The sequence below is a fragment of the Acidovorax sp. 107 genome (assembly GCF_003058055.1).
Lineage (GTDB): Bacteria > Pseudomonadota > Gammaproteobacteria > Burkholderiales > Burkholderiaceae_C > Acidovorax.
Map to the genome: position 1 here is coordinate 1,914,387 of NZ_QBTZ01000001.1, position 228,335 is coordinate 2,142,721.

Below are 228,335 nucleotides of genomic sequence, written 5' to 3' on the forward strand. Positions count from 1 at the left end.
GGTACACCGCATTGGGTAGAAAGTTGATGCTCAGCCGGCAGTCCGGCAAGTTGGCAAGCCCCAGGCGCGACGCCAATTCAATCGCCTTGACGCGGCACGCCTGGTCAAACCGATAACGGTTGGTGTCATCCACCCACGACAGCACTGTGCCAGCCGACTCACCACCCACACCACGCACCAGCGCCTCGTAGGCAAACGGACGATTCAACTCCAGATTCATGATGGGCTGAAAGGCCATTGTGAAGTCGAACGGAAGCTGCGTCTTGTCACGACAGGATTGACAGCCCACGGGTTCGAAGGGTTGGGCAAAAATGGTCGCGGTCATGGGAAAACATGGTACCGCACCATGGCAAACTTGCGGCCCTTCAGCGCCCGTGCAGAGCCTTCTGGAGGCTGCACACATCCCTGGGCTGAGGGGCTGCTATCCGGTGATGGAACTCCCAGACGATCTGCTGAAGACCTTGGGGCAGCTTTCTTCACCCAACAGGCCAACACACCCATAAAAAAGGCCGCATATCCATGCGGCCTTTTTGCTGTCACTGCCAGCGTCTTTAGTCAGCACGGCAAGGGCGCCGCCTCCAACGGGGCCCTGGGGCTCAACGCTCCACAGCCAGAGACACCCCCATGCCGCCACCGATGCACAGCGCGGCCAAGCCCTTCTTGGCGTCACGGCGCTGCATTTCGTGCAGCAGCGTGACCAGAATCCGGCAACCGGACGCTCCAATGGGGTGACCGATGGCAATGGCGCCACCGTTCACATTCACCTTGGCGGGGTCAATTGCCAGCTCCTTGTTCACGGCGCAGGCCTGGGCGGCGAAGGCTTCGTTCAGCTCGAACAGGTCCACATCGGCCGCGTTCCAGCCTGCACGCTGCAGGGCCTTGCGCGAAGCCGGCACGGGGCCCATGCCCATGGTGGCCGGGTCCAGGCCGCTCGTGCCAAAGGCGGCAATGCGGGCCAAGGGCTTGAGGCCGAGGGCAGCGGCCTTCTTGGCGCTCATCACCACCACGGCGGCGGCGCCGTCGTTCAGACCCGATGCGTTGCCCGCGGTCACGCTGCCCGCCTTGTCAAACGCAGGGCGCAGGCCTGCCAGTGCTTCTGCGTTGGTCTTGCGGTTGAGGTATTCGTCAGTGTTGAAGAGGATGGGGTCGCCCTTCTTCTGCGCCAGGCTCACACCCACGATTTCATCGGCGAACTTGCCTGCGTCTTGCGCAGCGGCTGCCTTTTGCTGGCTGGCCAGGGCCAGCGCATCCTGCATGTCGCGGGTGATGCCGTACTGCTTGGCCACGTTTTCCGCCGTGATGCCCATGTGGTACTGGTTGTACACGTCCCACAGGCCGTCCACGATCATGGTGTCCACCAGCTTCCAGTCGCCCATGCGCTGGCCGTCGCGCGAGTTGGGCAGCACGTGCGGTGCCAGGCTCATGCTCTCCTGGCCACCGGCCACGACGATCTCGCTGTCACCCCAGGCCACGGCCTGGGCGGCGAGCATCACGGCCTTGAGGCCGGAGCCGCATACCGCATTGATGGTGAGCGCGGGGGTTTCCTTGGCCACGCCTGCTTTCATGGAGGCCTGGCGCGCGGGGTTCTGGCCCACGCCAGCCGCCAGCACCTGGCCCATGATGACTTCACCGATCTGGTCAGACGACAGACCCGCGCGTGCGATGGCTTCACGAATCACGATGGCGCCGAGTTCGGTCGCGGGCGTCTTGGCCAGCGAGCCACCAAACTTGCCCACAGCGGTGCGAGCGGCCGAAACGATGACGATGTCTTCCATGGAATGTCCTTGTGGTTGGAGGTTGTTCGGTACGGTAGGTAATTCTCGCAGTGCTGAAAGTCAGGACTTTTGCGTATCAGGCTTTCTGCTTGACGTAGCGACCGGGCGCGGGCTCGATGGCCTTGAATTTGGTGCCTTTGCCATAGGCCTTGGGCGCCGCAATTTGCTTGCCCGCGTGGCCCTTGAGCCAGCCCGACCAGTCGGTCCACCAGCTGCCTGGGTGCTCGGTGGCGCCCGCCAGCCATTGGTCCAGCGTGGCGGGGAACTTGCCATCGGCGCGAACCCAGTGGCTGCGCTTGCCCTTGGCGGGCGGGTTGATCACCCCGGCGATATGGCCCGAGGCACCCATCACAAACCGCTTCTTGCCGGGCAGCGCCTGGGTGGACGCATAGGCAGCCGTGGCCGGCACGATGTGGTCCTCGCGCGAGCCGTAGATATACACAGGCAGATCGAGATTGCCCAGATCCAGCTTTTCGCCGCACACGGTGAGCTTGCCCGGCTTGACCAGGTTGTTCTCCAGATAGAAATTGCGCAGGTACCAGGCATAGAACGGCCCCGGCAGATTGGTGCTGTCGCTGTTCCAGTACAGCAGGTCGAACGGCGGTGGCGTTTCGCCCTTGAGGTAGTTGCCCACCACGTAGTTCCAGACCAGATCGTTGGGGCGCAGGAAGCTGAAGGTGGACGCCAGGTCGTGCCCCTTCATCAGCCCGCCATTGCCCATCTGCATCTCACGGAACTTGACGAACGCCTCATCAATGAACACGTCGAGGATGCCGGTGTCGGTGAAGTCGATCAGCGTGGTGAGGAAGGTCGCGCTGGCCACGGGCTCGTCACCGCGCGCGGCCAGTACGGCCAGTGCGTTGGAGAGGATGGTGCCGCCCACACAAAACCCCAGCGCATTGATCTGCTCGGCGCCGGTGATGTTCTGCACCACGTCGATGGCGGCCATGGCGCCATCTTCCACGTAGTCGTCCCACGTTTTGTGGGCCAGGCTGTCATCCGGATTGCGCCAGCTCACCACAAAGGTGCGATGGCCTTGTTCGACGGCGTAACGGATCAGCGAGTTCTCTGGCTGCAGGTCGAGGATGTAGAACTTGTTGATGCAGGGCGGCACCAGCAGGAACGGGCGCTCGTACACCTTGGCCGTGAGGGGCTTGTATTCGAGCAACTGGAACAGCTCGTTCTCGTACACCACCGCGCCTTCGGTGGTGGCCACGTTGCGGCCCACTTCGAACAGGCTTTCGTCGGTCATCGACACATGGCCCTGCGTGATGTCATGCAGCAGGTTCTGCATGCCTTTGGCGATGCTCTCGCCCTTGGTCTCGATGGCCTTCTTTTGCGCCTCGGCGTTGAAGGCGAGAAAGTTGCTGGGCGCCATGGCGGCCATCCACTGCTCCACACCAAAGCGAATGCGGGCCTTGGTTTTTTCATCGGCCTCCACCGCCTCGGCCAAGCCCATCAGCGTGCGGGCGTTGAGCAGGTAGGCTGCGGCAGAAAACGCCGCCACCGGATTGCTGGCCCAGCCTTCACCCGCAAAACGCTTGTCCTTGACCTCTGGGGTGCCTTGCAGGCCTTTGGCCCACAGCTCCTGGGCTTCTTTGATGTACTGCTGCTGCAAGGACTGCAGCTTGTCTTGCGACAGCTTGAGCGGAGTCGCCGTGGGTATCTGCGCACCCAGGTCCAGTTTCTGAAACGATTGCAGTGCCTGAGACCAGCTTTGCCCGAAAATCTGCTGGAACTGCTGGGCGCTCTCGGCCCAGGGTGATTCAGAAGTCATGCTCATTCCTCAATGGTTGGTCGCTCGCAGCGGCTGGGGCCTGATTTTTGTTTCGCAGCTTCATTGTTGCCCACCCCATGGTGCATGGCAACGAATTCAACGCTTTCAGTACACACAAATCAATGTACCTCATCGTCATCGCCTGGACCTACGTCACGCTCATGATGGCGGTGGCCGAAGCCACCAGCCCACAGGGCACCGTGCTGGGCGCCCTCATCACCTTCGCGTTGTACGGCCTGCTGCCCATGGGCATTCTGGTCTACATCCTGGGCACGCCTTCGCGCAAGCGCAAGATCAAGGCGCGAGAGGCGGAGGAACAGGCCGCGTACGACGCGGAGCAGGCCGCAGCCCGCATGGCCGATGCGGGCGCCGAACCCGCTGCGTCAGCCGCGCCAGATGCAGGCGGCAAAACGCCCGCTGCCGCCGAGGGCAGCGCTGTCGCGGCGGTGCGAAAAGAACCGTGAGGCCTGCGTGACGGTGCACCAGGGTGCGGTGCCGTCATTGCCGTAGATGTGGGTGATGCCCATGGCTTGCAAACGCAGCCGGGCCAGCCCTGCCAGATCGCACAGGTACTTGCCCGGTGCATCGGGCCGCGCCACAAAGCACTGAGCGGTCGCAGCGCCCTGGGCACCCGGGACGTCGCAGAACGCTGCACGCACCTCCGCCCCTACCTCGAAAGCCGTGGGGCCGATGCAGGGGCCCAACCACGCTAGCGTGTGGGCCGCAACCTCTGAAGCGTACTGATAGTCAGGCGCCAATGCTGCATTTTTGATAGTTGCACCGGCAGAATGCACTAGCGCTTCATGGCAAAAATGCTTGAAAACCGATTCCAGCACGCCCAGCCCTGCGCTCCCGGCCAGTCCGCGCCAGCCGGCGTGGGCTGCAGCCACCACCTGGCCTGAGCGGTGAGCCAGCAACACGGGCAAACAGTCGGCCACCATGATGGTGCAGACGGCGCCGGGCGCACGGGTCACGCAGGCGTCGGCTTCTGCCCCGTCGGGGGTGCTCGCATCCAGCTGCAGCACGCCATCGCCATGCACCTGGTTCAAGAACACCGCGCGGGCGCCCGGGGCTGTGGAATGCAATGCGGACTGCACGATCTGCCGGTTGGCGGCCACCGCCACCGGATCGTCGCCCACATGGGTGCCCAGGTTCAACTGCTCGAACGGTGGGCGGCTCATGCCACCCGTGCGCGTGGTGCACAGCGCATGCACACCCGGCGGCGCGGGCCAGTCGGGCACCAGCCAGTCTGCGTGCTGGTTTGGTACCGACGATGACACAGGCGTCACGCTTCGTTGTCCGGGCAGGCCGATGGCTGCGCCTGCTGGAACGCAGGCAGCGTCATGCAGGCGTCAAACGCTCCCATGGTGCGCGGCAGGCCGTCCAGGCTGACCTTGAAACGCTGGGCATTGAAGATCTGCGGCACCAGGCAGCAGTCAGCCAGCGTGGGCGTGTCGCCCCAGCACAGCACCGAGGGCGCCATGCCCTGCGCAGCGCGCTCTTGCGCCAGCAGGTCGAGTTGCCGCTCGAACGCCTCCAGCCCACTGCGCACCCAGTGGTGGTACCAGGCGTTCTTGGCATCCTCGTCCACCTTCAGTTCATGCACCAGGTACTTGAGCACGCGCAGATTGTTGATGGGGTGGATTTCGCACGCCACCATCTGGGCCAGTGCGCGCACCCGGGCTCGCGCCAACGGGGTGGCGGGCAGCAAGGCGGGCGTGGGGTGGGTTTCGTCCAGGTATTCGATGATGGCCATGGACTGCGACAGCGCCGTGCCGCCATCGGTCACCAGGGTGGGCACCAGCGCGTCCCCGATGCGGCCCGCGTAATCGGGGGCCTTGTGCTCGCCCTTGACCAGATGCACAGGCATGTAGTCGTAGGGCAGGCCCTTGAGCTGCAGCGCAATGCGCACGCGGAACGAGGCGGAGGAGCGGAAGTAGTTGTAGAGCTGCATGGCGGAGCGGTGCCTGGGGTCGGTCAAAGGAGGAATGAAGCTTGTGCGGCACGATGCCGACAGGCCAGAAAAAGAGTGCGCCCGGCGACCAAGGGCATCCCCGTCAGGCGCCCGAGGTGCCCGCCGGGTCCTGGTGGTTGTAGACGACTTTGGAGAGCAGCACCATCAGATCGGCGCTTTCCTGGGCGGTGAGCGGTGCCGTGAGGCGCTCCTGCACGCGCTGGGCGGCATCGCGCATCTGCAGGGCGGCCACTTCGCCTTCGGGCGTGATCCACAGCAGCTTGCGGCGGCGGTCGCGGGTGTCGGGCTCGCGGCGTATCCATCCGCGCTTTTCCAAGCGCCCGATGACTGACCCCGAGGTGGCCGCATCAAACGCCACGCGGGCGGCCAAGGTGACCTGATCTTCGCCCGGCTGGGCCAGCAGTTCGTGCAGGATGGCGAACTGCACCGGTGTCACATCAAATCCGGCCGTCTCTTCCATGAAAAGTGCCACGGTCCGCTGGTGGGCGCGGCGTACCAGGTGGCCCGGCGTGTTGTGGAAATCGAAGCTCTTTGCCATGGCCGCCAGTGTAGCGCCCCACAGCAGAAGACCCGCGCCCATGGCACACTGCCACACCGAGGCGTGCACGGCGTGGCGCCCGCGCTTTTGACGGCATCCCCAGAACCCCAGAACAATTGAAAGGCAGACATGAGCTACGTGTTTTCTCCCGCCCCCGTGGTCAGCGTGCCCGTGGTGGGCAGCGGCGAGCGCTTTCCGGTGCACCGCATCTACTGCGTGGGCCGCAACTACGAAGAACACGCCAAGGAGATGGGCTTCACCGGCCGCGAACCGCCGTTCTTCTTCATGAAGCCCGCTGACGCCATCGTGGTGGTCAACGGGGGCGAAACGGGCCAGCTGCCCTACCCCAGCCTGACGGCCAACCTGCACCACGAGATCGAGCTGGTGGTGGCCATTGGCAAGGGCGGCAAGAACATCCAGGCCGCCGACGCGCTCAGCCACATTTACGGCTACGCCGTGGGCCTGGACATGACGCGCCGCGACCTGCAGAACGACATGAAGAAGCAGGGCCGTCCCTGGTGCATCGGCAAAGGCTTTGACGCCAGCGCTCCCATCGGCCCCATCACCCCGGTAGCGCAGGCAGGTGACGTGGCCAACGCGCCCATCTGGCTGCAGGTCAACGGCGCAGACCGCCAGCGCAGCACCGTGACCCAGCTCATCTGGAACATTGCCGAGACCATCGAGCACCTGTCGGCCGCGTGGGAGCTGCAGCCCGGCGACCTGATCTACACCGGTACCCCCGAAGGCGTGGGCGCCGTGGTGCGTGGCGATACGCTCGAAGGCGGCGTGGGCGGCCTCACGCCTTTGCGCCTGACCGTGGTCTGAAGACCACCGGGCGGCCCCGCCGCCCGGCCAGGCGAATGCAACGCTACGATTTTAATAGCCGGTAGCGCATATTGCACTAGCGCTACCGGCTCATTTGACCCTCAAACCCCTGCATGACTTACCGCAGCCCCATCAAACATTGCCGCGCCTGTGGCACCGCCGTGGTGTACCGCCTGCCGGACGACGGCGACACCAAGCAGCGCGCAGTGTGCCCCGCCTGCAACACGGTGCACTACGAGAACCCACTCAACGTGGTGGGCACGGTGCCCGCGTTGCCCGATGGCCGCATCCTGCTGTGCAAGCGCAACATCGAGCCGCGCTGGGGCAAGTGGACGCTGCCCGCAGGCTTCATGGAACTGGACGAAACCACGGCCCAAGGGGCGGCGCGTGAGACCGATGAAGAGGCTGGCGCGCAGATCGAGATCGGCCCCCTGTTCAGCCTGCTGAACGTGCGCCGCGTGGGCCAAGTGCACCTGTTCTACCGCGCCACACTGCTCAGCGACCAGTTCAACCCAGGCTACGAAACCATCGAGGCGCGGCTGTTTACCGAAGACGAGGTGCCCTGGGACGAGCTGGCCTTCCGCACCGTCAAGGAAACGCTGGAGTGCTACTTTGCCGACCGCAAGGCGGGCACCATGGGCATGCACTTCATCGACATCGAATAGGCTCGGCCATGACGGTTGCCACCTCGATAGCATCACCCGCCTCCACCACGCAGGCCAGCGTGCCGCCGGATGGCCTGCCCGCCTACCGCCTGCTCACCGGTCCCGATGACGCCAGCTTCTGCCGCCGCGTGAGCGATGCGCTGGCGCTGGGCTATCGGCTGTACGGATCTCCCGCAGCCACCTTCAATGGGCAAAACGTGATCGTGGCGCAGGCCATCGTGTGGCCTGGCGCGGCAGGCTGACTGCCTAGCCAGCCCCTTAGCAGCAGGCCGCGTGCTGAACGCGCGCCTCGGTCGTTCATTCGCCCCCTACCCGCTCTTCTGGAGGCACCGGTGGAGAGACAGAACCCGGTGGGTCGATAGTGACCGGCGGCAGCCCCCCCGCGCCCGCAGGCCGGGGCGGCATGCCGGGCACCGGAGCCTGCTGAGGGTCGGAGCGGAACAGGCCACGAATCCAGTCGCGCATGGTGCCCAGTGAGCTGTCGGGCGGTGGTGGCGGGCTGGTGTCGAACTCGTCCACAAACCGGTCGTTACCGTCGATCACCTTGTTGCGGATGGCCTGCTGCATGAACTCGCCCACCATGGGCAACGCACTGCGCGCGCCCTGCCCCCAGTAGTCGCTGCGCAGCGTGATGCGCCCGTCGTTGAAGCCTGCCCAGGCGCCCGCCACCACGCGGGTGTGCATCAGGATGAACCAGCCATCGGTGTTGTCTTGCGTGGTGCCGGTCTTGCCCGCCACGTCGGCCTGGATGCCATAGCGCGTGCGGATGGCCGTGGCCGTGCCCCGATCCACGGCGCCGCGCATGGTGTTGCGCAGGGTCTGCGCTGCCCGGGGCTGGAAGACCTCTTCGGGCACGGGCTTGGCAAAGGTCTCCAGCACCTTGCCATTGCGGTCTTCGATGCTGGTGATGAGCACGGGCTCCACATAGCGGCCCAGGTTCACGATGCTGCTGTAGGCCGAGATCATTTCCTTGAGCGTGACCGGGCTCGTGCCCAGCGCCAGGGACGGTACCTCTTCCAGCTTGGACTGCCGCACGCCCAGGGCGCGCGCCGCCTCGGCCACGCGGGCCGGGCCCACCTGCTGCATCACCTGCGCGGTGATGGTGTTCTTGGACAGCGCCAGGCCATCGGCCAGCGTCATGGGCTGCTCGCTGGGTAGGCCACCATCGGTGGGGCGCCAGACGCGGCCACCGCCCAACGGGATTTCGACCGCGGTGTCCATCAGGGTGTCTTCGGGCGTGGCGCCGTTGGCAAACGCAGCGCCATACACAAACGGCTTGAAGGTAGAGCCTGGCTGGCGGCGCGCTGCCTGCACGTGGTCAAAAGGGTCTTGTGCAAAGTCGCGGCTGCCCACCCAGGCCAGCACATGGCCGGTGACCGGGTCTTGCGCCAGAAAGCCCGCCTGCACACGCGTCTTTTCGGCGCGCAGCTTGGCCATGAAGGCGGCGTCGTCCAGCAGCGCCTTCAGCGCGTCGTCGGGCGTGTCGCCCTTGTCCACGGCCGCACGGTACTCGGCGCTCTCACGCACCAGGGTCTGCACCAGCTCGTTCTTGGGGCCCCAGCCGTTGCGCTGCGACCAGGCCGTGTCGGCCACACCTTGCAACTGCCGGCCCTGCCGCGCCACCGCCTGGTTGGCATAGGCCTGCAGGCGCGAGTCGATGGTGGTGCGGATCACCAGTCCGTCCGAATACAGGCTGTAGCCCTTGCTGTCGGCCCAGTCGATGAGCTGCTTGCGCAGCTGGATCGCAAAGTGCGGCGCCGGGCCCATGACCTCGGTCTGGCGTTCAAAGTTGATACGCAGCGGGCGTTTTTGCAGGGTCTCGAACTGCTTGGCATCGAGCTTGCCGCGCTTGAGCATCTGCGACAGCACCGTGTTGCGGCGGGCCTGTGCGCGCTCAGGGTTGAGCACCGGGTTGTAGTAAGCCGTGCCCTTGAGCATGCCGATCAGCGTGGCGCTTTCCAGCACGTTGAGCTTGTCGGCCGACTTGTCAAAGTAGGTGCGCGCGGCCATCTCGATGCCGTAGGCGTTGTAGAGAAACGGCACGGTGTTGAGGTAGGTCTCCAGGATTTCGTCCTTGGAATACGACGCCTCGATCTTGAGCGCAGTGATCGCCTCCTTGAGCTTGCGCGTGAGGGTGCGCGAGCGGCCGATTTCCTCCGGGAACAGGTTGCGCGCCAGCTGCTGGGTGATGGTGGAGCCGCCCTGCGGGTCCCCGCGCAGCGTCAGCACCACCGACGACGCCGTGCGCCGCCAGTCCAGCCCGAAGTGCTTGTAAAAGCGGTGGTCCTCGGTCGCTATCAGCGCATCAATCACGTTGGGCGAGATCTGGTTCAGCTCCACCCACTCGCGGTTGGCCCAGCGGTATTCGGCCAGCAGCTTGCCATCGGCCGACATGAGCTGCGCCGGCAGCTCGCTCTTGGCCTTGCGGATGTCGCTGATGCCGGGGGTGAAAGGCACCAGCGCCAGCGTGAACACCAGCAGCGCAGCGGGCACGGCCACCACCGTCCACAGCAGCAGGCGCCGCACGGGCTGGGGAACCCAGGCCAACAGGCCCGCCATGCGGGCCCGGAAAGAAAGCAGCCACTTGTGCATCAATGAATCGCCGGGAAATAAAGGGTCGCTTCAGGACCGCCCCACCAGGGGCCGGCCAGGAAGGAGAAAGGGAATGGAGAACGCAAAAACAGAGTCGGGCATGGTGCACCGTGCTCCGTCAGACACCTTGGCCTGACAACAGTTCCAGCATGCCGGCTTCGTCCAGCACGGGTACGCCCAGTTCCTGGGCCTTGGTCAGCTTGCTGCCAGCTTCTTCGCCCGCCACCACGTAGCTGGTCTTTTTGCTGACGGAGCCGGCCACCTTGGCGCCCGCGGCTTCGAGCATGTCCTTGGCTGCGTCGCGGCTGAGCGTCGGCAAAGTACCGGTCAGCACCACCGTCTTGCCCGCCAGGATCTGCGGGGCACGCTCGGCCACCGGGCCTTCGGGCCAGGTCACGCCGCAGGCACGCAGCTGCTCGACCACTTCGCGGTTGTGCGGCTGTTCAAAGAAGGTGCGGATGGCCTTGGCCACAATGGGGCCCACGTCGTTGACGGCCAGCAGCTGCTCTTCCGTCGCATCCATGATGGCGTCGAGCACTCCAAAATGCCGCGCCAGGTCCTTGGCTGTGGCCTCGCCCACGTGGCGGATGCCCAGGGCAAACAAGAAGCGCGGCAGCGTGGTCTGCTTGGATTTTTCGAGCGCCGCCAGCACGTTCTGGGCGGATTTCTCGGCCATGCGCTCCAGCGCGATGAGGGACGTGAGACCCAGCCGATACAGGTCGGGCAGTGTGCGGATCACGTTGGCGTCCACCAGCTGGTCCACCAGCTTGTCGCCCAGGCCCTCAATGTCCATGGCACGGCGCGCGGCAAAGTGCAGGATGGCTTCCTTGCGCTGCGCGGCGCAGAACAGGCCGCCGGTGCAGCGGTGGTTGGCCTCGCCTTTTTCGCGCACCACGGCGCTGCCGCACACGGGGCAGGCTGCGGGCATGCGGAAGTTGGGAACATAGCCCGTGCGGTTGCCGGGCATCACGCCCACTACCTCGGGAATCACATCGCCCGCACGGCGCACGATGACGGTGTCGCCCACGCGCACGCCCTTCTTGCGGATCTCGAACAGGTTGTGCAGTGTGGCGTTGGTGACCGTGACGCCACCCACGAAAACGGGCGCCAGGCGCGCCACGGGTGTGATCTTGCCGGTGCGGCCCACCTGCACATCGATGCCTTCGATCTTGGTGGCCATCTCCTGCGCGGGGTACTTGTGCGCCACGGCCCAGCGCGGTTCGCGGGTCTTGAAACCCAGGTCGCGCTGCAACTGCAGAGAGTTGACCTTGTAAACCACCCCGTCGATGTCGTACGGCAGCGCATCGCGGCTGGCACCCACCTGCTGGTGAAATGCTACCAATTCAGTAGCACCTACCGCAACCTGCACCTGCGCTGCCACTGGGAAACCCCATGATTTCAGCGTCTGCAGCATCTCGTAGTGCGTGCGGAACACCGGCCCGCCTTCGGCCGGCGGAGTGATCGCTCCCAGGCCGTAGGCAAAAAAGCTCAGGGGCCTCTGGGCGGTGATGTTGGAGTCCAGCTGGCGCACCGCACCCGCTGCCGCGTTGCGCGGGTTCACAAAGGTCTTGCCGCCCTGCTCCCGCTGGCGCTCGTTGAGTGCGTCGAAGTCGGCACGGCGCATGTAGACCTCACCACGCACTTCAAGCAATGGCGGCACGCCCTCAGGCAAGGTCAGCGGAATCTGGCGAATCGTGCGGATGTTGTGCGTCACGTCCTCGCCCACCTCACCGTCACCGCGTGTGGCTGCCTGCACCAGCCGGCCATTTTCGTAGCGCAGGCTCATGGCGAGGCCGTCAAACTTGGGCTCGGCCACGTATTCGATGGCGGGGTCGGCGTCGGTCAGGCCCAGCTCGCGCCGCACGCGCGCATCGAAAGCCTGCGCGCCCGTGGCCTCGGTATCGGTTTCGGTGTGGATGCTGAGCATGGGCACCGTGTGGCGCACGGGGGCCAGGCCGTCCATCACTGCACCAATCACACGCTGCGTGGGCGAATTGGGGGTGACCAGATCGGGGTGCGCGGCTTCGAGCGCCTGCAGCTCGCGGAACACGCGGTCGTATTCGGCATCGGGCACCGTGGGCTCGTCCAGCACGTAGTACTGGTGGGCCCATTGGTTGAGCTGGTCGCGCAGTGCTTTGATTTTGATAGCTGGTTGCGCTTTATCCACGGACGCTGGGGCCGAAAAAAGGTCAGATTGTTCAGTCATGGCGGGGACTGCGCTCGAAATGCCTCTGATAGAAGCCGATGTATCGTGTGCCCACTTGGAGGCAGGTGAGTTGCGCGTACTTCAATCGAACGGTTTTTTCAGCCCATTTTCCGATTCCATTGAACGAGCGAAACTCCACTTGTGCATCTGTCGCCCGCAACGAGCGACCCAGCGCAAACTCAGGCGACGGCCCCAGCTCACGCTCCAGAATCATCAGAGGGTAATGCTGCGACAGTTGCTCGATGATGGTTTGCCATGAGTTCAATTCAAAGGAGGCCGAGAACTGGTGTCCTGGACGTATTCCCTCACGCTTTAACAGCCTCTCTTGAAACTCATCGGTAGCAGTCCGCCGTACGTCCGTGATGTCCGAGCGACGCAAGACCATCAGGCCATCTATCTGGAAGTCATAGACATACTCCAGCACCAACAAACTGTCTGAAGCTCCGACGAGAAAACCTTGGATTCCGTGATCGTCAACATCGTGCCGATGAACGGAAATGAGGCTTTTCGCCCTAAGGCAGCTTGTCAGCGACTGCATTTTGGATTCAGCTCAGCTGAACAGCCGCCGCGCCAGCACGGAGCCCGCCGACAAGTCGCGTCCATCCAGCTGGTCATACAGCAGCTCCAGGTCGGCAGCAATCGGGTCCATGGCCATCGCGGGCAGCGGGGTGCCGTTCTGGTCGCAGAGCACGCCGTCCATGGCCTGGCACAGGGCGGCGGCCACGTCGCGCAGGCGCGCAAAAGGCTGCTCGGTGCGGTGGACCTGGGCGACATCCAGGCTCAGCGTGATGTCGCGGATGGCGGACTGGTCCGGGTCGTCGGCCAAGGCGGCCTGGGTGTCGTAGCCCAGCGTGAGCAAGGGCGGCAGGCCTTGCGTGCTGGCGGGCAGCACCAGGCGGCCGGGCATGGCGCCGGGCACAAAGCCCAGGCGGGCAGCGTTCTGCTGTACGTAGCCAGGGCTCCACGCGGCCTGGCGGGCGCGCAGCATGAACATGAGCTGGGCATCGTGGTCGCTGGCGAACTGGTCCAGTTCGCGGGCGCGGGCCACTTCCTGCAGCATGTCGGGAAAGTCGGGGGCGGCGTTGATGGTGTCGGCAAAGGCCTGGGCCTTGACCACGAACTCGGAGAACTCGATTTCGTTGAGCGCGCCCATGCGGTTGGCCAGTTGCACGCCCGCCTGGAAGGACTGGTAGCGCTGACCGGGGGCCGGGGTTTCCCACTGCTGGGTGGCTTCGTTCAGGCCTTCAATGGCAAAGGGCTTGCTGCCTGCGCGGCGGGTGGGTGGCAGTGCGGCCAGGGCGGCGTCGCCGGACACCACATGCTCGGGCTGCAGCGCGGCGATCACGTCGATCAGCGGGTCCAGCCCCGGGCGGCGTTCGGGCGAGTACGGTGGCACGGGCAGTTGCAGGGCGTCGCCCGCGTCCACGGTGTGTTCCGACGGCTCCGGCCCCCGGTCCAGACCGTGGAACTCGCTGGGTGGCATGGCACCGGCCGCGCCCGCATCGAAGCCGGGTTCCAGGCGCTGCGCGGGCTCTGCCGCCGGGTCATGCTCTGTGGGCAGGGCGCGCTTGGGCGCGTTGCGGCGCGAGGTCCAGGTGTTGTAGGCCACGATCAGGGCCAGCACCAGGCCACCGATGATGGCCAGACTCAGTTGCAATGTGCTCATGTTTGAATGAATGGGTTCAAGCGTCCACCATCGAGAGGGCCGACTCCATGTCCACCGCCACGATGCGCGACACGCCCTGCTCCTGCATGGTCACGCCGATCAGTTGCTCGGCCATTTCCATCGCGATCTTGTTGTGGCTGATGAACAAAAACTGCGTGCCCTTGCTCATGCTGGACACCAGCTTGGCATAACGTTCGGTGTTGGCGTCGTCCAGCGGCGCGTCCACCTCGTCCAGCAGGCAGAACGGCGCGGGGTTGAGCTGGAAGATCGCAAACACCAGCGCGATGGCCGTGAGCGCCTTTTCGCCGCCCGACAGCAGGTGGATGGTCTGGTTCTTCTTGCCGGGCGGCTGCGCCATCACCTGCACGCCCGAATCCAGAATTTCGTCGCCGGTGATGATGAGCTTGGCCTGGCCGCCGCCAAACAGCTCGGGGAACATGCGGCCAAAGTGCGCGTTCACGGTGTCGAAGGTGCCCGACAGCAGCTGGCGCGTCTCACCATCGATCTTGCGGATCGCGTCTTCCAACGTGTTCATGGCCTCGGTGAGGTCGGCGGTCTGCGCATCGAGGAACACCTTGCGCTCGCTGGCCAGCTTGAGTTCATCCAGCGCGGCCAGGTTGACGGCGCCCAGCGCCGTGATCTCGCGGTGCAGGCGATCAATTTCGCTCTGCAGGCCACCAATGCGCACGTTGCCCTCCTCGATGGAGCGGGCCACGGCTTCGAGATCGGCCTGGGCATCTTGCAGCAAGGTGGTGTACTGCTCCAAGCCCAGGCGCGCGGCCTGTTCCTTGAGCTGGAATTCGGTGATGCGCTGGCGCAGCGGGTCGAGCGCGCGCTCCAGCTGCATGCGGCGTTCATCACTGGCGCGCAGCTTGGTGGTCAGGTCGTCGTATTCGCTGCGCTGGGCACCCAGGGCCTTCTCGCGCTCCATCTTCACTTCTAGCGCGGCCTGCAGACCACCCTGCGCGGCGGCATCGGACAGGCGGGCGAGTTCGTCGCGCGCACGCTGCTCCTCGTCGGCCAGTGCCTTAGCCTGCTGGGTGGCGGTTTCGATGGAGCGGTTCAACTCGGCGCGGCGCGCCTCCATGCTGCGCTGTGAGAACGTGGCTTCTTGCGCCTGGCGCTCCAGCGTGCGCTGCTGTTCGCGGCACGCGGTGAGCTTGCGTTCGGCCTCGATCACCTTGTCGCCCAGTTGGGCCTCGCGCTCCTGGCTGTCGGCCAGTTGCATGTCCAGCTCTTCAAAGCGCGCCTCGGCCGCCACACGGCGCTCCTGCAGGTCGGCCAGCTGGGCCTCGACCTCAGCCAGGTCGCCGTCGATCTGTGCGCTGCGGGCGCGGGTCTGCTCGGCCAGTTGCGTCAGGCGCAGGGTTTCGACCTGCAATTCGTGCGCGCGGCTCTGGGTTTCGGTGGCTTCGCGGCGGGCCGCCACCAAGCGCTGCGAGGCGTCGGCATAGGCGGCCTCGGCGCGGACCAGGGCAGTGCGCGACTCTTCAGCAATCAGGGCCTGGGCGCGCAGTTCTTTTTCGAGGTGTTCGATTTCCTGCGCGCGGGCCAGCATGCCGGACTGTTCGGAGTCCTGCGCATAGAAGCTCACGCTGTGGGCGCTGACCGCATGGCCTGTGGGCACAAACACCACTTCGCCGGGCTGTAGCGTGCTGCGGCGGGCCAGGGCTTCGTCCAGCGTGGGCGCGGTGTAGCAACCCTGTAACCAGTCCACCAACACGGCACGCAGGCCCGCATCGTTCAGGCGCAGCAAGTCGGACAGGCGGGCGTGGGGCGACGATGTTTCGGGGTGACCCGCAGCGGGGGCGCTGTAGAAGGCCAGCCGCGCGGGCGGTGCGTCATTGCCGCCCGAGCCCAGGAAGCCACGCACCATGTCCAGGCGCCCGACTTCCAGCGCCGCCAGGCGCTCGCGCAACGCAGCTTCGAGTGCGTTTTCCCAGCCGGGTTCGATGTGGATGCGGCTCCACAGGCCTTGCAGGCCATCGAGGCCGTGCTTGGCGAGCCACGGGCGCAGTTTGCCGTCGGTCTTGACCTTTTCCTGCAGGGCCTTCAGGGCCTCCATGCGGGCCGACAGCTCGGCCTGGCGCGCGCTTTCGGTATTCACGGCCTGCTGGCAGGCGCGGCGGTCTTCGTCGAGCTGGGGCACGGATTCCTGCAGCTCGTGCAGGCGGGCCTCGGTGGTTTCAGCGATCTCCTGCGCTTCTTCGAGCTGCTCGCGCAGGTTGGTCAAGCGGGCTTCGTCGGGCGCGGCCAGCGCATTGCGGTCGGTGCGCAGGCGCTCAAAGCGGGCGTCGAGCTGGCGGCTTTGTTCGTCAAAGCTGCGCTGCTCGGCGGCCAGCACGCCAATCTGCTGCTGCACCTGCACCACGCTGCTGCGCTGCTCGGCCGTGCGGCTTTGCGCCTGGCGCAGGGCGTCTTCCAGGTCGGGCAGCTGCATGGCCTGCTCTTCCACCTGGGCGGCCAGCAGTTCGGCACGCTCCTCGGCATCCACGCCCGCACCGGCCAGGTTTTCCAGCTCCACGTCGGCGTCTTCCTTGCGGGCCTGCCACTGGGCGATCTGCTCGGCCAGTTGCACCAGGCGTTGCTCCACGCGCTGGCGGCCCTCGACCACGTAGCGGATCTCTGCTTCGAGCTTGCCGACCTCGGCCGTGGCTTCATACAGCCGGCCCTGGGCCTGGTTGACCTGGTCGCCCGCAGCGTAGTGGGCCTGGCGGATGGTTTCAAGGTCGGACTCGACGGCGCGCAGGTCGGCCATGCGCGATTCGAGGTCGTTCACGGCCTGCAGACCATCGAGGCGCACCTTGTTCTGCTGCTCTTCGGCCTCGGCCCGCTTCAAGAACCATTGCTGGTGCTGCTTGAGCGTCGCGTCTGCGTGCAGCGTGTTGTATTTGGCAGCCACCTCGGCCTGCTTTTCGAGCTTTTCGAGGTTGGCGTTCAGCTCGCGCAGGATGTCCTCGACCCGCGTGAGGTTCTCGCGCGTGTCCGAGAGACGGTTTTCGGTCTCGCGGCGGCGCTCCTTGTACTTGGAGACCCCGGCGGCCTCTTCGAGGAACAGGCGCAGTTCCTCGGGGCGGCTTTCGATGATGCGGCTGATGGTGCCCTGGCCGATGATGGCGTAGGCGCGGGGCCCCAGGCCCGTGCCCAGGAACACGTCCTGCACGTCGCGGCGGCGCACGGGCTGGTTGTTCAGGTAGTAGCTGCTGGTGCCGTCGCGCGTGAGCACGCGGCGCACGGCCACCTCACCGTATTGGCCCCACTGGCCACCCGCACGGTGATCGGAGTTGTCGAAGACCAGCTCCACACTCGCGCGGCTGGCCTGCTTGCGCGTGGTCGTGCCGCTGAAGATCACGTCCTGCATGCTCTCGCCGCGCAGCTCGCTGGCCTTGCTCTCGCCCAGCACCCAGCGCACCGCATCCATGATGTTGGACTTGCCGCAGCCGTTGGGGCCCACCACGCCGACCAGTTGCCCGGGCAGCATGAAGTTGGTGGGTTCAGCGAACGACTTGAAACCGGAGAGCTTGATCGAGGTAAGACGCACGGATCAGATGGCGGATAAAGGCAGGAGGGACGCGGGGGTCAACCAGGGCGCCGGTGCGCAGTCCCGGCGTAAAACACACCGGCAGGGCCGGGTGTGGGCAAGGCCGGAATGATACCGCGCCGCCTGCCCGGCTCCGTGGCCCTGCGGTCGCCAGGGGAGCCTGGGGATGCTCTCTACCAAAAAATCGAGCAAAAACCGCCTGATGCGGTAGTGCAACATGGTTTGTTTGCTATCAAAATTGATAACCCAAAACCACCCGCCTTATGGCAGCACACACACCTGGTTACGCCCGCCCGACTTGGCCTGGAACAGGGCCTCGTCAGCGCGGGCCACGGCCTGGGGCAGATGCTGGAGCGCAGCGATCTCACAGGCGCCGATCGACACGGTGAGCTGCTCGGGCTCGGTGATGCCCTCCACCGCGCGGCGCAGTTTCTCGGCCACCTTCAGCGCGTCGGGCAGCGCGGTCTGCGGCAGGCAGACCAGAAACTCCTCGCCGCCCCAGCGGATGATCTCGTCGCCGCGCCGCAGCGCATCGGTCAGCACCCGGGCCACGGCCTGCAGCGCCTGGTCGCCTGCGTCGTGGCCAAAACGGTCATTGATGCTCTTGAAACGGTCCAGGTCCAGCAGCAGGATGGTCGAGGCAGGCTCGAACAGCGAGGCGCGGTACACGCGCCGGTCGATCAGGTCCACCGCATGGCGGTTGAGCAGCCCGGTGAGCGCATCGTGGTAAGCGGCGCGCTGCAGCTCCTGGCGCTCGGCGGCCACGGTCATGAGCGAGCCGAACAGCTCGGCCAGCCCGGCAAACAGGCTCACGCCGACCTCGTCAAAGTAGCCATCACGGTCGGCATACAACACAAAGATGCCGCTGTAGCCATTGAAGGTGGAGGCAATGGGCAAGGCCAGCACATGGTGAATGCCGTGGTGGCGCGCCGCCTCGCGCCAGGGGCCAAACGGTGAGAACTGCGACACCGTGAAGGGGCCTGCAGCCTTACCGTCCAGCGTGGTGAATGCTGGGCCGATGCGGGTGAGCAGGTTGCGCTCGATGTTCAGCGACTCGGCATAGGCGGCCGCCGGGCCTGCGTACACCTGGGGGCGTATGGTGTGCGTGTCGGTCGGGCCAAACCAGGTCCAGGCCAGGCGGACATGAGACGTGACATCCACGATGGCTTGGCACACCCCGCGAATGATCTCCAGCTCGCTGCGCCCCAGGATCAGCTTGGCCGAGCGTTTGAGCAGCATCTCGGCAATCACCGAGCGTTCGCGCTGCGCGTCAAAGTCCTGCGTCGATGGCGCCAGGGGCATGGGTGCGGGCGGCGAGTGCTTCTTGAAAAACATGGAGGTGGCGGCGAACAGGCGCCTGCATCATAGGTGGCTCAGCCAGCCTGCGAGCACAAAGGGTTTCCAAAAGGATCTCCGTTCCCGCATTGCCTCCCAGACACCGTCCGCAGCCACCTGCACCCGGCGCGGGCCTGGCGTCATCAAACGCTCCCGTCCAGTGCGCCATTGGTGCGGCGTACCAGCGCCTCGAACTCGTCCACCGCCACGGCGGGACTGAGCAGGTAGCCCTGCCAGGCGTGGCAGTGGTGACGCTCCAGAAACTCGCGCTGCGCCTCGGTTTCCACGCCCTCGGCAATCACGCGCAGGCCCAGGCTGGTGCCCAGCGCCACCACGGTGCGCGCAATCGCTGCGTCGTTGGGGTCGGTGAGTACGTCGCGCACAAAGCTCTGGTCGATCTTGAGCTGGTCCAGCGGCAGCCGCTTGAGATAGCTCAGCGATGAATAGCCGGTGCCGAAGTCGTCGAGCGAGAAGCCCACGCCGTACCCCTTGAGCTGGCCCATCTTGTCGATGGTGTCCTCCACGTCCTGCAGCAGCAGGCCTTCGGTCATCTCCAGCTTGAGCTGGTGGCCGTCGGCCCCCGCGCCCGCCAGCGCCGCCAACACCTGGGCGACAAAACCGGTCTGGTGGAACTGCCGTGGGCTCACGTTGACCGCCAGGCTCAGCAAGGCCAGCTCGGGCTGCTGGGCCCAGGCCGCCAAGCGGCGGCAGGCCGCCTGCAGCACCCATTCCCCCAGCGGCAGGATCAGGCCGGTTTCTTCGGCCAGCGGGATGAAATGTGCGGGCGATATGAAACCATCGCGCGGATGCCGCCAGCGCAGCAACGCCTCGGCCCCGGTGATGCGGCCATGGTCGATCTGGGGCTGGTAGTACAGCTCGAACTGGCCCTGCGCCAGGCCCACCCGCATGTCCAGCTCCAGCGTGGCGCGGGCGCTGACCACGGCCTGCATCTGGGGGTCATAAAAGCGCAAGGTGTCGCGCCCCGCATTCTTGGCCTGGTACAGCGCCAGGTCGGCGCGCTTGAGCAGTTCGTCCACCGTCTCGCGGGTGCCGCTGTAGAGGGTGACACCCATGCTCAGCGAGCTGTGGTGTGCGTCGCCATCGATCTGGTAGGGCTGGCGCAGCACCCCCAGAATGCGCTGGCCCACGTCTTCGGCGCGCGCGGCGGCTTCCTCGGGGCTGTCGCCCAGGTCTTCCAGCACCACGACGAATTCATCGCCGCCCTGGCGGGCCACGGTGTCGTCCTCATGCACGCAGCTGCGCAGGCGGTGTGCCACCTGCAGCAGCAAGGCATCGCCCCGGTCGTGGCCGCGGGTCTCGTTGACGGTCTTGAAGTTGTCCAGATCCAGCATCAGCAACGCGCCACTGCGGTGGTGGCGCGCGCTGGTGGCCAGCGCTTGCTGTAGCCGATCCATGAGCAGGCGGCGGTTGGGTAACCGGGTAAGGGGGTCGTAGTACGCCAGCTGGTTGATCTCTTCCTCGGCGGCCTTGCGCTGGCTCAGGTCCTCCATCGTGATCAGGCGACCCCCGTCGACAAAGATGCCCGATATCTCGACCGGCTTGTACTTGCCATCCGCGCAACAGATCGTGTACTCGGCCAACGGGATCACACCCAGGTGCTTGGCGTCCAGCAGCCTTTGGCGAATCGCATCGCGCTCCGCAGCATCAGGGTAGGCGCGCTGCCACCAGGTGTCGGTGTCGGGCACCTCCTCCTGGGTGTAGCCGCAGATCTGGACATAGCGCTTGTTGCGGAAACTGATGAGCCCATCGTCCTGCACCAGGCACAGGCCCATGGGCAGGCGCTCCAGGATGCTGCGCAGACGCTGTTCATTGGCGCGCAGGTTTTCTTCCATGCGCTTGCGCCCGGTGATGTCCTGCACCACGGCAATGTGGTAGCCGGGCGCGGAGCCCGACGTCCACATCGACGACACCGTCAAGTCGCCCCAGACCTCGTGTCCGTCCTTGTGGATATAGCGTTTTTCCAGCCGGTATTCGGGCACATCGCCGCTCTGCAGCCGTCGGGCATGGGCCAGGTCCGCCGCCAGGTCGTCCGGGTGGGTGAGGCTCTGAAAGGTCATGCCCACCAGCTCCTGCGGGGTGTAGCCCAGGATGTCAGCGTAGCGCTGGTTGACGCGCACGAACTGGCCGGTGGATGAATCCACCTGGGCGACGCCCACGGTGGCCTGGTTGAAGAGCGCGCGAAACCGTTCTTCGCTCTCGCGCCGCGCCTCGTCGGACAGCTGGGCACGCACCAGTGCCAGGGTGCGCTGGCGCACCAGCAGGGCCACGGTGGAAGCCAGCAGCAACGACACCAGCGCAGCAGCCAGCCCCGCCAGCCAGGGCAAGCGCGTTTCGGACGCGGTCAGGAACGACCGGGTCGGGTAGAAGGTGAGCTGCCAGCGCCGGTCATGCACCGCCAGCTCGCGCACCAGGGGCTGTGCGCCGGGCAGGCCCTGGGCCGTCGGCTCCAGCAGGGTGCGCACGGCGGTGTCATTCGAGTCGGTGCGTATGGGCCCCAGGTCCACCATGGAGACGGCGATCCCATTCAGGAACCCCTGGCTGCCAAGCCCCTGTACCAGGTCATAGACCCGCAGCGTGGAGGCCACCGCCCCCACAAAACGCTGCTCTGCCGTGCCCGCCGTGGGGTCGAACACCGGCACACGGATGACGATACCCGCGCGGTGCGCGCTTTCCTGCAGCAGGTCAAACGGGGCGGACACCACGGTCTGCCCGCTATCACGGCTGTAGCGCATGGCCGCGAGGTTCGTGGGCTGGGCGCTGATGTCCAGCCCCAGCACGCTCTCGTTGCCAAACAGAGGCCAGAGGTACTCGGCCACGAAATACTCGGCACGCTCGCCAGGCGGGTGAATCTTGAACTGGGGGAAGCCTTCGGGTGACATCGAGGTGTCGGCCCGCACGCGGGCCTCGTAGGCCTCCCTGTCGCGCCCCGGCACCCAGCGCGTGAAAGACAGATTGCGCACGCCGGGGTAGCGCTGGCCTACCTCCATCTCGCTGGCGGCACGTTCAAAGTCCAGGCGCGACAAGCGGGGGTTGGCGGTGAACAGGCCACGCAGGCCATTGACGACCTCGGTGTGCCCGGCGATGCGCTGGCTCAGCGCCTCGGAGAACGCGCGCGTTTCCTGGGTAAAGCGGGCTTCCTCGATCTGCGCCATCGACGCGGCCTGGTGCTGCGCGAGCCAAAGACTCATCAGCAGCCCCAGGACGGCCACGCCCACGCCTGCCACCCAATGCCGATAGCGGCTTGGGAGTGCCTGGGCAACCTGCGGGGACGGGGTGAAAGAAGTCAGAGACGCACCTTTGCGCTACCCGCCAGACATCCGGCCGGACAGCATGGGAATTGCGCAGGATAGCGGCAATCCTGCCCCTGTGGGGCCAACATCTGGTTACAGCGAAAAATTTAAGAAGAAAGTGCCTCCAGCGCCACAGCGACATGCCTTGCAAGCTATGAAATGATGAGCATATTTCATGACCGGCCAGTCACGCCCCGGACCGAGCGGCGGGTGGCGGCGCCACCGGGTACGGCGCGAACCGGCTGCGGTTTTCGTTCACGTCCAGCGCGCGGCCGATGGGCGGAAACGCGCGCTGCGGGCAGGCGTCACGCTCGCACACCTTGCAGCCCATGCCAATGGGCACGGCGGCTTCGGGGTTGGCCAGGTCCAGCCCCCGTGAATACACCAGTTGCGGCGCGTGGCGGATGTCGCAGCCCAGCGCCACCGAGAACTCCTTGCCTGGCGCCCCCCACCCGCCCCCGCTGCGCGACACCGTGCGCGCCACCCACAAGTAGACACGCCCGTCGGGCATGCGCGCCACCTGCGGTACGGTGCGGCCCGGCTGGGCAAAGGCCTCGTACACGTTCCACAGCGGGCAGGTGCCGCCGATCTTGCTGAAGTGAAAGTGGGTGGCCGACTGCCGCTTGCTGATGTTGCCCGCGCGGTCCACCCGGATGAAGAAGAACGGCACACCCCGCGCACTGGGCCGTTGCAGGGTGGACAGGCGGTGGCACACGGTCTCGAACCCCACGCCAAACTGCTGGCCCAGCCGGTCGATGTCGTAACGTGCAGCCTCCGCGGCCCGCAAAAAGGCCGCGTAAGGCAGCACCAGCGCCCCCGCAAAGTAGTTGGCCAGGCCAATGCGTGCCAGCGAACGGGCCTGGTCGCTGGACAGGCCCGCTGCATCGGCCAACCGCTGCAGTTCGGCGCCTTGTTCCAGAAACGCCAGCTGCGTCGCCATCTGAAAAGCGCGCTGTCCGCGCTCCAGCCCCACGGCCAGTTGCAGCACGCCGGTGTCGGCCTGGAACACACGCTGCGCCTGCCCCGGCAGGTCGGCCACGTCCACCACCCGCACGCCATGGGCGGCCAGCAGGCGCTGGGCCAGCGCCTCGTCCGCCCGGCCGGGCAGAAGGCCCCAGTCGGCAGCGCACTGCTCGGCAGCGTCGTCCAGCTCGGCGATGTGGTTCTGGCGCGCAAAGAAGAAGTCGCGCACTTCTTCATAGGCCATGGGCGGGTGGTGGGCCATGGCGCCCTCGCCGCCCCGGTCGTTGCCCAGGGCGGCCAGGCGTTCGAGCGCTTGGCGGTGCCGCTGGTGCAGCGCGAGCAGCGTGCGCGCCACGGCGGGCATGCCAGCGGCCAGCTCGCGGATCTCGGCGAGCGACACGGCATCGCCTGCGCCCTCTCCGCCCACACCCGCAGGCAGGTCGGCCAGCACCTCGCGCAGGCCGGTGATGAGGCGCGCCTCGTCGTCGTCGGAGAACCGCTGCACATCCACGCCAAACACGGCGTTGATCTTGAGCAGCACCGGCACGGTGAGCGGGCGCTGGTTCTGCTCCAGCTGGTTCAGGTAGCTGGCCGACAGGTCCAGCGCACGCGCCAGCGCCACCTGGGTCATGCCGCGTTCTTCGCGCAGGCGGCGCAGGCGCACGCCCATAAAGGTTTTTTTCATCGTTTCTTTCGCTGTGGGGTCGTGCCATTCGTTCGCAAAACCAATCTGCAAATAATTCGCAAACTTTGCAAATCACAGATGCCACCTTCGCAATCATTCGCCAATTCAGCCCTTACCGAGGGGTGACATTGTGCGTAAATTGCGAAGCATGACAACCCCTCAAGGCACCGTCGAGCTGACGGAAATCGTCTTCCCCGCCGAAGCCAACCACTACGGCACGCTGTTTGGTGGCAACGCCCTGCAGCTCATGGCCAAGGCGGCGTTTCTGGCGGCACGCGGCGCCGCAGCGCGCGACGTGGTGATGGCGGGCGTGACCGATGTGCGTTTTCTGGCCCCCGTGCCCGTGGGCCATGTGCTCACGCTGCGCGCCTGGGTCACCCGCATCGGGCGCAGCTCGCTCACCGTATGCGTGACTGGCCTGGCCGCCACGCTGGGCTCGCCACCCGATGAGGTGCTGAAGGGAATTTTTGAAATGGTGGCGGTGGATGGCAAAGGCCGCCCCGCTGCCATCACCAGCGCATATGCAAACCAGGAGACCCCATGACCACCACCGTTGAAACCCCGGGCTTCAAGCCCAAGAAATCCGTGGCCCTGTCGGGCGTGACGGCGGGTAACACCGCCCTGTGCACGGTGGGCCGCACGGGCAATGATTTGCACTACCGGGGCTACGACATCCTGGACATTGCCGAGGTCTGCGAGTTTGAAGAAATCGCCCACCTGCTGGTGCACGGCAAGCTGCCCACGCGCGCCGAACTGCGTGCCTACAAGGCCAAGCTCAAGGCCCTGCGTGGCCTGCCACTGTCGGTCAAGCAGGCGCTGGAGCAACTGCCCGCCGCCAGCCACCCCATGGACGTGATGCGCACGGGGGTCTCGGCCCTGGGCTGCGCGCTGCCCGAGAAGGACGACCACAACCTGCCCGGCGCACGTGACATTGCCGACCGGTTGATGGCATCACTGGGCTCCATGCTGCTCTACTGGTACCACTGGGCAAGCTCGGGCCGCCGCATCGAGGTGGAGACGGACGACGACTCCATCGGCGCGCACTTTTTGCACCTGCTGCACGGCACCCCACCCAGCGCGGCCTGGGAGCGCGCCATGCACACCTCGCTCAACCTGTATGCAGAGCATGAGTTCAATGCCTCCACCTTCACCGCCCGCGTGGTGGCGGGCACGGGCAGCGACATGTATTCGGCGATCACCGGCGCCATCGGCGCGCTGCGCGGCCCCAAGCATGGCGGCGCGAACGAGGTGGCCTTCGAGATCCAGAAGCGCTACGACAGCCCCGACGAGGCCGAGGCCGACATCCGCCGCCGCGTGGAGGCCAAGGAGGTCGTGATCGGCTTCGGCCACCCGGTCTACACGGTGAGCGACCCGCGCAACGTCGTCATCAAGGGCGTGGCTCGCAGCCTGTCGCACGAGGCGGGCAGCACCAAGATGTTCGACATTGCCGAGCGGCTGGAATCGGTGATGTGGGAGGTGAAAAAGATGTTCCCCAACCTCGACTGGTTCAGCGCCGTGAGCTACCACATGATGGGCGTGCCCACCGCCATGTTCACGCCGCTTTTCGTCATTGCACGCACCAGCGGCTGGGCAGCGCACATCATCGAGCAGCGCATCGACAACAAGATCATCCGGCCGAGCGCGAACTACACCGGGCCCGAAGACCTGGCGTTTGTGCCCATTCAAGACCGCAAGTAAAACAACGCCCCAGCCCCACGCCCATGAACACCCTGTATCGCAAGCCGCTGCCCGGCACGCAGCTGGACTACTTCGACGCCCGCGCCGCTGTCGAAGCCCTGCAGCCCGGCGCCTGGGCCACCCTGCCCTACACCGCCCGGGTCCACGCCGAGAACATCGTGCGCCGCGCCGACCCGGCCACCGTCAATGACTGCCTGCGCCAGCTCATCGACCGCAAGCGCGACCGCGACTTCCCTTGGTACCCCGCACGCGTGGTGTGTCACGACATCCTGGGCCAGACGGCGCTGGTGGACCTAGCGGGCCTGCGCGATGCGATTGCCAAGGAGGGCGGCGACCCGGCCCAGGTGAACCCCGTGGTGCCGGTGCAGCTCATCGTGGACCATTCGCTGGCCGTGGAATGTGGCGGGTTCGACCTCGATGCATTGGCCAAGAACCGCGCCATCGAAGACCGCCGCAACGAAGACCGCTTTCACTTCATCGAGTGGACGAAAAAAGCCTTTACCAACGTGGATGTGATCCCCGCGGGGAACGGGATCATGCACCAGATCAATCTGGAAAAGATGTCGCCCGTGGTCCATGCCGACCAGGGTGTGGCCTACCCAGACACCTGCGTGGGCACCGACAGCCACACCCCGCATGTGGATGCGCTGGGCGTGATCGCCATCGGCGTGGGCGGCCTGGAGGCCGAGAACGTAATGCTGGGCCGCGCATCGATGATGCGGCTGCCCGAGATGGTGGGCGTGGAGCTGACAGGCCACCGCCAGGACGGCATCACCGCCACCGACGTGGTGCTGGCGCTCACCGAGTTTTTGCGCAAGGCCAGGGTGGTGGGCGCGTACCTGGAGTTCTTTGGTGAGGGCGCCGCCAGGCTCACCATTGGCGACCGCGCCACCATCTCCAACATGGCACCGGAATATGGCGCGACGGCGGCGCTGTTCAGCATCGATGAGCAGACGCTGGACTACCTGAGGCTGACCGGCCGCGAGGCCAGCCAGTTGAAGCTGGTCGAGACCTATGCCAAAACCACTGGCCTATGGGCCGACGCGCTCTCGGGCGCCGTGTACGACCGCACCCTGCGTTTTGACCTGTCTACCGTGGTGCGCAACCTGGCTGGCCCCTCCAACCCACATGCGCGCGTAGCCACGTCCGACCTGGCCGCCCGGGGCATTGCGGGCCCCTGGGCTATGCCCTCGCCGGGCGAAGGCACGATGCCCGATGGCGCCGTGGTCATCGCCGCCATCACCAGCTGCACCAACACCAGCAACCCGCGCAACGTGATCGCCGCCGCGCTGCTGGCACGCAACGCCCACCGGCTGGGCCTCACGCGCAAACCCTGGGTCAAGACCTCGCTCGCACCCGGCTCCAAGGCGGTGGAGCTGTATTTGAAAGAAGCCGGTCTGCTGACCGACCTGGAGGCGCTGGGCTTTGGCATCGTCGCCTTTGCCTGCACCACCTGCAACGGCATGAGCGGTGCGCTGGACCCTGCGACTCAGCAGGAGATCACCGACCGCGACCTGTATGCCACTGCCGTGCTCTCGGGCAACCGCAATTTTGACGGGCGCATTCACCCGTACGCCAAACAGGCGTTTCTGGCCTCGCCGCCCCTGGTGGTGGCCTATGCGATTGCGGGCACGGTGCGGTTTGACATCGAAAAGGATGTGCTGGCGGTGGTGGATGGCAACCCCATCCGGCTCAAGGACCTGTGGCCCAGCGATGCTGAAATCGACGCCGTGGTGCAAGCGGCCGTGAAACCCGCACACTACCGCGCCGTGTACGAGCCCATGTTTGCCCTGCGGCAGGACGAAGGCCCGCGCGTGTCACCCCAGTACGACTGGCGCCCACAGTCCACCTACATCCGCCGCCCGCCCTACTGGGACATCGAGGGCATCGGCGCGCTGGCCGCCCACCCGCGCACCCTGCAGGGCATGCGCCCGCTGGCCATCCTGCCCGACAACATCACCACCGACCACCTCTCGCCGTCCAACGCCATCCTGCCTGGCAGCGCGGCGGGCGAATACCTGGCGCGCATGGGCGTGCCGGAGGAGGACTTCAACTCCTACGCCACCCACCGGGGCGACCACCTCACCGCCCTGCGCGCCACGTTTGCCAACCCGCAACTGGTCAATGAGATGGCCGTGGTCGATGGCAAGGTCCAAAAAGGATCGCTGGCCCGCGTGGAGCCCGAGGGCCAGGTGATGCGCATGTGGGAGGCCATCGAAACCTATCTGCACCGCCGCCAGCCCCTCATCATCATTGCGGGCGCCGACTACGGCCAGGGCTCCAGCCGCGACTGGGCCGCCAAGGGCGTGCGGCTGGCGGGGGTGGAGGTGGTGGTGGCCGAAGGCTTTGAACGTATCCACCGTACCAACCTGATTGGGATGGGGGTGCTGCCGCTGGAGTTTGGGGCGGGGGTCAACCGCAGCACGCTGGGGCTGAATGGGACGGAGGTGTATGGCGTGGAGGGCCACCGCGCGCCAGGCGCCCGCCTCACGCTGCTCATCCGACGTCAAAATGGTGCATGCGCCAAAGTACCCGTGACTTGCCGCCTGGATACGGCCGAGGAGGTTTCCATCTACGAAGCCGGGGGAGTCCTGCAGCGCTTCGCGCAGGACTTCCTGGCCGCCAGCAACGTGGAGCTGTGCACCGGCCATGAAAATCCCCCGGCTGATTTTCATGGCCAAGCCACCGCCTGAGGTGGCTGCAGCGATGTGGATCGCCATTGCACGCAATGGGCTTGAGCAAAGTACCTTGTCTCCCATGGACAACTGGCACCAGACCCTATCGGACCGCTATGGGGACACCCCGGAAATGCGCCAGAGAATGCTGCGCGCAGGCGCCGATGTGAAGGCGCGTGCATGCACGTTGGTGCTCAACCGCATTCGAGACGGGGTGCACAAAGAACAGGGCAAAACCACCATCCAATGGTCCTTCCGGGCCCGTGGAAGGCCGCAGTGCTTCGATGCCCTGCTAGCGGCAGTCCGGCACGCGCTGAGTACAGAAGGGCTGGCGACGAAAACAGGCCACACGCCACACACCACCATCAGCTACTGGGCGCCAACACGCCTGGGGCCCACACAGATGAACCCGATTGCCTGGACCATCGACGAAATCCTGCTGGTGGTAGGCCGCAACGACGAGAGCTACAGCAACCGCTACAGCTACGAAACCATCGGCCGTTGGCCCTTGCAACCCGCGCCGCCCGACCCGTCCAGCACACAACTGCCCCTCTTTTGAGCCAACCCCACCCACCACAGGGTTCACAACGGCCTGCTCACATTTTTCCAACCATGCTTACTGCCCCTCAAATCCGAATCCCGGCAACATACCTGCGCGGTGGCACCAGCAAGGGAGTGTTCTTCTGCCTTGACGACCTGCCCGCACCGGCCCAGCAACCTGGCCCCGCGCGCGACACTCTGCTGCTGCGCGTGCTGGGCAGCCCCGATCCGTACGGCAAGCAGATCGACGGCATGGGCAATGCGTCGTCGAGCACCAGCAAGGCGGTGATCTTGTCGCGCAGTACGCGGCCGGGGCATAACGTGGATTACCTGTTTGGCCAGGTGTCCATCGACCAGCCCTTCGTGGACTGGAGCGGCAACTGCGGCAACCTCTCGGCGGCGGTGGGGCCCTGTGCCATCCACATGGGGCTGATCGATGCGGCGCACCTTCCGCAGGACGGCACCTTTCCGGTTCGCATCTGGCAGGCCAACATCGGCAAGACCATCGTGGCGCATGTGCCCATGGCCCACGGGCAGGTGCAGGAGACGGGCGACTTCGAGCTGGACGGCGTGACTTTTGCCGCCGCCGAGGTGGCGCTGGAGTTCATGGACCCGGCGGACGACGGGGAAGAAGGCGGCGCCATGTTCCCCTCGGGCAATGTGGTGGACACCTTGGAGGTCCCCGGCGTCGGCAGCTTTGCCGCCACGCTGATCAACGCGGGCATCCCCACCATCTTTCTCAACGCCCAAGAGCTGGGCTACGCCGGTACCGAGCTGCAAGGCGCGATCAATGGCGATGCGGCCGCACTCGCGCGCTTCGAGGCCATCCGCGCCCACGGCGCCTTGCGCATGGGGCTGATCCACGCACTGGGCGAGGCCGCCACCCGCCAGCACACGCCCAAGATCGCGTTCGTGGCCCCACCTGCGAGCTACACCGCCTCCAGCGGCAAGGCCATTGACGCCAAAGACATCGACCTGCTGGTGCGCGCACTCTCCATGGGCCAGTTGCACCACGCCATGATGGGCACGGCGGCGGTGGCCATTGGCACGGCTGCGGCCATACCGGGCACGCTGGTCAACCTGGCGGCAGGCGGCGGCGTGCGCAGCAGTGTGCGGTTTGGCCATCCCTCGGGCACCCTGCGTGTGGGGGCCGAGGCAGCGCAGATCAATGGCCAGTGGAAGGTGACCAAGGCCCTCATGAGCCGCAGCGCCCGCATCCTGATGGAAGGCTGGGTGCGGGTGCCGGGCGACAGTTTTCAAGCAAAAACGGCTTGATGCGCCGGTGAATCATGCGCCACTAGCTATCAAAAATATAGCAACTTTATCCATTCCCCATTCCATGAATACCAGACAGCAACTCAAAGCCCTGGCCCAGGCCCGCCGGGGCGTCATCGTGCCCGGCGCGTTCAACGCCCTCTCTGCCCGCGTGGTGGCCGACCTGGGCTTTGAGGCCATTTATGTGACCGGCGCAGGCGTCACCAACATGTGGTTCGGCCTGCCCGACCAGGCTTTCATGGGCCTCACCGACATTGCCGACCACACGGCGCGCATCCGCGACGCGGTGGATCTGCCGCTCATCGTCGATGCCGACACAGGCTTTGGCAACGCGCTCAACACCTACCACGCAGTGCGTGTGCTGGAGCGCGCGGGGGCCGACTGCATCCAGCTCGAAGACCAGGTCAGCCCCAAGCGCTGCGGGCACTTCAACGGCAAGGAGGTGATCAGCACCGAGGAGATGCTGGGCAAGATCAAGGCTGCCGTGGACGCGCGCCGCGACCCGGACACCCTCATCCTGGCACGCACCGACGCCTGCGCTACCCAAGGCTTCGAGGCCGCCGTGGAGCGCGCCCAGCGGTTTGAGGAGGCTGGCGCCGACATCCTGTTTGTCGAAGCTGTCACCACCCTCGACGAGATCCGCGCCCTGCCCCAGCGGCTGGCCGCGCCGCAGCTGATGAACATGGTGATTGGCGGCAAAACCCCCATCACCAGTGCCGATGAACTGGCCTCGCTGGGCTATGGGCTGGTGCTGTACGCCAACGCGGCGCTGCAAGGCGCGGTGGCAGGCATGCAGAAGGCCCTCACCGTGCTGCGCGACCACCAGCGCATCGACGAAGACCCGGCGCTGGTGGCGCCGTTTGCCGAGCGCCAGCGGCTGGTGCGCAAGGCCGACTGGGACGCTTTGGAGGCCAAGTACACCCGACCGTAAGCCCGCTCACGGGGCCCGCACCCGTCGCGTTTTTGCCTTCAGGGCCGCACAAGCCAACGGGGCCGTGCACAATGGGTCTTTCCAGCACACCGTGCACCCAGCCTGATGCAAAGCATTTCTTCGTTGAACCTGGTGGACCTGTTGCTCGATGCCGTATGCATCGTCCGAGCGGACAGCACCATTGTGTTTGTCAGTCCGGCGTTTGAGCGCATTTTTGGCTACGCACCCAATGAAGTCGTGGGCAAGCGCATGCTGGACATGGTGCACCCCGACGACCTGCCCGCCACGCAACGCCAGGCCCAGAGCGTGACGCAGGGCGAACTCCAGCTGCAGTTTGAAAACCGCTATGTGCGCAAGGATGGCTCCATCGCCCACATCCGCTGGACGGCCCGCTGGCTGCCCGACAAGCAGGTGCGGCTGGCCGTGGCGCATGACATCACCGTGCGCAAGGCCACCGAATCGATGCAGGCGGTGATCTACGCCATCTCCGAAGCCGCGCACACCACGCACAACCTGCAGGCGCTGTTCCAGCACATCCACCAGATCGTGGGCGGCCTGTTGCCCGCCACCAATTTTGCGGTGGCCCTGTACGACCCGCATGACGACCGGCTGAGCTTTCCGTACCACGTCAACGAGCATCTGCCTGCGCCCGAGCCCATGGCACTCGCCGAGGATCCGCGCTATGCCGAGGTGATTCGCGGCGGAGTCACCTTGCTGCTCACGCCAGAGACATCCGTGGCAAAAGCCGCGCACTGGCACCTTGCCTCGCAAGCACCCCGGCCCGCCGCTGCCGCCCCGCATTCGGCGCAGGGGCCGCTGTACTGGCTGGGCGTGCCCTTGCAGACGCAGCGGGGCCCGCTGGGGGCATTGGTGCTGCAAAGCTATACCGAGCAAGGCCGCTACACCGACAAAGACAAGGAGCTGCTGCAGTTCGTCTCCACCCAGGTCGCTGCCGCGATTGAGCGCAAGCAGATGTACGAGCGCCTGGAGCACATGGCGCAGTACGACCAGCTCACGCACCTGCCCAACCGCCAGCTGTTTCTGGACCGGCTCAAGACCGCCCTGGCCCGCGCGCGGCGCGAGCAGACGCTGCTGTCCCTGCTGTTCATTGACCTGGACCGGTTCAAGGATGTCAACGACACCCTCGGCCACGCCATGGGCGACCTGCTGCTGCAACGGGTGGCCCAGCGGCTGCTCGAATGCGTGCGCGCATCCGACACGGTGGCGCGGCTGGGCGGCGATGAATTTGTGGTGCTGCTGGAGGGCGGCCAGGCCCGCGAGCACGCCAGCGCAGCAGCCGACAAGATCCTGGCCGCGTTTGGCCAGGACTTTGACCTGGAAGGCCAACGCCTGTACATCCAGCCCAGCATTGGCGTGGCCATCTACCCCGAGCATGGCGGCGAAGAGCACCGCCTGCTCGGCCACGCCGACGAGGCGATGTACCTGTCCAAGCGCAACGGGGGCAATCAGGTGCAGGTGGCGCTGGTGCCCCAGCATTCCTGATGCCCGTATCCCCGCCCGCGCCCCCCGTGTCGCACACGCCCGAGCCCGGGCCTGAGGCGGCCGCACCAGGTTCACGCAAGGGGACCAGGGCGCTCATGCTGCAACTGGCTGTGCGATGCGGCCTGGCTGTGGTGGCCGTGCCGGTAGCGCTTGCCGTTACCCTGGTTCTCTTTCCATTCTGGTCGTGGGTGGAACGCACCACGGGCATCGAGAGCGTGGGCCACAGCGGGCCAGCCAGTTGGTGTTACCTGGCCGTCTGGGTGCCGATGGCCATGGCCTTGGTCCTGCCCCCACTGTGGCGGCTGGCACAGGCACTCTCGCGCAGGCTACATGGCCACGCGGACTCATAGGGGTTCTCTAGCCAGGGCTGACCGCCGAAGGCGGATCACCGCACAATGTTGTCCTGCCGCCGTTGCCCAGCCCGGCACGTGCACGGGCGGCTTCCCCCGAGTCCTTTCATCACACTTGGTGCCTAGCGCCCCACACCGATGCTCTACAACGCCCTGAAGCTGGTCCATGTCCTGTCCGTCATCGTGTGGGTGGGGGGCATGGTGTTTGCCCATTTTTTCCTGCGGCCTGCCGCGCAGTCGCTGGAGCCGCCACAACGTGTGCGGCTGATGCATGACACGATGCAACGGTTCTTTGCGGCAGTGACCGTCGCTGTGGCGGTGGTGCTGGTCAGCGGGCTGTGGATGATCGGCCGCGCCGCCAAGCAGGCGGTACAGACGGGCGGTGTGTTCTCCATGCCGCTGGACTGGACCATCATGGCCACGCTGGGTCTGGTGATGATCGCCATCTTCGGCCACATCCGCTTTGCACTGTTCCGGCGCCTTCAACGTGCCGTGGCAGCCTCGGACTGGCCCGGCGGCGCCAAGGCCCTGGGCAGCATCCGCAGCTGGGTGGGCGTGAACCTGGCGCTCGGTGTGGTCATCGTGGTGATCACGCTGCTGGTCTAGCCCCCAGGCCCCGACGCGTTGGGGCTGCCCTGTGTTGTTGGGCCCCACGGGCTGCCGCAGTGCGCGGCATGACCTGCCGGGGCCCCAGGAGTTTTGACGTTGTTCCGTTTGTTTGAAAGCCGGCTTCCCCCCTACCCCGCCGCAGAGCCGCACCTGCCCCCCAAGGCCTTTGTGGCGTTCGTGTGGGACGGCACCCGCGGCCTGCGTGGCTACGTAGCCGCCATGGCGGGGTTATCCGCAGCCATTGCGATCTATGAAGCGCTGCTGTTTGCGGTGCTGGGCCATGTGGTGGACTGGATTGCCACCACCGCACCCGGCGCGCTGTGGGCCGAGCGCCAGGGCGCACTGATCGGCATCACCGTGCTGCTGCTGGCGTCGGTGGTGCTGGTGGCGCTGCAGACCAGCATCAAGCACCAGGTGCTGGCCATCAATTTTCCGCTGCGGCTGCGCTGGAACTTCCACCGCCTGATGCTGGGCCAAAGCATGGCGTTCTACGCCGACGAGTTTGCGGGCCGCATCACCACCAAGATCATGCAGACCGCGCTGGCCGTGCGCGACATGATCTTTACGACCACCGACGTGGTGATCGGTATGGGCATCTACCTGGTGACTATCCTTGTGCTGCTGGCCGGGTTTGACGCGCGGCTGCTGCTGCCCTTTGCCGCGTGGATGGTGGCCTATGGCCTGGCCTGCTGGTACTTTGTGCCGCGCCTGGGCCAGGTGGGCAAGCAGCAGGCCGATGCGCGCTCGGTGATGACCGGGCGCATCACCGATGCCTACACCAACATCGCCACCGTCAAGCTCTTCTCGCACACGCGGCGCGAGTCGGAATTTGCGCGCGCGGCGATGGATGCATTCAAGCTCACCGGCTACGCGCAGATGCGGCTGGTGAGCCTGTTCGAGATCGTCAACCAGCTGCTGGTGGTGGCCATGATTCTCGGCGCCTGCGGCACCGCGTTGTGGCTCTGGTCTGCGGGCGAGGTGGGTGCGGGCGCTGTGGCCGCCGTCACGGCCATGACACTGCGCGTGTCGGGCCACGCCCACTGGGTGATGTGGGAGATGACCACTCTGTTTGAAAGCGTGGGCACCATCCAGGACGGCATCAACACGCTGACCCGACCACGCGCCGTGGTCGATGCCCCCGATGCCAAGCCCCTGGTCGTGAAGCAAGGCGAGGTGCGCTTTGAGGACATGAGCTTTGCCTACGGCAGCGGCCCCGATGCGCGCCCGGTCATCGATCACCTCAACCTCACCATCCGCCCTGGCGAAAAAATCGGCCTGATTGGCCGCTCAGGCGCGGGCAAGTCCACGCTGGTCAACCTGCTGCTGCGCTTTCATGACGTGCAGTCCGGCCGCATCTTGATCGACGGGCAGGACATTGCCCATGTCACCCAGGACAGCCTGCGCCGCCACATCGGCATGGTCACGCAAGACACCTCGCTGCTGCACCGATCGATGCGCGACAACATCCTGTACGGCCGCCCCGATGCCAGCGAGGCCGACCTGCACCAGGCCGCCGAGCGTGCCGAAGCGGCTGACTTCATTGCTACGCTCACCGACCTGCAGGGCCGCACCGGCTACGACGCCCATGTGGGCGAGCGCGGCGTGAAGCTCTCGGGCGGCCAGCGCCAGCGCGTGGCCATTGCACGCGTGATGCTGAAAGACGCGCCCATCCTGCTGCTGGACGAAGCCACCAGCGCGCTCGACTCCGAGGTGGAAGCTGCCATCCAGCAAAGCCTGGACGGCCTGATGAAGGGCAAGACCGTGATTGCCATCGCCCACCGCCTGTCCACCATCGCCGCCATGGACCGCCTCATCGTGATGGACGCGGGCCGCATTGTGGAAGAAGGCACGCACGCCCAGCTGCTGGGCCAGGGCGGCGTGTATGCCCGCCTGTGGGGGCACCAGAGCGGCGGGTTCCTGGGCGAATCTGAAGAGGACTGAGCCCGCAGAGGCAGACAGGCCCCCAGCCGCATGGGCGACACGCTGTCGCGCACGCGGCTGTGCCGAGGGTGTGTTGTCCCTACGGTGGCGGGTTTCAACCACCGGATGGAATCGCACCGATGATCAAAGTCACCGCCGTTTACCGCTGGCGTGAAGGCGCCACCTTCAACCACGACTACTACCACTCCGAGCACATGCGCATCGCCCGCGCGGCACTGCAGCCGCTGGGCCTGGTGCGGCTGGAAAGCGACCGCGTTCTCTACCCCGGCGAGCCGCGCCCAGGCCAGATCGTGGCGCTGACCAACGCGTTCTTCAGCGACCTGAAACAGGCCCAGACGGCCGCCAAAGCGACAATGGCAGAGCTGTCGGCCGACATTCCCAACTACACCAACATCCAGCCCGATTCGTACTTTGCGCAGGTGCTGGAGCACCCTGTCACCGCCTGACGGCCTCGTGGGTTTGCGGTGGGCGACCCACCCCTACCCACGTTCACGCAAGGCCTTGAACAGCAGGCCCAGACACACGCCCATGCCCAGCAAGGGGATGGCCGCCAGCACCGCCACCACGGCACGCGCCAGGGGCGACCAGTCAAAGTCGCGCGCCGTGCGCCACGCGCCCAGCGCGGCGATCAGACCCAGCACCAGCATGCCCATGCGGAAGCTGGCTCCGGGTTTGAAGAAAGCCATCAGCAATGCCCCATTGGTCACACCAATGCCCAGCGCCGCATGGCCCAGGTGCCATGCAAACGTGGAGGTGGAGCGCCCATAGCGGGCATCTTCATGGGCATCGCCCTCGTCGTCCTCTTCGCTGCGATGCGTCGGGCCCGTGCGGCTGCGCGATGGGCTGGGCGCCTGCGAACGCGGAGTCTGTGGCTCTGGCGGCCTGGCTGTACCTGGCGACGGCGGGGCGCCATCGCCCCGCCCCCACTCGCCTGCGGACAGACCCGCCGCTGCCGCTGCGCCCACCACCCGCGCGGCGGCCCCACCAGGAGCCTGAAGACTCGGGGCGAGTCCACGCTCTTGCAGCACTGCGCGCAGCCGCCCCGGCTCGCGCAGCGCCATCACCAGCGCCCGCACGGGCCCTTGCTCCTGCGGTTGGATGCGCAGGTCGGCCACCTGCATGGTGGTGCCCCGTGTGTTGGCCAGCATGAACAACGCCTTGGCCACCAGCGCGTCCTTGGGGCCGCCCTTGCCACTTTCGACGAAGGTTCCCAGGTTGTAGGTGGCGTCGGCGTGGCCCGCCTCGGCCGCCTGGGCATACCAGGCGCGGGCCTGGGCCAGGTTCACAGGGCCGCCATAGCGGCCATGCTCGTCGCTGGTGCCCAGGTGAAAGGCTGCGTGCGGGTCCCCTTCGCAGGCATACCAAGTCGGCAGGTCGCGCAGGGGGTTGCCAGTCCACACCAGGGGTGCAGCGGCACGTGACGCGGACGCAGCCGCAGCGATGGGTGCCAGGCTGAGGCCGCCGGGCGATTCAGAGGCTTCCTGGGCCTGTTTCTTTTGCTGCGCCCGCTGCCGCTGTTCTTGCGCGGCCGCGTTCCACTTGGCGGCCTGCTGCGCATCCGCCGGTCCACCCCAGCCGCGCTCGAACATCACGGCCAAAAGGCGTTTGGCAGGTTCATGGTCCCAGTCCGCCGCGCGCTGGCACCAGGAGCGTGCGTTCTCAAAGTTCGGTTGCTCCCAGCCGATCACTGTCTCCAGCGCCTGCAAAAAGGCGGCCACCTCGTGGCCCTGGGCCGCTGCGGGCTCGAGTGCGTCTGCCGCTTCGATGCGCTTGCGCGAGTACAAGGCCAGTTGCTCGCTGCGGGCCACGGCGTCATCCACCGCCTTGCGCTCTTCGTCCACGATCTGCAGCAGTGGCTCGCCCCGCGCGGCCTTCAGCCTGGCCATCAGGGCCTGGATGCGGGCCTTGGCCTTGTCCGGAAAGCGCTCGTAGAAGGCTTGGGCGTCCTCGCGGGTCTCTGCATCGTGCGCGCCCATGAGCTGCAGGGCCGCCGCCAGATCGAAATGCCTGCGCTGGCCCATGGTGCCAAATCGCAGCGACCGACCCAGGGCATACAAGGCCAAGGGGTTGCCCCGCGCGGCCCAGCGCCGGTACTCGGCCCAGGCCCTGGCGTCATCGCCCGCCTGCCGCGTCCGTGCCGCGTGGCGCACCTGCAGGTCAGGCTCTTCAGGGGCATCGCCGTTGGCCAGATAGTGCACGCCACTTTGCGGGTCATACAGGTTCAAACCCAGGCGGGCCGCCTGCTCCCAGCCATCGTCAAACGGCGGCCCCCAGTCCGGAAAGCGGGTGTTGATGCCCACGCCAAAGGTCGGGTCGGTGATGTCAGGGCCGCCAAGGTAGATGTCCCAGAACCCGGGAAAGCGCGGCTCGACGGCCTGGGCCCACGCTGCGTACTTGGGGTTCATCGGCACCTGGGAGCCGGCCTCCACGCGCTCGTACTGCGCGTCCGCCTCGGCCTTGGTCGTGGGCCACGGCCAATCGGCGGGCTTTTCCCAGATCTGGATGGTGTAGCTCACAAATCCCTCCTCGGATGCCGCTCGGATGCGGCTTGTTGTGGGTGTTGACGTTCGTCAAGTGCGAGCGAATTCTAGAAGCGCACCCCGCTCGCCTGCATCCCCGGCACTTCTCTGTTTTGTCCAGTGATGTGCCAGCACCACACCCGGATAACGCTCCCGATTTTTGGGTAAAAATGGGCTGTAGCGCCGGTACTTCATGCCCAATTAGCTCTTCTTTTTATAGCAACCTATGTCCACACCACCCGTTTCTGCCATGGCCCTTGCCATGCCTGTGCCCAACGGCGAGCAGCTCAAGGCCGCGCGCGTTGCTGCCGGGCTCAGCCAAGCGCAAGCCGCCGAACTCATGGGCTACCCGCTGCAGACCGGCAGCCGGGGCGGCGTGCAGTCGCGGACCTGGCAGGCGCTGGAGAGCATGACCGACGAGCGCAACATGCAGGGGCCGGTGTTTGCGATGTTTCTGTTGCTCACGGGGCAGCATCCCGATCTCGTGCTCGCACCACGCTCCCCATCGGCGGACGCCCCCGCAAACGCGCAAGCGCCCAACCCGCAATAAAAAAGGCGGAACGGCCCGAAGGCTGTTCCGCCAAGTCTTTACAGGGAGAAAAAGGGGTCAGCGGGCGATCAGTCCACCTTGATGTTGGCCGCCTTGATGACCTGCGCCCACTTGTCCACTTCGGCCTTCTGGAACGTGGCGATCTGGGCCACGCTCATGTCGGCAGGCTCCATGCCAAATCCCTTGAGGCGGGTCTGCATGTCGGGCTGGGCGAGGATCTTGCGGATCTCGTCGTGCAGGCGGCTCACCACTGGGGTGGGCGTGCCAGCCGGCACAAAAATCGCCTGCCAGGACTGCACCTCGAAGTCCTTGAGCTCGGCCACACCCGACTCTGCCACCGTGGGCACGTCGGGCATGGAGGCCAGGCGCTTGGGCGACGTGACGGCGATGGCGCGCAGCTTGCCGCTCTGGATGTGGGGGGCAGCCACCACCGTGGTGTCAAACATCATGTCCACCTGGCCGCTGATCACGTCCTGGATCGCAGGGCCGCTGCCCTTGTAGGGGATGTGCGTGAACTTCACGCCCGACTTGTAGGCCAGCAGTTCCACCGCCAGATGCTGCGAGCTGCCCGTGCCGGCCGACGCAGACGACAGGCCGCCCTGCTTGCCCTTGGCGGCCGTCAGCACGTCCTTCAGGGTTTTATAGGGACTGGCGGCGGACACCACCAGCACCACCGGGTTGGTGCCGATCAACGTGACGGGGCTGAACGACTTGATGGGGTCGTAGCCCAGCTTGGGGTACAGGCTGATGTTGATGGCATGCGAGCTGACGGTGCCACCTAGCAGCGTGTAGCCATCCGGGGCCGAGCGCGCGGCGGCCTCCGAGCCGATGCTGCCTGCGGCGCCGCCCTTGTTCTCCACCACCACCGTGGTGCCCAGGGCCGTGCCCAGTTGCTGGCCGATCAGGCGGGCCAGGGTGTCGGTGGTGCCACCGGCGGCAAAGGGCACCACGTAGCTGATGGGTTTGCCGGTGGGCCAGGTGGTCTGGGCCATGGCGGGCAGCGCCATCAGCGCGCCTGCGGCTGCCAGGGCGGCGTATTGGACCAGGGTTCTGCGTTGCATGTGTTTGTCTCCTTGGGGTAATGAAAAAGAGGGGCGATCTCAGGGCATGTCGACGATCTCGATCCAGTTGGGGTTCTTGCCCACTGGAACGCGGGTGGGTGCGCCGGGCAGGCCCGTGGCTGGGTCAATCGGGTGCAGGGCGACGTGGTGCGACTCCTGTCCCGCGGCGATCAGGAAGCGGCCCGAAGCATCCACCGCAAAACCGCGCGGGGTCTTTTCGGTGGGCACCTGACCGAGCGGTTGCAGCTGCCCGGAGGCGGCATCGACGCGAAACGTGCTCAGCGTGCTGGAGGTGCGCTCCGACGCATACAGCGTGCGGCCGTCGGGCGACAGGTGAATGTCGGCGGCCCAGGGCTTGCCGGTAAAGCCTGCAGGCAATGTGGTGGTGCGCTGCAGCGGGCGCAGGGTGCCGCGCTCCTTGTCGTAGGCCATCACATGCAGGGCAGCATCCAGCTCGTCCAGCAGGTACAGGTGGCGCTGGTCGCGACTCCAGACAAAGTGGCGGGGGCCGGATTTTTCGGGAGCCACTGGGGTCAACGCGGGCTCGTGGGCGGTGAGCTTGCCCGTCTCGGCATCGAACTTCCAGGCCGACAGGTGGTCGCCACCCAGGCTGGTAGCCAAGACATAGCGGTTGGCGGCATCCGCATGGATGGCATGCGCGTTGGGCGCGGTGGGGATGAGTTGCTGCACCGCCCCCACCACGCCATTCTTGCCAATGCTGTTGACCGTGATCTTGTGGCCGGGGTAGGAGGCTGCAAACAGCCAGCGCCCGGTGGCGTCGGTGTCGATGTTGGCCATGCTGTCGGCCAGCGGCGCCTCGCCCAGCTTGCGTAGCTTGCCGCTGGCTGGGTCAATGGCCAGGCTGACCACCCGAAACGGCTGCGAGCGCAACGCCACATAGAGCACGCGCTTGTCCGGGCTGACAGCCATGGGCATGGCGGTGCCCCCCACTGCTGTGGTGTCAACGGGTTTGAGCATTCCGGCGGCGCGGTCCAACTCCAGCACCGAGACATCCTGGCTGTCTGCGTTGGCCACGTACACCCACGTGGCGGCCTGCGCCGCCGGGGCGCCCACCACGGCAGCGACGGCCAGCATCACGGGCGCTGCCCGGCGATGGATGCGGAATGGGAGGGTCATGCAATGTCCTTTGAGGGTGACTGCACGGTGGCTGCGAAGCGCGCCGGCCACCGTGGTTGCTGTGATTTCGCTGCCCACCTGGAAGCCACGTAAAGGGTGGCAGAGCAACTAGGCATTGTCTTTTTGTGATATGTCGTCATACAACAAGGCTTGCATTCTGACGCAGGTCCGGTGTGGACAGAGAAAGGGATTACCCGAGGTTGTGCAAGACCTTGCATCGCCCGCCAGCAGTCGGTTCCAAGCAAAAAAGCCTTCTCAATCTCAGTACAAACCCTGAAATTCCACGGAATATCCTTGGAACATCCGGCGAATGGATTGTGTTTTTTTCAACCTAGTTGTACGATGACTAACAACACCAACACACGGAGACATTCCATGAGCCTGCAACGTCGCGCAATTCTTCTGGCCTGCACCGCCGCTCTGGCTGCGGCATCCGCCACGGCCCAGACCGCCGACTGGCCCACCAAGACCCTGCGCATCGTGGTGCCCTACCCACCAGGCGGCAGCTCGGACATCATTGCGCGCTCGATCAGCCAGGTGCTGTCCGAGTCGCTCAAGCAAAGCGTGATCGTCGAGAACAAGCCGGGCGCGAATGGCAACCTGGGCGCCGACTTTGTGGCCAAGGCCGAGCCCGATGGCTACACCATGCTGCTGTGCGATGTGGGTGCACTGGCCATCAGCCCGTCGGTCTATACCAAGCTGTCATTCGACCCGTCCAAAGACCTGCGTGGCGTGACCATGCTGGCCTACTCGCCCCACCTGCTGGTGGTGCACCCCTCGGTGCCAGTCAACAACCTCAAGGAGCTGATCGCCTACTCCAAGAAGAACGACCTGAACTTTGCGGTGACGGCCACGGGTAGCGCCCCGCACCTGGCCGGCGTGGCGCTGGAGCGCGCCAGCGGCGCACGCTGGCAGTACATCCCCTACAAGGGCGGCGTTACCGCGATCCAGGACACCGTGGCGGGCCAGACCCAGGTGCTGATGAACGGCATGCTGGCCACCCTGCCCCAGGTACAAAACGGCAAGCTCAAGGTGCTGGGCGTGTCCAAGGCCACCCGCATGCCCCTGCTCGGTGATGTGCCCACCATCGCCGAGCAAGGCGTGGCGGGCTACGAGTCGGGCACCTGGCAAGGCGTACTGCTGCCTCGCGGCACGCCGGATGCCGTCGTGCAAAAGCTCAACAAGGCACTCATCACCGCCATCCGCGCGCCCGAGATCCGCTCGCGCCTGGCCGGCCAGGGCGCCGAAGTGGTGACCATGACCTCCACCGAGCAGGACCAGTTCTTCACCAAGGAACGCGCGCGCTGGGCCAGCGTGGTGAAGGCCGCCAACATCAAGCTCGACTGATATCCGGGCTTTCGACCCGCTTCATCCACTTTTCTCTTTGCAATGACCACCATGACCCCGCAAGAACTCAAAACCATCATGGGCTCCGGCCTGCTCTCGTTCCCCATCACCGACTTCGACGAGCAAGGCAACTTCCGCCCCAAGACCTACATCGAGCGCCTGGAGTGGCTCGCCCCCTATGGCGCCAGCGCCCTGTTTGCCGCCGGTGGCACGGGGGAGTACTTCTCGCTGTCGGGCCCCGAGTACAGCGAGGTCATCAAGACGGCGGTGGAGACCTGCCGGGGCAAGGTGCCCATCATTGCCGGCGCCGGTGGCCCCACCCGCACGGCCATTGCCCATGCGCAGGAGGCTGAGCGGCTGGGTGCCCACGGCATCCTGCTGCTGCCGCATTACCTGACCGAGGCAGGCCAGGAAGGCCTGATCGAGCATGTGGCCCAGGTTTGCAACAGCGTGAAGTTCGGTGTGATCGTCTACAACCGTGACCGCACCAAGCTCACGGCCGAGTCCCTGGCCATCCTGGCCGAGCGTTGTCCGAACCTGGTGGGGTTCAAGGATGGGGTGGGCAATATCGAGACCATGTCGTCCATCTACATGAAGATGGGGGACCGTTTCTCGTACCTGGGCGGTCTGCCCACGGCCGAGGTGTATGCAGCCGCCTACAAGGCGCTGGGCACCCCGGTGTATTCGTCGGCCGTCTTCAACTTCATTCCCAAGACGGCGATGGAGTTCTACCAGGCGGTGGCCAGTGATGACACGGCCACGCAGCACCGGCTGCTCAAGTCGTTCTTCATGCCGTATCTGGCCATCCGCAACCGGGTGGAGGGTTATGGGGTCTCCATCATCAAGGCGGGGGCACGCATCGTGGGCCATGACGGTGGGCCGGTGCGGGCACCGCTGGTGGACCTCAAGCCCAGCGAGATGGAAGAGCTCAAGGCGCTGATTGACAAGCTCGGGCCGCAGTAAGAACCGGCTGATTCAGGGCCTTTTCAGGGCCTGGTTTTCCAGGCCCTCGTTTTTTCCCCAGTGAAAACCACCACCCCAGGCCCGGCCGTGCACAGGTCCGGGGGCAGTCTTGGCACGCCCATTTCCAGACCCTCAACACAACAACGGAGACAGACAAGATGTTCAAGCAAATCGTTCTGGCCGCTGCCGCCGCCGTCACCCTTGCCGCACTCGCGGGTTGCGCCACCGGTGCGGCAGCCACCGGCTCCTCAGCGTCGGCCGAACAAGCCGTGGCAGCCGCCGCAGAAAAGCTGCGCGTGGCCATGATCGACCCCACGCCTGCGGCGCTGACGGCCTTGGTGGCCGACGACCTGAGCTACGGCCACTCCGGCGGCCGCGTGGACACCAAGGACAGCTTCATCGGCGACCTGATCGCCGGCAAGTCCGACTTTGTGACCATTGCCATCACCGACCAGACCATCAAGGTCGTGGGCAACACCGCCATCGTGCGCCACACCCTCACGGCTGACACCAACGACGCGGGCAAGCCCGGCAAGGTGCAGATCAAGATCCTGGGCGTGTGGCAACAGCAAAGCGGCCAGTGGAAACTGCTGGCCCGCCAGGCTGTGCGCGTCGCGGCTTGATGTAAACACATTGGGGCGGCCGTGTGCCGCCCTTCGTATTTTTGGCACTGTTGCCCCACGGAACCATGACCACAGCCACCCGCCACCGCATCCTGCAAATCGGCCGCCTGCCCCTCCCCGCACTGGAGGCCGAACTGGCAGCCCGGTACGACGTCGCCTGCCTGGCTGACCAGGCCGATCCAGCGGCCTTTCTGGCGGCGCGCGGTGCGGAGTTCACCGGGGTGGTGACCACCGCAGCCATTGGCCTGAAGGGTGAGGTCATCGCGGCCCTGCCACGCCTTCAGGTCATCAGCAGCTTTGGCGTGGGCTTCGACGCGCTGGACATCGATGCAGCCAAGGCACGCGGCGTGCAGGTGGGCTACACGCCTGGCGTGCTCAACGACTGTGTGGCCGACATGGCGTTTGCGCTGATGCTGGACGTGTCACGCCATGTGGCCGCCAGCGACCGTTTTGTGCGCCGTGGCGAATGGCCGAAAGCCCGGTATGCGCTGGGCACCCGCGTATCGGGCAAGCGCCTGGGCATTGTGGGCATGGGCCGCATCGGCCAGGCCGTGGCCGAGCGTGCGAGCGGGTTTCGCATGGAGGTGGGATACCACAACCGGCGCCCGGCGCAGGGTTGCGCACTGCCCTACTTCGAGTCGGTGACCGCATTGGCGCAGTGGGCCGACTACCTCGTGCTCACCGTGGCAGGCGGCGCTGCAACGCGCCATCTGGTCAACCGCGATGTGCTGGAGGCCTTGGGGCCCAATGGCTTTCTCATCAATGTGGCGCGGGGCAGCGTGGTGGACGAGGCGGCACTGATCGACGCGCTGGCCGAGCGCCGCATTGCCGGTGCTGGGCTGGACGTGTTTGAGAATGAACCCACCGTACCCGCCGCACTGATGGCGCTGGACAACGTGGTGCTGACACCGCACACCGCCAGCGCCACGCATGAAACCCGGCGCGCCATGGCCGACCTGGTGCTGGAGAATCTGGAATCCTTCTTTGCAACCGGCGCCGTGCGGACGCCGGTGCCGGGCACGCCGGGCGCCTGAGCCCGCCGCTGCGCCCTGTGTAACGCTGCTGCCCTCACAGGGAGGGCATGGGGCAGCTCAGCGTGTCACTTCACGCGGTCGCGCGAGATGTCCATGATCATGCGCGTGGCCAGGTACAGGCGCGGCACGATGGTGTTGATCTGCACGTACTCCGCATCGTTGGAGTGCGCGCCGTAGCCCGACAGGCCCATGCCCTCCACCACCGCGCCCTTGGTCTTGAGCGCCGCAAACGCTGCATCGGTGCCACCGCCCGTGGCTTTCTCCACCACGTTGATCGACATGCCCAGCTCCTGGTAGATGACCTTGCCGTAGCCCGCCACGCGGCGGGATGCGTCGCTGGCCTCCAGCGGCGGGCGGCGCACTTCAAACTTCACATCCACCTTGGAGGCAGGCAGCAGCTTGCTCTTGACCTTCTCTTGCAGGCTTTTTTCCAGCCCGTCAAAGTCCGCCACACGCAGCGCACGCGCATCGGCCTGGGCGGTGGCCTCGGCCGGGATCACGTTGCGGTTGGTGCCCGCCTTGGACACCGTCCAGTTCAGCTTGAGACCCTCGTCGGTCTTGGACAAATCCTTCATCTGCAGCAGCTGGTGCGACAACTCGTAGAGTGCATTCACGCCGTCTTCGGGCTTGGCCCCAGCGTGCGACGCCTTCCCCTGCACCGTGAGGTAGGCCGCCCCAATCCCGCTGGTGGCCAGGCGCAGCGTTCCGTCGGTGCCGCCACCTTCGAAGGAGAACACCACGTCTTGCTCAGCCGCCACGCGGGTGATGGTGCTGCGCCAGCCGGGCGAGCTGATTTCCTCGTCGCCGTTGATCAACACGGTGAGCGTGCCGTAGTCCTTGAAATTGAGCTTTTGCAGCAAGGCCACGGTGTGGATGATGAGCGCGATGCCCTGCTTGTCGTCCGAGATGCCCAGGCCATAGGCCTTGTCGCCATCGATGCGGAAAGGCTGGCCTTTGAGCATGCCCTTCAGGTACACGGTATCCATGTGCGCGATGAGCATGATCTTCTTGCTGCCCGTGCCTTTGAACACGGCTTGCACCGCGGGGCCCACCTTCTCCGGGGTGTCGTCCAGGCGGTAGATATCGCTGGTCTGCAGCACGTCCACCGTGCCGCCCAGTTGCTTGAGCTGGCTGGCAATGCGCTCGGCAATCTGGTTCAGACCCTCGATGTCCTTGCTGCCTGACTCGATGTGCACCAGGTCACGCAGGGTGTCGAGCAGGGGTTGCTGCTCCTTCTGGGCCAGCGCATGGACATCGGCCACGGGCGCAGCCTGGGCCACGGCGGCGGCAAATGCCAGCGCCAGCGAGGCCATCAGGGGGCGGACAAAAGAAGGGGCTGAATGCGGGCGGCGCAGCGAGTGGTGCATGGTGCAAAGGCTCGGTGAAGGGATGAGGAAAGCGATTATGGAGTCTTGCAACGTCGATTTCAAACAACAAGCCTTCTTGCAATTTTTCAGTCAGCACCTGCAGTGTCGGCCTCAGCCCGCAGGCGCAAACACCTCGGGCCCCAGCCGTGACTTGCGGCCCCTGGGTTCAAACAGCCACATGCCATACAGCGGCAGGGATTCCGCCAGCCGCAGGGGCGCCACCAGCGTGGACGTACCGCCCAACAACGCAGGGTGCGGCACAACAGCCAGCAGGTCGGACTGCGCCACCAGGTGCAGCAGGCTGGCAAAGTCGGGGCAGCGCACGGACATCTTGGGGGCGGGCATGCGGCGCACGCGGTGCGCTTCCGTCAACACATCCACCGGCCCGCTGACGCTGGGCCCCACACAGGCCCACGCAGCGCCCTGCAGTTGCACCAGCGACTGGGCCCGGGCCAATGGGTGGCCTTTGCGCGCATAGACCTGGGGGTGCAGCTCGTACAGGGGCCGCTCCACCACGTCGGGGTGCACAAACTTGCGCGGCTTGGGGGCGATGACCGCATCAAAGCGCCGCTGCAGCAGGCCTTCCAGCAGGCTACCCTCATCCGCCGTCGCCATCTCCAGGGAGCGCCGGGCGCTGGGCAAACACCAGCAGGCATACAGCAGCGGGCCGCAGACCAGCGCTGCTGAAGACGTGAGCCCCACCCGCAGCCGATGCCGGTCTGGCGCAGCCGCCGAAGCGCGGGGCAGTGCCTCCACCCCTTGTGCCAGCGGCAGCGCCTGCGCGGCCACGGCCCGGGCCAGGTCGGTGGGCACATGGCGGCGCCCTTCGCGCACCAGCAAGGGTTGCGCAAAGTGGGCTTGCAGTGCTTTCATGCCATGGCTGATCGCGGGCTGCGACACGCCGCAGGCTTTGGCCGCCATGGCGAACGAGCCATGATCGATGACCGCATGGAGGTATTGCAGATAGCGCAGATACATAAACACCTTTTATGTATAAGCCACCATTGTCTCTTGTCGCGCGGCGCGGACTTGGCGAAGCTACGCACTCCACTCCACGACCTTTGCAACGCCGCATATGAGCCCTACCCCCATCGACACCGTCCTCACCTACCTCGCCCACCTGCACGCCAGCCATACCGACGGGCTGATCGCCTGCTTTGAAGACGATGGCGTGGTGCACTCGCCCTTTCTGGGCACTATGCGTGCGAGCGACTTTTTCAAAAAGCTCGCCCAGGCCTCCAGCGGCAGCGTGATCACGGTGCTGGATCTGTTTGCCTCCGCGCAGCCCAGCCAGGATGGATCGGTGCGCGTGGCAGCCTACTTCCGCTACGACTGGACCTTGAACGACGGCCGCGAGGTGACGTTCACTTGCGTGGACGTGTTCACGTTCGACGCGGGCAGCACGCGCATCCGCGACATGAACATCGTCTACGACACCCACCCACTGCGCGAAGAGGTGGGCGACAAGTACGCGCCGGACTAGGCTACAAAAGTTCTACGCCCTTGAGCGTCACAAAGCTCGTCTCGCGCGTCACCTGAACAAAGTCCTGCAGGTACGGCTTGGCAGACAGGCTGGGCAGGCACGCGGCATGCAGCTCACCGCGCAAGCCCTTATCACCAATAGGCCGCGCCGTCACATACCCCCGGTCCAGGTAGCTCTGCACCGCCCACAGCGGCAGCGCCGCCACGCCGCGCCCGCTGGCCACCAGTTGCAGCATGGCCACTGTCAGCTCGGTGGTGCGGCGCGGGGGGCGTACCCCCGCGGGCTCCAGCACCTGGCGGATCAGGTCCAGCATTTCGTCGGGCACGGGGTAGGTGATGATGGTCTGGTCGGCAAAGTCCTGCGCCACCAGATGCGGCTTGGCCACCAGTGGGTGCGTGTTGGCCAGCAGCGCGCGGATTTCAAACCCAAACAGCGCGTGGCAGTCCACGCCCGCCTCGTCACCATCCACCTCCGACACGATGGCCACATCGGCCCGGCCTTGGTGCAGCAGGCCCACCGGGTCGGCATGGAAGCCGCTCACGATGTCCAGCTCCACCTCAGGCCAGCGGGTGCGAAACGCGTCCATGGCGGGCATCAGCCAGTCAAAGCAGGTGTGGCATTCCACCGCAATGCGCATCTGCCCGCCCTGCCCCAGCACCAGGCGCGCGATGTCGCGCTCGGTCCCTTCCACCTGCGGCAGCACGGCGTCGGCCAGCGCCAGCAGGCGTTCGCCCACAGCGGTGAACTGCGGCGGCACCGATTTGCGCTCAAACAGCGGCTGGCCGTAGCGGTCTTCCAGCAGCTTGATCTGGTGCGACAGCGCGGACTGGGTGAGGTTGAGCAAGTGCGCGGCCCGCACCAGACTGCCGCTGTCGCGCAGGGCGACCAGCGTGCGCAGGTGGCGCACTTCCAGGATCGACTGGTTCATTATTAATTTTCAAGTTGATCGACTAAAACTTTCGTTTGAATAATAAACGAGCCCGCGCGACCATTGGTGCCTTCATTGCATTGCTCTATTCAGAAGAAGGAAATCACCATGTCGCTCGCCGCAGTTGCCGTAACCGCCGCCACCCGCCGCCCCGTGCTCACGCACACCCTGGGCTTTCCGCGCATGGGGTCGCAACGCGCGCTGAAATTCGCGCTCGAATCCTTCTGGCGGGGCGACAGCACCGAGGCCGAGCTGCAGTCCACCGCCGCCCAGTTGCGCCAGCAACACTGGCAGGCGCAGGCCGATGCGGGCCTGGGCTATGCCACGGTGGGCGACTTTGCGCTGTACGACCATGTGGCCAACCACATCCAGCTGCTGGGCTGCGAACCTGCGCGTTTTGGCTTTGACGCCCAAGCGCCTGAGCTGGCCCGCTACTTTGCGATGGCGCGGGGCGTGTCGGCCCACGCCACCGACGACCACCAAGGCTGCAGCGCCGGTTGCCAAGCAAAGCACCCCACTGCAGGCCAGCCCGCACTGGAGATGACCAAGTGGTTTGACACCAACTACCACTACCTCGTGCCCGAGTTCAGCGCCCACACCCAGTTCCACCTGGCCAGCGAGCGCCTGTTTGCCGAAGTGGCCGAGGCCCAGGCGCTGGGCCACCGCGTCAAGGCCGTGCTACTGGGACCGCTGAGCTTCTTGTGGCTGGGCAAATCCAAAACGGCGGGCTTTGACCGCTTCAGCCAGCTGGAGTCACTGCTGCCGGTGTACGAAACCGTGCTGGCGCGCCTGAAGGCGCAGGGTGTGGAATGGGTGCAGATCGACGAGCCCATCCTGGGCCTGGACCTGCCCGATGCGTGGCGTCATGCCTTTGAGCCCAGCTACTGGCAACTGGCCCGCAGCGCGCCCAAGCTGCTGCTGGCCACCTACTTCTCGCCGCTGGCCGAAAACCTGCGCCTGGCCTGCCAGCTGCCTGTGGCGGGCCTGCATGTGGATGCCGTGCGTGCGCCCGACGAGCTGGTGGGCGTGGCCGACTGGCTGCCCTCGCACAAGCTGCTGTCGGTGGGCATCGTGGACGGCCGCAACATCTGGCGCACCGACCTGGATGCGGCGCTGCAAAAGCTGCGCCCCGTGGCCGACAAGCACCAGGGCGAGCTGTGGCTGGCGCCATCGTGCTCGCTACTGCATGTGCCGTTCAGTCTGCAGGCCGAGACGCAGCTGGACGCCGAGGTGAAGTCCTGGTTGGCGTTTGCGGTGGAAAAGCTGGATGAACTGCGGGTTCTATCCACCGCCTTGTCGCAAGGCGAAGCGGCCGTGGATGACGAACTGCACGCAGCCCGCACTGCCTTGGCAGCCCGCCGCGCCAGCCCGCGTGTGCATCGCGCCACCGTGGCCGCACGCATTGCCGCCGCCGCACCGGGCGCCGACCAGCGTGCCAGCGCCTTCCCCGCCCGGCAAAAGGCCCAGCGCACACGGCTCAAGCTGCCGCTGCTGCCCACCACCACCATCGGCTCGTTCCCGCAGACGGCAGAGATCCGCGCGGCCCGTGCCGCCTTCAAGCGCGGGGCACTGGATGCCGGCCACTACCAACAAAAGATGGAAGCGGAAATTGCCCTGGCCGTGCACAAGCAGGAAGCGCTGGGCATTGACGTGCTGGTGCATGGTGAGGCCGAGCGCAACGACATGGTCGAATACTTTGGCGAGCAGCTTGACGGCTTTGCCTTCACCGCCAACGGCTGGGTGCAAAGCTATGGCTCGCGCTGCGTGAAGCCGCCCATCATCTATGGCGACGTAGCCCGCCCCGCCCCCATGACGGTGGCCTGGACGCAATACGCCCAGAGCCTGACCGCCAAGCCCATGAAGGGCATGCTCACCGGCCCCATCACCATCCTGCAGTGGAGCTTTGTGCGTGACGACCAGCCCCGCGCCACCACAGCCGACCAGATCGCCTGGGCGATCCGCGACGAGGTGTGTGACTTGGAGGCAGCAGGCATCGCCATCATCCAGATCGACGAGCCCGCCATCCGCGAAGGCCTGCCGCTGCGCCGCGCGGGGTGGAAGAGCTATCTGGACCGCGCCACGCGCGCCTTCCGCATCAGTGCCAGCGGCGTGCGCAACGAGACGCAGATCCACACCCACATGTGCTACAGCGAGTTCAACGACATCCTGCCCGCCATCGCGGCCATGGACGCCGATGTGATCACGATTGAAACGAGCCGCTCGGACATGGAGCTATTGCAAGGCTTCGGTGATTTCCACTACCCCAACGAGATCGGCCCCGGCGTGTACGACATCCACTCACCCCGCGTGCCCGGCGTGCAGGAGATGGCCGCGCTGCTGGAGAAAGCCGCCGAGGTCGTGCCCGTGGAACACCTGTGGGTGAACCCCGACTGCGGCCTCAAAACCCGGGGCTGGCCCGAGACCGAGGCCGCGCTGCGCCACATGGTGCAGGCGGCGCAGGCCGTGCGTGAGCGGTTGCTGGAAGAAGCTGCGCTGGCCTGACCGCGTCCGAAACTCAGCCTGCAGCGCGCTTCATCTCGGCCAACTTGACCAGCACCTGCAGCGCGTGGTTCAGCGGCGTCGGCACCCCCAGTGCGGCGCCGCGCTTGACCACATAACCGTTCAGGTGGTCAATCTCGGTGGGTTTGCCCCGCGCCAGATCCTGCGCGGTGGACGAATACTGACTTGGCATGGTGCTGGCAATGCCGCGCACGGCGGCCTGCACATCGCCCGGAATCGTCACCCCATCGGCCGCTGCCACCGCCAGGCATTCGGCCACGATGTCGGCAATCACCTGCGTCACGCCCGGCACCTGCACCAGCGGCCCATAGGGCTGCTGCGACAGGGCCGACAGCGCGTTGTAGGCGCTGTTGAGCACCAGCTTGGCCCAGAGCGCGCCGCGTACGTTGTCTGACACTTGGGTGGGGATGCCCGCCGCCGTGAGCTGGCGGGCCACCTCGTCGCTGCGCGGCGACGGCGCAATCACCAGTTCGCCCCGGCCATGGTGCACCACATGCCCGGGGCCGCCCATGGCGGTGGCCACGTAAACCACAGCGGCGGCCACGGGGGTGCTGGCGTCCAGCACGGCGCGCACGCGCTCGTCGTTGTCCACGCCGTTCTGCAAGGTCAGCACCAGCGCGCCGGGCGCGAGGTGCGGGCGTATCTGCTGCGCAGCGTCTTCCGAGTCGGACGACTTCACGCAGAACAGCACCACGTCCGCACCGTGCACCGCGCTGGGCTCGGTGCTGGCCGCCAAGGGCACCTGCACGTCCATCGCCGCCGTCTGCAGCCGCAGGCCGTGGTCGCGCACGGCCAATACATGGGCGGGCCGCCCGATGAGCGTAACGGCATGGCCCGCGCGGGCAAGCAAGGCACCAAAGTAGCAGCCCACGGCGCCCGCGCCCATCACGGCGAAACGCAGGGGTGGGGAAACGTCCGAGGCGGTGGGCGGGGAGGCAGAGGAATCAGCGGCAGCGGTCATGGCGGTGTCCCGGTGGGCGAGGTACGGAAAGGTCGAACAGCGAGGCGCCCCACTATATCGGTGGCGGCCTGCGCTCCAAATATCAAGGTCTTTTGAGCAGATGCGCTAGTCGAACATTCCTCGACAGCTATCAAATACGTAGCAAATCGACTTTGAGTGAGCTTGATAGCAGAGGCGCGCATCGGTCGCGTGCGCCATTTCCGGCACCGCAAACCGCTATCCGTTGCGCCCCGACCGTGGGCCCTGTCCCAGCCCAAAGGCCCCTTTTCAGTGTCAGGAATTTAATCAATGCAAAGACAATAATTGTCTAGTCAATTAAATTTGCCACCCATGTCAGCTCCCCCCAAACCCAGCCAAGCCCCCGCGTTCTACAACGCCGAGCACTACGACCCCAGCAAGCTGGTGCCCGAAAACAGCGTCGGCTACCTGATGCGCAAGGTGATGTCGTCCATCCGCACGCAGGCCGATGCCCAGCTGTCGTTGCACGAGCTCACCTACGCCCAGTGGCTGCCGCTGTTCAAGTTGTCGCTGTGCGAGACCGCCACGGTGGCCACCCTGGCGCGGGACCTGGAGACCGACCCCGCCTCCATGACCCGGTCGCTCGACCGCATGGAAGCCAAGGGCCTGGTGGTGCGAGAGCGCTCCACCGTGGACCGCCGCGTCGTGCAGCTCAAGCTCACGGCCGAGGGCCAGCGCATTGCAGCGCTGGTGCCGCCCGTGCTGGCCGACGTGCTCAACGGCCACCTCAGCGACTTCAGCCACGACGAGTGGCAGCTGCTGCTGTCCATGCTGCGCCGCATGCTGGCCAACGGCGAAGCGCTGCGCCAGCAGACCCCCTCACCCACCGAACCCGCAGCCGGTTGATCCCGCCCTGTTGCCCTGCCCCCTGGAGATTTCCGTGACCGCCACTGCCCCCACCCCTCTGTCCACCCGCTCTGCCCTCGCCGCCCATCTGGCGGTGTCGGCCGTTGCCCTGGCCGCCGCGCTGCTGCTGGTGGGCTGTGCCAACCCAGGCCCCGCCCACACACCGCTGGCGCAAACCACCCCGGCCGCCGCTGGCCTGACCGCAGCCACCACCGACGTTGTGGCCACCAGCCAGTGGTGGAAAGCCCTGGGCGACGAGCAGCTCAACACCCTGATCGACACCGCCTTGCAGGGCAACCCCAGCCTGGCCGTGAGCCGCGCCCGCCTGGAGCAAGCCGTGGCCCTGAGCCTGGTGCGTGAGGCCGCCAACGGCCCGCAAGCCACGCTGGGCGTGGACGCCACCCGCCAGCGCTACACCGCCAACGGGCTGGTGCCCGCCCCCATTGCCGGCAACACGTACAACAGCGGCACCGTGCAAGCCAGCCTGAGCTGGTCGCCCGACTTTTTTGGCCAGCACGCCGCCGAGCTGCAGGCCGCCCTGGGCCAGGCCCGCGCCGCCCAGGCCGATGCAGCAGCCGCCACCAACACCCTGGCCGCCCAGGTGGGCCGCAGCTATGTGGCCCTGGCCCGGCTGGTGGCCCAGCGCGACGTGGCCCAACGTGCGCTGGAGCAACGCGAAGAACAGCGCAAGCTCACGCAAGAGCGCACCGCTGCAGGCCTGGACAGCCAGGTCGAGCTGACCCAGGCCCAGGCCGCGGTGCCCGATGCCCGCACACAAATCGAAGCGCTGGACGAGCAGATCACCCTGGGCCGCCGCCAGCTGGCCGTGCTGACCGGCCAAGCGCCCGACGCCCTGCCCCAGCTCACGCCCCGACTCACCGCACTGCAACCCACCGCCGTGCCCGAGGTGCTGGGCGCCGACCTGCTGGGCCGCCGTCCCGATGTGGTGGCCGCCCGTTGGCGCATAGAGGCTGCCACGCAAGGCGTGAACAGCGCGCGCAGCGAGTTCTATCCCAACATCAATATCGGCGCGTTCATCGGCCTGAACTCGCTGGGGCTGGACCGGCTGTTCAACGGCAGCTCGCGCCAGATGGGCGTGACACCTGCGCTGCGCCTGCCGATCTTTGACGGGGGACGCCTGCGCGCCCAGCTGGGCGGCCGCGCCGCCGAGCTGGATGCCGCCATCGCCCAGTACAACGGCGCCGTTCTCGATGCGGTGAAGGAAGCCGGCGACGCCGTGGCGTCCATCCAGTCGCTCACCCGCCAGCAGGCCTTGCAGGACGAGGCCGTGGCCAGTGCCGAAAAGGCCTACCGCTTTGCGCAGGAGCGCTACCGCGCAGGCCTGGGCAACTACCTGGTGGTGCTGTCCACCGAAAGCCAGGTGCTGGCCCAGCGCCGCCTGGCCGTGGACCTGCGCGCCCGCCAGCTCGACACCCGCCTGGTGCTGATGAAGGCGCTGGGTGGCGGCTGGACCGACGACACGGCCGTGCTGCACACCGCCGCGCACTGACCAGCCCAGAACGCCACACCGCCCAATTCAAAAACACATAACAACACATTCCTGAAAGACCACTGCCATGACCGCCAACAGCGAACCCCTCACCGCCAACGAAGCCAACACCGCCCGCCGCCGGGGCCTCACCCTGATTGCCGCCGCCGTCGCGCTGGTGGCCATTGGCTGGGGCGGCTGGCACTGGGCCAATGGCCGCCATGTAGAAACCACCGACAACGCCTACGTGGCAGGCAACGTGGTGCAGATCACGCCGCAGATCGGCGGCACCGTGGTGTCCATCGGCGCGGACGACACCGACTATGTGAAAGCCGGCCAGTTGCTGGTCAAGCTCGACCCCGCTGACGCCCGCGTGGCGCTGGAGCAGGCCGAGGCCCAGCTGGCGCAGACGGTGCGCGAAGTGCGCACCCTGTACGCCAACAACTCCACGCTGAAGGCGCAGGTCAGCCTGCGTAGCGCCGACCTGGCACGCGCCCAGGCCGACGCCGCCCGCATGCAGGACGACGTGAACCGCCGCACCCCGCTGATGGCCAGCGGTGCCGTGGGCAAGGAAGAGTTCCAGCACGCCACCGCGCAGCTGGCCGCCGCCAAGAGCACCGTAGCCGCAGCCCAGTCGGCTGTGCTGGCCGCGCAAGAACAACTGGCCGCCAGCCAGACGCAGACCGAAGGAACGTCCATCGAGCAGCACCCGAACGTGCAGCGCGCTTCGGCCCGCGTGCGCGAGGCGTACCTGGCGGTGCAGCGCGCCCAGCTGGTCGCCCCGCTGGATGGCCATGTGGCCAAGCGCGGCGTGCAGGTGGGCCAGCGTGTGCAGGCGGGCGCCCCACTGATGACCCTGGTGCCCCTGAACGACCTGTGGGTGGACGCGAACTTCAAGGAAAGCCAGCTCAAGACCCTGCGCATCGGCCAGACCGCCGAGCTGGAAGCTGACGTGTACGGCACCAAGGTGACCTACCACGGCACCGTGACAGGCCTGGGCGCGGGCACAGGCGCCGCCTTTGCGCTGCTGCCCGCACAGAACGCCACCGGCAACTGGATCAAAGTGGTGCAGCGCGTGCCCGTGCGCATTGCGCTCGACCCCAAGGAAGTGGCCGAGCACCCGCTGCGCGTGGGCCTGTCGATGGAAGTGAAGGTGGACACCGCCGACCAGAGCGGCAAGACGCTGGCCGACACCCAGCGCACTACCCCCGTGGCCGCCACCGCGGTGTTCGACGAGCAGTTCAAGGCCGCCGACGACGAAGTGGCGCACATCATCGCCGCCAACCTGGGCCGCAGCGGCAAGGCCGCCGTGGCGGTGGCGTCGCCGAAGGTGAGCAGCCAGCCCGCCGTGCAGGCCCAAAAGCATGCATCGGCCCCGGTGCAACCTGCAGTGCAGGCCCCGGTGGTGCAGTGAGCGGGGTTGACCGAGCATGACTGCCGCCAACCCCACTGCTGACACCGCAGGCCAGGCCCCCGCTCCGGCGGCGCCTGCTGCGGTGTCGCCCCCTGCGGCGCCACCCGGCCCGCCCGCTTCCTATCCGCCACTGCACGGCACCGCCCTGCTGCTGGGCACGCTGTCGCTGTCGCTGGCCACGTTCATGAACGTGCTGGACTCGTCCATCGCCAACGTCTCCATCCCCGCCATTGCCGGTGACCTGGGCGTGAGCCCTGGCCAGGGCACCTGGGTCATCACCAGCTTTGGCGTGGCCAACGCGATCTCGGTGCCGCTCACCGGCTGGCTCACGCAGCGCTTTGGCGCGGTGCGCCTATTCACCATGAGCGTGCTGCTGTTCGTGCTCACGTCATGGCTGTGCGGCTTTGCCTCGTCGCTGGAGATGCTGGTCTTCTTCCGCGTGCTGCAAGGCCTGGTGGCCGGGCCGATGATTCCCCTGAGCCAGACCCTGCTGCTGGCCAGCTACCCGCGTGCCTTGGCGGGCACGGCGCTGGCGCTATGGGGCGTGACCACGCTGGTCGCGCCCGTGGTGGGGCCGCTGCTCGGCGGGTGGATCACCGACAACATCTCGTGGCCGTGGATCTTCTACATCAACGTGCCCGTGGGCCTGCTGGCCGGGCTGCTCACCTGGGGCATCTACCGCAAGCGCGAGACACCCATCCGCAAGCTGCCTATCGACACTGTGGGCCTCAGCCTGCTGGTGCTGTGGGTGGGGGCGCTGCAGCTCATGCTCGACAAGGGCAAGGAGCTGGACTGGTTTGCCTCGGGCGAGATCGTCATGATGGCTGTGGTCGCCGTGGTGGCGTTCGCCGTCTTCCTGGTGTGGGAGCTGACCGAGAAGCACCCGGTGGTGGACCTCAAGCTCTTCAAGGGCCGTAACTTCACCTTTGGCGCGCTGGCGCTGTCGGTGGCCTACGCCCTCTTCTTCGGCAACGTGGTGCTGCTGCCGCTGTGGCTTCAGCAGTGGATGGGCTACACCGCGACATCGGCCGGCATGGCGCTGGCGCCGGTGGGCGTGTTCGCCATCTTGCTCACGCCGCTGGTGGGCAAGAAGGTGGGCCAGTGGGACCCGCGCCGCATGGCCACGGGGGCGTTCATCGTGTTCAGCACAGTGCTGTGGATGCGCTCGCAGTTCACGGTGCAGACGGACTTCATCCACATCCTGATCCCCACGCTGCTGCAGGGCGCGGCCATGGCGTTCTTCTTCATCCCGCTGACCACGCTGACGCTGGCCGGTGTGGCGCCTGAGCGCATCCCGGCGGCGGCGGGCCTGAGCAACTTCGTGCGGATCACCGCCGGGGCCATGGGCACGTCGATTGCCACCACGCTGTGGGAGAGCCGCGCCGCCATGCACCACGCCCACCTGACCGAAGGGCTGGTGCAAGGCCAGGGCGTGTTTGCGCAGACGCTGGATGGCTTGATGGCATCCGGCCTCACGCAGATGCAGGCGCTGGCGCAGATCAACCGGCTGATCGACCAGCAGGCCTTCACCCGCGCGGCCAATGACATCTTCCTGGGTTCGGCGGGCTTGTTCCTGCTGCTGATCGGGCTGATCTGGCTGACCAAGCGACCAGCGCGCACCGGCGGCGCGGGTGCGGCAGACGCTGCGGGCGCGCACTGAGCCCGTCCGCCGCGTGACAGGGCCTCGCGGCGGACAGTTCAGGCCAAAACGGCTGCAAGCGCTAGGGAATCATGCGCTAGCAGCTATCATTTTTGATATGACGACGCAGTGAGCCAGCGGGGCCCCGCCCCGCTGCAGTCCGCGCATCCCACAGCCGGTGTCGGAAATCCCTGACCGCGCGGCGGGCGCGGCACCTGCGGGCCGTTCGCGGGGTGCACCCAACAATGCACTCACCGCAAACCACTCCAACAAGGAACTGCCATGTCACTCTCGCTGATTCTTCTGATCGTCCTGATCCTCATCCTGGTCGGCGCGCTGCCTACCTGGGGCCACAGCCGCTCGTGGGGCTATGGGCCCAGCGGCGGGATTGGGCTGGTGGTGCTGATCCTGGTGATCCTGCTGCTGATGGGCCGGATATGAACGGTCTTTGAGCCATCGATGCAGGTGGGAGCGAACACTGCTCTCATCTGGAAAATTCTGCAGCGTGCACGTGGGCCCTTTTCAGGGCCCTTTTTCATGGGCGTCCTGTGATGAGGACGCTCTGTCGGGCAAGCCACTCGGTCGCATACCCAAGCATCAAATGATCAATTCGCGTAAAAAATACGCTTAAATTGATAATATTTGCAGTTTAATAATTTATTTGATACAAACGATATATCTATTTCACAACCACTCTGCCCGCTATCCGTGCCTCTTTCACCCCCTCACGTCGGTCACATGAGGCTGTTTCAGGTTCGCCTGCTCCAAGGGATCCTGTTGGCGAACGTGGCTTTTGGGCTGTTGTTGCTGGGCGTGGGCTCTGCGGGGCTGGTCAGCACCCCGGGGGCATGGAGCCTTGCTATCGGTGCGAGCACAGCGTTGATGGTGGTGCTGTGGTGGGCCGTGCGCCGCTGGCCGCAGGTGTATGCGCCGGTGGCGCTCTTTCAGACCGTGATCGGGCTCGCGTTGTTCACGTATGCCCTCTTGCAGCCCATGGGCCACGAACTGCGTGCCGTGTGGTTCCTGATCGGTGTGGGGGCTGCCTACCTGCTGCTGGGCCGGACTGCAGGCATCGGCTACACCCTGGTGACCCTGGCGCTGGTGCTCGGGAGCAATGGCCTGCAAAGGGTGCCGTATTCACCGCATGCCCTCATCGTTTTTACGCTGGCCCTGCTGCTCAGCAGCGTTTGTTTTTACCTGTTTGTGGGCGAGGCGTTGCACCTGTACGAGCACCTGTCTGACCGGGACCAGCAGTTCACGCTGCTGACCGAAGGCGCCGAAGAGGTGATCTGGCGCATCAACCCCGACATGACGGTGGCGTATGTGAGCCCCTCGGACGAACGGGCGCGTGGAATTGCCGCGCACGAGGTCATCGGCCGCTCCTTTTACAAAACACTGATGCCCGAAGGCGCCGCGGCACTGCGCGAGGCGGTGCGAGAGCGGCAGCCGCTGCTGACGCTGCCGATGCGCTGTGCCAATGGCGACGTGCGCTGGTTCGAGATGTCCAGCCGCCTGTACCGTGATGCCCAGGGCCACCCGGCCGGGTACCACAGCATTGGCCGCGACGTGACAGAGCGACTGGAGCTGGAGCGGGCCCTGCAGGCAGAGCGCCAGCGCCTGGAGTCGCGGGTCAAGGAGCGAACGGCGGCGCTGTCCATTGCCAAAGAAGCCGCTGAGGCCGCCCTGCGCACCAAGAGCATCTTCCTGGCCAACGTTGGGCATGAGTTGCGGACCCCCATGACGCTGATCCTAGGCATGACCGAACTGGTGCGCAATCGCACACAAGATGAGCGCCTGAAGCCCCCGCTGAACAATGTGATGGATGCGGCCAAAGGCCTCATGCGCATGCTGAACGACCTGATCGACCTGGCTGCGCTGGAGACACGCCAGGTGGCGTTCCAGTTTGCGCCGCTGTCGCTGCCAGAGGTGGCGGCCGATGCTGTGCAACTGCTGGAGCCACAGGCGCGCCAAAAAGGCTTGCACATCTTCATGGACATCAATGGCGCAGGCACCGATGCCTGCCACGTGGGGGACGCAGGCCGCATTCAGCAGGTGCTCGTCAACCTGCTGGACAACGCCGTGAAATTCAGCCCCTCAGGCCACATCCAGTTGACCCTGGAAACCGAACGGGACACCCCTGAAACGACGGTCTGGCGCCTGCGGGTGACCGACCAGGGCATCGGCATCGCGGCCGGTGACCAACACCGCATCTTCACGCTGTTCGAGCAGGTGGATGGGTCATCCACACGCAGCTTTGAAGGCGCCGGACTGGGTCTGGCGCTGTGCAAACGCCTCGTCGAGGGCATGGGCGGCAGCCTGGGTGTGGAGAGCGAACCGGGAAAGGGCAGCAGCTTCTGGGTGTCGCTGCCCCTGCCCAAGGTTGCCTGATACGGCCCCCTGACCCCAGCGGCCCTCCCCGCACTCGGGTCAGGGCGCAGGTCCACCCAGGCGGTTCAGGCCGTGTGCGTACGCCGTTCGGCCAGCGCAAACGCCGACGAGAGCGCAGCAAACTCCTCCTTGGCTACGGTGCCATCGGCATTGCCCGCGTGGTCCATCACCTGCAGCACGGCTTGCGAAAACGGATCGCTGCCCGCTTGCGGGCCCTTGGTACGCGCCAGCCCCTTGAGGAATTCATCATGGGTGATGATGCCGTCCTTATCGGCATCAAAGCCCGCCGTGATCTGCTGCTTCTGATCCTCGGTGGCGCCAAACCGCGTGAGCAGCGCCTGGAAATCGTCCTTGGACACCGCACCCGCTGCACGGCCACCGGGCAGTGCCGCTGTGGTCTGGCCCGCTGAGCGGCCCACGGCGTTCACCGTGCCCGCAGACGCACCTTGAGTGGCCAGCACGCCCTGCCCCGCCATGCCCGCCAGCGTCTGCGCCTCAGGGCTGAGCGTGACCACGGCCGAGGGCTCGGGCGCCGCCGCCTCGCCCCCACGCCGCGCAGACGCCTTGCCAGCGCCGCTGGAGGCCGCATTGAAAATCATCGACGCCACCGATGCGAGGCCGGAAATGAGAGGGGACATCGCCATGAACTCCTGTGTGGCGACAGCCTTCGTGACCCCATCTGTCCAGAGTCCACGGCATCGCCCAGGGCCACAAGGTTACGCGCCCGGTGCGCGGACAATTGGGGGATCAGCGGGGACTAAAGGGGCGAATTTGAACCCTCATGCAAAGGCGCCCAACCGCTCACGCTTCACGCATAGCCCGGCCCAAAGGCCACAAACTCGCCAGCGAGCGTACCCGCCACCTGCCCCTGGTAATGCAGCGCTGCAGCCTGCGTGATCCGGCCCAGCCCCTTGCGGCGGATCATGCGGGTGAAAGACTCCCATGCCGGCCGCGCGGGCGCCAGCGCCACGGCCGTGAAGGCACCGTCCATGGGCGCCAGGTAGTCCATGGTGTTGCGCTGGATCACCAGACGGCTGCCCAGCCCCTCGGCCGTGAGCCCCAGGTGCAGCATCGACCAGGCCGCCAGAATGGCCACGGCCGAGGCGCTGCCCCCAAACACCGTCTCGCGGTGATTGATGTTAGGTGCCAGGGGCGCGCTCAGCACCACTTGCTGCAACGATACCTCGACCACGGTGACCTGCATGGCCTGGGACAGGGGGATGTGTTGGTGCAGGTAGGTTTGCAACGTCGCGGGGGTCACGGCGCCGCCTGAAATGGGAGGGTTCATAAAACGACGTGGGTAAGGGTGCAAGCCGTTGCGGGGAGATGCATGTTTCAAATGATCGTACACATCCCCGTCACCCACGGCTTCGCGAAAACTTCAGCTGGCTGGCGCCGGGGGCAACAGCAACCCCTGCTGCGCCGCCACCGCCTCGCGCAAGAACGCCCAAGTGGCCTGCATGCGGGCCACGTGTTTGTTGTCGCCCGGCATGGACATCCAGAAGGTGCGCTGAAACCGTGCCACCCCCGGCAGCACGGGCACCAGCGACGGGTCTTGCGCCGCCACAAAGGCGGGCAGCACTGCCAGCCCCGCCCCCACGCGGGCGGCTTCGTACTGGGCCAGGATGCTGGTGCTGCGCAGCGCGAAGTGCGCGGGGCGGTGCAGCTCGTCCAGGATCTGCAGCTCCTTGCTGAACAGCAGGTCGTCCACGTAGCTGATGAAGGTGTGGCCCCGCAGATCGTCTGGCGTGTGGATGGGGGCATGGCGCTGCAGGTAGCTGCGCGCTCCATACAGTTGCAGCACGTAGTCGGTAAGCTTGACAACCACCACCGCACCGCGCGCCGGCCGCTCCAGCGAGATGACGATGTCCGCCTCCCGGCGCGACAGGTGCACCAGCCGTGGCAGCGCCAGTAGGTCCACCACCAGGCCGGGGTGGTCCAGCGCAAACCGGGCCAGCTGGGGCGCCAGGATCAGGTTGCCGAAGCCCTCGGTGGTGCCGATACGGACCAGGCCATGTAAGCCCTGGCGCACGCCGGGTGTGGCGTTTTCCACCGCCAGAAAGGCGGCCTCCATGGCCTCGACCTGGGGCAGCAGTGCGCGCCCCGCCTCAGTCAGCCGGTGGCCGCCCGCCTCGCGCGCAAACAGGGCGGAGCCCACTTGCTTTTCGAGCGCCTGCAGGCGGCGCGCCACCGTGGTGTGGTCCACGGCCAGGCGGCGCGCGGCCCCCACCAGCGTGCCGGCGCGGGCCAGTTCCAGAAAGTAGCGCAGGTTGTCCCAGTCCATGGCGTCACCGGGCGCGCCGTGCAGCACGTCCGTCCAGCGGCTCGCTGGGCGCACGGCTGAGCGCGTTGTTGCCCCGCACCAGCGTGCGCAGCATGTCCATGAACACCTCGCGTTGCTCGGGCGCCAGGGGTTGGAGCATGCGCTCCTGCGCGCGCAGCATGCCGGGCTCCACCTCTTCCAGCACACGCTGGCCTTCGGACGTGAGGGTCAGCAACCGCACGCGCCGGTCTTCGGGGTGGGCGTTGCGCTGCATCAGGCCCCGCGACTCCAGCCGGTCGATCACGCTGCCAATGGTGGAGGTGTCAAAACCAATGGTGCGCGCCAGCGTGCGCTGGTCGATGCCGGGCTCGCGTCCCACGGCGTACAGCGCGGCGTATTGCACGGGGGTAATGCCCGTGGCCTGCGTCTCCTCCAGAAACACGGCCACCGCAATCTGCTGCAGGCGGCGGATATGGAAACCGGGAAGGTTGTCGATCTCTACGGACATGAATCTAGGGTTTCTACCGATCTTGATGCGGATCATTTTAGGCCCTACACTAATCATCAGTGTACTTTTGATATGTACACGGCTTATTGATCCACGTCAGTGGCACAACGGATGGAGACAGCGGCAATGACAGTTTTGAACACTCCCACAGCACCCGTCCTGGTCGCTGGCGGTGGCATCGGTGGCGTGGCAGTAGCCCTGGCCCTGGCGCGCCAGGGCTATGCGGTCAAGGTGCTGGAGCAGGCCCCGCAGCTCGGCGAAATCGGTGCAGGCATCCAGCTGGGCCCCAACGCCTTTGCCGCGTTTGACGCCCTGGGCATTGGCGAGCTGGCACGGGCCCGCGCGGTCTACACCGACGAAATGGTGATGCACGACGCGCTGGATGAACGCCTGGTGGGCAGCATCCCCACGGGCGAGGCGTTTCGCCAGCGCTTCGGCAACCCGTACGCCGTGCTCCACCGCGCGGACATCCACACCTCGTTGCTGGAAGGGGCCAAAGCGCACGGCAACATCGAGACACTGACCGGCACACGCATCGAGCGCGTGGAGCAAACCGGCGACACCGTCACGGTACACGACCAGCATGGCGTGGCGCACCGGGGCCAGGCCCTGATTGGTGCGGATGGCGTGAAGTCCGTCGTGCGCCAGCAATACGTCGGCGATGCCGCCCGCGTATCGGGCCATGTGGTGTACCGCGCCGTGGTGGAGAAGAACGACTTCCCCGAAGACCTGCGCTGGAACGCCGCCAGCATCTGGGTCGGCCCCAACTACCACCTGGTGCACTACCCCCTGCGCGGCGGCGAGCAGTACAACGTGGTCGTGACCTTCCACAGCCGCGAGCAGGAGGAATGGGGCGTGCGCGAGGGCAGCCGCGAAGAGGTGCAGAGCTACTACCGCGACTGCTGCCCGCGCGCCCACCAACTGATCGACATGCCCAAGAGCTGGAAACGCTGGGCCACCGCAGACCGCGAGCCCATCGGCCAGTGGACCTTTGGCCGCGCCACCTTGCTGGGCGATGCCGCTCACCCCACCCTGCAGTACCTGGCCCAGGGCGCGTGCATGGCGCTGGAAGACGCAGTGACGCTGGGCGAGGCCCTCAAGCGCTGCCACCAGGACTTCGCCCAGGCGCTGTCACTGTACGAGCGCTCCCGCATCGCCCGCACGGCACGCGTGGTGCTGTCGGCACGCGAAATGGGCCGCATCTTCCACGCCCAGGGCGTGGAGCGCCTGGTGCGCAACGACCTCTGGAAGGGCCGCAGCCCCGAGCGTTTTTACGACGCGATGGAGTGGCTGTATGGCTGGAAGGTCGACAACTGCCTGGCCGACTGAGCCGGCCGGGCGCCCTGCCCAATCGTTCTTCGCCCCTCCCCCCACATTCAACCCAAGGAATTCCCATGAGCGCGATGGATCCCGTACCGTCCCCCGTTCGCCTGTCCGCCGTGGCGGCCCATGGCCAGCCCGAGCCCACCCCCGCGCTGGAACAGCTGTACCGTGGCTTTGAGCAGGAAATGCTGGTGCCACTGTGGACGCAGATCGGCGACCTGATGCCCCCCCATCCGCAGAGCAAGGCCAGCGCCCACCTCTGGCGCTGGGACCGGCTCGTGCCCCTGGCTGATGAAGCCGGCCGCATCGTGCCCGTGGGCCGAGGCGGCGAGCGCCGGGCCATCGCCCTGGCCAACCCGTCCCTGGGCGGCAGACCGTTTGCCACACCCACGCTGTGGGCGGCCATCCAGTACCTGATGCCAGGCGAAGATGCGCCCGAACACCGCCACACACAGCACGCGTTCCGCTTCATCGTGGAGGGCGAAGGGGTGTGGACCGTGGTCAATGGCGACTCGGTGCGCATGTCGCGCGGCGACTTCCTGCCCCAGGGCGGGTGGAACTGGCACGCCCACCACAACGCGGCCGACAAGCCCATGGCCTGGATCGACGGGCTGGACATTCCGTTCGCCTACTACACCGAGTCCCAGTTCTTTGAGGTGGGGCGCGACGCCATCAGCCCGGCCGAGCGCATCACGCCCGCGCTCTCGCGCTCCGAACGCCTGTGGGCGCATCCGGGCCTGCGCCCGGTATCGCAACTGCAGGACCAGCCCGTCACACCCATGCTGGCGTACCGGTGGGTAGACACCGACAAGGCCCTCAACGAACAACTGGCGCTGGAAGCCGAAGGCCACCCCGCCACGCTGAGCCCCGGCCACGCCGCCGTGCGCTACACCAACCCCACCAATGGCCGCGACGTGCTGCCCACCATCCGCTGCGAGATGCACCGCGTGCGCAGCGGCGCCACCACCCGCACGCGCCGCGAGGTGGGTTCGTCCGTGTTCCAGGTGTTTGACGGCCAGGGCACCGTGAAGGTGGGAGACCACCAGTGGCAGGTGCGCCGTGGGGACATGTTTGTGGTGCCGTCCTGGCAACCCTTCACGGCCCAGTGCGATGCCGGCCAGCCCTCGCTGGATCTGTTCCGCTTCAGCGACACGCCGATTTTTGAGGCCGTGCATGCCTGGCGCGAACAAATCGAGCCTGCCTGACAACAACCCCGCCCCATTCATTCCTTGCAGCGTCTGCCCGCCCACGCGGGTGGGCCCTGCACTCCTCTTTGACCGGAAGCCCCGATGACTGCTACCTCTTACCTCTGGACCCCGCCCCCCGTTCAATCGTTGCCAGTGCGCGGCAGCGCGCAGCGCCTGCCCATCCACCGCCTGTTCTTTGTGGGCCGCAACTACCACGCGCATGCTGTCGAGATGGGCCGCCCCGTGGACAAAAGCGTGGAGCGCCCCTTCTACTTCACCAAGGCCCCCCAGACGCTGACCGCGTCGGGCGCCACCGTGGCCTACCCGCCTGAGACGCAGAACTACCACTTCGAGATGGAACTGGTCGTGGCGATTGGCAAGGCCGGGTTCCGCATCCCGGCCGAGCAGGCGCATGAGTACATCTACGGCTACGCCTGCGGCCTCGACATGACCCGCCGCGACCTGCAACTGGTGGCGCGCGACAAGGGCCGCCCCTGGGACCTGGGCAAGGACGTGGAGCAATCCTCCGTGGCGAGCGAGGTGGTGCCCATGCCGGGCCAGGTGATCGAGTCCGGAGTGATCGAGCTGTCGGTCAACGGCGCGGTCAAGCAACAGTCCAACGTGGACAAGCTGATCTGGAACATCCGCGAGATCATTGCCGACCTCTCCCTGTTCTACCACCTGCAGCCCGGCGACCTCATCTACACCGGCACGCCCGAAGGCGTGGGCGCCGTGGTGCCCGGCGACCACATCACCGGCCGCGTGGAGGGTGTGGGCGAGATCGCGCTGACCGTGGGCCAGCCCGCATAAACCGAGGACCGCCCCATGAAGCTCTACAGCTTTTTCCGCAGCGGCACCTCGCACCGCCTGCGCATCGCGCTCCACCTCAAGGGCCTCATGCCCGACTACGTGCCCGTGGACCTGCGCGTGGACGAGCAGGCCGAAGCACCGTTCAAGGCCATCAACCCGCAGGGCCTGGTGCCTGCACTGGAGCTCGACAACGGCCAGGTGCTCATCCAGTCCCCCGCCATCATCGAATGGCTGGAGGAGCGCTATCCCACGCCCTCACTGCTGCCTGCCGACCCGCTGGCCCGCGCCCAGGTGCGCGCACTGGCCGCCATTGTGGGCTGCGATGTACACCCCATCAACAACCGCCGCATCCTGCAAACCCTGCGCAAGCAGTTCGGCGCGGACGAGGCCGCCATCAACGCCTGGTGCGCCACCTGGATCACCGCCGGGTTTGACGCCATCGAAGCCCTACTGGCCAAGGACACCACGCGCGGCAGCTACTGCTTTGGCGGCGCGCCCAGCCTGGCCGATGTGTACCTGATTCCGCAGGTCGAAAGCGCCCGCCGCTTCGGCGTGGACATGGCCGCCTGGCCGCTCATCCGCGCGGTGGATGCCGCCTGCGCCGAGCTGCCCGCGTTTGCCCGCGCCGCCCCTGCGGCCCAGCCAGACGCCTGACGCTGCCACACCACCGCAGCCACCACCGGCACACCCGCATTCATCACTACAACCAGGAGACAAACCATGCCCGCCTTCCCATCCGCCACTTCGGCGCCCCACCACCACGCCACCCTGGCCCCGCAGCGCGGCCTGCGCCGCCGTGCGCTCACCACCACAGCCCTGCTGCTGGGCGGCGCCAGCGCCACCGGCCTGGCCTGGGCCCAGGGCAGTGCACCCGCCTTTCCCAACAAGCCGGTCACCGTGGTCACCGCATTCGCCGTCGGCAGCGGCCCCGACGCGGTGCTGCGCCTGGTGGCCAACAAGCTGTCGGTGGCCTGGAAGCAAAGCGTGACGGTGGACAACCGCCCCGGCGGCGGCGGCTTCATCGCCATCGAGGCCGCGCGCCGTGGCGCACCGGACGGACACACCCTGCTGCAGCTGGACAGCGAACACCTGTCCGCCCTGCCCCACCTGTACAAGCAACGCAACTTCCAGACGCTGCAGGTATTTGACCCGGTAGCGCCGCTGTTTCGCACGCCGTTCCTGGTTGCGGTGCCCACGCAGTGCCCCTGGAAGAACATGGGCGATCTGATTGCGGCCGCCAAGAAAGGCCAGGGCGCGGTGAGCTACGGCTCGTGGGGCGTGGGCAGCCCGGGCCACCTGGGCGGTGAGTGGCTGGACCTGGTGGACGGCACACAAATGACCCATGTGCCGTTCCGCGAGGTCAGCCAGCTGTTCACCTCGGTTGCCAATGGCGACCCGGCCTGGAGCCTGGCGAGCATTCCGTCCAGCCAGGGCATCTACAAGGCTGGCAAGATCCGCTACCTGGCCGTGGCCGGCCCGCGCCGCATTGCGCAACTGCCCGATGTGCCCACGCTGGCCGAGGCCGGGGGCCCCGCGCAGGTGGATGTGAACTCGTTCGTATCCCTGCTGGCCGTCAAAGGCGTGCCTGCACCGGTGCGCGCCCAGATCCACGCCGATGTGCTGAAGGTGCTGCAAGAGCCCGAAGTGCGCGAGAAATTCAACACCTTTGCGTTCGAGCCCCTATCCTGGTCGGTCGAAGAAATCCAGCGCCAGGCCGGGGTCAAGTCCGAGCAGTACAAGCTGCTGATCCAGAAAGCCAACATCAGCCTGGAGTGACGGCCAGGGGCCTTGCGCCTCTACAACCTGCCGAATGACCCTCGCGCCCGCCTGGGGCCTTGCACCGCATACACGGACAAGGCCCCAGGCGGGCGGTGTGCCATGGGGCCAGCACAAGCAGGTTGACGATGTGCAAATATGCAAAAACAAAGTGCAATTTTCTCTATTGCACCAGCAATTTCGCACAGCTAACATGGCGCAGTTCGAGGCACCTTGCCGCACCCCTGCACGCATTTTTTCCAGGAGACACACCCCATGAACGCACCCACTTCCACGGCCGTGCTGGCCCCCACCGTCAAGCTGTTGATCGGCGGCCAGTTCGTCGAATCCAAGACCACCGAATGGCGAGATGTGGTGAACCCCGCTACCCAAGAGGTGCTGGCCCGCGTGCCCTTTGCCACGCAGGACGAAATCAATGCCGCAGTGGCCTCGGCCAAGGAAGCGTTCAAGACCTGGAAGAAGACCCCCATCGGCACCCGCGCCCGCATCTTCCTCAAGTACCAGCAGCTCATCCGCGAGAACATGGCCGAGCTGGCCGCTATCCTGACGGCCGAACAGGGCAAGACCCTGCCCGACGCCGAAGGCGACGTGTTCCGTGGTCTGGAAGTGGTGGAACACGCCGCCAGCATCGGCAACCTGCAACTGGGCGAGCTGGCCAACAACGTGGCAAATGGCGTGGACACTTACACACTGATGCAGCCGCTGGGTGTATGCGCAGGCATCACCCCCTTCAACTTCCCCGCCATGATCCCGCTGTGGATGTTCCCCATGGCCATTGCCACGGGCAACACCTTCGTGCTCAAGCCCTCCGAGCAAGACCCCATGGTGACCATGCGCCTGTGCGAACTGGCGCTCGAAGCGGGCATCCCTCCTGGCGTGCTGAACGTGGTGCACGGCGGCGAGATGGCCGTGAACGCGATCTGCGACCACAAGGACATCAAGGCGATCAGCTTTGTGGGCTCCACCAAGGTGGGCACGCACGTGTACAACCGCGCCAGCCTCAACGGCAAGCGCGTGCAGTGCATGATGGGTGCCAAGAACCACGCCATCGTGCTGCCCGATGCCAACAAGGAACAAACCCTGAACGCCCTGGCCGGTGCCGCCTTTGGCGCTGCAGGCCAGCGCTGCATGGCGCTGTCGGTGGTGGTGCTGGTGGGCGAGGCGCAGAAATGGATTCCTGACCTGGTGGCTAAGGCCAAGACCCTCAAGATCAGCGCCGGTATCGAAAAGGGCACGGACGTGGGCCCGGTGGTCTCTTGCGCCGCCAAAGACCGCGTGCAGGGCCTGATCGAGCGCGGCGTGGCCGATGGCGCCACGCTGGAACTGGATGGCCGCAACCCCCAGGTGGCGGGCTACGAAAAGGGCAACTTTGTGGGCCCCACGGTCTTCAGCGGCGTCAAGCCCGGCATGAGCATCTACGAGCAGGAGATCTTTGGCCCCGTGCTGTGCCTGTCGGCCGCAGCAGACATTGACGAAGCCATTGCCTTCATCAACGACAACCCCAACGGTAACGGCACCGCCATCTTCACCCAGTCGGGTGCGGCGGCCCGCAAGTTCCAGGAAGAGATCGACGTGGGCCAGGTCGGCATCAATGTGCCAATCCCTGTGCCAGTGCCGCTGTTCTCGTTCTCGGGCTCGCGCGCTTCCAAGCTGGGCGACCTGGGCCCCTATGGCAAGCAGGTTGTGCTGTTCTACACGCAGACCAAGACCGTGACGGCACGCTGGTTTGATGACAGCACCATCTCGCATGGTGTGAACACCACGATCAGCTTGAAGTGACATCCCCCTGAGGCGCTGCGCGCCTTCCCCCTTCTCTCGCGCTTTGCGCGGGAAGGGGGACGCCACCCGTGCCTGAAACGCGTGATGGCGGCCCTTGCACGGTGGCATTGGCTTAGGCAGTGCCAGTTTTTGCGAGCGGTTGTCGGTGGTAAAAGCGGGGCATGCAAACTTTTCAGACAACGATGCGGAGATGGGCCATGGTCTTCGGTGCTGCGTGCGTGATGCTGGTGGGTGCCAATGCCCACGCGCAAGCCGGTGCGGCCTGCAAACCCAGCGGCACGGTGGAAGAAACCAACGCCTGCGCCGTGCAAGCCTTCCAGGCGGCCGATACCGAAATCGCAGTCCTCTACGGCGACGTGATGCGCGCGCTGTCGGCCCACGAGCGGCCCCAGCTGCGGCAGGAGCACACCGCCTGGCAGCGCGAGCGCACCACGCGCTGCAAGCAGGCCCAGCGCAGCAACGAATCGCAACCCCAGTGGCCGCGCCTGTACCACGAGTGCCTCACGGCCGAGACCCAGGCGCGCCGCAAGGGCCTGATGCGCTGGCTGACGCTGGACCACCCGTCCGCCAAGCCATGAACCCGCCCCACCCCAGAACAACAAAAAGCCAAGAGACAGAACACCATGGACTTTGAACTCACCGAAGAGCAGCGCGCCTTTGCCCAGACCGCGCGCGACTTTGCCCAAGCCGAGCTGGCACCCCACGCCGCGCACTGGGACGAAGAAGGCATCTTCCCCAAAGAAGCCATCGCCAAGGCGGGCGAGCTGGGCTTTTGTGGCCTGTACGCCCCCGAAGCTGCCGGCGGCCTCGCCTTGCCCCGGCTCGATGCCACCCTGGTCTTTGAAGAAATGGCGGCCGTGGACCCCAGCACCACCGCCTTCATCACCATCCACAACATGGCCACCTGGATGCTGGGCACCTGGGCCACGCCCGCCGTGCGCGACCACTGGGGCCCGCTGCTCACCACCGGCGAAAAGCTGGCCAGCTACTGCCTGACCGAGCCCGGAGCAGGCTCCGACGCCGCCTCGCTCAAGACCCGCGCCGAGCTGGTCGGCAACGAATACGTCATCAACGGCAGCAAGGCCTTTATCAGTGGCGCGGGCAGCACCGACGTGCTGGTGCTCATGGCCCGCACGGGCGATGCGGCATCGGGCGCGGGCGGTATCAGCGCGTTTGTGGTGCCGGCCGACGCACCGGGCATCAGCTACGGTAAGAAGGAACAGAAGATGGGCTGGAACAGCCAGCCCACACGCACCATCAGCTTTGACAACGTGCGCATCCCCGCCGACCACCTGCTGGGCCGCGAAGGCGAAGGCTTCAAGATCGCGATGAAGGGCCTGGACGGCGGCCGCATCAACATCGCCACCTGCTCGGTGGGCGCGGCGCAAGGCGCGCTCAACGCCGCCCAGCAGTACATGCAAGACCGCAAGCAGTTCGGCAAACCCATCGCCAGCTTCCAGGCCCTGCAGTTCAAGCTGGCCGATATGGCAACGGAACTGGTCGCAGCGCGCCAAATGGTGCGCCTGGCCGCCAGCAAGCTCGACGCCGGGGCGCGCGACGCATCCACCTACTGCGCCATGGCCAAACGCTTTGCCACCGACGCAGGCTTTACCGTGGTCAACGAGGCCCTGCAACTGCACGGCGGCTACGGCTACATCCGCGAATACCCGCTGGAGCGCCTGCTGCGCGACGCGCGCGTGCACCAGATTCTGGAAGGCACCAACGAAATCATGCGCGTCATCATTGCGCGGCGCATGCTGGATGGGGATGCGACGGAAGCCATCCGATAACTACAAAATTCATAGCAATCCAGGCATATTCCACTCGCACTACCGGCATTTTTTGCCATCACCATGCCCGCCCGCCCGCTGTCTGACGAAACCCTGCACCTGATCGACGCCGTGCGCAGCGCGCTCGCGCACCGCAGCGATGTGGACGAGCGGACCATGTTCGGCTGCTACTGCTTCTTTGTGGACGGCAAGCTGTGCATCGGCGTCAAGGGCGACGACCTGCTGGTGCGCCTGCCGCCCGAGCGCCACGGTGTGCTGCAGGAGATGGAGAACACGCGCGAGCTGTCGCCCGGCGGGGGCATGAAAGGCTACTTCTGGGTGGAGCCCAACGGCTACACCACGCGCGCGCAGTGGACGTATTGGCTGGAAGAAGCCCTGGCCTACAACCCGCTGGCCAAGGCCACGCCGCCGCGCAAGGCCAAAGCCAAGACCAATGCCAGAGCCCCCGTGACCACCAAGAAAGCGCCCGCTACCAAAAAGCCCGCAGGCCCAGCCACAACCGCCGCCACGGCCCAGAAGAAACACAGCATCTTCGAAGCCGACGACTGACCCCGCCCTTTTGCACTGCCCACCCCGGAGCCCCAACATGCCTCTTCGCATCGTCCGCCTTGGCACACCGCGCGCCGCTGGTGAAGGCACCCGCATCGGCACGGTGCGCCGCCCGCCGCGCGGCGTGCCCAAGACCGAGTTCGCCAGCCGCGACTACTACGACGTGTGGTACCCGCTGCTCTCGCCCAGCCCCGAGCTGGTGAAGGAAGCCCTGCACGCGCAAGCCGACCAGTCCGACAAAGAGTGGCAGGCCTTCGTCAAGCAATTCCGCAAGGAACTGGCCCAGCCCGAGGCCAGCCGCACGCTGGACCTGCTGGCCGCGCTGTCGCACCACAGTGCGATGTCGCTGGGCTGCTACTGCGAGGACGAGGCGCGCTGCCACCGCTCGGTGCTGCGCGCGGAGCTGGCGAGCCGTGGGGCAGACATTACCGATTGAATTTCAGGGGTTTTTGGTCTCAAGCGCACGATTCATATGCGCTGGCAGCTATCAAATTCATACTAAATCCGTACACATTCCCTTCACCATCACAACGACATCAGGAGCAACACAGCATGAAAATCGCATTCATCGGCCTCGGCAACATGGGCGGCCCCATGGCACACAACCTGCACAAGGCAGGCTACGAAGTGCGCGCGTTCGACCTCTCGCAAACCGCGCGCGACAAGCTGGCCGCAGACGGCGTGCCCATCGCCGCTGATGCCAAGGCCGCCGTGCAAGGCGCCGAAGTCGTCATCAGCATGTTGCCTGCCAGCCAGCATGTGGAAGGCCTCTTTTTGGGCGCGGGCGAGCTGCTGGCTCAGTTGCCTGCGGGCACGCTGATCATCGACTGCTCAACAATAGCCGCCGCCACCTCGCGCAAGGTGGCCGAGGCTGCCAAGGCCAAGGGCGTTGCGTTCATCGACGCCCCCGTGTCGGGCGGCACCGGCGGCGCCATTGCAGGCACCCTCACCTTCATGGTGGGCGGCGATGCCGCTGACCTGGAACGCGCGCGCCCCGTGCTCGAAAAAATGGGTGCCAACATCTTCCACGCAGGCAGCGTGGGCGCAGGCCAGACGGCCAAGATCTGCAACAACATGCTGCTGGGCATCCTGATGGCGGGCACCAGCGAGGCCATTGCCCTGGGCGTGGCCAACGGCCTGGACCCCAAGGTGCTGAGCGAAATCATGCGCCGCAGCTCGGGCGGCAACTGGGCGCTGGAGAAGTACAACCCCATGCCGGGCGTGATGGAAACCGCGCCCGCCAGCAAGGGCTACGCGGGCGGCTTTGGCTCCGACCTGATGCTCAAGGACCTGGGTCTGGCGCAAGAGAATGCAGCGGCCGTCAAGGCCAGCACCCCGCTGGGCGGCCTGGCGCGCAATCTGTATGCCGCGCACAGCCTGGCGGGCCATGGCGCACTGGACTTTTCCAGCATCATCAAGATGGTGCAAAAAGGCTGAAGATGGCGGGCTGGTGGCCCGGCCGTCATAGCGACCCGCCGCCACCGCCAGCCATACTCTCCACGCCAGTCATGCTGATCGCGCCGACCTGCGGGTCGGCTCTTTTTTCGGCTATTTCCCCACCAGGGTTTGCAAGAACTGCGCTTCAAACACCTCGGCCGCGACGGGTTGGCTCAGCAGATACCCCTGGATTTCGTCGCAGCCCAGAAGCGCCAGGCGCCCAGACTGCTCCTCGGTCTCCACCCCTTCGGCCACCACCTTCAGCCCCAGCGAGTGCCCCAGGTTGACGATGGTGGACACCAGCGCCACGCCCTGCGGGCCCGAGGCCATGTTCAGGATGAAGGACCGGTCGATCTTGAGCGTATCCACCGGCAACTTGGCCAGGTAGCTCAGCGATGAGAACCCCGTGCCAAAGTCATCGATGGCAATGGTGATGCCCATCTGGCGCAGGGCGTGCAGGCTTTGCGTGCTGCGATCCACATCATCCATCACCATGCTTTCGGTGATCTCCAGCTCCAGGCCGCTGGCCGCCTGGGCATCGTGGGCCACGGCATCACGCACCTCGGCGATGAAGTCCCGGTGCCGCAGCTGCAAGAACGACACGTTGACAGCCACCCTCAGAGGGGCCAGCCCCGCCTGGCGCCAGCGCAGGTTGTCGGCCAGCGCCTGCCGCAGCGCCCAGCGGCCCACGTCATAGATGAGGCCCGTCTCTTCCAGGATGGGGATGAAATGCACCGGCGGCACCAGGCCCCGGCGCGGGTCGTTCCAGCGAATCAGGGCCTCAGCGCCGGTGATGGTGCCGCTGGCCAGATGGAGCTTGGGCTGATAGTGCAGCACGAACTGGCCCTGCTCCAGTGCGGCGCGCAGGCGCCCTTCCAGGCTCAGCGCCTCGGCCACGCGGGTGTTCATCTCCGAGGTGTAGAACAGCAGGCTGTCGGCCGAGGCCTTGGCCTTGTTGAGGGCCGCCTCGGCGTTGCGCAGCAGGGTCTCGGCGTCGGCGCCGTCCATGGGGTACAGCGCCACACCGGCCTTGGCCGCCATGCGCAGCTCCGTGCCGCCCACCATGAAGGGGGTATCGAAACAGGCGCGCACCAGCAGGTCCACCGCCAGCGCCACCGCACCAGCATCGCGCGCCTCGGTCACGGCAATGCCGAAGCTGTTGATGCCGATGCGCGCCACGTCATACAGATTGCCCGCTGCATGCTGCAGCCGCAGTGCCACCTGCTTGAGCAGCTCGTCCCCCACCTGGCGCCCCAGGGTGTCATTGACGATGCGAAACCGGCTGATATCCACCAGCCCGATGCCCAGCAGCGTCTTGGCGCCCTCGCGGGGCCGCAGGTGCTGGCCGCCGCGCTCCAGAAACAGGGTGCGGTTGGGCAGGCCGGTGATGTCGTCGTAGTACGCCAGGTAGTTCAGCCGCTCCTCCTTATCGAGGTGGTCCATGGCAAAGCCGATGTCCCCCGCCAGCTCGGTAAGCAGGTGCATCTCCTCCTCGTCAAAAAACCCGGCCTCGTCGGCAAACAGGGCAATCACCCCCACCACCTGGTGGGCCACCAGCAAAGGCAGCACGGCCATCGATGCCACACCGCGCTCGGCCAGTTCCTTGGGCACCAGCACGCGCGGGTCATTCTGAATGTCCTCGCACACCACGGCCTCGTGGGTGCGCACCACGCTCGCGCTCAGGCTTTCGCCCACCCTGGGGGTTTCGGTCAGCCACAGCCGACGCCGCACGTGCATCAGAAAGTCTGCTCCAGCGCCTGCCAAGGCCACCGGCACCACCTCTTGCAGGGAATGGTCCACGCGGCCGATCCAGGCGATCTTGAACTGGCCGTGCTCCACCGCGATGCGGCACGCCTCGCGGAACAGCTCGTCACGCTGGCGCACGCGCACGATGAGGGTGTTGATGCCGCTGAGCACGGCGTACACCCGGTTGAGCCGCTTGATGCGGCGCTCGGCATCGCGACGGGCGGTAATGTCTTCGCCCAGGGCCGCCACCCCCGTCACCTGCCCGCCCACCGAGCGCAGCACGGTGTTGTTCCAGTGCACCAGGCGCCGCCCACCCGAGCGGGTGAGGATCTCGTTGTCGTAGTGCCAGGCTGAGGGGCGGTCGGCCAGCACGTCGGCAAACACGCCGCGCACCTCAGCCCCCCCGGGGGGCACAAACAGGTCGAACCAGTTGCGCCCAAACACCTCATCGCGCTGCCAGCCCGTCAGGCGCAGCAGGTAGTCGTTGCAATAGGTGATGCGGCCTTCGCAGTCCAGCATCAGCGAGATCATCTCGACCTTGTCGAGCATGTCGTTGAAGCGACGGTCGCTCTCGTGCAGCTCTTCCTCGGCGCGCTTTTCCTTCGTGATGTCCTGGATGGTGTTGAACCAGCGGCCCTGCTCGCCCCGGCCCGCCTCGTCCTCCAGCGGCTCCATCACCTGGCGCAGATACAGCGGCTGGCCGTCGCCACGCACGACGCGGTAGATGAAATCCATGCGCGCCCCCAGGTGCGCGGCCTGCAGCGCGTGGCGGCGGAACATGTCGCGGTCGTCGGGGTGCACCAGCGACAGCCAGTCGCGGGCCGAGCGGGGCATGGCGCTGTCGTCCAGCCCGAGCATATCGGGCAAGGTATCGAGCCAGCTCTCAAAGGCTCCGTCTGGCCCGCTGATGACATGGGAGATCTTGGCCAGCACCTGCGCCCTGCGCAGGCTGGTCTTGCTGGCGCGCAAGGCATCCATGGCCCGCTGGCGTTCCTGCACCTGCACCTGCAGCTGGTCGGCGTGCTGCTGGATCTCCTGGTACAGGCTGCCGTTCTCGTAGATGCGCCCCACCTGCGCGCCCAGGATGGCCAAGACTTTTTCATCGTCGGCGCTGAAGGCTGGGGCCCCCTGCTTGTTGGCCAGGCACAGCCAGCCGTAGGAGAACGACAGCGACACAATGGGCGCCATCACCGCCGTGTGCACGGGCGGGTAGCCGGTGGGCAGGCCCAGCGCCACCGGGTCGGCACCCTCGTTGACGATGCGATGCGAGCGGCGCTCGGCACGCAGCTGGCCCAGCAGCCCGTGCGACACCACGGGCTGCTCCAGCGGCCCGGTCTGTTGTGCGGGGTCGATACCACTGGTGCAGGTGATGGCCCCTTCGCCGTGTTTGCGCACCACGCACAGCACGGCATATTGCGCCCCCACCAGCTCGAGCGCACCCCGGCATACATTAGCCAGCAGCACCTGCGGGTCGCGCTCGGAGGCAAGTTGCAGGTTCAGATCAGTCAGCGCAGACAGGCGCCGGTTCATGGCCTCCAGCTCGGCCATGTTGCCGGTGAGCTTGTCGGTCATCAGCTGCAGATGGCGGGTCTGAAAGCCGTGCTCCAGCGCCACCGACGGCTGGTGGCGAATCTGCGTCAGCGCCTGCTCGATGGCGGCCAGGATGTCCTGCGGCTCACAGGGCTTGAACAGCACCTGAGTCACGCCACAGGCCTCGGCCAGGCGCAGGGCTTCCTCCTCCTGGTAGTGAGCGCTGCAAAAGATCACCTGCGTGGCCGCCAGGCCATGGTCCGAGCGCAGTTGCCGCACGAATTCAAAGCCGTCCATGGTCGGCATCAGGATGTCGGAGATCACCAGGTCCGGCCGCTCGGCACGGACCACAGCCAGCGCCTCGGCGCCATCGGCCGCCTCCAGCGCCTGGTGGCCGCTGTGCCCGACGAGGGTCACCACCAGCGCGCGGTTGGCGGGGAGGTCATCGACGACGAGGATCTTTGCCATGCTGTACGTGCGGGGTGTTCAACCGGATTGGGACGAGGTTGGGCGGGCTCCAGCCAAAAACGTCTCGATCTGCTGCACAAAGGTCTCGGGCGTGATGGGCTTGGACAGGTGTTCATTAAAACCGACTTCGAGCGCCTTCTCGCGGTCGCCCGGCATCGAGAAGGCCGTCACCGCGACCAGAGGCACTACCCGCCAGCGCGGGCTGGCACGCAGCCCGCGCGCCACTTCGTAGCCGTTCATCACCGGCATCTGCAGGTCGCACAGCACGATGTCGGGGCCTTCGGCGAGGGCCAGCTCCAGCCCCACGGCACCGTTCTCGGCGGCCAGCACCCGGTGGCCGGCGGCTTCCAGCAGGTAGGTGACCAGCATGCGGCTGGCGTCATCGTCCTCGATGACCAGCACGGTGGCTGGATGTGTGGTGGTGGTCGTCATGCCACATGCTCCGGCAATTGCAGGGTAAAGGTGCTGCCCAGGCCCTCGGTGCTGTCAAAACCCAGCGTGCCGCCCAAGGCCTCGGCCAGCTTGCGACTCAGGTGCAGACCCAGGCCGGTGCCCTCGTGGTGGCGGCGGTCCGCGCTTTCCACCCGTGAAAACGCCTCGAACAGCCGGGGCTGCTCCTGCAGCGGTATGCCAGGGCCGGTGTCCTGCACCCGTAGCTGCACGGCACGGCCGGTGGGCAACTGCAGCTCCTGCAGCACCACATCCACCCGTCCCTGTTGCGTGAATTTGATGGCATTGCCCACGAGGTTGATGAGGATCTGGCTGAGCGCGCGCCGATCGGTGAGCAGCAAGACATCCACCGGCGGCGTATGCACAGCAAAGGCCAAGCCCTTGCGCCGCGCCTCCAACTCCAGTGTGGCAGACACTTCTTCGATCAGGGTTTTGCAGTCCACTGGCTCCAGGTTCAGCGTGACCTTGTTGGCGCTGAGCTTGGCCACGTCCAGCAGATCATTGATGAGCGACAGCAGGTGCTTGGCCCCGGTCTGCACGATGCGCAGTTGCTTATCCTGCTCGGTGTTGAGCGGTCCGGGCAGCTTCATCAAGAGCGTGCCGGTAAAGCCGATGATGGCGTTGAGCGGTGTGCGCAGTTCGTGCGACATGCTGGCCAGAAAGCGGTCTTTCACCAGCGCCGCGTTCTCCAGCTCCAGGTTCTTGTCGCGCAGCACCTGCTCGATGCGCTTGCGCTCGGTCACGTCGCGGATGGCGCTGGAGACAAACAGGCCCTCTTCGGTCTCCAGCGGACTGAGGCTGATCTCCACCGGGAACTCGCTGCCGTCCTTGCGCAGGCCATGCAGCTCCAGCCCAGCGCCCATGGAGCGGGTGCGCGGTTCGGCAAAAAAATTGTGCCGATGGTCGGGGTGGCGGGCGCTGAAGCGCTGGGGCACCAGCAGCTCGATGGGCTGGCCCAGCAGCTCGTCGCGGCTCCAGCCAAACAGCTTCACTGCCTGCGAGTTGACGAGCACGATGTGCCCCTCGCGGTTAACGATGACCATGGCGTCGGGCGCGGCCTCCAGCAGGTCCTTGAACTTCTGGTCCGCCCGCTTGCGGTCGGTGATGTCGCGGATGGCGCTCATCACCATGGTGCCCTCTTCGGTGTCGATGGGACTCAGGCTGATCTCGACCGGGAACTCACCGCCGTCCTTGCGCAGGCCGTGCAGCTCCAACCCCGCCCCCATGGTGCGGGTGCGTGGCTGGCCAAAAAAGCCGCTGCGGTGGCCCAGGTGGGCACCGCGGTAGCGGTGGGGCAGCAGCACCTCCACCGCCTGCCCCAGCAATTCGGCACGGGGGTACCCAAACACGCGCTCGGCTTGCGAGTTGACCAGCACGATGCGCCCGGTCACGTTGACCATCACGATGGCATCAGGGGTGGATTCCAGCAGGTCGCGAAATCGCGCTTCGAGCAGCTTGGCATCGCGCTGCACCTTGAGCTGGGTGACGTCCTTGGTGCTGGACAGGTAGTGAAGCAACTGCCCATCCGCCGCACACACTGCCTTGGTGGACACATTGACATGCACCAGCGAGCCATCCTTGCGCCGCCGCACCGATTCGTGCACCACAGAACTTCCGCGCAGTGCCTCGGCGCGCATGTCGGCGTCTTCCTTCGCCCGGTCTGCGGGGACGATCAGCTCCAGCACTGAGCGCCCCAGCGCCTCTGCCTGGGGGTAGCCAAAGATACCCTCGGCGGCGGGGTTCCAGTTGAGCACCTGGCCGTCTGGCGACAGCACCAGCAGTGCATCGGGGTTTTGCTCCCAGTACGCGGCAGAAAAGTCAGTCGCCATGCAGCCCTCTTGCTCCGGGGGGAGTGGCACCCGGTGTGCCTGGTACGCCCGTGCCCTGCCCCCTGTGTCAATGTTCTTGCCTAAGGTGGCGATACACACTCCATCACCATGCTGTGCGTGGCCCCCACCTCTGTGCCTCACCGTGGAAGCATCCACCGGCCACATCTTCAGGGCAGGCAGCGCAGGCGGCAACAGCGCCAATCCATATTAGGGGCGAATGCCGCAAAACACCAACAATGAACGGCACCCCGCCGCGCCCGGCCACCAGCCGCAACGTGTGCGGCGCCCACCAACACAAAGCCCCTGATCCCGTTGCGGGATCAGGGGCCACAAAGTGCCATGGGCGACCGTGCCGAGCACGCGGGCGACATTGCCCGCGCCGACGCGTGACCGGGCCTACATGTTGTCGATCATCACCTGGCCAAAGCCTGAGCAGCTCACCTGCGTGGCGCCGTCCATCAGGCGGGCAAAGTCGTAGGTCACTTTTTTGGAGGCAATCGATTTCTCCAACGAGCGGATGATCAGGTCGGCGGCGGCGGTCCAGCCCATGTGGCGCAGCATCATCTCGGCCGAAAGAATTTCGGAGCCAGGGTTGACGTAGTCCTTGCCGGCGTACTTGGGCGCCGTGCCATGCGTGGCTTCAAAACACGCTACCGAGTCGGACATGTTGGCGCCTGGAGCAATGCCGATGCCCCCTACCTGCGCAGCCAGTGCATCGGAGATGTAGTCGCCGTTGAGGTTGAGCGTGGCCACCACCGAATACTCGGCCGGGCGCAGCAGAATTTGCTGCAGGAAGGCGTCGGCAATGCTGTCCTTGACGGTGATGTCCTTGCCCGTCTTGGGGTTCTTGAGCTTGCACCAAGGGCCGCCATCGATCAGTTCGGCGCCAAACTCCTTCTGCGCCAGCGCGTAGGCCCAGTCGCGGAAGCCGCCTTCGGTGAACTTCATGATGTTGCCCTTGTGCACGATGGTCACGCTGGGCTTGTCGTTGTCGATGGCGTACTGGATGGCCTTGCGCACCAGGCGCTCGGTGCCCTCGATGGAGACCGGCTTCACCCCCAGGCCGGACGTGTTGGGGAAGCGGATCTTCTTCACGCCCATCTCGTCCTGCAGGAACTTGATGAGCTTTTTCGCCTTGTCCGACTCGGCCTCGAACTCGATGCCGGCGTAGATGTCTTCCGAGTTCTCGCGGAAGATCACCATATTGGTCTTTTCAGGCTCTTTCAGCGGTGAGGGCACGCCCTTGAAGTACTGCACAGGGCGCAGGCAGACGTACAGGTCCAGCTCTTGGCGCAGCGCCACGTTCAGCGAACGGATGCCGCCGCCCACCGGCGTGGTGAGCGGCCCCTTGATGGAGACTACGTACTCGCGCAGCACCTGCAGGGTTTCGTCGGGCAGCCACACGTCGGGGCCATACACCTTGGTGGACTTTTCGCCTGCATACACCTCCATCCAGTGGATCTTCTTCTTGCCGCCATAGGCCTTGGCCACGGCGGCGTCCACCACCTTGATCATGACGGGCGTGATGTCGAGGCCGGTACCGTCTCCTTCGATGAACGGAATGATGGGCTCGTCCGGCACATTCAGGGACATGTCGGCGTTGACGGTGATTTTCTGGCCTTCGGCAGGCACCACGATGTGCTGGTAAGTGGTCATGGGGGGAGTCTCCGGTGTGCGCCGAGGGTGATTCGGTCGATGAAGGGGCAAGGCGAGGACAAGATGCACCGCCGCAGGCGTGGCGGTGTGACTTCGAACAATTCTAATGACAAAAATTTTCGTCCAAGCCCCTGTCAACGCGCCGGGCGCTGCTATCGTTGCGAGTGGAGCCGTACGGTTTTCGCGCGGCCCTTCAACCTTCGTTCACACTGGAAACGGCATATATGAAAAAACTCCTCGCTGTCCTCGTGGCCGGTCTGTTCACTGCTGGTGCTTTTGCACAGGCACCCGCAGCCGCCCCTGCCACCACCGCTCCTGCAGCCGCTCCCATGACGGCCCAGGCTGCTGCCCCGGCCACCAAGAAGGTCGCCAAGAAAAAGACCACTAAAAAGGTCGCCAAGAAGAAAACCGCCCACAAGGCAGCCTGAAGCATCGCAAGGCCTGACTGCCCCTGCCACAGGGTTCTCGGGCCTTCACTGATTCAAAATCGCCCGCTGATGCGGGCGTTTTCTTTGGTGCTGCCGCCTCCCGCCTGCGTACTGCCCGAACTTTTTGCGCCCCCTGCAGTCCGTCCCTGGCGCAGTCCGTTGTAAGTTGTTGTTCCTTGTTGACCAGAAAGCCCCGCCCATGACCGCCTTACGCGCCATCCCAGCCCTCCCGTTTGCCGCCCTGCGGGGTGCCATCGGCACCCAACGCCTTGCCCGCCGCGCAGTCGGGGCCTGGGGTACGCTAGCTGTGATGGTCTATGCACTGGCGGCATCTGCTGGCATCGCGCAGGCACAGGAAGGCCCGCAGATGAACCTGCGGCGCGTGGATCTGAACGCCGGCATGCACCGCATCGATGCCCAGGTCGCCCTCACCCCGCAAGAACGCCAGACCGGCCTGATGCACCGCAAGGAAATGCCCGCGCACGAGGGCATGCTGTTTGTGTTCGAACAGCCGTCCCAGCAGTGCTTCTGGATGAAGAACACCTTGCTGCCGCTCACGGCGGCCTTCATTGCCGATGACGGCACCATCGTGAACCTGGAAGACATGAAGCCCCAGACGCTGGATTCGCACTGCTCCACCAAGCCCGTGCGCTACGTGCTGGAGATGAACCAGGGCTGGTTTGCCAAGAAGGGGATCAAGGCCGGGGCCAAACTCGGCGGGACTCCGTTTGCCCGGCAGTAATGCAAGCGGCTGCAGAAGCTATATATTTAATAGCACTACAGCCATGATTCCCGGACGCATCCAGCAGAAAAGACTTCAACTTTTCAGTGGAGCAACAAAAAATGGCCCTCGGGCCGTTTTTTGTTGTCAGTGCGATGTGAGCGTCACACCGCGACTGCCTGGAGCGATCAGGCGAAGTTGGCTTCGGCAAACTTCCAGTTCACCAGCTTGTCGAGGAAGGTCTCGACGAACTTGGGACGCATGTTGCGGTAGTCGATGTAGTACGCGTGTTCCCACACGTCCACCGTCAGCAGGGCCTTGTCGGCCGTGGTCAGGGGCGTGCCGGCGGCGCCGGTGTTGACGATGTCCACGCTGCCGTCGGCCTTCTTCACCAGCCAGGTCCAGCCCGAACCGAAGTTGCCCACGGCGGACTTCACAAAGGCTTCCTTGAAGGCGGCGTAGCTGCCCCATTTGGCATTGATGGCCGTAGCCAGCGCGCCCGAAGGCTCACCGCCACCCTGGGGAGCCATGCAGCTCCAGAAGAAGGTGTGGTTCCAGATTTGCGCAGCGTTGTTGTAGATGCCGCCGCTGGCCTTCTTGACGATCTCTTCGAGCGTCATGGCTTCAAACTCGGTGCCCTTTTGCAGGTTGTTGAGGTTCACCACGTAGGCGTTGTGGTGCTTGCCGTGGTGGTACTCCAGGGTTTCCTGGCTGTAGTGCGGGGCCAGGGCGTCGATGGCGTAGGGCAGCGGGGGAAGGGTGTGTTCCATGGTGGTGTTTCCTCGTGGTTTGAAATTCTGGGATGCCGCCTGCAACGCTTCTCTTTCGGGAGCAATGCAGTCGGACGCAGCGCGAAGGGGGCATTGTAGGAACATCAGGTGACCTGTGCAGCATGTGGACTCCCCAATCCGGCCCACCATGCCACAAACCGCCTCTGTCCTACAGCAGGGCTGCTTGCAGCCCCTCGCTCCGCGTGGGCCAGTTACAGCAACCGTGGCTGTGCCACCGTCACATCCACCGCCCCATCGGCCAAGGTAGCCCGCAGCGCATCACCCGGCTGGGCCTGGCGGATGCTGGTGACGGCCTGGCCGCTGGTATCGGTCAGCAGCGCATAACCGCGCTGCAACACGAGGCGCGGGTCCAGCAAATCCAGCCGCAGAGCGGCACGCTCCAGCCGCTCTGCGTTCTGCGCCACGCTGCGTTGCACAGCCCGGGGCAATTGGGCCTCCAGCAGTTGTTGGCGCTGCGCCAGGCGCTGCATTTTCAGGAGCACCCCGTGGCGCATGCGCTGCGCAAGGCGCGCCAGTTGCAACTGCTCCCGTGCCACCAGGCCCGAGGGCCGACCCAGACGCGCAGCGGCCTGGTCCAGCCGCTGGTGGCGGGCATCGAGCTGGCGCTCCACGCCATCGCTCAGGCGGCCCGCGAGCAAGTCCAGTACGCCCAGCCAGACCTCACGCGGCTGAGCTACCAGCTCTGCCGCCGCCGTGGGTGTGGGAGCACGCAGGTCTGCGCAAAAGTCGGCAATGGTGAAATCCGTCTCGTGCCCCACGCCGCTGACCAGGGGCACCGGGCTTTGCACGATGGCGCGGGCCAGCTGCTCGTCGTTGAAGGCCCACAGGTCCTCGATGGAGCCGCCCCCGCGCACCAGCAGAATCACGTCAATCGGCGGACTCTGGGTCGAATCAGCCCCAGGTGCCCGTCCCGCTTGCGCGAGCAGATACAGTTTTGATAGCGCTGCAATGATTGACGGTGGGGCGGCCATGCCCTGCACCTGCGCGGGCACCAGCACCACCGGGATGTGCGGCACCCGGCGGCGCAGCGCCGTGACCACATCGTGCAGCGCTGCCGCACCGGTTGAGGTGACCAGCCCGATGCCACGCGGCTGCAACGGCAGCGGGCGCTTGCGTGCAACGTCAAACAGGCCTTCGGCGTCGAGCTGCGCCTTCAGCCGCAAAAACTGCTCGAACAACGCGCCCTGCCCCGCGCGCTGCATGCTTTCCACGATGAACTGCAGGTCGCCCCGCGCCTCGTACACCCCCAGACGCCCGCGCACCTCCACCAATTCGCCATCGCGCGGCGAAAAGTCAAGCAGGGTGGCCGCGCGGCGAAACATGGCACAGCGCAACTGCCCGTTGGCGTCCTTGATCGAAAAATAGCAATGCCCGCTGGATGCGCGTGAGAAGCCCGTGATCTCGCCGCGCACCGCGACAGGATTGAAGCGCGCCTCCAAGGCGTCAGCAATGGCGCGGCACAGCGCGCCAACTTCCCAGATTCGGGGCGCCGCTGCTGGGCCCGGGCGCTCAAACATGAGAAACGGCGGGCTTTGGCGCCGCGATCACCGTGCAAGTACTCCACAGTTTCGGACCAGCGGGAGTCGCCGCTCGCATCGACGGCGGCATCGGCCGCAAAACACCAGCCCACGTACAAGTCATTGATTTATATACGTTTTTCATTGCACATTTTTTCATCATTCTGTTGCAAGCACGGCGCGAAGCCACTTGGCGGGGCTCTGGATGCGGGTTGCCCACAAAGTTATCCACAGTTTTTGTGGGTGAGCGTGCCGGTCGATGGCATGCGCAATAGCGTAACTATTTGTGACTCGGCGGCCGTTGCAAGCTAGGCCATAATCGCCGATTGCTTTCATCTGCGCGGAGAGAGATTTGCTGTCCATCATACAAGCCGCAGGCTGGCCCATCTGGCCCCTGGTCGCGTGTTCCATCCTGGGACTGGCACTGATTTTTGAACGTTTTCTGGCCCTGAAAACGGCCCGCGTTGCCCCCCCCCAGCTGCTCGACGAAGCCATCACGGTGTCGTCCAAGGCCCTGCCCACCCCCGACGTGGTGAACCAGCTGGCGCAAAACTCCGCCCTGGGTGAGGTGCTTGCCAGCGGTCTGCGTACCCTCAACAGCAACCCCCAATGCAGCGAGACCGACCTGCGCGCTGCCATGGAAGGCACCGGCCGGGCCGTCGCGCACCGGCTGGAAAAGTACCTCTCCGCCCTCGCCACCATCGCCTCGGCGGCGCCACTGCTGGGCCTGTTGGGCACCGTCATCGGCATGATCGAGATCTTTGGCTCGCAGTCTGGCGGCGGTGGTGTGGGCCAAGCCATGGGTGGCGGCAACCCGGCCCAGCTGGCGCACGGGATCTCGATCGCGCTGTACAACACGGCATTTGGCCTGATCGTGGCCATCCCCTCCCTGATCTTCTGGCGCTACTTCCGGGCCCGCGTGGACGCGTATCTGCTCACGCTGGAACTGGCATCGGAGCAGTTCGTTCGCCACATCCTGCGCCTGCGCAAAGCCAAATAAGCGCCATGAACTTTCGCCCCCGCGCCAAGGATGAGCCCGAGATCAATCTGATCCCGTTCATCGACGTGCTGCTGGTGATCCTCATCTTTCTGATGCTGACCACCACCTACAGCAAGTTCACGGAGCTGCAGCTCACCCTGCCCGTGGCCGATGCCGAGCAGCAGCGCGACCACCCCAAGGAAGTGATTGTCTCGGTGGCAGCAGACGGCCGCTACGCCGTCAACAAGACCGGCGTCGAAGGCAAGAGCGTGGACGCGATCGCGCAAGCGTTGCGCACCGCCGCCACCGCTGGCCGCGACAGCGTGGTCATCATCAGCGCCGACGCCATGTCGCCGCACCAGTCCGTGGTCACGGTGATGGAGGCCGCGCGCCGCGTGGGCCTCACGCAGATCACGTTTGCCACGCAGTCGTCCGCGTCGGGCCGCGCGGCCAGCCGCTGACGGGCATGGCCGCTTTCGGGCCGCAGTCGCCCCGGACTTCGGCCCCACAGGCCTCCCCACCCAAGGCCGAACAGCGGCTGCAAAACATCTGGCAGTCCCGGGGTCCAGCGGCTTGGGCGCTCTGGCCCATCTCTCTCATGTATGGCGCCTTGGTGGCCCTGCGCCGCTGGCTGTATCGCCGGGGCTGGCTTCGGTCCGAACACCCGGGCCGCCCTGTCATCGTGGTGGGCAATGTGATTGCCGGAGGCGCCGGCAAGACCCCCGTAGTCATCGCACTCGTCAAACACCTGCAGGCGCGTGGCCTGCGCCCGGGCGTGATCTCGCGCGGCTACGGCCGCAGTGCACAAGACTGCCGTGCCGTGCAGCCCGACAGCCCCGCCAGCGAGGTGGGCGACGAACCTGCCCTGATTGCCCGCAGCGTGGCGGATGGCGGCACGGTGCCTGTGTTTGTGGCCCCACGCCGCATCACCGCCGCACGTGCGCTGCTGGCGGCCTACCCTGATACCGATGTGATCGTCTGCGACGACGGCTTGCAGCACCTGGCACTGCAGCGGGACCTGGAGATCTGCATCTTCAATGACCAAGGCATTGGCAACGGTTTTCTGCTGCCCGCAGGCCCGCTGCGGGAGCCCTGGCCCCGCGCCGTGGATATGGTGCTGCACGCGGGCAGTGCGCCGCCCTGTGGAACGACGGCACCTGCGTATGCGCTTCAACGCAGCCTCGCGCCCTACGCCCTGCAGTCGGACGGCCGCCAGGTGCCGCTGGCCGACCTGCAAGGGCAACCGCTGCATGCGGTGGCGGCAGTGGCCAGGCCCGGTGACTTCTTTGCCATGCTGCGTGCCCAAGGTCTGACCCTGGAACGCACCGAGGCGCTGTCCGATCACTATGATTTTGATAGCTGGCGGCGTAAATCCGACCAGCACTTGCAGCTTGTTTGCACTGAAAAAGACGCCGTGAAGCTCTGGGGCCATCACCCGGACGCACTGGCTGTGCCGTTGGCCGTAAGGCTGGCACCTTCCTTTTTTGACGCGCTGAATGGCTGGTTGGCCCAGCTCGTCCCTGGAGCCGAGACCGCAAAGCCGCCGCTATCATCGCCCCCTGCCTGAACGAATCCCCCCGGAAAGCCCCTCCCCATGGACCCGAAACTGCTTGAACTGCTGGTCTGCCCCGTCACCAAGGGCCCCCTGACTTACGACCGCGAGGCGCAGGAACTCATCTCGCGCAGCGCGCGCCTGGCCTACCCGGTGCGCGATGGAATCCCGGTGCTGCTGGAGAACGAAGCCCGCACGCTGACCGACGAGGAACTGGAGCGGTGAACGCCCACGCTGCCACCGCAAGCCCCTTCACGGTGCTGATCCCGGCCCGCATGGCATCGAGCCGCCTGCCGGACAAGCCGCTGGCCGACATTGCCGGCCTGCCCATGGTGGTGCGCGTGGCCCAACGTGCCGCACAGAGCGGCGCAACCCGCGTGGTGGTAGCTGCGGACGACGCCCGTATCCTGCAAGCCTGCGCGGCCCATGGCGTACACGCTGTCATGACCCGGGCCGACCATGCCAGCGGCAGCGACCGGCTGGCCGAAGCGTGCGTGCAACTGGGGCTGGACGGCGACGACATCGTGGTCAACGTGCAAGGCGACGAGCCGCTGATAGACCCCGCGCTCATCAACGACGTGGCCGCTTTGCTGCAAGACCGCGAAGGCCAACGCCCCGAAGCCAGCATGGGCACCGCCGCCCATGCCATCGCGTCCTTGGCCGACTACACCAACCCCAATGTGGTGAAGGTGGTGCTGGACGCCCGGGGTCTGGCCCACTACTTCAGCCGTGCACCCATCCCTTTTGGGCGCGACCACGCGGGCACGGCCTGGTGGCAAGGCGCGGCGCAGGCCGCCCAGCCCGGTGTGGCGGCGCTGCAAGGTTTTGCGCCGCTGCGGCATGTGGGCATCTACAGCTATCGCGCCGGGTTCCTCCGGCAGTTTCCGCAACTGGCGCCCGCACCGACCGAGGCAGTCGAGGCGCTGGAACAGCTTCGCGCACTCTGGCACGGTCACCGCATTGCCGTGCACGTGGCGGACGTGGCGCCGGGCCCGGGCGTGGACACGCCTGAGGACCTGGAACGGGTGCGCGCACTGCTCTGCTGATCGTTCTCAGGCTCTTGGCGGTGCGCACTTGGGGCGCGCTTTGCACGCATGGGGGGACGCCTGGCGGCCAGGTGGGGGCGCCGACCTAGAAACGGTCACCCCTGTAAGTCAGCGCAAGGCGGTCACATGCTATCCTCAACTGTAACGAGAGCACCGCATCCCGGGCGCACAGAACGGCTTCAGGCGCCCTTCGAACGTCCCCGCCAGCGGCGCCACCCGATTTCTAACCTTCGAGGACATCCATGAGACTGATTCTGTTGGGCGCGCCTGGCGCCGGAAAGGGCACGCAAGCCACGTTCATCTGCCAGAAGTACGGCATCCCGCAAATCTCCACCGGCGACATGCTGCGTGCCGCCGTCAAGGCCGGCACTCCCCTGGGCCTGCAGGCCAAGGCCGTGATGGATTCGGGCGCCCTGGTCAGTGACGACATCATCATCGGTCTGGTCAAGGAACGCATCACGCAGCCCGACTGCGCCAAGGGCTTCCTCTTCGACGGCTTCCCCCGCACCATCCCCCAGGCCGACGCCATGAAGGCGGCAGGCGTCAAGCTCGACTACGTGCTCGAAATCGACGTACCCTTTGACGCCATCATCGAACGCATGAGCGGCCGCCGCTCGCACCCCGCCAGTGGCCGCACCTACCACGTCAAGTTCAACCCCCCCAAGGTCGAAGGCAAGGACGACATCACGGGCGAAGAGCTGATCCAGCGCGAGGACGACAAGGAAGAAACCGTCAAGAAGCGCCTGCAGGTCTATAGCGACCAGACGCGTCCCCTGGTGGACTACTACAGCAGCTGGGCCCAAGCCGAACCCGCCGCAGCGCCCAAGTACCGCGCCATCAGTGGCACGGGCAGCGTGGACGAGATCACCGCGCGCGCGCTGCAGGCGCTGGCCAGCTGATCGATTGAGCCACACGCCAGCCGCCTGACGCAGACTCGGGCGGGCAATGCCCATCAAGCGACGCTCCACACCGGGGTGTCGCTTTTTTCATGGTGAATCAATAAAGGGCGGAAACAGTGCCGCCAGCGTCGTGCCCCAGGGCAGGCGCGAACGCAGCCGCCACGCCGACTACCCTGCCCCGCTCAGGCAGGACTGGAGCGCAAGCCATAGGCCTTGCTGCCCACAAACAGGTACTCGGCGAGCAGCACCGCCGCACCCTTCTCATCCCGCGAGGTAAACCCAACAACGGACAGCGCAGCGCCCGGCTTGATCTCCGGCACCTGCCAGGCCTGCAGGCGGGTCAGGGGCGCTAGCTCGATCTCCCAGACGCGGTCCTTGCGGGTGGGCAGCACAGTCTTGGCCAGCAACGCACGCCCATCCACGGGCGCAGTCTGAGCGGGCACTGCTCGCTGCGCAAGGTCTGCAGGCAATTGGAGCGCGGCGGATAGCTCCAGCTCCAGCTCCGCATGCGGGTTCTGCCAGCGTACCTTGCTCACGGTGCCCTCCAGATACAGCGGCCGATCTGCATCAAAGCTGCTCCAGCCATGGTGTGCATGCACCCCCAAAGGCAAGGCACTCGCGGCGATCAGCACATGGCGGCGTTGCAGGCTCATACAGGCTCCTGATGAACAAAGGGGCAAATGTCAAACGTACGCGATCCAGCGGCCACAGGCCACCACCGCCAGCCACACCAGCATGGAGGCCAGCATTTGCCAACGCGACAAACCATCCAGGCGCGTGAGCGAACCGCGTGCATGAAACCACGCCGCATTGCAGCCCGCAAGCATTAACAACAGCATCTTCCAGATAAAGGCCCGGTTGCTGATCAACTCCATGGGTTGGGTGGCAAACATCAACAGACCCGACGCCGCCGCCAGCCCAAAGCCGCACAGCGCCAGACTCAAGCTCAGCCGGGCCAGTTCTTTGACCGGCAAGGCCGCACCGCGCCCAAACACCCTCAACTCCAACACAACGAGATTGCCGAGCAACAGCGCAATGCCCACGATGTGTACGACTTCGAGCGCGGGGTAAGCCCAGGCGTAAGTCTTGAGGGCAGTGAACACGGTGCGCAACCCTTCCTGCTCAATCCATCCGCAGCAAATCAAGGATCAAGGCAACCCGCGCCTTGACGGGTGACAGACCTTGCGAGGCAGGCAGCGCGTCTCCGGGCTTGGGCAGCACCTGCCCCTCGGCGCAGCGGGTCGAGCGCACCACCCGCACCCCAGCGGTCTGTGCACGCAGCAAGGCCGCCTCCAGATCATGGCGAATCGTGCCATTGCCAGTGCAGGCCACCACCAAGCCCTGCACCCCCTCGCGCACAAGGGCGTCCACCGCCCTGCCCGACGCACCTGCATGGTTCATGATCACTTCCACCCAGGGCCAGGCAGCAGCATTTACTACACTATTCATAGCGCCATAGGCTTGATTTTCAAGCACTACGGGCCCATTGAATGCCCAACGAACGGTTCCCTCTTCGACCCAGCCCAAAGCGCCAGCCTCCCCGGAGCCGAAAGCATTGACGCGATAGGGATGCACTTTTTGCACATGGCGAGCGCCATGCACATCACCCGCAGCAACTGCCAGCACACCCATCGACCCCGGTGCCAGCGCTACGGCCACCGCGTCCAGCAGGTTCTGGGGACCATCGGGGGTCAGGGCGGTGGCGGGCCGCATGGCGCAGGTCAGCACCACGGGTTTGCGCGCATCCAGCACTTCGTGCAAAAACCAGGCCGTCTCTTCCAGGGTGTCCGTGCCGTGGGTGATGACCACACCCCGCACCTCCGGGTCGTTCAGATGGTGGGCGCATCGCAGTGCCAATGTGCGCCAAACCTCGCAATCCATGTCCTTGCTGTCGATCTGGGCCACTTGCTCTGCCACCAAGCCGCCGTCTGCCAGCGCCTGCAAGCCGGGCACCGCATTCAGCAGTTGCTCCACCCCTACCTGCGCAGCGGTGTAGCCGATGTTGTCCCCCGCCTGTGCCGAGGTACCAGCAATCGTGCCCCCCGTGCCCAAAACCACAATTTTTTGCCCACTCACTTGCGTACTCCGAAAAACTGGTGAAAAATACAGTTACTGGATTAAAAAACAGTTGTCCATCACTGTAACCGTCTGCACCGGAAACCACCATGCTCGACAACCCCAAACTCACCGCCCGCCAGCAGCAGATTCTGGACCTCATCCAGACCGCCATCGCACGCACCGGCGCGCCCCCCACCCGCGCAGAAATCGCGGCCGAGCTGGGTTTCAAATCGGCCAATGCGGCTGAAGAACACCTGCAGGCCCTGGCCCGCAAAGGCGTGATCGAACTGGTCAGCGGCACATCGCGGGGCATCCGCCTGCGTGGCGACACGGTACGCTCCATCAACGCCGCACGTGGCAACCAGTTCAGCCTGCCCATCCCGGGCCTGTCGCAGCTGGTCTTGCCCCTGGTAGGACGGGTGGCAGCGGGGTCACCCATTCTCGCGCAGGAACACGTGGACCAGACCTACAGCGTGGAGAACAGCCTCTTCCAGCACAAGCCCGATTACCTGCTCAAGGTGCGTGGAATGTCCATGCGCGACGTCGGCATCATGGACGGGGACTTGCTCGCGGTGCAGTCCACCCGTGAGGCTCGCAACGGCCAGATCATCGTGGCCCGCCTGGGTGACGATGTCACCGTCAAGCGACTGCGCCGCACAGCGACTGCCATCGAATTACTGCCCGAGAACCCCGACTATCCAGTGATCGTGGTGCAGCCTGGCGAACCCTTCGAAATTGAAGGCTTGGCAGTGGGACTTATCCGCAACACCATGCTCATGTAGCACATATCCACAGGGCCACACCGTGGGTGGCGGGCGTTTGACGTACAGATCATCGTGGTCGGTACATCAGCCCTGCGGTGCAGGTCCCGTTGAACGCCAAGGCCTCTCAAGCAAGACTTGATTGATGCACCGGCGGAGCAGCTCGCTGCTCTGCCGGGGGATCGATTCGCGCTGTTTTCAGGTGCTTTGGCATACAACCACGTCGCAATCCTGCCTATGTCCAACCCCCGACTTTCGGAGTTTTCACATGGGAATTGCTTTGTTCACCCTTTCTTCAGTGCAGAACCCTCTGCGCAGCCTGAAACAGCTGTTTGCGAACCCGACGCGTACGGCCAAAGTCCGGCAGAACTTGTCGGCAGAGCCAGGAGACCTGGCAGGCGCCAATACCGGTGCGCTGATGGCAATGGCCTGTCGCAGCCATGCAACCTCTGCAACGCCACCCAACAACTCCACGGAGCCCCCAGGACAGCGCCCATTGCGCGGTAACTGGCCTTTTACCGCAAGGCCTCCTGTACGGGCACCGGAGGGCCCCGCCGGCCCCACCGCTCACCGGTCTTTTCTGCCAGCACACGCGCATGGCAGCAAGCGGCAAGCCTTTTTGGCGTGCTTAGGCACAGACACCTGCGCCCCCAAGGCCCCCAGGGTGCTGCGCCGGGCCTCTGACACAGGCTCGGGTCGCCTGGTGATTGCAGGCCGCATGGCGGACGTCTGCGCAGAGTTGGACCGTTTGGCTGCCTCCGAGACGCTCCGAGCCTGATACGCGGCGTGAGGACGCAGCTTGGTATCTGCGGCAGGTTCGCGCAAAGTGTCGGTTCGCAAGCGTTGGGCACCAGCGTACCCACGGGCCTGCAATAACGGGCCCGCAGCGTGAGACTGCATTACAGCGGACCTCACCCGCTGTCGCTCTTACGACCCACTCTGCGCCACACCTGCAGTGCCGTGATTGCCGCTTCAACATTCGTGCAGCACTCAGTCACTAAAAACCGCAGGCTTTGATGTGCCCAGTGAGGCGTAGGGGGCATTCCTGTGCTCCTGCCAAGGCACAATGTCGGGATGAATATTGTGATCCTCGACGATTACCAGGATGCAGTGCGCAAACTGCACTGCGCCTCCCGGCTCGACACGTACACCGCCAAGGTTTACACCAACACGGTCAAGGGGCTGGGGCAGCTCTCGGTGCGGCTCAAAGATGCCGACATCATTGTGCTGATCCGGGAACGAACCCAGATCACACGCCAATTGGTCGAAAAACTACCGCGGCTCAAGCTCATTGCCCAAACCGGCAAGATTGGCAGCCACATTGATGTGACTGCATGCACCGAGCGGGGTATTGCCGTGGCAGAAGGGGTTGGCTCCCCCGTAGCCCCTGCCGAGCTGACCTGGGCCCTGGTGATGGCCTCCATGCGCCGCCTGCCCCAGTACATCTCCAACCTCAAACATGGCGCGTGGCAGCAGTCCGGCCTCAAGACCGCGTCCATGCCCGCCAACTTCGGGCTCGGCAGCGTGTTGCGGGGGAAAACCCTGGGCATTTGGGGCTATGGTCGCATCGGGCAACTGGTAGCGGGTTACGGTCGTGCGTTTGGCATGAACGTACGCGTCTGGGGCCGCGAGGCTTCGCGGGCGCAGGCACTGACGGATGGCTACCAGGCCGCAGCCACGCGCGAAGAGTTCTTTTCGCAATGCGACGTGATCTCACTGCACTTGCGCCTGAACGACGAAACGCGCGGCATCATCTCGCTCGAAGACCTGTCATGCATGAAGCCCACTTCGCTGCTGGTGAACACGTCGCGTGCGGAGTTGATTGAACCCGACGCGCTGATCGCGGCACTCAATCGCGGCCGTCCTGGAATGGCGGCAGTGGATGTGTTCGAGAGCGAGCCAATCCTCCAAGGCCACGCCCTGCTGCGCCTGGAGAATTGCATCTGCACCCCACACATTGGCTACGTGGAGCAGGACAGCTACGAACTCTACTTTGGTGCAGCCTTCGACAACGTGGTGAATTTCATCAAGGGCACTCCGACCAACATCGTGAACCCCGGCTCACTGCAGGTCCGACGCTAGCAGCGCTAGCCGGTCGCAGCACTGGCTGTAGGCCGTGCGGTACAACAAAAAAAGGCTTCCCGAGGGAAGCCTTTTTTGATGGCTGCAAGGCATCGAAACGCCCTGCAGCACGAAGCCACACCCTGATTACAGAGGTGTCTTCTTGCCGTCCTTGTAGACGTACAGCGTGATGGCAGGGTTCTTCATTTCGCCATTGGGTTCGAAGGCGATGGTGGAGGTCACACCCTTGAAGTTGGCCTTGGCGAGTTCGTTCACGTACACCTTGGGATCTACGGAGTTGGCACGCTTCATAGCGTCGACCAGCAGGAACGTGGCGTCGTAGGTGTAGGGGCTGTACACTTGGAACTGGTTGGGGTACTTGGCATCGTACTTGGCCTTCCAGGCCGTGCCGCCGGGCATCTTGGCCAGCGAAGAGCCGCCTTCAGCGCAGATCACGTTGGCCAGGGTCTTGGCACCAGCAGCCAGCTTGGCGATCTCGGAGGTGCAGACGCCGTCGCCACCGAAGTACTTGACATTGGCCATGCCCAGTTGCTCCATCTGACGCAGCATGGGGCCAGCCTGAGGATCCATACCGCCGAAGAACACGGCATCAGGGTTCTTGGCCTTGATGGCGGTCAAGATGGCCATGAAGTCGGTGGCCTTGTCGGTGGTGAACTGCTCGTCCACAACCTTCATGCCCTTGGCTGCGGCAGTCTTCTTGAACACGTCGGCAACGCCTTGGCCGTAAGCGGTACGGTCATCGATGATCGCAACGGTCTTGAGCTTCAGGGTGTCCACAGCGTAGAACGCCAGACCAGCGCCCAGGGCGTTGTCGTTGGCGATGATACGGAACGTGGTCTTGTAGCCAGGCTTGGTCAGGTTGGGGTTGGTCGCAGCGCCTGTCACCATCGGGATGCCGCAATCGTTGTACACCTTGGATGCGGGGATCGTGGTACCGGAGTTGAGGTGGCCGACAACGCCAGCGACCTTGGAGTCGCACAGCTTTTGTGCGGCAGCAGTGCCCTGCTTTGGATCGGCAGCGTCATCTTCAGCTTGCAGCTCGAACTTGATCTTCTTGCCACCGATGGTGATGCCCTGAGCGTTCAGCTCTTCAATGGCCATGCGGGCGCCATTTTCGTTGTCCTTGCCGTAGTGGGCTTGGGCGCCGGAAACCGGAGCCACGTGGCCGATCTTGACCACTTGCTCTTGTGCAGAGGCCATACCAGCAACAGCCGCGATAGCAGCAACCACGGTCAGTTTCAACTTCAATTGCATATCAAATCTCCAGTAAAGATAAACGCTGAGAATCTTCTTGTGTCTCAACGCAGGCGAACATATCGCAATTTACGGGCCAGATCATTAGGGAACACGATTAAACGCGAGAGAAACCACAGGGGAATACCCTGTCATCCCTTTGGCATAGGGGGCACGCCACTGGCCAGCTCGTCCGCAACTGCCTCGTACACGGCATGCCTCACCACCGATTCGATCTCTTCGCGCAGACGCGGAAGCACTGAACGTGTCTGCTCCTGCACCACCGTGGCGATTGCCTCACGCAGGCGCTGGTCCAGCACCACATCCACGCGCTGCATGACGCGGTGCACCATGTACTCCTCCATCCCATCTGGCAAGGCACGGGCCGCAGCGGACGCGGCCCCCGGCGTCGGGCCTGCAGAGAGGGCAGGAGGAACTACCGGGCTTGGTTGACCATGCGACACCGGAGCACGCGATACCTGAGGAGAAACTGCAGGCCATGGCGCAGCCACCGGGGAGGCGACAGGACGCGCAGTGATGGAAGGCGCGGCGGCCGGTGGCGCACCACGCGGCCGCACTGCGGGCGCCGCGGCCTTGGCCATAGCGGCAGACTGCGACGGCGACAGAACCGTGGTGCGCGCCGCCGGACTCGAAGCACCCGGTGCGAGCGGTGCGGCATCGGGCACCTGCACCACTTCGGTGAGCGTGGGTACAAAACGCGGAGGGGTCTTGGGTGGCAGCGCCATCAGCCTGCTTTCAACACCAGATCATGGCGGGTGATGGCGTAGCCCCGGGAGGCGTAGTGGCGCCACCGCGCGCGCGCCTGGGCCCGGTCGGTTTCGTCCTGGGCACTCACCACTTCCACCAGGCGGTCAAACCGGCCAAAACCTTCCGGGACTTCCGCATTGAGATTCAAGAGGACTTCATGGTGCGGTGCCAGGCGTGCATCCTGCGCCAGCAATACCGGAGACGCCTGAACCAACTCCTCGTCGGCATCGGCGTGGCAGTGGGCCACAAAGTCCTGAGGGGCCATCAACCAGAGCATGCGGTCCAGCGCCTGAAGCGCATCCGCAGGCGCCGCGATGACCAGACGAGCCCCTGTGCGCTGAACCTTGCGCGCAAAACGGCATGCATAGGCCAGCTTGTCTGGCGCGTTGAAGTGAAAAGCCACCTCGGTCATGGCACCGTCACGCAGCCTTGGTGCTGGAGGACCGCTTGGCCGCGGGCTTACCGGCCACTCCGGCGGCCGTCTTGGTCGCGATGCGCGACGTAGATTTAGGAGCCTTGGCCTGACGAACCTGCGCCTTGGACTGTTCCAACACATAGTGCACCAGCAGGCCCACCGGGCGCCCTGTAGACCCCTTGGCAGCACCTCCCTTCCAGGCAGTACCCGCAATGTCCAAGTGCGCCCATGGCATATCGCCCACGAACTTTTGCAAGAACTTCGCAGCAGTGACGGAACCACCCGCACGGCCGGCCACATTGCCCATGTCGGCAAAGTTGCTCTTGAGGCCGTCTGCGTAGTCATCGTCCAGCGGCATGCGCCAGCAGAGGTCTTGCGCGGCCTCCCCGGCGGCCTGCAAGGACTCCGCCAGGCCGTCGTTATTGGCAAACAAGCCGCTGCGCACGCCGCCCAGCGCGATCACGCAGGCCCCCGTCAGTGTGGCGATATCCACCACGGCGGCAGGCTTGAATCGCGCTGCATAGGTCAACGCATCGCACAGCACCAGGCGCCCTTCAGCGTCGGTGTTCAGAATCTCGATGGTCTGGCCGCTCATGCTGGTGACCACGTCGCCCGGCTTGACGGCCCGCCCGTCTGGCATGTTCTCGCACGCGGGGATCAGGCCCACCACATTGATGGCAGGCTGCAGTTCGCCCAGCGCGCGGAAGGTCCCCAGCACGCTGGCTGCGCCGCACATGTCAAACTTCATCTCGTCCATCTCGGGCGCAGGCTTGATCGAGATGCCGCCGGTGTCAAAGGTGATGCCCTTGCCTACCAACACGACCGGCGCCTGGTCCTTGGCAGCGCCGTTGTAGCGCAGCTCGATGAAACGCAGTGGCTCTTCAGAGCCCTTTGCCACCGCCATGAAGGCGCCCATGCCCAGACGTGCCACCTCTGCCGGACCATGCACCTTGCACTGGATGCGTGGCAGCTTGGTCAGGGTTTTGGCCGCGTCGGCCAGAAGGCTGGGGGTGGCATGGTTGGCAGGGCGGTTGCCCCATTCCCGCGCAAACTCCACGCCAGCCACCAAGGCCACACCGCTGTCAAATCCGTCACGCGCGCTGGCCGCATCGGGCACACCCACCACACAGCGGCTCAGGCTGCGTGCCTCTACCTTGGTCTTGGTGGTGGTGTACACATAGCTCACGTCTGCCACCGCCTGAACGGCAGCGCTAACGGCCGCAGCCGGGGCCTCGCCTGCGAAACACAGCACCACCCGCTTGGTCTGCGGCGCCTTGATGGCGCCACCCAACGACTGCAGTGCCTGACGCGTTGCGCGCGCCGAACCATCGCCCAGCCCCAACAGCACCACGCGGCGGGCTGCAACGGCGGGCACTTGGTACAGCTGCAGGTGTTTGCCCGCCTTGGTGGTCAGATCTCCGTTCTTGAGCGCCAAGGCCGCCAGCGCGGACAGCGCATCCTTGCCGGGCTTGAAGCCCTCGGGCAGCAGGACGATCAGCAGGTCGCATTTCTCCGAAGCTGCCGCAGCAAGTTCAAGGGTCTTGAGATCAAAGTTCATAATTGGTGTTTTCCTTCGAGCCAATGTTATTCGATTCATCCATCCGCAAGGAGCTGGCGCGCAGCTTCGGCGCGACCCTTGTGGTGCTGGTGACCGTGGTCATGACCATGATGCTCATCCGCACGCTGGGTCAGGCCTCCAAGGGCAGCGTCAGCCCGTCCGACGTGATGCTCGTCATGGGCTTCACCGTATTGGGGCAGTTGCCCACCATTCTCAGCCTCAGCCTGTTCATTGCGGTGGTCGGCACGCTGTCGCGCATGTACCGTGACAGCGAAATGGTGATCTGGTTCGCCAGCGGGCGCGGCCTGATCAGCCTGGTGCGACCGCTGCTGCGATTCGCCTGGCCGGTGATGGTGGTGATCGCCGTGCTGTCGCTGCTGGTGTGGCCGTGGGCCAACTCCCAGATCCAGGAACTCAAGACCCGCTACGAACAGCGCAGCGACATCGACCGCATCGCCCCGGGCGAGTTCCAGGAGTCGTCCAACGGGAGCCGGGTGTTCTTCATCGACAAGGACACCCCGGACACACTGGCCGCCAACAACGTCTTCATCGCTGCCAATGACGGTAAACGTGAATCCGTCACCTCCGCCCGCAGCGCCCGGCTGGAAACCCAGGGCGGCGAACGCATGGCCCTGCTCAGCGACGGCCAGCGCCTGGAGACTTCGCGTGACAAGCCCGGCGTGAAGATCAGCGAGTTCAGTCTGTACGGCACCCGCATCGGTAGCGCGCCCCCCGGGTCGGCAGAAGAACAAGCGGTGAAGACACGCACCACCTACGACCTCATGATGCAGCCGCTGCCGGCCTACCGCGCCGAGCTGGGATGGCGGCTGGGCCTGGCTCTGGCCGCCCTCAACTTTGTGCTGCTGGGCCTGGCCGTGGCGAGCGTCAACCCACGCGCGGCGCGCAGCACCAGCATGGTGTTTGCGCTGTTTGCCTTCATCGTCTACTACAACCTCATGACCCTGGGCCAGAGCTGGGTGGGTGCGGACCGGCTGGGCCTGACCAGCTTCATGGTGATGCTGCATGGCGGCATGCTGGCAGCCTCGCTGCTGGTGCTGGCGGTACGCCACAACCAGTGGACGGTGCGCCGCATGGGGCAGTCCCTGCGTGCCGGAGGGCAGCCCACATGAAAACCATCCGACGCCTGATTCACCGAGAGGCGCTGGGCGCCGTCGCCTTTGTCACTGTGGGCTTTCTGGCCCTGTTCTTCTTCTTTGACCTGGTGGATGAACTGCGCTGGGTAGGCCGTGCGGGTGCCGATGGCTACCAGCTCTCGCACGCGCTGCTGTTCGTGGTGCTCAGCATCCCCAGTCACCTGTATGAACTACTGCCGATCACGGTACTGATCGGCACCATCTTCGTGATGGCGCGCCTGGCCCAAAGCTCGGAGTTCACCATCATGCGCACCAGCGGCATGGGCCCCTGGCGCGCGCTGCGCACCCTGCTCACGCTCGGCGGCGTCTTTGTGCTGCTGACCTTTGCTGTCGGTGACTACCTGGCCCCCTTGACCGACCGCACCGCGCAGCTCATCAAGGTGCGCTACCTGGGGCGGCTGACAGCGGGCGCCACGGGCGCATGGCTGAAAGAGCGACAGGAGGACCATTCGTTTGCCGTCAACGTGCGCGCACTCACCCCCAATGGCGGCATGCTGGACGTGCGCATCTTCGAGTTCGACGACAAGGGCCGCCTGGCTTCGCAGACGCGGGCAGCATCCGGGCAGTTCGGCCCAGATGGATCGTGGACCTTGGAGAAGGTGCAGCGCAGCCACTTTGAGCAGCAAAACGACAAGAACGAGGCCCGTGTGGAGCACCAGGAAAGCCCCTCCCTTCAGTGGCCGACCAAGATCAGCGCCGACATGGTGGCCGCGTCCCTGCTCAAGCCCGACCGCATGGCCACGCTGGACCTCTTTCAGTTCATCCGACACCTGAACGCCAATGGGCAGTCCGCCCAAAAGTACGAAATCGAGTTCTGGCGCAAGGTGTTCTACCCCTTGAGCTGCCTGGTGATGGTGGTGCTGGCGCTGCCTTTTGCATACCTGCATTTTCGCTCGGGCGGCATCGCGGGCTACGTGTTCGGCGGCGTGATGGCGGGCATCAGCTTCTTCCTGCTCAACAACGTTTTCGGCTATGCGGGCAACCTGCAAAACTGGTCACCATGGCTGACAGCGGCGGCGCCCGGCCTGATCTATTCCCTGCTCTCGCTGGCGGCGTTTGGCTGGCTGGTGCTGAGACGCTGACACTCTGACTTTGCCTCGCCCATGACCCAAGCCATCGTCCTGTTTGCCCACGGGTCCCGCGACCCCCTGTGGCGCGCCCCCATGGAGGCAGTCGCAACGCGCATCGCAGCGCAGAGCCCGGACCGCAGGGTCAGCTGTGCCTACCTGGAACTGTGTGAGCCATCCCTGCCGGAGGCCGTCCGGCAACTGGTGGCCGATGGGGCCACCGCCGTGACGGTGGTGCCCATGTTCCTAGGCACCGGCAAACATGCCCGGGAGGATTTGCCCTTGCTGGTGCAGGAGCTGCGCACCACCCACCCAGGCGCGCAGTTTCATGTGCAAGCCGCCATTGGTGAGGACCCACGCATGACGGCCTTGATGGCAGAGATCGCCTGCGAAAGCCCGCCAGCCTGAAATTTCTGAGGTGCCGACCGTTTGCTTAGACGATTGCATCATAATGATGCAATTCTTTAGGCAATATTCGATATGAATCTGCACCAATTCCGCTTCGTTCAAGAGGCTGCGCGTCGCAACCTCAACCTGACCGAGGCCGCCAAGGCCCTGCATACTTCGCAGCCGGGCGTTTCCAAGGCCATCATCGAGCTGGAAGAAGAACTGGGCGTGGACATCTTTGCCCGCCACGGCAAGCGCCTCAAGCGCATCACCGAGCCCGGCCAGCACGTGCTCAAGAGCATCGAAGTCATCATGCGCGAGGTGGGTAACCTCAAGCGCATTGGCGAGCAATTCAGCGCGCAAGACAGCGGCACCCTCAGCATCGCCACCACCCACACCCAGGCGCGCTACGTGCTGCCGGTGCCCGTGGCGCGGCTGCGCGAGGCCTACCCCAAGGTCAACGTGAGCCTGCACCAGGCCACGCCCCACGAAGTGGCCCGCATGATCATCGACGAGGTGGCCGAGATCGGCATGGCCACCGAATCCCTGGCCGACTACCCCGAACTCGTCACCCTGCCCTGCTACGAATGGCAGCACGTGCTGGTCGTGCCCAACGACCACCCGCTGGCGCAAAAGGAGCGCATTGGACTGGACGACCTGGCCCATGAGGCACTAATCACCTATCACCCCTCCTTCACCGGCCGGGGCAAGATCGACCACGCCTTTGCGGCGCGCAAACTCACGCCCCGCATCGTGCTCGAAGCCATCGACTCCGATGTGATCAAAACCTATGTGCGCCTGGGCCTGGGCATCGGCATCGTGGCCGAGATGGCCATGCGCGACGACCCGGTGGGTGACCTCGCTGTGCGCCCCGTGGGCCACCTGTTCGGCCAGAGCGTGGCGCGCGTGGCCTTCAAGCGCGGCGCCTACCTGCGCAATTTTGTCTACAAGTTTGCCGAGCTGCTCAGCGACCGATTGAGCCGTGAACTCATCGCCCGCGCCATGACGGGCCATGTCAACGACTACGAACTCTGACCTGCATTCAGGCCAGAAACATACTGACTCCTCCAGAATTTTCCCGTTTTCCAAGCCGCTGCGCCATGACATCCACCACCGCCCGCACCCCCGCTTTCCCCAGCAAGCTGCCCAACGTCGGCACCACCATCTTCACCGTGATGTCCGCCCTGGCCACCGAGCACAAGGCCGTCAACCTGGGCCAGGGCTTCCCCGACTTTGAATGCGCGCCCGAGCTGGTGAACGCCGTCACTGCCGCCATGCAGGCCGGGCACAACCAGTACCCGCCCATGCCTGGCGTGCCCGCCCTGCGCGAAGCCGTGGCCCACAAGATCGAGGCGTTGCACGACCGGGCCTACCACCCCAACACCGAAATCACCATCACCGCGGGCGCCACGCAGGCCATCATCACCGCCATCCTGGCCATCGTGCACCCCGGCGACGAGGTGATCGTGCTCGACCCCTGCTACGACAGCTATGTACCCAACATCGAGCTGGCCGGTGGCAAGGCCGTGCGCGTGCCACTCACGCCCGGCACCTTCCGGCCCGACTTCGCCAGGATCAGCGCGGCCATCACGCCCCGCACCCGCGCCATCCTCATCAACAGCCCGCACAACCCCAGCGCCACCATCTGGACGGCCGAGGAAATGCGCCAGCTCGAAGACCTGCTCGCCCCCACCGACATCCTGCTCATCAGCGACGAGGTGTACGAGCACATGGTGTTCGACGGCGCCGAGCACCAGAGCGCCGCACGTTTTGCAGGCCTGGCCGCCCGTGCCTTCATCGTGTCGAGCTTTGGCAAGACCTTCCACGTCACCGGCTGGAAGGTCGGCACCGTGGCGGCCCCTGCCGCCCTGACGGCCGAGTTCCGCAAGGTGCACCAGTTCAATGTGTTCACCGTCAACACGCCCATGCAGCACGGCCTGGCGGCCTACCTCCACGATCCCAAGCCTTACCTGCAACTGCCGGCCTTCTACCAGGCCAAACGCGACCTGTTCCGTCAGGGGCTAGAGGGCTCACGCTTCAAGCTGCTGCCCAGCACCGGCAGCTACTTCCAGTGCGTGGACATCTCAGCGATCAGCGACTTGAACGAGGCCGATTTCTGCCAGTGGCTCACCCGCGAAGTGGGCGTGGCCGCGATTCCGTTGTCGGCGTTTTATGGCGATGGGTTTGACCAGCGTGTGGTGCGGTTCTGCTTCGCCAAGAAGGACGAGACGCTGCGCGCCGCGCTGGAACGGCTGCGCAAGCTGTGATCCGCAGGGCCTTTGAAGGCCCTAACGCGTCTGCCGCGCCAGCCACACACCCGCAGCCGCCAACCCCATACCCGCCAGTGCCCAGCCGCTGAGCGTCTCGCCAAACATGGCCCAGGCGATCAGCGCCGTGGTGGGCGGGGTCAGGTAAAACAGGCTGGCCACGTTCACCGCGCCGCCCCGGCGAATGAGCAAGTTCAGCAGGCTCACCGCGCCCAGTGACAACACCAGCACCAGCCAGCCCAGCGCAAACACAAACTCGCCGGTCCACGATATGGCCATGGATTCGGTGGCGTAGGCGACGGCAGCCATAGCCACCGCACAGGGCAGGTACTGGATGACCGAACCCGTGCGCAAATCGAACGAGGGGCAAAACCGCTTTTGGTACAGCGTGCCCGCCGTGATGCCCAGCAGCGCAACCACCGCTGGCAGCAGCATGCCCAGCAAAGCACCCGCCGGCACGGTAGCCACCTTGCCGGCCACCACCAGCGCGACGCCGGTAAAGCCCAGGGCCAGGCCCGCCCATTGGGCAGGCCGCACCTTCTCACCCAGCAAAGCCCCGGCCACCAGGGCTGTCAGCAGCGGCTGCAAGCCCACCACCAGCGCTGTGATGCCCGACGGCAGCCCGTGCCCAATCGCCATGAACACCCCGCCCAGGTAAACGCCATGCACCAGCAGGCCCGACACCGCGATGTGACCCCAGGCCCTGCCCGTCGGTGGCCAGGGCGCACGCACCACCGCCACCACAGCCAGCATGAGCACGGTGACGATGGCAAAGCGCAGCCCGAGAAAGGTCAGCGGCTCCACATACGGCAGACCCAGCTTGGCGCCGATAAAGCCGGTGCTCCAGAGCGCCACAAACAGCAGAGGGACAAGGGAATCGAGCGGACTGGAAGCGCTGGGACGGAGCGATGTGGCCTGGGTCATGAAGAAAAGAAGCGTGATGCAGGGTGGGGATGATCGCAGCTTGCGAGCGCCTTTGCTGCGGGCTGATGTGAGCGCTCTCCAATGACCCGTTGGGAGAACGGACAGACCTCAAGGTGCGCCACACGCCGAACGTGCAGACACCCGAAACCAGTGCGAGCACCGGCAAACCCGCGCTTCAACGCAAAACTTTGAATAAAAACAGCCTTTAGCGCTTGAATATCATGCGCATGAAGCTATAAATTCAATAGCAAACCACCATACATCTTTCTGCCCACCTGGCCTGGCGTCCGCGCATCTTGATGCGATCTTGATATCGCACCCCGCACTCTTGCGCCCGTCTTGATGCGGCCGTTCCTAGCATCGGTCCATGTCTCAAGGAGGACGATATGGACTGGATATTGATGACGGTGGGAGGCCTGCAGTGGCTGACCGTCTATGGCTTGGCCAAAGGTTGCGCGCTGCTGCAACGCCAGGCACAAGGGGGGCGGTCATGACCAGCGGCTGGATGATTCTGGCGGCCGTGCTGGCTGCAGGCCTCTTGGTGTACTTGGTCGCGGTGCTGCTGCGGCCAGAGGACTTTTCATGAGCACCGGTGCCTGGCTGCAATTGGCAGTGTTTTTGGCACTGCTGCTGGCGCTGGCTTGGCCGCTGGCGCGTTACATCGACACCGTGATGGCGGGCCGCTTTGCCCTGGGGCGACGGCTGGAGGGGCCGCTGTTCCAACTGGCTGGCGTGCGGCCCGAGGAAGAAACCGGCTGGCTGCGCTACGCGCTGGGCCTGCTGGTGTTCAACGGCCTGGGCGTGCTGGCGGTGTATGCGCTGCAGCGCTGGCAGGCCGTGTTGCCATTCAACCCGCAGAGCATGGCTGCGGTGGCACCCGACTCGGCCTTCAACACCGCCATCAGTTTTGTCACCAACACCAACTGGCAGGGCTATGGCGGCGAGAGCACCATGAGCTACCTCACGCAGATGCTGGCGCTGACGGTGCAGAACTTTCTGTCTGCCGCCACGGGCCTCGTCGTCGTCGTGGCATTGGTGCGCGGCTTTTCCCGGCACTCCGTACAAAGCATTGGCAACGTGTGGGCCGACATCACCCGTGCCACGCTGTGGGTGCTACTGCCCCTGTCGCTGGTGCTGGCCGTGGTGTTTGCAGGCCAGGGCGTGATCCAGAACCTGTCGCCCTATACCGAAGTGCAGACGCTGGAGCCCGTGCACTACGACGCCCCCAAGCTCGATAGCGCGGGCCAACCCGTGCTCGACGCCCAGGGCGCCCCAGTCACCGAGCCCGCCACGCAAGCCACCCAGACGCTGGCCATGGGCCCCGTGGCCTCGCAGCTGGCCATCAAGATGCTGGGCACCAACGGCGGCGGCTACTTCAACGCCAACTCGGCCCACCCGTTCGAGAACCCCTCGGCCGCCAGCAACCTGTTGCAGATGCTGGCCATCTTCCTCATCCCCGCCGCGCTGTGCCTGGTGTTTGGCCGCATGGTGGGCGATGAGCGCCAGGGCTGGACGATTCTGGCCACGATGAGCCTGCTGTTTGTGGTGGCCGTGGTGGCAGCCACTGCCTTTGAGCAACAGGGCAACCCGCTGCTGGCATCGCTGGGCGTGGACCAGGCCGCCAGCGCCTTGCAGGCGGGCGGCAACATGGAAGGCAAGGAGACGCGCTTTGGCATCGCCACTTCGGCCCTGTTCGCCGTCATCACCACAGCCGCCAGCTGCGGCGCAGTGATTGCCATGCACGACAGCTTCACACCCCTGGGTGGCATGGTGCCCATGGTGCTCATGCAGATGGGCGAGGTGGTGTTTGGCGGCGTGGGCTCGGGCCTGTACGGCATGCTGGTGTTCGCCATCATGGCCGTGTTCATCGCCGGGCTGATGATTGGCCGCACGCCCGAGTACTTGGGCAAGAAGATCGAGACGCACGAGATGAAGCTCGTTGCCATCGCCATCCTCGTCACGCCCCTGCTGGTGCTGCTGGGCACCGCCGTGGCGGTGATGAGCGAGGCGGGCCGCGCAGGCCTCTCCAACCCCGGCGCGCACGGCTTCAGCCAGGTGCTGTACGCGCTGTCTTCCGCCGCCAACAACAACGGCAGCGCCTTTGCAGGCCTGTCGGCCAACACGCCTTTCTACAACGTGCTGCTGGCCGTGGCCATGTGGCTGGGCCGCTTTGGCGTGATCGTGCCGGTGCTGGCCATGGCCGGGTCTCTGGCCGCCAAAAAGCGCGCCACCGCCACCGATGGCACCTTGCCCACGCACGGCCCGCTGTTTGTAGCGCTGCTGGCAGGCGTGGTGCTGCTGGTGGGCTTGCTGAACTATGTGCCCGCCCTGGCGCTGGGCCCGGTGGTTGAGCACCTGGTGCTGACCACACGCTAAAGAAATGGCACGGAGATTGTGATGACTCGCAAGACATTGACCCTGTTCGACCCCGCCCTGGTGCGCCCCGCGCTGCTGGAGGCCTTCAAAAAGCTGGACCCGCGCGTGCAATGGCGCAACCCGGTGATGTTTGTGGTGTACGTGGGCAGCGCCTTCACCACCGCGCTGGCCGCTAGCCAACCCGAGGGCTTCACGGCAGCCGTCGCGCTGTGGCTGTGGTTCACCGTGCTGTTCGCCAACTTTGCCGAGGCCATGGCCGAAGGCCGCAGCAAGGCCCAGGCGGCCTCGCTGCGTGGCCTGAAAAAGCAGACCTGGGCGAAAAAGCTAGACGGCCAGTTTGACTGCACCACCCCACGCACCGAAATGACCTGGCTGCCGCTGGAGGCCGCCAACCTGCGCAAGGGCGATGTGGTGCTGGTGGAAGCCGGTGACATCATTCCCGCCGATGGCGAAGTGATCGACGGCGTGGCCTCGGTGGACGAAAGCGCCATCACGGGCGAGTCCGCACCGGTGATCCGCGAATCCGGCGGCGACTTCTCGGCCGTGACCGGCGGCACCCGCGTGCTGTCCGACTGGATCGTGGTGCGCGTGGCCGTGAACCCCGGCGAGACCTTTGTGGACCGCATGATCGCCATGGTCGAAAACGCCAAGCGCCACAAGACGCCCAACGAGATCGCGCTGACCATCCTGCTGGTGGCGCTGACCATCGTCTTCTTGGGCGTCGTCGTCACGCTGCTGCCGTTCTCGCTGTTCAGCGTGCAGGCCAGCGGCGCGGGCGAGCCGGTGAGCCTGGTGGTGCTGGTGGCCCTGCTGGTGTGCCTGATCCCCACCACCATCGCCGGCCTGCTCAGCGCCATTGGCGTGGCAGGCATGAGCCGCATGATGCAGGCCAATGTGATCGCCACCTCGGGCCGCGCAGTGGAGGCGGCAGGCGACGTGGACGTGCTGCTGCTGGACAAGACCGGCACCATCACGCTGGGCAACCGGCAGGCTAGCCAGTTCGTGTCTGCCCCCGGCGTGACCGATGCTGCATTGGCCGATGCCGCGCAGCTTGCATCGCTGGCCGACGAAACCCCCGAAGGCCGCAGCATCGTGGTGCTGGCCAAGCAGAAGTTCAACCTGCGCGAGCGCGACCTCTCCAGCCTGCAAGCCACGTTCGTGCCGTTCACTGCGCAAACGCGTATGAGTGGCGTGGACTTGCCCGGCCCCCGCCTGCTGCGCAAGGGTGCGGCCGATGCCATCCGCAAGCATGTGGAGGCCCTGGGTGGTCGCTTCCCCACCGCCGTGCAGACGGCTGTGGACGATGTATCGCGCCGTGGCAGCACGCCGCTGGTGGTGGCCGATGGCGCCCATGTGCTGGGCGTGGTGGAGCTGAAAGACGTGGTGAAGGGGGGCATCAAGGAACGCTTTGCCGAGCTGCGCCGCATGGGCATCAAGACCGTGATGGTGACGGGCGACAACCGCCTGACGGCTGCCGCCATTGCCGCCGAGGCGGGTGTGGACGACTTTCTGGCCGAGGCCACGCCCGAGGCGAAGCTTCAGCTCATCCGCAGCTACCAGGCCAATGGCCAGCTGGTGGCCATGACGGGCGACGGCACCAACGACGCCCCCGCCCTCGCCCAGGCCGATGTGGCCGTGGCCATGAACACTGGCACCCAGGCCGCCAAGGAGGCCGGCAACATGGTGGACCTGGACAGCAACCCCACCAAGCTCATCGAGATCGTGGAGACCGGCAAGCAGATGCTGATGACGCGCGGCTCGCTCACCACCTTCAGCATCGCCAACGACATCGCTAAGTACTTCGCCATCATCCCTGCGGCCTTCGTCACCACCTACCCGCAGCTGTCGGCGCTGAACTTCATGCACCTGGCCAGCCCCTCGTCGGCCATCCTGTCCGCCGTGGTGTTCAACGCGCTGATCATCATCTTTTTGATCCCGCTGGCCCTGAAGGGCGTGGCCTACCGCGCCGTCGGCGCCGCCGCGCTGCTGCGCCGCAATCTGACCATCTATGGGCTGGGGGGCATGGTGGTGCCGTTCATTGGCATCAAGTTGATTGACATGGTGTTGGCCGCAGCCGGGTTGACCTGATCGCTGCCCACCCGCCAACACAGCGCTCTCATCACTGACAAGGAAAATCGTATGCCTATCCGTATTCCCCGCGACGACGTGCCCACCAGCGCAGGCGGCCTGCTGCGCCCCGCCCTCACGTTGTTTGTCGTGCTGTCCCTCGTCACCGGCCTACTCTACCCGCTGGCCGTCACGGGCGTGGCACAAACCGCCTTCCCGCACCAGGCCAACGGCAGCCTCATCACCCAGGGTGGCAAGACGGTGGGCTCCGAGCTCATCGGCCAGTCGTTCACCGAGCCCGGCCACTTCTGGGGCCGCCCCTCAGCCACAGCGCCTATGCCTTACAACGCGTCAGCCTCGGGTGGCTCTAACCTGGGTCCCACTAACCCGGCGCTAGCCGAAGCCGTCAAGACGCGCATCGAGGCCCTGCGCGCTGCCGACCCCGGCAACACCCAACCCGTTCCGGTGGATCTGGTCACCGCATCGGCCAGCGGGCTGGACCCGCACATTAGCCCGGCAGCCGCCGCCTACCAGACCGAGCGAGTGGCCCGCGCCCGGGGCCTGCCCGTGGCGCAAGTGCAGGCACTGGTGAAGCAACACACCCAAAGCCCCTGGCTGGGCCTGCTGGGTGAGCCGCGTGTGAACGTTTTGGCCTTGAATCTGGCACTCGATTCGCTATCAAATAAATAGCTATCAGCGCAATTGATACTAGCGCTTGAGGCCTATTCGACATCAAATTGGTGGATACACTGTGCCCATGCAGGATCGCCCCGACCCCGACGCGCTGCTGCAGCGCATCCAGCAAGAGCAGGCCCAGCAGCAGCGCGGGCGGCTCAAGGTGTTCTTTGGTGCTTGCGCCGGGGTGGGCAAGACCTTTGCCATGCTGTCGGCCGCCCGGGCGGCGCAGGCGCAAGGCACGCCCGTCACCATCGGCGTGGTCGAGACGCATGGCCGCGCCGACACCGACGCACAGACCGCGCACCTGCCCCGCCTGCCGCTGCGCGCCCTGCCCTACAAAGACCGCACCCTGCCCGAATTTGACCTGGATGCCGCCCTGGCCTGGGGCGCAGAACACCCCGAAGGCCTGGTGCTGCTGGACGAACTGGCCCACAGCAATGTGGCCGGGTCGCGCCACCCCAAGCGCTGGCAAGACGCCGAAGAGCTGCTGGCCGCAGGCATCGACGTGTGGTCCACCATGAACGTGCAGCACCTGGAGAGCCTGAACGACATCGTGAGCGGCATCACCGGCATCCGCGTGTGGGAGACAGTGCCCGACCAGTTTTTTGACGCGGCCGACGAAGTGGTGGTGGTGGACCTGCCGCCCGACGAGCTGCTGGCGCGCCTCAAAACTGGCAAGGTCTACCTGCCCCAGCAGGCAGAGCGCGCCGCCGCCAACTTCTTTCGCAAAGGCAACCTGCTGGCCCTGCGCGAGTTGGCCCTGCGCCGCACGGCAGACCGGGTGGACGACGAAATGCGCGCCTACCGCCGCGCCAGCAGCACCACGCATGAGGCCGTGTGGCCCAACCGCGAGGCCCTGCTGGCCTGCGTGGGCACGGGCGACAACGCCGAAAAAGTGGTGCGCAGCTGCGCCCGCTTGGCCGCCCAGCTCGACCTGCCCTGGCACGCCGTGCATGTGGAAACGCCCGAGCAGCAAGGCCAGTCGGCCACCCTGCACCCGCAGGTAGAGCGCACGCTGAAGATCGCTCAGCAACTGGGCGCTGCCGCCTGCACCGTGCTGCCCGCCGCCCAGCCCGCACAGGCCCTGGTGCGCTACGCACGTGAACACAACCTGGTGCGCGTGGTCATGGGGCGCAGCACCCGGCGCTGGCCGTGGCAGGCCACGCTGGCCGAGCAGATCGGACAAAGTGCCAGCGACCTGGACCTGCTGCAGGTGGGCACACTGCCCAGCCGCAGCAATGACGCAGCAGAGCGCAAAACCACCCGCGCCACCAACGCCCCCCGCGGTGCGTTCTGGCCGGGCTACATCGCTGCCGCGCTCGCCTGCTGCGTCGCCGCCGTCATCGCGACGCCGCTGGCCAACGTGCTGGAGCTGACCAACATCGTCATGCTGTTTTTGCTGGTGGTGGTGGGTGTGGCACTGCGCTTTGGGCGTGGCCCGGCCATCATGGCGGCGTTCCTGGGCGTGGGGTTTTTTGATTTCTTCTTTGTGCCGCCCCGCTTCAACTTTGCGGTGAGCGACGCGCAGTACGTCGTCACCTTTGCCGTGATGCTGGTGGTGGCCCTGGTGGTGGGCCAGCTCACCGCCGGGCTCAAGGTACAGGCCGAGGCCGCCACCGACCGCGAACACCGCGTGCGCAGCCTCTACGACATGGCGCGTGACCTGTCTGCTGCCCTGCTGCCCGAACAGGTGGCCGAGATTGGCGCACGCTTTATCACCGGCGAGTTCAGCGCAGGCAGCACGCTGGTGGTGGCCGACGATGACAACCGCCTGCAGGTGCTGCCCGGAGGCACCGCCCCCGTGGACATGGCCGTGGCGCAATGGGCATTCGAGCGCGGCGAGCCCGCAGGCCGGGGCACGGACACCTTGCACTCCAGCCCCACGCTGGTGCTGCCGCTCAAGGCGCCCATGCGCATCCGTGGCGTGCTGGTGGTCGCGATGCCGCAAGGCCAGGTGCCGGGCGTGGAACCGCGCCGCCTGCTGCAGACCTGCGCCTCGCTGCTGGCCATTTCGCTCGAACGCATCCACTACATCGACGTGGCGCAGAGAAGCACGGTGCAGATCGAGTCCGAGCGGCTGCGCAACTCGCTGCTCTCGGCCATCTCGCACGACCTGCGCACGCCGCTGGCCTCGCTGGTCGGCCTGGCCGAATCCCTGGCCATGGTGCAGCCGCCCCTGCCTTCCCATCAACAAGAGCTGACCGACGCCATCCAGCAATCGGCCCAGCGCATGAGCGCACTGGTCAACAACCTGCTGGACATGGCCCGCCTGGAGGCCGGGGCCGTGCAACTCAACAAAGCCTGGCAGCCACTGGAAGAAGTGGTGGGCAGCGCCCTGGCCGCCTGCGCCCCGGCCATTGCAACGCACCGTATCGAAGTGACCCTGCCGGGCGACCTGCCGCTGCTGCAGATCGACGCCGTGCTGATGGAGCGGGTGCTGGTCAACCTGCTGGAAAACGCCGCCAAGTACACGCCCGCAGACACCACCCTCCGCATCAGCGCGCAGCCCCAAAGCGATGCCGTGGCACTGACCATTACCGACGAAGGCCCCGGCCTGCCCAAAGGGCGTGAAGAGCTGCTGTTTGAAAAATTCGAGCGCGGTGCCCGCGAAAGCGCCACGCCCGGTGTGGGCCTGGGGCTGGCCATCTGCCGCGCCATCGTGCAGGCGCACGGTGGCAGCATCCGGGGCGATACGATCCACAACGCCCAGGGCCAGCCTGCGGGTGCACGCTTTACGCTGCTGCTGCCACGCGGTACACCGCCCACCGATCTAGGCACCGATGCAGACACCACCTGCGAAGTTTGACCGCGCGGCCCTCCAATCCCCATGACCGACCTGCCCACCCACATCCTCATCGTCGAAGACGAAGCCGACATCCGCCGCTTTGTGCGCCTGACGCTGGAGAGCGAAGGCCACACCGTGCACGAGGCCGCCACGCTGCAACGCGGCCTGATCGAGGCTGGCACCCGCCGCCCCGACCTGGTGGTGCTGGACCTGGGCCTGCCCGATGGCGACGGTGTGGACCTGATCCGCGACCTGCGCACCTGGTCGGCCATGCCTATCATCGTGCTCTCGGCCCGCAGCGCCGAGGCCAGCAAGATCGCGGCGCTGGATGCCGGGGCCGACGACTACCTGGTCAAGCCCTTTGGCTCCGGTGAGCTGATGGCCCGCGTGCGCGCCCAGTTGCGCCGCAGCCAGCGCGCATCCGGCGCCGAAGCCACACCCGTCATCCAGTTCGGCCCCATCACCGTGGACCTGGCCCGCCGCACGGTGGAGCGCCGCATGGGCGGCAATGGTGAAGGCAACGGCGATGGCAATGGCAATGGCAGCGAGGCCCTGCACCTCACACCCATCGAATACAAGCTGCTCACCTACCTGGCCTCCCAGCCCGACCGCGTCATCACCCACGCCCAGCTCCTCAAGGCCGTGTGGGGCCCAGGCCATGCTGAGGACACGCACTATGTGCGCGTGCACATGGCCAACCTGCGCAAGAAGGTGGAGGACAACGCATCCATGCCCCGGCATTTGCGAACCGAGGCGGGGGTGGGGTACCGGTTTGTGCCGTAGCGCCAGCCTACGCCCCTGGCCCATCTGGCGTGAGCGAGCAACAGCGCCTGCAAATTGGAAAAAATCTACTCCTCACCCCAGACAGCTTGGCTCTGGACAACGTTCACAAAGTGCACTGCATCGAAGCCATCCGGGTACAGGCTTGCCTGGGAATGGCGCGGCAATCCCTCTGCCTGCGTCCACACCTGCCCTTCAAACAAGCGTTGTCGATCGTCACGCAGCGTAATCAGAATTTCCTCCAGCGACAACTTCAAACAGCCGAAAAAGAAACAATGGTCACCCTCGATAGAGGTGTCCACGATCCACGCGTGAACCCGCTCAAGCGTAGGCGGCTCTGGCAACCCCAAAGCACTTTGCAAAGCCATATCGCCCGCCAGCACACCGAGCACTGCCGCTTGCTTACGTACCAGTTGGCGCCCCGCTTTGCGCAATGTGGTGGTCACATGCTGCCACGCATCTTGAACCGATTGGCGCACGAATGTGGACTTGAGTTCGAAGACAAACAAATGCCCGTCGCGCGCAGCCAGCACATCCACCTCACCGGCGTCGCGGAGATCGTCAGGCGGTTGCCAATTCAGTACAACGCGAAAGCCCCGCGCCTGCAGGGCCACCGCCAAGTTGGCCTCAATGCGCTGTGTTTCCTCTCGCGTCTCAGCGCGTCGCGCCCCCAGCCTGCGCAGATTGTTGATGGCCGCATGGCCATTGCTTTGAAAAGCAGCAATCCAAGGCAACTGCACGTAAGCATGACCAAACTGAAGGACTGGACGCTCAAACAAACCTGGATGCAAGCCAGGCTCGTCCCGCCCCAACCTTTCACCAAGCGCCACCATGTCGTAGCACCAGAAATCGAGAATGGCTTGGGCAGAGGCCACACTCCCTTGCGGCTGTTCGGACGTGACAGTCCAACCCGTGATACGGCGAACCTTAGCGGTGCGGTCTGACCATGTAAACGGCAGACGGTTCTGCATGCCCTCCAACAAGCCCTGCAGCGCCAAGCGCCCCAGTGCCAGCCGCCAGTGCCCCAGGGCTTGCGCGTGGGCAGCGAACGCTCCAATGTAGTCACGCAAGAAAAAAATAGCCGTCAATTCCTGCGCCAGCAAGGCCTGAAAGAGGTTGACCGTGCGCCCCCCTTCAAGGCTCACCTGATCGCCTACCCCGTACACCTCACTCAGCCGCATCCGCGTGGCGAGCGCCTTAATCCAGGCCGCTCGGTTGTCGTCCTCGTTTTCAGGCCGCCCTATGCGCTGGTGTGCCATGTCGGAGTGCGCGAACGCATCGACTGCCCGATCCATCCAATAGCCCTGCAACTGCCACAGCTTGCGTGTGTTGCGCTCCCATGCAGCGCGTGCAGCCGGGTCAGTCTCGACAATCTCCAGCCTGTCTCCGCGTCTCTCAAATCGGATGCCGTCATCCCAGCAAAAAGCATGGAGGCTGCGGCTCAAAAATTCCCGCATCTCGATCTGCGCCGCCATGAGGTCTTGAAACTGCGCGTAGCGCCGGGCCGCCAACTCTGGCAATGCTCTATTCGAGAAGAGCCAATCCCGAAACAACGGCCCTACACGCTCGGCAATGTCGTTCTCATTGAGGCGCAAGGCGGAACGGTCGCCTGACCGTAATTTCCAGAGCAGCAATGCGTTGATCGCATCCCAAGCACTCGCCACGGACATTCCTTGGGCCTCGACAGCCGCTGAGCCATGCAGGCCATGTGGCACCAAATGATCGAAAGCGTAAAGACTGGTCCATGCCAACAGCTCAATGATCGGCACTGTCTCCCATGGCAACTGGCAGCGGGCCAGCGCGTCTCGACGCAGGGCGTGGGCCTCATCCAATAGGTGAAGCACCCGGCACAATTCAGCGACTTCGGGGGCTTGTGCCGCAGCCTGCTGCAGTTCATGGCGACGTGGCGAATCAGGCCGCAGCGCCAAGCCAGAGTGACGCACCGCGTCCGTGAGGACGATAGGCGCTTGCTGTGCGAGCACACCCAACAGTCCAGGGGCAGCCACCTTGTCTTGTGCGAGATAACGCGTCAGCGCCAAACCCATGGCTTCGCCACGCCAATCCTGCGCATCAGCAGCTTGTAAGCACACAGTCGACCAGAACAAGTGATCTCGACCACTGCGGCTCAGCTTGTGGCCGTTGACCTTCTCGGGTCTACCGTCCAGGTAAGCCTCCGCGACTTCCGCCAGCGCTTCGTGCGCTGAAAAACCATCGGCTAGCAAGCGCAGGCGCAGACGCTCGTAATAACCACCGTCCTCTGCACTCATAGCAGCACGATGTCGTACTGCTCCTGCCCCATCGCGCTTTCGGCCTGCAGCGAGATGGGTTTCTTGATGAAGTCGGAAAGCCCGGCCAGGTGCTGACTCTCCTCGTCGAGGAACAGCTCCACCACCCGCGCCGACGCCACCACCCGGAACTCGCGCGGGTTGAACTGGCGGGCTTCGCGCAGGATCTCGCGCAGGATGTCGTAGCACACGCTGCGCGCAGTCTTCACGCTGCCCTTGCCCTGGCATACCTCGCAGGGCTCGCACAGCATGTGGGCCAATGATTCGCGTGTGCGCTTGCGCGTCATCTCCACCAGGCCCAGTTGCGAGAAGGTGCCGGACGACATGGTCTTGACCCGGTCGCGCGCGAGCTGCTTCTTGAACTCCGCCAGCACAGCCTGCTGGTGGTCGTCCCGCACCATGTCGATGAAGTCCACGATGATGATGCCGCCCAGGTTGCGCAAGCGCAGTTGGCGAGCAATGGCCTGGGCTGCCTCCAGGTTGGTCTTGAAGATGGTGTCGTCGAAGTTGCGCGCACCCACGTAGCCACCGGTGTTCACGTCGATGGTGGTGAGCGCCTCGGTCTGGTCCACGATGAGGTAGCCGCCCGACTTCAGGTCCACCCGGCGTCCCAATGCCTTTGCCACCTCTTCATCGATGGCATACAAGTCAAAAATCGGCCGCTCGCCCTTGTAGTGCTGCAGCTTGCCGGCGGCTGCGGGCATGAACTCCTGCCCGAACGCGCGCAGGCGCTGGAATTGCTCCATCGAATCGATGCGGATGGTCTGCGTGTGGTCGCCCACCAGGTCGCGCAGCACGCGCTGCAGCAGGTCCAGGTCCTGGTGCAACAGCGACATGGCCGGCAGCTTGAGCGATGCCTCCTTGATGCGCGCCCAGGTCTTGCGCAGGTAGGCAATGTCTTCAGCCAGCTCGGCATCCGTGGAATCTTCGCCGTTGGTGCGCAAGATGAAGCCGCCGCCACCGCCCGTGGACTTGTCGCCCACCAGCGCCTGCAGCCGCGCGCGCAGTGCATCGCGCTCGGCGGGCGGGATCTTCTGCGACACGCCCACATGGTCGTCCTGCGGCAAAAACACCAGCAGGCGACCGGCAATGCTGATCTGCGTGGACAACCGCGCGCCCTTGGTGCCAATCGGGTCCTTGATGACCTGCACCATCAGTGCCTGGCCTTCGAACACCTGTTTTTCGATGGGCACTTGCGGCTCGTTCTTGCGGGCGAATGCGGGCGGCTCGCCATCGGGCTGGCGCTGCCACACATCAGCTACGTGCAAGAAGGCCGCGCGCTCCAGCCCGATGTCGATGAAGGCCGACTGCATGCCCGGCAGCACGCGCGATACCTTGCCCAGGTAGACGTTGCCCACCAGGCCGCGTTCCAGCGTGCGCTCGATATGCAGCTCCTGCACGGCGCCGTGCTCCACCACGGCCACGCGGGTTTCCTGGGGCGACCAATTAATCAGGATGTCTTGTTGCATGGCGTTGTTGTTGTCTTTGGTTGGCGTCGCCTAGATGGCAAAGCCCGATGCGCGCAGTAGCTGCGCGGTCTCGTACATGGGCAGCCCCATGATGCCCGAATAGCTGCCCGCCAGGTGCTCCACATACGCTGCCGCCCTGCCCTGGATGCCATAGGCGCCCGCCTTGCCCAGCGGCTCGCCCGTGGCCACGTACGCATCGATCTGCGCGGGTGTCATGGGCGCGAAGGTGACGCGCGACACCGAGAGGGCCGTCAGCCGCTTGGCGCCCACTTGCATCGCTAAGGCAGTCAGCACGCGGTGCTCGTGCCCCGCCAGCTCGGCCAGCATGCGCGCAGCATGGGCAGCATCGTCCGGCTTGCCGTAGATGGTGCGGCCCAGGGCCACGGTGGTGTCGGAGCACAGGATGGGCGCATCCGGCAACTGGCGCCGCGCGCGCCGGGCTACGGCCGCGTCGAGCTTGAGCGCGGTCACGCGCTCCACATAGGCGGTGGGCGCTTCGCCGGGCAGCACCACCTCGATGGCCTCGGTGTCTTCGGGCTCATCGCCGTCCACATTGGGTAGCAGCAGTTCGTGGCGCACGCCCAGCTGTTCCAGCAACTGACGACGGCGCGGGCTCTGGGAGGCGAGGTAGATGAAGTCGGGCATGAACGGATTTTGAATAAAAATCGGCTCTAGCGCTTATTCATCAAGCGCTAGCAGCTATGAAAAAAGGAGTGATACCGACCATCATTGCAAAGGGCCTGCTTTATTCACGATGGTATGGATGCCCGGCATTCACCGACCAGGCGCGGTATAGCTGCTCAATGAGCAGCACGCGCACCATGGCGTGCGGCAGGGTCAGGTCCGACAGGCGAATGCGCTCGTGTGCCGCTTGCCGAAAGGCGGGGTCCAGCCCATCGGGGCCGCCGATGACCAGCGCCACATCGTCACCGCCCAGCTGCCAGCCCTTGAGCCGTTCGGCCAGCGCTTTGGTGGTGAGGTTGGTGCCGCGCTCGTCCAGTGCCACCACGCGGGTGCCCCTGGGAATGGCGGCCTCGATGCGCTCACGCTCGGCGGCGTAGAGCGTCTCCAGCGTCTTGGAGCCACGCGGCTCGGTCTTGACGGCCTTGAGCTCTACCTTGAGTTCGGGCGGGAAGCGTTTGGCGTAATCGTCGTATGCGGTCTGCGCCCAATCGGGCACCCGCTGCCCGACCGCCACAATGAGCAGCTTCATGGATCAACCTGGATGCGTGAGGGGCAGTTACCGCAGCGCGCCACGAAAGGGGCACCGCTGCGGAAACGGATCAGCCCTTGCTACGGGCCGGCGCCTTCTTGGCGGCTGGCTTGGCACCCGACTTGGGCGCCGATGCGGAGGCTGGCTTGGCTGCCGCGCGTGCGGGAGTCTTGCCTGCGGGCGACTTCTTGGCCGCAGGCTTCTTGGCGCCAACAGGCTTGACCACAACCGTCTTGACAGGGGCCTTGGTGGCGGCGGGCTTCTTGGCGGCGACTGCGCCCGTGGTCTTGCTGGCTGGCTTGGTGGCGCCGGTCTTGGCGGCCGATTTGCCCGGCGCGGCCTTGGCCGCAGTTTTTGCAGCTGGCTTGGGCGCTGTTTTCGCTGCAGTTTTCGCAGCGGTCTTGGCAACTGCCTTGACGGTGGCCTTGCCCGAACGGGCGGCTACCGAGGGAGCTGCTGCCGCCTTTTTGGCGGGCGCCTTGCCAGCAGCCTTGGCGTCCGACTTGGCAGCCTTCTGGGCCGACTTTTTCTCAGCCAGTTCGGTGGCGGCGCTGGACACAGGCTTGGCAGCGCCCAGCTTCAGACGCACGGGGGTGTCGCCCCACAGTTCTTCCAGGCGGTAGTACTGGCGGATGGCGGGCTGCATGATGTGCGCCACAGCGGCGCCGCAGTCCACGATGATCCATTCACCGTTGTCTTCGCCTTCGATGCGGGGCTTGGAGAAGCCGGCTTCCTTGACCGCATCGCGCACGCTGGCTGCCAGGGCCTTGGTCTGGCGGTTGGAAGTGCCTGATGCCACGATCACCCGTTCAAACAGCGGCGAGAGATGCTCGGTGTTGAAAACCTGGATGTCTTGCGCCTTGACGTCTTCCAGGCCATCGACGATGGCGCGCTGGAGTTTGGTGACGTCTTTTTTGGCGGCGGTTTCCGATTTGGTGGAGGTGGTCATCAGGCGGTGATTAGAAAGGGAATGGAATCAATATAGCGTGCAACGCAGCGCACAGCCAGCGGGCTGGGCCTTGAGTGTTGCGCGGGTGTTGTGCTGGGGCGCTGCAGCAGTGTGAGGTGTTTTGGGCCTCTTGCGCTCATGTGAAAAGCGCGGGCAGCTATTGAAATTATAGCTTTTGCGCTTTTCACGGCTTTCAGGGCGCAGGGACAGCCCCCTCCGCAAGCCAGTCTCGGCGCACCAAAAAGCGCTGCGTAAGGTCGGCCTCGGCCGAATCGGCGGCGTCAGACCGCTGGTACGACCACGACACCAGCGGCGGCATGGACAGCAGGATGGACTCGGTGCGCCCGCCCGACTGCAGGCCAAAGTGCGTGCCCCGGTCCCAGACCAGATTGAACTCGACATAGCGGCCCCGGCGGTAGAGCTGGAAGTCGCGCTCGCGCTCGCCATAGGGCATGCCCTTGCGTTTCTCGACGATGGGCAGGTAGGCTCTCAGGAACGCGTCGCCCACCGACCGCGTCATGGCCAGGCTTTGTTCAAAGCCCAGCTCCGAGAAGTCGTCATAGAACACGCCGCCCACGCCGCGCTGCTCGCTGCGGTGCTTGAGGAAGAAATATTCATCGCACCATTGCTTGAAGCGCGGGTACTTGTCGTCGCCGAAAGCGCTGAGCGCATCGCGGCAGGTACGGTGAAAGTGCACCGCGTCCTCTTCAAACCCGTAGTACGGCGTGAGGTCCATGCCGCCGCCAAACCAGCAGGTCGGCGCCTTGCCTGGGTGGCCAGCGGCGATCATGCGCACGTTCATGTGCACCGTGGGCACATAGGGGTTACGCGGGTGAAAGACCAGCGACACGCCCATGGCCTCGAACGGCGCACCCGCCAGCTCGGGCCGGTGCTGCGTGGCCGAAGGCGGCAGCTGTGGGCCGCGTACGTGGCTGAAGCCGCACCCAGCGCGCTCGAACACCCGGCCGCCTTCCATGATCTTGGTGATGCCGTCGCCTTGCAGCGGCTCGCCGGGCGGCTTGCTCCAGGCATCGGCCAGAAAGCGTGCGCCGCCCTCGCCTTCAGCGGCTTCCACGGCTTCCAGCGCATCAGTGATGCGCGCCTGCAGGCCCACCAGGTAGCCGCGCACGCGGGTCACCGTGTCGGTAGGGTTCAGGGTCTGAGCGTCTGCCATCAGCTTTTCAGGGCACGGAAGCCGATGTCGCGGCGGTACTGCGCGCCATCAAACTGGATGCCACGTGCCACGTCATACGCACGTTGCTGCGCCTGCTTGACGCTGTCGGCCAGCACCGTCACACACAACACCCGGCCACCGGTCACGCTGACCACACCATCCTTCAGCTGCGTGCCCGCATGGAACACCACGGCATCGTCCGCCTCAGCAGGCAGGCCAGTGATGGGGTCACCCTTGCGCGGGTTCTCCGGGTAGCCATGGGCGGCCATGACCACGCCCAGCGCGGTGCGACGGTCCCATTGCAGTTCCATCTGGTCGAGCTTGCCGTCAGCGGCTGCGGCCATCACGTCGCTGAAATCGCTTTTCAGGCGCATCAGGATGGGCTGCGTCTCGGGGTCACCCATGCGGCAGTTGAATTCGAGCGTCTTGGGCTGGCCCTTGGCGTCGATCATCAGCCCGGCGTACAGGAAGCCGGTGTAAGGAATGCCGTCCTTTTCCATGCCACGGATCGTGGGCAGGATGATCTCGCGCATGGCACGGGCGTGCACGTCGGCCGTGACCACGGGCGCGGGCGAGTAGGCGCCCATGCCACCGGTGTTGGGGCCTTCGTCGCCGTCCTTCAGGCGCTTGTGGTCCTGGCTGGTGGCCAGGGCCAGCACGTTCTTGCCGTCGCACAGCACGATGAAACTGGCTTCTTCGCCTTCGAGGAATTCCTCGATCACCACGCGCGCGCCGCCTTCGTTGTGCGTCACGCCGTATTTGTTGTCCACCAGCATGAAGTCCACTGCGTCGTGGGCCTCCTGCAGCGTCATGGCCACGACCACGCCCTTGCCAGCCGCCAATCCGTCGGCCTTGATGACGATGGGCGCGCCCAATCGGTCCACGAAAGCGTGGGCCGCTGCCGGGTCGGTGAAGGTGTCGTAGTCGGCCGTAGGGATGCCATGGCGGCGCATGAAGGCCTTGCTGAACGCCTTGGAGCTTTCCAGCTGAGCAGCCGCCTTGGTGGGGCCGAAAATGCGCAGGCCGTGGGCGCGGAACTCATCGACCACACCGGCGGCCAGGGGCGCCTCGGGGCCCACCACGGTCAGCGCGATCTTTTCGGCCTGGGCCCAGGTGCGCAGCTCGCGCACGTCGGAGATCGCGACGTTTTCGAGCTTGGGGTTCAAGGCCGTGCCACCGTTGCCGGGTGCCACAAACACCTTGGTCACCTTGGGGGACTGGCTCAGTTTCCACGCCATCGCGTGTTCACGGCCGCCGCCACCAATCACAAGTACTTTCATAGGAACCTTTGGTGAACCCGGCCCACAGCGCTGCGCTGCTGGGTGGGGTTCGGGGGAATATCAGTCGGAAAACAGGTCAGGGCAAGAAAAAAGCGGTGATCTACGGGTGCAAAGTCACAGCGCCGCGTTGTGGTAGACCTCTTGCGTGTCGTCCAGGTCTTCCAGCACATCCAGCAGCTTTTGCATCTTGGCGGCGTCTTCGCCGGTCAGCTCGATCGTGTTTTCGGGCCGCATGGTCACGCCCGCCACCTCGGCCGTCAGGCCAGCGGCCTCCAGGGCGTTCTTCACAGCTTCAAAGTCGGCCGGGGCAGTCAACACCTCCACCGCGCCGTCTTCGTCGGTCACCACGTCTTCGGCGCCCGCCTCCAGCGCCACTTCCATCACCTTGTCTTCGCTGGTGCCGGGTGCAAAAATCAGCTGGCCCACGTTCCTGAACTGGAACACCACCGAGCCTTCAGTGCCCATGTTGCCGCCGTGTTTGCTGAACGCGTGGCGCACTTCGGCCACGGTGCGCACGCGGTTGTCGGTCATGGTGTCGATCATGATGGCCGCGCCACCAATGCCATAGCCTTCGTAGCGGATTTCTTCGTAGGTCAGGCCTTCGGCGTTGCCCGTGGCCTTGTCGATGTTGTATTTGATGCGGTCGGCAGGCATGTTGGCCGCCTTGGCCTTGTCCACCGCCAGGCGCAGGCGGGGGTTGGCAGACAGGTCACCGCCACCGGCACGGGCGGCCACAGTGATTTCACGAATGATGCGGGTCCAGATCTTGCCGCGTTTTTCATCCTGCCGCCCCTTGCGGTGCTGGATATTCGCCCATTTACTGTGTCCTGCCACGGGAAGTCCTTTTGTATTGATTTAATCTAGTGGGCGCGATTTTACTTTTGCCCGCCACCGATCTCCGAGGAAACCCTAAATGGCCGAACCCCTGCTGATTGCCAAGCATGACAACATCGAATGCCACCTGCTGCCGGGGCTGGCCAACCGGCACGGGCTCATCACCGGCGCCACCGGCACGGGCAAGACCGTGACCCTGCAGACGCTGGCCGAAAACTTCTCGCGCATTGGCGTGCCGGTGTTCATGGCCGACGTGAAGGGCGACCTGACCGGCGCCAGCCAGCCCGGCAAGATCGGCGACAAGCTGGCGGCCGTGCTCAAGGAGCGGGGCCTGGACCTGCCCACGCCCCTGGCCTGCCCCACCACGCTGTGGGATGTGTTTGGCGAACAGGGCCACCCGGTGCGCGCCACGGTGTCCGACATGGGCCCGCTGCTCCTGGGCCGCATGCTCAACCTGAACGAAACGCAGCTGGGCGTGCTCAATCTGGTGTTCAAGATCGCCGACGACAACGGCATGCTGCTGCTGGACCTGAAAGACCTGCGGGCCATGCTGCAGTACGTGGGCGACAACGCCAAGGAGTTCACCACCGAATACGGCAATGTCAGCGCCGCCAGCGTGGGCGCCATCCAGCGCGGACTGCTGCAGATCGAGCAGCAAGGCGGCGACCAGTTCTTTGGCGAGCCCATGCTCAACATCCAGGACTTCATGCAGACGGTGGACGGCCACGGCGTGGTCAACATCCTGGCGGCCGACAAGCTCATGAACTCGCCGCGCCTGTACGCCACATTCCTCTTGTGGATGCTGTCCGAGCTGTTCGAGCAATTGCCTGAAATCGGCGACCCCGAGCAGCCCAAGCTGGTGTTCTTCTTTGACGAGGCCCACCTGCTGTTCAACGAGGCGCCCAAGGTGCTCATCGAGCGCATCGAGCTGGTGGTGCGGCTGGTGCGGTCCAAGGGCGTGGGCGTGTACTTCGTCACGCAGAATCCGCTCGACATCCCCGACAGCGTGCTGGCCCAACTGGGCAACCGCGTGCAGCATGCGCTGCGCGCTTTCACGCCCCGCGACCAGAAGGCCGTGAAGGCCACGGCCACCACCATGCGGCAAAAGCCGGGGCTGGACATTGAAACCGCCATCACCGAGCTGGCCGTGGGCGAGGCGCTGGTGAGCTTTCTGGACGCCAAGGGCCGCCCCAGTGTGACCGAGCGCGTGTTTGTGCTGCCTCCTGGCAGCCAGCTTGGGCCCATCACGCCGCAGCAGCGCCAGGCGCTCATGGCCAGCTCGCTGGTCGCAGGCGTGTACGAAAAGGTGGTGGACCGCGAGTCCGCCTACGAAAAACTCAAGGGCCGCGCCGTAGAAGCGGGCGAGCAGGCCGGCAATGCGGCGGGCGGAGGCAATGGCAAAGTTGCGACCGGCACACCTGCCGAAGAAGGCGGTGGCCTGCTGGGTGGGCTGAACGATGTGCTGTTTGGCAGCACCGGCCCGCGCGGCGGCAAACGCGACGGCCTGGCGCAGACCATGGCCAAGTCCGCCGTGCGCACCATGGGCACCACGATTGGCAAGGAGATTCTGCGGGGCGTGCTGGGCGGCATCTTTGGCGGGGGCAGCAAGCGCCGTTGACATCGCTGGTACAGCGCCTGGCGTCATAGACCGGCGCCCCCTCCCGCCCCTGCGGTTTGCCTCCCCTGCCAAAGCGCATCTCACAGCGCCTGTGACCGTTCGACGACACCTCGCAAGTCGTCACAAATCAGTCACATGGCCGTCGTGAAATCGCCATACACAACAACAAAAAGGAGGAGGGACGATGACACGTATCGAAAACGTTCTGCTGCGCTGGGGCGGCAAGGTCATGCTGCTGGCGATCGGGGTGTGGGTGGCAGCCATCCTCGGCATCTTTGCAGGCGTCTGGCGCCTGCGCTGGCCCTGGGTCCTGTACTTCATTGCCACTGTCCTCTTCACGGCGCTGGTGATCCAGTGGACCAATGCCGTGCGCCAGCGCTACATCCGCGAAGCTCCCCTGCCCCGCTTTCTGCAGCGCAAGCTGCGCGAGACCTACCCCCACCTGAGCACCCGCGACTGTGAACTGGTGGAGCGCGGCCTGCGCCAGTTCTTCATGGCCTGCCTGCGCAGCAACCAGCAGTTTGTGGCCATGCCCTCCAAGGCGGTCGATGCGCTGTGGCACGAGTTCATCCTGCACACCCAGGCGTACAAGCTGTGGTGCCAGAACGCGCTGGGTTTCTTCTTGCACCACACCCCCGCCGAGGCTTTGGGCCACAAGGCACGCCACAACGATGGGCTGCGCCGCTGCTGGTACTGGGTGTGCAAGGAAGAGTCCATCGACCCCAAGGCGCCCAGCCGCCTGCCCCTGCTGTTTGCGCTGGACGCCAAGTTCGCGATTGCCGGGGGCTTCAGCTACGTGCCCGATTGCTCCGACATTGCCCGCAAGAGCGACGCCGGCGGCAGCGGCGGCGACAGCTACTGCGGCACCAGTTTTTCAGACGGCAGCTACAGCGGCAGCTCGGGCGACTTTGGCGGTGCCGAGAGTTCGGATGCAGGCAGTGACGGCGGCGGGGATGGCGGGGGCGACGGCGGCGGTTGTGGCGGCGGTGGGGACTGAGCGCCAGATCCACCGCCCCAAACGCCCCACTGGCGCCACAACGTCAGCCCCATTCACTCTCTTTTTGATAGCCATCCGGGCATGATGCACTAGCGCATGCAGCCAAAATGGCCTGAAATCACGCCCAGTCACCCAGGCGACGACCGGGCCTGCGCCCACCGGTCTACAGTGGCACCCCATGAACACCCTCACCTGCTTTTCCCTCAGCATCACCAACCACGTGGCCCATCTGGTTCTGAACAAACCCGAGGCCATGAACACCATGCACCCCACCTTCTGGCGCGAGCTGGACACGGTGCTGGCCCAGCTGCACCAGGCGGGCGAGGCGCGGGCACTGGTCATCAGCAGCACCGGCAAACACTTCAGCGCAGGCATGGCGCTGGAGACCTTTGGCGGGGCCATCACCATGGACGACCAGAGCCCCGAAGGCCGGGCCGCCATCTTCGACCTGCTGACCGACATGCAGGCCACCTTCACCCGCATCGACAGCCTGCGCATCCCGGTGATCATGGCCATCCATGGCGGCTGCATCGGCGGTGCGGTGGACATGGTTACGGCGGGCTGCATCCGCTACGCCACGCAGGATGCGTTCTTCTGCATCCAGGAAATCAACATCGGCATGGTGGCCGACGTAGGCACGCTACAGCGCCTGCCCAAGCTCATCCCGCTGGGCGTGGTCAAAGAGCTGGCCTACACCGGCCGCCGCCTGAGCGCGGCCAAGGCCCTGGACTACGGCCTGGTCAACGAAGTGTTCGACACGCAGGAGGCCATGCTGGCCGCCGCACTGCAGTGTGCCAAGGAGATCGCGTCCAAACCCCCGGTGGCCATCTGGGGCACCAAGCAGGCCGTGAACTACGCGCGCGATCACAGCGTGGAAGACAGCCTGCGCCAGATGGGCTGGCTGCAGGGCGCCATCTGGAGCAACCAGCATGTGCGCGAATCGGTCACGGCCATGAAGCAAAAGCGCGCCGGCGAGTTCCCGGCACTCACACCGCTGCAGCGGTTCAGCGAACTGGGCTGACAGCCACCGGGCCACGCCATGTGGCCCGGCTGATGACGCGCGCACGGCACGCGCCGCATCAAAATGTATAGCTACCCAGGTATGCGGCACTAGCGCTTGCAGGCTCTTTTGCTTGAAATGGCGGGGCAAAGGGCTATCATCAGGCTTCAAGGATTGGGCTAGGTATAGCCGTCCTCCAGCCCTGCCCACAAGGATGCCGCCACCATGACGCTGCCCAGCCTGACCCCACCCACCTACGACGATGTGGCCGCTGCCGCGCACCGGCTCAAGGGCATGGCGCACCACACGCCCGTGCTGCGCTCCAGCACCGCCGATGAGCGGCTGGGCGCGCAGCTGTTCTTCAAGTGCGAGAACCTGCAACGCACCGGCGCCTTCAAGTTCCGGGGTGCGTTCAACGCCCTGGCGCAGTTCACCGACGAGCAGCGCGAACGCGGTGTGCTGGCCTTCTCGGCCGGCAACCACGCCCAGGCGATAGCACTGTCGGCGCGGCTGCTGGACATGCCCGCCGCCATCGTCATGCCCGAGGATGCCCCCGCCTCCAAGATGGCCGCCACCCGCGAGTACGGCGCGCAGGTCGTTACCTACAACCGCTACACCGAAGACCGCGAAGCCATCAGCCGCCGCCTGGCGCTGGAGCGTGGAATGACGCTGGTGCCCCCGTTCGACCACCCCCATGTCATTGCGGGCCAGGGCACAGCGGCCAAAGAGTTTTTTGAAGAAGTGCCCAACCTGGACTATCTCTTCGTCTGCGTGGGCGGCGGCGGCCTCCTGGCCGGCAGCCTGCTCGCCGCCGAGGCCCTGGCGCCGCAATGCCGGGTGGTGGGTGTGGAGCCTGCAGCGGGCAATGACGGCCAGCAGTCGATCAAAGCCGGGCATGTGGTGCAGATTCCCACGCCCCACACCATTGCCGACGGCGCACAAACCCAGGCGCTGGGCCAGCTCACCTTCCCCATCATCCAGCGCCTGGCGGACGATATGGTCACGGTCACCGACGAACAACTGGTGGAGTCCCTGCGCTTTTTTGCCGAGCGCATGAAGATCGTGGTCGAGCCCACAGGCGCCCTGGCCTTTGCCGGGGCCCAGCACGGCAACGTGGACATCCATGGCGCGCGCGTCGGCATCCTCATCAGCGGCGGCAACGTCGATTTGTCGCGGCTGGCGCGGTTTCTGGCAGACTAGCCCCCACTTTTTCAATCATCGCGCGGTAGAGCGCGCCGGTGCATCGGCACCGAGGCCTCTGCCCTCCTCCTTTCAGGTTCCCCATGAGCAACGTCACCGTCATCACCCACCCCCTCGTCCAGCACAAGCTCACGCTGATGCGCAAGAAGGACGCCAGCACCAACAGCTTTCGCCGCCTGCTGGGCGAGCTGTCCACGCTGATGGCGTACGAAGTGACGCGCGACATGCCGCTGCAGGACGTGCAGATCGAAACCCCGCTGGAAACCATGACCGGCAAGATGATCGACGGCAAGAAGCTGGTGCTGGTCTCCATCCTGCGCGCGGGCAACGGCTTTCTGGACGGCATGCTCAACGTGGTGCCCGGCGCGCGTGTGGGCCACATCGGCCTGTACCGCGACCCGGCCACGCTGCAGCCCGTGGAGTACTACTTCAAGATGCCGTCCGAAATGGACGAGCGCGACATCATCGTGGTGGACCCCATGCTAGCCACCGGCAACTCGGCGGCCGCTTGCGTGGACCGTCTCAAGAAGCTCAACCCCCGCTCCATCAAGTTCGTCTGTCTGCTGGCCGCGCCCGAAGGCGTGGCCACGCTGCAAAAGGCGCACCCCGACGTGCCGATCTTCACCGCCGCCATCGACCGCGAGCTGAACGACCACGGCTACATCCTGCCGGGACTGGGCGATGCGGGCGACCGCATTTTTGGCACCAAATAAGCGCACAGCCCCTGCGGCCTGCACCAGCCACCCCGAGGCGCCTGCGCCCGGCGGTGGCTTTTTTCATGGCCGCTCGCTTCTGTCCGCCAATTTTTTACCACTTGGTGGCTTTCCTCTGGCAGACTTGCCAGCGGTTTGCCGCAGCCTGGGGCCCGACTGGCGCGCTCCTTGCTACACCAAGACATCTTCAACCCCTTGTTCGCTTGTCTGAAGGAACCCCACCATGACCACTCGCCGCATCTTTACCGGACGCCTGCTCTGCACCTCCATGGCCCTCTCGGCCGCCATGGCGATGGCGCCCTCTCTGGCCCTGGCACAGTCCAAGATCAAGGTCGCGGCGATCTACACGGTGCCTTTTGAACAGCAATGGGTCAGCCGCATCCACAAGGCCCTGAAGGCCGCCGAAGCACGCGGCGAGATCGAATACAAGGCCAGCGAAAACGTCAGCAACGCCGACTACGAACGCGTGATGCGCGAGTACGCCACCGGCGGCAACCAACTCATCCTGGGCGAAGCCTTTGCGGTGGAAGCCGCCGCCCGCAAGGTGGCCAAGGACTTCCCCAAGACGTCCTTCCTGCTCGGCTCCTCCGGCAAGCCGCAGGCGCCCAACTTCAGCGTGTTCGACAACTACATCCAGGAACCCGCCTACCTCAGCGGCATGGTGGCCGGCGGCATGACCAAGACCAACAAGATCGGTATGGTGGGCGGCTTCCCCATCCCCGAAGTCAACCGCCTGATGCACGCCTTCATGGCGGGCGCCAAAGAGACCAACCCCAAGGTCGAGTTCACCATCACCTTCATCAACAGCTGGTTTGACCCACCCAAGGCCAAGGAAGCCACCTTCGCCATGATCGACAAGGGTGCTGACGTGCTCTATGCCGAGCGCTTCGGTGTGAGCGACGCCGCCAAGGAAAAAGGCAAGCTCGCCATCGGCAACGTGATCAACACACAAGAGCAGTACCCCGACACCGTGGTCGCATCGGCCCTGTGGCACATGGAGCCCAGCATTGAGCGCGCGCTCAAGCTGGTCAAGGACGGCAAGTTCACCGCCGAGGACTACGGCCCGTATTCAATGATGAAGCACAAGGGCTCCGAACTCGCGCCCCTGGGCACGTTCGAGAAGAAGGTGCCTGCCGACATCGTCGCCAAGGTCAAGGCCAAGGAGGCCGACATCCTGGCCGGCAAGTTCACCGTCAAGGTAGACGACAGCCAGCCCAAGTCCACGGCCAAGTAAGGGGAGTGGATGACAAAACACTTCTGGCGTTGTTGCTGTGTCTTGTCGTACTTGCAGTACTGCCTGCGACACAGCGCTTAGGGATGCTCTGCACAAATCATCGCGCCGTGTGCATCTACGGACTCGGGCGATCTGCTGCGTTGCAAATACTCGCAATAGCTACGGCTATTGCTGCGTTTTGCGCCTTGCAGCCCGCTCCGATCCGCAGCGCACACTTGCCGCTCGATTCGTACAGAGGATCCCAGACCAGAACCGCTGCGCTGCGCTTTGTCAGACACTCCCAATCCAGCACGAATCAACGGGATAAATAACTGGGCCACCACTCACTGCGGTGGCCCTTTCCGTTGTCTGTGCTCTCCCTTCACTGTCACCACTCGGCAAGCCCATGACCACCACCTCGCCCACCCTATTGCGCCACTCCATCGCATCTCATTTCACCCGGCTGCTGGGAGCACTAGCATTGGCTGGCACGCTGGCCGGTTGTGCGTCCAGCCCCACCAACAAGACAGCCGTGCGGCTGGACGACACCCCGCGCATCGCCGTCATCTCCGCCTTTGCGCCCGAGCTGACGGTGCTGCTGCCCCAGGTGCAGCAACCCGCCAAGCACAGCATCAACGGCGTGGAATTCACCACCGGCACGCTCGAAGGCAAGCCCGTGGTGGTGTTCCTCTCGGGCATCAGCATGACCAACGCAGCCATGAACACCCAGCTGGTGCTGGATCGCTTCAACGTGAGCCATGTGGTCTTCAGCGGCATTGCGGGCGGCGTGAACCCCAGCCTGCACATTGGCGACGTGACGGTGCCCGCGCAGTGGGGCCAGTACATGGAATGGCTGATGGCGCGCGAAGACAAACCCGGCCAGTACAGCGCCCCCGCATGGATGAAAAGCGAGCTGACGATGCCCGCCTTCGGCATGATGCACCCACGCCCCGTGGAGGTGCGCTCTGCCGCCCAGCCCAAGATCACCAAGAAGTTCTGGTTTGAAGCCGACCCCAAGATGCTGGCCACCGCCCGCAGCCTGCAGAACGTGGGCCTGGAGCACTGCCTGGCCGCCACCTGTCTCAAGCAGCGCCCGCAACTGGTGGTGGGCGGCAACGGCGTATCCGGCCAAGCGTTTGTAGACAACAAGGCCTTCCGCGAATACGCGTTCAAGACCTTCGAGGCCAACGTGCTCGACATGGAAACCGCCGCCACCGCCATGGTGGCGCACAGCAATGGCGTGCCATACATCGCCTTCCGGTCGCTGAGTGATCTGGCCGGCGGCGGCGAGGGAGAGAACGAAATGGGCACCTTCATGGGCCTGGCGGCCGCCAATTCGGCCAAGGTACTGCGCGCGTTTCTGGCGGCGTGGAAATAGATGGACTCCCCCACCGCCCCTGTCCTGCGTCTGTCGGGCATCACCAAGCGCTTCGGCAAGCTCGTCGCCAACGACAGCATCAACCTGACCCTCGCACGCGGCGAGGTGCTGGCCCTGTTGGGCGAAAACGGCGCGGGCAAGTCCACATTGATGTCCATCCTGTTCGGGCACTACGTGGCCGACGAAGGCAGCATCGAAGTCTTTGGCCAGCCCCTGCCCCCCGGCCAGCCGCGGGCGGCACTGGCGGCGGGCATTGGCATGGTGCACCAGCACTTCACGCTGGCCGATAACCTCACGGTGCTGGACAACGTGCTGCTGGGCAGCGAGCCGCTGTGGCAGCCCTTCTCGCGCCGCAGCGAGGCGCGGGCCAAGCTGCTGGCGGTGTCACAGCAGTTTGGCCTGCCCGTCAGCCCCGATGCGAAGGTGGGTAGCCTCTCGGTGGGCGAGCGCCAGCGTGTCGAAATTTTGAAAGCGCTCTACCGGGGCGCCCGCATCCTCATCCTGGACGAACCCACCGCAGTGCTCACCCCGCAGGAGAGCGAGGCGCTGTTCGACACCCTGGCGCAGATGGTGGCGCAGGGCCTGTCCATCATCTTCATCAGCCACAAACTGGGCGAGGTGCTGCGTGTATCGCACCGCGTGGCCGTGCTGCGCCAGGGCAAGCTGGTGGCCGAGGCGCCTGCACAGGGCAGCACGCAGGGGCAGCTGGCGCAATGGATGGTGGGCCATGCGATCGAAGCGGCCGAGCGCCGACCCGCCAAGAACGTGGGCGATCCCATCTGCACCCTCGACAACGTGAGCACCGCCCCCACGGGGCGCGACCGGCTGAACGATGTGTCCCTCACCTTGCGTGCAGGCGAGATCGTGGCGATTGCGGGCGTCAGCGGCAACGGCCAGGTAGCGCTGGCCGACCTGCTGTGCGGCGTGCGCAGCGCCTCCACGGGCCTTGTCACGCTACGCGGCGCGCCGCTGCAAGCCCGGCCTGCCTGGCTGGTCAGCCAGGGCGTGGCCCGCATCCCCGAAGACCGGCACACCGTGGGCGTGGTGGGTGACCTGCCCGTGTGGGAGAACGCTGTGGCCGAACGCCTGCGCGGCCCCTGGTTTGCACATCCGTGGTTCCGCGCCTTCTGGGTCAAGCGCCGCGCCGCACGCCAGCATGCGCAACGTGTGGCCGAGACCTTTGACGTGCGCGGTGGCGGGGCTGACGCGCCTGCGCGGTCGCTGTCGGGCGGCAACATGCAAAAGCTCATCCTGGGCCGGGCGCTGATGCCGCCACAGGACGCAGCGGGTAACTCGACCCCCGCGCCCCAACTCATCGTGGCCCACCAGCCCACCTGGGGGTTGGACATTGGTGCGGTGATGTTTGTGCAGCAACAGCTCATCAACGCACGTGATGCGGGGGCGGCTGTGCTGCTGATCTCGGACGACCTGGACGAAGTGCTGGCGCTGGGCGACCGCGTAGCGGTGATGCATGACGGGCACCTGAGCGAGGCCCGGCCCGCAGAAGACTGGACGCGCGAAGCCATCGGCCTTGCCATGGCCGGTGCAACTCACTGAGCGACAAAAAGAAAAACCCATGAGACTCGAAAAACGCAACCACACCTCCCCCGCCGCCTACGTGCTGGCGCCGGTGAGTGCCGTGGTGTTCACATTGCTCGTCAGCGCCCTGCTGGTGCTGTGGGCCGGCGCGCCCGTGGGGCAGACCTACGCGCTGCTGCTGCAAGGCGCGTTCGGCTCGGTGTTCGCACTGACCGAAACCCTCACCCGCGCCACACCACTGATCCTGACCGGGCTGGCGGCGGCCGTGGCCTTCCGGGCACGGCTGTTCAACATCGGGGCCGAGGGGCAGCTTTATGCCGGAGCGCTGGCCGCCGTGGCCGTGGGCGGCATGCATGGCGGCACGGGGCTGGAATGGTCGCCGTATGTGCTCTTCCCGCTGATGATGCTGGCGGCCGCGCTGGCGGGCGCCGCGCTGCTGCTGGGCCCGGCGCTGATGAAGGCGCGGCTGGGCGTGGACGAGGTAGTCACCACGCTGCTGCTCAACTTCATCATGCTGCTGCTGGTGTCGGCGCTGCTGGATGGACCGATGAAAGACCCGCTCTCCATGGGCTGGCCGCAAAGCGTGGCGCTGCAGGGTGATCTGGAACTCTCCAAGCTGGTGCCGCAGACGCGGCTGCACACGGGACTGCTGTGGGCCGTGTCGCTGGCAGTGATGCTGTGGGCGCTGCTGGCGCGCACAGTACCGGGTTTTGACATTCGCGCGGCCGGGGCCAATGCACGCGCTGCCGCCTTTGCGGGCGTGCCGATCACCCCTACCGTGGTGCTGGTGGCCCTGCTCTCGGGCGGGCTGGCGGGGCTAGCGGGTGCCATTGAGGTGGCGGGCCGCACCAGCTACGTGACGCTCGACATGTCGCCCGGCTACGGCTACAGCGGCATCGTGATCGCCATGTTGGCCGGGTTGCACCCGCTGGGCGTGATTGCAGCGGGCACCTTTGTGGCGGGCGTGCTGGTGGGGGCCGACAGCATGAGCCGCGCGGTGGGCGTGCCCACCTACATTGCGGATGTGATCGTGGCGACGTCGTTGATTGCAGTGCTGGTAGCGGGCCTGCTGACCCAGTACCGCGTGCGGTGGAAGTGATGCAGCCATGACAAGTCGTGCCAACCACAATTTCAAGCCAAATCGGTATGTAGCGCTAGTGAATCATGCGCTAGCAGCTATCGAAACAGAAGCAAAACTCCATGGAGCAGCCGCATGACCGAACTGCTCGACATCCTCGCCAACCCCGCGTTCTGGATTGCCACCCTGCGCGTGGCCACCCCGCTCATCCTGGGCACATTGGGCGTGCTGCTGTGCGAGCGCGCCGGGGTGCTGAACCTGGGCATTGAAGGGATCATGGTGGCAGGCGCCTTCACCGGCTGGCTCACGGTGTATGCAGGCTACGGGCTATGGGCCGGGGTGCTGGTGGCGGCGCTCACCGGCGCGGTGTTTGGCTTGCTGCACGCCTGGCTCACCGTGGGGCTGGCGCTGTCGCAGCACGTGTCGGGCCTGGGCATCACGCTGCTGGCCACGGCGCTGAGCTATTACGGTTATCGGGTGAGTTTTCCCAAGGTGAACACGCCGCCCACCATCGAACCGTTTGCGCCCATGGAATGGCTGGGCGTGCCCATCCTGTCGGCACAGACGCCGCTCACCTTGCTAGCGCTGCTGCTGGTACCGCTGCTGGCCTGGGTGCTGCTGCGCACCCCGTTGGGCCTGGCGGTGCGCATGGTGGGCGAGAACCCCCAAGCCGCCGAAGGCCAGGGCATCTCGGTGGCGGCTACACGCACGGGCTCCATCGTGGCAGGCTCGGCGCTGATGGGGGTGGCGGGATCGTTCCTCACGCTGTCGGCGTTCAACGCCTTCTTCTTCAACATGATCAACGGGCGCGGCTGGATCTGCGTGGCCCTGGTAGTGTTTGCATCGTGGCTGCCCGGCAAGGCGCTGCTGGGTGCGCTGCTGTTTGCCTTCTTCGATGCGCTGCAGTTGCGACTGCAGCAGGCAGGCGATGCATGGCTGCCGTACCAGGTGTATTTGATGCTGCCTTACCTGCTGTCCATCCTGGCGCTGGTGCTGGTGGCGCGCAAGGCGGCCTATCCGCAGGCGTTGATGAAGCCTTACCGCAAGGGGGAGCGATGAGAAGGTGCGAATGAACCCACCACGCCCGATTCATTCACACCGTCTGCTCGGACCACACCGCAAACTCGTTGCCGCTGGGCTCAGTGAAATGAAAGCGCCGCCCTCCCGGAAATTCGAACACCGGCTTGACGATGCAGCCACCCGCCTTCTCCACTTTGGCCAAAGTGGCTTCAAGGTCAGCGCTGTAGAACACCAGCAAGGCGCCGCCATTGGCTGGGGTGGAACACAGGCTGGCCTGAAAGAAGCCGCCGTCCAGCCCCTGCCCCGAGAAGGCCGTGTACTCCGGGCCGTAGTCCACAAAAGCCCATGCAAAGGCCTTTTCAAAGAACGACTTCGTGGCAGGCAAATCGCGCGCGGCAAATTCGACGTAGTTCAGCTTTTCATGTGCGTTCATGCATGACCCTTTCCTTTTCTGAGTGAGACCCCGCAGTGTGCCTGCACGTCCCGACGAATATCTACACTCCCCCACCATGCTCGACCTGCTCATTACCCACGCCAGCCTGCCCGACGGCCGCCAAAACATGTCGATTGCCGTGCACGGCGGTCGAATCACCGAAGTGACCGAAGGCCTGCAAGCCCCTGCGCATGAAGCGGTGGATGCGGGTGGCCTGCTGGTGAGCCCTCCGTTTGTGGACGCACATTTCCACATGGACTCGACCCTGAGCTACGGCCAGCCGCGCGTGAACGAGAGCGGTACGCTGCTGGAGGGCATTGCGCTGTGGGGCGAGCTCAAGCCCACGCTCACCCACGAAGCCATCGTGCAGCGTGCGCTGCAGTATTGCGACATGGCCGTGGCGCGCGGGCTGCTGGCCATCCGCAGCCATGTGGACACCAGCCACCCCAGCCTGCTGCCGGTGGAGGCGCTGCTGGATGTGAAGCAGCGCGTGGCGCCGTACCTGGATCTGCAGCTAGTGGCCTTTCCGCAAGACGGTGTGCTGCGTGTGCCCGGCGGGCTGACCAACCTGAAGCGTGCGCTCGATATGGGTGTGGACGTAGTGGGCGGCATTCCACACTTCGAGCGCACCATGGGCCAAGGGGCCGAGAGCGTGAAGATCCTCTGCGAGCTGGCCGCCGAGCGCGGCAAGCGCGTGGACATGCACTGCGACGAATCCGACGACCCGCACTCGCGCCACGTCGAAACCCTGGCGTACGAAACCCAGCGCTTGGGCCTGCACGGCCGCGTGACGGGCTCGCACCTCACCTCCATGCACAGCATGGACAACTACTACGTGAGCAAGCTGATGGCGCTGATGGCCGAGGCCGACCTGGGCGTGGTGGCCAACCCGCTCATCAACATCACGCTGCAGGGCCGCCACGACACCTACCCCAAGCGCCGGGGCATGACCCGCGTGCCCGAACTGATGGCCGCTGGCCTGACGGTGGCGTTTGGCCACGACTGCGTGCTGGACCCGTGGTACAGCGGCGGCAGCGCCGACATGCTGGAGGCTGCGCACATGGGCCTGCATGTAGGCCAGATGACCAGCCAGGCGGCGATGCGGCAGTGTTTTGATGCGGTGACGGTGAACCCCGCGCGGCTGCTGGGGCTGGAGGGCTACGGCATTGCCCCCGGCTGCCATGCCGATCTGGTGCTGATGCATGCGAGCAACCCAGTGGACGCGATCCGCTTGCGCGCGGCGCGGCTGGGGGTGTGGCGACGTGGCGAGCGGGTGGCCAGCCAGCCCAAGCCTGTGGCCGAACTGCACCTACCGGGACGGCCGGGGAGCGTGAGTTTTTTGTAGTGGGCTGCAGCTCCACAACAAGGTTGGCGAAGGCGCAATAAGCGTTTGGTCCCCGCACTTGACAGCTCCCACCTAATCAGACTGCTACGGTAAACTGACCCGCCAACCCGCTGTAAACCGATATCAAGAGGCTCCGATGCAAACAAAGCAACATTGGGAACAGGTCTACACGACGAAGTCCGAGGACGGCGTCAGTTGGTTTCAGGAGCACGCGCGCCAATCGATCGAGCTTATTTCGCGCACTGGTGTGCCCAAGGAGGCAAGCATCATCGACGTCGGCGGCGGCGCCTCGACCTTGGTCGACGATCTGCTCGCCAACGGCTATCGGCACGTCAGTGTCCTGGACCTGTCAGAGGCCGCGCTAGCGGCTTCGCGGGCTAGGCTAGGCGAGCGAGCAGCCGGCGTGAGTTGGCTGGTTGGCGACATTACGAAGGTCGAGCTTCCACGCCATGCTTACGATGTCTGGCACGACCGGGCCGTCTTCCACTTCCTTACGGCGCGCGATGAGCGTGAAGCCTACGTCAACGCCGTCCTTCGGGCGGTCAAGCCGGGCGGCCATGTGATCGTGGCGACTTTCGCCGAAGACGGTCCAGAGAAGTGCAGCGGGTTACCCGTCATGCGCTATAGCGCAGACGGTCTGCATAGAGAATTCGGGGCGCCGTTCACCCTGCTGCAGCAGGAGCGGGAGGAGCATCACACGCCGTTCGGCACCGTTCAGAAGTTCATCTATTGCCTGTGCCGTAAAGAGCCGAGCTGACTGCCGGCGCAGCCCTGCGCGAGGCAAAAAACGGCCCGTAGGTCAGGCTAGTCCGCAGGCGTAACCCGACATCTTGCGCATCGCCACGACCTGAGCCAACCCGAGCAGTGAATCCTGAAAAATATGGATCAAATCGGGCTCCTGTGCTTATTCAGCGGGCGCTGGAAGCTATAAAAACATAAGCGCCCGTTCACGCCATGCGCGCAATCGTCTTGCGAAACCGCGCCAGCGCCAGGCTGAACAGCACCGCCCCAATGCCCAGCAGCCACACCAGCGACGGCCACACGACAGCCCAGCCCGCGCCCCGGTAGAGGATGGCCTGGGCCAGCTCGGTGAAGTGCGTGGTGGGCGCCAGCGCCATGCCGTACTGCACCCACAGAGGCATGCTCTCGCGCGGGGTGACGCCGCCCGACAGCATCTGCAGCGGCATCATCACCAGCACCATCAGCAAGCCAAACTGCGGCATGCTGCGCGCCACCGTGGCCATGAAGATGCCCATGGACGTGGTGGCAAACAGGTGCAGCGTGGCGCCTAGTAGAAACAGCGGCACCGAGCCCTCGATGGGCACACCAATCGCCCAGCGGATCACCGCCGTGAGCGAAATCCACGTAGCGACCAGCACCACCAGCGCCATGGCCCAGACCTTGGCCAGCATGATCTCGCCGGGGGTGACGGGCATCACCAGCAAATGCTCCACCGTGCCGTGCTCGCGCTCGCGGATCAGCGCGGCGCCCGTGAGGATGATGGAGAGCATGGTCACGATGTTGATCAGCTCCATGAGCGACCCGAACCACGCGGGGTTGAGCGCCGGGTTGAAGCGCGAGCGCACGGTGAGCTCAATGGGCTGCGCGGCCACGGTACGGTCGCGCTGCACAAACTCGGCCGCCTCCAGCTGCACGATCTGCTGCACCGCCCCGTTGGCCGCAAACGCCTGTCCCATGCGGGTGGCGTCGATGTTGAGCTGCACCTGTGGTACCCGGCCTGCCAGCACATCGCGCTGGAAATGCGCAGGGATGTGCAGCACCAGCGTGAAGCGGCCTGCATCCAGGCCCGGGTCCACCTCGCGCATGCTGATCATGGCGGGGCGTGTGAACTGGGGTGCGTAGAACGCGGTGGCGATGCGCTGGGACAAGGCCGAGTCGTCCTCATCCACGATGGCGATCGGCACGTGGTACAGCGTCTCGGGCTGTGCCATGCCCGCCGAGTACACGGCTAGCGTGGTGGTGTAGACGATGAGGAACAGCATGGCCGGGTCGCGCCACAGGCTCCACAGCTCCTTGATGCCTAACCTGAAAATGTTCGACCAACGGCCTCGCAGCGCCATGTCAGGTCTCCTGCTTGCGTAGCAGCAAGATCGCAGCGCCAACGATGACCGGCACCGCCACCAGCATGGGCCAGAACTCGGCCTGCAGGTCTTGCAAGGCGAGCGCCTTGTTGAACACGCCCCGGCTGATGGTGAACATGTGGCTGGCCGGGTAGACCTCGCCCACCCAGCGCGCAAAGCCGGTCATGGACGACACCGGGTTGATGAGCCCCGCAAACTGCACCGCCGGGATGAGCGTGCCCACCATGGCAAAGAACATGGCCGCAATCTGGCTGCGTGTGACGGTGGAGGCCAGCAGCCCCATGCCCGTGGAGCACAGGCTGAACAGCACGGCGCCCAGCGTCAGCGTGGCAAAGCTGCCGGTGATGGGCACTCCAAACACCGTCACGGCCGCCAGGCACATGAGACCAAAGTTGAACAGCGCCAGCAGCACATAAGGCAGCTGCTTGCCCAGCATGAATTCGGTGCGCGTGGTGGGCGTCACATACAGGTTGATGATGGAGCCCAACTCTTTCTCGCGCACCACCGCCAGGGCCGTGAGCATGGCGGGCAGCATCAGCAACAGCAGCGGGATCACGGCAGGCACCATGGACGGCAGGCTGCGCACGTCGGGGTTGTAGCGGTAGCGCGGCTCCACCTCCAGCAGGCCCCGGGGCACCGTGCCCGTGCGGCTGCGGCTTTGCTCCACCAGCCACTGCTGGTGCAGGCCCTGGGCGTAGCCGATGACGGTCTCGGCGCGCTGGGGCATGGCGCCGTCCACCCACGCGCCGATCTGCACCGGCTGGCCGCGTGCCACGTCGCGTGCAAAGCCAGGCGGGATCTCCAGCGCCAGCGATATCTCCGCGGACCGCATGCGCGCGTCCAGCTCGGCGTAGGTGGTGATGGGCGGCTGCTCGGTGAAGTAGCGCGAGCCCGCCAAGTTCAGCGTGTAGGCGCGGCTCAGCGCGGTCTGGTCGCGGTCCAGCACGGCAAAGCGCAGGTTCTCTACGTCCATGCTGATGCCGTAGCCCATCACAAACATCAGGATCAGCGAGCCCAGCAGCGCCATGGCGCCGCGCACCGGGTCGCGGCGCAGCTCCAGCGATTCGCGCCACTGGGTGCTGTGGATGCGGGCCAGGCTCTGGCGCAGGCGGGTGGGCCAGGTGGGGGCGTCGGGAACACGTACGGGCGATCGCGCAGCGGGCTCCGAAGCCTGCGCAGGCACAGGGTCTGGGGCCGTGCCCGCAGCATCCTCCAGGTAGCCGATGAAGGCTTCTTCCAGCGTGGCAGCGCCGCGTTTGGCCACGATGTCCTGCGGCGCTGCGCTCTCCAGCACGCGCCCTGCGTGCATCAGCGAGATGCGGTCGCAGCGCTCGGCCTCGTTCATGAAGTGGGTGGAGATGAAGATGGTGACCTTGTCGCGCCGCGCCAGCTCCACCATCAGGCGCCAGAAGTTGTCGCGCGCCATCGGGTCCACGCCCGAGGTGGGCTCGTCCAGAATCAGCAGCTCGGGCTGGTGCACCATGGCCACGGCCAGCGACAGGCGCTGGCGCATGCCCAGCGGCAGCTTCATGGGCATGGACCCGCGCACGGCCTGCAGGTCAAAGCGCTCCAGCATGGCCGTCACGCGCCCGGGCACCTCGGCCTCGGGCACGTGAAACAGACGGGCATGCAGCACCAGGTTCTGCTCCACCGACAGCTCGCTGTACAGCGAAAACGCCTGCGACATGTAGCCCACGCGCCGCCTCGTGGCCATGTCCTTGGGGTCCACCGGCTGGCCGAACAGCCAGGCCTGCCCGTCGCTGGCGGGCAGCAGGCCGGTGAGCATCTTCATGGTGGTGGACTTGCCGCAGCCGTTGCTTCCCAGAAAGCCAAAGATCTCGCCCCGCTGGATGCGAAAGCTCACATGGTCCACCGCCACGAAGTCGCCAAAGCGCATGGTGAGGTCGCGCGCCTCGATGGCAACGTTGGTGGCGTCGTCTGCCTGCGACCGGTCCAGCGGCGGGATCTGCACCGCCTGGTGGCCCCGGCGCTTGGCCTCGGGCAGCAGTGCCACAAAGGCCTGCTCCAGCGAATCGTGGCCGGCGCGGGCCATCAGCTCGGCGGGGGTGCCTGTGGCCAGAATGTGCCCCTCGTCCATGGCCACCAACCATTCAAAGCGCTGGGCTTCCTCCATGTAGGCCGTGGCCACGATCACGCTCATGCAGGGCCGCGCGGCGCGGATGCGGCCGATCAGATCCCAGAACTGCGCGCGTGCCAGTGGGTCCACGCCGGTGGTGGGCTCGTCCAGAATGAGCAGGTCGGGGTCGTGGATGAGCGCGCAGCAAAGGGCCAGCTTCTGCTTCATGCCGCCCGAGAGCTTGCCCGCGGGCCGCGCTAGGAACGGGTGCAGGCCGGTACTGCGCGTGAGTTCATCGATGCGGCGCCGCCGCTCGGCCGCGCCGTGGCCGAACAGGCGGCCAAAGAACTGCAGGTTCTCTTCCACCGACAGCGTGGGGTACAGGTTCTTGCCCAGGCCCTGCGGCATGTAGGCGATGCGCGGGCACACGCGGCTGCGGTGGCGGCTTTTGGCCATGTCGCCGCCCAGCACCTCCACCGTGCCCTGCTGCACCGCGCGGGCGCCCGCCACCAGCGCCAGCAGGCTGGACTTGCCCACGCCGTCCGGCCCGATCAGGCCCACCATGCGGCCGGCAGCCACCTCCAGGTCGATGCCATCGAGCGCCACCGTGCGCCCGTAGCGCTGGCCTACGCCACGCAGGCGGGCCACGGGTGACACGCTGCCGGGGAGGCTCACTGGTCGGCCTTGACGGCGAGGTTGGCGGGCCATTCCACCGCAGGGTCCACCCGCAGCCACGCCACGCCGGGCAGACCGGTCTTGACCTGCTCCTGGTGGCGCAGCAGCAATGCCTTGTCGATCTGGGCCCGCACGCGGAACATGAGCTTCTGGCGCTCACTGGCGGTCTCCACCGTCTTGGGCGTGAACTGCGCGGTGCTGGCCACAAACGACACGGTGGCCGGGATCACAAAGCCCGGCGCGGCATCGAGCACGATGCGCACATCGCTGCCCAGCGCCACGCGGCCCGCCACGGTTTCGGGCAGAAAGAAGGTCATGTACACATCGGTCAGGTCCACCAGCTGCAGCACGCGCGCGCCTGCGCCCACCACCTCGCCGGGCTGCACCACGCGGAACTGCACCCGCCCGTCGCGCGGGGCCTTGAGCTCGCTGTCGGCCAGCTCCACATCGATGCGGGCCAGCGTGGCCTCCAGCGCGCGCACGTTGGCTTCGGCGCTGGTCACCTGCGTGCGCGATGCGCCAATACCAGCCTGCGCGGCCTTGGCCTGGGCCTGGGCAGCCGTCACAGCGGCCTGCTGGCTGCGCACCTTGGCGCGGTCGTCGTCAAGCAACTGGCTGGAGAAAAAACCTTCGCGCGCCAGCTGCTCAGAGCGTGGCAGGCGGCGGCGGGCAGTGTCGAGGTCGCTCTCGCGCTGGGCCACGACCGCCAATGCAGCCTGGTAGTCGCTTTCGCGCTGGGCCACCTGTACCTGCGCGCTGCTGATGGCCAGCTGCGCCTGCTGCAGCCGGGCCACGGCCTCTTCGCGCTGGGCTTGCAGGCCGTCGATCTGCATGCGGGCAACGGGCTGCCCGGCCTTCACGAAATCGCCCTCGGCCACCAGGATGTCCTGCACCCGGCCCGCGAGCTTGGTGGCCACGGCGATCTCGGTGGCCTCGATGCGGCCGTTGCCGCTCACAAAGCCCGGGCCCGGCCCCCTGGACTGCCAGGGCGCCCACCGCACGACCAGCGCGGTGCCCAGCAACAACAGCGCTGCGACGGCCGCATAAATTTTCCACTTGCTGCCCATGGCTCTGATCCTCTTTGGTGCGGAGGCAGGAGCGCATTCGCCGTCACGTCAGCGAAGGCGCCTCACCTCAAAAAGCATCGTAAGCGCAGGGCCTGCATTGGCTGCGTGCGGTCAGCCACCTCACTTGACTTGCATCAATTTGGCTGCAATTGCGTGGAGCCTCCGCCTGATACGCAAGGCTCTCCCTGCGGATTCAGAGGGGCAAGTGTCAGCTGTCAGAGCCTGATCTAGCCGCGTCCATCAAAGGCCGACAGATGGTTGGCCAGGTGCATGGCATGCGCTTGCTCGTACTGCGGCCGGGTCAAGGCGCCGTAGGCAAAGTGGGGCTGCAGTGCGTCGGTGTGGATGGCAAAGCCCTGCACCGCCTGGCGCAGGCGTGCCATGGCAACCGATGCATCCGTGGTCGGCGCATCGAGCGCGGGGGCGCCCGGAATGGGCTCGGCCAGGTTGTGGCTCATGCGGCCACGCAGCGCAAACACCTGGAAAGCCGCAGTCCCCAGCGTGTTCTGGAACAGCGCTGACTTGGGCGACGGAAAACCCTGCAGCGAATACTCGATGCTCTGTGCGCAATGCACCAGCGTCTGCGCCCAGGTCCAGGCCGTGGCAGGCTCCAGCGCGTGGACGGCAGCCGCGTTCAGCCGCTCTGCCTCGCGCATCGCATCGTGCAGGGTGGCGAACACCAGTTGTCTGTCGTTGCCCGGTCGGTGCAGAAAATAGCCGGCTGCGCCAGCCGCAGCCAGGGCCGCCCCGGCACCAGCGGCCAGAAACGCCCGGCGACCAGACGCTGCGGGCGGCCCAGCGGGCGCAAGGCGGGCATCTGTGGGGCCGGTGACTGCGGGGGTTGCCGCGGACGGTGAGGCACCAGGTGCGCCAGAAGGTGGGGGGACTGCCATGGAGTTGCTTGCTCGCTTTGCCGTAGGGCGGTGAATGCGGCAATTGTGCCGCGCAGATACCGCTTTGTGGCCCCTGGCGGCCAGCCGCAGGGTCGGGCAGCCGACACAGCCCGCGATGTGAAGCGCAGCGGCAGCCCTACGCCACCAGGGTCGTTGTCGTGACAGGCGCAGCGGGGGCGGCAGGGGTGACGGGGGTGGTCGGGACGGCAGTCATTTCCACGCGGTTGCGGCCGCGCTCCTTGGCCCGGTACATGGTTTCGTCCGCGCGCTGCAAGGCCGTGTCCGCCGCCTCACTGCCCGAGCACAAAGTGACGCCAATGCTCACGGTGAGTGCGATGGTGCGCTGCTCGGTGACCACCGGGTGTGCCTCCACCAGGGCACGCAGGCGCTCGGCCACGGCAATGGCCCCACTGCCCACCGCATTGGGCAGGAAGATGGCGAACTCCTCGCCCCCCAGGCGGCCCATCACGTCCTCCTTGCGCAGACAGCGTTGGGCCAGCATCACAAAATGCCGCAGTACATCGTCGCCTGCGCGGTGGCCCCAGCTGTCGTTGACCTTCTTGAAGTGGTCCAGGTCCATGACCAGCACCGGCAGCGTCGTCTGCGTGCGCTGGGCGTTGCTGATGGCCTTGTCCAGCAGGGTCAGAAAGGCGCGGCGGTTGAACACATTGGTCAGCGGGTCCACCTCGGCCAGGTGGCGCAGTTCGTTGGTGATGAACTCATTGGTGAGCATCAACGCACCAAACGCCACCAGCACCAGAGCGATGGTGGACTCCAGGACCACAAACTGCGACAGCGCAGCCACCATGCCCGCTTCGGGTTGCGACAACTCCTGGGGCGTGGCCAGCTTGAACAGCATGGGCCGCACCAGCAAGAACACGCCATGCACGCCCACCGTGCCTGCAAACAGGTACCGTGCTGGCACCTTGCGAAAGCCGCCCCGTGCCATGGTGCGCGCGGCGAACAGGAAGCACACGCCAGGCACCAGGCCCGACAACACAAAACGCACTTCCAGATTGGGCTGCACCACGGTGAAATATGCCACCGTCGTCAGCAGCAACACCAGGGCACCCGCAGCCACCCCGTGGTGCAGGGGGGCCCGCCCCGTGTATTCACGCGCGCCCAGCAGGCACAGGTAGGCCGTCATTGCGATGGAGCCCTGCGCCAACAACACGGAAGGCAACTGCGGCATGTGGTTCCGCAGCATCAGGTTCATGCAGAACACCGTGGTGCAGAACAATGCCAGCGTCCACAACCGCAGCCCCGGGATGTTCCTGTTGAAGAACCACACGGCAGACAACACGGTGGTAACCAGCGCTGCAAGAATGGCCGCTACGATGACGAGGGTGGGGCTGTGCACTGTGGGGAAGAGGCGGGGCAGGTGTGGTGCCGACAAGGCGACTTTATCGCGCCATGCATGGCCGCTATGCAAGCCGGGCGAAGGTTGGGTCGTTATCAGCGTGAACAATGGTAACCGAGAGACCCTGCGGCGCGGTGGAGATCGCGGCGCGCAGCAAGCCCGGTTTGTGATGTCGCAGTGGCTAGGCTGTAGTCCGCACAGCCAAGGCGCACCCCAAAAATAACCAGTACCAAGATCAGGAATCCAGTCCGTCATGATGACTCAGACACGCCCTGCGCACGCCGCCACCAGAGCCTTGGCCGTCACCGTGTGCTGGACGGTCTTGCTGTTCAGCCCGCAAGCCCATGCTGAGGCGGCGCTGGGCGAGCTGGTGTTCATGCTCCCCAAGCTGCTGCTCATGGGCGTGTACTACGAGGTGGCCCAACCCACTACGCTGGCCATCATCTGGTCGGTGACTGCCCTGGCCTGGATGCTGTATCTGCTCACGGGGCGGGACGTGGTGGATGAGTGGCTGTCCAGACTTCCCACTGAAGACGAAACGCGCCACTGGATGTCGATCCACGCGTTCTGCACCCTGGTTGCCATCGGTTCGCTGGTAATCACCATGGTCGGGTACGTGCTCTGGGGGCCGCCTCCCAAGTCGTCGGTGCGCACACCCGCGCATACCGTGATGCCTACCAAAACCGAGCGGCCCCAGGCCCACAACACCCTGCCCTACCCCTACGGCAAGTCGCCCTCCAACCCCAAGGGCCAGTGGCCCACCTCTACCGAAAGTTTGCCTGGCCAACCCTGGGGGGCGTCGGGTGGCGTGGGCATGGTGCTGCTGAGAAACCCCACGCCCGAGGGCCTGTGGGCGCGCGTGTGCACCGCTGGCGCAGAGCCTTGCGATCTGCTGCGCCAGATCTATCTGGCGCCACAAAGTGGCTTGACACTGGAACGCGTGACGCCTGGCACCTATACCTTGGAGTACACGGAAACCAGCGGCGCACAACGGTCCGGCCGGTCAGAGCCTTTCAGGGTCGGCACCAACCCCATCGACAACACGACGTTGGTGCTGTCGGAATTTCGGCAGCCTTGAACCAAAGCGCCTGGGCTGCGCCGGCAGGACGCCGCATCAACTCACCACGTGGCATTCGCGCCGCAGCAGCGCCAGTGCATCGTGCATCTGGTAGTCGCGGTCGCTGGCCAGCGTGGCTTGTGCGTCTTGTACAAAACCGGACCACAGGGCCAGATAGTCCTGCTGGAAGGCCGCTGCCGCATGGCTGCGGATGAAATCGGCCGCCAGCTCGGGCTGCAGACCGGACTTGCGGATCTTGCGCACCAGGCTGGCGGCGGCTTTCTCGGTCAGCAGCGTTTTCTTGGGTGCGCCAGCGGCCAGGCACAGGAACAGCGTGAGCAGGGAGTGCTCGTCCTCGTTGCCTGCTGTCGCCTTCGTCCAGGTCTTGCTGGCGGGCTGCGGAGGTTCATCGTCTTCCTCCAATACGTCCAGGCTGCGGTGAAAGCTGTCCACTTCGGCCAGCGGGTCGTCCAGCAGGAAGTACCGCGCCCGAAAGGCCCCCATGGGGCGCAACAGGGTACGCAGGGGCGCAGCGGATTGCAGCAGCTTGGGCAGGTCGGCCAGTACCGCAGCGCATTGGGCTTGCAGCACATCGCGCAGCTCTGCGGGCACGCCAGCAGGCAAGCGCAGTGCCGTCGGCAGAGGCGCCTTCTGTTTGCGCAGGGCGGTCACCAGCTTTTCAAACGCCGGGGCGCTGGGCCACTCACCCGCCGCCATGGCCTTGGGGTCTAGCGCCTGCATCAGCAGCCCGGTACGGATCACGGCCTCGGCGTCGGCACCGGCGGTTTCCAGTTCGTCGGTGTCCAGGTCGTACTGCGCGGCCAGCCATTCGGCGGCGGCAATCGCCTGGGCGATATGGCTGCGCCGGGCCAACTCTGCGCGGTAGTCCGCGTGGGTGCGCAGCGACCACGCGGCCAGCAGTGAGGTCTCGGCATCGGCATACCCCGCCATGCCGAAGTTGCTGCTCTCGGGCATGGCGATCAGCCGCTTGAGCATGTCCGACCCGCCCTTGGAGCGCGACAGAAAGGAGTTGTCGCGCAACGAGACGGCCGCCTTGGCCAGGTCACCGTCCGTGGTCTCCAGCAAGTACAGGCTGATCAGGTTGACCATGCGGTCCCGCGCCTTCTCCAGCTCGGGCCGCAAAAACTCGCTGCCAAAGTAGCGCGCAATCTGCACCATGCCCTTGGGCGCATCGGTGTTGATGGCTGCCAACCTGTCCGTATTGATAAGGCCATGCTGCACGCCGTAGACCAGCGCCTTTTCAAAGAAGGGGCGGGCGTCGTGGAGTTGCAGGGCATTGGCGCCCGCTGGCGAATCAGAAGCAGTCGTAGGGGGCGAGGTCATGCAGGTAATCCATAGCGTTGCTCATGCTCTTTGCAACTGGCGCGGCCCCGGGCCAGGACCGCCGAGCAAGGGCCGCCCCGCAGCGAGGGCGGTGTCCCTCTTCCCGAATCACGCAGTGATTCGAGAGAAGGGGGAAGGCGCGCAGCGCCTCAGGGGTTGTTCTCTAGATAGCAGATTCTTCGTCAGAAGCACGTGCGGCGGGCGTGGCCTTGCCGCGGTCGGTTTCGCTGGTCTCGAACTTGCCATCGTCTTCCTCGGCGGGGGTCTCGTCGCCCTCTTCCAGGCCCAGGTCAAAGGCGCGTGCTTTGGCGCGCAGCACTAGCAGCATTTCGATGAACAGGTCGCGGCATTCATAGCGAAGCAGCCAGGCCATCTGCATCCAGTCGCGGTCCGCCACCTCGTCCTGATCGATGCGCGGCTGCACATAGCCCGAGGCCAGCAGCTCGTCGTCGCTCAGCGTGACGCCGTAGTCTTCGGTCGCGTCAAAGGTGCCGGTGCGGGCAAAGGCTTCGATGCGGCTCCACTTTTCGGCAAAGTAGTTGGCCAGGGCCTCGGCACCGCCCTCCAGGTCGCCAATGGCGGTGAGGAACTCCACCGGGTCTGCATCGTCGCGGAAGACCACGGCGTTGACCATGTTGCGCAGGTGCGTGTGGGTGAGGTCCTTGTACTGCTTCTCCAGCACCATGGCACGCGCAAACTGCTCGGGCGTGACCAGCATGTTGACCACGGACGCCTTGGAATCGTCGTACTCGCGCATCACGGCCAGGATGTCCTTGGGCGCGAGCTGGTCCAGCACCACCATCAGCGCGTTGTCGCCGTCGGTGTCGGCCAGCTCGGCCAGGGCCGATTCGGCGCCCACGATGTCACCGGCCGCAATCAGGCTGGTGGTCTTGGTGATCAGGGCCAGGTGTTGGTTGCTGCTGCTCATGGTCGTCATTCCTTGCGCTCAAAGCCCACATCGGCCAGCCAGTTGGCGCTGGACTCTTCGCGCGTACGGCTGTTGTGCGGGTCCACCGCGTCGTCGGCGCTCAAGGCGTTGTAGTCGTCGTCGTGTTCGGCGGCGTCTTCACCGTCGTCCTCGGCATCGACCTCGCCATGCGAGGCGGCGGGGGCCATGCGGGCGTGCTGCTGCAGGTATTCCAGCCCGGCGGCCACCGCCAGAAAACGCGCGCCCTGGGGCTCGCGCAGTACGGTCTGCGCCAGGCTTTGCGCCCAGGGCTCCAGCGCCACGGCATGTGCCAGGCTGTGCCAGTCGGGCAAGGCGTCCACCGGCAGGCCCAGCAGGTGCTCGACTGCAGCAGGCTTGGTAAAACGAAAGCCCCGGTGAAACACCACAGCCACCATCTCGGGGGCCAGCTCCATCATCTGCACCAGAAAGGCGATTTCATTGCGCTTCTCAGCCAGGCGCTTGCGCAGGACATCGTTGCCTTCGGAGTCGGACACCAGGTCGTCCAGCTCGGCCTGGTAGGCAGAGCGCAGGTCATGAAAGTAAGGAGAAAGTTTCACAGGGGAGAAGAGGAAGAAGAAAGAATGCGCGCGCTGTAGGCCTGCCAGATCTCTTGCGCGGTCTGCAGCGGGTCGTCCAGCAGATTGCGGCGGCGGTTGTCGTCGTAGGCTTGGCGGGCGTCGTCGTCCGACAGCACCTCGTAGGCCTTCTGCACCTGAGCAAAACGCTGGGCAGCGTCCGGCGCGTCGTTGCGGTCGGGGTGGTAGAACGAAGCCTTCTGCCGAAAGGCCTTCTTGACGTCGGCCAGCGACGCATTGGCCGCCAGCCCCAGGGCGGCGTAGTGGTCTGCAGTCATGAAAAAGTGGGTGGTGTGAAAGCCGATGGCGATGGCGCAGGCCTGAGAGGCCTACGGCCGTGCATCAGCCGCCTAGGCTCACAAACACGTTCTGCACGTCGTCGTTGCCGTCGATGGCGGCCAGGAAAGTTTCCACCTCTTCGAGCTGCTCGGCCGTGAGGTTGGCAGGGTTGACCGGGTTCTTGGGCTTGTAGCCCAGCTTGACCGACAGCACGTTGAAACCGTGGGCGGGCAGCGCACGGCTCACCAGGTCCAGTTCAGCCGGGTCGGTCCAGAAGGTGGTGGTGCCCTCTTCGTCGCCTGGCTCGCAGTCTTGCGCGCCCGCTTCAATGGCGGCTTCTTCCGGATCAGCGCCTGCCACGGCAGGCTCGGCCTCGATCATGCCGACGTGGTCGAAATCCCAGGCCACCGAGCCCGACGTGCCCAACTGGCCCTTGCGAAACAGCACGCGCATCTCAGGCGCAGTGCGTTTGACGTTGTCGGTGAGGCATTCGACCATCACCGCCACCTGATGCGGTGCATATCCTTCATAGATCACGCGCTCGTAGTTCACGGCGTCGGCCCCGGTGCCCGAGCCCTTCTTGATGGCACGCTCCAGCGTGTCCTTGGGCATCGATGCCTTGCGGGCCTGCTCGACCACCAGACGCAGGCGCGAGTTGCTGGCGGGGTCGGCGCCGCCGCGTGCGGCCACGGTGATTTCCTTGACCAGCTTGCCAAACAGCTTGCCCTTGGCATCGGCTACCAGAGCCTTGCCTTTTGCTTTCCACTGCGCGCCCATGGGGGTTACCTTTGTGTGTGGGTTGGGGGGTGTTTGCCGTGGGTCGCTCCGCGCGGCAAAACCCTATATTTTACTCGCCACGTGGCAATCGCCCGGCAAGAATGACCCGGCCGGTGTCGTGGCAGCGCCAAATCCGTGCCTACCGGCCCAGCCCTTCGCCCATCAGCGTGTAACCTCGGCGGCATGCCCGCACCCGCCTGCCCTCGTTCCTGAATCCCTCCCATGCTCAACACCCTGTGGCTCGGTTTCTTTCTGACGGCGGCGGTGGCCGCGCTGGCCCAGTGGCTGGTGGGTGGCAATGCCGACATTTTTTCGGCCATGGTGCAGGCCCTGTTCCAGATGGCGAAGCTCTCGGTCGAGGTGATGGTGCTGCTGTTCGGCACGCTCACGCTGTGGCTGGGTTTCTTGCGCATCGCCGAGAAGGCGGGTCTGGTGGACGCCTTGGCGCGCTGGCTGGCACCGCTGTTTGCCAGACTCATGCCCGGGGTGCCGCGCGGCCACCCGTCGCTCGGGCTGATCACGCTGAACTTTGCCGCCAACGCCCTGGGGCTGGACAACGCCGCCACGCCCATGGGCCTGAAGGCCATGAAGGCGCTGCAGGAGCTGAACCCCCAGCCCGATACCGCCACCAACGCGCAAATCCTGTTTCTGGTGCTCAACGCGTCCTCGCTCACGCTGCTGCCGGTGACCATCTTCATGTATCGCATGCAGCAGGGTGCGCCCGACCCGACGCTGGTCTTCTTGCCCATCCTGCTGGCCACGTCCGCATCCACCCTGGTGGGCCTGCTGAGCGTGGCCGTGGTGCAGCGCCTGCCGCTGTGGAGCCCCGTGGTGCTGGCCTACCTGATGCCGGTGGCGCTGGTGCTGGGCGGCTTCATGGCGCTGCTCACCACGCTCAGCGCCGCCGCCCTGGCCTCGCTGTCGTCGCTGCTGGGCAACCTCACGCTGTTTGCGCTGGTCGTGCTGTTTGTAGGGTTGGGCGCCTGGCGCAAGGTGCCGGTGTATGAGGCGTTCATCGAAGGCGCCCGCGAGGGGTTTGATGTGGCCAAGGGCCTGCTGCCCTACCTGGTGGCCATGCTGTGCGCGGTGGGCGTGTTCCGCGCCTCGGGGGCGCTGGGCTATGTGCTGGACGGCATCCGCTGGTGCGTGAACACGCTGGGCGCTGACGCCCGGTTTGTGGACGCCATGCCCACCGCCCTGGTCAAGCCGTTCTCAGGCAGCGCGGCGCGCGCCATGCTGATTGAGACCATGCAGACCCAGGGCGTTGACAGCTTTGCTGCCCTGGCCGCCGCCACGATCCAGGGCAGCACCGAAACCACCTTTTACGTGCTGGCGGTGTACTTTGGCGCAGTGGGCATCCAGCGCGCGCGGCACGCCGTGGGCTGCGCGCTGCTGGCCGAGCTGGCGGGCGTGGTGGCCGCCATCGCGGTGTGTTACCGGTTTTTTGGGTAATTTTGGCTGGTAGCGCTAGTGCAATATACCCAAACAGCTATCAATTATATAGCAGACAGAATATCAACCGCCAGCGGCTCCAGGCGCAGCCACCAGCTCCCACTCGGCCAACTGTTCATTGGTGGCAATCAGCCGCCCGACCAGCAGCTTGATGAAGGCCTTGTCAAAGCGCGACTGCAGATCCTCCGACGCCTCGCGCAGCGCGGGGTTGCGCACCTTGAGCACCAGCACCTCAGTCTCGGCCACGGCGGTGGCGGTGCGGATGCGGTTGTCGGGGCGCAGGTAGGTCATCTCGCCCAGCGTCACGCCGGGGCCCAGGGTGCTGAGGTTCCAGCCCTGGCGGCTGACGGCCACCTGGCCTTCGATGAGGATGCAGAACGAGTCGCCCGGCGTGTTCTCGCGCATCAGCACCGTGCCCTGCTCCAGCCGGCGCCAGCTGCCCAGGCGCATCAGCTCCCACAGGGCAACGTCGTGAAAGTCGGCAAAAAACGGCAGTGCTCGCAGGCGCGCAAAGCGCTCGGCCTCGGTGTCTTGCGACTTCTGGCGGGGCAGGCCCCGGTGTGCGGCCAGCAGCGCCTGGGCAAAGTCGGCCCAGGTGGCAAAGCGGTCGGCGGGCTGCTTGGCCAGCGCGCGCAGCAGCACTTCGTCCACATGCGCTGGCAGCGACGCGCGCAGCAGGCTGGGCCGCGTGGGCGTCTCGTTGCTGATCTTGTAGAGCGTGGCGAAGTCAGTGTCGCCATCAAACGGGCGGCGGCCCGTGAGCAGCTCGTACACCACCACGGCCAGCGAGAACATGTCGCTGTGGTGGGTGAGGTCCTGCTCGCGCACCTGCTCGGGCGACATGTACGACGGCGACCCCACCAGGCCGGACAGCTGGGTGGCATCGCTGCGCAGCGACAGGGCGGCACCAAAGTCGGTCAGCTTCACATCGCCGCCGCGCGCCAGCATGAGGTTGGCGGGCTTGATGTCGCGGTGCACCAGGCCCTCGCGGTAAGCGTATTCGAGCGCGTTGCAGCACTTGAAGGCGATGTCCAGCACCTGGGGCACGGGCAGCAAGGTGTCCGGCGTCGCAAAGTCGGACAGCGGCTGACCGTCCACGTATTCGAGCACCAGGTACGGCGGCAGCGCCTCTTCGTCCGCATCCAGCAGGCGCACGATGTTGGGGTGGCGCAGGCGACCCGACAGCGCGGCCTCGTTGCGCAGCAGCTTGCGGTAGCGCTCGGCCTGCTCGGGCACCTTCAGCAGGTGCGCGTGGGTCTGCTTGATGGCCACCTTGCGGCCCCGGAAGCCGTCGAGCCCCAGATACACAATGCCACTGGCGCCCCGCCCCAGTTCACGCTCGATGCGGTACTTGCCGATGATGGCGGGCGGGGCAGAAGTGGCAGTGGCCATGGCGGGGCTCCCGGTCAGGGTGGGCAGTTCAGGTGGGGTCAGGCTCCGGCCAGCGCCTGCCCAAAGTCGGCCAGCAGATCTTCCACCTCTTCCAGGCCCACCGACAGGCGGATCATGCTGTCGGCAATGCCCATGGTGGCGCGCACTTCAGCGCCTGCCTCCCAAAAGATGGTGTGCGCCACCGGGATGATCAGCGTGCGCGTGTCCGCCAGCCCCGTGGCCTTGATGGGCAGCTGCAGGCGGTTGCACACGGCCAGGCACTGGTCAGGGTTGCGCAGCTCGAACGACAGCAGCCACGAGCCTGCCTTGAGGTGCTTGCGCGCAAAGGCGTGCTGCGGGTGCGAGGGCAGCATGGGGTACAGCACGCGGGAGACGGCCGGGTGTGCTTCCAGCCACTGCGCTAGCGCCAGAGCGGTGGCACTGGTGCGGTCCATGCGCAGCGACAGGGTCTCAGCGCCCAGGGCCAGCTGGTGGGCGGCGTGGGACGACAGCGTGCCGCCCATGTCGCGCAGGCCCTTTTTGCGCAACTGCTGCAGGCCCCAGCCCTTGGCGTCACCCTTGCGGTAAGCCGCAAAGATGTTGGGATAGCCCGACCAGTCGTACAGGCCCGTGTCGGTGATGGCACCGCCCAGCGCATCGCCCTGCCCGCCAATGCTCTTGGTGAGCGAGTTGACCACCAAGCCCGCCCCCACCGTGGCCGCGCGGAACAGGTAGGGCGAGGCCACGGTGTTGTCCACCACGTACAGCACGCCCCGCTGCCGGCACAGTGCGCCAATGCCTTCCAGGTCGGGGATCTGCGTGCCAGGGTTGGCAATGGTTTCGACAAACACCATGCGGGTGTTGGGGCGCAGCGCGGCGGCCACATTGGCCGCGTCAGTCACGTCCACCGTGGTCACTTCGATGCCCAGGTCGGCCAACGTGCCGAACACGCTGTTGGTGTTGCCAAACACAAACTGGCTGGCCACCAGATGGTCGCCCGCCTTGAGCAGCGTGAGAAACACCGCGCAGATGCCCGCCATACCGGTCGAGAACACGATGGAGCCGTGCCCGCGCTCCATCTGCGTGATCTTGGCCTCCAGTGCCGCCGTGGTGGGCGTGCCCTGGCGCGCGTAATTGAAGCCGCCCTTGGCCGTGCCCTGGAAGACGGCGATCAGGTCCTCGACCTTTTCGTAACCGTACTGCACCGAGGTGTGGATGGGCTTGTGGATGGCCCCTTGCTCGGCGCCGCCCAGGCGGTCGGCATGCACGATCTGGGTGGTGAAACTGTGGTTCTGCGGTGTCGTCATAAAAATCTGCGCTGTTTCTGCGGGGCTACTTACAAGACGGGGCGATCACTACTGGCGCGCCCTGATGCCAGTGCACCCGTGGAACTGGCTTTGCCAGGCCACCGGGTGCGCCCCCCTCCGGGGGAAGGCGCGCAGCGCCTCAGGGGGGCTACCTTTCAGGTGCGATGTGTTCAGCGTAATCGTACAAGGCGCCCAGAATGTCCTGCGTGCGCTCGTCGTCGGCCGTCTCCGAGAGTTCGTCGATTTCGGTGAACAGTTGCTCCACCGTGCGCGCCCCACCCTGCCCGTCAAACAGGCAGGCAGCGCGGTGGGCCTCCCAGCGTTCCTGCTCCTCGGGTGACAGCGTCTGCGGAAAGTTGCGCGCCCGGTAGCGCCACAGCAGCTCGGCCAGGCGCGGGTCGTCAAAGTGGGCACGCGCCTTGGCCAGCTTGTCGCCGCTCAGGGTGCGCAGGTCGTTCAGCAAGCGCCGGTCGTTGTTGCCCACAAACCCGCCGTACAGGTCCTGGTCCACATCCGGCGCGGGCTCTTGCGGGCGGGCAAACACGGCCGGCCAGATGCCGCTCATGTCGGGCAGCGCGCGCGCCACCTCGGCGTGCTGTGCGGCCTGGGCCAGGTCGATGCCCCAGCGCTGCGCCAATGCGGGCGTGAGCGTGTTCACATTGCCCACCACCATGGGCGACTTGTTCAGGTGGATGGTCTTGATGGGCAGACGCGTGACCCCCTCGGGCAGCGCATCGGCCTTGCTGAACATGCGCAGGCGGATGTCCTCCACATTCAGCGTGGCCAGCTCGCGCGGGTCGTGGGCCAGATCCCAGGCGATCAGCTCGTTCTTGTTGGTGGGGTGGCTGGCCAGCGGCCACATCACGGCCAGGCAGCCGCGCTCGGTGGGGAACATGCCCGATACATGCAAAAAAGCCCGCGCCGTGGCCGTGGTGGCGGGCAGGCGCAGCTCGGCGGCCACGCGGTCCTTCTTGTGCAGGCTGAGCGCAAAGTCAAACAGCTTGGTGTTGTGCAGGCGGATGAGCCGCGCCAGCGCAATGGTGGCGCGCACGTCCGACAGCGCATCGTGCGCGGCGTCGTGCTGCAGGCCGTTGGCCTTGGACAGGTGCTCCAGCTTGAAGCTGGGCGTCACGCCATCTTCCTTCTTGGGCCAGGTGATGCCGTCGGGCCGCAGCGCATAGGTCATGCGCACCACGTCCAGCAGGTCCCAGCGGCCGCACTGGTTTTGCCACTCGCGCGCATAGGGGTCGATGAGGTTGCGCCAGAACATAAAGCGCGTGATCTCGTCGTCAAACCGGATGGTGTTGTAGCCCACGCCAATCGTGCCGGGCTGCGCAAACTCGGACTCGATGCGCGCGGCAAACTGGTGCTCGGGCACGCCCTGCTCCAGGCACTGCTGGGGCGTGATGCCGGTGATGAGGCACGACACCGGGTCGGGCAGATAGTCGTTGGCGGGCTGGCAGTACAGCATCAGAGGCTCGCCGATTTCGTTCAGCTCGGCATCGGTGCGTATGGCCGCGAACTGCGCGGGCCGGTCGCGGCGCGTGTTGGCGCCAAAGGTTTCGTAGTCGTGCCAGAGAAAGGTGTGGGGCGCCATGGTCGGTAGGCTAACAGGGGGGCTGCAGGCGGTGGCTCGCGCGCAATCGGCGGGAGCAGGGGCGATCAAGCCGCCACTGTAACCGCATTTTTCAGTGTTTTTGGCCGCAAGCGCTAGTGGAACATGCGCAAGCAGCTATCAAAAACATAGTAAGTATATTCACCGTACGGACTGATGCACATTCGCACCCCGTACACGTGCCGCCGCGCGGGACAATGGTGCATGCCCAGTTTCATTGATTCCCCTTGCCCCGTGGGGCGCTCCACCGCCCTGCCCCTCGCTGCCCAGCGCGCCCACGCCCCTGCAGGCGTTGCCGGGGTGGCCCTGGCAGCCGCCCTCGCCCTCTCGGGCTGCGCGTCAACCCCCAGCGCCACCCCCACACCCTCAGCCAAACCTGTGGCGGCGGCCCCCGCGGCCCCAACGCAGACAGCTTCGCCCACCCCAGCCGCCGCACCGCTGCAGGCCAGCCCCGATGCCGACCACACCGCCGGCTTTGCCCAATGGCTGACCACCTTTTCGGCCCAGGCGCTGGAGGCCGGCATTCGCCCGGCCACCGTGCGCGACGTGCTCGGCAAGGCGCAGTGGCTGCCCCGCGTGGTCGAGCTGGACCGCGCCCAGCCCGAGTTCACCCGCACCCCGTGGGCGTACCTGGACAGCGCCGTCTCCCCCCAGCGCATCGCCCAGGGTCAGGCCCAGCTGGCGGCGCACAGCGCGGCACTGCAGGCCGCAGCCGCCCGCTACGGCGTACCGGCCAGCATCGTCACCGCCATCTGGGGCATGGAGAGCAACTACGGCAGCAACTTTGGCACCTTCCGCACGGTGGACGCACTGGCCACCCTGGCGTACGAAGGCCGCCGCCGCGGCTGGGCGCAGACCGAGCTGCTGGCAGCGCTGCGCATCATCGACCAGGGCGACATCGCCGCCGACCGCATGATCGGATCGTGGGCCGGGGCCATGGGGCACACGCAGTTCTTGCCCTCGGTGTTTCTGGCCTACGCCGTGGATGCCGACGGCGACGGGCACCGCGACATCTGGGGCAGCGTGCCCGATGTGACGGCGTCCACCGCGCATTTCCTCGCCCGGTCCGGCTGGAAGCCTGGCGAGCCATGGGGGGCGGAAGTGCAGCTACCTCCCACCTTCGACCACGCCCGCGCCGACCCCGCCGTGCGCCAGACCGCGGCCCAGTGGGAGGCCGAAGGGGTGCGGTCCATCGACGGGGCGCCGCTGCCCGACCTGGCTGGGGCCTCCGTCGTCACCCCTGCGGGTGCACGGGGCCCGGCGTTTTTGGTGGGCAACAACTTCCGCACCATCCTGCGCTACAACAACTCGGTCAACTACGCGCTGGGCGTGGCGCTGCTGGCGCGGCAGATCGACGGCGGGGGCCCGGTGGCCGCCCCCTGGCCCCGCGACATCGAACCGCTGTCGCGCGCACAACTGCAAGCCCTGCAAGAAGCCCTGAACCGCCAAGGCTTTGCCGCCGGCACCCCCGATGGCGTGATGGGCCCCGCCACCCGCGCAGGCCTGCGCGGCTACCAGCGCAGCCTGGGCGTGGTGGCTGACGGGTATCCGACGCTGGAGCTGCTGCAAAAGCTGCAGGCGCCCTGAGCGTGGGTGACCCGGAATACAGATGCACTTCCCAGTTCACAAAGCCAGTGTGCTGAGGGGGAATCGCCCTCACCAACGTAGCACCTGGATGCCGTGCGCTGCAGCCCCTGGTTATGGGCAAATGCTTTTTATCCGTTAGGATTTTTGTCAACACACCATGACCGATCCCACACTGACCTTCGCGACGCAATCGGAGTGGGAAGCCTGGCTGGAGGGCCATGGCAGCACCTCGTCCGGAGTGTGGCTGCGCGTGGCCAAAAAATCTGCCGAGCAGCCCACCATCACCTATGCACAGGCGCTGGAGAGCGCTCTTTGCCACGGGTGGATTGACGGCCAGAAGCAGTCGGACGACCAGCACCATTGGCTTCAGCGCTTTACGCCCAGAACTGCCAAGAGCCTCTGGTCAAAGATCAACAGGGAAAAAGCCGAGGCGCTCATCAGCGCCCACAAAATGCGGCCCGCCGGCCTGGCCGCCATAGAACGGGCCCGGCAGGACGGGCGATGGGATGCGGCCTACGCGTCAGCGCGCACATCCACAGTCCCCGACGACTTGCAACAGGCCCTGGACGCCAACCCCCAAGCCCAGGCGTTTTTTGCAACGCTCAATAGCCAAAACAGGTTTGCCATCCTGTTTCGCATTCAAAACGTCAAGAAGGCCGAGACACGGGCCAGGAAGATCGCTCAGTTCGTGCACATGCTGAGTGAGGGGAAAAAGCTCCATCCATAAGCGCCAGCTTATTCAAAGACCGTTGGGGCGGTCTCCCAGAAGGGGCTGGTCCTTCCTCCGCCAGCAAGGTTTCTTGTCGAACGGCTTTCAGAGGCAAATAATCGCGTTCCCAGCCCTGTCTCAGGAAGGAGTCCGCCGTGTTAAACGATCCGTTTGCCCAGCTCAAAACCATCCAGCGAGAGGGATGGTCTCTTTTCGCTCCGCTCGAAGCCGTCACCACCACGACGGCCGCGGAACTCGTCAAACACGCGGGCATCCGAGCGAACCAGCGGGTGCTCGACGCCTGCTGTGGCACGGGCGTGGGGGCACTGACTGCAGCGCGCATGGGCGCGAACGTCTCCGCGCTCGACCTTTCGCCCGTGCTGATCGAGCACGGCCGGCGGCACGCCGCACTGGCAGGTGTCGAGATCGAATTCACCGAGGGCGATGTCGAAGCCCTGCCGTACGCAGACGCGACTTTTGACGTGGTGATCAGCCAGTTCGGTCACATGTTTGCGCCCAGGCCCGACGTCACCACGGCCGAGCTGCTGCGCGTGCTCAAGCCGGGCGGTACCCTCGCGTTTTCCACGTGGCCCCCGGAACACTATGTGGGCCAGATGTTTGCGCTGGTCGGCAAGTTCGTTCCCCCACCTCCAGGCGCTGCCGCGCCGCCGCAATGGGGAGATCCCGGCATCATTCGCCAGCGGCTCGGCGATGCCGTGACGGACATCGCGTTTGATCGCGCCATCATGGTGTTTCCAGCGTTGAGCCCACAACACTATCGCAAAAGCATTGAGGAAACCCTGGGCCCCGTGGTGAAACTGGTTGCCACATTCAAAGACGAGCCGGCAAAGCTCGCGGCTTTCCGGGCGGAACTCGACAACTTCGTCGCACGCTACTTCGAGAACAACATGGTGCGTCAGCACTATTTGATGACCCGGGCGACAAAAAAATAGCGCTCGCTCCCCGCTAACCGATAACCACGGCCCCGCCCCCCCCGCTGTGCGCCTGTCCACAGGGCTCTTGCGAAACCACGCGGCCCTGCGTCAATGAAAGTCCCGGCTCCCCTGCAACGCCTGCCCCATGCGGCCCAGCAGCGGGGTCAGGTCTTTGAAGCGCTGGGCCACCAGGTGGCGCACCACGGCCGTGCTGCCGGGTGGGCCCGCGCTGCATTGCCACACCCCCTCCACCGCCAGCAGCTGTGACCGCAGCAGCGCGTTGCGCCACGCATCGACCATGGCGGGCCAGACGATGACATTGACGGGGCCGGTTTCGTCCTCCAGCGTGACGAACATCGTGCCCTTGGCGGTGCCGGGGCGCTGGCGTACGGTGACGATGCCGCAGGCGCGCACCTTGCGGCCGTGGGCGGCGCCGTGCAATTGCAGGGCGGTTTGCAGGCGCCAGCGAGCCAGGCGGGGGCGCAGCAGGGCCAGGGGGTGGCGACGCAACGTCAAGCCGGTGGCGGCGTAGTCGAACAGGATTTCTTCGCCTTCGGGCGCCTGGGGCAGTTGCAGCGGGGCCTCGTGCACGGACACGTCGCGCCACAGGGGAGGCGCCGCGTGCTGGGCGGCAGCGTCCCACATCTGCTGGCGCCGGTGGCCCGACAGGCTGGCCAGGGCGTCGGCGGCGGCCAGGGCCTGCAGGTCTTGCTGGCTCAGTTGCGCGCGCAGGGCCAGGTCTTCGGTGCTGGCAAAGGCGGGGCCTGTGGCGCGGGCTTGCAGCAGGCGCTGGGCAGCGTCTGCGTGCAGGCTGCCCACCATCCGCAGGCCCAGGCGCACGGCAGGCTGGGGCAGCGGCGGTGCGCCCAAGCCGCGTGCGGGGCGCAGCGGCTCGGGGTTGCCCTCCAGGGTGCAGTCGATGTCGCTCACGGTCACGTCGATGGGCAGCACGCGCACGCCGTGGCGGCGGGCGTCCTGCACGAGTTGCGAGGCGCTGTAAAAACCCATGGGCAACGAGTTGAGCAGCGCCGCCAAAAAGCATGCGGGCTCGTGGCACTTGAGCCAGCTGCTGGCATAGGCCAGCAGCGCAAAGCTGTGGGCATGGCTTTCGGGAAAGCCGTATTCACCAAAGCCCAGCATCTGCTGGAAGATGCGGTCGGCAAATTCGGCGGGGTAGCCCCGGTCTTTCATGCCTTGTTTGAGAGGCTCTTCAAAACGATGCACGCCGCCCTTGCGCTTCCACGCGGCCATCGAGCGGCGCAAGTCGTCGGCCATGCCGGGCGTGAAGCCCGCCGCGATCATGGCGATCTGCATCACTTGTTCCTGGAAGATGGGCACGCCGAGCGTGCGCGCCAGGGCGTTCTCCAGCTCGGGCTTTTCGAGTTGAAGCGGTTCACCCCTGCGCCGACGCTCGCGCGCCTGCAGGTAGGGGTGCACCATGCCCCCCTGGATGGGGCCGGGCCGCACGATGGCGACCTCGACCACCAGGTCGTAGAACTGGCGCGGCTGCAGGCGGGGCAGCATGCTCATCTGGGCGCGGCTTTCGATCTGGAACACGCCCACGGTGTCGGCGGCGCAGATCATGTCGTAGGTGGCGGGGTCTTCGCGCGGGATCTCCTTGATACCCCAGCGCTCGCCGCGCAGGGCTTCGCGCAGGTTGAGGCAGCGGCGCAGCGCGCTGAGCATGCCCAGAGCCAGCACATCGACCTTGAGCAGGCCCATGTCATCAAGGTCGTCCTTGTCCCACTGGATGACGGAACGCTTTTCCATGCTGGCAGGCTCCACAGGCACCAGCCGCGTGAGCTTGCCCTGGGTCAGCACAAAGCCGCCCACATGCTGGCTCAGGTGGCGCGGAAAGTCCTTCAGGTCGGCAGCCAGCTCCAGCCACAGCCGGGCGGTGTGCCGGTGCAGCGACACGCCCACCGCCTGGGACAGTTCCTGGAGGCGGTCGGTGGCAAAGGTCTCGTCAAACCAGTGGTGGTCTTTGGCAAACGCATCGACCAGAGCGGGCTCCACGCCCAGGGCCTTGCCCACGTCGCGCAGGGCGCTGCGCGTGCGGTAGCAGGTGACCACGGCGGCAATGGCGGCGCGGTCGCGGCCGTATTTGTCGTAGATGTACTGGATGACCTCTTCGCGCCGGTCGTGCTCGAAGTCCACATCAATGTCGGGCGGCTCGCTGCGCTCTTTGCTGATGAAGCGCTCGAACAGCAGGTGGGAATCCTCGGGGTCCACCGCGGTGATGCCCAGCACGTAGCAGACCACCGAGTTCGCCGCCGAGCCCCGGCCCTGGCACAAAATGTCCACGCTGCGCGCAAACCGCACGATGTCATGCACGGTCAGGAAGTACATCTCGTACCCGCAGTGCGCGATCAGGTCGAGCTCTTTGCGGATCTGCGCCTGCACCCTCTCGGGCGCGCCCAACGGGTAGTGGCTTTGCACCCCCAGCTCCACCAGCCAGGCCAGCGCCTGGGCAGGGGTCATGCCCGTGGGCACGGTCTCCAGCGGGTATTGGTACTTGATCTCGTCCAGACAGAAGGTGCAGCGCCCAGCCACGGCAAGCGTGGCCGCCAGCAACTCGGGTGGGTAGATGCCGGCCAGCCGCACGCGCTGGCGCAGGTGCCGCTCGGCATTGGGTTGCAGCGCAAAGCCGCACTCGGCCACGCTGCAACCCAGCTTCACGGCGGTGATCACGTCCTGCAGCGGCTTGCGCGAACGGGCGTGCATGTGCACGTCGCCCGCGGCCACCAGCGGCAGCTGCAGCGCAGCGCCCACACGCTGCAGCGTGGCCAGCCACAGGCTGTCATCAGGAGCCATGTGCAGTTCGACCGCCAACCACAGGTGCGTGTCAAACTTTGAGCCCAATTGGCCTATAGCGCCCGTTATAAATGCGCTGACAGCTATAAAATCAGAAGCATCAAAGCGCTGGCGACAAGGCGACAGCAGCAGCTCGCACCCCTGCAGCAAGTGCCAGGGGCTGTCCGCGTCCACGCGGTAGTGCCCCTTGGGTGCTGCGGCCCGGGCGGCGGTGATGAACTCGCACAGGTTGCCCCAGCCCTCGGCATCGCGTGCCAGTGCCACCAGCCGCAGGTCGCCCCACAAGAACTCGCTGCCCACGATGAGGTGCAGGCCACAGGCCTTGGCGGCACCCCAGGCACGCACGACGCCGGCGACGGAGCATTCGTCCGTCAGCGCCAGCGCCTGGTAGCCCAGCTTGGCAGCGCGCGCCACCAGCTCTTTGGGGTGTGATGCTCCCCGCTGAAAGCTGAAGTTGGACAGACAATGCAGCTCGGCATAGCCCGGCAGTTCGCCCACGCCCGCTGCGGGGCCTGGCACGGCCGCGGCCTGCGAAGAGAGTCGATGCATCAAGCCCATGGACAACCGCCCCGCCCACTCACCCAAAGATTCCGTGCAAAAACCAGCGGTGGGGGCGTGCCGCCGCCTGTCCGCCAGCGGGCGATGGCGCCAGACGCTCGCGAAACACCCAAACCAGCCCCGCCACGTCGTTGTGGGCCACAAAATAGTCGCGCAAGGCCAGACCCGCGCAGGGGTCTGCCGGGTCCACGCCGTCGTCCATGGCAGACCACCAGCCCGCCTCAAACCGGTGGGGCCCGGCCAGCAGGCGCAGCAAGCCGTGGTGGCAAGGGCGGTTGCCCTGGACGGCCAGCCGCCGGGGCGGGTTCAGCAACCAGGTGGGCAGCAAGGGGGCATCCGGGGTGATGCACTGCGGCGCATCGCCACCAGCACGGGGGGCCGCAGAACGGGTGGGCGCACCCAGCACGTCAGCGGCCGGGCGCCACTGCTGCATGCGTTCGGGCCGGTGGTCGGCCAGCAGCACCGGGGCCACTACCCGGTCGGCTCCCAGGCGGGCCGACAGACGCTCCAGCAGTTGGTGCAGGGCCTCGCCGGGAGCACCGGCCGGGTCGGCGCTGCCATGGCTTGCAGGGCCGCGCGCCCCGACCTCTCCAGGGGGCAGCAGGCTGGCGCTGCGGTGCGGCAGCGGGGCCGATTCAAGCAGGCGCAGCATGATCTGGTTGACCGGTGCGGCCAGCGTGGTGCGCGCGAGGCTTTCGGCCAGCAGGCGCCGCAGGTGCACCAGGTCGTGGATGGCCTGGGCGGTACGCACCTGCAGCGCCTGGGTGGGGGGCAACGCCACGCCATCGATGCGCCGCAGGTCGTGGCGCCAGACCAGCTCCAGTGCCAGCACGCCCTGCTGGCGCGCCTGCAGCCAGGCCTGCAGGGCCGTCAGGCAGCGGCTTGCGCTCCACAGCAGTGCCTCGGCCGACTCGGCCAATGCGGGCAGCTCGGTGGTCAACGCAAACTGCTCGGGCAGTTGCAGCCAGGCATGGGCCTCGGGGGCATCGCCCAGGGCCTGGTCCAGCACCTGCAGCACGCCAGCTCCCAGGCGCCGCGCCACGCCCGCACGTGGCAGAGCCTGCAGAGCGCCCCAGGTGCGGCAACCCATCCGCTCCAGGCTGGCTACATGGGGGCGCAGCGCCGTCAGGGTATGCAAAGGCAGGCTCTCTACCCGGCCCTGCGATGGGCCGGGGCGCCCTGCCAATGCCATGCGTAGCCTGGCCTGGGCCACCAAGGCCGTCGGGCCGGCACCCCACACTGGCGGCGAACAAGGGGGGGTAGAGGGTGATGCACAGAGCGGCTGGGCTGTGGCCGATTCGCTGGCCGGGGCCTGCTGTTGAGCACTGCGGGCAGGCGCGTTGGCCGCAGCCTCCCCCGTGCCCCTGGCAGCTGCGTCGGCCCAGGCCTGCAGCACCAGCGCCAGCAATGCCTCGCGCCCGCCCCACAGGCGCTCGGTGGTGGACACCTCCAGCAACACCACCTCGCCATCGGCCAGTGCCACACGCGGCGTAAAGCGCAATGCCCACCAGCCTGCGGCCGCGCTAAGCGCTGCGGCATCTGCAGCTGCGCCCATTCCTGCACCTGTGCCCGGCGGGGCGGCAGATTCATCGTGCCAGGGCAATGGCAGTGCGATCCAGTGCATGCCCGCTCCCTTCTGGTCGCCCCCCCTGCGCAGGGCGCGCCAGCACGGCCCCGGCCCCCCGCACAGCGGCTGTCTGGCGCCTCGCCACCAGGGCACTGGCTGCCTCCTGCGCGGCGCGGCGCCGCTCTGCCTGAGCGACCAGCACCTGCGCCAACTGGGGGTGGCAGCCCGGCAAGTGGAGTGCCAGCGCCAACGGCGGCCCCCGGCGCTTGAGGATCTGCACCTGCATGCCAGGGGCTACCGCAGCGTCTCCTGGCAAGGCCAGCCCCTGCACCTGCAGCCGCAACAGGGCCGGTGATGCCTGCAACACTTGCGATGCCTGCATTGAGGCATTGGAGGCATCGACCGAGCGAAACACCCAAAGCAATTGCTGCTGATGGGCCGCCGCCAGTTGCAGCCGCCGCAGCGCGGCAGGCTGCGCCTGGGGCAGCCAGGCCATGACGGCCAGCACGCCCTGGCAGCGCAGCGCCTGCTCAGCGGCCCACAATGCCGCCATGGCAGAGTCGGCGCGCACCACGCACACGCGCTCTGCCCGCAAGCCCTGCGACTGCAGGGCCGGCCCAAAAGGCTCGCACGGCGGCGCCACCAGCACCACGGCCCCGCTCTGGCGGGCCGTGGCCTGCACCAATGCGGGCAGCACCAATTGCCATTCGTGAAAGCCCGCCAGGGGCTGCAGCACCTCGCTCAGGGCCCCCACCGGCCAGCCGCCACCCGGTAGCTGTGCGTCCAGCGCGGCATGACCTGTTGGCAGCACCGACTGCGGCCCTGCACCCAGCGCGTCGGCATGCCACACCCCCGGCACAGCGGTCGGCAAATCGGACGCAACCCGCAAGGAGGGGCGTGGCGCAGGCATGGTGGTTGGAAAGGTTCAGGCAACACGAATACTGTAAATATAACCAGTATTTTGCTGCATGGGTGGACCTGGCAGCAAAGACCTGCCACCAAAGTCGGCGTGCAATTGCCAGCGTACGCGGGTCAAGAGCAGGCGCGGCCGGGGCACTCCCGGCAGGCGCCAGCAAGCGCTCTCAGCGCGAGGCGCGCCACCGGGGGTGGCGACCCACGCACCGGCAGCGCCGATCCGGCTACAGCATGCGAACCGCCCAGTCGCACCAGTCAGCCACCGCGGCATCCGAGGGCGTGACACGCTCGGAGAGCTGGGGCCAGCGGCGATGGATGGCGTTCAGGATGCTTTGCAGCTGCCACAGGGCCTCGCGCCCCACCAGCGCGACCTCGGCCATGCCAATGGGGTCGCCCTGCAGCTGCGCCAGCAGCTCCCCCTGGTGCTTGGGGTGAGAGCCCGCTTCGATCAAGGCTTTTTGCAACGCCATGAGACGGGAATCGGTAAACGCAAAGGCACTGCCTGCTGGAGGCTTGGTCACCGTGTCGGGAGGCAAGACCGCCTTGAGCTGGTCCCAGTAGGCAAAGGCTTGGGCCAGCAGCTCGATCTGGCGCGGGGCATCGTTGCCCAGGGGCATCAGGGCCGATTCGCGGACCACTTCCTCCTGCAGCAAGGGCAGGATGAGCGCCACCAGCGCAGAGGGAAACTTGCGGTGGTTCAGCCGCAGCACCAGCGACAGCCGCTGCGCAGGCATGTCGTCATATTTCTCGTAGAACGCGGCCACCACCTCGGCCAGCAGCAGGATACGGCCCATGGGCGTGATGTCGGCACCGGCCAGGGCGCGGGGGTAGCCGCTGCCGTCCATGCGCTCGTGGTGTTCCAGCACGGCGACCTCGGCAGCGCGTGGATACACCTGCATGTCACGGATCATGAGCATCGCCGAGATGGGGTGGGCCACCAAGTGCTTGCGCCCCACACCCACGACCCGGTGATCGGGGTCGTCCCAGGTCGGGTCCATGTGCAGCACCCCCAGGTCATGCAGCAATGCAGCGGCAGCCACCGCACTGCAGTCGCGCTCACTCACCCCACTCTTGATGGCCAGAAACACCGCTACGGTCATCATCACCAGACTGTGCTGGAACAGCGTGGGCCGCTGGTCGCGCATCACGGTGAGCTTGCAGGCCATGGCAGAAGGCAATGGCAGGGAACGCAGGGGCGCCAGCAACCGGGCACCCGAGCCCAGGGCCTCGGCCAGCATGGCTGGAAGGGTTTCCTGCTCGATCAGCGTCTGGCCCAGGACCAGCAGCGCGGGCACGTCCACGGGGTTTTCGATCGACAGATGGCGGTCGATGGGCTCGCGCAGCTTGTGCTGGACCAAGCGGTCGTAAAGGCGGCTGTCGATGCGCGCCCCTTTTTCCACCAGCTTGATGCCGTTGTCGGTGTAGATGGCAGCCTCGGCGACCACGGAGCGTCGGTCGGCCATGTCGGTCAGCGCACGCAGATAGTGGGAGCCGTCAGTGGTGTCTGCGTCCACTGAAAGAAGAATATCGGTCATGCAAGCAACACAAATCGTTACCTCGCACTATATGAGTTTCTCTTGCAAGGCACTGACGCTTATCACGCGGTACAGACACACAACTTTGATTCACATCAAGCTGCATGCGCTGCGGTAAGAAGTTGTGTCCAAGACTGGAGACGCAGCCCACAGCAGCACCATCGGGCCAAGCCCTTGTCAGCCCCTTCTGGCAGGGGTGCCAAAGCCCCCTGTCACCCCAATGTCACTGTCCCAAATTGGCATCAGGGTTTGCATGGACTGATAGAGTTTTAGGAGCATTTTTGAAGTGCTTGCAGATGTCAGTCTTGGGTAAACCCTGAAAAGTTCCCAATCGATTGTTCACAATACTGGAACAGTTAGTTCGCGACTCGGTGGTTTTTCTCTGCCCCCCACCCGCGTACAGTTCATCCCATCGATGAGCCGAACCCGCAAGGCGACTCACCGAACCCGGTCTGAAGCAGCTTTCTTTGTTTTTGGCGCTTTGCTCCGGTTTTTCTGAGCCGCTTCTTTAACTTCAAGGATTTCCATCATGAACAACACCGCACGTTTCCTGTCTGTCGCCGCTGTCGCCGCTTTCGCTTCCTTTGGTGCCCAGGCTGACGAAGCCGATGCTTCGCAGTTCGCCACCAAGTTTGAAACCAACCGCACCCGCGCTGAAGTGGCTGCCGAAGCTGCCACCGTGGCACAAACCCGCTCGATCGAACCCGCTGGTTCGCGTGTGGTGACTTACAAGTCCACGGCTGACCGTGCTGCCGTGCGTGCCCAGGCTGCTGAAGCTGTGCGCACTGGCCAGATTTCTTCGGGTGAGCGCGGCTGATTGACCAGGGGCGGCTGAATCTGCTGCCCTGGCTGCGCCGTATCTCTCAGTACCCCAATCCCTTATTTTTGAATTTTTCGGAGTTTCACCATGAACAACACCGCACGTTTCCTGTCTATCGCCGCTGTCGCCGCTTTCGCTTCCTTTGGTGCCCACGCTGACGAAGCCGATGCTTCGCAGTTCGCCACCAAGTTCGAAACCAACCGCACCCGCGCTGAAGTGGCTGCCGAAGCCGCTACCGTGGCCCAGACCCGTTCCATCGAGCCCGCTGGCTCGCGCGTGGTGACTTACAAGTCCACCGCTGACCGCGCTGCCGTGCGTGCCCAGGCTGCTGAAGCTGTGCGTACCGGCAAGATCTCTGCAGGCGAAATCGGCAACGCCATGTAATTGCCAAGGCCCCATGCGTACGGCATGAGGGCTTTGTGAGAAGTGCCAATGCAAATGCAAAAGGCCGGGGCCCTGTGAGGGGCCCCGGCCTTTTTGCTACGTCTCTGCACCCGTAGCGCAATGGCTTATGGGATCAGCGTGACCCCGGTCTTGGCCTGCAGGGCCTCGAAGGTCACGCCTGGAGCCAGCTCCACCACCTTCAGGCCTTGGGGGGTTACGTCCATGACGGCCAGGTCGGTGATGATGCGGTCCACCACGCCCACGCCCGTGAGGGGCAGCGTGCACTGAGGCAGGATCTTCAGGTCTTCAGTGCCGTCCTTCTTGCGGGCCACGTGCTCCATGAGCACGATCACGCGTTTGACGCCAGCCACCAGGTCCATCGCGCCGCCCATACCCTTGACCATCTTGCCCGGGATCATCCAGTTGGCCAGGTCGCCCTTTTCGCTGACCTGCATGGCGCCCAGGATCGACAGGTTGATCTTGCCGCCACGGATCATGGCGAACGACTGGTCGCTGCCAAAGATGGACGAGCCCTTGATGGTGGTGACGGTCTGCTTACCGGCGTTGATCAGGTCGGCGTCCACTTCGTCTTCGGTGGGGAACGGGCCAATGCCCAGCATGCCGTTTTCGGACTGCAGCCACACTTCTTTGTCGGCCGGCACAAAGTTGGCCACGAGCGTGGGAATGCCAATGCCCAGGTTCACATAAAAGCCGTCTTCGAGTTCATGGGCGGCACGGGCCGCCATTTGGTCTTGACTCCACGACATAGATACTTCTCCAGCTTGTTCTGTACGGTTGTGCGGCAGCGGCTCAAACGCCCGCTTTTTCGGTGATGGTGCGCTTTTCAATGCGCTTTTCGGGCGTGGCGTTGTGCACGATGCGGTGCACATAGATGCCGGGCAGATGGATCTGGTCGGGCGCAATGGCGCCGGTTTCCACCACCTCTTCCACTTCCACAATGGTGATCTTGCCGGCCGTGGCCGCAGCGGGGTTGAAGTTGCGCGCCGTGAAGCGGAACTGCAGATTGCCCGACTTGTCGGCACGCCAGGCCTTGACCAGCGACACATCGGGCACCAGCGAGCGCTCCATCACGTAGGTTTCGCCGTCGAACTCGCGCAGCTCCTTGCCCTCGGCCACGATGGTGCCCACGCCGGTCTTGGTGAAGAAGGCCGGAATACCCGCGCCGCCAGCACGCAGCTTTTCTGCCAGCGTGCCTTGGGGGGTGAATTCCAGCTCGAGTTCGCCGGCCAGGTACTGGCGCTCGAACTCCTTGTTCTCGCCCACATACGAAGAGATCATTTTCTTGATCTGGCGGGTTTCGAGCAGCTTGCCCAGGCCAAAGCCATCCACGCCCGCATTGTTGGAGATCACGGTGAGATTCTTCACGCCCGAATCGCGCAGCGCGTCGATCAAGGCCTCAGGAATGCCACACAACCCAAAACCGCCTACAGCCATGAGTTGGCCGTCTGCAACCACGCCCTTCAGGGCCTCGGCTGCGGAGGGGAATAACTTGTTCACCACGATCTCCTTATGAATGGAATGCGCTACGATACTACGTACTTAAATAAGTAGTTTTCCGTAAAGATTAGCACTATGGACGTGGATTACCGACTGGCTTTCGACATGGCCCCCGTGGGGCTGGTGCTGTCGCGCAACCGCACCATGGTCGATTGCAATCGCCATGTCTGCGAGATGTTCGGCGCCTCGCGCGAGGTGCTGATCGGCCAGTCGTTCCAGATACTCTATCCCAGCGCCGACGAATATGAGCGGCTCGGCGCCCACATGGAGCCCATTCTGAATGCCAAGGGCCACTATGCGGACAACCGCATCATGAAGCGCGCCAACGGCGAAGTGTTCTGGTGCCATGTGTCAGGCCGCGCACTCAATCGCGATGCCCCGCACGAATCGGGCATCTGGAGCTTTGAGGACCTGAGTTCGCAGCGCACCGTGAAGGCCGAGCTGACAGGCCGCGAACGGGAAGTGGCTGCCCGACTGCTGGAAGGGCTGACCTCCAAGGAGATCGGCCGGGCGCTGGAGATCAGCCACCGCACCGTGGAGATCTACCGCGCGCGCCTCATGCGCAAGTACAACGCGTCCACCGCCGCCGACCTGGTGCACAAGCTGCTCGCTGGCGGCTGAACCAGCCACCAGCGGGCAGCTCTACTGCTTTTCTGCCTACTTGGTCGGACCGTCGATGACTTCAGCGGCGGTGCGAAACGCTTCTACCGCCGTCGGCAGGCCACAGTAGACGCTGGCGTGCAGCAGCACTTCCTGCAACTCCTCAGCGGTGGCGCCATTGTTCAGCGCGCCACGCACATGGCCCTTGAGCTCATGCTGTTTGCCCAGCGCGATCAGCATGGAGACGGTGATGAGACTTCGGGTCTTGCGGTCCAGCCCGGGCCGCTGCCAGACGTCGCCCCACGCATTGCGCGTGATGTATTCCTGAATGGGCTGCGTGAAAGAGGTGGCGTTGCCCAGCGCACGGTCCACAAAATCGTCACCCATGACCTCTCGGCGGGTGGCCAGGCCTTTTTCGTAGTCTTTGGACGGGGTTGCTGTCACGCGCACTCTCCTTGAAAGGTTGAAACATCAAGGCCTGATGGTAGCGAGCACGCGCGAGGCTGCCGTCCTGAAAACCACAGAACAGAAAACCCGGCGCGTGCAGTGCACACACCGGGCTCGATCAAGGCATGCTCGGTTCACCCCACGCCGTCCTTGGACGGCATGGAGCAGAAACCTTGAGATCAGGCGTTGGCGCCGCCTGCGGCCAGATCAAACCGGTCGAGGTTCATCACCTTGGTCCAAGCCTTGACGAAGTCCTGTACAAACACCGCTTGCGCATCGCTGCTGGCATAGACTTCCGCCAGCGCGCGCAGCACGGAGTTGGAGCCAAACACCAGGTCGGCCACCGTGCCGGTCCATTTTTTGGCTCCAGTGCTGCGGTCCACGCCTTCCAGCACACCGGCTGAGCTCGCCGACTTCTGCCATTGGGTGCGCATGTCGAGCAGGTTCACAAAGAAGTCATTGCTCAAGGTGCCGACGCGCTGCGTGAAGACACCATGGGCCGCCTGCCCCACATTGGCACCCAGCACGCGCAAGCCACCCACCAGCGCCGTCATCTCGGGCGCCGTCAGCGTGAGCTGGTTGGCGCGGTCCACCAGCAGCTCGGCCACAGCGCCTTCCAGGCCGGGGCGCACGTAGTTGCGGAAGCCATCGGCCACAGGCTCCATGACCTCGAACGACGGTACATCGGTCTGCTCCTGCGAGGCATCGGTGCGGCCGGGGGTGAAAGGCACAGTCACCTCCTGCCCGGCATTCTTCGCTGCGGCCTCAACGGCGGCGCCACCGGCCAGCACGATCAGGTCAGCGAGCGAGATCTTCTTGCCGCCGGTCTGCGCGGCATTGAAGTCGCGCTGGATGGCTTCGAGCTGACCTAGCACCTTGGCCAGTTGCGCAGGCTGGTTCACGGCCCAGTCCTTCTGCGGCGCCAGACGGATGCGCGCGCCATTCGCGCCGCCGCGCTTGTCGCCGCCCCGGAACGTGGAAGCGGAGGCCCAGGCTGTGGACACCAGCTCCGAAATGGACAGACCTGATGCCAGCACCTTGGCCTTGAGCGCGGCGATGTCCTGCGCGTTGACCAGAGCGTGATCCACGGCGGGCACTGGGTCTTGCCAGATCAGCACTTCGGCGGGCACGTCGGCTCCCAGGTAACGCGCACGGGGACCCATGTCGCGGTGCGTCAGCTTGAACCAGGCGCGCGCAAACGCGTCGGCAAATTGCTCGGGATGCGCCAGGAAGCGGCGCGAGATCTTTTCATAGGCCGGGTCAAAGCGCAGCGACAAGTCGGTGGTCAGCATGGTGGGCACCAGCTTTTTCGACGGATCGTGGGCGTGCGGAATCGTTGCGGCCGCGCCCTTGGCCGTCCACTGGTGCGCGCCTGCCGGGCTCTTGGTCAGCTCCCACTCGTAGCCGAACAGGTTTTCAAAGAAGTTGTTGCTCCACTTCGTCGGTGTCGTGGTCCAGGTAACCTCCAGGCCGCTGGTGATGGTGTCGCCGCCCATGCCGCTGCCGTGCTGGCTGATCCAGCCCAGGCCCTGGTCTTCGACCCCCCCGGCTTCGGGCTCGCGGCCCACCAGCGCAGCGTCGCCCGCACCGTGGGTCTTGCCAAAGGAGTGGCCCCCGGCAATGAGTGCCACGGTCTCTTCATCGTCCATGGCCATGCGGGCAAAGGTGTCGCGGATGTCGCGCGCGGCGGCAATCGGGTCGGGGTTGCCGTTCGGGCCTTCGGGGTTCACGTAGATCAGGCCCATCTGCACCGCCGCGAGAGGGTTGGCCAGGTCACGCTCACCGCTGTACCGCTTGTCGCCCCCGAGCCAGGTGGATTCGGCGCCCCAATACACGTTCTCGTCCGGCTCCCACACATCGGGGCGGCCGCCCGCAAAGCCGAAGGTCTTGAAGCCCATGGATTCCAGTGCCACGTTGCCCGCCAGAATCATCAAATCGGCCCACGAAATTTTGCGGCCATATTTCTGCTTGACCGGCCAGAGCAGACGGCGCGCCTTGTCCAGGTTGGCGTTGTCGGGCCAGCTGTTGAGCGGAGCAAAACGCTGTTGCCCTGCGCCAGCGCCACCCCGGCCGTCTGCCAGGCGATAGGTGCCCGCACTGTGCCAGGCCATGCGCACAAACAGCGGCCCATAGTGGCCAAAGTCTGCAGGCCACCAATCCTGCGAGTCGGTCATCAACGCGCGCAGATCGGTCTTCACGGCAGCCAAGTCCAGGCTCTTGAATTCTTCGGCATAGTTGAAGCCCTCACCCATCGGGTCGGTGAGCGGCGAGTTCTGGTTCAGGGGGCGGAGATTGAGCTGATTGGGCCACCAGTCGGCATTGCGGGGGCCCGTGGGTACGGCCTTGGTGTGGTCAAAAGGGCACTTGGCTTCTGTCGTCATGGGTCATCTCCTGTGAAAGCGCGTCGGCAAAACGTATCGACAGGACAGATGGTAGGAAGCAAACGATGACAGGTAAATTGAATCGATTGAATCTCATCAATAGTCAATTTCAATAAAACACCTTCACTCCATTGATTTCACTGCACCCCATGTATTCATCGAACAGGAGATCGCTCTAACGCAAGCGAGCCAACGGCAGTCCAGGTGCCCCCATGTCAGCGCGCAGGATGCGACCATAGGTGGAGTCCGTGACATACGCGGTAGTGCGCCCTGCCCCGCCAAACGCCAGATTGGTGGTCGAGCTGCCCGGCGCACCGCGCAGCACCTGCACCGGTTCGGCCCGGTGGTTCAGCACCCACACATAGCCCAGGCCGGGGTTGGCCACCAGCAAGCGGCCTTCGGCATCCACCGCCAGGCCGTCGGGGCCGCTGGGGCCATACGAGGTGAAGAACTGGCTGACTTTGGCCACGCTGCCATCGGGCAGCAGCGGCACGCGCCACACGCAGTTGCCGCGCGTCACGGCCAAGTACAGCACACGGCCATCGGGCGACAGGGCCACGCCGTTGGGGCTGGGCACGTTGTGCAGCAGCAAATCGAGCTGGCCGTTGGGTCGCAGACGGTACAGGCGGCCACTCGGGTCGTGCAGGCCGCTCTGGCCCTGGTCGGTGAAGTAGAGGTTGCCTTCGGCGTCAAAGATCAGGTCGTTCACGCCCTTGAAGCGCTCGCTGTTGCGGCGCTGCAGGTACGGGGTGACGGCGCCCGTGGCTACGTCCAGCTGCATCAGGCCGTTTTTGTAGTCGGTGATGAGCAGCGTGCCGGGGTTCAAGAACTTCAGGCCGTTGGGCTCGCCGTCGTACTCGGCCACCAGCGCCCATTCGCCTTGGGGGTTGATGCGGAAGACGCGGCCCCAAGGGATGTCGCTGACGTAGAGATTGCCTGCGTCGTCGAACACTGGGCCTTCCAGAAACGAATCGGTGATGGTGCCGCCCCGGTTGGCATCAGCCCAGTCGCTGCGCTCGCGGCGGCGAAAGTGCTCGGGCATGGTGGTGAAGACGTCGAGGTTGCGGACCTCGGGGGCTTGCAGCAAAAACATGGCGGGTCTTTCCAATTCGTTCAGGCGGAGGCGGCGGTATCGAAACCATACAGCCGCGCCGGGTTGTCGAGCAAGATGCGGTCCATGGCAGCCTCGCTGCCAGCCCAGGCCTGCAGCAGGTCCACCAGATCGGCGTCGTTCACGGTGCCAGGCGTCTCGGTGGTGTGCGGCCAGTCGCTGCCCCACACCAGGCGGTCGGGCGCAGCCTGCACCAGGGCCTGGCCCAGCGGCAGCGTGTCGGCGTAGCTGGGGCCATGCACGGTCGATCGCATGTAGGCACCCGAGAGCTTGACCCAGGTGTTGCCTCCATCAAGCAAGCCGCGCACCACGCCATAGGCCTCAGCAGCCGGGCCTTCAGCCGGGTCGATGAGGCCCATGTGGTCTATGACCAGAGGCACCGGCAGCGTATGCAACTGGGGCGCAAGCGCGATGAGCTGCTCGGGGTGCGCAAAGATCTGGATGTGCCAGCCCGAGCAGGCCGGGTGCTCGGCCACCTTGCGCGCCAACGTGGCCAGCATGTCAGGTGTGGTGGTGCCCCACGATTGGGGCGAGACAAAGTTGACCCGCAGCCCGCGCACACGGCGTGCGGCCAGATGGGCCAGTTCATCGGTACTCACGCCCTCGCCCACCACGGCCACGCCGCGTGCATCGTTGCCCAGTTGGTCCAATGCATCCAGCGTGCAGGCGTTGTCCGTGCCGTAGGTGGATGGCATGACCACCACCGTGCGGGTAGTGCCCAGGCGCGCCTGCAGCTGCCGGTACGCCGCCACGGGCGCCACCGGCGGCGTGCGCGTCCAATGGGCTGACGGCGCAAAGCGCGGGTCAAAGATGTGCATGTGGCTATCGCACGCGCCGGGCGGCAACGGGCGCTGCGGGCGGTTCAGGCCCACAGAGTACGGCACGGGCGTGGTAAGCGCTGGCTGGGGCATGGGTCAGTCGAGTTTGATATTGCCCTTCTTCACCACCTCGCCCCACTTCGCGTCTTCCTTTTTCAAGAAGGCGGCAAAGTCTGCGGGTGTGGAGCCCACGGGCTGTGCGCCCAGGTCGGCCAGGCGCTGCTTCACTTCATCTTCCTTCAGCACGTCTTGCAGAGCCTGCTGCAGCTTGGTGGCGATGGGGGCGGGCACGCCTGCGGGCAGGAACACGCCGTTCCACTCATAGGCCTCGTAGCCGGGGATGGCAGCTTCGGCCACCGTGGGCACATCAGGCAGGCGCTTGGAGCGCTCAGGGGCCGACACAGCCAGCGCGCGCAGTTTGCCGCCCGCCACATGCGGGTAGGTGGCCGCCACGGTGCCGAACATGAAGTCCACCTGGCCTGCCATCACATCGGTGATGGCCGGGCCGCCGCTCTTGTAGGGCACATGCACCATATCGAGGCCCAGCTTCTGCGCCATCAGCTCCGCCGCGAGGCGCTGCACCGTGCCGCTGCCGCCCGAGGCAAAGTTGATCTTGCCCGGCTGTGCCTTGGCCTTGGCAATCAGCTCGCCTACGTTCTTGTAGGGCGCATCGGCCTTCACGATGAGCACGTTGGGCGCCAGCAGCACCAGCGACAGCGGCTGCAGTGCGTTGGCGGCATACGGCATCTTGGGGAACAGGTGCGGGTTGATGGAGTACGGCGTGGCGTCGTACAGCATGGTGTAGCCATCTGCCGGGGCCTTGGCCACAAAGCTCGCGCCAATGGTGCCGCTGGCACCGGCCTTGTTGTCCACGATCACGCTGCCGCCCAGCTTGGCACCCAGGCGGGTGGCCACCACACGGGCCACGGCATCGGCCGCACCGCCGGGGGCGTAGGGTACGACGATGGTGATGGGCCGGTCAGGAAAGGCGTGGGCCACGCCAGCAGCCAGGGCGCAGGCGGCGATCAGGGGTTTGAGGAAGCGAAGCATCGGTGTCTCCAATCAGTTCTGGGTTCTACAACAGGGCCGCTCAATCTGCTTTGAGGTCGAGCGCCTTGGCAATCTGGCTATAGGTGGTCACTTCGCGGGCCACGCGGGTGGCAAAGGCGTTGCCGCAGACCGATTCGGCATCCAGCCCCAGGCCGCGCAGCTTGTCGGTGGCCGATTCGCTCTTGGCAAAGTCGGCCGCTGTGCGCTCCAGCGCTTGGGCGATGGGCTCGGGCAAGCCTGCCGGGGCCAGCACGCCGTACCACACGTCGGCAGCGTAGTTGCCACCGCCTGCCTCGGCAAATGTGGGCACATCGGGCACCAGGGCGGAGCGTTTGGGCGCGCCCACGGCCAGCGCTCGCAGCTTGCCGCTCTGGATCTGCGGCAGCACCGAGCCCAAGGTTGCGAACGAGCTGTCGAGCTGGCCGCCCATCAGGTCTGTCACCACCGGCGCGGCGCCCTTGTAGGGCACGTGGTTGAGCTGCAGGCCCTGGGCGCGCGCAAACACCTCGGTGGCGAAATGGCCTGAGCTGCCCACCCCCGCCGTTCCTGCCGTCACGCGTCCGGGCTCGGCACGGGCCTTGGCCTGGTAGTCGGCCAGGGTCTTCACCGGCAGGCTGGGGGCCACCACCAACACTGTGGGGCTGCTGGCCACCGTGCACAGGGGGCGGAAGGACTTCACCGCATCAAACTTGACGCGGCCCTGGTACAGCGCCGGAATCATGGTGTGGTTGGTGGCGCCAAACAGCAGCGTGTAGCCATCGGCCGGGGCGCTGGCCACAGCCTGCGCGGCAATGATGGTGCCCGCGCCGGGCTTGTTGTCGATGATGAAGGGCTGGCCCAGCGCGCGGCTGGCGTGGTCGGCAAACGCACGCGCCACCACGTCGGTGGGGCCGCCTGCAGCAAAGCCCACCACCAGCTTCACGGGCTTGGTGGGGTAGCCTGCCGCACCTGCTTGTGCGTGGGCGGCGCTAGACGCTACTAAAACAATAGCTGCCAGCGCATGATTGACTAGCGCAAGAGGCCTATTTTTCTTGAAATTGCATGCCATGGTCTGTTGTCTCCTGTGCGGCCGGGCACCCTGCCCGGTCATGTTCTTGTGGCAGGCCAGCGCTCAGGCGACGGCTACTGCGTGCGATGCACGGGCCAGCACAGCCAGCAGGTTCTTCGCTGCGCCCACGCCCATGTTCACGTAGGCATCGCTCGTCACGCCGCCGATGTGGGGGCTGAGGATGAAGTTCTTCTCGCCCTGGAAGGGGTGGCCCGCCGTCATGGGCTCCACCGCAAAGCTGTCGAGCCCGATGGCCATGACCTGGCCCGAGCGCACGGCGGCCAGCAGTGCGGCCTCGTCGATCAGGCCGCCACGTGCCGTGTTCACCACGATCACGCCGCGCTTGCACTGCGCCAGCGTGGCGGCGTTCAGCAGGTTGCGGTTCTCCTCAGTCAGCGGGCAGTGCAAAGACACCGCATCGGATTCGCGCCAGATCGTGTCCAGGTCCACGCTCTGCACATAGTCCGGCAGGCTCTTCGCAAACGGGTCAAAGCCGATCACGCGCATGCCCAGGGCGTCGGCCATCTTGGCAAAGCGCAGGCCAATGGCGCCCAGGCCCACCAGGCCCACCGTGCGTCCGCCCAGCTCCAGGCTCTTGTGCGTGGCCTTGTCCCAGTGGCCAGCGTGCATGCGCGCATCCAATGCCACCACCGATTTGGCGCAGGCCAGCAGCAGGGCCAGGGCCTGCTCGGCCACGGCGGCGGCGTTGGCGCCCACGGCGGCCACCACTTCAATGCCACGGGCTTTGGCGGCTACCTTGTCGATGGTGTCGGTGCCACTGCCGTGCTTGGAGATGACCTTGAGCGCGGGGGCCGCGTCCATCACCGCAGCGCCCACCTTGCCGTAGCGCACGATGATGGCCACGGGGTTGTGCGCACCGCACAGGGCCACCATGTCCTCTTCCGTCGGCGTCTTGCCTGCGTAGACGATCTCGTAGCCTGTGAGCAGATCCAGGGCTTGTTGCGCCAGGTCGGCGCCTGTAACGATGATGATTGGGTTCACAGCGATTCCCCTTCCTTCAAAACGCCCGCAGCGCGCAGGGCGGCAGGCAGCCATTTCGACGCGGTGTCACCACGGGCAATGGCTTCGATGCGGGCGGCTTCGTCGGCCACCTTTTTGTCTGCCAGAGCCAGCATGGCGGGGGCCTTCTCGCGCTCGATGACGACCACGCCATCGGCGTCGCCCACCACCAGGTCACCGGGGTTCACCACCGCGCCACCGGCGCTGATGGGGTGGTTGATGCGGCCGGGCACGTACTTGGTGGGCCCTGCGGGGTTAAAGCCCGCGCTGAACACGGGGAAGTCCAGTTCCAGAATTTCCAGCTTGTCGCGGATGGCGGCGTCCACGATCACGCCGGCCAGGCCACGCTTCTTGCAGGCGCTGAGCATCAGCGTGCCCATCAGCGCGGCGGTCTGGTCGCCTTTGCCGTCGATCACCAGCACATCGCCGGGCTGGGCCAGGGCGATGGCGGCGTGGATCATGAGATTGTCGCCAGGGCGCACTTCCACGGTGAAGGCGGGGCCAGCCACCTTCATGCTCTGGTGCACAGGCGCCACGCGGCCGTGCATGGTGCCGCGGCGGCCCGCTACGTCGGCCAGGATGGCGGCTTGGTAGGTGGCGGCTTGGGCCACGACGTCGGCGCTGACGCGGTCGATGGTGCGGATGATTTCTGGGAGTTGGCTCATGGGATCGGTCCGGTTGAAGGAGTCAATGAAGAAGAAAAATGGGGGTGCGAGAAGTGCTCAGTCGGCCTTGATGTTTCCGTCTTTGATGACCTTGGCCCACTTGGCCGAGTCGGCCTTTTGCAGATCTGCCAACTGCTGGGGAGTGCCGCCCACCAGCGTCACGCCCAGCTTGTCCGCCAGGGCAAGCACGGCGGGATCTTTCAGGGATTTGTTGATTTCCTGGTTCAGGCGCTGCACCACGGCAGCGGGGGTCTTGGCAGGGGCAAACACGGCCTGCCATTGCTCGACCACGAAGTCCTTCATGCCGACCTCGCCCATCGTGGGCACGGCGGGCAAAGCCTTCAGGCGCTGGCCCGAAGTGACGGCCAGCGCACGCAGCTTGCCCGCCTGCACATGCGGCAGCGCTGCGGCGGCCGGAGCAAACATGAACTGCACCTGCTCGGCCAGCGTGTCCTGCAGCGCGGGGGTGTCGCCCTTGTAGGGCACATGAATGAAGCGCGCGCCCGTCTGCTGCTGCAGCAGCTCGCCCTGCATCTGCAGGATGGTGCCGTTGCCGCCCGAGGCGAACGCTAGCTTGCCCGGCTGCTCCTTGGCGGCCGCCAGCAAGTCGGCCACGGTCTTGAAGGGCTGGTTGGCCCCCACCACCAGGATGTGCGGGATGGTGCCGATGGTGACGACCGGCTCAAACGCTGTGATGTGGTCGTACGGCAGCTTGGCCATGAGGTGCGGTGCGATCGCCTGCGGGCCGATGGAGGTGCCCAGCAGCGTGTAGCCGTCAGGCGCGGCCTTGGCAACAAAGGCCGCGCCAATGGTGCCGGTGGCGCCCGCCTTGTTGTCCACGATCACGTTGGTGGAGAGCGCCGCGCCAACGCGCTGCGCCACATTGCGGCCGAGCACATCGGTGCTGCCGCCCGGGGGGTAGGGCACGACCCAAGTGATGACCCGGCCAGCCGGCCAGTCGCCCTGGGCCAGCGCGGGGCCTCCCAACAGCGGGCTCAGCAGCATTGCGCCTGCCACCGCAGCGAGAAGGTGGCGGCGCACGCGGCGGCAAGATGGAGATGTGTTGGTCGATGCGGTCATGGCTTGTCTCTCAGGTCGTCGGAAAGGGAGCGGAAATCGATAGGGCCCGCGCCGTGGGCGTCACGGACGCAAAGCCGTACAGCGCTGCAGGGTTGTCCACCAGCACGCGCTGCAGCGTGGTGGCCCCGCCCGGCTGGGGCGACTGCCGGGCCCACTCGGCCAGGCGGTCGATCTGCAATGCGTCGTCGGGCAGCGGGTGTACGCCGGCGGTGGCCGTGGCATGGGGCCAGTCGCTGCCCCACACCACGCGCTCGGGCGCGCAGCGCAGGTAGCTGGCGGCCAATGGGTCGAGCAGGGGGTCGTCCACGCGGTGGGTGGCGCTCACGATGTAGCCACCAGAGAGCTTGATCCACGCCCGCCCGCCCTGCAGCAGCTCCAGCAGCAGCGCATGCGCGCCCTGCCCCATCTGCGCGGGAGGTAGGCGGCCAAAATGATCGAACACCAGCGGAACGGGCAGCAGGCGCAGCACGTCGGCCCGCGCCGCCAGCAGGTCAGGTGCCATCAACAGTTGCAGGTGCCAGCCCAGTGGCGCGATGCGGTGCGCCAACGGCTCCAGCGCATCCACCGTACCCGACACGCCCAGCGACAGGTTGAGCCGCACGCCGCGCACACCGGCGGCGTGCAAGCGCTGCAGCTCGGCATCACCCTCAGTGCCGTCGATCACGGCAACACCCCGCGCCTCGATCCCCATCGCGCCCAATGCCGCCAGGCCACAGAGCATGCTGCGGTTGTCGGTGCCGTAGGTGGAGGGAGTCACCAGCACCACGCGGGTGGTGCCTATGCGCTGCTGCAGCGCGCGGTAGTCCTGCGCAGACGCATCGGGCGGCAGCAGCTTGGCTCCCGGAGCCGTGGGAAAGCCGCTGTCGTACACATGCACGTGGCAGTCGCAAGCGCCGGCAGGTACCGCAGTGCGGGGCGCCGCGGTACCTGCTGAGAAGCGTACAGGCGCAGCAGTGCTTTCGCTGGGCATGGCGAGGGCTCAGTGGGCGTGAAAAGGGGCGGTGGTAACTGGCGGCCGCGTCAGTCAGTCCAGGCTGGCGCCCGAATCCTTGACGATCTTGCCCCAGCGCGGCACTTCGGCGCGCAGCAGCTGGCTGAACTGCTCGGCCGTGCCGCCCAGCACGTCGCCGCCCTCGGAGCGCAGCCTGTCGGCCACGTCGGGTTGCTGCAGGGCCGCATTGATGGCCTTGTTGAGCTGCGCCACGATGGGGGCGGGCGTGCCGGCGGGCGCCAGGATGCCAAACCAGGTCACGGCCTCGAAGCCTTTGTACCCCGACTCCGCCAACGTAGGCACATCGGGCAGCTGCGACGAACGTTTGGCCGAGGTGATGGCCAGCACCTTGAGTTTGCCGTTGCGCACCTGGCCCAGCAGCGTGGGCACCGACGACATGTACAGGTCGATCTGCCCGCCCACCAGGTCCGTCATGGCCTGGGCCGCGCCCTTGTAGGGGATATGACGCAACTGGATGCCCGCAGCGTTCTCGGCCAGCTCGCCCGCCAAGTGGGCCACGGTGCCGTTGCCCGAATAGCCCAGGGTGAGCGCATCGGGCTTGCCCTTGGAGGCAGCCACCACATCGGCAAAGGTCTTGAAGCGCGAATTGGCGGGTGCTGCCATCACGATGGGCGAGGACGACACCAGCGCCACGGCCACCAGGTCCTTCAGCGGGTCGTAGGGGAGCTTGGGATACAGCGTGGGGTTGATGGCCAGGTTGCTGGTCTGGCCCATGACCAGGGTGTAGCCGTCAGCCGGCGACTTGGCTGTGGCGTCCACACCCAGATTGCCACCCGCGCCAGGGCGGTTGTCCACGATCACGTTCCACTTGTTCTGGTCGGTAAGCTTTTGCGCCAGGGTGCGCGCGATCATGTCCGTGCCGCCGCCCGGAGGGAACGGCACGATCAGGCGGATAGGTTTGTTCGGGTAGGCCTGCGCGAGGGCAACGCCCGCAGGCGCAGCCAGGGCGCCAAGGCCGACCAGGGTGGCGCACAGGTGCGCGCCGACTGCACGAGAAAGCGATGAAAAAGCAGGCATGGATTTGTCTCCGTTATTTGGTGGTTTGTCACACCGGTCTGCAGAACCTGCCCAGGTCCGGCGCCGTGGGTGCGACTGTACGCAGGCGTTTCAACCCATACAATGCAGTTGCACACAATGAAACTAATTCCGTCATGAGCAACCCGCCTGCCCCACCGCCACCACGGCCCCCGTCTGCGCGCCCAGCCCCGCGCAAGGCCCACACGCCTGCTGTCGCCGCCGCCCCTGCTGCAGATGTGAGCGCAGACGCAGCGACCAAAGACGCCAGCGGCGTCATCGCTGTCACGCGCGCACTGCAGGTGCTGGAGGCCTTTGCATTGGGCGAATCGAGCCTGCCCCTGGCCGAACTGAGCCGCCGCTGCGCCCTGCACAAGACCACCGTGCTGCGCCTGGCGCGCACGCTCGCGCAATCGGGCTTCATGGTGCAGCGCGAAGACGGCGACTGGCGTCTGGGCCCCGCTGCGGGCTGGCTGGGCGCGCGCTATCAGGCGGGCTTTGATGTGCAGAACGTGCTGGAGCCGGCGCTGCGCGAGCTGACGCACGCCACCGGCGAAAGCGCGGCTTTCTATGTGCGCGAGGGCAATGTACGGACCTGCCTGGTGCGCGTGGAAGGCCCGCAGGCCTTGCGCCACCACGCGCGCATGGGCGAAGGCTTGCCGCTGGACAAGGGCTCGCCGGGACGCGTGATCCTGGCGTTCTCGGGAGAGCCAGGCAAGGCCTACGAAGAAATCCGAAAGAAGGGCTACCACTGGTCCATCGGCGAGCGCGAACAAGGCGTGGCCACGGTGTCCGCCCCAGTGTTTGGCATGCACTGGCGCCTGATGGGATCGGTGTGCATTTCGGGCCCCGCCTCGCGCCTGCCGGCTGAAAAGCTGGAGTCCCTGGCCCAGACCGTGATGGCCGCGGCCACGCAGTTGTCGTATGCGCTGGCTGGCAGTTCGGCTGCGCCTGCCCACACCCCGGTGCGCGCCACCCAGTGGCATCCTTGAAGTCAGCTCCGCGGCGTCGCTTCGCGCTTCCCCTCCATGGCGGGACCGCCCCTGCGCGGGGCCTCGGCTCGCGAGGATCGCTGATACTGCACACACAACACAGCAAAGGAGATCACGTGAACCGCTACCCCTTCCCCGACCTGAACACCTTGCCCGAAGACATCCGCGCGCGGATTCTGGAAGTGCAGGAGAAGGCCGGTTTCATCCCCAACGTGTTCCTGGCCTTTGCGCGCCGCCCGGCCGAATGGCGCGCCTTCTTCGCCTACCACGACGCGCTCATGCTCAAGGAAGAAGGCAGCCTGACCAAGGGCGAGCGTGAAATGATCGTCACCACCACCAGCGCCGCCAACCAGTGCCTGTACTGCGTGGTGGCGCACGGCGCGATCCTGCGCATCTACGAAAAGAAGCCGCTCATTGCCGACCAGGTGGCAGTGAACTACCGCAAGGCCGACATCAGCCCGCGCGAACGCGCCATGCTCGACTTTGCGATGAAGGTGTGCCAGCACGCCCACGAGATCGACGACGCGGACCTCGAGGCACTGCACCCCCATGGTTTCGATGATGAAGACATCTGGGACATCGCAGCCATCACGGCATTCTTCGGCCTGTCCAACCGCATGGCCAGCTTTGCGGGCATGCAGCCCAATCCCGAGTTTTATCTGATGGGCCGCGTGCCCAAGGCCAAACCTGGGGCCTGATGATGGCCTTGCGCGCCGCAACGACGATCCTGCTCTGGGCACTGGCCGCCCCTGCCGTACAGGCGGCAGGGTTTGGCCCCCCAGAGGGAACACTGCCCGTTTACGCATTGCCCGTGGCCGTACCCCCCGGTGCACTGTCGCCGTTGCTGTCTGCCTCGCTCTTCCGAGAAGAATCCGGCACCGGGGCCGCGCGCGCCTACTACCTGGGCGCAGGGGTTGCGGGCTCGCGCCTGCAAATCCCCGACTCGCCGGGTGCTACCGCCTGGAAAGTAGTGCCCGCCACCGATTGCGCGCGCCTAGAGCAGGTACCCACCGCACTTCTGCACACCCCTTCCGTGCAGGCAGTGCCGGTGCAGCAGAACCCGCTGCCTATGGAGTGCGCGGCAGCCTTCGAGGGCAGCTGTACCAGCCGAGACGGAGCACTGCGCATCACCACGGTCTTCGAGGGTCGGCGCCGCGCCGCGCGGGTGGGCGGCGGCTTCTTTGGCACCGAAGGCACCATCGACACCACGTTCTACACGGGCGTTCGCACGCTCAGCATCGAGCACCTGCCCAGCCGTCTTGTGTTGCGCATGCAGGAGCGCCTGAACAACACCAACGGCTACAGCGCACCGCAGACCGCCATCCGCTATCTGCCGGAGCTGCAGCGCCTGTTGCTGCTCGGCGCCTCGGAGGCGCATGGCATGCCACAAGCGCACTGCGTTGCCCTGCCTCCACCGTAACCGCCTCGCCGCTGCGGTCCATGCATCAACTGACCAGTGCGCGCATCCAGTCCGGCAGCGGCGCCGCCTTCTGCTGCGGAAAGTCCACCCAGATGATCGTGGCCCCGCCGGCCGCACAGACAACACCCGGCTGGTCCACCCGCTCCATCGTGCCCCAGGTTTCGAACGTGGTGCGGCCCGGGTCGCTCACGTAGAGCTTGAGCAGCACGTCGGCCGGGTATTCGAGTTGCTTGTAGAAGTTGCAGAACGCATTGACGATGACCGGTCCCTGGCCGCGCGGGTCGGGGTTGCAGCCCACCGACACCATCCACTCGATGCGTGCGGTTTCCAGGTAGCGAAAGTACACGGTGTTGTTGACATGGCCCATCGCATCCATGTCGCCCCAGCGCACCGGGAACCGCATCTCGAAGACCAGCTTCTTGACCTCAGGGATTTCTATCTTCATAGCCGCCCACGCCCCGAGGATCAGACCGCGAAGCCGTCGTCGGCAGCAATCACCGCGCCGTTCACAAAATGGCTCTGGTCGCTGGCCAACATCACCAGCAGCGCATCCAGGTCCTGCGGCTGGCCCACGCGCTTGCGGGGCAGCATGTCCATGAGCTTCTTGCCCTGCTCGGTCTGCCAGTGGTGGTGGTTGATCTCGGTATCGATGTAGCCGGGGCAGATCGCATTCACGTTGATGCCGAACCGGCCCCACTCCAAGGCCATGGCCTTGGTCATCTGCACCACGGCGGCCTTGCTCATGCAATAGGCGCCGATCTGCGGCAGCACCTTCAGGCCCGCCATGGACGCGATATTGATGATGCGTCCGCCCGTGAAGCTGCCCGGCGCTGCGCCGCGCGAGCGGGCCAGCATGCGTTTGCCCACCTCTTGCGCCACAAAAAAGGCGCCCTTCACGTTGGTGTCAAAGATGAAGTCGTAGTCCTCGGGCGTCACGTCCTGGATGCGCTGGGTGGTGCTCACGCCCGAGTTATTCACCAGAATGTCAATCGACCCCATTTCGGTCTCGGCGTGGGCCACGGCGGACTTGATGGAGTCGTGGTCGGTCACGTCCAGCTCGATCACATGGGCGTCACCGCCCTCGCCTTCGATGCGCGCGCGCAGCTCCTTGAGTTTTTCCACCCGGCGGCTGGCCAGCACCACCCCTGCGCCCGCGCGGGCCAGCGTGCGGGCAAACTGCGCGCCCAGCCCGCTGGAGGCGCCCGTGATGAAGGCCACGCGGCCGGACAAGTCGATGCTGTATGCCATTTAGAGTCTCCCTACTGATCAAAATAGAACGGTCGTTCGATTGTCTATATTCCGTGAATACAATCAGTCGCCAGACAGACAGGGCGCGGTCGGCGCTCTGTAGAAAATAATCCATTATCAAACGCCCGACGAGAAGCCCATGACCAACGAAGAAATCCTCGCCCAATACGGCCCCCGCGAATCCATGGAATACGACGTGGTGGTCGTTGGCGGCGGCCCTGGCGGCCTTGCCACTGCGATCCGCCTGAAGCAACTGGCGGCCGAAAAAGGCCAGGACGTCTCGGTGGTGGTGCTCGAAAAAGGCTCCGAACCCGGTGCGCACATCCTGTCGGGCGCCATCATGGACCCCAAGGCCCTGACGGAGCTGATCCCCGACTGGAAAAAGCGCGGCGCTCCGCTGAACCAGCCCGTCACCGACGACGCCTACATCTTCCTCAGCGAAAAGTCGGGCTTTCGTGTGCCCAACATGTTCCTGCCACCGTTTGCGCACAACCACGGCAACTACATCATCAGCCTGGGCAACCTGACCAAGTGGCTGGGCGAACAGGCCGAAGCCCTGGGCGTGGAAATCTTCCCCGGCTTCACGGCTGCAGAAGTCCTCTACAACGACAACGGCTCCGTCAAGGGCGTGGCCACCGGCAATATGGGTATCGGCAAGGACGGCGAGCCCACCGAGAACTTCCAGCTCGGCATGGAGCTGCTGGGCAAGTACACCGTGTTTGCCGAAGGCGCACGCGGCCACCTGGGCAAACAGCTGATTGCCAAGTTCCACCTCGACAAGGACCGCGACCCGCAAAGCTTCGGCATCGGCGTGAAGGAGCTGTGGGAGATTGACCCCAAGAAGCACCAGCCCGGTTTTGTGATGCACACCGCCGGCTGGCCCATGGAGAACGACACCTACGGCGGCGCCTTCCTGTACCACCTGGAGGGCAACAAGGTGGCCCTGGGCTTCGTCACCGGCCTGGGTTATGCCAACCCCTACCTGAGCCCGTTCGAAGAATTCCAGCGCTGGAAGACGCACCCCAACGTCCGCTACTACTTCGAAAACGAAAAGGGCGAGATCACGGCCAAGCGCCTGTCCTACGGCGCACGTGCCATCAACGCCAGCGGCATCAACGCTTTGCCCAAGACGGTGTTCCCGGGCGGCGCACTGGTGGGCTGTAACGCGGGCTACCTGAACGTGGGCCGCATCAAGGGCAGCCACGCCGCCATCAAGACCGGCATGCTGGCCGCCGAAGCCGCTTATGACGCCGTGGTGGCAGGCCGCCAGCACGACGAGCTGACCGCCTACCCCGAAGCCTTCGAAAAGAGCTGGCTGCACACCGAGCTGAACAAGGACCGCAACTTCAAGAACTGGTTCAAGTACGGCCTGACCACGGCCACGCTGATGAACGGCTTTGAGCAGTTCGTGCTGCGCGGCCACATCCCCTGGACGCTGCACCGCGACAAGCCCGACCACGCGTACCTGAAGCCCGCAGCAGAGTGCAAGCCCATCGTCTACCCCAAGCCCGATGGCAAGCTGACCTTCGACCGCCTCTCCAGCGTGTTCATCAGCAACACCAACCACGAAGAGAACCAGCCCGCCCACCTCACGCTCAAGGACCCGAGCGTGCCGGTCAACATCAACCTGGCCAAGTACGCCGGCCCCGAGGCGCGCTACTGCCCGGCGGGTGTGTACGAGTTTGTGCCCGACACCACCAAAGGCGGCGATGCCCAGCGCCTGCAGATCAACGCGCAAAACTGCGTGCACTGCAAGACCTGCGACATCAAGGACCCCACGCAGAACATCGTGTGGGTCACGCCGGAAGGCGGCGGTGGCCCGAACTACGCGGGCATGTAAGCACCGTCAAAATTCATAGCACCTTGCGCTTGAAGGGCCTGCACTGCAGGCCCTTTTTTATGGAAATCAGTCCGATCTGCAGCGCAATACCCCTCACGCAGCTGCGCGTGTGAGCTGAAACTGCCCCATCGCACCCGCCAGCCGGTTGGCCTGGTCCTTGAGGCTCTGGGCCGCTGCGGCGCCCTGCTCCACCAGCGCGGCGTTCTGCTGCGTCATGTGGTCGAGCTGGTCCACCGCCTGGCTCACTTGGCCGATCTGCGTGCTCTGCTCGCTGCTGGCCTCGTTGATCTCGGACATCAGCGTGGTCACACGCTCCACGCTTTGCACGATGTCGCCCATCGTGGAGCCCGCGGTGACCACCAGCCGGGCGCCGTCACTCACCTTGTCCACGCTGGTGGAGATCAGTGCCTTGATCTCGCGCGCCGCATTGGCACTGCGCCCGGCCAGGCCCCGCACCTCGCTGGCCACCACGGCAAAGCCGCGCCCCTGCTCGCCCGCACGGGCCGCCTCCACGGCCGCATTGAGCGCGAGGATGTTGGTCTGGAACGCAATGCCGTCGATGATGCCCACGATGTCGGCGATCTTCTTGCTGCTGGCATTGATCTCCTCCATGGTCTTGACCACCTGGTTGACCACTTCGCCCCCCTTGCTGGCCACCTCGGTGGCGTTGAGCGCCAGCGCGTTGGCCTGGCGCGTGCTGTCGGCATTGGCGGCCACCATCTGCGCCAGCTGGGCAATGCTGGCCGCCGTCTGCTGCAGGTTGCTGGCCGCGTGCTCGGTGCGCATGCTCAGGTCGGTGTTGCCTGCGGCCACTTCGGAGCTGGCCACATGGATGGATTCGCCCGAGTCACGCACCTCGGTCACCACGTAGTGCAGTGACTCGACCATCTTGTCCAGCGCAGTGAGCAGCTGGCCGATCTCGTCGGTGCGCTGGGTTGGCATGCGCACCGTGAGGTCGCCCTGCGCCACCACAGCGGCCGCCTCGGACGCCTGGCGCAATGGCAACACGATGGAGCGCCGCAGCAGCCAGCCAAACAGCGCCGACAGCGCCACCACCACCAGCACCGCCACGGCGCTGATCCATTGCGCACGGGACGCGTCGGCAATCATGCTGTCGCCCGCCTTCAGGGAGGACTGCTCCGACGCCGCGAGCAACTGGTCGATGGACCGCAGGTATTGGGTCAACGCGGCGGCGTGCTCCTGCAGCTCCTTCTGGCTGATGATCTTGGCTTCCAGTGCGTTCTGCACCAGCGCGTCCCGCAGCACGGCGTATTTCTGGCGCTCGGCCTGGGCCTGAGCCCACAGGGGCCTCGCGCTCTCGCTGGAAGACGCCTTGGTCAGCGCTTCATCAATGCGCTTGCGCATGGCGTCTTCGGCGGCGATCTGGTTGCGCATTTCGGCCACCAGGGGGAACACATCGGACGACATCGTGGCGCGCAACGCAATCTGGCCGATATAGACCGACTGGGTTTTCCAGTCACGCACGGTGCGTTCGATGGGCAGTTGCTCCGTGGTCAGCAACGTGGCCTGGCGGCTCGTGTCCTGCCCTGTGAGCCAGGTGGTGGCACCCAGCAGCGCCACCGCAAAGCCCAGGATGCCAAAGCTGGCCGCCAGCTTCTGGCCCACGCTCAGAGTCCGGCGGCGCCGGGCAGGTGCTGGGCTCTGGGCGGCAGCGTCTGGCGCCGCACGGCTGAACTCCGCGCCGGCCGGTGCGGTGGAGAAGGCGGCGCCGCCAGGCGCCCCGGAAGTGGCGGGCAAATAGTTCATGAGCGTTCTCCTGTTTCATTTCCCGCACCGTGCGGGGGTGAAATCCGGCGGGGCCAGCGACGTGCACCGTGCGCCCCCGCAGGTTCGCAGCACACAGCGCCGACCCCACCGGGGGTCAGCAATCCATCACGTCAGGACGTGACACATTCGCCAAAGCCGCCACCGCCGGGGGTGGCGATCTCGAACACATCGCCCGGCTCCATCAGCGCCGCGCCGATGTGGCCCAGTTCCTCCACCTGGCCGTTGGCACGCAGCACGCGGTTGGCACCGGGCTTGCCGGGCTGGCCGCCCGCCATGCCAAAGGCGGGGTTCAGTCGCCCGTTGGACAGGATGCTGGCCGTCATCGCCTCCAGGAAACGCACGCGCCGCACGCCACCGTCCCCGCCCGCCCAGCGGCCTGCACCGCCCGAGCCGCGCTTGATCTCGTAGCTGTCGAGCACCACCGGGAAGCGGAACTCCAGCACCTCCGGGTCTGTCAGGCGCGAGTTGGTCATGTGGGTCTGGACCACGCTGGTGCCGTCAAAGCCGCGCACCGCCCGGCCTGTGGCGTCCAGCACCGCACCCGCACCGCTGCCACCGGCAATGGTTTCGTAGTACTGGTACTGCGCATTGCCGAAGGTGAAGTTGTTCATGGTGGGCTGGCTGCCCGCCATCACGCCCAAGGCGCCAAACAGCGCGTTGGTGATGCAAGTGGAGGTCTCCACGTTGCCCGCCACCACCGAGGCCGGCGGGTTGGGGTTGAGCATGGAGCCTTGCGGAATGATGACCTGCAGGGGCTTGAGGCAGCCGGCGTTGAGCGGGATGTCGTCGTCCACCAGCGTGCGGAACACATACAGCACGGCCGCCATGCACACGGCACGCGGGGCGTTGAAGTTGTTCATCTGCTGCGGGCTGGTGCCTGCAAAGTCGATGACCGCGCTGCGCTCGGCCACATTGACCTTGACCGACACGCTGATCTGCGCGCCGTTGTCCAGCGGCAGGGTGAAACTGCCGTCCTTGAGCTGCGTGATCACACGGCGCACCGACTCTTCGGCGTTGTCCTGCACGTGGCGCATGTAGGCCTGCACGACATCCAGACCAAACTGGTCCACCATCTTCGACAGTTCTTGCACGCCCTTTTCGTTCGCCGCGATTTGTGCGCGCAGGTCGGCCAGGTTCTGCTGAGGGTTGCGGCTGGGGTATGGCGTGGTGCCGCCGCCCGTGGCCAGCAGGGTGCGCACTTCCTCTTCCAGAAAGATGCCCCGGTCCACCAGCTTCACGTTGTTGATCTGCACGCCTTCTTCATCGATGCGCGTGGAGAACGGGGGCATGGAGCCCGGTGTGGTGCCGCCAATATCCGCGTGGTGGCCCCGGCTGCCCACATAAAACGTGGGCTCGTTGCCCTCGGCCACGTACACCGGGGTGATCACCGTCACATCCGGCAGGTGGGTGCCCCCGTGGTACGGGTCGTTGAGCATGTACACGTCGCCCGGGTGCATCTTGCCCGCGTTCTCGCGGATCACGGTCTTGATGCTCTCGCCCATGGACCCCAGGTGCACGGGCATGTGGGGTGCGTTGGCGATCAGGTTGCCGGCCGCGTCGAATAACGCGCAGCTGAAGTCCAGACGCTCCTTGATGTTGACCGAGTACGCCGTGTTCTGCAGTTGCAGCCCCATCTGCTCGGCAATGTTCATGAACAGGTTGTTGAACACCTCCAGCAGCACCGGGTCCACCGTGGTGCCTGCGGCGTACTGCACCTTGCGGGCGGTGACGCGGTCCAGCACCAGGTGGTCCAGGTCGGTCAGGCGCGCAGACCAGCCGGGCTCCACCACGGTGGTGGTGTTCTTCTCGGCAATGATGGCCGGGCCGGGGATCACGTCGCCGGGGTGCAGGTCCTCGCGCACCACCAGGGCCGCGTCGTGCCAGGCGCCGCCCGAGTACATCTGGACCACCTCGCGCTGCGGGTGCTTGCGGTGTGGGTGCACGGGCAGGCGCGGCTCGGCAGGGGCGTCACCGGCAATCATGGCTTCGACCGACACGGCCTCCACCACCAGGCCCTTGCCGGCCATGAGGAAGGCAAAGCGCTGGCGGTAGGCGGCCTCAAAGGCTGCCTGGATGCTGGCCATGTCGCCAAACGGCACGACCAGGGCCGAATCCGTGCCCTCATAGCGCACATGCACGTTATGGCGCACCTGCACGGGGTTGGTGCTGACCTGCTGGCGCTCCAGCTCGGCCTGCGCGGCAGCGCCCAGCGTATCCAGGCGCTCGGCGATCAAGGGCAGAGATTCAGCCGCCAGCGGCATCTCCACCGCCTGCTCGCGGATCACGGTCTGGTCGGCCAGGCCCATGCCGTAGGCGCTGAGCACACCAGCCAAGGGGTGCACGAACACGCGCGACATGCCCAGGGCATCGGCCACCAGGCAAGCGTGCTGGCCGCCTGCACCACCAAAGCACTGCAGGGTGTAGCGCGTCACGTCATAGCCGCGCGCCACGCTGATCTTCTTGATGGCGTTGGCCATCTGCTGCACGGCAATCTGGATGAAACCTTCGGCCACTTCTTCGGGCTTACGCTGGGTCTGCGTCGCAATCTCTTCAAACCGGGCGCGCACTGCGTCGGCGTCCAGCGTTTCGTCGGCTGCGGGGCCGAACACGCTGGGGAAATAACGGGGCTGCACCTTGCCCACCATCACGTTCGCATCGGTCACAGCCAGGGGGCCGCCACGGCGATAGCTCACGGGGCCGGGGTTGGCACCGGCGCTCTCGGGGCCCACGCGGAAACGGGCGCCATCGTAGGCCAGCACCGAGCCACCGCCCGCCGCCACCGTGTGGATACTCATCATGGGAGCGCGCATGCGAACGCCCGCCACGTGGGTTTCGAACTCGCGCTCGAAGGCCCCGGCGTAGTGGCTCACATCGGTGGAGGTGCCGCCCATGTCGAAGCCGATGACCTTTTCGTGCCCCGCCAGGCCCGCCGTGCGCGCCATGCCGACGATGCCGCCTGCAGGGCCGGACAGGATCGCGTCCTTGCCCTGAAACGTGCCCGCATCGGTGAGCCCGCCCGAGGACTGCATGAAGAACAGCTTGACGCCCGGCATCTCGCTGGCCACCTGCTCCACGTAGCGGCGCAGGATGGGCGACAGGTAGGCATCGACCACGGTGGTATCGCCCCGGCTCACGAACTTCATCATGGGGCTGGTTTCGTGCGAGGTGCTGATCTGCGTGAAGCCCACTTCCTGGGCGATGCGCTTGGCCGCCTGCTCGTGCTGCGTGTAGCGGTAGCCGTGCATGAACACAATGGCCACGCTGCGCAGCCCGCAACCATAGGCGGCCAGCAGGTCACCGCGCAAAGTGGCTTCGTCCAGGTTCTGCAGCACGCCACCGTGGGCGCCCATGCGTTCGCGGGCCTCGATGACTTCGGTGTAGAGCAGCTCGGGCAGCTGGATGTGGCGGTCAAACAGGCGCGGGCGGTTCTGGTAAGCGATGCGCAGTGCATCGCGAAAGCCGCGTGTGGTGACCAGCAGCGTGGGCTCGCCCTTGCGCTCCAGCAGTGCGTTGGTGGCCACCGTGGTGCCCATCTTCACGCACTCCACCAGCGCGGGCGTGACGGGCTCGCCAGGCTTCAGGCCCAGCAGGTGGCGGATGCCCGCCACGGCGGCATCCTTGTACTGCTCGGGGTTCTCGGACAACAACTTGTGGGTGGTCAGGGAGCCATCGGGCCGCTTGGCCACGATGTCGGTGAAAGTGCCGCCCCGGTCGATCCAGAACTGCCAGCGTGGGGTGTGCGTTTGGGGTGTCATGGTGGTCATGTGTAGTGGCTCCGAGATAAAAAAATGGAAAGAGGTGGTGGCTGTGTGGCTAGGCGATGGCAAGGTGGGCGGGGGCCAGCCTTTGCATGACCTGCCACACGGCAGGAATGGGGGGTGCGGTGGCCAGAGCCCGCTCCACAGGGCACCAGGGGCTTGCCAGCGAAGCGGCCCAGGCCATCACGGGCAAGATGTCGGCGGGCGGCAGGGTCTGCATGGTGTCGATCACGATGCGAAGCTCCTGCGCCAGGCGGTTGCCGGGGGCAAATCGCCAGTGGTATTGGCCGCCCGCCACACACACGGCGCGGTTTTCCTTGGCAGTCATGGCAGACAGCCACAGGCAGTGAAAGTCGGCGCAGGCCGGGGCTGGAGGCTCGGTCAGGCAGAAGGTGTAGGCGTTTTCGTAAGCGCGGCCAAAGTTGCGCACCAGGGTCTCGGCTATGGCCTCGCGGCCCAGGGTGCATGCTGGGGCCTGCCCGTCGCCCTGGCGCATTTCCATCTGCAGCAGCGCGCCACCGGCAAAGGCTTGCGCAATGAGGTGCGGACGATTGAGGTCCTTGGCGCGCAGGTACATCTCGATGGTGTCTGAGGGCGTGTGCATGGTGCTTCTCCTGAAAGGCGTGCAGGGAAGGTCAGCGCTGCGTGTAGTACGGGATGAAGATCTGGTTGGCCTCGCTGCCCACCGAGCGCACCCACTCGCGCGAGAACCGCTCGCCCAGGCGCTTGAGTTCGGCATCAAAATCTGCTGGCGCACGATCCACCTTGATGCCCTTGCGCTGCAGCTCGGCCACCGACTCTTCGGCCACCGCAGCGCTCATGGCCCAGCCGCGCGTCTCTGCCTCGGCGGCAGCCTTCGTCACCGCCTGGCGTGTGGGTGCAGGCAGTGCATCAAAAGCCTGCTGGTTCACAAAAACGATGTTCTTGGGAAACCAGGCGTTGATGCCGTAGTACTGCTTGATCTGGCCCCAGACCTGGTTCTCTACCCCCGTGAGGGCGGAAGTGATCATGGAATCGAGCTTGCCCGCCGACAGAGCCTGGTTGACTTCCACCATGGGCACGTCCACGGGCGTGGCGCCCAGCAGCTCGGCAATGCGCACGGTGCCAGGGTTGTAGGTGCGCATGCGCGTGCCCTTGAAGTCGGCGGACGAGCGCACGGGGTTGATCGAGAACAGCCCCTGCGGCGGCCAGGGCACTGCGTACAGCGCCTTGAGCCCCTTACTGGCCATGTGCGACTCGATCAGCGGCCGCTGCACGTCCCACATGCGCCGCGCGTCGGCATAGCTGCGCACCACAAAGGGCACAGCATCTGCCCCGGCGATGGGGATGTCCCGCACCAGGTTGGTCATGATGGTCTCTCCCGCCTGGGCCTTGCCCTCCTGCACGGCCTGGGGGATCTCGTTCAGCTTGAACAAGGCGTTGTTGGCATGGACCTCGATGTGCAGCGCGCCTGCCGAGGCACGCTCTACGTCTTGCGCAAACTGCACGAGATTGCGGGTATGAAACGACTCCGCGCGGTAGCCCGTGGCCAGCTTCCACTGGGTCTGGGCGTGCAGCACCGGGGCCACGGCGAACGCGGCCAACAACACCAAGGTCTTCATGGGGAACTCCTGTGCGGACGTTGCGGGCGTGGGTGCTGGGGGTCAGCCTTGCATCTGGCGGGGCAGCCAGAGCACGACATCTGGCACGAAGTACGTCATCACGACGGCCACAATCATCAGAGCGAACAGAGGCAGCGCCGTGCGTGCAATCCAGGTCACTTCGCGCCGGGTCATGCCCTGCAACACAAAGAGGTTGAAGCCCACGGGCGGCGTGATCTGCGCCATCTCGACCACCAGCACGATGAAGATGCCGAACCACACCAGGTCAAAGCCTGCAGCCTCCACCGTAGGCAGCAGCACTGCGATGGTCAGCACCACCATGGAGATGCCGTCCAGGAAGCAGCCCAGCACAATGAAGAACACGATGAGCAGCAGCATCAGCGCAAAGGGCGACAGGTGCAGCGCCCCGATGAACTCGGCCAGGTGCCGTGGCAGGCCGATGAAGCCCATGGCCAGCGTGAGGAACGCGGCACCCGCCAGGATGAGGCCGATCATGCAGTACACGCGGCAGGCAGCGACCAGCCCTTCCTTGAAACGCTCCCAGTTCAGCGAGCCCTCGATCTTGGCCAGGATCAACGACCCGGCCACACCCAGCGCCGCAGCTTCGGTAGCGGTGGCAATGCCGCTGTAGATGGCGCCCAGCACCACGACGATGAGCGACACGACGGGAATAAGGTGGCGGGAGGCATACAGCTTTTGCACAAAGCTGAGACGGGCGTCAGGCGCAGGCACCTTGTCCTTGTTGAACAAGGCCCACACCACGATGTAGCCCATGAACAGCGCAGCCAGCATCAGCCCCGGAATCACCCCTGCCAGGAACAGCTTGGAGATCGACACGTTCGCCGCCACGCCGTAGACGATCATGATGATCGATGGCGGAATCAGCAGTCCGAGCGTGCCCGCACCGGCCAATGTGCCCACGGAGATATCTTCGGGATAGCCGCGCTGCTTGAGTTCAGGCAGCGTGATCTTGCCGATGGTGGAGCAGGTGGCGGCCGATGAGCCCGAGATGGCTGCGAAGATGGTGCAGCCCACCACGTTGACGTGCAGCAGGCGGCCGGGCAAGCGCTCCAGCCAGGGCGCCAGGCCCTTGAACATGCTGCTCGACAGCTTGCTGCGGAACAGGATCTCGCCCATCCACAAAAACAGCGGCAAAGCCGTCAGCGTCCAGCTGGAGGTAGACCCCCAGATGGTCAGCATCATGCTGTCGCCCACCGGGCGGTTGGTAAAAAACTCCATGCCGACCAAAGCCACTGCCAGCAGTGACAGGCCGATCCACAGGCCCGATCCGAGCACTGCGAACAGCACCACGATCAGACCCAAAGCGATGATGACGTCCATGATGAAGTCTCCTGGAACGGGTTATTCGGAACGTGCTGCTTCGGACACCGCCATGAAGGCCGTCCCCTGGAAACGCAACACCAGCGCATGGGCAAACGCCAGCGCAAAACCAATGCAGCCCATGGCCATGCTGATCTGGGGAATCCACAGCGGCGACGCGTCGGCCGCGGGCGAGATGTCGTGGGTGATGTAGGAGATCCACACCGAACGCACGGCATAGCAGGCGATGTACACGGACAGCACCAGCGCGCTGACCAGGCAGAACCACTCGAAGGCACTGCGCCAGCGGGCGGGCAGCCTGTCCAGGATGAGCGTCACGCGGATGTGATCGCCGTTTTGCAGCGTGCTGGGCAGCGCAAAGAACAAGGCAGCGGCAATGGCGTAACCCGCGTAGGCGTCGAGTCCGTCGATGTTGAGGTGGATGACTTCGCGGGCAAAAACGCCCAGCGTGACTGCGCCGAACGCGGCCAGCATCGACAGGCCGGACAGCAGCATCAGCAGCCTGTAGAAATTTCGGACGAGCTTGTCCATGGCGTACTCCTGTAACGCTTGAAAAAGAGGGGGGAGCGGTAATGAAATTGCGGGGGTAGCGCGCGGTGCGCTACCCGGCCCCGTGGGGGCCTTCAGACATGTTCAGACGCGACTACTTCTTGCGGTAGGCGTCGATGATGGCCTGCCCCTCGGCACCGGCCGATTTCACCCAGTCGGCAGTCATGGATTCGCCGATGCTCGCCAGCTCCTTCTTGATGCTGTCGCTGGGCTCTGCCACCGTCATGCCTTTGGCCGACAGTTCCTTGATGAACTCCTTGTCCACACGCTCGCTGGTGGCCCAGCCGCGTTCTTCGGCGGCAGCTGCGGCTTTGAGCACGGCGTCCTGCAGGGGCTTGTCGAGGGCGTCAAAGGCCTTCTGGTTCACCACCGTGGCATTGCGCGGCAGCCACGCGCTGACGGGGTAGAAGTACTTGACCTGCTCATACAGCTTGGACTCCACGCCGCTGGCGCTCGACGTCAGAAAGTTCTGCACCGTGTTGGTCGCGAGGGCCTGGCCCAGCTCGGACAGCTGGATCGTCACGGGCTGCGCCTTGAGCAGCTGGGCAATGCGCGTGGTGGCAGGGTTGTAAGCGCGCATCTTGGTGCCCGCAAAGTCTGCGGGCGTGCTCACCGGCTTGAGCGAATACAGCGACTGACCAGGCCATGGCACCGAGAACAGCACCTTCACGCCCTGGGCGGCGAGCAGCTTCTCTTGCGCGGGCTTGGCGGCCAGGTACAGGCGTTTGGACTCTGCATAGGTGGTCGCCAGGAAGGGGATGGAGTCCACGCCAAACAGCGGGTTCTCGTTGGTGGCGCCCGACAGGATGAATTCGGCCGAAGGCACCTGCCCGGTCTGTACCGCGCGCTTGATTTCGTTGGCCTTGTACAGCGAACCACCGGGGTGCAGGGTGATCTTGAGTTTGCCGCCGGTGAGCTTGTCCACTTCATCGGCAAACTGCTGCACGTTCTGCGTCTGGAAACTGTTGGCGCCGTAGCCGGTGGGCAGGTCCCACTTGACCTGGGCCTGGGCCGCACACACGCTGAGGGCAGCCGTCATACACAGTGCAAATTTTTTCATGGGGAGACTCCTGGGGTAAGCCGCTTAGAAGCTGGCGAGTTGGTGGTTGAGAAGATCGGTGATCAGCATGCAACCCGGGGCATGGGTGATGCAGAAGGCCGGTTGGGCGTTGAGGATGGCCGATTGCGGCGTCACGCCGCAGGCCCAGAAAACAGGGATCTCACCGGGCATCAGCGCTACGGCATCGCCATAGTCGGGCTGGGACAGATCGGTGATGCCGATGAGAGCCGGGTCACCAATGTGCACCGGTGCGCCGTGCACGTTGGGAAACCGCGAGGTGACCTGCACCGCCCGAATCACATCTGCTGCAGGCATGGGACGCATGGTCACTACCATGGGGCCACCAAAGGGACCCGCCGACTCGGTTTGCACATTGGTGCGGAACATGGCTACGTTCTTGCCTTCCTCAACGTGGCGCAGGCGGATGCCTGCCTCGATCAATGCGGACTCGAACGAGAAGGAGCAACCGAGAACGAAGGTGACCAAGTCAGAGCGCCAGAGGCTGGCGATGTCCGCCACCTCTTCCGACATTTCACCGTGACGCCAGATGCGATAGAGCGGCACATCGCTGCGAATGTCGATGCCCTTGCCCAGGGAGGGCAAGGTGAACTGTCCGGGCTCGCTGACCGCCAGCACAGGGCAAGGCTTGGGGTTGCGTTGACAGAACCGCAGGAAGTCACTGGCAAGCACCTCGGGCAGGATGACGACGTTGCCCTGAACATGGCCATCTGCAAGGCCACTGGTGTGCGATGTCCACAGGCCCTTGCGGATAGTGTCACGGACATGGATCGGGTTGCTGGCACCTTCAGGACCAAACACCGCGAGCGAATTTTCTTGAACGAAGTCCACCGTTTTTCCTTGCATTGAGAAATGTCAATTGCATGACGTTGGGCAGATTGTGTTGGGGTGTTAACGACCCTGGCAAATTCAAAAAATTTCTATTACGTCATCGATTTTTTCCATGCACTCCATTGGGGAGAGGCGAACCATATTGGTGCCAAGGGAAAACCCTGAGAAAAAATTTACGGGTAAACCCTGACACCGCCGGACCATTGGAATGCCGGGAAAAAAAGGTGTGTGTCGAGCGCGCCCGGCAGAGTGCGCCGAGGCGTTTTTGACGGAGGCTCAGCCCTTGCGAGAGCGGCGGGCTGGCGCGGGCTGCTGCTGCTCGATGAAGTCCAGCGCCGAACGCACCACGGCCTCCATGGCGGGCGATGAGGGGTCTTCGCGGTAGCTCACGTGGATGGGCAGCGGCCGCAGCGCCGCGTCGCACGCCAGCGCACGCAGGTCGGGGAATGCCAGCAGACGCTGCACTGCCAGGCGCGGCAGCGTGGCCACGCCAAAGCCGCCTTGCACCAACTGCACCATGGCAGAAATCGACGAGATGGTGTGCACGCAACGCGGCTCCACCTGGGCCTGGCGCAGCGTGTCGAGCAGGGAGACATGCGGCTGCGAGCCACGCTGGAAAGTCAGGATGTCAGCGCCTGCAAAGTCTTCCAGCGCATAGCGGCGCTTGCGGTGCGTTTTGCTGTTGCCCACAAACACCATCTCCATGGGCGTCACCGCCTGGCTGCGGATGCCATCTGCCGCCGCTGGCAAGGCGGCAAATACGGCATCCAGCGTTCCGCGGCGGATCTGGTCGAGCAATACGGGGGTGGTCTCTACCGTCAACTCCAGCTCCAGCAAAGGGTTGTCCTTGCGCAACTGTTCCACCCACGGAATGAGCCATGAGTGCAAGACCGATTCGATGGCCCCCAGCCGGATCGACACCTCCAATGGGCCGCCCGATCCCATCTCGGATTTGAGCTGGCGCTGCAGCTCCAGCATGCGCTTGGCATACACCAGGAACCGGGCACCGGCCACCGTGAGTTTGAAATGCTTGTCGCGCCGGTCCAGCAATAGCACGCCCAGCTCTTCTTCGAGCGCGGAGATGCGGCTGGACATGGCGGACTGGGTCAGAAAAAGCTTCTCGGCAGCGCGTGTCACGCTCTTGAGAGAGGCTACCCAGTAGAAGGCTTCGACAAAACGCAGGTTCATGGTGTTCTTCGGAAGGGCTGGGTGTGCTTTTACTCAAACAGCTCTGCGCATTGCCCAGACGGGCGCACTGCGATGGTGCGCGGTGTGGGAATCCACCCGCCTTTTTCCGGCAGACACCGCGCTGTAAAAGCGATTGTGCCGTCGCATTTCAAGGTCACAACGCAGAACTGCTCGCAGTTGGGGCGCTGGCCAAAAGTGCGTTGCCAGTTATCTGCAAGAAATCTCCGGCGTCTTGCCACGCCACATGAACGGCCTACCCGGTGAACAAGGGCAGGTCTGCCTTCTTCAAGGTCCGCAGCACAAAGCTGGAGCGGCTGTGCCGTATGCCTTTGATCTTGTAGAGCTTCTCGCGCAGCAGGCGCTCGTAATCGCGGGTGTCCTTGACGACGATGCGCAGCAGGTAGTCGTAGTCACCGGAGACCAGGTGCGCCTCGATCACTTCGGGAATGCTGGCCAGTGTCTCGCCAAACTTTTCGAGCGTGTTGTCCGAATGGCTGTCGAGGGTGACCTGCACCAGTACCGTGTCGGCCAGGTCAAGGGACTGAGGATTGATGCGCACCGTGTAGCCCTGGATGACACCCGCCTCTTCCATCTTTTTGATGCGCCCCCAGCAGGGTGACGGGCTCAGGCCCACGGCCTGCCCTATTTCTTGCAGGCTGGCGCGAGCGTTTGCCTGCAAGACAGCGAGAATTTTTCTATCCAGTCGATCCATCGGCCTGATTATTCAGCAAATCATTCAGATGCAGAAAATTATTCTGCATTTCCAATAGAATGCGCCAAATTCAGCAAATTCATCTGCAGCACCCGGTGCATACTTCTTCCATCAAGGCGCTCTTACCGGAGCGCACAAATTGACAAGGCCCCGGCTGGTTACCGCCAGCACGGGGCCCTTGGCATTGCAACGTCTGCGGCACGGGTGCAGGGGACTCGCCGCAGCAGTCAACGCACCAATGGGCAGTCCGCCGTTCACTGCCGCTCCAGCAATCCGTCAGCGCTGCTGGCAAGCCCTCCTCCTTTGGTGTCACCTACGCAACTCCAAACCCCTTGCCGCCCCGTTGATAAGCACGCTTACCAGCACAAACCCCGATGCCTGCGGTCATGCTGCACCGCCATAATTTGACCGAGGTCGGGGACCGCTGTGCAAGGGGCTTGCGCGCAGCCAATCGCCCTGGCCCAACATCAACAGGAGACACCATGCAATTGACCAAACTCGTCGTTGGCCTGAGCCTCGCGCTCGGCTTTGTGGCCACCGCTGCAGCGCAGACCACCATGCGCATCAGCATCTCGACGGCCCAGAACTCCCACCAGGGCGTCGCCATCGACACGTTTGCCAAGGAAGTGGAAAAGCGCACCGGCGGCCGCTACAAGGTTCAGACCTTCTACAACGGCGCACTCGGTGGCGAGCGCGAATCAATCGAAGCTGTGCAACTGGGTACACAAGAACTGGCCTTCAGCTCCACCGGCCCGGTGCCCAACTTTGTGCCAGAGACCAAGATCCTGGATGTGCCCTTCCTGTTCCGCGACAAGGCACACGCCCGCGCCGTGCTCGACGGTCCCATCGGCCAGGACCTGCTGTCCAAATTTGACGCCAAGGGCTTCAAGGCGCTGGCCTGGGCTGAAAACGGCTTCCGCCACATGACCAACAGCAAGCGCGACGTGAAAGAGCCCGGTGACCTCAAGGGCCTGAAGATGCGCACGATGGAGAACCCCGTGCACATTGCCGCCTACAAAGGCTTTGGCATCATCACCACGCCCATGGCCTTCCCTGAAGTGTTCACGGCGCTGCAGCAAGGCACCGTGGACGGCCAGGAGAACCCTCTGTCGGTCATCATCTCGGCCAAGTTCGACCAGGTGCAAAAGCACCTGACACTCACCGGCCACGTGTATTCGCCCTGCATCTTCGTGATGAACAAGGCAGCGTTCGACAAGCTCTCGGCAGCCGACAAGCAGGCCTTCATTGACGCTGCCAAGGAAGGCACCAAGGCCAACCGTGCACGCGTGGACGAAGACGATGCCAAGGGCGTGGCCGACCTGCGCGCCAAGGGCATGACCGTGATCGACAACGTGGACAAGGCCAAGTTTGTGGCGGCACTGGCCCCTGTGAACGCCGAGTTTGAAAAGCAGTTCGGCAAGGCTGCCATCGACAAGATTCGCGACGTCAAGTAATTTGTCTCTTTGCTATTACCTTTGCAGCTGATAACGCCCGTAGCCATTGCGCTATCGGGCGTTTTTATTCTTGAACCATCGCTAGTTCTGATCACCTCCTACCTACCCATGGTTGGCACCGCCCCATGAAAAACGTTTTTCTTACTTTTGAGCGATGGACCACCTTCATCGCCATGCTGGGCGCTTGCGCCATGCTGACGATTGCCGCGGCCCTGGGCATGTTCCAGATCGTGACCCGCTTTGTGCTGGAGCAGCCCGCAGAATGGACTGAAGTGCTGATCCGCTTCAGCCTGATCTGGATGGTGTTCCTGGCCATCCCAGCTGCGTTTCGCCAAGGGGCGATGGTTAGCGTGGATGTGCTGTATCGCTGGAGTCCACCGCGCATCAAACGGGTGCTGGACTGGGTGGTGGCACTGGCGGCACTGGCCCTCATCGGCATCATCATCTGGTACGGCTGGGACTACGCGCAACGCGGGGGGGTACAGAGCATGGCCGGGCTGGAGTCTGTGTCCATGTTTTGGGCTTACCTGGCCATGCCGGTGGGTGGTCTTTTTTGTGTAGTCGGCATCATTGGCAACCTCATTGATCCCCTGCGTATGGAACTGGAGACTGCTCAATGAGTTTGGTCATGATTTCAACGATGGTGCTGTGCTTTGCGCTCACCGTCTCGGTGGCCGTGTCCATCGGTTTGGCTTCCATCCTGGGCATCCAGGCCTCCAACGCGAACATGCTCATTTCCGTCAAGGAGATGTTCGGGGCCATCAACAAATTTCCGCTGGCAGCCATCCCCTTCTTCATCCTCGCGGGCAACCTGATGGAGACTGGCGGCATCTCGCGCCGCCTCGTGGAGTTTGCCAAGAGCATCGTGGGCGGCGTGCAGGGTGGCCTGCCCATGACCTGCGTGCTGACCTGCATGATCTTTGCGGCCGTGTCGGGCTCGTCGGTCGCCACTACGTTTGCAATTGGCGCCATCCTGATTCCTGCGCTCATCAAGCATGGCTACCCCACCAGCTACGCCGCCGCGCTGCAGGCCACCAGTGCCGAGTTGGGCGTGATCATCCCGCCTTCCATCCCGATGATCCTGTACGGTGTGAGCGCTGAGGTGTCGATTGGCGAACTGTTCATCGCGGGCTTCGGCCCCGGACTGCTCATCAGCGCTGCCCTGATGCTGTTTGTCTGGGTGTACTGCAAGTACAAGGGCTGGGGCAAAAACGACGGCGATGGGCGCATGCCCTTTGGCAAGGCCACGCTGCAGGCGGGTTGGGCGCTGCTGATGCCGGTGATCATCCTGGGCGGCATCTATGGTGGTGTGTTCACCCCCACCGAGGCATCGGCCGTCGCCGTGTTCTACGCGTTGGTGGTGGGCATCGTCATCTACCGCGAGATCAAGCTCAAGGACCTGTTCGCCATCCTGCGCAAATCTGCCATCTCATCGGCGGTGATCATGTTCATCATCGCCAACGCCGGCTTGTTTGCATTCCTCATCACGCGCGCCGGCGTGCCCGATGCCATCGGCCGCTGGCTGGAGGCGGTACTGCAGTCCCCTGCCCTCTTCTTATTGGGCGTGAACGCGGCGCTGTTCGTGATCGGCATGTTCATCGAGACCAGTGCGGCCATCATTGTGCTGGCACCCATTCTGGCGCCTGTGGCCATGCATTTCGGTGTGGACCCCGTGCACTTCGGGCTGATCATGGTGGTGAACCTGGCGCTGGGCATGATCACGCCACCATTCGGGGTGAACCTGTTCGCGGCCTGCACGGTGGCCAGAATCTCGCTGGATCGGATCATCAAGCACTTGCTGCCGTTCGTCGGCGTGATTCTGGTGTGCCTGCTGATCATCACCTATGTGCCATCGATCTCGTTGGCACTTCGGGATCTGGTCTACGCAAAGTAGTTAGAATCGCCCAGTCAGGAGAGAGTGCTCCGTCTTGTCCCCAAGGCGCGCGGCACCGCCGAAGGCGCAGGCAGCAGCCGAACGCTCAGGCAAAAGGACTGGCAACCGCCCGCAGCGATGCGGGCGTTCCCTTGCTGGAGAGAGGTGACCCCACAGAAAAGAAACTGTGTGCAGGCCATCCACCGAAGGAGCAAACCGCACGGCCAGCCAGGGCGCTGCGGTGAATCTCTCAGGTAAAGCGGACAGCAGGGCAAATCCCGTGACCACACCGTGGTCGCGGCCCCCATTTGCCCGGAGTCCGCCATGTCAGCCACCGCCCCCCTGCTCACCACGCCCCTGAACGCCCTGCACATCGAGCTGGGCGCTCGCATGGTGCCTTTTGCAGGCTATTCCATGCCCGTGCAATACCCCGCTGGCCTGATGGCCGAGCATGTGCACACCCGCACTGCCGCCGGCCTGTTTGACGTGTCGCACATGGGCCAGCTCAAGCTGATCGGTGCCGATGCGGCGGCGGCGTTTGAAACCCTGATGCCCGTGGATGTGATCGACCTGCCCGTGGGCAAGCAGCGCTACGGCCTGCTTTTGACCGACGAAGGCACGGTCATTGATGACCTGATGTTCTTCAACCAGGGCGTGGTGGATGGCGAGCCCACCCTTTTTGTTATCGTCAACGGCTCCTGCAAAGTGGGCGACATTGCCCATATCCAGGCCCGCATCGGCCAACGCTGCAAGGTGGTGCCCATGCCCGACCACGCCCTGCTCGCGCTGCAGGGCCCACAGGCCGTCACCGCCCTCGCCCGCCTCGCGCCCGGCGTCGAAAAGCTGGTGTTCATGACCGGTGGCGCTCTCAGCATTGCTGGCTGCGACTGCTTTGTGACCCGCAGCGGCTACACCGGCGAAGACGGCTTTGAAATCTCCGTGCCCGCCGTGCAGGCCGACGCCCTGGCCCGCGCCCTGCTGGCCCAGCCTGAAGTCAAGCCCATCGGCCTGGGCGCCCGCAACTCGCTGCGCCTCGAAGCAGGTCTGTGCCTGTACGGCAACGACATCGACACCACCACCACGCCCCCCGAAGCCGCGCTCAACTGGGCTATTCAGAAAGTGCGCCGCACCGGCGGCACGCGTGCGGGTGGTTTCCCTGGCGCCGACAAGGTGCTCGCACAGATTGACAACCCTGCCAGCCTGCCCCGCAAGCGTGTGGGTCTGGTCGCGCTGGAACGTGTGCCGGTGCGCGAGCACACCGAACTGCAGAGCACGGACGGCCAAAAGATCGGCGAAGTCACCAGTGGCCTGCTGGGCCCCACGGTGAACGAACCTGTGGCCATGGGCTACGTCACGCCCGACTTTGCAGCCATCGGCACCCGTGTCAACGCCATCGTGCGCGGCAAGCCGGTGCCCATGGAAGTGCGCGCCATGCCCTTTGTGCCCGCCAATTACTACCGCGGCTGATTTCATCAGCGAAGCGCAGAAGCTGCGCCCGCTTACATTGCAGATTCCTTTACTTTTTTCCTTTGCTTGAGGAGCTTCCCATGACGATCAAATTCTCCAAAGACCACGAGTGGATCAACGCCGCTGATGCCAACGCCTCGGTGGTGGGCATCACCGTCCACGCGCAGGACGCGCTGGGTGATGTGGTGTTTGTGGACCTGCCCGAAGTGGGCAAGAGCTTTGCCCAGGGCGAAGTGGCTGGCGTGGTCGAGTCCGTGAAGGCCGCCGCCGATGTGTATATGCCCGTCTCTGGCGAAGTGGTGGAAGTGAACGAAGCCCTGCGTGCCGACCCGTCGCTGGCCAACAGCGATCCGCTGGGCGCTGGCTGGTTTTTCAAGGTCAAGCTGGCCGACGCGAGCCAGCTCGACGCCCTGCTGGACGAAGCCACGTACACCGAGTTCGCCAAGAACGCCTGATCCTTGCCGACTTACAGGGCATGGCGCCGGGCCATGCCCGGCCCGCCGCCCCGCCGGGTGCGAGCCACCTCCCCGGCACTGCCCCCAACCCGCTGCGACCTACGAGACTGCCCCATGCTGATGCAATCCGCCACCCCCCTTGGCGCGCTTGAAAACGCCACCGAATTCCTGCCCCGCCACATCGGCATCGACGCAGCCGACGAAGCGCACATGCTGTCGGTGATCGGCGAAGCCTCGCGCCGTGCGCTCATCGAATCCATCGTGCCGCGCTCCATCGCACGCAGCCGGGGCATGGACCTGCCAGCGCCGCTCACCGAAGCGGCAGCACTGGCAGAACTCAAGGCCATCGCGGGCAAGAACCAGTTGCTCAAGAGCTTCATCGGCCAGGGCTACTACGGCACGCACACACCGGGCGTCATCCTGCGCAACATCCTGGAGAACCCCGCCTGGTACACCGCCTACACGCCCTACCAGGCTGAGATTTCGCAAGGCCGCATGGAGGCCCTGGTCAACTTCCAGACCATGGTGTGCGACCTCACCGGCATGCCGATCGCCAACGCCTCCATGCTGGACGAGGCCACCGCCGCCGCCGAAGCGATGACACTGGCCAAGCGCTCGGTTAAGAGCAAGAGCAACGTGTTTGTGGTGGCGGGCGATGCCCACCCGCAGACCATTGAGGTCATCCAGACCCGCGCCAAGCCCCTGGGCCTGGAAGTGCGCCTGGCCAATTCGGCCGAAGAATGGAACACCCTGCTGGACGGCGACTACTTTGCCGTGCTGGCCCAGTACCCCGCCACCAGCGGCCGCATTGACGACCTGCGCGCCGACGTGGAAAAGGCCCACGCCAAGCAAGCCGCCTTCATCGTGGCTGCCGACCTGCTGGCGCTCACCCTCATCACGCCGCCCGGCGAACAAGGTGCCGACATCGTGGTGGGCACCACCCAGCGCTTTGGCATGCCCATGGGCGCAGGTGGCCCCCACGCTGCCTACATGGCCTGCCGCGATGAATTCAAGCGCTCCATGCCTGGCCGCCTGGTGGGCGTGAGCGTGGACGTGCATGGCAAGCCCGCCTACCGCCTGGCCCTGCAAACGCGCGAACAGCACATCCGCCGCGAAAAAGCCACATCCAACATCTGCACGGCCCAGGTATTGCCCGCCGTGATCGCCAGCATGTACGCCGTCTACCACGGCCCCGAAGGCCTTAAGCGCATTGCACAACGCGTGGCCGCCTACACCGCCATCCTGGCCCAGGGCCTGAAGCAGTTGGGTGCCCCGGTGCGCGAACAGGCGACCTTCGACACGCTCAGCCTGCACACCGGCGCCGCTACCAAATCCATAGCTGCTCGCGCAGTACAGATGGGCGCCAACCTGAGAATTTACTTTGAAGAGTACCTGTGCATCTCGCTGGACGAGACCACCACACGCGCCGACATCGAGCTGCTGTGGAAAATCTTCGCCAAGGACGGCCAGGCGCTCCCCACCTTCGACGCGTTTGAAAAGGGCGTGGAGCCGCTGATCCCCACCGAACTGCGCCGCGCGAGCAGCTACCTCACGCACCCGGTGTTCAACACCCACCATTCCGAAACGGGCATGCTGCGCTACATCCGCCAGCTGTCCGACAAGGACCTGGCGCTGGACCGCAGCATGATCCCGCTGGGCTCTTGCACCATGAAGCTCAATGCCACCAGCGAGATGATCCCCATCACCTGGCCTGAGTTTGCCAACGTGCACCCGTTCGCCCCCGCTGACCAGCTGGTGGGCTACAAGGAGCTGGACGAGCAGCTGCGCGCCTGGCTGTGCCAGGCCACAGGTTACGCGGGCATCAGCCTGCAGCCCAACGCAGGCTCGCAGGGCGAATACGCCGGCCTGCTGGCCATCAAGGGCTACCACGAGTCGCGTGGCGAAGGCCACCGCAACATCTGCCTGATCCCCAGCAGCGCGCACGGCACCAACCCCGCCAGCGCCCAGATGGTGGGCATGCAGGTGGTGGTGACGGCCTGTGATGCCAACGGCAACGTGGACCTGGTGGACCTGAAAGCCAAGTGCGAGCAGCACAGCGCCAACCTGGCCGCCGTGATGATCACCTACCCCAGCACGCACGGCGTGTTTGAAACCAGCGTGAAGGAACTGTGCGCCCTGGTGCACAGCCACGGCGGCCGCGTGTATGTGGATGGCGCCAACATGAACGCCCTGGTCGGTGTGGCTGCCCCCGGCGAGTTTGGCGGTGACGTGAGCCACCTGAACCTGCACAAGACCTTCTGCATCCCCCACGGCGGTGGCGGCCCTGGCGTCGGCCCCGTCTGCGTGGTGCAAGACCTGGTGCCCTTCCTGCCCGGCCATGCCACAGCGGGCGTGGCAGGCGGCGTGGGTGCCGTCAGCGCTGCCCCGCTGGGCAACGCCGCCGTGCTGCCCATCAGCTGGATGTACATCCGCATGATGGGCGCCGAAGGCCTGCAAGCTGCCACCGAGACCGCCATCCTGAGCGCCAACTACATCAGCGCACGCCTCAAGGACCACTACCCCACGCTGTACGCGAGCGAGAACGGCCATGTGGCGCACGAGTGCATCCTGGACCTGCGCAGCCTCAAGGACACCAGTGGCGTGATGGCCGAAGACGTGGCCAAGCGCCTCATCGACTACGGCTTCCACGCCCCCACGCTGAGCTTCCCGGTGCCCAACACGCTGATGGTGGAGCCCACCGAGAGCGAAACGCTGTTTGAGATTGACCGCTTCATCGACGCGATGATCGCCATCCGCGAGGAGATCCGCCAGATCGAAGCGGGCAAGCTGCCGCAGGACAACAACCCGCTCAAGAACGCCCCGCACACCGCAGAAAGCCTGCTGAGCGGCGAGTGGAACCGCCCCTACACCCGCGAAGCGGCCGCCTACCCCGTGGCCGCACTGCGCAGCAACAAATACTGGTCGCCCGTGGGCCGCGTGGACAACGTGTGGGGCGACCGCAACCTGAGCTGCAGCTGCATCCCGGTGAGCGACTACGCCTGACCCAGCCGTGAAGACACCGGCGGCCCACCCGCTGCCGTGGTTCATGACCTCCCAAGCCCTGGCGCTCGCGTGCCCAGGGCTTTTTTCGTGGTGCCGCTCCCACAGGCCGCGGCACGAACGCGCATAAGATCGCGGGCTGCGTTGTGATCCACTCTTTCAGGAGCCCCCTTTGCGAAACCTCTTGTGCTTCTTGCTCGCCACCGTTGTGATGGCCCCCGCCGCCATGGCCCAGACCTCCAAGCCCCTCACCACGGCCAGTGGCCTGGTCTACGAATCGCTCAAAGACGGCACGGGCGAATCGCCCAAGGCCACCGACACGGTCAAGGTCCACTACAAGGGCACGTTCCTCGACGGCAAGGAGTTCGACAGCTCCTACAAGCGGGGCGAGCCCACCTCGTTCCCGCTCAACCGCGTGATCCCCTGCTGGACCGAAGGCGTGCAGCGCATGAAGCCGGGCGGCAAGGCCAAGCTGACCTGCCCACCCGCCATCGCCTATGGTGCAGCCGGTGCGGGTGGCGTGATCCCTCCCAACGCCACGTTGAACTTCGAGATCGAACTCATCGCTGTCGGCCGCTGATCCCATGCTGCTGAAGGTCGGCGACCTCGCGCGGCGCACCGGCCTCACGGTGCGCACGCTGCACCACTATGACGAGGTCGGGCTGCTCAAGCCCTCGGGCCGGTCAGACGCGGGGTACCGCCTGTACAGCCAGGCCGACGTACAGCGGCTGCACGGCATCCAGACCATGCGCCAGATGGGCCTGGCGCTCAGCGATATTGCCGAGCTGCTGGCGGGCGATGGGGTAGCGCCCGAGCGCATCATTGGCCAGCAGATCCGCGCGCTGGACCAGCAGATCACCCAGGCCACAGAACTGCGCGGGCGCCTGACCATGCTGCGCGACGGTCTCATGGCGGGTGCCGAACCCGACATGGGCAACTGGCTCGAAGCGCTGGCGCTGATGACCACCTATGGCAAATACTTCAGCACCACCGAACTCAAGCAGATCTTCACCAACTGGAGCCTGATCGAGGCCGACTGGCTCGTTGTCAAAGACCTGGTGCGCAGCGCCATGGACCGCGAGCTGCCACCCGATGCACCCGAGGTGCAGGCATTGGCTTACCGCTGGATGGCACTGATGCTGCACTGGATGGGGGGCGACCTCGATCTGCTGGACCGCTGGGGCCACATGTTCCGCACCGAGCCCAGTGCCCAGGGACGCAACCACGCGCCGCCCGGCGACATGATCGAATACGTCGAAACGGCCATCAAGCTGCGCCTGGCGCTGCTGGAGAAGTACCTGACCCGCGACGATCTGCGCATGCTGGGCCATGTGCCTCACACCGCGTGGGCGGCACTGGAACGCGACGTACAGCAATTGCTGGACCGCCAAGTACCCTGGGACCATGCAGATGCAGCGGGTGCAGCCGTGCGCTGGAACACGCTGCTCGACCAGCTGACCCACAGCGATGCGCCATTGCGCCAGAAGCTGCTCACGGCGTCGGCCAACGAGCCACTGTTGCAGGCGGGATCGCCGTTGAGCGCCCCCGTGCGCGCCTATCTGCAGGCGGCGCTGGCACATGCGATGCCAGCACCTGCCGTGACTGCTGCGGTCCCTGCGCGCCGCTGAGGCGATCACACCATCTCCCAAAAAAACACTGAAAAGTGCTTGACCCTCACGCAACGTGAGGCCCCACAGTCGATCCCCATGAACGGATCGACACCCTCCTCCAGCCCCTCAGCCCCCACCCGGCGGCTGCACGCGCTGGACAACTTGCGCGCCACCATGATGTGGCTGGGCATCGTGCTGCATGTCTCGGTCATCTACATGAGCCGGCCTTCGCCCCTGCCCTGGCACGACGACCAGTCCAGCCCTCTGGCAGACCTGCTGGTGGCGCTGATCCATGCCTTCCGCATGCCCTTGTTTTTCATCCTCGCCGGGTTCTTCGTGGCAGCGTTGGTCCAACGGCACGGCCTGGCTGGCATGGTGCGCAACCGGCTGCGCCGCCTGGGCCTGCCCTTTGCGCTGTTCTGGCCGCCGCTGTTCGTGGCCTGCGCGTTGCTCGGGCTGATGTTCCTGCACCGCATGGCCTATGGCACCTGGGGCGTGGACCGTAGCCTGCTACCCCGGGGCCCCAATGTGCCCCAAGGCCCGGCCACCATGCACCTCTGGTTCTTGTGGATGCTGTTGTGGCTGGCGCTGCTGACGCCCTTGGCATGGATGGCAGTGCGCGCCTTGCCCGCAGGGATGCAGCAGGCCTTACAGCGCGGAGCCCTCTGGCTGGGAGGCACTCCAACCGGTCTGCTGGTGCTCACGCTGCCGCTGGCCTGGATTGGCGCGGGCTACGACCACGGCATCGTCACGCCCAGCGGGTCCTTCCTGCCGCCGCTGGCGGAATGGATCCACAACGGGCTGTTCTACGGCTTTGGCCTGTGCCTGTATGTGCACCGCAAGACGCTGATGGCGCGCTACGAGCGGCACTGGCCTACGCTGGCGGGCCTGGGGCTGGTGGGGTTTCTGCTCACCGCGCTGCTGTCAGAAGTGCTGGCCCAGCCCGAGGCGTCGGCCTTTGCACTGGTAATGGTTACCGGGGCGTTCACCGACCTGCTGGCCGCGCCGGTATCCGCCATGCGCCACCTGCAGTTCTGGATGGCGCTGGCCTACAACAGCGCGTCGTGGCTGTGGAGCTTTGCGCTGATCGGGCTGTTTCTGCGCCATGTCGGCCAGCCCCGCGCCTGGCTGGCCTATCTGGCCGACAGTTCGTACTGGGTGTACCTCGTGCACCTGCCACTCACGATCGGCCTGGGTGCGCTGCTGTACGGTCTGCCCGTTCCGGCCCTGGCCAAGATGCTGATCAACGTGCTGGCCACCACGGCCCTGTGCCTGGCCAGCTACCACCTGTTTGTGCGTTTTACCGCTGTGGGCCGCTTGCTCACGGGGCGAACGCACACCCGTCATTCTTTGGGAGACCTCGTTCATGCGACCTGATACCTCACCCCGTCCTGCCCACCCACCCGGCGCAGGCCCCGCAACCCCGCCCGCAGACCCGCGCGCCGCGTTGCTGCAGGACCCCAACTTCCGCTGGATGATTGGCGGCTCGGCCCTGTCCATGCTAGGCGACCAGTTCACGCTGATCGCGCTGCCCTGGCTGGTGCTGCAGATGACGGGCGACACGCTGGTGCTGGGCACCGTACTCGCTCTCATCAGCGTACCGCGTGCGCTGTTCATCCTGATTGGCGGCGCGCTGGTGGACCGCCATTCGCCCAAGCAGGTGCTGATGATCACCAAATACGTCAACCTGGTGCTGCTGGCCGCGCTAGCGGGGCTGGTGTTTGCGGGCACGCTGTCGCTGTGGATGGTGTACGCGCTGTCGCTGGGCATTGGGCTGGCCACGGCTTTCAGCATTCCGGCCGGCACGGCCATGATGCCGTCGGTGGTGGCGCGCCCTCAGCTGCAGGCCGCCAACGGCATCAGCCTGGGCCTGCGGCAGCTGACGATGTTCCTGGGGCCCTTGCTGGCGGGCCTGCTGATTGCCCTGTTTGGTGCCGGTGGTGCGGGCCACACCGCAGCGGATGCGCCCGCACATGCCAACGCCACCGGTATCGGCATGGCCTTTGCGCTGGATGCGCTGAGCTTCGCCGTGTCGGCCTGGACGCTGTCCAAGGTCCAGCCTCTGGCAGGCCTTGCGGGCCTTTCCGCCCCCACAGCCGCGCCGCAGGCAGTGCTCGCCTCGGTGGCACAAGGCCTGGGTCACTTCTGGCGCGACAGCGAGTTGCGCACCTGCTTTTTGTACTGGAGCGCGATTGCCCTGTTCATCATGGGCCCCATCCACATCGCCATTCCGGTGCTGGCCAGCAGCAGCCCGCAGCTGGGTGCCGCTGCCTTCGGCATCATCGTGGGCGCCCATGGTGCGGGCACGTTGCTGGGTATGGTGGTATCGGGCATGGTGCCCCGGCTGCGGTTTGGCAGCCTGGGCATGACCATCCTGGCGTTCGACGCCATCATTGGCGCGCTGTTCATGCCGCTGGGCCTGATCACCGCTGTGTGGCAGGGCGCGGTGCTGATGCTGGTTATCGGTCTGCTCGGCGGATTCATGCAGGTGAGCGTGTTCACCTGGATCCAGCACCGGGTCCCGCCCGCCCTGCTGGGCCGCGCGATGAGCCTGTTCATGTTCATCTTCATGGGCCTGGCGCCCATCTCGGCCGCCGTCACCGGCTGGGTGATGAAGAGCATCACGCTCACGCAGCTGTTTGCGGCCAGCGGCGGAACGCTGGTGGTGCTGGCGGCACTCGCCTTCGTGCTCACCCCCATGCGCCGCGTGACGGATGCAGCGCCCGCCACACGCTGAGGCTCCCCACGCAAAAAAGGCTGGAGCACGGGTCCAGCCTTTTTTTGTGACTCAGGACGCGTGCCTCAGACTTCGGTGACGAACTGCTCGCGGGGGCGGCGCACCTTCTTCAGGTTCACCAGCCAGTCGCCTTCGTCGGCGCGGTAGCCCAGCGGCAAGATGGCAACGCTGCGGAGGCCGCGTGCCCGCAGACCCAGGATTTCATCCAGCGCGTTGGGGTCAAAGCCTTCCATAGGCGTCGAGTCCACTTCTTCAAACGCCGCAGCGATCAGAGCAGCGCTCATGCCGATGTAGGCCTGGCGGGCGGCGTGCTGGAAGTTCACTTCGGCGTCGCGCTGGGGGTAGCTGCTGAGCAGCATCTGGCGGTAGTTTTCCCAGCCTTCGTTCTTGAAGCCACGCTGGTCATTGGTCAAATCGAACATCATGTTGATGCGGTCGGCCGTGTAGTTGTCCCAAGCCGCAAACACCAGCAGGTGAGAGCCGTCGGTGATCTGGGCCTGGTTCCAGGCGATGGGCTGGATCTTGGCGCGCACGGCAGGGTCGGTCACCACAATGATCTCGAACGGCTGCAGGCCGCTGGACGTGGGCGCCAGGCGGGCAGCTTCAAGAATGCGCTCCACCTTGTCCTGTGGAACCACCTTGGCGGGGTTCATCTTCTTGGCGGCGTAGCGCCATTGCAGCTTGTTCAGCAGGGGTTGGGCGGCGGATGTGTCGATGGTCATGGCAAGGTCTCTGAAAAAAGAAATTGATCGATGGATGCGTTGATGGTGGAACTGTAGGCACCCCACATCGGTTCGGTAAGCCCTGCCAAAGAAAAGGATTGTTCGCGATTGATCAACAATCACCCCGGCGGCACGCTGCAGCGAGGCGTTTTGGCACAGGTGCTGCTGCACAGGCGCGGAGCACGTGGGCGTACACTCGTGGCCCGTGAATGCCCGGGTCAACTCCCGGCTGACCGCGCCCCTTCATGAGTGAACCCGACCTGTCTTTTCTGGACCCTGCAGGCCGCCAAAGCGCAGCCGCAGAGCCCACGCCGCGCCCACCCGCCCCCCATCCCCGCGCCCCCGGCGCCTCGGCAGAGGGCCTGGTGGCCGAGTTGCGTGCCTACCAGGCCGAGCTGGAAAGCCAGAACAAGGTGCTGCGCTACAGCCAGGCCGTGGCCGAGAGCGCCTACGAGCGCTTCGAAACCCTGTTTGCCAGCGTGCCGCTGGCCCTCATGGTGGTGGACGACCACGACATGGTGGTGCAGGCCAACTCCATGGCGCACCGCTCCTTTCAGCCCACGGAGCGCGACCGGCCACTGACCGCGCTGATGCCTTTTGTGTGCCCGCAAGACGCTGCCCGCGTGCGCGAGGCCTTTGCCCAGGCGCAGGACCTGGGGCACAGCGAGGTCAAGGAGGTGGTGTTCACCATCAGCGAGGCCACGCGCATCACCGGCGACCTGCACATTGCCCACATCGATGCACCGCAAACCAGCGGCCCGCCGCTGTCGCAGTTTTTGTGCGCCGTGATCGACCAGGGCCCGCTGCTGGCCGAGCGCCAGGCGCTGCAGCACAGCGCCGAGACCCTGCAGCAACGCAACGAGCAGATCCGCGCCAGCGAAAAGCGGCTGGAGGCCGTCATCAACTCCGCGCTGGACGCCATCATCTGCGTGGACCAGCACCAGCGCATCACCGTGTTCAACCCCACCGCCGCCGCGCTGTTCCAGTGCAGCGCCAGCGATGCGCTGGGCAGCACGCTCGACCGTTTTTTGCCCGATGCCGCCCAAGCCCTGGCGTTTGCCCAGCTCACCACCCAGGCCCTGCTGGGCGAGATGACGGCCCTGACCGCCAGCGGCAAGGAGCTGGCGGTGGAGGTGAGCGTGTCGTTCGAGCGCCATGCCGACGGGGAAACCACCACCGTGTTTGCCCGCGACCTGACCGGTCGCAAGAAGGCCGAGGCGCACCGCAACGAGCTGGAAGCCCAGCTGCGCGAGTCGCACAAGATGCAGGCCGTGGGCACCATGGCCGGGGGCATTGCGCACGACTTCAACAACATCCTGGGCGCCATCCTGGGCAATGTGGAGCTGGCCAAGGCCGACTGCGCCGCAGGCTCGCCCGTGCTGGAAAGTCTTCTGGAGATCGACAAGGCCGGCCGCCGCGCGCGCGACCTGGTGCGCCAGATCCTCACCTTCAGCCGCAACGAACCTCCGCAGCGTTCGGCCGTGTCGCTGGCCGAGGTGGTGCACGACACCGAGCGCCTGCTGCGCGTGACCCTGCCCCCCGCCATCGAACTGCACATGCAGCTGCAAGCGGGCCTGCCGCCTGTGCTGGCCGATGCCACGCAGGTCGAGCAGGCCCTGCTCAACCTGTGCACCAACGCCGTCCATGCCATTGGTACCGAGCGCGGCAGCATCCATGTGGAGGCCGCCACGGTGCGACCCGACCAGCGCCTGACCGAGCGCCTGGGCCTCGCGCCCATCGACTATGTGGCCCTGACGGTGCGCGACACCGGCCCCGGCATGGACGCCGCCACCCTGGAGCGCATCTTTGAGCCTTTCTTCACCACCAAGCCCGTGGGCCAGGGCACCGGCCTGGGCCTGGCGGTGGTGCACGGCGTGATGCGTACACACGAAGGCGGGGTGGACGTGCAAAGCGCGCCCGGCCAAGGTAGCCGGTTCACGCTGTACTTTCCGGTAGCAACCGATACCACGTCCGGTGCTGCTGCCGTTGTGCAGGCCAGCCCCGTGCAGCAGGCATCACCGCCAACGGCCATGGCCTCTGCATCAGCGCCAGCCGAATCGGTCGGCGCGGCGCCCGGCAAGAAGCACCATGTGATGTACGTGGACGACGACCAGGCCCTGGTCTTTTTGGTCCAGCGCCTGCTGCGCCGCCGGGGCTATGAGGTCAGCGGCTATACGGACCCGCACGAGGCCACGGTGGCGCTGCGGACCGCCCCACAAGCCTATGACCTGCTGGTCACCGACTACAACATGCCCGGCTTCTGCGGTGTGGACCTGGTGCGCGAGGCCCGCCTCATCCGCCCCGATCTGCCCGTGGCCCTGGCCTCGGGCTACGTCACGGCCGAGATCGAGCAGGCCGCGCTGGCCGAAGGCGCCCAGGCCCTGATCCACAAACCCAACGACGTGGAAGAACTCTGCGCCACCGTGCAACGGCTGATCGTGGGCCATGACCCTGCCTGAGCCCTTGGCAGATGGCGTACAGGCGTTGTACGAAGACGACGACCTGCTGGTGCTGTGCAAGCCCTCAGGCCTGCTGTGTGTGCCCGGCCGGGGGCCCGACAAGCAGGATTGCCTGAGCGCCCGCGCACAGCTGCGCTGGCCCGGCGCGCTCATCGTGCACCGGCTGGACCAGGCGACCTCGGGCCTGGTGCTCATGGCACGCCACATCGACGCGCAGCGCCGCCTGGGCCACGCGTTTGCCGAGCGCCTGGTGCACAAGCGCTACCAGGCGGTGGTGCAAGGGCTGCTGGGCACAGCGGGCGGCGACTGGAGCGAGATCGACCTGCCCATTGCCGCCGACTGGGAGCGCCGCCCGCTGCGCGTCATCGACCACGGCGTGGGCAAACCCAGCCTGACCCGCTGGCGCGCACTGGCGCACGACGCGGCGGCACAGACCACCCGCCTTGAACTGGAGCCCCTGACCGGCCGCACCCACCAGCTGCGCGTGCACCTGGCCGCCATCGGCCACGCCATCCTGGGCGACGCGCTGTATGCCGATGCCGCCACGCAGGCACAAGCCCCGCGCCTGCTGCTGCATGCCAGCCACCTGGCCTTTACGCACCCCAGCACGGGGGAGCAGGTAGCGCTGGAGTGGGCAGCCGATTTTTAGCGAAATTGCGCGCTAGCGCTAGTGGAACATGCGCCAATCGCTATTTATTCGATAGCACATGATGTTTGATGGTCAGCGCCCGCCCGGTGGTGCGGCGCGCGACATGGCCCACTGCACGGCCAGGATGCTCGCCAGCACCACCAGCATGCCCACCAGCGATATCCCCGTCATGGCCTGCCCCAGCAGGGCCCAGCCCAGCAGCACCGCCGTGACGGGGCTCAGCAGCCCCAGTGACGACACCGCCACCGAAGGCAGCCGTGCAATGCCACGGAACCACAGCGCATAGGCCACCAGCGCGCCCGCCAGGCTAAGGTACAGATAACCCGCGATATTGGGGAGGGTGAGTGCAGGCAAAGGCGGGTCCACCGCCCACGCCACCGGCGCCAGCATGAGCCCGCCCGCCAGCAACTGCCAACCTGTGAAAGCGAGCACCGGCAGGTCCGACCGCCAGCGCCGCGACCAGAACGTGCCCGCCGCCATGCACAGCGTGCCCACCAGCGCAGCCGCCACGCCCACCATGTCCCAGCGCGCACCGGGCGACAACAGCAGCGCCGCCATGCCCAGCACCCCAAAACCCCCAGCAGCCAGCGCCAGTGCGGGCGGGCGCCGGTGGTCCAGCGCCCAGGTCAGGCCCATCACTACCAGCGGCCCCACAGCGCCCACCACCGCAGCCACGCCACCGGGCAACCGGTAGGCCGCCACAAACAGCAGCGCCTGGAACACGCCAATGTTCAGCGCCGCCAGCACCAACAGGCGCCGCCACCCCACCCAGTCGCCCCAGGCCGGCCAGCGGCGGCACCACAGCACCAGCAGCAAACCTGCGGGCAAGGTACGCAGCAGCGCGGCGGTAAAGGGCCGGTCAGGCGGCAGCAGCTCGGTGGTGACGATGTAGGTCGAGCCCCAAATGACGGGCCCGAGCGCCGTGGTAAGCGCATCAAGCCAGACCGAAGAGCTTGCTGTGGATCGTGCAGAGGTCATTTATTTATCTTCAATTCAAGACAAAAACTCTACCATACAATCTCGAACTCAAGACAATTCAGCCACCACAAGCCCATGGCCACCCCACGCGAACCCGACGCCGTCGATGCCATCCTGGCCCAGTGGAAGCGCGAGCGCCCCGACCTGGACGCCAGCCCCATGGGCCCCATCGGGCGCATCAAGCGCTGCGCCGTGCTGCTGGAGCGGCGGCTGGATGAAACCTTTGCCGACTTCGGCCTGAGCCGCTGGGAGTTCGACATGCTGGCCACGCTGCGCCGCAGTGGCGCGCCCTACTGCCTGGCACCGACCACGCTGTTCTCCACGCTCATGGTCACCTCCGGCACCATGACGCACCGCATGGCCAAGCTCGAAGCCCAGGGCTGGATCGAGCGCCTGCCCAACCCGGCCGACGCCCGCAGCTCGCTGGTGCAGCTCACGCCCCAGGGGCTGGAGCTGATCGACCGCGCCGTGGAGGCCCACGTGGCCAACGAACACCGCATCCTTTCGGCCCTCAAGGCGCCCGACCTGGCGGCGCTGGACGCACGCTTGACATTGCTGCTGGCCGCACTGGAGTCACGCAGAGGCCAGTGAAGTCAACCGGCCCTGTGTACTGCGCAGTAACATGGCGGGATGCCTCAAAACCACCTCTACATCCTCACCGGCGCATCGCGCGGCATGGGCCTGGCCATGGCCCAGCAGCTTTTGCGCAGCGGCAACACCTTGATCTGCATTGCGCGCAGTGCCAACAACGACCTGGCCGCCGAGGCCCGGGCCGCGGGCGTCACCATCGAACAGTGGCAGCAAGACCTGTCGCAGGGCGAGCAGGCGGCCCACAAGCTGCAAGCCTGGCTGCAGGCCCAGGGCCCTCAGGCGTTTGCCAGCGCCACCCTCATCAACAACGCAGGCATGATCCCGCGCATCGCTCCGCTGTCAGCCAGCGACGTGGACGACCTGGCCACCGCCCTGCGCGTCGGGCTGGAGGCGCCCATGCAGCTCACCGCCGCCTTCCTGGGCGCGACGGACACCTGGACGGTGCCGCGCAAGGTGCTCAACATCTCGTCGGGCCTGGGCCGCCGGGCCATGGCCTCGCAGGCCGCCTACTGCGCCGCCAAGGCGGGCATGGACCATTTCACGCGCTGCGTGGCGCTGGACGAGGCCATCAAGCCCCATGGGGCCAAGGTATGCTCGCTGGCTCCCGGTGTGATCGACACCGACATGCAGGTCCAGCTGCGCGGCGCCGACCCGGCCGCCTTCCCGGACCGCCAGAATTTCGCCAACCTCAAGACGGGTGGCCAGCTCACATCGCCTGCCGAGGCCGCCACCCGCGTGCTCGCCTGGCTGGAGCGCGCAGACTTCGGCACCAACCCGGTGGCCGACGTGCGCGAGGCGTGAGCCCGGTTACTCCTATTTTGATAGCTGCAACCGCATGATTCACTGGCGCTTGCAGCCATTTTGACCTGAATTTCTCTGAAAGGACCTCCCCATGACCCGTGAAGTCGTCGTCGTCAGCGCAGTGCGCACCGCCATTGGCACCTTTGGTGGCAGCCTCAAGGACGTGCCCCCCACCGAACTGGGTGCACTCGTCGTGCGCGAATCCCTCGCCCGCGCCAACGTGGAGGGCAAGGACGTGGGCCACGTGGTGTTCGGCCACGTGGTCAACACCGAGCCCAAGGACATGTACCTGTCGCGCGTGGCGGCCATCAATGGCGGCTGCGCCGAGGGCACGCCTGCATTCAACGTCAACCGCCTGTGCGGCTCGGGCCTGCAGGCCATCGTCAGCGCCAGCCAGTCCATCCTGCTGGGCGACACCGACGTGGCCATTGGCGCCGGTGCCGAGAACATGAGCCGCGTGCCCTTCGCCAGCCTGAACATGCGCTGGGGCGCCCGCATGGGCGACACCAAGATGGTGGACATGATGATCGGCGCGCTGCACGACCCCTTCCACAACATCCACATGGGTGTGACGGCCGAGAACATCGCCGCCAAGTGGGGCATCAGCCGCGAAGACCAGGACAAGCTGGCGGTCGAAAGCCACAACCGGGCCGAGCGCGCCACGCAAAACGGGCTGTTCAAGGACCAGATCGTGCCCGTCACCCTGAAGAGCAAGAAGGGCGACGTGCAGTACGCCACCGACGAGCACTTCCGCCCCGGCGCCACGATGGACGACTTGGCCAAGCTCAAGCCCGTGTTCATCAAAGAGAACGGCACGGTGACCGCTGGCAACGCGTCGGGCATCAACGACGCTGCCGCCGCCGTGGTGCTGATGGAAGCCGGTGCCGCCAAGGCACGCGGTGCCAAGCCGCTGGCCCGGCTGGTGGCCTACGCCCACGCGGGCGTGGACCCCAAGTACATGGGCATTGGCCCCGTGCCCGCCACGCAGCTGGCGCTGAAGAAGGCCGGCCTCACCGTCAACGACCTGGATGTGATCGAAGCCAACGAGGCCTTCGCCGCCCAAGCCTGCGCCGTGACCAAAGACCTGGGCCTGGACCCCGCCAAGGTCAACCCCAACGGCTCGGGCATCTCGCTGGGCCACCCCATTGGCGCCACCGGCGCACTGATCACCGTGAAGGCCATCCACGAGTTGCAACGCATCCAGGGCCGCTATGCGCTTGTGACCATGTGCATTGGCGGAGGCCAGGGCATTGCAGCGATTTTTGAACGCCTCTGACCCGCACTGACCTGCACGCGGGTGCGCACACTGCCATCGCCACCCGCGATGCTGCCACCCGCTATTGGCAATGCGAGCGCCACGGTCGATCAGCGATCATTGGCGCCCGCTGCCCCAGATCAGCCGGGCCACCGCAGCCGCACCCAGCGGCTCAAAGGCCGCCCGCACACCACTGAACCGACGGAGACACCCCTCACCATGATGCGCACCCTGCTTTCCTTCACCGCCCTCGCCTTCGCGCTGGGCACCACGGCCCACGCTCAGGCGCCTGCGCCTGCTGCGGCCTACCCTGCCAAGCCCATCCGCCTGATCGTGCCCTTTCCGCCCGGCGGCGGCACCGACATCCTGTCGCGCCTGGTGGCCACCAAGCTCACCGAAAGCGCCAAGTGGACCGTGGTGGCCGACAACCGTGCCGGCGCCGGCGGCACCATCGGCATTGGCGAGGCAGTCAAGGCGGCGCCCACGGGCTATGACCTGGTCATGGGCCAGAAGGACAACCTCGTCATCGGCCCCTGGCTGTACAAGAACCTGACCTGGGACCCCACCAAGGACCTGACCGCTGTGGCCCATGTGGCCTACACGCCCGTGGTCATTGCGACCAGTGCCAACTCCAAGTTCAAGACGCTGGCCGACGTGGTGGCTGCCGCCAAGGCTGCGCCCGGCACCATCACCTACGGGTCGCCCGGCAACGGCACCTCCATCCACCTGGCGGGCGACCTGTTCGAGAAGGCTGCGGGCATCAAGCTCAGCCACATCCCGTACAAGGGCTCCAACCCTGCGTTGATGGATGCGCTGTCGGGCAACGTGGATTTGCTCATGTCGTCGGTGCCATCCGCCATGGCGCAGATCAAGTCGGGCAAGCTGCGCCCGCTGGCCGTGACCTCGGCCAAGCGCAGTTCGTCCATGCCCGAGGTACCCACCGTGTCCGAGTCGGGCTTCAAGGACTTTGATGTGAGCACCTGGTACGGCGTGTTTGCGCCCGCCGGTACACCAGCCACCGTGGTGAACGTCGTCAACGCAGAAATCAACAAACTGCTGGCCACCCCTGAAATGAAGGCCGCCATCCACGCCCAGGGCGCCGAGCCAGAGGCCATGTCGGCCGCTCAGTTCAACACCCTGCTCAAGGCTGACTACGCCAAGTGGAAGGGCATTGTGGAAGCCTCTGGCGCAAAGATCGAGTGACCGCCTGAAGCGCTCTCTGCAATAAAAAACGGCTCCGAAAGGAGCCGTTTTGCATAGTGCAAAAACAATCAGTCCCGCACGACCAGCACAGGGATGTGCACCACCCCCAGCACACGCTGCGTGACGCTGCCCAGCACCAGCTTTTCGAGGCCACGACGGCCATGCGAGCCCATCACGATGAGGTCGGCGCCCGTGCTCTCCAGCGCACGCAAAATGCCATCGTGCACCGCGTGGCCCTCACCCACCACGGTGGTGACCTGCACGCCCGCATCGGCCATGGCTTTCTTGGTGGCTTCCAACGCTGCGTTGGCCTCAGCCGTGGCTGCACTGATGTACTGCGCCTGGCCGTAGGCAAAGTCCGCACCCACGCCAGTGAAGGGATAGGGATCGATCACGTACACCGCGGTGACGGTGCTGCCAAAGGTCTTGGCCAGGCCGGCGGCCTTGGACACGGCCAGCATCGAGGTCTTGGAACCATCGACAGGAACCAGAATGTGCTTGAACATGGTGCATCTCCTTGGGTTGAATGGTGTGGCGGGCTTGTGGCCCCACAACGTGCAGTGTGAACGCCCACCTTACCGCGCATCTTGATTCGCATCAAATCGGATGCACTCCGACAGGTTCGTTCACGCCACAGGCGGCACCTGCCCCACCACGTCCGCCCCCTGGAAGTTGCCTCGGCGGCAGGTCACCACCAAGGTGTCGCGGTAACCAGCGTCGCCCAGTGGCTGGATGGGGGTGGACTCGTGAATCATGCGTGCGTCGTCCAGCAGCAGCAGGGACCACGGCTCCGTCAGCGTAAAGCGCTGCCCGCCGGGGCCGGTTGCTTCAAACACCCGCGTCTCGCCGCCCTTGACGCCCTCGCGCCCCACCAAAAACACCGCCACCAGATCGACGCCGTCGCGGTGGGCGCCCTCGGGCGTGGGGCGGCCAATGCCGTCCGTGGTGTCGATGCGAAACTGGTGCGCCTCCACAAACCAGGGCGCGGAGGCCTGCGGGCTGGCAAACACGGCGTCCGATACGCCCGCCAGCGCAGCCAGCAGTTGCCGCCACACAGGTTGTGCCACGGTGGCCGGCTCCATCGGCGCAAACCAGCGCTCCATGCCACCGTGCAGCGCGTTGTACTCCACCGGTTGCCAGTGGGCCCGGTGCGGCACCTGCTGCATCTGGCCGTCCTGCAGCACAAAGCAGGCATGGCGGCGGCGGCGGTAGCGACCACCGTCTTTCAGGAACTCGTCGGGGGGCAAGGCCGCCCAGTCGCCATTGAGGGCCATGAGCGCAGACAGATCACAGCCCACCCATTCGGCAACGGCCGCAGGGCTGAGCACGGCAAAACCGCTGCTGCGCAACTGGCTCGCGACGTGAGACGGGGCAGTGAAAGGGGGAAAAAACGAGACTTGGGCCATAAGGCCCCAAGCTTAACCGCAGGCACCGCACGGGCCCCTGCCACCGCACAATCTGCTACGGGGCAGGGCCTGCTTCACTACCCGGCCCAGGCCCCGCACTGAGCACCCTGCTCAGTCCCGGTTGCCGTGGCCCTTGCCACGGCCCTCGCCCCGCCCATGTCCCCGGTCATGGTCGCGGTCGTGTTTGCCGCCGCGCCCACGGTCGTCATCCCATCGCTGGTCGTCGCGACCCCGAGGGCCCTGGTAGGGGTTGCCGCGGCGCGGTGGCGGCTCTTGCACAAAGTACACGGGCTGGCTGCAAGCGTTGTAACGGGCGCAATGTTTGCCCCAGTTCTTGGCATGGCCCGGCGGCACATACAGATAGATGGGTGCACGTGGCACCACCACGGCAGGCCGCTGGATGATGACCGGCTCCGCGTAAATCAGCGGAGGGGGTGGCGCGTTGCCGATGTTGATGCGGCCATACACACCGGGTGCCAGTTCGCCCCCCACGGTGGCGTTGACGTAGGCCTGCGCATGCGCGCCGCCCGCCAGGCCGAGCAGCAAAGCTGCCGTTGCGCCAGTAACAAGAAGACGGATCGTGGGAAGAATGGTGTTTTTCATGGAAAGCTCCTGCTGACTGCCACACCGTGCACGCAGACAGTGCGTACATGGGGAAGGTGGCTCTGTCTCGGTCACAAGACCTGCCGTACCTTACACCGTTCACACGCTACAAAATGTCAGCCAATGGCGACAGTTGTTGGCAACGGATGAGGTAGCGCAAAGCCGAGGGCGCCCCGGTCGCGGCCCTCCATACGCCCGAAGGCGTCACAAAGTCGCCGCGCTGGCCCCCGCCTGCCGCAGCCCATCGGCGGGCCCCGGGCGCCCAAACAGGTAGCCCTGCCAGGTGTGGCAACCCAGCCCGGCCAGCATGTCGCGCTGCTCCAGGGTCTCAACCCCCTCGGCAATCACCCCCAGGTCCAGGCTCCGGGCCAAAGTCACGATGGTGCGGGCAATGCTGGCGTCGTTGGCATCGGTGAGCAGGTCGCGCACAAAGCTCTGGTCGATCTTGAGCTGATCCAGCGGCAGCCGCTTGAGGTAGCTCAGACTGGAATAGCCCGTGCCAAAGTCGTCCAGCGAGAAGCCCAGCCCCGCCGCGCGCAGGGTGTCCATGCGCTGTATGGTGTCCTCCACGTCGTCCAGCAACAGGGTCTCCGTCAATTCCAGCTTCAGCCGGTGCGGGTTGGCGCCGGTCTCTTCCAGCACGCCCAGCACTTCATCCACAAAATGGCTGTGGCGGAACTGCCTTGCACTCACGTTCACGGCCAGGGTCCAGTGGGCAGTCTGCGGGTCGCGGGCCCACTCCACCAATTGCTGGCAGGCGGTGCGCAAAATCCATACCCCCAGCGGCACGATAAGGCCCGAGGCCTCGGCCACCGGGATGAACTCGGCCGGTGACACCAGCCCGCGCTGCGGGTGTTGCCAGCGCACCAGCGCCTCGGCACCCACAATGCCTCGCTGCTGGTGGATTTGCGCCTGGTAATGCAGCAGGAACTGCCCCTCGCGGAGCCCCTCGCGCAAGCCCGCTTCCAGCAGTGTGCGCGCCGTCACGTTGGCCTGGGTGCGTGGATCGAAGAACCGCAAGGTGTTGCGCCCTGCCCCCTTGGCCTGGTACATGGCCATGTCGCCATGCTTGAGCAGCTCGTCCACCGAGCCGCGCGCATCGGCATACAGCGCGATGCCGATGCTGCAGGAGCTGTGGTGCGTATGGCCGTCGAGCTGGTAGTTCTGGCTGAGCGCCTGCAGCACGGTGCGCCCCACCGTTTCGGCCTGGCCGGCGGCTTCGTGCGCCTGGGGGCTGAGCCCCTCCAGCAGCACCACAAACTCGTCGCCTCCCAGGCGCGCCACGGTGTCGCCCATGCGCACACAGCCACCCAGGCGCGCGGCGACCTGGCGCAACAGCTGGTCGCCCAATTCATGGCCCTGGGTGTCGTTGAGGTCCTTGAAGTTGTCCAGATCCACAAACAACAGCGCGCCTCCCGCGCCCGACCGCGCGCAGGCGGCCAGGCTGTGCTGCAGGCGGTCATTCATCAGCCGGCGATTGGGCAGGCCCGTGAGCGGGTCGTAGAAGGCCAGCAGCCTGATCTCTTCTTCGGCCGCCTTGCGGCCGGAGATATCGGTCTGCGTGCCCACATAGTGCGTAATCTCGCCGCGCGGCGAGCGCACGGTGGTGATGGTGATCCAGGCCGGGTATTCGGTGCCATCCTTGCGCCGGTTCCATACCTCCCCCTGCCACATGCCAGTGGCGTGCAAGATGTTCTTCAGGGCAGCGTAAAAGGACGCGTCCTGGCGACCCGAGTGCAGCAGGCGCGGCGTCTGCCCCACCAGTTCGTCCACCGTGTAGCCGGTCAGCCGCGCATAGGCCTGGTTGGCCTTGAGGATGCGCTGGTCCGGCCCGGTGACGATCATGCCCTCGAACGACTCAAACACCGTGGCGGCGATCTGCAGCGACTCTTCGGCCTTGCGGCGCTCGGTGATGTCGGTTGAGATACCGCACAGTGCATAGATACTGCCGTCCGCGTGGCGCAGCGGAATCTTGATGGACAGGAACGCGCGTGCCTCACCGCTTGAGGAGGGTGTATTCACCTCCTCCGCCTCCAGGGTTTCGCCTTCCTCCAGCACGCGCCGGTCATTGGCGCGCAGCTGCCGGGCCGTGGCCGCATCAAAAAAATCCGCGTCATCATGGCCCAGCACCTCATGCACAGGCCTGCCGAAATACTGCAGCGTCTGGTGATTGGCGTACTGGTAGCGGTAGTCCTGGCCCTTGATATAGATAAAGGCCCCGACGCTGTCCAAAATGGCGGCCAATTTTTGCTCGCTGTCCTGCAGGTGGCGCGTACGCTCTTGCACCTGGCGGCGAAAGATCGCGGCCGTCAGCGCGGCCAATAAACCGAAAGCCACCAGGCCTGCCAGCCCCCACCACAACCAGGGCGAAACCCGCACTTCCGGGTCCTGCCTGCCCCAGTGACGCATGACCTGGGCATAGGACGGGTCCGCACCACTGCGCCAATCCTCGACCGATCGGTCAATGGCGGCCAGCACGTCTGCATTGCGCCCAGGGCCGGTGGCAAAGAACAGCGCAGCAGGCTGGAACACGATGCCCGTGTCCACCACGCCATAGCGCGCCGAATGGAAATTGCCGAACAGGTGGTTGGAGATGACCGCATCAGCCTCGCCCCGCTGCACCATGGCAAACGCATCCATGAGGCTGGACGCGTCCACCAAGGTGACCTGGATGCCAAAGCTGTCCACCATGTTCAGGAACGTGGACCGCTGCACGGAGCCCTTGAGCACCGCCACCCGCTTGCCTTGCAGGTCAAACAGCGAGTAGATGGGTGCACCCGACGTGCGATAGATTTGCGACCAGCTGTTCAGCACCGGCAGGCGGTGAAAGTCGTACAGGATCTCGCGCTCTGGCGACCGGGCCACGTCAGGCATCAGGTCGAGCTGGCCCTGGCGTAGCGCGTCCAGGCAGTCCTGCCAGCTGCAGGGTACGTATTTGATGGTCCACTGCTCGCGCGCAGCCACCAGCCGCAGCAGATCCACAAAGATGCCCGCAGCCTTGCCATCGGCCTCCACAAACACCTTGGGCTCGTTGGAGTACACGCCCACACGCAGCTCACGCGGGGCCGCTGCCACGCTGGCGCTGGCCGCCAGGACTGCAGCCCACACAATGCCTCGCAGCCAAGCGGCGTATTGCCGCGCCAGCCGGTTCGCGCCAGGTTTCACATCGGCCCCCACAGGTGATGGAAAACCCATGTTAACGAATGCTTGCAAAAACCTCCAAAGATTAACTGCCGCGCTTGCGTTGGGTTAGCATATGTTTACCCCCGCTTCGCCCAGGAGACAGCGATGCCCCACGAACGCCGCCACTTCGTCCGCGTCGGTTTTGATGCACCGGCCCTGCTGACCACCTCCACCGATGCGTTCAGCGTGCATGTGCAGGATTTGTCACTCAAGGGCGCGTTGATCATGGTGCCCGCGCAGGCTGCGCTGGAGCAAGGCATGTTGTGCCAGCTGACCGTTCCCTTGGCCGACACCGGCAACCACATTGCCATGTCCACCGAGGTGGCGCATGTGCAGGGCCTGCACGCCGGGCTGCTGTGCAAGGGCATTGACCTGGACAGCGTCACCCACCTGCGCCGCCTGATCGAACTGCAGCTGGGCGACCCCGCCCTGCTCGAACGGGACCTGGGCGAATTGACCTTGGCTGGCGCGGCGCACTGATCACCGCCGCCGCTGAAAGAGCCGCCACAAAAACGGCGCTTCTTGCTTGTCAGACCGGTGGGGGGCGGCCGGTCACTGCGCTTCCTGTTCCTGCAGTGCGCGCCACATCACCTTGCCGCTGCCGCTCTTGGGCAGTGCGTTCACAAACTGCACGATGCGCGGCACTTTGTATACCGCCATGTTCTCGCGACACCAGTCGATGATCTGCTGCTCGGTCGTGTCCTTGTGGGTGGCGCGCAGCACCACAACGGCCTTCACCGTCTCGCCCCGGTAGCTGTCCTTGGCGGCAATGATGCAGGCCTCTTGGATCGCCGGGTGGCGGAACATCAGGGCTTCGACCTCGGCCGGCCACACCTTGAAGCCACTCGCGTTGATCATGCGCTTGAGCCGGTCGGTCAGGAAAAAGTAGCCGTCCTCGTCCATGCGGCCCAGATCCCCCGAACGGAAGAAGCGCTTGCCCTCGAACTCGATGAAGGCCGAGGCCGTGGCGTCGGGCCGTTTCCAGTAGCCCTCGAACACCTCCGGGCCATGGATGATGATCTCGCCCTGCTCGCCCACGGGCAGCTCCTGCAGCGTGTCGGGGTCGATCACGCGGGCATCGGTGCTCATGAACGGAATGCCCAGGCACTGCTGTTTGGGGTGGTCCGGCGGGTTGGCGTGCGAAGGCGCAGCCGTCTCGGTCAGGCCATAGCCCTCGGCATAACGCAGGCCGTATTGCTCCAGCAAGCGCTGCGCCACCGCCTGTGGCATGGCCGCACCACCACCACCGATGTAGGCCAGGCTGGACAGGTCGTAGCTGGCAAAGTTCGGGCTGCCCAGCAGATCGATGACCATGGTAGGAATATTGGTCCAGGTGGTGACCTGGTAGCGCGATATCAGGCGCCCGGCGAGGTCACGGTCCCAGCGCGGCATGATGACAAGAGTGGCGCCGCAGTAAATCGACGTGTGCATCACGCTCACCATGCCGGTGATGTGGAACATGGGCACCACCGCCAGCGTCACGTTGTCGGCAGAACCATTGCCCCACAAGCTGGCGGCCACCGCGTTGTGCATGATGCTTTTGTGCAGGTGCATGCAGCCCTTGGGCAGGCCTGTGGTGCCGCTGGTGTAGGGCAGGAGCGCCATGTCGGCCGGGCCCACCGACAAGGTGGGGGGGGCATCGGTACAAGCCAAGGCATCCACCCAGGCGTGGGCCTGCCCGCCTTCCAGCGCAGGCAAAGGGTGGCGCGTGCCCAGCCAGTCCATCCACGCCTCGGGCGGTGCATCCATACCGGTCACGGCCACGTCAAACGCATCCGAAAACTGCGTGACCACCAGATGCGCCAGCCGCTCGCCAGCGGCCAGTGCGTTGCTGGCCTTGGCCATCTCTGGTGCCAGATCGCCCGTGGTGATTGCCACCTTGGTGTCGGGATCGGTGATGTAGTGCTTCAGCTCCTCGGCCCGGTTCATGGGGTTGACCGGCACCACCACCGCATTGGCCCGCAGGATGGCAAAGTGCGCCATCACGAGCTGCGGGCAGTTTTGCATGCACAGCACCACGCGGTCGCCACGCTGCACACCCAGTTGCGCCAGCTTTGCTGCCAGGCGCTCTGCGCCTTCCATCAGCTGCTGATAGCTCGTCGTCGTCCCAAAAAAGACCAGTGCCGCCTTGTCAGGGTAGCGGCGTGCGTTGGTGGCCAGGTTGTCCCACAGCGAAGTAGCAGGCAGCGTGATGGCATGGGGAAGGCGGCGGGGCCAGAACTTGTGGTGAGGACGCATGGGGGGCAAATCTCCTTGTGCCCGCAAGCCTAGATGCCGCGCCTTGGTCGGGCAATGGGGATGCCCCGGGCACGCGTCACCAAAGTGACCCCAGGACTATCCGCTCCATCAGTTGCCCCCCCGGCGGCGGACTGCCCGCCAGTTGCCAAGGTCTGCACGGTCACGGACACTTCTTCGGAATGGACAAGCTCAAAGCCATTCAATATTTTCTGGCCGCTGCGCAGACCGGTAGTCTGTCGGCTGCGGCGCGCCAGCAGGATGTGAGTTTGCAGGCCGTGGCCAAGCTGGTGGGAGCGCTGGAAGTGCAGCTCGGCACCAAGCTGTTCCAGCGGGGCAGCCGCGGGCTCGCGCTCACTGCCGATGGTGTGCAGTACGCCGAAGCTTGTGCGCCGTTGCTGGCGCAATTGCAGGCGGCCGATGAAGGGCTGGGCCAGGCCAGGCAGCGCCCGCAAGGCACGCTGGTGGTGGGCGGCACACCGTTCTTCCTGCAGCACTTCATCGTGCCAGCGCTGCCGGCCTTTCATGTCAGCCATCCAGACCTCACGCTGGACCTGCGCACCGTTGTCCACCTGGAAGAGCCGGCCGCACGGGAATGCGATCTTCTGGCGCTGCACGGTTGGTTCGAGGCCGGCGATTGGGTCCGGCGCGAGTTGCCGGTGATGCCCCAGGTCACAGCAGCCACGCCCGCTTACTGGAAACGCTACGGCATCCCCCGCCAACCGAGTGACCTGTCCGAGCACAACTGCCTCTGCTACCGCAACCCTTACGGCAAACTGCTCGATCTCTGGCGATATGGTCAAGCGGGCACGCAGGGTCAGGTCATTGAACAAGTGGTCGTCCGCGGTTGGCTGCATTCAAACCATCGCGATCACCTGCTTGAATTGGCCTTGGGTGGCGGTGGGGTGATGCGGATTGCGCATGTTTCAGAGCACGTTGACCCGACCCGAGGCCTGCTGGTGCCGGCGCTGCTGGACTGGGAAGTGATGGACCCACCGCCGCTGGCGCTCTATTTCCGCCCCGAACTGCGCAGGGCCTTGCGCTTGCGCGTTTTTGCAGATTTTGTGGTCACCCGTTGTACCGAACTGGCGCAGCGCTCCACCGCCCAAGGGCAGTCCAGTGTGGACAGCAGACCGGGATGGCACCATGGCAGCAGTCGGCGGGCATCGAGCTGGCTGACCCACCGCTGAACACCGCGACTCAATCGATGCTGGCACCGGTCTCGCGGACGTACTGAGCGTATTGGGCCTCGGCTTGCAACATCAGTTCGCGGGTTTCGGCCGGCGAGCGCACCGGTCCAAAGATCATCAACTGCTCCATCTCCTGCTTGAAGTCACCCGCCAATGCAGCCTGGCGCACCGCAGCGGACAGGCGTTCGATGATTTCGGACGGTAGCTTTGGCGGCCCCAGCACGAAGTGCGCCGTGATCAACGGGCTTGCCGAGACGCCGGATTCCGCCAAGGTGGGTACCGCCGGCAGCGAGGCGACGCGTTCAGCCATGCTGCAGCCAAGCATCGTCAGCCGTCCAGAGCGGACATGGGGAAGGCTGGCCCCCAGCGGCAACACCGCAGCCTGCAGGCGGCCTTCCAGCAAGTCCGGGAACATCTGCGGTGCGCCCTTGTAAGGTACGCGCTCCAGCGTGAAACCCAGCGCGCCGGTGATCTGCCCGGCCACCATATCCTCAGACACATTGTTGGAGCCTCGCATCAAAGGTTGGGCGCTGCTTTTGGCATGCGAGGCGAACTCGGCCAGCGTCTTGGCAGGCACGCTGCTGGGCACGACCAGGCATTGCGTATTGCCACCAAGGGTCGAAATCGGCGAAAACTCCATCAGGGATTTGTAGGGCGCCGCCTTGCTCAAGTGCGGCAGGCCTGCGTTGGAGGCCAGGGCAAAGAGCAGCGTGTAGCCGTCAGGAGCCGCGCTCAGCACGGCACCCGCACCGATCCCGGTGTTGCCACCCGGGCGGTTCTCCACCAACACCTGCTGCCCGAGCCCGGCGCTCAACCCCTTGGCCAGAGCCCGTGC

Annotated in this window: 200 protein-coding genes and 2 riboswitches (2 of these 202 cut by a window edge); of the genes, 102 read left to right on the forward strand and 98 right to left on the reverse strand. The window is 65.6% G+C overall.

Going from position 1 to position 228,335, the window contains the following annotated elements; all coding sequences use genetic code 11:
• The 3 genes from C8C99_RS09080 to C8C99_RS09090 form a co-directional block, all read right to left on the reverse strand.
• Positions 1 to 325, reverse strand: partial view of an EAL domain-containing protein gene (locus C8C99_RS09080; protein ID WP_056644669.1) — the start only. Its footprint begins 458 nt before the window's first position; the window shows 325 of its 783 coding nt (coding positions 1-325); it begins with the start codon at positions 323 to 325; the stop codon falls past the left edge of the window.
• 271 nt (positions 326 to 596) lie between these two features.
• Positions 597 to 1,775 (reverse strand): acetyl-CoA C-acetyltransferase, encoded by a 1,179-nt coding sequence (locus C8C99_RS09085; RefSeq protein WP_056644674.1) that lies wholly within the window; start codon positions 1,773 to 1,775, stop codon positions 597 to 599.
• Between the two features lie 76 nt (positions 1,776 to 1,851).
• The gene (locus C8C99_RS09090) at positions 1,852 to 3,552 is read right to left on the reverse strand and encodes an alpha/beta hydrolase (RefSeq protein ID WP_108625552.1); all 1,701 of its coding nucleotides are present in this window, start codon (positions 3,550 to 3,552) and stop codon (positions 1,852 to 1,854) included.
• Positions 3,553 to 3,674: 122 nt separating this feature from the next.
• Here C8C99_RS09090 and C8C99_RS09095 point away from each other — a divergent pair, with 122 nt between their 5' ends.
• Entirely contained in the window at positions 3,675 to 4,016 is a 342-nt protein-coding gene (locus tag C8C99_RS09095) for a hypothetical protein (RefSeq protein WP_108627099.1), read from the forward strand.
• On the opposite strand, the gene C8C99_RS09100 is transcribed toward C8C99_RS09095, so the two are convergent.
• The 3 genes from C8C99_RS09100 to C8C99_RS09110 all read right to left on the reverse strand — a co-directional run bounded on the left by C8C99_RS09100 (position 3,936) and on the right by C8C99_RS09110 (position 6,065).
• A complete protein-coding gene (locus tag C8C99_RS09100; protein WP_108625553.1) occupies positions 3,936 to 4,841 on the reverse strand; it encodes a polyphenol oxidase family protein in 906 nt (301 codons plus the stop codon). The genes C8C99_RS09095 and C8C99_RS09100 overlap by 81 nt on opposite strands.
• Positions 4,838 to 5,506 carry a maleylacetoacetate isomerase gene (gene maiA, locus C8C99_RS09105; RefSeq protein ID WP_108625554.1) on the reverse strand — a complete coding sequence of 223 codons (669 nt, stop codon included), beginning with the start codon at positions 5,504 to 5,506 and terminating at the stop codon, positions 4,838 to 4,840. The genes C8C99_RS09100 and maiA (C8C99_RS09105) overlap by 4 nt, the downstream gene beginning before the upstream one ends.
• Before the next feature lie 103 nt (positions 5,507 to 5,609).
• Positions 5,610 to 6,065, reverse strand: coding sequence for a MarR family winged helix-turn-helix transcriptional regulator (locus tag C8C99_RS09110; protein ID WP_043566498.1), 456 nt, complete (start codon positions 6,063 to 6,065; stop codon positions 5,610 to 5,612).
• 129 nt (positions 6,066 to 6,194) lie between these two features.
• Here C8C99_RS09110 and C8C99_RS09115 point away from each other — a divergent pair, with 129 nt between their 5' ends.
• The 3 genes from C8C99_RS09115 to C8C99_RS09125 all read left to right on the forward strand — a co-directional run bounded on the left by C8C99_RS09115 (position 6,195) and on the right by C8C99_RS09125 (position 7,797).
• Positions 6,195 to 6,890, forward strand: a complete 696-nt coding sequence (locus tag C8C99_RS09115) for a fumarylacetoacetate hydrolase family protein (RefSeq protein WP_108625555.1) — start codon at positions 6,195 to 6,197, stop codon at positions 6,888 to 6,890.
• 113 nt (positions 6,891 to 7,003) lie between these two features.
• On the forward strand, positions 7,004 to 7,555 hold the full coding sequence (locus tag C8C99_RS09120; protein WP_056644690.1) for an NUDIX hydrolase: 552 nt from the start codon (positions 7,004 to 7,006) through the stop codon (positions 7,553 to 7,555).
• An 8-nt stretch (positions 7,556 to 7,563) separates the two neighbouring features.
• Positions 7,564 to 7,797 carry a DUF1737 domain-containing protein gene (locus tag C8C99_RS09125; protein ID WP_108625556.1) on the forward strand — a complete coding sequence of 78 codons (234 nt, stop codon included), beginning with the start codon at positions 7,564 to 7,566 and terminating at the stop codon, positions 7,795 to 7,797.
• 55 nt (positions 7,798 to 7,852) lie between these two features.
• Here the strand turns inward: C8C99_RS09125 and C8C99_RS09130 are convergent, their stop codons facing one another.
• The 8 genes from C8C99_RS09130 to C8C99_RS09165 all read right to left on the reverse strand — a co-directional run bounded on the left by C8C99_RS09130 (position 7,853) and on the right by C8C99_RS09165 (position 23,854).
• Complete coding sequence (locus tag C8C99_RS09130) at positions 7,853 to 10,147, reverse strand: penicillin-binding protein 1A (RefSeq protein WP_108625557.1); 2,295 nt, start codon at positions 10,145 to 10,147, stop codon at positions 7,853 to 7,855.
• A 118-nt stretch (positions 10,148 to 10,265) separates the two neighbouring features.
• Complete coding sequence (ligA, locus tag C8C99_RS09135) at positions 10,266 to 12,353, reverse strand: NAD-dependent DNA ligase LigA (RefSeq protein WP_108625558.1); 2,088 nt, start codon at positions 12,351 to 12,353, stop codon at positions 10,266 to 10,268.
• Entirely contained in the window at positions 12,346 to 12,891 is a 546-nt protein-coding gene (locus C8C99_RS09140) for a hypothetical protein (RefSeq protein WP_108625559.1), read from the reverse strand. The genes ligA and C8C99_RS09140 overlap by 8 nt, the downstream gene beginning before the upstream one ends.
• Positions 12,892 to 12,903: 12 nt before the next feature.
• On the reverse strand, positions 12,904 to 14,019 hold the full coding sequence (locus C8C99_RS09145) for a cell division protein FtsZ (RefSeq protein WP_108625560.1): 1,116 nt from the start codon (positions 14,017 to 14,019) through the stop codon (positions 12,904 to 12,906).
• Between the two features lie 16 nt (positions 14,020 to 14,035).
• Positions 14,036 to 17,560, reverse strand: coding sequence for a chromosome segregation protein SMC (smc, locus tag C8C99_RS09150; RefSeq protein WP_108625561.1), 3,525 nt, complete (start codon positions 17,558 to 17,560; stop codon positions 14,036 to 14,038).
• A gap of 261 nt (positions 17,561 to 17,821) precedes the next feature.
• Positions 17,822 to 18,895 (reverse strand): diguanylate cyclase, encoded by a 1,074-nt coding sequence (locus C8C99_RS09155; protein ID WP_108625562.1) that lies wholly within the window; start codon positions 18,893 to 18,895, stop codon positions 17,822 to 17,824.
• Between the two features lie 143 nt (positions 18,896 to 19,038).
• Positions 19,039 to 22,104, reverse strand: coding sequence for an EAL domain-containing protein (locus C8C99_RS09160; RefSeq protein WP_233247190.1), 3,066 nt, complete (start codon positions 22,102 to 22,104; stop codon positions 19,039 to 19,041).
• Between the two features lie 289 nt (positions 22,105 to 22,393).
• Complete coding sequence (locus C8C99_RS09165; RefSeq protein ID WP_108627100.1) at positions 22,394 to 23,854, reverse strand: short-chain fatty acyl-CoA regulator family protein; 1,461 nt, start codon at positions 23,852 to 23,854, stop codon at positions 22,394 to 22,396.
• A gap of 148 nt (positions 23,855 to 24,002) precedes the next feature.
• On the opposite strand from C8C99_RS09165, the gene C8C99_RS09170 reads away from it, so the two are divergent.
• The 11 genes from C8C99_RS09170 to C8C99_RS09215 all read left to right on the forward strand — a co-directional run bounded on the left by C8C99_RS09170 (position 24,003) and on the right by C8C99_RS09215 (position 35,822).
• Positions 24,003 to 24,398 carry an acyl-CoA thioesterase gene (locus C8C99_RS09170; protein WP_108625564.1) on the forward strand — a complete coding sequence of 132 codons (396 nt, stop codon included), beginning with the start codon at positions 24,003 to 24,005 and terminating at the stop codon, positions 24,396 to 24,398.
• On the forward strand, positions 24,395 to 25,552 hold the full coding sequence (gene prpC, locus C8C99_RS09175; RefSeq protein WP_056644717.1) for a 2-methylcitrate synthase: 1,158 nt from the start codon (positions 24,395 to 24,397) through the stop codon (positions 25,550 to 25,552). Before C8C99_RS09170 ends, prpC begins: the two co-directional genes overlap by 4 nt.
• 23 nt (positions 25,553 to 25,575) lie before the next feature.
• A complete protein-coding gene (acnD, locus tag C8C99_RS09180; protein ID WP_108625565.1) occupies positions 25,576 to 28,245 on the forward strand; it encodes a Fe/S-dependent 2-methylisocitrate dehydratase AcnD in 2,670 nt (889 codons plus the stop codon).
• Positions 28,226 to 28,786, forward strand: coding sequence for a hypothetical protein (locus tag C8C99_RS09185; RefSeq protein WP_056644721.1), 561 nt, complete (start codon positions 28,226 to 28,228; stop codon positions 28,784 to 28,786). Before acnD ends, C8C99_RS09185 begins: the two co-directional genes overlap by 20 nt.
• 53 nt (positions 28,787 to 28,839) lie before the next feature.
• Complete coding sequence (prpF, locus tag C8C99_RS09190) at positions 28,840 to 30,042, forward strand: 2-methylaconitate cis-trans isomerase PrpF (protein WP_108625566.1); 1,203 nt, start codon at positions 28,840 to 28,842, stop codon at positions 30,040 to 30,042.
• Between the two features lie 64 nt (positions 30,043 to 30,106).
• Positions 30,107 to 30,973, forward strand: a complete 867-nt coding sequence (locus C8C99_RS09195; protein ID WP_108625567.1) for an oxaloacetate decarboxylase — start codon at positions 30,107 to 30,109, stop codon at positions 30,971 to 30,973.
• Between the two features lie 105 nt (positions 30,974 to 31,078).
• Entirely contained in the window at positions 31,079 to 32,476 is a 1,398-nt protein-coding gene (locus C8C99_RS09200; RefSeq protein WP_108625568.1) for a bifunctional diguanylate cyclase/phosphodiesterase, read from the forward strand.
• Positions 32,476 to 32,826 (forward strand): hypothetical protein, encoded by a 351-nt coding sequence (locus C8C99_RS23840; RefSeq protein ID WP_146186023.1) that lies wholly within the window; start codon positions 32,476 to 32,478, stop codon positions 32,824 to 32,826. Before C8C99_RS09200 ends, C8C99_RS23840 begins: the two co-directional genes overlap by 1 nt.
• A gap of 138 nt (positions 32,827 to 32,964) precedes the next feature.
• Positions 32,965 to 33,432 (forward strand): CopD family protein, encoded by a 468-nt coding sequence (locus tag C8C99_RS09205; protein WP_108625569.1) that lies wholly within the window; start codon positions 32,965 to 32,967, stop codon positions 33,430 to 33,432.
• A 99-nt stretch (positions 33,433 to 33,531) separates the two neighbouring features.
• Positions 33,532 to 35,376: an ABC transporter ATP-binding protein gene (locus tag C8C99_RS09210; protein WP_108625570.1), complete on the forward strand. Its 1,845-nt coding sequence runs from the start codon at positions 33,532 to 33,534 to the stop codon at positions 35,374 to 35,376.
• 119 nt (positions 35,377 to 35,495) lie between these two features.
• Positions 35,496 to 35,822 carry an EthD family reductase gene (locus C8C99_RS09215; RefSeq protein WP_108625571.1) on the forward strand — a complete coding sequence of 109 codons (327 nt, stop codon included), beginning with the start codon at positions 35,496 to 35,498 and terminating at the stop codon, positions 35,820 to 35,822.
• Between the two features lie 33 nt (positions 35,823 to 35,855).
• Here the strand turns inward: C8C99_RS09215 and C8C99_RS09220 are convergent, their stop codons facing one another.
• On the reverse strand, positions 35,856 to 37,892 hold the full coding sequence (locus tag C8C99_RS09220) for a tetratricopeptide repeat protein (protein WP_108625572.1): 2,037 nt from the start codon (positions 37,890 to 37,892) through the stop codon (positions 35,856 to 35,858).
• A 229-nt stretch (positions 37,893 to 38,121) separates the two neighbouring features.
• Between C8C99_RS09220 and C8C99_RS09225 the strand changes: the two genes are divergently transcribed.
• Positions 38,122 to 38,445 (forward strand): helix-turn-helix transcriptional regulator, encoded by a 324-nt coding sequence (locus C8C99_RS09225; protein ID WP_108625573.1) that lies wholly within the window; start codon positions 38,122 to 38,124, stop codon positions 38,443 to 38,445.
• A 68-nt stretch (positions 38,446 to 38,513) separates the two neighbouring features.
• On the opposite strand, the gene C8C99_RS09230 is transcribed toward C8C99_RS09225, so the two are convergent.
• Together C8C99_RS09230 and C8C99_RS09235 are read right to left on the reverse strand one after the other, a co-directional pair.
• Complete coding sequence (locus C8C99_RS09230) at positions 38,514 to 39,506, reverse strand: tripartite tricarboxylate transporter substrate binding protein (RefSeq protein WP_108625574.1); 993 nt, start codon at positions 39,504 to 39,506, stop codon at positions 38,514 to 38,516.
• 39 nt (positions 39,507 to 39,545) lie between these two features.
• Positions 39,546 to 40,643: a beta-propeller fold lactonase family protein gene (locus C8C99_RS09235; RefSeq protein ID WP_108625575.1), complete on the reverse strand. Its 1,098-nt coding sequence runs from the start codon at positions 40,641 to 40,643 to the stop codon at positions 39,546 to 39,548.
• Between the two features lie 375 nt (positions 40,644 to 41,018).
• Between C8C99_RS09235 and C8C99_RS09240 the strand changes: the two genes are divergently transcribed.
• The 4 genes from C8C99_RS09240 (at position 41,019) to C8C99_RS09255 (ending at position 44,610) form a co-directional block, all read left to right on the forward strand.
• Positions 41,019 to 41,990 carry a tripartite tricarboxylate transporter substrate binding protein gene (locus C8C99_RS09240; protein ID WP_108625576.1) on the forward strand — a complete coding sequence of 324 codons (972 nt, stop codon included), beginning with the start codon at positions 41,019 to 41,021 and terminating at the stop codon, positions 41,988 to 41,990.
• Positions 41,991 to 42,041: 51 nt separating this feature from the next.
• On the forward strand, positions 42,042 to 42,953 hold the full coding sequence (gene kdgD, locus C8C99_RS09245) for a 5-dehydro-4-deoxyglucarate dehydratase (RefSeq protein WP_108627101.1): 912 nt from the start codon (positions 42,042 to 42,044) through the stop codon (positions 42,951 to 42,953).
• A gap of 158 nt (positions 42,954 to 43,111) precedes the next feature.
• A complete protein-coding gene (locus C8C99_RS09250) occupies positions 43,112 to 43,576 on the forward strand; it encodes a nuclear transport factor 2 family protein (RefSeq protein ID WP_108625577.1) in 465 nt (154 codons plus the stop codon).
• Between the two features lie 65 nt (positions 43,577 to 43,641).
• A complete protein-coding gene (locus tag C8C99_RS09255) occupies positions 43,642 to 44,610 on the forward strand; it encodes a 2-hydroxyacid dehydrogenase (protein WP_108625578.1) in 969 nt (322 codons plus the stop codon).
• Positions 44,611 to 44,675: 65 nt separating this feature from the next.
• Here C8C99_RS09255 and C8C99_RS09260 read toward each other — a convergent pair whose 3' ends face one another.
• Both C8C99_RS09260 and C8C99_RS09265 read right to left on the reverse strand, forming a co-directional pair.
• The gene (locus tag C8C99_RS09260) at positions 44,676 to 45,977 is read right to left on the reverse strand and encodes a M20/M25/M40 family metallo-hydrolase (RefSeq protein ID WP_199226367.1); all 1,302 of its coding nucleotides are present in this window, start codon (positions 45,975 to 45,977) and stop codon (positions 44,676 to 44,678) included.
• Positions 45,978 to 46,088: 111 nt separating this feature from the next.
• Positions 46,089 to 46,955 (reverse strand): LysR family transcriptional regulator, encoded by an 867-nt coding sequence (locus C8C99_RS09265; RefSeq protein WP_108625579.1) that lies wholly within the window; start codon positions 46,953 to 46,955, stop codon positions 46,089 to 46,091.
• A 97-nt stretch (positions 46,956 to 47,052) separates the two neighbouring features.
• Between C8C99_RS09265 and C8C99_RS09270 the strand changes: the two genes are divergently transcribed.
• Entirely contained in the window at positions 47,053 to 47,460 is a 408-nt protein-coding gene (locus C8C99_RS09270) for a nuclear transport factor 2 family protein (RefSeq protein WP_108625580.1), read from the forward strand.
• 1 nt (position 47,461) lies between these two features.
• Here the strand turns inward: C8C99_RS09270 and C8C99_RS09275 are convergent, their stop codons facing one another.
• Positions 47,462 to 48,388 carry a LysR family transcriptional regulator gene (locus C8C99_RS09275; protein ID WP_108625581.1) on the reverse strand — a complete coding sequence of 309 codons (927 nt, stop codon included), beginning with the start codon at positions 48,386 to 48,388 and terminating at the stop codon, positions 47,462 to 47,464.
• A 108-nt stretch (positions 48,389 to 48,496) separates the two neighbouring features.
• Between C8C99_RS09275 and metE the strand changes: the two genes are divergently transcribed.
• On the forward strand, positions 48,497 to 50,890 hold the full coding sequence (gene metE / locus C8C99_RS09280; protein ID WP_108625582.1) for a 5-methyltetrahydropteroyltriglutamate--homocysteine S-methyltransferase: 2,394 nt from the start codon (positions 48,497 to 48,499) through the stop codon (positions 50,888 to 50,890).
• Positions 50,891 to 50,903: 13 nt separating this feature from the next.
• Here metE and C8C99_RS09285 read toward each other — a convergent pair whose 3' ends face one another.
• Positions 50,904 to 51,869 carry a ketopantoate reductase family protein gene (locus C8C99_RS09285; RefSeq protein WP_108625583.1) on the reverse strand — a complete coding sequence of 322 codons (966 nt, stop codon included), beginning with the start codon at positions 51,867 to 51,869 and terminating at the stop codon, positions 50,904 to 50,906.
• A gap of 330 nt (positions 51,870 to 52,199) precedes the next feature.
• Here C8C99_RS09285 and C8C99_RS09290 point away from each other — a divergent pair, with 330 nt between their 5' ends.
• The 6 genes from C8C99_RS09290 (at position 52,200) to C8C99_RS09315 (ending at position 59,663) form a co-directional block, all read left to right on the forward strand.
• Positions 52,200 to 52,733 (forward strand): MarR family winged helix-turn-helix transcriptional regulator, encoded by a 534-nt coding sequence (locus C8C99_RS09290; RefSeq protein WP_108625584.1) that lies wholly within the window; start codon positions 52,200 to 52,202, stop codon positions 52,731 to 52,733.
• 34 nt (positions 52,734 to 52,767) lie between these two features.
• On the forward strand, positions 52,768 to 54,243 hold the full coding sequence (locus C8C99_RS09295; protein ID WP_199226369.1) for an efflux transporter outer membrane subunit: 1,476 nt from the start codon (positions 52,768 to 52,770) through the stop codon (positions 54,241 to 54,243).
• 67 nt (positions 54,244 to 54,310) lie between these two features.
• Positions 54,311 to 55,636, forward strand: coding sequence for an HlyD family efflux transporter periplasmic adaptor subunit (locus C8C99_RS09300; protein ID WP_108625585.1), 1,326 nt, complete (start codon positions 54,311 to 54,313; stop codon positions 55,634 to 55,636).
• Between the two features lie 16 nt (positions 55,637 to 55,652).
• A complete protein-coding gene (locus C8C99_RS09305; protein WP_255411683.1) occupies positions 55,653 to 57,296 on the forward strand; it encodes a DHA2 family efflux MFS transporter permease subunit in 1,644 nt (547 codons plus the stop codon).
• A 261-nt stretch (positions 57,297 to 57,557) separates the two neighbouring features.
• A complete protein-coding gene (locus tag C8C99_RS09310) occupies positions 57,558 to 57,716 on the forward strand; it encodes a DUF3309 family protein (protein WP_007856361.1) in 159 nt (52 codons plus the stop codon).
• Between the two features lie 345 nt (positions 57,717 to 58,061).
• Positions 58,062 to 59,663, forward strand: coding sequence for a PAS domain-containing sensor histidine kinase (locus tag C8C99_RS09315; protein WP_233247342.1), 1,602 nt, complete (start codon positions 58,062 to 58,064; stop codon positions 59,661 to 59,663).
• Positions 59,664 to 59,728: 65 nt separating this feature from the next.
• Here the strand turns inward: C8C99_RS09315 and C8C99_RS09320 are convergent, their stop codons facing one another.
• From C8C99_RS09320 to C8C99_RS09335, 4 genes are all read right to left on the reverse strand, one after another.
• A complete protein-coding gene (locus C8C99_RS09320; RefSeq protein ID WP_108625587.1) occupies positions 59,729 to 60,301 on the reverse strand; it encodes an EF-hand domain-containing protein in 573 nt (190 codons plus the stop codon).
• 170 nt (positions 60,302 to 60,471) lie between these two features.
• Positions 60,472 to 60,951: a YiiD C-terminal domain-containing protein gene (locus tag C8C99_RS09325; protein WP_233247191.1), complete on the reverse strand. Its 480-nt coding sequence runs from the start codon at positions 60,949 to 60,951 to the stop codon at positions 60,472 to 60,474.
• A 93-nt stretch (positions 60,952 to 61,044) separates the two neighbouring features.
• On the reverse strand, positions 61,045 to 61,947 hold the full coding sequence (locus tag C8C99_RS09330; RefSeq protein WP_108627106.1) for a LysR family transcriptional regulator: 903 nt from the start codon (positions 61,945 to 61,947) through the stop codon (positions 61,045 to 61,047).
• 4 nt (positions 61,948 to 61,951) lie between these two features.
• Complete coding sequence (locus C8C99_RS09335; protein WP_108625588.1) at positions 61,952 to 62,434, reverse strand: MarR family winged helix-turn-helix transcriptional regulator; 483 nt, start codon at positions 62,432 to 62,434, stop codon at positions 61,952 to 61,954.
• A gap of 126 nt (positions 62,435 to 62,560) precedes the next feature.
• Between C8C99_RS09335 and C8C99_RS09340 the strand changes: the two genes are divergently transcribed.
• The 11 genes from C8C99_RS09340 to mmsB all read left to right on the forward strand — a co-directional run bounded on the left by C8C99_RS09340 (position 62,561) and on the right by mmsB (position 73,085).
• Positions 62,561 to 63,763, forward strand: a complete 1,203-nt coding sequence (locus C8C99_RS09340; protein ID WP_108625589.1) for a 3-hydroxybenzoate 6-monooxygenase — start codon at positions 62,561 to 62,563, stop codon at positions 63,761 to 63,763.
• A 65-nt stretch (positions 63,764 to 63,828) separates the two neighbouring features.
• A complete protein-coding gene (locus tag C8C99_RS09345) occupies positions 63,829 to 64,962 on the forward strand; it encodes a cupin domain-containing protein (RefSeq protein WP_108625590.1) in 1,134 nt (377 codons plus the stop codon).
• A gap of 84 nt (positions 64,963 to 65,046) precedes the next feature.
• Entirely contained in the window at positions 65,047 to 65,754 is a 708-nt protein-coding gene (locus C8C99_RS09350) for a fumarylacetoacetate hydrolase family protein (protein ID WP_108625591.1), read from the forward strand.
• Positions 65,755 to 65,769: 15 nt separating this feature from the next.
• Positions 65,770 to 66,408 (forward strand): maleylacetoacetate isomerase, encoded by a 639-nt coding sequence (gene maiA, locus C8C99_RS09355; protein ID WP_108625592.1) that lies wholly within the window; start codon positions 65,770 to 65,772, stop codon positions 66,406 to 66,408.
• A gap of 66 nt (positions 66,409 to 66,474) precedes the next feature.
• On the forward strand, positions 66,475 to 67,530 hold the full coding sequence (locus C8C99_RS09360) for a tripartite tricarboxylate transporter substrate binding protein (protein ID WP_233247192.1): 1,056 nt from the start codon (positions 66,475 to 66,477) through the stop codon (positions 67,528 to 67,530).
• A 255-nt stretch (positions 67,531 to 67,785) separates the two neighbouring features.
• Positions 67,786 to 69,309: a CoA-acylating methylmalonate-semialdehyde dehydrogenase gene (locus C8C99_RS09365; protein ID WP_108625593.1), complete on the forward strand. Its 1,524-nt coding sequence runs from the start codon at positions 67,786 to 67,788 to the stop codon at positions 69,307 to 69,309.
• A 197-nt stretch (positions 69,310 to 69,506) separates the two neighbouring features.
• Complete coding sequence (locus C8C99_RS09370) at positions 69,507 to 69,887, forward strand: lysozyme inhibitor LprI family protein (protein ID WP_199226371.1); 381 nt, start codon at positions 69,507 to 69,509, stop codon at positions 69,885 to 69,887.
• A 45-nt stretch (positions 69,888 to 69,932) separates the two neighbouring features.
• Positions 69,933 to 71,099: an acyl-CoA dehydrogenase family protein gene (locus tag C8C99_RS09375; RefSeq protein WP_108625595.1), complete on the forward strand. Its 1,167-nt coding sequence runs from the start codon at positions 69,933 to 69,935 to the stop codon at positions 71,097 to 71,099.
• A gap of 63 nt (positions 71,100 to 71,162) precedes the next feature.
• Positions 71,163 to 71,648, forward strand: a complete 486-nt coding sequence (locus C8C99_RS09380; RefSeq protein ID WP_108625596.1) for a TfoX/Sxy family protein — start codon at positions 71,163 to 71,165, stop codon at positions 71,646 to 71,648.
• Positions 71,649 to 71,685: 37 nt separating this feature from the next.
• Positions 71,686 to 72,084: a DUF488 domain-containing protein gene (locus C8C99_RS09385; RefSeq protein WP_108625597.1), complete on the forward strand. Its 399-nt coding sequence runs from the start codon at positions 71,686 to 71,688 to the stop codon at positions 72,082 to 72,084.
• A gap of 59 nt (positions 72,085 to 72,143) precedes the next feature.
• Complete coding sequence (gene mmsB / locus C8C99_RS09390) at positions 72,144 to 73,085, forward strand: 3-hydroxyisobutyrate dehydrogenase (protein WP_255411700.1); 942 nt, start codon at positions 72,144 to 72,146, stop codon at positions 73,083 to 73,085.
• A 111-nt stretch (positions 73,086 to 73,196) separates the two neighbouring features.
• On the opposite strand, the gene C8C99_RS09395 is transcribed toward mmsB, so the two are convergent.
• From C8C99_RS09395 to icd, 4 genes are all read right to left on the reverse strand, one after another.
• Positions 73,197 to 76,829: an EAL domain-containing protein gene (locus C8C99_RS09395; protein ID WP_108625599.1), complete on the reverse strand. Its 3,633-nt coding sequence runs from the start codon at positions 76,827 to 76,829 to the stop codon at positions 73,197 to 73,199.
• Positions 76,830 to 76,847: 18 nt separating this feature from the next.
• Positions 76,848 to 77,261, reverse strand: a complete 414-nt coding sequence (locus C8C99_RS09400) for a response regulator (protein WP_108625600.1) — start codon at positions 77,259 to 77,261, stop codon at positions 76,848 to 76,850.
• Positions 77,258 to 79,108, reverse strand: coding sequence for a PAS domain S-box protein (locus C8C99_RS09405; protein ID WP_056644832.1), 1,851 nt, complete (start codon positions 79,106 to 79,108; stop codon positions 77,258 to 77,260). Before C8C99_RS09405 ends, C8C99_RS09400 begins: the two co-directional genes overlap by 4 nt.
• A gap of 396 nt (positions 79,109 to 79,504) precedes the next feature.
• On the reverse strand, positions 79,505 to 80,764 hold the full coding sequence (gene icd / locus C8C99_RS09410; protein ID WP_056644835.1) for an NADP-dependent isocitrate dehydrogenase: 1,260 nt from the start codon (positions 80,762 to 80,764) through the stop codon (positions 79,505 to 79,507).
• 224 nt (positions 80,765 to 80,988) lie between these two features.
• On the opposite strand from icd, the gene C8C99_RS09415 reads away from it, so the two are divergent.
• Complete coding sequence (locus C8C99_RS09415; RefSeq protein WP_056644838.1) at positions 80,989 to 81,192, forward strand: hypothetical protein; 204 nt, start codon at positions 80,989 to 80,991, stop codon at positions 81,190 to 81,192.
• Between the two features lie 310 nt (positions 81,193 to 81,502).
• The gene (locus C8C99_RS09420) at positions 81,503 to 81,934 is read left to right on the forward strand and encodes a DUF192 domain-containing protein (RefSeq protein WP_108627108.1); all 432 of its coding nucleotides are present in this window, start codon (positions 81,503 to 81,505) and stop codon (positions 81,932 to 81,934) included.
• A 167-nt stretch (positions 81,935 to 82,101) separates the two neighbouring features.
• Here C8C99_RS09420 and C8C99_RS09425 read toward each other — a convergent pair whose 3' ends face one another.
• Together C8C99_RS09425 and xseA are read right to left on the reverse strand one after the other, a co-directional pair.
• Positions 82,102 to 82,683, reverse strand: coding sequence for a superoxide dismutase (locus tag C8C99_RS09425; RefSeq protein ID WP_056644841.1), 582 nt, complete (start codon positions 82,681 to 82,683; stop codon positions 82,102 to 82,104).
• Positions 82,684 to 82,895: 212 nt separating this feature from the next.
• Positions 82,896 to 84,221, reverse strand: a complete 1,326-nt coding sequence (xseA, locus tag C8C99_RS09430; RefSeq protein WP_108625601.1) for an exodeoxyribonuclease VII large subunit — start codon at positions 84,219 to 84,221, stop codon at positions 82,896 to 82,898.
• Between the two features lie 352 nt (positions 84,222 to 84,573).
• Here xseA and C8C99_RS09435 point away from each other — a divergent pair, with 352 nt between their 5' ends.
• The 6 genes from C8C99_RS09435 (at position 84,574) to adk (ending at position 88,697) form a co-directional block, all read left to right on the forward strand.
• A complete protein-coding gene (locus C8C99_RS09435; protein ID WP_056644847.1) occupies positions 84,574 to 85,221 on the forward strand; it encodes a MotA/TolQ/ExbB proton channel family protein in 648 nt (215 codons plus the stop codon).
• A 5-nt stretch (positions 85,222 to 85,226) separates the two neighbouring features.
• Complete coding sequence (locus C8C99_RS09440) at positions 85,227 to 85,661, forward strand: biopolymer transporter ExbD (protein ID WP_015014243.1); 435 nt, start codon at positions 85,227 to 85,229, stop codon at positions 85,659 to 85,661.
• A 5-nt stretch (positions 85,662 to 85,666) separates the two neighbouring features.
• Positions 85,667 to 86,767: a tetraacyldisaccharide 4'-kinase gene (gene lpxK / locus C8C99_RS09445; RefSeq protein ID WP_108625602.1), complete on the forward strand. Its 1,101-nt coding sequence runs from the start codon at positions 85,667 to 85,669 to the stop codon at positions 86,765 to 86,767.
• Between the two features lie 27 nt (positions 86,768 to 86,794).
• Positions 86,795 to 86,977 (forward strand): Trm112 family protein, encoded by a 183-nt coding sequence (locus C8C99_RS09450; RefSeq protein ID WP_056644853.1) that lies wholly within the window; start codon positions 86,795 to 86,797, stop codon positions 86,975 to 86,977.
• Positions 86,974 to 87,798, forward strand: coding sequence for a 3-deoxy-manno-octulosonate cytidylyltransferase (gene kdsB, locus C8C99_RS09455; RefSeq protein ID WP_082576908.1), 825 nt, complete (start codon positions 86,974 to 86,976; stop codon positions 87,796 to 87,798). The genes C8C99_RS09450 and kdsB overlap by 4 nt, the downstream gene beginning before the upstream one ends.
• Positions 87,799 to 88,040: 242 nt before the next feature.
• Positions 88,041 to 88,697 carry an adenylate kinase gene (adk, locus tag C8C99_RS09460; protein ID WP_108625603.1) on the forward strand — a complete coding sequence of 219 codons (657 nt, stop codon included), beginning with the start codon at positions 88,041 to 88,043 and terminating at the stop codon, positions 88,695 to 88,697.
• A gap of 182 nt (positions 88,698 to 88,879) precedes the next feature.
• Here the strand turns inward: adk and C8C99_RS09465 are convergent, their stop codons facing one another.
• The 3 genes from C8C99_RS09465 to C8C99_RS09475 are packed head-to-tail and all read right to left on the reverse strand — an operon-like array spanning position 88,880 to position 90,773.
• Complete coding sequence (locus tag C8C99_RS09465) at positions 88,880 to 89,350, reverse strand: DUF6152 family protein (protein ID WP_108625604.1); 471 nt, start codon at positions 89,348 to 89,350, stop codon at positions 88,880 to 88,882.
• 30 nt (positions 89,351 to 89,380) lie between these two features.
• Complete coding sequence (locus tag C8C99_RS09470; protein WP_108627109.1) at positions 89,381 to 89,800, reverse strand: hypothetical protein; 420 nt, start codon at positions 89,798 to 89,800, stop codon at positions 89,381 to 89,383.
• A 19-nt stretch (positions 89,801 to 89,819) separates the two neighbouring features.
• Positions 89,820 to 90,773, reverse strand: a complete 954-nt coding sequence (locus tag C8C99_RS09475; protein ID WP_108625605.1) for an asparaginase — start codon at positions 90,771 to 90,773, stop codon at positions 89,820 to 89,822.
• A gap of 89 nt (positions 90,774 to 90,862) precedes the next feature.
• Here C8C99_RS09475 and lexA point away from each other — a divergent pair, with 89 nt between their 5' ends.
• Positions 90,863 to 91,537 (forward strand): transcriptional repressor LexA, encoded by a 675-nt coding sequence (lexA, locus tag C8C99_RS09480; RefSeq protein ID WP_056644864.1) that lies wholly within the window; start codon positions 90,863 to 90,865, stop codon positions 91,535 to 91,537.
• Positions 91,538 to 92,590: 1,053 nt separating this feature from the next.
• Complete coding sequence (locus C8C99_RS09485) at positions 92,591 to 93,598, forward strand: D-2-hydroxyacid dehydrogenase family protein (protein WP_108625606.1); 1,008 nt, start codon at positions 92,591 to 92,593, stop codon at positions 93,596 to 93,598.
• Positions 93,599 to 93,724: 126 nt separating this feature from the next.
• Here the strand turns inward: C8C99_RS09485 and C8C99_RS09490 are convergent, their stop codons facing one another.
• From C8C99_RS09490 to C8C99_RS09505, 4 genes are all read right to left on the reverse strand, one after another.
• A complete protein-coding gene (locus C8C99_RS09490) occupies positions 93,725 to 94,852 on the reverse strand; it encodes a branched-chain amino acid ABC transporter substrate-binding protein (RefSeq protein WP_056644869.1) in 1,128 nt (375 codons plus the stop codon).
• Positions 94,853 to 94,983: 131 nt separating this feature from the next.
• Positions 94,984 to 95,577 (reverse strand): hypothetical protein, encoded by a 594-nt coding sequence (locus C8C99_RS09495; RefSeq protein WP_108625607.1) that lies wholly within the window; start codon positions 95,575 to 95,577, stop codon positions 94,984 to 94,986.
• Positions 95,577 to 96,011: a DNA polymerase III subunit chi gene (locus C8C99_RS09500; protein ID WP_108625608.1), complete on the reverse strand. Its 435-nt coding sequence runs from the start codon at positions 96,009 to 96,011 to the stop codon at positions 95,577 to 95,579. Before C8C99_RS09500 ends, C8C99_RS09495 begins: the two co-directional genes overlap by 1 nt.
• Before the next feature lie 7 nt (positions 96,012 to 96,018).
• The gene (locus C8C99_RS09505; protein WP_108625609.1) at positions 96,019 to 97,572 is read right to left on the reverse strand and encodes a leucyl aminopeptidase; all 1,554 of its coding nucleotides are present in this window, start codon (positions 97,570 to 97,572) and stop codon (positions 96,019 to 96,021) included.
• Positions 97,573 to 97,595: 23 nt separating this feature from the next.
• Here C8C99_RS09505 and lptF point away from each other — a divergent pair, with 23 nt between their 5' ends.
• The 5 genes from lptF to C8C99_RS09530 all read left to right on the forward strand — a co-directional run bounded on the left by lptF (position 97,596) and on the right by C8C99_RS09530 (position 102,447).
• Positions 97,596 to 98,702, forward strand: coding sequence for an LPS export ABC transporter permease LptF (gene lptF, locus C8C99_RS09510; protein ID WP_108625610.1), 1,107 nt, complete (start codon positions 97,596 to 97,598; stop codon positions 98,700 to 98,702).
• Positions 98,699 to 99,808 (forward strand): LPS export ABC transporter permease LptG, encoded by a 1,110-nt coding sequence (lptG, locus tag C8C99_RS09515; RefSeq protein ID WP_056644880.1) that lies wholly within the window; start codon positions 98,699 to 98,701, stop codon positions 99,806 to 99,808. The genes lptF and lptG overlap by 4 nt, the downstream gene beginning before the upstream one ends.
• A gap of 21 nt (positions 99,809 to 99,829) precedes the next feature.
• The gene (locus C8C99_RS09520) at positions 99,830 to 100,201 is read left to right on the forward strand and encodes a sirohydrochlorin chelatase (protein WP_056644883.1); all 372 of its coding nucleotides are present in this window, start codon (positions 99,830 to 99,832) and stop codon (positions 100,199 to 100,201) included.
• Positions 100,202 to 100,273: 72 nt separating this feature from the next.
• The gene (locus C8C99_RS09525; RefSeq protein WP_056062356.1) at positions 100,274 to 101,215 is read left to right on the forward strand and encodes a CysB family HTH-type transcriptional regulator; all 942 of its coding nucleotides are present in this window, start codon (positions 100,274 to 100,276) and stop codon (positions 101,213 to 101,215) included.
• 65 nt (positions 101,216 to 101,280) lie between these two features.
• Complete coding sequence (locus tag C8C99_RS09530) at positions 101,281 to 102,447, forward strand: pyridoxal phosphate-dependent aminotransferase (protein ID WP_056644886.1); 1,167 nt, start codon at positions 101,281 to 101,283, stop codon at positions 102,445 to 102,447.
• A 21-nt stretch (positions 102,448 to 102,468) separates the two neighbouring features.
• Here C8C99_RS09530 and C8C99_RS09535 read toward each other — a convergent pair whose 3' ends face one another.
• Positions 102,469 to 103,371, reverse strand: coding sequence for a DMT family transporter (locus tag C8C99_RS09535; RefSeq protein WP_108625611.1), 903 nt, complete (start codon positions 103,369 to 103,371; stop codon positions 102,469 to 102,471).
• A 490-nt stretch (positions 103,372 to 103,861) separates the two neighbouring features.
• Here C8C99_RS09535 and kdpF point away from each other — a divergent pair, with 490 nt between their 5' ends.
• From kdpF to C8C99_RS09565, 6 genes are all read left to right on the forward strand, one after another.
• Entirely contained in the window at positions 103,862 to 103,957 is a 96-nt protein-coding gene (gene kdpF / locus C8C99_RS09540) for a K(+)-transporting ATPase subunit F (RefSeq protein WP_044394814.1), read from the forward strand.
• Positions 103,954 to 105,747, forward strand: a complete 1,794-nt coding sequence (gene kdpA / locus C8C99_RS09545; RefSeq protein WP_108625612.1) for a potassium-transporting ATPase subunit KdpA — start codon at positions 103,954 to 103,956, stop codon at positions 105,745 to 105,747. The genes kdpF and kdpA overlap by 4 nt, the downstream gene beginning before the upstream one ends.
• A 21-nt stretch (positions 105,748 to 105,768) precedes the next feature.
• Positions 105,769 to 107,835 (forward strand): potassium-transporting ATPase subunit KdpB, encoded by a 2,067-nt coding sequence (gene kdpB / locus C8C99_RS09550; protein ID WP_108625613.1) that lies wholly within the window; start codon positions 105,769 to 105,771, stop codon positions 107,833 to 107,835.
• Positions 107,836 to 107,886: 51 nt separating this feature from the next.
• Positions 107,887 to 108,504: a potassium-transporting ATPase subunit KdpC gene (gene kdpC / locus C8C99_RS09555; RefSeq protein ID WP_108625614.1), complete on the forward strand. Its 618-nt coding sequence runs from the start codon at positions 107,887 to 107,889 to the stop codon at positions 108,502 to 108,504.
• 67 nt (positions 108,505 to 108,571) lie between these two features.
• Positions 108,572 to 111,298, forward strand: a complete 2,727-nt coding sequence (locus tag C8C99_RS09560; RefSeq protein WP_108625615.1) for a DUF4118 domain-containing protein — start codon at positions 108,572 to 108,574, stop codon at positions 111,296 to 111,298.
• A 21-nt stretch (positions 111,299 to 111,319) separates the two neighbouring features.
• Entirely contained in the window at positions 111,320 to 112,060 is a 741-nt protein-coding gene (locus tag C8C99_RS09565; protein ID WP_056644900.1) for a response regulator, read from the forward strand.
• A gap of 65 nt (positions 112,061 to 112,125) precedes the next feature.
• Here the strand turns inward: C8C99_RS09565 and C8C99_RS09570 are convergent, their stop codons facing one another.
• The 8 genes from C8C99_RS09570 to C8C99_RS09605 form a co-directional block, all read right to left on the reverse strand.
• On the reverse strand, positions 112,126 to 114,324 hold the full coding sequence (locus tag C8C99_RS09570; protein WP_056644901.1) for a hypothetical protein: 2,199 nt from the start codon (positions 114,322 to 114,324) through the stop codon (positions 112,126 to 112,128).
• Entirely contained in the window at positions 114,321 to 115,811 is a 1,491-nt protein-coding gene (gene rng / locus C8C99_RS09575; protein ID WP_108625616.1) for a ribonuclease G, read from the reverse strand. Before rng ends, C8C99_RS09570 begins: the two co-directional genes overlap by 4 nt.
• Before the next feature lie 30 nt (positions 115,812 to 115,841).
• Positions 115,842 to 116,456: a nucleoside triphosphate pyrophosphatase gene (locus tag C8C99_RS09580; protein ID WP_056644907.1), complete on the reverse strand. Its 615-nt coding sequence runs from the start codon at positions 116,454 to 116,456 to the stop codon at positions 115,842 to 115,844.
• A 100-nt stretch (positions 116,457 to 116,556) separates the two neighbouring features.
• Positions 116,557 to 117,024 (reverse strand): 23S rRNA (pseudouridine(1915)-N(3))-methyltransferase RlmH, encoded by a 468-nt coding sequence (gene rlmH / locus C8C99_RS09585; RefSeq protein WP_007858784.1) that lies wholly within the window; start codon positions 117,022 to 117,024, stop codon positions 116,557 to 116,559.
• Positions 117,025 to 117,094: 70 nt separating this feature from the next.
• The gene (gene rsfS, locus C8C99_RS09590; RefSeq protein WP_056644910.1) at positions 117,095 to 117,973 is read right to left on the reverse strand and encodes a ribosome silencing factor; all 879 of its coding nucleotides are present in this window, start codon (positions 117,971 to 117,973) and stop codon (positions 117,095 to 117,097) included.
• 193 nt (positions 117,974 to 118,166) lie between these two features.
• Positions 118,167 to 119,147, reverse strand: coding sequence for an oxygen-dependent coproporphyrinogen oxidase (gene hemF, locus C8C99_RS09595; RefSeq protein ID WP_056644913.1), 981 nt, complete (start codon positions 119,145 to 119,147; stop codon positions 118,167 to 118,169).
• Complete coding sequence (purD, locus tag C8C99_RS09600; RefSeq protein WP_108625617.1) at positions 119,147 to 120,427, reverse strand: phosphoribosylamine--glycine ligase; 1,281 nt, start codon at positions 120,425 to 120,427, stop codon at positions 119,147 to 119,149. The genes hemF and purD overlap by 1 nt, the downstream gene beginning before the upstream one ends.
• 114 nt (positions 120,428 to 120,541) lie before the next feature.
• Positions 120,542 to 121,261 (reverse strand): YebC/PmpR family DNA-binding transcriptional regulator, encoded by a 720-nt coding sequence (locus C8C99_RS09605; RefSeq protein ID WP_056644920.1) that lies wholly within the window; start codon positions 121,259 to 121,261, stop codon positions 120,542 to 120,544.
• 79 nt (positions 121,262 to 121,340) lie between these two features.
• Between C8C99_RS09605 and C8C99_RS09610 the strand changes: the two genes are divergently transcribed.
• From C8C99_RS09610 to C8C99_RS09655, 10 genes are all read left to right on the forward strand, one after another.
• Complete coding sequence (locus C8C99_RS09610; protein WP_108625618.1) at positions 121,341 to 122,879, forward strand: helicase HerA-like C-terminal domain-containing protein; 1,539 nt, start codon at positions 121,341 to 121,343, stop codon at positions 122,877 to 122,879.
• A gap of 184 nt (positions 122,880 to 123,063) precedes the next feature.
• Positions 123,064 to 123,876: a hypothetical protein gene (locus C8C99_RS09615; protein ID WP_108625619.1), complete on the forward strand. Its 813-nt coding sequence runs from the start codon at positions 123,064 to 123,066 to the stop codon at positions 123,874 to 123,876.
• 178 nt (positions 123,877 to 124,054) lie between these two features.
• On the forward strand, positions 124,055 to 124,897 hold the full coding sequence (locus C8C99_RS09620; RefSeq protein ID WP_108625620.1) for an enoyl-CoA hydratase-related protein: 843 nt from the start codon (positions 124,055 to 124,057) through the stop codon (positions 124,895 to 124,897).
• Between the two features lie 204 nt (positions 124,898 to 125,101).
• The gene (locus C8C99_RS09625; RefSeq protein WP_108625621.1) at positions 125,102 to 126,076 is read left to right on the forward strand and encodes a threo-3-hydroxy-L-aspartate ammonia-lyase; all 975 of its coding nucleotides are present in this window, start codon (positions 125,102 to 125,104) and stop codon (positions 126,074 to 126,076) included.
• Between the two features lie 83 nt (positions 126,077 to 126,159).
• Positions 126,160 to 126,789, forward strand: coding sequence for a uracil phosphoribosyltransferase (upp, locus tag C8C99_RS09630; RefSeq protein WP_056062295.1), 630 nt, complete (start codon positions 126,160 to 126,162; stop codon positions 126,787 to 126,789).
• A gap of 223 nt (positions 126,790 to 127,012) precedes the next feature.
• On the forward strand, positions 127,013 to 128,023 hold the full coding sequence (locus C8C99_RS09635) for a BMP family protein (protein ID WP_108625622.1): 1,011 nt from the start codon (positions 127,013 to 127,015) through the stop codon (positions 128,021 to 128,023).
• 385 nt (positions 128,024 to 128,408) lie between these two features.
• The gene (locus C8C99_RS09640; RefSeq protein WP_108625623.1) at positions 128,409 to 129,380 is read left to right on the forward strand and encodes a 5'-methylthioadenosine/S-adenosylhomocysteine nucleosidase; all 972 of its coding nucleotides are present in this window, start codon (positions 128,409 to 128,411) and stop codon (positions 129,378 to 129,380) included.
• On the forward strand, positions 129,381 to 130,937 hold the full coding sequence (locus tag C8C99_RS09645; RefSeq protein WP_108625624.1) for an ABC transporter ATP-binding protein: 1,557 nt from the start codon (positions 129,381 to 129,383) through the stop codon (positions 130,935 to 130,937).
• A 19-nt stretch (positions 130,938 to 130,956) separates the two neighbouring features.
• Positions 130,957 to 132,018: an ABC transporter permease gene (locus C8C99_RS09650; RefSeq protein WP_108625625.1), complete on the forward strand. Its 1,062-nt coding sequence runs from the start codon at positions 130,957 to 130,959 to the stop codon at positions 132,016 to 132,018.
• Positions 132,019 to 132,132: 114 nt separating this feature from the next.
• Positions 132,133 to 133,056: an ABC transporter permease gene (locus C8C99_RS09655; protein ID WP_108625626.1), complete on the forward strand. Its 924-nt coding sequence runs from the start codon at positions 132,133 to 132,135 to the stop codon at positions 133,054 to 133,056.
• Between the two features lie 34 nt (positions 133,057 to 133,090).
• On the opposite strand, the gene C8C99_RS09660 is transcribed toward C8C99_RS09655, so the two are convergent.
• Positions 133,091 to 133,450, reverse strand: coding sequence for a VOC family protein (locus C8C99_RS09660; protein WP_108625627.1), 360 nt, complete (start codon positions 133,448 to 133,450; stop codon positions 133,091 to 133,093).
• Positions 133,451 to 133,526: 76 nt separating this feature from the next.
• On the opposite strand from C8C99_RS09660, the gene C8C99_RS09665 reads away from it, so the two are divergent.
• Both C8C99_RS09665 and C8C99_RS09670 read left to right on the forward strand, forming a co-directional pair.
• Complete coding sequence (locus C8C99_RS09665) at positions 133,527 to 134,795, forward strand: amidohydrolase family protein (protein WP_108625628.1); 1,269 nt, start codon at positions 133,527 to 133,529, stop codon at positions 134,793 to 134,795.
• Between the two features lie 136 nt (positions 134,796 to 134,931).
• Entirely contained in the window at positions 134,932 to 135,552 is a 621-nt protein-coding gene (locus tag C8C99_RS09670) for a class I SAM-dependent methyltransferase (RefSeq protein ID WP_108625629.1), read from the forward strand.
• Positions 135,553 to 135,742: 190 nt separating this feature from the next.
• Here the strand turns inward: C8C99_RS09670 and C8C99_RS09675 are convergent, their stop codons facing one another.
• The 5 genes from C8C99_RS09675 to C8C99_RS09695 form a co-directional block, all read right to left on the reverse strand.
• Positions 135,743 to 136,876, reverse strand: a complete 1,134-nt coding sequence (locus C8C99_RS09675; protein ID WP_056644955.1) for an ABC transporter permease — start codon at positions 136,874 to 136,876, stop codon at positions 135,743 to 135,745.
• Position 136,877: 1 nt separating this feature from the next.
• The gene (rbbA, locus tag C8C99_RS09680; RefSeq protein ID WP_233247193.1) at positions 136,878 to 139,649 is read right to left on the reverse strand and encodes a ribosome-associated ATPase/putative transporter RbbA; all 2,772 of its coding nucleotides are present in this window, start codon (positions 139,647 to 139,649) and stop codon (positions 136,878 to 136,880) included.
• A complete protein-coding gene (locus C8C99_RS09685) occupies positions 139,646 to 140,716 on the reverse strand; it encodes an HlyD family secretion protein (protein ID WP_108625631.1) in 1,071 nt (356 codons plus the stop codon). The genes rbbA and C8C99_RS09685 overlap by 4 nt, the downstream gene beginning before the upstream one ends.
• Before the next feature lie 227 nt (positions 140,717 to 140,943).
• Positions 140,944 to 141,396, reverse strand: a complete 453-nt coding sequence (locus tag C8C99_RS24185; protein WP_233247194.1) for a DUF1569 domain-containing protein — start codon at positions 141,394 to 141,396, stop codon at positions 140,944 to 140,946.
• 349 nt (positions 141,397 to 141,745) lie between these two features.
• A complete protein-coding gene (locus C8C99_RS09695) occupies positions 141,746 to 142,969 on the reverse strand; it encodes a GGDEF domain-containing protein (protein WP_056645114.1) in 1,224 nt (407 codons plus the stop codon).
• Between the two features lie 256 nt (positions 142,970 to 143,225).
• Here C8C99_RS09695 and C8C99_RS09700 point away from each other — a divergent pair, with 256 nt between their 5' ends.
• Positions 143,226 to 144,047: a hypothetical protein gene (locus C8C99_RS09700; protein ID WP_158274166.1), complete on the forward strand. Its 822-nt coding sequence runs from the start codon at positions 143,226 to 143,228 to the stop codon at positions 144,045 to 144,047.
• Between the two features lie 36 nt (positions 144,048 to 144,083).
• Here C8C99_RS09700 and C8C99_RS09705 read toward each other — a convergent pair whose 3' ends face one another.
• From C8C99_RS09705 to C8C99_RS09725, 5 genes are all read right to left on the reverse strand, one after another.
• Positions 144,084 to 145,370 (reverse strand): hypothetical protein, encoded by a 1,287-nt coding sequence (locus C8C99_RS09705; RefSeq protein WP_056644970.1) that lies wholly within the window; start codon positions 145,368 to 145,370, stop codon positions 144,084 to 144,086.
• A 163-nt stretch (positions 145,371 to 145,533) separates the two neighbouring features.
• On the reverse strand, positions 145,534 to 146,298 hold the full coding sequence (locus C8C99_RS09710) for a hypothetical protein (protein ID WP_056645116.1): 765 nt from the start codon (positions 146,296 to 146,298) through the stop codon (positions 145,534 to 145,536).
• 5 nt (positions 146,299 to 146,303) lie between these two features.
• Positions 146,304 to 146,876, reverse strand: a complete 573-nt coding sequence (locus tag C8C99_RS09715; protein WP_056644973.1) for a hypothetical protein — start codon at positions 146,874 to 146,876, stop codon at positions 146,304 to 146,306.
• Positions 146,873 to 147,172, reverse strand: a complete 300-nt coding sequence (locus tag C8C99_RS09720) for a DnaJ domain-containing protein (protein WP_056644975.1) — start codon at positions 147,170 to 147,172, stop codon at positions 146,873 to 146,875. The genes C8C99_RS09715 and C8C99_RS09720 overlap by 4 nt, the downstream gene beginning before the upstream one ends.
• A gap of 64 nt (positions 147,173 to 147,236) precedes the next feature.
• Complete coding sequence (locus C8C99_RS09725) at positions 147,237 to 147,950, reverse strand: YebC/PmpR family DNA-binding transcriptional regulator (protein ID WP_056644978.1); 714 nt, start codon at positions 147,948 to 147,950, stop codon at positions 147,237 to 147,239.
• Positions 147,951 to 148,172: 222 nt separating this feature from the next.
• Between C8C99_RS09725 and C8C99_RS09730 the strand changes: the two genes are divergently transcribed.
• Complete coding sequence (locus tag C8C99_RS09730; RefSeq protein WP_056644980.1) at positions 148,173 to 149,402, forward strand: nucleoside recognition domain-containing protein; 1,230 nt, start codon at positions 148,173 to 148,175, stop codon at positions 149,400 to 149,402.
• Positions 149,403 to 149,465: 63 nt separating this feature from the next.
• On the opposite strand, the gene C8C99_RS09735 is transcribed toward C8C99_RS09730, so the two are convergent.
• From C8C99_RS09735 to sbcB, 3 genes are all read right to left on the reverse strand, one after another.
• The gene (locus tag C8C99_RS09735) at positions 149,466 to 150,794 is read right to left on the reverse strand and encodes a protein kinase (protein WP_056644983.1); all 1,329 of its coding nucleotides are present in this window, start codon (positions 150,792 to 150,794) and stop codon (positions 149,466 to 149,468) included.
• Positions 150,795 to 150,832: 38 nt separating this feature from the next.
• On the reverse strand, positions 150,833 to 152,080 hold the full coding sequence (locus C8C99_RS09740) for a cystathionine gamma-synthase family protein (RefSeq protein ID WP_056644985.1): 1,248 nt from the start codon (positions 152,078 to 152,080) through the stop codon (positions 150,833 to 150,835).
• Positions 152,081 to 152,228: 148 nt separating this feature from the next.
• Positions 152,229 to 153,677, reverse strand: coding sequence for an exodeoxyribonuclease I (gene sbcB / locus C8C99_RS09745; RefSeq protein ID WP_056644988.1), 1,449 nt, complete (start codon positions 153,675 to 153,677; stop codon positions 152,229 to 152,231).
• Between the two features lie 222 nt (positions 153,678 to 153,899).
• Between sbcB and C8C99_RS09750 the strand changes: the two genes are divergently transcribed.
• From C8C99_RS09750 to C8C99_RS09760, 3 genes are all read left to right on the forward strand, one after another.
• Positions 153,900 to 155,282 carry a lytic murein transglycosylase gene (locus C8C99_RS09750; RefSeq protein ID WP_233247195.1) on the forward strand — a complete coding sequence of 461 codons (1,383 nt, stop codon included), beginning with the start codon at positions 153,900 to 153,902 and terminating at the stop codon, positions 155,280 to 155,282.
• 157 nt (positions 155,283 to 155,439) lie between these two features.
• Entirely contained in the window at positions 155,440 to 156,009 is a 570-nt protein-coding gene (locus C8C99_RS09755) for a YdeI family protein (RefSeq protein ID WP_056644991.1), read from the forward strand.
• A gap of 137 nt (positions 156,010 to 156,146) precedes the next feature.
• Entirely contained in the window at positions 156,147 to 156,944 is a 798-nt protein-coding gene (locus C8C99_RS09760) for a class I SAM-dependent methyltransferase (RefSeq protein ID WP_056644997.1), read from the forward strand.
• Positions 156,945 to 157,034: 90 nt separating this feature from the next.
• Here the strand turns inward: C8C99_RS09760 and C8C99_RS09765 are convergent, their stop codons facing one another.
• The 4 genes from C8C99_RS09765 to C8C99_RS09780 all read right to left on the reverse strand — a co-directional run bounded on the left by C8C99_RS09765 (position 157,035) and on the right by C8C99_RS09780 (position 164,315).
• Positions 157,035 to 160,289, reverse strand: a complete 3,255-nt coding sequence (locus C8C99_RS09765; protein ID WP_108627111.1) for an error-prone DNA polymerase — start codon at positions 160,287 to 160,289, stop codon at positions 157,035 to 157,037.
• Positions 160,290 to 160,317: 28 nt separating this feature from the next.
• Positions 160,318 to 161,922, reverse strand: coding sequence for a hypothetical protein (locus C8C99_RS09770; protein ID WP_056645000.1), 1,605 nt, complete (start codon positions 161,920 to 161,922; stop codon positions 160,318 to 160,320).
• Positions 161,885 to 162,775, reverse strand: a complete 891-nt coding sequence (gene imuA, locus C8C99_RS09775) for a translesion DNA synthesis-associated protein ImuA (RefSeq protein ID WP_056645004.1) — start codon at positions 162,773 to 162,775, stop codon at positions 161,885 to 161,887. The genes C8C99_RS09770 and imuA overlap by 38 nt, the downstream gene beginning before the upstream one ends.
• Before the next feature lie 229 nt (positions 162,776 to 163,004).
• On the reverse strand, positions 163,005 to 164,315 hold the full coding sequence (locus C8C99_RS09780; protein ID WP_108625633.1) for an HD-GYP domain-containing protein: 1,311 nt from the start codon (positions 164,313 to 164,315) through the stop codon (positions 163,005 to 163,007).
• A gap of 529 nt (positions 164,316 to 164,844) precedes the next feature.
• Between C8C99_RS09780 and C8C99_RS09785 the strand changes: the two genes are divergently transcribed.
• Both C8C99_RS09785 and C8C99_RS09790 read left to right on the forward strand, forming a co-directional pair.
• A complete protein-coding gene (locus tag C8C99_RS09785) occupies positions 164,845 to 165,132 on the forward strand; it encodes a DUF4148 domain-containing protein (RefSeq protein WP_108625634.1) in 288 nt (95 codons plus the stop codon).
• Positions 165,133 to 165,222: 90 nt separating this feature from the next.
• A complete protein-coding gene (locus C8C99_RS09790) occupies positions 165,223 to 165,519 on the forward strand; it encodes a DUF4148 domain-containing protein (protein WP_108625635.1) in 297 nt (98 codons plus the stop codon).
• A 125-nt stretch (positions 165,520 to 165,644) separates the two neighbouring features.
• Here C8C99_RS09790 and C8C99_RS09795 read toward each other — a convergent pair whose 3' ends face one another.
• Both C8C99_RS09795 and C8C99_RS09800 read right to left on the reverse strand, forming a co-directional pair.
• Positions 165,645 to 166,286, reverse strand: a complete 642-nt coding sequence (locus tag C8C99_RS09795) for a CoA transferase subunit B (protein WP_108625636.1) — start codon at positions 166,284 to 166,286, stop codon at positions 165,645 to 165,647.
• A 43-nt stretch (positions 166,287 to 166,329) separates the two neighbouring features.
• Complete coding sequence (locus C8C99_RS09800; protein WP_056640632.1) at positions 166,330 to 167,037, reverse strand: CoA transferase subunit A; 708 nt, start codon at positions 167,035 to 167,037, stop codon at positions 166,330 to 166,332.
• 75 nt (positions 167,038 to 167,112) lie between these two features.
• On the opposite strand from C8C99_RS09800, the gene C8C99_RS09805 reads away from it, so the two are divergent.
• Complete coding sequence (locus C8C99_RS09805; RefSeq protein WP_056640630.1) at positions 167,113 to 167,658, forward strand: PAS and helix-turn-helix domain-containing protein; 546 nt, start codon at positions 167,113 to 167,115, stop codon at positions 167,656 to 167,658.
• Between the two features lie 36 nt (positions 167,659 to 167,694).
• On the opposite strand, the gene pcaC is transcribed toward C8C99_RS09805, so the two are convergent.
• The 11 genes from pcaC to C8C99_RS09860 all read right to left on the reverse strand — a co-directional run bounded on the left by pcaC (position 167,695) and on the right by C8C99_RS09860 (position 179,286).
• On the reverse strand, positions 167,695 to 168,081 hold the full coding sequence (gene pcaC / locus C8C99_RS09810; protein ID WP_108625637.1) for a 4-carboxymuconolactone decarboxylase: 387 nt from the start codon (positions 168,079 to 168,081) through the stop codon (positions 167,695 to 167,697).
• A gap of 182 nt (positions 168,082 to 168,263) precedes the next feature.
• Positions 168,264 to 170,465, reverse strand: a complete 2,202-nt coding sequence (katG, locus tag C8C99_RS09815; RefSeq protein WP_108625638.1) for a catalase/peroxidase HPI — start codon at positions 170,463 to 170,465, stop codon at positions 168,264 to 168,266.
• Positions 170,466 to 170,640: 175 nt separating this feature from the next.
• Positions 170,641 to 171,558, reverse strand: a complete 918-nt coding sequence (locus C8C99_RS09820; protein WP_108625639.1) for an SMP-30/gluconolactonase/LRE family protein — start codon at positions 171,556 to 171,558, stop codon at positions 170,641 to 170,643.
• A 20-nt stretch (positions 171,559 to 171,578) separates the two neighbouring features.
• Positions 171,579 to 172,487: an amidohydrolase gene (locus C8C99_RS09825; protein ID WP_108625640.1), complete on the reverse strand. Its 909-nt coding sequence runs from the start codon at positions 172,485 to 172,487 to the stop codon at positions 171,579 to 171,581.
• A gap of 3 nt (positions 172,488 to 172,490) precedes the next feature.
• Positions 172,491 to 173,444, reverse strand: coding sequence for a tripartite tricarboxylate transporter substrate binding protein (locus tag C8C99_RS09830; protein WP_056640621.1), 954 nt, complete (start codon positions 173,442 to 173,444; stop codon positions 172,491 to 172,493).
• Positions 173,445 to 173,484: 40 nt separating this feature from the next.
• Positions 173,485 to 174,492: a tripartite tricarboxylate transporter substrate binding protein gene (locus tag C8C99_RS09835; protein ID WP_056640619.1), complete on the reverse strand. Its 1,008-nt coding sequence runs from the start codon at positions 174,490 to 174,492 to the stop codon at positions 173,485 to 173,487.
• 63 nt (positions 174,493 to 174,555) lie between these two features.
• Positions 174,556 to 175,494, reverse strand: coding sequence for an NAD(P)-dependent oxidoreductase (locus C8C99_RS09840; protein WP_108625641.1), 939 nt, complete (start codon positions 175,492 to 175,494; stop codon positions 174,556 to 174,558).
• Positions 175,491 to 176,177 (reverse strand): diguanylate cyclase, encoded by a 687-nt coding sequence (locus C8C99_RS09845; protein WP_056640613.1) that lies wholly within the window; start codon positions 176,175 to 176,177, stop codon positions 175,491 to 175,493. Before C8C99_RS09845 ends, C8C99_RS09840 begins: the two co-directional genes overlap by 4 nt.
• Before the next feature lie 57 nt (positions 176,178 to 176,234).
• Positions 176,235 to 177,257 carry a tripartite tricarboxylate transporter substrate binding protein gene (locus C8C99_RS09850; RefSeq protein WP_056640610.1) on the reverse strand — a complete coding sequence of 341 codons (1,023 nt, stop codon included), beginning with the start codon at positions 177,255 to 177,257 and terminating at the stop codon, positions 176,235 to 176,237.
• Between the two features lie 10 nt (positions 177,258 to 177,267).
• Entirely contained in the window at positions 177,268 to 178,227 is a 960-nt protein-coding gene (locus C8C99_RS09855) for an amidohydrolase (protein ID WP_056640608.1), read from the reverse strand.
• Positions 178,228 to 178,281: 54 nt separating this feature from the next.
• Positions 178,282 to 179,286 carry a tripartite tricarboxylate transporter substrate binding protein gene (locus tag C8C99_RS09860; protein ID WP_056640604.1) on the reverse strand — a complete coding sequence of 335 codons (1,005 nt, stop codon included), beginning with the start codon at positions 179,284 to 179,286 and terminating at the stop codon, positions 178,282 to 178,284.
• 134 nt (positions 179,287 to 179,420) lie between these two features.
• On the opposite strand from C8C99_RS09860, the gene C8C99_RS09865 reads away from it, so the two are divergent.
• The 3 genes from C8C99_RS09865 to C8C99_RS09875 all read left to right on the forward strand — a co-directional run bounded on the left by C8C99_RS09865 (position 179,421) and on the right by C8C99_RS09875 (position 181,695).
• Positions 179,421 to 180,275: an IclR family transcriptional regulator gene (locus tag C8C99_RS09865; protein WP_233247196.1), complete on the forward strand. Its 855-nt coding sequence runs from the start codon at positions 179,421 to 179,423 to the stop codon at positions 180,273 to 180,275.
• 116 nt (positions 180,276 to 180,391) lie between these two features.
• A complete protein-coding gene (locus C8C99_RS09870; protein ID WP_056640596.1) occupies positions 180,392 to 180,973 on the forward strand; it encodes a peroxidase-related enzyme in 582 nt (193 codons plus the stop codon).
• Between the two features lie 2 nt (positions 180,974 to 180,975).
• Complete coding sequence (locus C8C99_RS09875; protein ID WP_233247197.1) at positions 180,976 to 181,695, forward strand: hypothetical protein; 720 nt, start codon at positions 180,976 to 180,978, stop codon at positions 181,693 to 181,695.
• Positions 181,696 to 181,720: 25 nt separating this feature from the next.
• On the opposite strand, the gene C8C99_RS09880 is transcribed toward C8C99_RS09875, so the two are convergent.
• Together C8C99_RS09880 and C8C99_RS09885 are read right to left on the reverse strand one after the other, a co-directional pair.
• Positions 181,721 to 182,140: a thioesterase family protein gene (locus tag C8C99_RS09880; RefSeq protein WP_056640595.1), complete on the reverse strand. Its 420-nt coding sequence runs from the start codon at positions 182,138 to 182,140 to the stop codon at positions 181,721 to 181,723.
• Between the two features lie 20 nt (positions 182,141 to 182,160).
• Complete coding sequence (locus C8C99_RS09885; protein ID WP_056640592.1) at positions 182,161 to 182,943, reverse strand: SDR family oxidoreductase; 783 nt, start codon at positions 182,941 to 182,943, stop codon at positions 182,161 to 182,163.
• A 139-nt stretch (positions 182,944 to 183,082) separates the two neighbouring features.
• Here C8C99_RS09885 and C8C99_RS09890 point away from each other — a divergent pair, with 139 nt between their 5' ends.
• Entirely contained in the window at positions 183,083 to 184,783 is a 1,701-nt protein-coding gene (locus C8C99_RS09890) for an electron transfer flavoprotein-ubiquinone oxidoreductase (protein WP_056640588.1), read from the forward strand.
• A gap of 93 nt (positions 184,784 to 184,876) precedes the next feature.
• On the opposite strand, the gene C8C99_RS09895 is transcribed toward C8C99_RS09890, so the two are convergent.
• The 10 genes from C8C99_RS09895 to C8C99_RS09940 all read right to left on the reverse strand — a co-directional run bounded on the left by C8C99_RS09895 (position 184,877) and on the right by C8C99_RS09940 (position 197,629).
• Positions 184,877 to 186,550, reverse strand: coding sequence for a methyl-accepting chemotaxis protein (locus C8C99_RS09895; RefSeq protein WP_056640585.1), 1,674 nt, complete (start codon positions 186,548 to 186,550; stop codon positions 184,877 to 184,879).
• A 131-nt stretch (positions 186,551 to 186,681) separates the two neighbouring features.
• A complete protein-coding gene (locus C8C99_RS09900; RefSeq protein WP_199226374.1) occupies positions 186,682 to 190,335 on the reverse strand; it encodes a hydantoinase B/oxoprolinase family protein in 3,654 nt (1,217 codons plus the stop codon).
• A 49-nt stretch (positions 190,336 to 190,384) separates the two neighbouring features.
• Entirely contained in the window at positions 190,385 to 190,933 is a 549-nt protein-coding gene (locus tag C8C99_RS09905) for a hypothetical protein (RefSeq protein ID WP_056640584.1), read from the reverse strand.
• Positions 190,934 to 190,964: 31 nt separating this feature from the next.
• Positions 190,965 to 191,930 carry a TRAP transporter substrate-binding protein gene (locus C8C99_RS09910; RefSeq protein WP_056640583.1) on the reverse strand — a complete coding sequence of 322 codons (966 nt, stop codon included), beginning with the start codon at positions 191,928 to 191,930 and terminating at the stop codon, positions 190,965 to 190,967.
• Positions 191,931 to 191,972: 42 nt separating this feature from the next.
• Positions 191,973 to 193,271, reverse strand: a complete 1,299-nt coding sequence (locus C8C99_RS09915; RefSeq protein WP_199226377.1) for a TRAP transporter large permease — start codon at positions 193,269 to 193,271, stop codon at positions 191,973 to 191,975.
• 21 nt (positions 193,272 to 193,292) lie between these two features.
• On the reverse strand, positions 193,293 to 193,802 hold the full coding sequence (locus tag C8C99_RS09920) for a TRAP transporter small permease (protein ID WP_056640579.1): 510 nt from the start codon (positions 193,800 to 193,802) through the stop codon (positions 193,293 to 193,295).
• 112 nt (positions 193,803 to 193,914) lie between these two features.
• Entirely contained in the window at positions 193,915 to 194,880 is a 966-nt protein-coding gene (locus C8C99_RS09925) for a TRAP transporter substrate-binding protein (protein ID WP_056640576.1), read from the reverse strand.
• A 24-nt stretch (positions 194,881 to 194,904) separates the two neighbouring features.
• Positions 194,905 to 195,699: a putative hydro-lyase gene (locus tag C8C99_RS09930; RefSeq protein WP_056640653.1), complete on the reverse strand. Its 795-nt coding sequence runs from the start codon at positions 195,697 to 195,699 to the stop codon at positions 194,905 to 194,907.
• 306 nt (positions 195,700 to 196,005) lie between these two features.
• Positions 196,006 to 196,917, reverse strand: coding sequence for a LysR family transcriptional regulator (locus tag C8C99_RS09935; RefSeq protein ID WP_056640567.1), 912 nt, complete (start codon positions 196,915 to 196,917; stop codon positions 196,006 to 196,008).
• A gap of 253 nt (positions 196,918 to 197,170) precedes the next feature.
• The gene (locus C8C99_RS09940) at positions 197,171 to 197,629 is read right to left on the reverse strand and encodes an Lrp/AsnC family transcriptional regulator (RefSeq protein WP_056067700.1); all 459 of its coding nucleotides are present in this window, start codon (positions 197,627 to 197,629) and stop codon (positions 197,171 to 197,173) included.
• Positions 197,630 to 198,111: 482 nt separating this feature from the next.
• Between C8C99_RS09940 and C8C99_RS09945 the strand changes: the two genes are divergently transcribed.
• The 10 genes from C8C99_RS09945 (at position 198,112) to C8C99_RS09990 (ending at position 210,225) form a co-directional block, all read left to right on the forward strand.
• Positions 198,112 to 199,083, forward strand: coding sequence for a TRAP transporter substrate-binding protein (locus C8C99_RS09945; RefSeq protein ID WP_056067699.1), 972 nt, complete (start codon positions 198,112 to 198,114; stop codon positions 199,081 to 199,083).
• Between the two features lie 125 nt (positions 199,084 to 199,208).
• Entirely contained in the window at positions 199,209 to 199,703 is a 495-nt protein-coding gene (locus C8C99_RS09950) for a TRAP transporter small permease (RefSeq protein ID WP_056640566.1), read from the forward strand.
• Complete coding sequence (locus C8C99_RS09955) at positions 199,700 to 200,977, forward strand: TRAP transporter large permease (RefSeq protein WP_056640565.1); 1,278 nt, start codon at positions 199,700 to 199,702, stop codon at positions 200,975 to 200,977. The genes C8C99_RS09950 and C8C99_RS09955 overlap by 4 nt, the downstream gene beginning before the upstream one ends.
• A gap of 5 nt (positions 200,978 to 200,982) precedes the next feature.
• A riboswitch (glycine riboswitch) is annotated at positions 200,983 to 201,088 on the forward strand.
• 13 nt (positions 201,089 to 201,101) lie between these two features.
• A riboswitch (glycine riboswitch) is annotated at positions 201,102 to 201,233 on the forward strand.
• A gap of 47 nt (positions 201,234 to 201,280) precedes the next feature.
• On the forward strand, positions 201,281 to 202,423 hold the full coding sequence (gene gcvT / locus C8C99_RS09960; RefSeq protein ID WP_108625642.1) for a glycine cleavage system aminomethyltransferase GcvT: 1,143 nt from the start codon (positions 201,281 to 201,283) through the stop codon (positions 202,421 to 202,423).
• Positions 202,424 to 202,503: 80 nt separating this feature from the next.
• The gene (gene gcvH / locus C8C99_RS09965; protein ID WP_108625643.1) at positions 202,504 to 202,878 is read left to right on the forward strand and encodes a glycine cleavage system protein GcvH; all 375 of its coding nucleotides are present in this window, start codon (positions 202,504 to 202,506) and stop codon (positions 202,876 to 202,878) included.
• A gap of 114 nt (positions 202,879 to 202,992) precedes the next feature.
• A complete protein-coding gene (gcvP, locus tag C8C99_RS09970; RefSeq protein ID WP_108625644.1) occupies positions 202,993 to 205,881 on the forward strand; it encodes an aminomethyl-transferring glycine dehydrogenase in 2,889 nt (962 codons plus the stop codon).
• Positions 205,882 to 206,089: 208 nt separating this feature from the next.
• The gene (locus C8C99_RS09975; protein WP_233247345.1) at positions 206,090 to 206,458 is read left to right on the forward strand and encodes an FKBP-type peptidyl-prolyl cis-trans isomerase; all 369 of its coding nucleotides are present in this window, start codon (positions 206,090 to 206,092) and stop codon (positions 206,456 to 206,458) included.
• 4 nt (positions 206,459 to 206,462) lie between these two features.
• A complete protein-coding gene (locus C8C99_RS09980) occupies positions 206,463 to 207,506 on the forward strand; it encodes a MerR family transcriptional regulator (RefSeq protein WP_108625646.1) in 1,044 nt (347 codons plus the stop codon).
• A 78-nt stretch (positions 207,507 to 207,584) separates the two neighbouring features.
• Positions 207,585 to 208,865, forward strand: a complete 1,281-nt coding sequence (locus C8C99_RS09985; RefSeq protein WP_108625647.1) for an acyltransferase family protein — start codon at positions 207,585 to 207,587, stop codon at positions 208,863 to 208,865.
• The gene (locus C8C99_RS09990; RefSeq protein WP_255411684.1) at positions 208,855 to 210,225 is read left to right on the forward strand and encodes an MFS transporter; all 1,371 of its coding nucleotides are present in this window, start codon (positions 208,855 to 208,857) and stop codon (positions 210,223 to 210,225) included. Before C8C99_RS09985 ends, C8C99_RS09990 begins: the two co-directional genes overlap by 11 nt.
• 65 nt (positions 210,226 to 210,290) lie before the next feature.
• Here the strand turns inward: C8C99_RS09990 and C8C99_RS09995 are convergent, their stop codons facing one another.
• Positions 210,291 to 210,947, reverse strand: a complete 657-nt coding sequence (locus tag C8C99_RS09995) for an NAD(P)H-dependent oxidoreductase (RefSeq protein WP_108625649.1) — start codon at positions 210,945 to 210,947, stop codon at positions 210,291 to 210,293.
• 245 nt (positions 210,948 to 211,192) lie between these two features.
• Here C8C99_RS09995 and C8C99_RS10000 point away from each other — a divergent pair, with 245 nt between their 5' ends.
• Positions 211,193 to 213,406, forward strand: a complete 2,214-nt coding sequence (locus C8C99_RS10000; RefSeq protein WP_108625650.1) for an ATP-binding protein — start codon at positions 211,193 to 211,195, stop codon at positions 213,404 to 213,406.
• The gene (locus C8C99_RS10005) at positions 213,393 to 214,055 is read left to right on the forward strand and encodes an RluA family pseudouridine synthase (protein WP_108625651.1); all 663 of its coding nucleotides are present in this window, start codon (positions 213,393 to 213,395) and stop codon (positions 214,053 to 214,055) included. The genes C8C99_RS10000 and C8C99_RS10005 overlap by 14 nt, the downstream gene beginning before the upstream one ends.
• A 72-nt stretch (positions 214,056 to 214,127) precedes the next feature.
• Here the strand turns inward: C8C99_RS10005 and C8C99_RS10010 are convergent, their stop codons facing one another.
• A complete protein-coding gene (locus tag C8C99_RS10010; RefSeq protein ID WP_108625652.1) occupies positions 214,128 to 215,033 on the reverse strand; it encodes an EamA family transporter in 906 nt (301 codons plus the stop codon).
• Between the two features lie 75 nt (positions 215,034 to 215,108).
• Between C8C99_RS10010 and C8C99_RS10015 the strand changes: the two genes are divergently transcribed.
• From C8C99_RS10015 to C8C99_RS10030, 4 genes are all read left to right on the forward strand, one after another.
• Positions 215,109 to 215,624, forward strand: a complete 516-nt coding sequence (locus tag C8C99_RS10015; protein WP_056640528.1) for a MarR family winged helix-turn-helix transcriptional regulator — start codon at positions 215,109 to 215,111, stop codon at positions 215,622 to 215,624.
• A gap of 39 nt (positions 215,625 to 215,663) precedes the next feature.
• A complete protein-coding gene (locus tag C8C99_RS10020) occupies positions 215,664 to 216,425 on the forward strand; it encodes an SDR family NAD(P)-dependent oxidoreductase (protein ID WP_108625653.1) in 762 nt (253 codons plus the stop codon).
• 91 nt (positions 216,426 to 216,516) lie between these two features.
• Entirely contained in the window at positions 216,517 to 217,701 is a 1,185-nt protein-coding gene (gene bktB, locus C8C99_RS10025; RefSeq protein WP_108625654.1) for a beta-ketothiolase BktB, read from the forward strand.
• Positions 217,702 to 217,899: 198 nt separating this feature from the next.
• Complete coding sequence (locus tag C8C99_RS10030) at positions 217,900 to 218,883, forward strand: tripartite tricarboxylate transporter substrate binding protein (RefSeq protein WP_108625655.1); 984 nt, start codon at positions 217,900 to 217,902, stop codon at positions 218,881 to 218,883.
• A gap of 68 nt (positions 218,884 to 218,951) precedes the next feature.
• On the opposite strand, the gene C8C99_RS10035 is transcribed toward C8C99_RS10030, so the two are convergent.
• From C8C99_RS10035 to C8C99_RS24360, 4 genes are all read right to left on the reverse strand, one after another.
• Positions 218,952 to 219,389, reverse strand: a complete 438-nt coding sequence (locus C8C99_RS10035; protein WP_056640516.1) for a universal stress protein — start codon at positions 219,387 to 219,389, stop codon at positions 218,952 to 218,954.
• Positions 219,390 to 219,509: 120 nt separating this feature from the next.
• Complete coding sequence (locus C8C99_RS10040) at positions 219,510 to 220,289, reverse strand: 2OG-Fe dioxygenase family protein (RefSeq protein ID WP_108625656.1); 780 nt, start codon at positions 220,287 to 220,289, stop codon at positions 219,510 to 219,512.
• Positions 220,290 to 220,400: 111 nt separating this feature from the next.
• The gene (locus tag C8C99_RS10045; RefSeq protein ID WP_108625657.1) at positions 220,401 to 220,892 is read right to left on the reverse strand and encodes a hypothetical protein; all 492 of its coding nucleotides are present in this window, start codon (positions 220,890 to 220,892) and stop codon (positions 220,401 to 220,403) included.
• Between the two features lie 204 nt (positions 220,893 to 221,096).
• Positions 221,097 to 224,087, reverse strand: a complete 2,991-nt coding sequence (locus C8C99_RS24360) for an EAL domain-containing protein (RefSeq protein ID WP_108625658.1) — start codon at positions 224,085 to 224,087, stop codon at positions 221,097 to 221,099.
• A 93-nt stretch (positions 224,088 to 224,180) separates the two neighbouring features.
• On the opposite strand from C8C99_RS24360, the gene C8C99_RS10055 reads away from it, so the two are divergent.
• Positions 224,181 to 224,555: a PilZ domain-containing protein gene (locus C8C99_RS10055; protein WP_056640507.1), complete on the forward strand. Its 375-nt coding sequence runs from the start codon at positions 224,181 to 224,183 to the stop codon at positions 224,553 to 224,555.
• A gap of 72 nt (positions 224,556 to 224,627) precedes the next feature.
• On the opposite strand, the gene C8C99_RS10060 is transcribed toward C8C99_RS10055, so the two are convergent.
• On the reverse strand, positions 224,628 to 226,313 hold the full coding sequence (locus C8C99_RS10060) for a long-chain fatty acid--CoA ligase (protein WP_199226379.1): 1,686 nt from the start codon (positions 226,311 to 226,313) through the stop codon (positions 224,628 to 224,630).
• Positions 226,314 to 226,492: 179 nt separating this feature from the next.
• Between C8C99_RS10060 and C8C99_RS10065 the strand changes: the two genes are divergently transcribed.
• Positions 226,493 to 227,500: a LysR family transcriptional regulator gene (locus tag C8C99_RS10065; RefSeq protein WP_056640500.1), complete on the forward strand. Its 1,008-nt coding sequence runs from the start codon at positions 226,493 to 226,495 to the stop codon at positions 227,498 to 227,500.
• A 10-nt stretch (positions 227,501 to 227,510) separates the two neighbouring features.
• Here C8C99_RS10065 and C8C99_RS10070 read toward each other — a convergent pair whose 3' ends face one another.
• A protein-coding gene (locus C8C99_RS10070) for a tripartite tricarboxylate transporter substrate binding protein (protein WP_056640497.1) crosses the window boundary here: on the reverse strand, positions 227,511 to 228,335 show its 3' portion. 138 nt of this gene lie beyond the right edge of the window; the window shows 825 of its 963 coding nt (coding positions 139-963); the start codon falls outside the window, past its right edge; it ends in the stop codon at positions 227,511 to 227,513.

Excerpts from the sequence above, each read along its gene's own strand:
- C8C99_RS09085 (WP_056644674.1), bottom strand. The coding sequence starts at position 1,775 with ATGGAAGACATCGTCATCGTTTCGGCCGCTCGCACCGCTGTGGGCAAG.
- C8C99_RS09090 (WP_108625552.1), bottom strand. The coding sequence starts at position 3,552 with ATGACTTCTGAATCACCCTGGGCCGAGAGCGCCCAGCAGTTCCAGCAG.
- C8C99_RS09095 (WP_108627099.1), top strand. The coding sequence starts at position 3,675 with ATGTACCTCATCGTCATCGCCTGGACCTACGTCACGCTCATGATGGCG.
- maiA (WP_108625554.1), bottom strand. The coding sequence starts at position 5,506 with ATGCAGCTCTACAACTACTTCCGCTCCTCCGCCTCGTTCCGCGTGCGC.
- C8C99_RS09110 (WP_043566498.1), bottom strand. The coding sequence starts at position 6,065 with ATGGCAAAGAGCTTCGATTTCCACAACACGCCGGGCCACCTGGTACGC.
- C8C99_RS09115 (WP_108625555.1), top strand. The coding sequence starts at position 6,195 with ATGAGCTACGTGTTTTCTCCCGCCCCCGTGGTCAGCGTGCCCGTGGTG.
- C8C99_RS09120 (WP_056644690.1), top strand. The coding sequence starts at position 7,004 with ATGACTTACCGCAGCCCCATCAAACATTGCCGCGCCTGTGGCACCGCC.
- C8C99_RS09125 (WP_108625556.1), top strand. The coding sequence starts at position 7,564 with ATGACGGTTGCCACCTCGATAGCATCACCCGCCTCCACCACGCAGGCC.
- C8C99_RS09130 (WP_108625557.1), bottom strand. The coding sequence starts at position 10,147 with ATGCACAAGTGGCTGCTTTCTTTCCGGGCCCGCATGGCGGGCCTGTTG.
- ligA (WP_108625558.1), bottom strand. The coding sequence starts at position 12,353 with ATGACTGAACAATCTGACCTTTTTTCGGCCCCAGCGTCCGTGGATAAA.
- C8C99_RS09140 (WP_108625559.1), bottom strand. The coding sequence starts at position 12,891 with ATGCAGTCGCTGACAAGCTGCCTTAGGGCGAAAAGCCTCATTTCCGTT.
- C8C99_RS09145 (WP_108625560.1), bottom strand. The coding sequence starts at position 14,019 with ATGAGCACATTGCAACTGAGTCTGGCCATCATCGGTGGCCTGGTGCTG.
- C8C99_RS09155 (WP_108625562.1), bottom strand. The coding sequence starts at position 18,895 with ATGTTTTTCAAGAAGCACTCGCCGCCCGCACCCATGCCCCTGGCGCCA.
- C8C99_RS09160 (WP_233247190.1), bottom strand. The coding sequence starts at position 22,104 with ATGAGTCTTTGGCTCGCGCAGCACCAGGCCGCGTCGATGGCGCAGATC.
- C8C99_RS09165 (WP_108627100.1), bottom strand. The coding sequence starts at position 23,854 with ATGAAAAAAACCTTTATGGGCGTGCGCCTGCGCCGCCTGCGCGAAGAA.
- C8C99_RS09170 (WP_108625564.1), top strand. The coding sequence starts at position 24,003 with ATGACAACCCCTCAAGGCACCGTCGAGCTGACGGAAATCGTCTTCCCC.
- prpC (WP_056644717.1), top strand. The coding sequence starts at position 24,395 with ATGACCACCACCGTTGAAACCCCGGGCTTCAAGCCCAAGAAATCCGTG.
- acnD (WP_108625565.1), top strand. The coding sequence starts at position 25,576 with ATGAACACCCTGTATCGCAAGCCGCTGCCCGGCACGCAGCTGGACTAC.
- C8C99_RS09185 (WP_056644721.1), top strand. The coding sequence starts at position 28,226 with ATGGCCAAGCCACCGCCTGAGGTGGCTGCAGCGATGTGGATCGCCATT.
- prpF (WP_108625566.1), top strand. The coding sequence starts at position 28,840 with ATGCTTACTGCCCCTCAAATCCGAATCCCGGCAACATACCTGCGCGGT.
- C8C99_RS09195 (WP_108625567.1), top strand. The coding sequence starts at position 30,107 with ATGAATACCAGACAGCAACTCAAAGCCCTGGCCCAGGCCCGCCGGGGC.
- C8C99_RS09200 (WP_108625568.1), top strand. The coding sequence starts at position 31,079 with ATGCAAAGCATTTCTTCGTTGAACCTGGTGGACCTGTTGCTCGATGCC.
- C8C99_RS23840 (WP_146186023.1), top strand. The coding sequence starts at position 32,476 with ATGCCCGTATCCCCGCCCGCGCCCCCCGTGTCGCACACGCCCGAGCCC.
- C8C99_RS09205 (WP_108625569.1), top strand. The coding sequence starts at position 32,965 with ATGCTCTACAACGCCCTGAAGCTGGTCCATGTCCTGTCCGTCATCGTG.
- C8C99_RS09215 (WP_108625571.1), top strand. The coding sequence starts at position 35,496 with ATGATCAAAGTCACCGCCGTTTACCGCTGGCGTGAAGGCGCCACCTTC.
- C8C99_RS09225 (WP_108625573.1), top strand. The coding sequence starts at position 38,122 with ATGTCCACACCACCCGTTTCTGCCATGGCCCTTGCCATGCCTGTGCCC.
- C8C99_RS09230 (WP_108625574.1), bottom strand. The coding sequence starts at position 39,506 with ATGCAACGCAGAACCCTGGTCCAATACGCCGCCCTGGCAGCCGCAGGC.
- C8C99_RS09235 (WP_108625575.1), bottom strand. The coding sequence starts at position 40,643 with ATGACCCTCCCATTCCGCATCCATCGCCGGGCAGCGCCCGTGATGCTG.
- C8C99_RS09240 (WP_108625576.1), top strand. The coding sequence starts at position 41,019 with ATGAGCCTGCAACGTCGCGCAATTCTTCTGGCCTGCACCGCCGCTCTG.
- kdgD (WP_108627101.1), top strand. The coding sequence starts at position 42,042 with ATGACCCCGCAAGAACTCAAAACCATCATGGGCTCCGGCCTGCTCTCG.
- C8C99_RS09250 (WP_108625577.1), top strand. The coding sequence starts at position 43,112 with ATGTTCAAGCAAATCGTTCTGGCCGCTGCCGCCGCCGTCACCCTTGCC.
- C8C99_RS09255 (WP_108625578.1), top strand. The coding sequence starts at position 43,642 with ATGACCACAGCCACCCGCCACCGCATCCTGCAAATCGGCCGCCTGCCC.
- C8C99_RS09260 (WP_199226367.1), bottom strand. The coding sequence starts at position 45,977 with ATGCACCACTCGCTGCGCCGCCCGCATTCAGCCCCTTCTTTTGTCCGC.
- C8C99_RS09265 (WP_108625579.1), bottom strand. The coding sequence starts at position 46,955 with ATGTATCTGCGCTATCTGCAATACCTCCATGCGGTCATCGATCATGGC.
- C8C99_RS09270 (WP_108625580.1), top strand. The coding sequence starts at position 47,053 with ATGAGCCCTACCCCCATCGACACCGTCCTCACCTACCTCGCCCACCTG.
- C8C99_RS09275 (WP_108625581.1), bottom strand. The coding sequence starts at position 48,388 with ATGAACCAGTCGATCCTGGAAGTGCGCCACCTGCGCACGCTGGTCGCC.
- metE (WP_108625582.1), top strand. The coding sequence starts at position 48,497 with ATGTCGCTCGCCGCAGTTGCCGTAACCGCCGCCACCCGCCGCCCCGTG.
- C8C99_RS09285 (WP_108625583.1), bottom strand. The coding sequence starts at position 51,869 with ATGACCGCTGCCGCTGATTCCTCTGCCTCCCCGCCCACCGCCTCGGAC.
- C8C99_RS09290 (WP_108625584.1), top strand. The coding sequence starts at position 52,200 with ATGTCAGCTCCCCCCAAACCCAGCCAAGCCCCCGCGTTCTACAACGCC.
- C8C99_RS09300 (WP_108625585.1), top strand. The coding sequence starts at position 54,311 with ATGACCGCCAACAGCGAACCCCTCACCGCCAACGAAGCCAACACCGCC.
- C8C99_RS09305 (WP_255411683.1), top strand. The coding sequence starts at position 55,653 with ATGACTGCCGCCAACCCCACTGCTGACACCGCAGGCCAGGCCCCCGCT.
- C8C99_RS09310 (WP_007856361.1), top strand. The coding sequence starts at position 57,558 with ATGTCACTCTCGCTGATTCTTCTGATCGTCCTGATCCTCATCCTGGTC.
- C8C99_RS09320 (WP_108625587.1), bottom strand. The coding sequence starts at position 60,301 with ATGTCCCCTCTCATTTCCGGCCTCGCATCGGTGGCGTCGATGATTTTC.
- C8C99_RS09325 (WP_233247191.1), bottom strand. The coding sequence starts at position 60,951 with ATGAACCCTCCCATTTCAGGCGGCGCCGTGACCCCCGCGACGTTGCAA.
- C8C99_RS09330 (WP_108627106.1), bottom strand. The coding sequence starts at position 61,947 with ATGGACTGGGACAACCTGCGCTACTTTCTGGAACTGGCCCGCGCCGGC.
- C8C99_RS09335 (WP_108625588.1), bottom strand. The coding sequence starts at position 62,434 with ATGTCCGTAGAGATCGACAACCTTCCCGGTTTCCATATCCGCCGCCTG.
- C8C99_RS09340 (WP_108625589.1), top strand. The coding sequence starts at position 62,561 with ATGACAGTTTTGAACACTCCCACAGCACCCGTCCTGGTCGCTGGCGGT.
- C8C99_RS09345 (WP_108625590.1), top strand. The coding sequence starts at position 63,829 with ATGAGCGCGATGGATCCCGTACCGTCCCCCGTTCGCCTGTCCGCCGTG.
- C8C99_RS09350 (WP_108625591.1), top strand. The coding sequence starts at position 65,047 with ATGACTGCTACCTCTTACCTCTGGACCCCGCCCCCCGTTCAATCGTTG.
- maiA (WP_108625592.1), top strand. The coding sequence starts at position 65,770 with ATGAAGCTCTACAGCTTTTTCCGCAGCGGCACCTCGCACCGCCTGCGC.
- C8C99_RS09360 (WP_233247192.1), top strand. The coding sequence starts at position 66,475 with ATGCCCGCCTTCCCATCCGCCACTTCGGCGCCCCACCACCACGCCACC.
- C8C99_RS09365 (WP_108625593.1), top strand. The coding sequence starts at position 67,786 with ATGAACGCACCCACTTCCACGGCCGTGCTGGCCCCCACCGTCAAGCTG.
- C8C99_RS09370 (WP_199226371.1), top strand. The coding sequence starts at position 69,507 with ATGGTCTTCGGTGCTGCGTGCGTGATGCTGGTGGGTGCCAATGCCCAC.
- C8C99_RS09375 (WP_108625595.1), top strand. The coding sequence starts at position 69,933 with ATGGACTTTGAACTCACCGAAGAGCAGCGCGCCTTTGCCCAGACCGCG.
- C8C99_RS09380 (WP_108625596.1), top strand. The coding sequence starts at position 71,163 with ATGCCCGCCCGCCCGCTGTCTGACGAAACCCTGCACCTGATCGACGCC.
- C8C99_RS09385 (WP_108625597.1), top strand. The coding sequence starts at position 71,686 with ATGCCTCTTCGCATCGTCCGCCTTGGCACACCGCGCGCCGCTGGTGAA.
- C8C99_RS09395 (WP_108625599.1), bottom strand. The coding sequence starts at position 76,829 with ATGGCAAAGATCCTCGTCGTCGATGACCTCCCCGCCAACCGCGCGCTG.
- C8C99_RS09400 (WP_108625600.1), bottom strand. The coding sequence starts at position 77,261 with ATGACGACCACCACCACACATCCAGCCACCGTGCTGGTCATCGAGGAC.
- C8C99_RS09405 (WP_056644832.1), bottom strand. The coding sequence starts at position 79,108 with ATGGCGACTGACTTTTCTGCCGCGTACTGGGAGCAAAACCCCGATGCA.
- icd (WP_056644835.1), bottom strand. The coding sequence starts at position 80,764 with ATGACCACTTACCAGCACATCGTGGTGCCTGCCGAAGGCCAGAAAATC.
- C8C99_RS09415 (WP_056644838.1), top strand. The coding sequence starts at position 80,989 with ATGAAAAAACTCCTCGCTGTCCTCGTGGCCGGTCTGTTCACTGCTGGT.
- C8C99_RS09420 (WP_108627108.1), top strand. The coding sequence starts at position 81,503 with ATGGTCTATGCACTGGCGGCATCTGCTGGCATCGCGCAGGCACAGGAA.
- C8C99_RS09425 (WP_056644841.1), bottom strand. The coding sequence starts at position 82,683 with ATGGAACACACCCTTCCCCCGCTGCCCTACGCCATCGACGCCCTGGCC.
- xseA (WP_108625601.1), bottom strand. The coding sequence starts at position 84,221 with ATGTTTGAGCGCCCGGGCCCAGCAGCGGCGCCCCGAATCTGGGAAGTT.
- C8C99_RS09440 (WP_015014243.1), top strand. The coding sequence starts at position 85,227 with ATGAACTTTCGCCCCCGCGCCAAGGATGAGCCCGAGATCAATCTGATC.
- lpxK (WP_108625602.1), top strand. The coding sequence starts at position 85,667 with ATGGCCGCTTTCGGGCCGCAGTCGCCCCGGACTTCGGCCCCACAGGCC.
- C8C99_RS09450 (WP_056644853.1), top strand. The coding sequence starts at position 86,795 with ATGGACCCGAAACTGCTTGAACTGCTGGTCTGCCCCGTCACCAAGGGC.
- adk (WP_108625603.1), top strand. The coding sequence starts at position 88,041 with ATGAGACTGATTCTGTTGGGCGCGCCTGGCGCCGGAAAGGGCACGCAA.
- C8C99_RS09465 (WP_108625604.1), bottom strand. The coding sequence starts at position 89,350 with ATGAGCCTGCAACGCCGCCATGTGCTGATCGCCGCGAGTGCCTTGCCT.
- lexA (WP_056644864.1), top strand. The coding sequence starts at position 90,863 with ATGCTCGACAACCCCAAACTCACCGCCCGCCAGCAGCAGATTCTGGAC.
- C8C99_RS09485 (WP_108625606.1), top strand. The coding sequence starts at position 92,591 with ATGAATATTGTGATCCTCGACGATTACCAGGATGCAGTGCGCAAACTG.
- C8C99_RS09490 (WP_056644869.1), bottom strand. The coding sequence starts at position 94,852 with ATGCAATTGAAGTTGAAACTGACCGTGGTTGCTGCTATCGCGGCTGTT.
- C8C99_RS09495 (WP_108625607.1), bottom strand. The coding sequence starts at position 95,577 with ATGGCGCTGCCACCCAAGACCCCTCCGCGTTTTGTACCCACGCTCACC.
- C8C99_RS09500 (WP_108625608.1), bottom strand. The coding sequence starts at position 96,011 with ATGACCGAGGTGGCTTTTCACTTCAACGCGCCAGACAAGCTGGCCTAT.
- C8C99_RS09505 (WP_108625609.1), bottom strand. The coding sequence starts at position 97,572 with ATGAACTTTGATCTCAAGACCCTTGAACTTGCTGCGGCAGCTTCGGAG.
- lptF (WP_108625610.1), top strand. The coding sequence starts at position 97,596 with ATGTTATTCGATTCATCCATCCGCAAGGAGCTGGCGCGCAGCTTCGGC.
- lptG (WP_056644880.1), top strand. The coding sequence starts at position 98,699 with ATGAAAACCATCCGACGCCTGATTCACCGAGAGGCGCTGGGCGCCGTC.
- C8C99_RS09520 (WP_056644883.1), top strand. The coding sequence starts at position 99,830 with ATGACCCAAGCCATCGTCCTGTTTGCCCACGGGTCCCGCGACCCCCTG.
- C8C99_RS09525 (WP_056062356.1), top strand. The coding sequence starts at position 100,274 with ATGAATCTGCACCAATTCCGCTTCGTTCAAGAGGCTGCGCGTCGCAAC.
- C8C99_RS09530 (WP_056644886.1), top strand. The coding sequence starts at position 101,281 with ATGACATCCACCACCGCCCGCACCCCCGCTTTCCCCAGCAAGCTGCCC.
- C8C99_RS09535 (WP_108625611.1), bottom strand. The coding sequence starts at position 103,371 with ATGACCCAGGCCACATCGCTCCGTCCCAGCGCTTCCAGTCCGCTCGAT.
- kdpF (WP_044394814.1), top strand. The coding sequence starts at position 103,862 with ATGACCAGCGGCTGGATGATTCTGGCGGCCGTGCTGGCTGCAGGCCTC.
- kdpA (WP_108625612.1), top strand. The coding sequence starts at position 103,954 with ATGAGCACCGGTGCCTGGCTGCAATTGGCAGTGTTTTTGGCACTGCTG.
- kdpB (WP_108625613.1), top strand. The coding sequence starts at position 105,769 with ATGACTCGCAAGACATTGACCCTGTTCGACCCCGCCCTGGTGCGCCCC.
- kdpC (WP_108625614.1), top strand. The coding sequence starts at position 107,887 with ATGCCTATCCGTATTCCCCGCGACGACGTGCCCACCAGCGCAGGCGGC.
- C8C99_RS09560 (WP_108625615.1), top strand. The coding sequence starts at position 108,572 with ATGCAGGATCGCCCCGACCCCGACGCGCTGCTGCAGCGCATCCAGCAA.
- C8C99_RS09565 (WP_056644900.1), top strand. The coding sequence starts at position 111,320 with ATGACCGACCTGCCCACCCACATCCTCATCGTCGAAGACGAAGCCGAC.
- C8C99_RS09570 (WP_056644901.1), bottom strand. The coding sequence starts at position 114,324 with ATGAGTGCAGAGGACGGTGGTTATTACGAGCGTCTGCGCCTGCGCTTG.
- rng (WP_108625616.1), bottom strand. The coding sequence starts at position 115,811 with ATGCAACAAGACATCCTGATTAATTGGTCGCCCCAGGAAACCCGCGTG.
- C8C99_RS09580 (WP_056644907.1), bottom strand. The coding sequence starts at position 116,456 with ATGCCCGACTTCATCTACCTCGCCTCCCAGAGCCCGCGCCGTCGTCAG.
- rlmH (WP_007858784.1), bottom strand. The coding sequence starts at position 117,024 with ATGAAGCTGCTCATTGTGGCGGTCGGGCAGCGGGTGCCCGATTGGGCG.
- rsfS (WP_056644910.1), bottom strand. The coding sequence starts at position 117,973 with ATGACCACCTCCACCAAATCGGAAACCGCCGCCAAAAAAGACGTCACC.
- hemF (WP_056644913.1), bottom strand. The coding sequence starts at position 119,147 with ATGGCAGACGCTCAGACCCTGAACCCTACCGACACGGTGACCCGCGTG.
- purD (WP_108625617.1), bottom strand. The coding sequence starts at position 120,427 with ATGAAAGTACTTGTGATTGGTGGCGGCGGCCGTGAACACGCGATGGCG.
- C8C99_RS09610 (WP_108625618.1), top strand. The coding sequence starts at position 121,341 with ATGGCCGAACCCCTGCTGATTGCCAAGCATGACAACATCGAATGCCAC.
- C8C99_RS09615 (WP_108625619.1), top strand. The coding sequence starts at position 123,064 with ATGACACGTATCGAAAACGTTCTGCTGCGCTGGGGCGGCAAGGTCATG.
- C8C99_RS09620 (WP_108625620.1), top strand. The coding sequence starts at position 124,055 with ATGAACACCCTCACCTGCTTTTCCCTCAGCATCACCAACCACGTGGCC.
- C8C99_RS09625 (WP_108625621.1), top strand. The coding sequence starts at position 125,102 with ATGACGCTGCCCAGCCTGACCCCACCCACCTACGACGATGTGGCCGCT.
- upp (WP_056062295.1), top strand. The coding sequence starts at position 126,160 with ATGAGCAACGTCACCGTCATCACCCACCCCCTCGTCCAGCACAAGCTC.
- C8C99_RS09635 (WP_108625622.1), top strand. The coding sequence starts at position 127,013 with ATGACCACTCGCCGCATCTTTACCGGACGCCTGCTCTGCACCTCCATG.
- C8C99_RS09640 (WP_108625623.1), top strand. The coding sequence starts at position 128,409 with ATGACCACCACCTCGCCCACCCTATTGCGCCACTCCATCGCATCTCAT.
- C8C99_RS09645 (WP_108625624.1), top strand. The coding sequence starts at position 129,381 with ATGGACTCCCCCACCGCCCCTGTCCTGCGTCTGTCGGGCATCACCAAG.
- C8C99_RS09650 (WP_108625625.1), top strand. The coding sequence starts at position 130,957 with ATGAGACTCGAAAAACGCAACCACACCTCCCCCGCCGCCTACGTGCTG.
- C8C99_RS09655 (WP_108625626.1), top strand. The coding sequence starts at position 132,133 with ATGACCGAACTGCTCGACATCCTCGCCAACCCCGCGTTCTGGATTGCC.
- C8C99_RS09660 (WP_108625627.1), bottom strand. The coding sequence starts at position 133,450 with ATGAACGCACATGAAAAGCTGAACTACGTCGAATTTGCCGCGCGCGAT.
- C8C99_RS09665 (WP_108625628.1), top strand. The coding sequence starts at position 133,527 with ATGCTCGACCTGCTCATTACCCACGCCAGCCTGCCCGACGGCCGCCAA.
- C8C99_RS09670 (WP_108625629.1), top strand. The coding sequence starts at position 134,932 with ATGCAAACAAAGCAACATTGGGAACAGGTCTACACGACGAAGTCCGAG.
- C8C99_RS09675 (WP_056644955.1), bottom strand. The coding sequence starts at position 136,876 with ATGGCGCTGCGAGGCCGTTGGTCGAACATTTTCAGGTTAGGCATCAAG.
- C8C99_RS09685 (WP_108625631.1), bottom strand. The coding sequence starts at position 140,716 with ATGGGCAGCAAGTGGAAAATTTATGCGGCCGTCGCAGCGCTGTTGTTG.
- C8C99_RS09700 (WP_158274166.1), top strand. The coding sequence starts at position 143,226 with ATGACTCAGACACGCCCTGCGCACGCCGCCACCAGAGCCTTGGCCGTC.
- C8C99_RS09705 (WP_056644970.1), bottom strand. The coding sequence starts at position 145,370 with ATGACCTCGCCCCCTACGACTGCTTCTGATTCGCCAGCGGGCGCCAAT.
- C8C99_RS09710 (WP_056645116.1), bottom strand. The coding sequence starts at position 146,298 with ATGAGCAGCAGCAACCAACACCTGGCCCTGATCACCAAGACCACCAGC.
- C8C99_RS09720 (WP_056644975.1), bottom strand. The coding sequence starts at position 147,172 with ATGACTGCAGACCACTACGCCGCCCTGGGGCTGGCGGCCAATGCGTCG.
- C8C99_RS09725 (WP_056644978.1), bottom strand. The coding sequence starts at position 147,950 with ATGGGCGCGCAGTGGAAAGCAAAAGGCAAGGCTCTGGTAGCCGATGCC.
- C8C99_RS09730 (WP_056644980.1), top strand. The coding sequence starts at position 148,173 with ATGCTCAACACCCTGTGGCTCGGTTTCTTTCTGACGGCGGCGGTGGCC.
- C8C99_RS09735 (WP_056644983.1), bottom strand. The coding sequence starts at position 150,794 with ATGGCCACTGCCACTTCTGCCCCGCCCGCCATCATCGGCAAGTACCGC.
- C8C99_RS09740 (WP_056644985.1), bottom strand. The coding sequence starts at position 152,080 with ATGACGACACCGCAGAACCACAGTTTCACCACCCAGATCGTGCATGCC.
- sbcB (WP_056644988.1), bottom strand. The coding sequence starts at position 153,677 with ATGGCGCCCCACACCTTTCTCTGGCACGACTACGAAACCTTTGGCGCC.
- C8C99_RS09750 (WP_233247195.1), top strand. The coding sequence starts at position 153,900 with ATGCCCAGTTTCATTGATTCCCCTTGCCCCGTGGGGCGCTCCACCGCC.
- C8C99_RS09755 (WP_056644991.1), top strand. The coding sequence starts at position 155,440 with ATGACCGATCCCACACTGACCTTCGCGACGCAATCGGAGTGGGAAGCC.
- C8C99_RS09765 (WP_108627111.1), bottom strand. The coding sequence starts at position 160,289 with ATGCATCGACTCTCTTCGCAGGCCGCGGCCGTGCCAGGCCCCGCAGCG.
- C8C99_RS09770 (WP_056645000.1), bottom strand. The coding sequence starts at position 161,922 with ATGCACTGGATCGCACTGCCATTGCCCTGGCACGATGAATCTGCCGCC.
- imuA (WP_056645004.1), bottom strand. The coding sequence starts at position 162,775 with ATGCCTGCGCCACGCCCCTCCTTGCGGGTTGCGTCCGATTTGCCGACC.
- C8C99_RS09780 (WP_108625633.1), bottom strand. The coding sequence starts at position 164,315 with ATGACCGATATTCTTCTTTCAGTGGACGCAGACACCACTGACGGCTCC.
- C8C99_RS09785 (WP_108625634.1), top strand. The coding sequence starts at position 164,845 with ATGAACAACACCGCACGTTTCCTGTCTGTCGCCGCTGTCGCCGCTTTC.
- C8C99_RS09790 (WP_108625635.1), top strand. The coding sequence starts at position 165,223 with ATGAACAACACCGCACGTTTCCTGTCTATCGCCGCTGTCGCCGCTTTC.
- C8C99_RS09795 (WP_108625636.1), bottom strand. The coding sequence starts at position 166,286 with ATGTCGTGGAGTCAAGACCAAATGGCGGCCCGTGCCGCCCATGAACTC.
- C8C99_RS09805 (WP_056640630.1), top strand. The coding sequence starts at position 167,113 with ATGGACGTGGATTACCGACTGGCTTTCGACATGGCCCCCGTGGGGCTG.
- katG (WP_108625638.1), bottom strand. The coding sequence starts at position 170,465 with ATGACGACAGAAGCCAAGTGCCCTTTTGACCACACCAAGGCCGTACCC.
- C8C99_RS09820 (WP_108625639.1), bottom strand. The coding sequence starts at position 171,558 with ATGTTTTTGCTGCAAGCCCCCGAGGTCCGCAACCTCGACGTCTTCACC.
- C8C99_RS09825 (WP_108625640.1), bottom strand. The coding sequence starts at position 172,487 with ATGCCCCAGCCAGCGCTTACCACGCCCGTGCCGTACTCTGTGGGCCTG.
- C8C99_RS09830 (WP_056640621.1), bottom strand. The coding sequence starts at position 173,444 with ATGCTTCGCTTCCTCAAACCCCTGATCGCCGCCTGCGCCCTGGCTGCT.
- C8C99_RS09835 (WP_056640619.1), bottom strand. The coding sequence starts at position 174,492 with ATGGCATGCAATTTCAAGAAAAATAGGCCTCTTGCGCTAGTCAATCAT.
- C8C99_RS09845 (WP_056640613.1), bottom strand. The coding sequence starts at position 176,177 with ATGAGCCAACTCCCAGAAATCATCCGCACCATCGACCGCGTCAGCGCC.
- C8C99_RS09850 (WP_056640610.1), bottom strand. The coding sequence starts at position 177,257 with ATGACCGCATCGACCAACACATCTCCATCTTGCCGCCGCGTGCGCCGC.
- C8C99_RS09855 (WP_056640608.1), bottom strand. The coding sequence starts at position 178,227 with ATGCCCAGCGAAAGCACTGCTGCGCCTGTACGCTTCTCAGCAGGTACC.
- C8C99_RS09860 (WP_056640604.1), bottom strand. The coding sequence starts at position 179,286 with ATGCCTGCTTTTTCATCGCTTTCTCGTGCAGTCGGCGCGCACCTGTGC.
- C8C99_RS09865 (WP_233247196.1), top strand. The coding sequence starts at position 179,421 with ATGAGCAACCCGCCTGCCCCACCGCCACCACGGCCCCCGTCTGCGCGC.
- C8C99_RS09875 (WP_233247197.1), top strand. The coding sequence starts at position 180,976 with ATGGCCTTGCGCGCCGCAACGACGATCCTGCTCTGGGCACTGGCCGCC.
- C8C99_RS09880 (WP_056640595.1), bottom strand. The coding sequence starts at position 182,140 with ATGAAGATAGAAATCCCTGAGGTCAAGAAGCTGGTCTTCGAGATGCGG.
- C8C99_RS09885 (WP_056640592.1), bottom strand. The coding sequence starts at position 182,943 with ATGGCATACAGCATCGACTTGTCCGGCCGCGTGGCCTTCATCACGGGC.
- C8C99_RS09890 (WP_056640588.1), top strand. The coding sequence starts at position 183,083 with ATGACCAACGAAGAAATCCTCGCCCAATACGGCCCCCGCGAATCCATG.
- C8C99_RS09895 (WP_056640585.1), bottom strand. The coding sequence starts at position 186,550 with ATGAACTATTTGCCCGCCACTTCCGGGGCGCCTGGCGGCGCCGCCTTC.
- C8C99_RS09900 (WP_199226374.1), bottom strand. The coding sequence starts at position 190,335 with ATGACCACCATGACACCCCAAACGCACACCCCACGCTGGCAGTTCTGG.
- C8C99_RS09905 (WP_056640584.1), bottom strand. The coding sequence starts at position 190,933 with ATGCACACGCCCTCAGACACCATCGAGATGTACCTGCGCGCCAAGGAC.
- C8C99_RS09910 (WP_056640583.1), bottom strand. The coding sequence starts at position 191,930 with ATGAAGACCTTGGTGTTGTTGGCCGCGTTCGCCGTGGCCCCGGTGCTG.
- C8C99_RS09915 (WP_199226377.1), bottom strand. The coding sequence starts at position 193,271 with ATGGACGTCATCATCGCTTTGGGTCTGATCGTGGTGCTGTTCGCAGTG.
- C8C99_RS09920 (WP_056640579.1), bottom strand. The coding sequence starts at position 193,802 with ATGGACAAGCTCGTCCGAAATTTCTACAGGCTGCTGATGCTGCTGTCC.
- C8C99_RS09925 (WP_056640576.1), bottom strand. The coding sequence starts at position 194,880 with ATGAAAAAATTTGCACTGTGTATGACGGCTGCCCTCAGCGTGTGTGCG.
- C8C99_RS09935 (WP_056640567.1), bottom strand. The coding sequence starts at position 196,917 with ATGAACCTGCGTTTTGTCGAAGCCTTCTACTGGGTAGCCTCTCTCAAG.
- C8C99_RS09940 (WP_056067700.1), bottom strand. The coding sequence starts at position 197,629 with ATGGATCGACTGGATAGAAAAATTCTCGCTGTCTTGCAGGCAAACGCT.
- C8C99_RS09945 (WP_056067699.1), top strand. The coding sequence starts at position 198,112 with ATGCAATTGACCAAACTCGTCGTTGGCCTGAGCCTCGCGCTCGGCTTT.
- C8C99_RS09950 (WP_056640566.1), top strand. The coding sequence starts at position 199,209 with ATGAAAAACGTTTTTCTTACTTTTGAGCGATGGACCACCTTCATCGCC.
- C8C99_RS09955 (WP_056640565.1), top strand. The coding sequence starts at position 199,700 with ATGAGTTTGGTCATGATTTCAACGATGGTGCTGTGCTTTGCGCTCACC.
- gcvT (WP_108625642.1), top strand. The coding sequence starts at position 201,281 with ATGTCAGCCACCGCCCCCCTGCTCACCACGCCCCTGAACGCCCTGCAC.
- gcvH (WP_108625643.1), top strand. The coding sequence starts at position 202,504 with ATGACGATCAAATTCTCCAAAGACCACGAGTGGATCAACGCCGCTGAT.
- gcvP (WP_108625644.1), top strand. The coding sequence starts at position 202,993 with ATGCTGATGCAATCCGCCACCCCCCTTGGCGCGCTTGAAAACGCCACC.
- C8C99_RS09975 (WP_233247345.1), top strand. The coding sequence starts at position 206,090 with ATGGCCCCCGCCGCCATGGCCCAGACCTCCAAGCCCCTCACCACGGCC.
- C8C99_RS09980 (WP_108625646.1), top strand. The coding sequence starts at position 206,463 with ATGCTGCTGAAGGTCGGCGACCTCGCGCGGCGCACCGGCCTCACGGTG.
- C8C99_RS09985 (WP_108625647.1), top strand. The coding sequence starts at position 207,585 with ATGAACGGATCGACACCCTCCTCCAGCCCCTCAGCCCCCACCCGGCGG.
- C8C99_RS09990 (WP_255411684.1), top strand. The coding sequence starts at position 208,855 with ATGCGACCTGATACCTCACCCCGTCCTGCCCACCCACCCGGCGCAGGC.
- C8C99_RS09995 (WP_108625649.1), bottom strand. The coding sequence starts at position 210,947 with ATGACCATCGACACATCCGCCGCCCAACCCCTGCTGAACAAGCTGCAA.
- C8C99_RS10000 (WP_108625650.1), top strand. The coding sequence starts at position 211,193 with ATGAGTGAACCCGACCTGTCTTTTCTGGACCCTGCAGGCCGCCAAAGC.
- C8C99_RS10005 (WP_108625651.1), top strand. The coding sequence starts at position 213,393 with ATGACCCTGCCTGAGCCCTTGGCAGATGGCGTACAGGCGTTGTACGAA.
- C8C99_RS10010 (WP_108625652.1), bottom strand. The coding sequence starts at position 215,033 with ATGACCTCTGCACGATCCACAGCAAGCTCTTCGGTCTGGCTTGATGCG.
- C8C99_RS10015 (WP_056640528.1), top strand. The coding sequence starts at position 215,109 with ATGGCCACCCCACGCGAACCCGACGCCGTCGATGCCATCCTGGCCCAG.
- C8C99_RS10020 (WP_108625653.1), top strand. The coding sequence starts at position 215,664 with ATGCCTCAAAACCACCTCTACATCCTCACCGGCGCATCGCGCGGCATG.
- bktB (WP_108625654.1), top strand. The coding sequence starts at position 216,517 with ATGACCCGTGAAGTCGTCGTCGTCAGCGCAGTGCGCACCGCCATTGGC.
- C8C99_RS10030 (WP_108625655.1), top strand. The coding sequence starts at position 217,900 with ATGATGCGCACCCTGCTTTCCTTCACCGCCCTCGCCTTCGCGCTGGGC.
- C8C99_RS10035 (WP_056640516.1), bottom strand. The coding sequence starts at position 219,389 with ATGTTCAAGCACATTCTGGTTCCTGTCGATGGTTCCAAGACCTCGATG.
- C8C99_RS10040 (WP_108625656.1), bottom strand. The coding sequence starts at position 220,289 with ATGGCCCAAGTCTCGTTTTTTCCCCCTTTCACTGCCCCGTCTCACGTC.
- C8C99_RS10045 (WP_108625657.1), bottom strand. The coding sequence starts at position 220,892 with ATGAAAAACACCATTCTTCCCACGATCCGTCTTCTTGTTACTGGCGCA.
- C8C99_RS24360 (WP_108625658.1), bottom strand. The coding sequence starts at position 224,087 with ATGGGTTTTCCATCACCTGTGGGGGCCGATGTGAAACCTGGCGCGAAC.
- C8C99_RS10055 (WP_056640507.1), top strand. The coding sequence starts at position 224,181 with ATGCCCCACGAACGCCGCCACTTCGTCCGCGTCGGTTTTGATGCACCG.
- C8C99_RS10060 (WP_199226379.1), bottom strand. The coding sequence starts at position 226,313 with ATGCGTCCTCACCACAAGTTCTGGCCCCGCCGCCTTCCCCATGCCATC.
- C8C99_RS10065 (WP_056640500.1), top strand. The coding sequence starts at position 226,493 with ATGGACAAGCTCAAAGCCATTCAATATTTTCTGGCCGCTGCGCAGACC.